The 178,061-nt window shown below is 71.6% G+C and carries 157 protein-coding genes, 1 tRNA gene and 1 riboswitch (1 of these 159 only partly in view); of the genes, 91 read left to right on the top strand and 67 right to left on the bottom strand.

Annotated features, from left to right (window positions below; all coding sequences use genetic code 11):
* The first annotated feature begins 104 nt into the window (after positions 1-104).
* Positions 105-911, top strand: coding sequence for an ABC transporter permease (locus tag ABEA46_RS18960; RefSeq protein ID WP_345546795.1), 807 nt, complete (start codon positions 105-107; stop codon positions 909-911).
* Positions 911-1,657: an ABC transporter ATP-binding protein gene (locus tag ABEA46_RS18955; protein WP_345546793.1), complete on the top strand. Its 747-nt coding sequence runs from the start codon at positions 911-913 to the stop codon at positions 1,655-1,657. The genes ABEA46_RS18960 and ABEA46_RS18955 overlap by 1 nt, the downstream gene beginning before the upstream one ends.
* 3 nt (positions 1,658-1,660) lie before the next feature.
* Here the strand turns inward: ABEA46_RS18955 and ABEA46_RS18950 are convergent, their stop codons facing one another.
* A complete protein-coding gene (locus ABEA46_RS18950; RefSeq protein WP_345546791.1) occupies positions 1,661-2,635 on the bottom strand; it encodes a glycosyltransferase family 2 protein in 975 nt (324 codons plus the stop codon).
* 301 nt (positions 2,636-2,936) lie between these two features.
* Between ABEA46_RS18950 and ABEA46_RS18945 the strand changes: the two genes are divergently transcribed.
* The 3 genes from ABEA46_RS18945 to ABEA46_RS18935 are packed head-to-tail and all read left to right on the top strand — an operon-like array spanning position 2,937 to position 5,601.
* Positions 2,937-3,503, top strand: a complete 567-nt coding sequence (locus tag ABEA46_RS18945; protein ID WP_345546790.1) for an acyltransferase — start codon at positions 2,937-2,939, stop codon at positions 3,501-3,503.
* Positions 3,500-4,597, top strand: a complete 1,098-nt coding sequence (locus ABEA46_RS18940) for a DegT/DnrJ/EryC1/StrS family aminotransferase (protein WP_345546788.1) — start codon at positions 3,500-3,502, stop codon at positions 4,595-4,597. The genes ABEA46_RS18945 and ABEA46_RS18940 overlap by 4 nt, the downstream gene beginning before the upstream one ends.
* A complete protein-coding gene (locus ABEA46_RS18935; protein WP_345546786.1) occupies positions 4,597-5,601 on the top strand; it encodes a Gfo/Idh/MocA family oxidoreductase in 1,005 nt (334 codons plus the stop codon). Before ABEA46_RS18940 ends, ABEA46_RS18935 begins: the two co-directional genes overlap by 1 nt.
* Here ABEA46_RS18935 and ABEA46_RS18930 read toward each other — a convergent pair.
* The 5 genes from ABEA46_RS18930 to ABEA46_RS18910 form a co-directional block, all read right to left on the bottom strand.
* Positions 5,579-6,574 carry a glycosyltransferase family 2 protein gene (locus ABEA46_RS18930; protein WP_345546784.1) on the bottom strand — a complete coding sequence of 332 codons (996 nt, stop codon included), beginning with the start codon at positions 6,572-6,574 and terminating at the stop codon, positions 5,579-5,581. The genes ABEA46_RS18935 and ABEA46_RS18930 overlap by 23 nt on opposite strands.
* Positions 6,574-6,996 carry a GtrA family protein gene (locus ABEA46_RS18925; protein ID WP_345546782.1) on the bottom strand — a complete coding sequence of 141 codons (423 nt, stop codon included), beginning with the start codon at positions 6,994-6,996 and terminating at the stop codon, positions 6,574-6,576. The genes ABEA46_RS18930 and ABEA46_RS18925 overlap by 1 nt, the downstream gene beginning before the upstream one ends.
* 46 nt (positions 6,997-7,042) lie before the next feature.
* Positions 7,043-8,038 (bottom strand): glycosyltransferase family 2 protein, encoded by a 996-nt coding sequence (locus tag ABEA46_RS18920; protein ID WP_345546780.1) that lies wholly within the window; start codon positions 8,036-8,038, stop codon positions 7,043-7,045.
* A 74-nt stretch (positions 8,039-8,112) separates the two neighbouring features.
* Positions 8,113-9,465: an O-antigen ligase family protein gene (locus ABEA46_RS18915; RefSeq protein WP_345546778.1), complete on the bottom strand. Its 1,353-nt coding sequence runs from the start codon at positions 9,463-9,465 to the stop codon at positions 8,113-8,115.
* Positions 9,462-10,922 carry an O-antigen ligase family protein gene (locus ABEA46_RS18910; RefSeq protein ID WP_345546776.1) on the bottom strand — a complete coding sequence of 487 codons (1,461 nt, stop codon included), beginning with the start codon at positions 10,920-10,922 and terminating at the stop codon, positions 9,462-9,464. The genes ABEA46_RS18915 and ABEA46_RS18910 overlap by 4 nt, the downstream gene beginning before the upstream one ends.
* Before the next feature lie 57 nt (positions 10,923-10,979).
* On the opposite strand from ABEA46_RS18910, the gene manA reads away from it, so the two are divergent.
* The 4 genes from manA to ABEA46_RS18890 all read left to right on the top strand — a co-directional run bounded on the left by manA (position 10,980) and on the right by ABEA46_RS18890 (position 17,035).
* Complete coding sequence (gene manA, locus ABEA46_RS18905; RefSeq protein WP_345546774.1) at positions 10,980-12,128, top strand: mannose-6-phosphate isomerase, class I; 1,149 nt, start codon at positions 10,980-10,982, stop codon at positions 12,126-12,128.
* A 183-nt stretch (positions 12,129-12,311) separates the two neighbouring features.
* Entirely contained in the window at positions 12,312-12,638 is a 327-nt protein-coding gene (locus ABEA46_RS18900; protein ID WP_191171690.1) for a WhiB family transcriptional regulator, read from the top strand.
* Between the two features lie 102 nt (positions 12,639-12,740).
* On the top strand, positions 12,741-15,632 hold the full coding sequence (locus ABEA46_RS18895) for a glycosyltransferase (protein ID WP_345546772.1): 2,892 nt from the start codon (positions 12,741-12,743) through the stop codon (positions 15,630-15,632).
* A complete protein-coding gene (locus ABEA46_RS18890) occupies positions 15,629-17,035 on the top strand; it encodes a DUF5719 family protein (RefSeq protein ID WP_345546770.1) in 1,407 nt (468 codons plus the stop codon). The genes ABEA46_RS18895 and ABEA46_RS18890 overlap by 4 nt, the downstream gene beginning before the upstream one ends.
* A 74-nt stretch (positions 17,036-17,109) precedes the next feature.
* On the opposite strand, the gene ABEA46_RS18885 is transcribed toward ABEA46_RS18890, so the two are convergent.
* A complete protein-coding gene (locus tag ABEA46_RS18885) occupies positions 17,110-17,550 on the bottom strand; it encodes a metallopeptidase family protein (RefSeq protein ID WP_345546767.1) in 441 nt (146 codons plus the stop codon).
* 152 nt (positions 17,551-17,702) lie between these two features.
* Here ABEA46_RS18885 and ABEA46_RS18880 point away from each other — a divergent pair, with 152 nt between their 5' ends.
* Together ABEA46_RS18880 and ahcY are read left to right on the top strand one after the other, a co-directional pair.
* On the top strand, positions 17,703-17,909 hold the full coding sequence (locus ABEA46_RS18880) for a DUF3499 family protein (RefSeq protein ID WP_345546765.1): 207 nt from the start codon (positions 17,703-17,705) through the stop codon (positions 17,907-17,909).
* 51 nt (positions 17,910-17,960) lie between these two features.
* Positions 17,961-19,448, top strand: coding sequence for an adenosylhomocysteinase (gene ahcY / locus ABEA46_RS18875; protein ID WP_345546763.1), 1,488 nt, complete (start codon positions 17,961-17,963; stop codon positions 19,446-19,448).
* A 12-nt stretch (positions 19,449-19,460) separates the two neighbouring features.
* On the opposite strand, the gene ABEA46_RS18870 is transcribed toward ahcY, so the two are convergent.
* Positions 19,461-20,306 carry an RDD family protein gene (locus ABEA46_RS18870; RefSeq protein ID WP_345546761.1) on the bottom strand — a complete coding sequence of 282 codons (846 nt, stop codon included), beginning with the start codon at positions 20,304-20,306 and terminating at the stop codon, positions 19,461-19,463.
* A 16-nt stretch (positions 20,307-20,322) separates the two neighbouring features.
* Here ABEA46_RS18870 and ABEA46_RS18865 point away from each other — a divergent pair, with 16 nt between their 5' ends.
* From ABEA46_RS18865 to katG, 3 genes are all read left to right on the top strand, one after another.
* Positions 20,323-21,318: a stage II sporulation protein M gene (locus ABEA46_RS18865; protein ID WP_345546759.1), complete on the top strand. Its 996-nt coding sequence runs from the start codon at positions 20,323-20,325 to the stop codon at positions 21,316-21,318.
* A 75-nt stretch (positions 21,319-21,393) separates the two neighbouring features.
* Complete coding sequence (locus ABEA46_RS18860; protein WP_345546758.1) at positions 21,394-21,891, top strand: Fur family transcriptional regulator; 498 nt, start codon at positions 21,394-21,396, stop codon at positions 21,889-21,891.
* Entirely contained in the window at positions 21,888-24,176 is a 2,289-nt protein-coding gene (gene katG / locus ABEA46_RS18855; RefSeq protein WP_345546757.1) for a catalase/peroxidase HPI, read from the top strand. Before ABEA46_RS18860 ends, katG begins: the two co-directional genes overlap by 4 nt.
* Before the next feature lie 90 nt (positions 24,177-24,266).
* Here the strand turns inward: katG and aqpZ are convergent, their stop codons facing one another.
* The 6 genes from aqpZ to ABEA46_RS18825 all read right to left on the bottom strand — a co-directional run bounded on the left by aqpZ (position 24,267) and on the right by ABEA46_RS18825 (position 30,755).
* Entirely contained in the window at positions 24,267-25,064 is a 798-nt protein-coding gene (gene aqpZ, locus ABEA46_RS18850) for an aquaporin Z (protein ID WP_345546756.1), read from the bottom strand.
* 127 nt (positions 25,065-25,191) lie between these two features.
* Positions 25,192-26,493: a DUF58 domain-containing protein gene (locus ABEA46_RS18845; protein ID WP_345546754.1), complete on the bottom strand. Its 1,302-nt coding sequence runs from the start codon at positions 26,491-26,493 to the stop codon at positions 25,192-25,194.
* A gap of 5 nt (positions 26,494-26,498) precedes the next feature.
* The gene (locus ABEA46_RS18840) at positions 26,499-27,575 is read right to left on the bottom strand and encodes an AAA family ATPase (protein WP_425563224.1); all 1,077 of its coding nucleotides are present in this window, start codon (positions 27,573-27,575) and stop codon (positions 26,499-26,501) included.
* The gene (locus tag ABEA46_RS18835; protein ID WP_345546752.1) at positions 27,572-28,771 is read right to left on the bottom strand and encodes a DUF4350 domain-containing protein; all 1,200 of its coding nucleotides are present in this window, start codon (positions 28,769-28,771) and stop codon (positions 27,572-27,574) included. The genes ABEA46_RS18840 and ABEA46_RS18835 overlap by 4 nt, the downstream gene beginning before the upstream one ends.
* Positions 28,768-29,445: a DUF4129 domain-containing protein gene (locus ABEA46_RS18830; RefSeq protein ID WP_345546750.1), complete on the bottom strand. Its 678-nt coding sequence runs from the start codon at positions 29,443-29,445 to the stop codon at positions 28,768-28,770. The genes ABEA46_RS18835 and ABEA46_RS18830 overlap by 4 nt, the downstream gene beginning before the upstream one ends.
* Positions 29,436-30,755 carry a DUF7847 domain-containing protein gene (locus ABEA46_RS18825; protein WP_345546749.1) on the bottom strand — a complete coding sequence of 440 codons (1,320 nt, stop codon included), beginning with the start codon at positions 30,753-30,755 and terminating at the stop codon, positions 29,436-29,438. Before ABEA46_RS18825 ends, ABEA46_RS18830 begins: the two co-directional genes overlap by 10 nt.
* Before the next feature lie 342 nt (positions 30,756-31,097).
* On the opposite strand from ABEA46_RS18825, the gene mtrA reads away from it, so the two are divergent.
* From mtrA to hpf, 5 genes are all read left to right on the top strand, one after another.
* Complete coding sequence (mtrA, locus tag ABEA46_RS18820; RefSeq protein ID WP_345546748.1) at positions 31,098-31,778, top strand: MtrAB system response regulator MtrA; 681 nt, start codon at positions 31,098-31,100, stop codon at positions 31,776-31,778.
* A gap of 7 nt (positions 31,779-31,785) precedes the next feature.
* Positions 31,786-33,501, top strand: coding sequence for an MtrAB system histidine kinase MtrB (gene mtrB, locus ABEA46_RS18815; protein WP_345546746.1), 1,716 nt, complete (start codon positions 31,786-31,788; stop codon positions 33,499-33,501).
* The gene (locus ABEA46_RS18810; RefSeq protein ID WP_345546744.1) at positions 33,498-35,201 is read left to right on the top strand and encodes an LpqB family beta-propeller domain-containing protein; all 1,704 of its coding nucleotides are present in this window, start codon (positions 33,498-33,500) and stop codon (positions 35,199-35,201) included. Before mtrB ends, ABEA46_RS18810 begins: the two co-directional genes overlap by 4 nt.
* A 91-nt stretch (positions 35,202-35,292) precedes the next feature.
* On the top strand, positions 35,293-36,000 hold the full coding sequence (locus tag ABEA46_RS18805; protein WP_345546742.1) for a ComF family protein: 708 nt from the start codon (positions 35,293-35,295) through the stop codon (positions 35,998-36,000).
* 89 nt (positions 36,001-36,089) lie between these two features.
* Positions 36,090-36,749, top strand: coding sequence for a ribosome hibernation-promoting factor, HPF/YfiA family (gene hpf / locus ABEA46_RS18800; RefSeq protein WP_345546740.1), 660 nt, complete (start codon positions 36,090-36,092; stop codon positions 36,747-36,749).
* Positions 36,750-36,859: 110 nt separating this feature from the next.
* On the opposite strand, the gene ABEA46_RS18795 is transcribed toward hpf, so the two are convergent.
* Together ABEA46_RS18795 and ABEA46_RS18790 are read right to left on the bottom strand one after the other, a co-directional pair.
* The gene (locus ABEA46_RS18795) at positions 36,860-37,534 is read right to left on the bottom strand and encodes a GntR family transcriptional regulator (RefSeq protein WP_345546738.1); all 675 of its coding nucleotides are present in this window, start codon (positions 37,532-37,534) and stop codon (positions 36,860-36,862) included.
* The gene (locus ABEA46_RS18790) at positions 37,531-39,030 is read right to left on the bottom strand and encodes a chlorohydrolase family protein (RefSeq protein ID WP_345546736.1); all 1,500 of its coding nucleotides are present in this window, start codon (positions 39,028-39,030) and stop codon (positions 37,531-37,533) included. Before ABEA46_RS18790 ends, ABEA46_RS18795 begins: the two co-directional genes overlap by 4 nt.
* A gap of 145 nt (positions 39,031-39,175) precedes the next feature.
* Between ABEA46_RS18790 and ABEA46_RS18785 the strand changes: the two genes are divergently transcribed.
* The gene (locus tag ABEA46_RS18785; RefSeq protein ID WP_345546734.1) at positions 39,176-40,387 is read left to right on the top strand and encodes an amidohydrolase family protein; all 1,212 of its coding nucleotides are present in this window, start codon (positions 39,176-39,178) and stop codon (positions 40,385-40,387) included.
* Between the two features lie 8 nt (positions 40,388-40,395).
* Positions 40,396-41,688 carry an MFS transporter gene (locus tag ABEA46_RS18780; RefSeq protein ID WP_345546732.1) on the top strand — a complete coding sequence of 431 codons (1,293 nt, stop codon included), beginning with the start codon at positions 40,396-40,398 and terminating at the stop codon, positions 41,686-41,688.
* 48 nt (positions 41,689-41,736) lie between these two features.
* Here the strand turns inward: ABEA46_RS18780 and ABEA46_RS18775 are convergent, their stop codons facing one another.
* Positions 41,737-42,309, bottom strand: a complete 573-nt coding sequence (locus tag ABEA46_RS18775; RefSeq protein ID WP_345546730.1) for a TetR/AcrR family transcriptional regulator — start codon at positions 42,307-42,309, stop codon at positions 41,737-41,739.
* Positions 42,310-42,370: 61 nt separating this feature from the next.
* Between ABEA46_RS18775 and ABEA46_RS18770 the strand changes: the two genes are divergently transcribed.
* Positions 42,371-42,844 carry a DUF1772 domain-containing protein gene (locus ABEA46_RS18770; protein WP_345546728.1) on the top strand — a complete coding sequence of 158 codons (474 nt, stop codon included), beginning with the start codon at positions 42,371-42,373 and terminating at the stop codon, positions 42,842-42,844.
* Positions 42,845-43,094: 250 nt separating this feature from the next.
* Here the strand turns inward: ABEA46_RS18770 and ABEA46_RS18765 are convergent, their stop codons facing one another.
* The 9 genes from ABEA46_RS18765 to ABEA46_RS18725 form a co-directional block, all read right to left on the bottom strand.
* Positions 43,095-44,453: a coiled-coil domain-containing protein gene (locus ABEA46_RS18765; protein WP_345546727.1), complete on the bottom strand. Its 1,359-nt coding sequence runs from the start codon at positions 44,451-44,453 to the stop codon at positions 43,095-43,097.
* Positions 44,454-44,720: 267 nt separating this feature from the next.
* Entirely contained in the window at positions 44,721-46,526 is a 1,806-nt protein-coding gene (locus ABEA46_RS18760) for a DEAD/DEAH box helicase (protein ID WP_345546818.1), read from the bottom strand.
* 148 nt (positions 46,527-46,674) lie between these two features.
* Entirely contained in the window at positions 46,675-49,491 is a 2,817-nt protein-coding gene (locus ABEA46_RS18755) for an ABC transporter permease (protein ID WP_345546726.1), read from the bottom strand.
* A 5-nt stretch (positions 49,492-49,496) separates the two neighbouring features.
* The gene (locus ABEA46_RS18750) at positions 49,497-50,216 is read right to left on the bottom strand and encodes an ABC transporter ATP-binding protein (protein WP_345546725.1); all 720 of its coding nucleotides are present in this window, start codon (positions 50,214-50,216) and stop codon (positions 49,497-49,499) included.
* Entirely contained in the window at positions 50,213-50,812 is a 600-nt protein-coding gene (locus ABEA46_RS18745; RefSeq protein WP_345546723.1) for a PadR family transcriptional regulator, read from the bottom strand. The genes ABEA46_RS18750 and ABEA46_RS18745 overlap by 4 nt, the downstream gene beginning before the upstream one ends.
* 54 nt (positions 50,813-50,866) lie before the next feature.
* Positions 50,867-52,078, bottom strand: a complete 1,212-nt coding sequence (locus ABEA46_RS18740; protein WP_345546722.1) for an ABC transporter permease — start codon at positions 52,076-52,078, stop codon at positions 50,867-50,869.
* Positions 52,075-52,929, bottom strand: a complete 855-nt coding sequence (locus tag ABEA46_RS18735) for an ABC transporter ATP-binding protein (RefSeq protein WP_345546721.1) — start codon at positions 52,927-52,929, stop codon at positions 52,075-52,077. Before ABEA46_RS18735 ends, ABEA46_RS18740 begins: the two co-directional genes overlap by 4 nt.
* The gene (locus ABEA46_RS18730) at positions 52,926-53,855 is read right to left on the bottom strand and encodes an efflux RND transporter periplasmic adaptor subunit (protein ID WP_345546720.1); all 930 of its coding nucleotides are present in this window, start codon (positions 53,853-53,855) and stop codon (positions 52,926-52,928) included. Before ABEA46_RS18730 ends, ABEA46_RS18735 begins: the two co-directional genes overlap by 4 nt.
* 114 nt (positions 53,856-53,969) lie before the next feature.
* Positions 53,970-56,411 (bottom strand): cellulase family glycosylhydrolase, encoded by a 2,442-nt coding sequence (locus ABEA46_RS18725; protein WP_345546718.1) that lies wholly within the window; start codon positions 56,409-56,411, stop codon positions 53,970-53,972.
* Positions 56,412-56,613: 202 nt separating this feature from the next.
* Here ABEA46_RS18725 and secA point away from each other — a divergent pair, with 202 nt between their 5' ends.
* On the top strand, positions 56,614-59,448 hold the full coding sequence (secA, locus tag ABEA46_RS18720; protein WP_345546716.1) for a preprotein translocase subunit SecA: 2,835 nt from the start codon (positions 56,614-56,616) through the stop codon (positions 59,446-59,448).
* A gap of 87 nt (positions 59,449-59,535) precedes the next feature.
* Positions 59,536-60,762 (top strand): pyridoxal phosphate-dependent aminotransferase, encoded by a 1,227-nt coding sequence (locus ABEA46_RS18715; protein WP_345546714.1) that lies wholly within the window; start codon positions 59,536-59,538, stop codon positions 60,760-60,762.
* A 118-nt stretch (positions 60,763-60,880) separates the two neighbouring features.
* Here the strand turns inward: ABEA46_RS18715 and ABEA46_RS18710 are convergent, their stop codons facing one another.
* Positions 60,881-61,327 (bottom strand): Rv3235 family protein, encoded by a 447-nt coding sequence (locus tag ABEA46_RS18710; protein ID WP_345546712.1) that lies wholly within the window; start codon positions 61,325-61,327, stop codon positions 60,881-60,883.
* Between the two features lie 132 nt (positions 61,328-61,459).
* On the opposite strand from ABEA46_RS18710, the gene ABEA46_RS18705 reads away from it, so the two are divergent.
* Positions 61,460-62,068, top strand: coding sequence for a hypothetical protein (locus ABEA46_RS18705; protein WP_345546711.1), 609 nt, complete (start codon positions 61,460-61,462; stop codon positions 62,066-62,068).
* A 34-nt stretch (positions 62,069-62,102) separates the two neighbouring features.
* Here ABEA46_RS18705 and ABEA46_RS18700 read toward each other — a convergent pair whose 3' ends face one another.
* Positions 62,103-62,384: a helix-turn-helix domain-containing protein gene (locus tag ABEA46_RS18700; protein ID WP_345546710.1), complete on the bottom strand. Its 282-nt coding sequence runs from the start codon at positions 62,382-62,384 to the stop codon at positions 62,103-62,105.
* A gap of 98 nt (positions 62,385-62,482) precedes the next feature.
* Between ABEA46_RS18700 and ABEA46_RS18695 the strand changes: the two genes are divergently transcribed.
* The 3 genes from ABEA46_RS18695 to ABEA46_RS18685 are packed head-to-tail and all read left to right on the top strand — an operon-like array spanning position 62,483 to position 65,934.
* Positions 62,483-63,115 carry an SAF domain-containing protein gene (locus ABEA46_RS18695; RefSeq protein WP_345546708.1) on the top strand — a complete coding sequence of 211 codons (633 nt, stop codon included), beginning with the start codon at positions 62,483-62,485 and terminating at the stop codon, positions 63,113-63,115.
* Entirely contained in the window at positions 63,112-64,425 is a 1,314-nt protein-coding gene (locus ABEA46_RS18690; protein WP_345546707.1) for a CpaE/TadZ family protein, read from the top strand. Before ABEA46_RS18695 ends, ABEA46_RS18690 begins: the two co-directional genes overlap by 4 nt.
* Positions 64,426-64,449: 24 nt before the next feature.
* Positions 64,450-65,934, top strand: a complete 1,485-nt coding sequence (locus ABEA46_RS18685; RefSeq protein WP_345546705.1) for a sensor histidine kinase — start codon at positions 64,450-64,452, stop codon at positions 65,932-65,934.
* A gap of 165 nt (positions 65,935-66,099) precedes the next feature.
* Here ABEA46_RS18685 and ABEA46_RS18680 read toward each other — a convergent pair whose 3' ends face one another.
* The gene (locus ABEA46_RS18680) at positions 66,100-66,348 is read right to left on the bottom strand and encodes a WhiB family transcriptional regulator (RefSeq protein WP_018171995.1); all 249 of its coding nucleotides are present in this window, start codon (positions 66,346-66,348) and stop codon (positions 66,100-66,102) included.
* Between the two features lie 256 nt (positions 66,349-66,604).
* Between ABEA46_RS18680 and ABEA46_RS18675 the strand changes: the two genes are divergently transcribed.
* Positions 66,605-66,982: a histidine kinase gene (locus ABEA46_RS18675; RefSeq protein ID WP_345546703.1), complete on the top strand. Its 378-nt coding sequence runs from the start codon at positions 66,605-66,607 to the stop codon at positions 66,980-66,982.
* A gap of 29 nt (positions 66,983-67,011) precedes the next feature.
* Here ABEA46_RS18675 and bcp read toward each other — a convergent pair whose 3' ends face one another.
* The 3 genes from bcp to aroA are packed head-to-tail and all read right to left on the bottom strand — an operon-like array spanning position 67,012 to position 70,003.
* Positions 67,012-67,476 carry a thioredoxin-dependent thiol peroxidase gene (gene bcp / locus ABEA46_RS18670; protein WP_345546816.1) on the bottom strand — a complete coding sequence of 155 codons (465 nt, stop codon included), beginning with the start codon at positions 67,474-67,476 and terminating at the stop codon, positions 67,012-67,014.
* Positions 67,477-67,513: 37 nt separating this feature from the next.
* Positions 67,514-68,575 (bottom strand): ribosome small subunit-dependent GTPase A, encoded by a 1,062-nt coding sequence (gene rsgA, locus ABEA46_RS18665; protein ID WP_345546701.1) that lies wholly within the window; start codon positions 68,573-68,575, stop codon positions 67,514-67,516.
* Between the two features lie 42 nt (positions 68,576-68,617).
* Positions 68,618-70,003 (bottom strand): 3-phosphoshikimate 1-carboxyvinyltransferase, encoded by a 1,386-nt coding sequence (gene aroA / locus ABEA46_RS18660; RefSeq protein WP_345546699.1) that lies wholly within the window; start codon positions 70,001-70,003, stop codon positions 68,618-68,620.
* Between the two features lie 168 nt (positions 70,004-70,171).
* Here aroA and ABEA46_RS18655 point away from each other — a divergent pair, with 168 nt between their 5' ends.
* Together ABEA46_RS18655 and ABEA46_RS18650 are read left to right on the top strand one after the other, a co-directional pair.
* The gene (locus ABEA46_RS18655; RefSeq protein ID WP_345546697.1) at positions 70,172-70,792 is read left to right on the top strand and encodes a sigma-70 family RNA polymerase sigma factor; all 621 of its coding nucleotides are present in this window, start codon (positions 70,172-70,174) and stop codon (positions 70,790-70,792) included.
* Positions 70,789-71,034, top strand: a complete 246-nt coding sequence (locus ABEA46_RS18650; protein WP_191172903.1) for an alpha-ketoglutarate decarboxylase — start codon at positions 70,789-70,791, stop codon at positions 71,032-71,034. The genes ABEA46_RS18655 and ABEA46_RS18650 overlap by 4 nt, the downstream gene beginning before the upstream one ends.
* Before the next feature lie 21 nt (positions 71,035-71,055).
* On the opposite strand, the gene ABEA46_RS18645 is transcribed toward ABEA46_RS18650, so the two are convergent.
* The 5 genes from ABEA46_RS18645 to ABEA46_RS18625 form a co-directional block, all read right to left on the bottom strand.
* Complete coding sequence (locus ABEA46_RS18645; RefSeq protein WP_345546695.1) at positions 71,056-73,629, bottom strand: ATP-binding protein; 2,574 nt, start codon at positions 73,627-73,629, stop codon at positions 71,056-71,058.
* An 80-nt stretch (positions 73,630-73,709) separates the two neighbouring features.
* The gene (locus ABEA46_RS18640) at positions 73,710-73,958 is read right to left on the bottom strand and encodes a hypothetical protein (protein ID WP_345546693.1); all 249 of its coding nucleotides are present in this window, start codon (positions 73,956-73,958) and stop codon (positions 73,710-73,712) included.
* On the bottom strand, positions 73,955-74,257 hold the full coding sequence (locus tag ABEA46_RS18635; protein ID WP_345546692.1) for a DUF4242 domain-containing protein: 303 nt from the start codon (positions 74,255-74,257) through the stop codon (positions 73,955-73,957). The genes ABEA46_RS18640 and ABEA46_RS18635 overlap by 4 nt, the downstream gene beginning before the upstream one ends.
* A 120-nt stretch (positions 74,258-74,377) precedes the next feature.
* Complete coding sequence (locus ABEA46_RS18630; protein WP_345546690.1) at positions 74,378-75,280, bottom strand: diacylglycerol kinase; 903 nt, start codon at positions 75,278-75,280, stop codon at positions 74,378-74,380.
* Positions 75,277-76,941, bottom strand: coding sequence for an FAD-binding oxidoreductase (locus tag ABEA46_RS18625; RefSeq protein WP_345546688.1), 1,665 nt, complete (start codon positions 76,939-76,941; stop codon positions 75,277-75,279). Before ABEA46_RS18625 ends, ABEA46_RS18630 begins: the two co-directional genes overlap by 4 nt.
* A gap of 114 nt (positions 76,942-77,055) precedes the next feature.
* Between ABEA46_RS18625 and ABEA46_RS18620 the strand changes: the two genes are divergently transcribed.
* Complete coding sequence (locus ABEA46_RS18620) at positions 77,056-78,612, top strand: glycerol-3-phosphate dehydrogenase/oxidase (RefSeq protein ID WP_345546686.1); 1,557 nt, start codon at positions 77,056-77,058, stop codon at positions 78,610-78,612.
* 76 nt (positions 78,613-78,688) lie between these two features.
* A complete protein-coding gene (locus ABEA46_RS18615; RefSeq protein ID WP_345546684.1) occupies positions 78,689-80,059 on the top strand; it encodes an APC family permease in 1,371 nt (456 codons plus the stop codon).
* Positions 80,060-80,144: 85 nt separating this feature from the next.
* On the opposite strand, the gene ABEA46_RS18610 is transcribed toward ABEA46_RS18615, so the two are convergent.
* Positions 80,145-83,894: a multifunctional oxoglutarate decarboxylase/oxoglutarate dehydrogenase thiamine pyrophosphate-binding subunit/dihydrolipoyllysine-residue succinyltransferase subunit gene (locus ABEA46_RS18610; RefSeq protein ID WP_345546682.1), complete on the bottom strand. Its 3,750-nt coding sequence runs from the start codon at positions 83,892-83,894 to the stop codon at positions 80,145-80,147.
* A 176-nt stretch (positions 83,895-84,070) separates the two neighbouring features.
* Between ABEA46_RS18610 and guaB1 the strand changes: the two genes are divergently transcribed.
* A complete protein-coding gene (guaB1, locus tag ABEA46_RS18605) occupies positions 84,071-85,543 on the top strand; it encodes a GMP reductase (RefSeq protein ID WP_345546680.1) in 1,473 nt (490 codons plus the stop codon).
* Positions 85,544-85,598: 55 nt separating this feature from the next.
* Here guaB1 and ABEA46_RS18600 read toward each other — a convergent pair whose 3' ends face one another.
* A complete protein-coding gene (locus ABEA46_RS18600; protein WP_345546678.1) occupies positions 85,599-86,474 on the bottom strand; it encodes an LLM class flavin-dependent oxidoreductase in 876 nt (291 codons plus the stop codon).
* A gap of 200 nt (positions 86,475-86,674) precedes the next feature.
* Here ABEA46_RS18600 and ABEA46_RS18595 point away from each other — a divergent pair, with 200 nt between their 5' ends.
* A complete protein-coding gene (locus ABEA46_RS18595; RefSeq protein ID WP_345546676.1) occupies positions 86,675-88,006 on the top strand; it encodes a hemolysin family protein in 1,332 nt (443 codons plus the stop codon).
* Complete coding sequence (locus tag ABEA46_RS18590) at positions 88,003-89,061, top strand: hemolysin family protein (RefSeq protein ID WP_345546674.1); 1,059 nt, start codon at positions 88,003-88,005, stop codon at positions 89,059-89,061. Before ABEA46_RS18595 ends, ABEA46_RS18590 begins: the two co-directional genes overlap by 4 nt.
* A 129-nt stretch (positions 89,062-89,190) precedes the next feature.
* Here ABEA46_RS18590 and ABEA46_RS18585 read toward each other — a convergent pair whose 3' ends face one another.
* Positions 89,191-90,258: an NADH:flavin oxidoreductase/NADH oxidase gene (locus ABEA46_RS18585; protein WP_345546672.1), complete on the bottom strand. Its 1,068-nt coding sequence runs from the start codon at positions 90,256-90,258 to the stop codon at positions 89,191-89,193.
* Positions 90,259-90,296: 38 nt separating this feature from the next.
* On the opposite strand from ABEA46_RS18585, the gene ABEA46_RS18580 reads away from it, so the two are divergent.
* The 5 genes from ABEA46_RS18580 (at position 90,297) to ABEA46_RS18560 (ending at position 94,977) form a co-directional block, all read left to right on the top strand.
* Complete coding sequence (locus tag ABEA46_RS18580) at positions 90,297-91,124, top strand: ADP-dependent NAD(P)H-hydrate dehydratase (protein WP_345546670.1); 828 nt, start codon at positions 90,297-90,299, stop codon at positions 91,122-91,124.
* A gap of 62 nt (positions 91,125-91,186) precedes the next feature.
* A complete protein-coding gene (locus ABEA46_RS18575) occupies positions 91,187-92,428 on the top strand; it encodes a hypothetical protein (protein ID WP_345546668.1) in 1,242 nt (413 codons plus the stop codon).
* A gap of 47 nt (positions 92,429-92,475) precedes the next feature.
* A complete protein-coding gene (locus tag ABEA46_RS18570; protein ID WP_345546666.1) occupies positions 92,476-92,793 on the top strand; it encodes a thiamine-binding protein in 318 nt (105 codons plus the stop codon).
* 133 nt (positions 92,794-92,926) lie between these two features.
* The gene (locus tag ABEA46_RS18565; protein ID WP_345546815.1) at positions 92,927-94,111 is read left to right on the top strand and encodes an MFS transporter; all 1,185 of its coding nucleotides are present in this window, start codon (positions 92,927-92,929) and stop codon (positions 94,109-94,111) included.
* 110 nt (positions 94,112-94,221) lie between these two features.
* Entirely contained in the window at positions 94,222-94,977 is a 756-nt protein-coding gene (locus ABEA46_RS18560) for an NUDIX domain-containing protein (protein WP_345546664.1), read from the top strand.
* A 1-nt stretch (position 94,978) separates the two neighbouring features.
* On the opposite strand, the gene metX is transcribed toward ABEA46_RS18560, so the two are convergent.
* Together metX and ABEA46_RS18550 are read right to left on the bottom strand one after the other, a co-directional pair.
* Positions 94,979-96,184, bottom strand: a complete 1,206-nt coding sequence (gene metX, locus ABEA46_RS18555) for a homoserine O-acetyltransferase MetX (protein ID WP_345546662.1) — start codon at positions 96,182-96,184, stop codon at positions 94,979-94,981.
* 173 nt (positions 96,185-96,357) lie between these two features.
* A complete protein-coding gene (locus ABEA46_RS18550; RefSeq protein WP_345546660.1) occupies positions 96,358-97,680 on the bottom strand; it encodes a bifunctional o-acetylhomoserine/o-acetylserine sulfhydrylase in 1,323 nt (440 codons plus the stop codon).
* A 178-nt stretch (positions 97,681-97,858) separates the two neighbouring features.
* On the opposite strand from ABEA46_RS18550, the gene ABEA46_RS18545 reads away from it, so the two are divergent.
* Positions 97,859-98,644, top strand: a complete 786-nt coding sequence (locus ABEA46_RS18545) for an SDR family oxidoreductase (protein WP_345546658.1) — start codon at positions 97,859-97,861, stop codon at positions 98,642-98,644.
* A gap of 73 nt (positions 98,645-98,717) precedes the next feature.
* On the opposite strand, the gene ABEA46_RS18540 is transcribed toward ABEA46_RS18545, so the two are convergent.
* Positions 98,718-100,226, bottom strand: a complete 1,509-nt coding sequence (locus ABEA46_RS18540) for an MFS transporter (RefSeq protein ID WP_345546656.1) — start codon at positions 100,224-100,226, stop codon at positions 98,718-98,720.
* A 109-nt stretch (positions 100,227-100,335) separates the two neighbouring features.
* On the opposite strand from ABEA46_RS18540, the gene ABEA46_RS18535 reads away from it, so the two are divergent.
* Both ABEA46_RS18535 and ABEA46_RS18530 read left to right on the top strand, forming a co-directional pair.
* Positions 100,336-101,028, top strand: coding sequence for a uracil-DNA glycosylase (locus ABEA46_RS18535; RefSeq protein ID WP_345546654.1), 693 nt, complete (start codon positions 100,336-100,338; stop codon positions 101,026-101,028).
* Between the two features lie 16 nt (positions 101,029-101,044).
* Entirely contained in the window at positions 101,045-101,683 is a 639-nt protein-coding gene (locus tag ABEA46_RS18530; RefSeq protein ID WP_345546652.1) for a GNAT family N-acetyltransferase, read from the top strand.
* A 14-nt stretch (positions 101,684-101,697) separates the two neighbouring features.
* Here the strand turns inward: ABEA46_RS18530 and ABEA46_RS18525 are convergent, their stop codons facing one another.
* The 8 genes from ABEA46_RS18525 to ABEA46_RS18490 all read right to left on the bottom strand — a co-directional run bounded on the left by ABEA46_RS18525 (position 101,698) and on the right by ABEA46_RS18490 (position 109,492).
* The gene (locus ABEA46_RS18525; RefSeq protein WP_345546650.1) at positions 101,698-102,129 is read right to left on the bottom strand and encodes a hypothetical protein; all 432 of its coding nucleotides are present in this window, start codon (positions 102,127-102,129) and stop codon (positions 101,698-101,700) included.
* Complete coding sequence (locus ABEA46_RS18520) at positions 102,107-103,183, bottom strand: M4 family metallopeptidase (RefSeq protein WP_425563221.1); 1,077 nt, start codon at positions 103,181-103,183, stop codon at positions 102,107-102,109. The genes ABEA46_RS18525 and ABEA46_RS18520 overlap by 23 nt, the downstream gene beginning before the upstream one ends.
* 51 nt (positions 103,184-103,234) lie before the next feature.
* Entirely contained in the window at positions 103,235-104,038 is an 804-nt protein-coding gene (locus ABEA46_RS18515; RefSeq protein WP_345546648.1) for an ABC transporter ATP-binding protein, read from the bottom strand.
* A complete protein-coding gene (locus tag ABEA46_RS18510; protein ID WP_345546646.1) occupies positions 104,035-104,823 on the bottom strand; it encodes an ATP-binding cassette domain-containing protein in 789 nt (262 codons plus the stop codon). The genes ABEA46_RS18515 and ABEA46_RS18510 overlap by 4 nt, the downstream gene beginning before the upstream one ends.
* Positions 104,820-105,746 (bottom strand): ABC transporter permease, encoded by a 927-nt coding sequence (locus ABEA46_RS18505; protein ID WP_425563220.1) that lies wholly within the window; start codon positions 105,744-105,746, stop codon positions 104,820-104,822. Before ABEA46_RS18505 ends, ABEA46_RS18510 begins: the two co-directional genes overlap by 4 nt.
* 140 nt (positions 105,747-105,886) lie before the next feature.
* Positions 105,887-106,837 carry an ABC transporter permease gene (locus tag ABEA46_RS18500; protein ID WP_345546644.1) on the bottom strand — a complete coding sequence of 317 codons (951 nt, stop codon included), beginning with the start codon at positions 106,835-106,837 and terminating at the stop codon, positions 105,887-105,889.
* Positions 106,834-108,381, bottom strand: coding sequence for an ABC transporter substrate-binding protein (locus ABEA46_RS18495; RefSeq protein WP_345546643.1), 1,548 nt, complete (start codon positions 108,379-108,381; stop codon positions 106,834-106,836). Before ABEA46_RS18495 ends, ABEA46_RS18500 begins: the two co-directional genes overlap by 4 nt.
* A gap of 151 nt (positions 108,382-108,532) precedes the next feature.
* A complete protein-coding gene (locus ABEA46_RS18490; protein ID WP_345546642.1) occupies positions 108,533-109,492 on the bottom strand; it encodes an alpha/beta fold hydrolase in 960 nt (319 codons plus the stop codon).
* Between the two features lie 67 nt (positions 109,493-109,559).
* Between ABEA46_RS18490 and ABEA46_RS18485 the strand changes: the two genes are divergently transcribed.
* The 4 genes from ABEA46_RS18485 (at position 109,560) to ABEA46_RS18470 (ending at position 112,026) form a co-directional block, all read left to right on the top strand.
* Positions 109,560-110,069, top strand: a complete 510-nt coding sequence (locus ABEA46_RS18485; RefSeq protein ID WP_345546640.1) for a carboxymuconolactone decarboxylase family protein — start codon at positions 109,560-109,562, stop codon at positions 110,067-110,069.
* Positions 110,066-110,818, top strand: a complete 753-nt coding sequence (locus tag ABEA46_RS18480; protein ID WP_425563218.1) for a tyrosine-protein phosphatase — start codon at positions 110,066-110,068, stop codon at positions 110,816-110,818. Before ABEA46_RS18485 ends, ABEA46_RS18480 begins: the two co-directional genes overlap by 4 nt.
* 78 nt (positions 110,819-110,896) lie before the next feature.
* Positions 110,897-111,373, top strand: a complete 477-nt coding sequence (locus tag ABEA46_RS18475) for an SIP domain-containing protein (RefSeq protein WP_345546638.1) — start codon at positions 110,897-110,899, stop codon at positions 111,371-111,373.
* A gap of 86 nt (positions 111,374-111,459) precedes the next feature.
* Positions 111,460-112,026 carry a hypothetical protein gene (locus ABEA46_RS18470; RefSeq protein ID WP_345546637.1) on the top strand — a complete coding sequence of 189 codons (567 nt, stop codon included), beginning with the start codon at positions 111,460-111,462 and terminating at the stop codon, positions 112,024-112,026.
* Position 112,027: 1 nt separating this feature from the next.
* Here the strand turns inward: ABEA46_RS18470 and ABEA46_RS18465 are convergent, their stop codons facing one another.
* The 4 genes from ABEA46_RS18465 to ABEA46_RS18450 all read right to left on the bottom strand — a co-directional run bounded on the left by ABEA46_RS18465 (position 112,028) and on the right by ABEA46_RS18450 (position 116,327).
* The gene (locus ABEA46_RS18465) at positions 112,028-112,486 is read right to left on the bottom strand and encodes a Fe-S oxidoreductase (protein WP_345546636.1); all 459 of its coding nucleotides are present in this window, start codon (positions 112,484-112,486) and stop codon (positions 112,028-112,030) included.
* A 13-nt stretch (positions 112,487-112,499) separates the two neighbouring features.
* On the bottom strand, positions 112,500-113,336 hold the full coding sequence (locus ABEA46_RS18460) for an arginase family protein (RefSeq protein ID WP_345546635.1): 837 nt from the start codon (positions 113,334-113,336) through the stop codon (positions 112,500-112,502).
* A 118-nt stretch (positions 113,337-113,454) separates the two neighbouring features.
* Complete coding sequence (locus ABEA46_RS18455; RefSeq protein WP_345546634.1) at positions 113,455-114,195, bottom strand: PspA/IM30 family protein; 741 nt, start codon at positions 114,193-114,195, stop codon at positions 113,455-113,457.
* Positions 114,196-114,287: 92 nt separating this feature from the next.
* Positions 114,288-116,327 carry a TPM domain-containing protein gene (locus ABEA46_RS18450; RefSeq protein ID WP_345546633.1) on the bottom strand — a complete coding sequence of 680 codons (2,040 nt, stop codon included), beginning with the start codon at positions 116,325-116,327 and terminating at the stop codon, positions 114,288-114,290.
* A 174-nt stretch (positions 116,328-116,501) separates the two neighbouring features.
* On the opposite strand from ABEA46_RS18450, the gene ABEA46_RS18445 reads away from it, so the two are divergent.
* The 9 genes from ABEA46_RS18445 to ABEA46_RS18405 all read left to right on the top strand — a co-directional run bounded on the left by ABEA46_RS18445 (position 116,502) and on the right by ABEA46_RS18405 (position 126,878).
* Positions 116,502-117,344, top strand: coding sequence for a DUF3097 family protein (locus ABEA46_RS18445; RefSeq protein ID WP_345546631.1), 843 nt, complete (start codon positions 116,502-116,504; stop codon positions 117,342-117,344).
* A 188-nt stretch (positions 117,345-117,532) separates the two neighbouring features.
* Positions 117,533-118,198 (top strand): tRNA (guanosine(46)-N7)-methyltransferase TrmB, encoded by a 666-nt coding sequence (trmB, locus tag ABEA46_RS18440; protein WP_345546808.1) that lies wholly within the window; start codon positions 117,533-117,535, stop codon positions 118,196-118,198.
* Positions 118,195-119,526, top strand: a complete 1,332-nt coding sequence (locus ABEA46_RS18435; protein ID WP_345546629.1) for an MFS transporter — start codon at positions 118,195-118,197, stop codon at positions 119,524-119,526. The genes trmB and ABEA46_RS18435 overlap by 4 nt, the downstream gene beginning before the upstream one ends.
* A gap of 22 nt (positions 119,527-119,548) precedes the next feature.
* Positions 119,549-120,454: a CPBP family glutamic-type intramembrane protease gene (locus tag ABEA46_RS18430; RefSeq protein ID WP_345546627.1), complete on the top strand. Its 906-nt coding sequence runs from the start codon at positions 119,549-119,551 to the stop codon at positions 120,452-120,454.
* 52 nt (positions 120,455-120,506) lie between these two features.
* Positions 120,507-120,572, top strand: a riboswitch (guanidine-III (ykkC-III) riboswitch).
* A 10-nt stretch (positions 120,573-120,582) separates the two neighbouring features.
* On the top strand, positions 120,583-120,903 hold the full coding sequence (locus ABEA46_RS18425; protein WP_345546625.1) for a DMT family transporter: 321 nt from the start codon (positions 120,583-120,585) through the stop codon (positions 120,901-120,903).
* 127 nt (positions 120,904-121,030) lie between these two features.
* A complete protein-coding gene (locus ABEA46_RS18420; protein WP_345546624.1) occupies positions 121,031-122,308 on the top strand; it encodes an ion channel protein in 1,278 nt (425 codons plus the stop codon).
* 201 nt (positions 122,309-122,509) lie between these two features.
* Entirely contained in the window at positions 122,510-123,214 is a 705-nt protein-coding gene (locus ABEA46_RS18415) for a mechanosensitive ion channel family protein (RefSeq protein WP_345546622.1), read from the top strand.
* A 99-nt stretch (positions 123,215-123,313) separates the two neighbouring features.
* Positions 123,314-124,969 (top strand): SulP family inorganic anion transporter, encoded by a 1,656-nt coding sequence (locus ABEA46_RS18410; RefSeq protein WP_345546620.1) that lies wholly within the window; start codon positions 123,314-123,316, stop codon positions 124,967-124,969.
* 37 nt (positions 124,970-125,006) lie between these two features.
* The gene (locus tag ABEA46_RS18405; RefSeq protein ID WP_345546618.1) at positions 125,007-126,878 is read left to right on the top strand and encodes an alkyl/aryl-sulfatase; all 1,872 of its coding nucleotides are present in this window, start codon (positions 125,007-125,009) and stop codon (positions 126,876-126,878) included.
* A gap of 61 nt (positions 126,879-126,939) precedes the next feature.
* Here ABEA46_RS18405 and ABEA46_RS18400 read toward each other — a convergent pair whose 3' ends face one another.
* From ABEA46_RS18400 to ABEA46_RS18385, 4 genes are all read right to left on the bottom strand, one after another.
* Positions 126,940-127,212, bottom strand: a complete 273-nt coding sequence (locus tag ABEA46_RS18400) for a hypothetical protein (protein ID WP_345546617.1) — start codon at positions 127,210-127,212, stop codon at positions 126,940-126,942.
* Between the two features lie 34 nt (positions 127,213-127,246).
* Complete coding sequence (locus ABEA46_RS18395) at positions 127,247-127,582, bottom strand: DUF7882 family protein (RefSeq protein WP_345546616.1); 336 nt, start codon at positions 127,580-127,582, stop codon at positions 127,247-127,249.
* 495 nt (positions 127,583-128,077) lie between these two features.
* Positions 128,078-128,153 (bottom strand) — tRNA-Arg (locus ABEA46_RS18390).
* Between the two features lie 44 nt (positions 128,154-128,197).
* Entirely contained in the window at positions 128,198-128,998 is an 801-nt protein-coding gene (locus tag ABEA46_RS18385; RefSeq protein WP_345546615.1) for an SGNH/GDSL hydrolase family protein, read from the bottom strand.
* A gap of 160 nt (positions 128,999-129,158) precedes the next feature.
* On the opposite strand from ABEA46_RS18385, the gene ABEA46_RS18380 reads away from it, so the two are divergent.
* From ABEA46_RS18380 to ABEA46_RS18330, 11 genes are all read left to right on the top strand, one after another.
* Positions 129,159-130,022 carry a transglutaminase-like domain-containing protein gene (locus ABEA46_RS18380; protein WP_345546613.1) on the top strand — a complete coding sequence of 288 codons (864 nt, stop codon included), beginning with the start codon at positions 129,159-129,161 and terminating at the stop codon, positions 130,020-130,022.
* Between the two features lie 38 nt (positions 130,023-130,060).
* Positions 130,061-131,728 (top strand): arginine--tRNA ligase, encoded by a 1,668-nt coding sequence (locus tag ABEA46_RS18375; protein ID WP_345546612.1) that lies wholly within the window; start codon positions 130,061-130,063, stop codon positions 131,726-131,728.
* A gap of 2 nt (positions 131,729-131,730) precedes the next feature.
* Positions 131,731-132,558: an LmeA family phospholipid-binding protein gene (locus ABEA46_RS18370; protein ID WP_345546610.1), complete on the top strand. Its 828-nt coding sequence runs from the start codon at positions 131,731-131,733 to the stop codon at positions 132,556-132,558.
* A gap of 183 nt (positions 132,559-132,741) precedes the next feature.
* Positions 132,742-134,193 (top strand): diaminopimelate decarboxylase, encoded by a 1,452-nt coding sequence (lysA, locus tag ABEA46_RS18365; RefSeq protein ID WP_345546608.1) that lies wholly within the window; start codon positions 132,742-132,744, stop codon positions 134,191-134,193.
* Positions 134,190-135,503 (top strand): homoserine dehydrogenase, encoded by a 1,314-nt coding sequence (locus ABEA46_RS18360; RefSeq protein WP_345546606.1) that lies wholly within the window; start codon positions 134,190-134,192, stop codon positions 135,501-135,503. The genes lysA and ABEA46_RS18360 overlap by 4 nt, the downstream gene beginning before the upstream one ends.
* Positions 135,504-135,539: 36 nt before the next feature.
* Positions 135,540-136,628 carry a threonine synthase gene (gene thrC / locus ABEA46_RS18355; protein WP_345546605.1) on the top strand — a complete coding sequence of 363 codons (1,089 nt, stop codon included), beginning with the start codon at positions 135,540-135,542 and terminating at the stop codon, positions 136,626-136,628.
* The gene (gene thrB / locus ABEA46_RS18350) at positions 136,625-137,584 is read left to right on the top strand and encodes a homoserine kinase (RefSeq protein WP_345546603.1); all 960 of its coding nucleotides are present in this window, start codon (positions 136,625-136,627) and stop codon (positions 137,582-137,584) included. Before thrC ends, thrB begins: the two co-directional genes overlap by 4 nt.
* Before the next feature lie 192 nt (positions 137,585-137,776).
* Entirely contained in the window at positions 137,777-139,891 is a 2,115-nt protein-coding gene (gene rho, locus ABEA46_RS18345) for a transcription termination factor Rho (RefSeq protein WP_345546601.1), read from the top strand.
* Positions 139,892-139,894: 3 nt separating this feature from the next.
* Positions 139,895-140,974, top strand: coding sequence for a peptide chain release factor 1 (gene prfA, locus ABEA46_RS18340; RefSeq protein ID WP_345546599.1), 1,080 nt, complete (start codon positions 139,895-139,897; stop codon positions 140,972-140,974).
* A gap of 75 nt (positions 140,975-141,049) precedes the next feature.
* Positions 141,050-141,448, top strand: coding sequence for a hypothetical protein (locus ABEA46_RS18335; protein WP_345546597.1), 399 nt, complete (start codon positions 141,050-141,052; stop codon positions 141,446-141,448).
* A gap of 61 nt (positions 141,449-141,509) precedes the next feature.
* Positions 141,510-144,332, top strand: a complete 2,823-nt coding sequence (locus ABEA46_RS18330) for an ATP-binding protein (RefSeq protein WP_345546595.1) — start codon at positions 141,510-141,512, stop codon at positions 144,330-144,332.
* A 3-nt stretch (positions 144,333-144,335) separates the two neighbouring features.
* Here ABEA46_RS18330 and epsC read toward each other — a convergent pair whose 3' ends face one another.
* The 3 genes from epsC to cysK (ABEA46_RS18315) form a co-directional block, all read right to left on the bottom strand.
* Positions 144,336-144,920, bottom strand: coding sequence for a serine O-acetyltransferase EpsC (gene epsC, locus ABEA46_RS18325; protein ID WP_345546593.1), 585 nt, complete (start codon positions 144,918-144,920; stop codon positions 144,336-144,338).
* Positions 144,917-145,870 (bottom strand): cysteine synthase A, encoded by a 954-nt coding sequence (gene cysK, locus ABEA46_RS18320; protein WP_345546591.1) that lies wholly within the window; start codon positions 145,868-145,870, stop codon positions 144,917-144,919. Before cysK (ABEA46_RS18320) ends, epsC begins: the two co-directional genes overlap by 4 nt.
* Before the next feature lie 107 nt (positions 145,871-145,977).
* On the bottom strand, positions 145,978-146,916 hold the full coding sequence (cysK, locus tag ABEA46_RS18315; protein WP_345546589.1) for a cysteine synthase A: 939 nt from the start codon (positions 146,914-146,916) through the stop codon (positions 145,978-145,980).
* 103 nt (positions 146,917-147,019) lie between these two features.
* Here cysK (ABEA46_RS18315) and prmC point away from each other — a divergent pair, with 103 nt between their 5' ends.
* From prmC to ABEA46_RS18250, 13 genes are all read left to right on the top strand, one after another.
* A complete protein-coding gene (gene prmC, locus ABEA46_RS18310) occupies positions 147,020-147,898 on the top strand; it encodes a peptide chain release factor N(5)-glutamine methyltransferase (RefSeq protein WP_345546588.1) in 879 nt (292 codons plus the stop codon).
* Positions 147,899-147,955: 57 nt separating this feature from the next.
* Positions 147,956-148,678: an L-threonylcarbamoyladenylate synthase gene (locus ABEA46_RS18305; RefSeq protein ID WP_345546587.1), complete on the top strand. Its 723-nt coding sequence runs from the start codon at positions 147,956-147,958 to the stop codon at positions 148,676-148,678.
* Entirely contained in the window at positions 148,675-149,895 is a 1,221-nt protein-coding gene (locus tag ABEA46_RS18300; RefSeq protein WP_345546586.1) for an MraY family glycosyltransferase, read from the top strand. Before ABEA46_RS18305 ends, ABEA46_RS18300 begins: the two co-directional genes overlap by 4 nt.
* On the top strand, positions 149,892-150,377 hold the full coding sequence (locus ABEA46_RS18295) for a Cg1360 family ATP-synthase-associated protein (protein WP_345546584.1): 486 nt from the start codon (positions 149,892-149,894) through the stop codon (positions 150,375-150,377). The genes ABEA46_RS18300 and ABEA46_RS18295 overlap by 4 nt, the downstream gene beginning before the upstream one ends.
* A gap of 243 nt (positions 150,378-150,620) precedes the next feature.
* The gene (gene atpB / locus ABEA46_RS18290; RefSeq protein WP_345546582.1) at positions 150,621-151,382 is read left to right on the top strand and encodes a F0F1 ATP synthase subunit A; all 762 of its coding nucleotides are present in this window, start codon (positions 150,621-150,623) and stop codon (positions 151,380-151,382) included.
* Between the two features lie 45 nt (positions 151,383-151,427).
* Positions 151,428-151,664 carry an ATP synthase F0 subunit C gene (gene atpE / locus ABEA46_RS18285; protein ID WP_141893086.1) on the top strand — a complete coding sequence of 79 codons (237 nt, stop codon included), beginning with the start codon at positions 151,428-151,430 and terminating at the stop codon, positions 151,662-151,664.
* Between the two features lie 28 nt (positions 151,665-151,692).
* Entirely contained in the window at positions 151,693-152,247 is a 555-nt protein-coding gene (locus ABEA46_RS18280; protein ID WP_345546581.1) for a F0F1 ATP synthase subunit B, read from the top strand.
* The gene (locus ABEA46_RS18275) at positions 152,247-153,038 is read left to right on the top strand and encodes a F0F1 ATP synthase subunit delta (RefSeq protein WP_345546579.1); all 792 of its coding nucleotides are present in this window, start codon (positions 152,247-152,249) and stop codon (positions 153,036-153,038) included. The genes ABEA46_RS18280 and ABEA46_RS18275 overlap by 1 nt, the downstream gene beginning before the upstream one ends.
* Before the next feature lie 61 nt (positions 153,039-153,099).
* A complete protein-coding gene (gene atpA, locus ABEA46_RS18270) occupies positions 153,100-154,737 on the top strand; it encodes a F0F1 ATP synthase subunit alpha (protein WP_345546577.1) in 1,638 nt (545 codons plus the stop codon).
* 20 nt (positions 154,738-154,757) lie between these two features.
* On the top strand, positions 154,758-155,654 hold the full coding sequence (locus ABEA46_RS18265) for a F0F1 ATP synthase subunit gamma (RefSeq protein WP_345546576.1): 897 nt from the start codon (positions 154,758-154,760) through the stop codon (positions 155,652-155,654).
* A 29-nt stretch (positions 155,655-155,683) separates the two neighbouring features.
* A complete protein-coding gene (gene atpD / locus ABEA46_RS18260; RefSeq protein WP_345546574.1) occupies positions 155,684-157,144 on the top strand; it encodes a F0F1 ATP synthase subunit beta in 1,461 nt (486 codons plus the stop codon).
* A 2-nt stretch (positions 157,145-157,146) separates the two neighbouring features.
* The gene (locus ABEA46_RS18255; RefSeq protein WP_018172097.1) at positions 157,147-157,407 is read left to right on the top strand and encodes a F0F1 ATP synthase subunit epsilon; all 261 of its coding nucleotides are present in this window, start codon (positions 157,147-157,149) and stop codon (positions 157,405-157,407) included.
* Between the two features lie 82 nt (positions 157,408-157,489).
* Positions 157,490-158,239, top strand: a complete 750-nt coding sequence (locus ABEA46_RS18250; RefSeq protein ID WP_345546571.1) for a YaaA family protein — start codon at positions 157,490-157,492, stop codon at positions 158,237-158,239.
* A 44-nt stretch (positions 158,240-158,283) separates the two neighbouring features.
* Here ABEA46_RS18250 and ABEA46_RS18245 read toward each other — a convergent pair whose 3' ends face one another.
* Entirely contained in the window at positions 158,284-158,760 is a 477-nt protein-coding gene (locus ABEA46_RS18245) for a DUF4282 domain-containing protein (RefSeq protein ID WP_345546570.1), read from the bottom strand.
* 183 nt (positions 158,761-158,943) lie between these two features.
* Between ABEA46_RS18245 and ABEA46_RS18240 the strand changes: the two genes are divergently transcribed.
* The 7 genes from ABEA46_RS18240 (at position 158,944) to ABEA46_RS18210 (ending at position 170,458) form a co-directional block, all read left to right on the top strand.
* A complete protein-coding gene (locus tag ABEA46_RS18240; RefSeq protein ID WP_345546569.1) occupies positions 158,944-159,879 on the top strand; it encodes a hypothetical protein in 936 nt (311 codons plus the stop codon).
* Between the two features lie 103 nt (positions 159,880-159,982).
* Positions 159,983-160,966, top strand: a complete 984-nt coding sequence (locus ABEA46_RS18235; protein WP_345546567.1) for an aldo/keto reductase — start codon at positions 159,983-159,985, stop codon at positions 160,964-160,966.
* Between the two features lie 170 nt (positions 160,967-161,136).
* Positions 161,137-162,870: an ABC transporter ATP-binding protein gene (locus ABEA46_RS18230; protein WP_345546565.1), complete on the top strand. Its 1,734-nt coding sequence runs from the start codon at positions 161,137-161,139 to the stop codon at positions 162,868-162,870.
* The gene (locus tag ABEA46_RS18225; protein ID WP_345546563.1) at positions 162,867-164,930 is read left to right on the top strand and encodes an ABC transporter ATP-binding protein; all 2,064 of its coding nucleotides are present in this window, start codon (positions 162,867-162,869) and stop codon (positions 164,928-164,930) included. Before ABEA46_RS18230 ends, ABEA46_RS18225 begins: the two co-directional genes overlap by 4 nt.
* Before the next feature lie 63 nt (positions 164,931-164,993).
* Positions 164,994-165,908, top strand: coding sequence for a PP2C family protein-serine/threonine phosphatase (locus ABEA46_RS18220; protein ID WP_345546561.1), 915 nt, complete (start codon positions 164,994-164,996; stop codon positions 165,906-165,908).
* 66 nt (positions 165,909-165,974) lie between these two features.
* Positions 165,975-168,860, top strand: coding sequence for an FtsK/SpoIIIE domain-containing protein (locus ABEA46_RS18215; RefSeq protein ID WP_345546559.1), 2,886 nt, complete (start codon positions 165,975-165,977; stop codon positions 168,858-168,860).
* A gap of 32 nt (positions 168,861-168,892) precedes the next feature.
* Entirely contained in the window at positions 168,893-170,458 is a 1,566-nt protein-coding gene (locus tag ABEA46_RS18210) for an APC family permease (RefSeq protein WP_345546557.1), read from the top strand.
* A gap of 142 nt (positions 170,459-170,600) precedes the next feature.
* Here the strand turns inward: ABEA46_RS18210 and ald are convergent, their stop codons facing one another.
* Together ald and ABEA46_RS18200 are read right to left on the bottom strand one after the other, a co-directional pair.
* Entirely contained in the window at positions 170,601-171,716 is a 1,116-nt protein-coding gene (gene ald, locus ABEA46_RS18205; protein WP_345546556.1) for an alanine dehydrogenase, read from the bottom strand.
* Positions 171,717-171,772: 56 nt separating this feature from the next.
* Positions 171,773-172,762: an asparaginase gene (locus ABEA46_RS18200; protein ID WP_345546555.1), complete on the bottom strand. Its 990-nt coding sequence runs from the start codon at positions 172,760-172,762 to the stop codon at positions 171,773-171,775.
* 52 nt (positions 172,763-172,814) lie between these two features.
* On the opposite strand from ABEA46_RS18200, the gene ABEA46_RS18195 reads away from it, so the two are divergent.
* The gene (locus ABEA46_RS18195; RefSeq protein ID WP_345546554.1) at positions 172,815-173,291 is read left to right on the top strand and encodes an OsmC family protein; all 477 of its coding nucleotides are present in this window, start codon (positions 172,815-172,817) and stop codon (positions 173,289-173,291) included.
* A gap of 13 nt (positions 173,292-173,304) precedes the next feature.
* Here the strand turns inward: ABEA46_RS18195 and ABEA46_RS18190 are convergent, their stop codons facing one another.
* The gene (locus ABEA46_RS18190) at positions 173,305-174,006 is read right to left on the bottom strand and encodes a lysophospholipid acyltransferase family protein (protein ID WP_345546806.1); all 702 of its coding nucleotides are present in this window, start codon (positions 174,004-174,006) and stop codon (positions 173,305-173,307) included.
* A 210-nt stretch (positions 174,007-174,216) separates the two neighbouring features.
* On the opposite strand from ABEA46_RS18190, the gene ABEA46_RS18185 reads away from it, so the two are divergent.
* Positions 174,217-175,182 (top strand): FKBP-type peptidyl-prolyl cis-trans isomerase, encoded by a 966-nt coding sequence (locus ABEA46_RS18185; RefSeq protein WP_345546552.1) that lies wholly within the window; start codon positions 174,217-174,219, stop codon positions 175,180-175,182.
* Between the two features lie 37 nt (positions 175,183-175,219).
* Entirely contained in the window at positions 175,220-176,305 is a 1,086-nt protein-coding gene (gene dxr, locus ABEA46_RS18180; protein ID WP_345546550.1) for a 1-deoxy-D-xylulose-5-phosphate reductoisomerase, read from the top strand.
* A gap of 134 nt (positions 176,306-176,439) precedes the next feature.
* Here the strand turns inward: dxr and ABEA46_RS18175 are convergent, their stop codons facing one another.
* Positions 176,440-178,061, bottom strand: partial view of a Mur ligase family protein gene (locus tag ABEA46_RS18175; protein WP_345546548.1) — the 3' portion only. 43 nt of this gene lie beyond the right edge of the window; only the last 1,622 of its 1,665 coding nucleotides appear in the window; the start codon falls outside the window, past its right edge — the gene reads right to left on this strand; it ends in the stop codon at positions 176,440-176,442.

Raw genomic sequence — 178,061 nt, 5'->3', positions numbered from 1 at the left:
CCGGCTGGGCACGTATCAGTACCTCGACATGCACATGGCCATCGGCTCCGCGCTGTCCATGTGGAACAACCAGCTCGCATGACGCCTCCGCCTAGGATCGAGAAGTGACCACAGCCGCCGTCGGCGCTCCCGGATCCGCCCGGCGCTATCTCCACTCCCTGTGGCTGCTTTCGGCCCGCGACCTCAAGGTCCGGTATGCGACCAGCGCGCTCGGCTACCTGTGGTCGGTGCTCGACCCGCTCGTCATGAGCGCGATCTACTGGTTCGTGTTCACGCAGATCTTCCAGCGCCAGGTCGGCTACCCGCCATACATCGTGTTCCTCATCACGGCGCTGCTGCCGTGGGTGTGGTTCAACACATCGGTCTCCGACTTCACGAAGGCCTTCCGCAAGGACGCGCGCCTGGTCCGCTCGACGGCGATCCCGCGGTCGATCTGGGTCAACCGCATCGTGCTCAGCAAGGGTGTCGAGTTCCTGTGCTCGTTCCCGGTCCTGGTGCTGTTCGTCGTGATCTCGCAGTTCACCGAGCAGCCCGCCCAGCTGAACTGGGGCCTGCTGCTGATCCCGGTGGCCATCCTGCTTCAGACCGTGCTGCTCGTGGGCCTCGGGCTGCTGGTGGCGCCGCTGTGCGTGATCTGGGGTGACTTGGAGCGCACCACCCGGCTGATCCTGCGTGCGCTGTTCTACGCGACGCCGATCATCTACGGCATCGAGGACCTTCCCGGCAACCTGGCGACGGTCGCGGCGTTCAATCCGCTCGCCGGCATCTTCGCGCTGTATCGCGTCGGCTTCTTCCCCGGCGAGTGGGATCCGTGGGTGGTGGGGGTGGGCGCCGTCATGTCGTTCCTCTTCCTCGGCGCCGGCATCCTCGTCTTCCGGCGCCTCGAGCGCCCCGTGCTGAAGGAGCTGTGATGGCGGCGGCAGACCCGGCGATCGAGGTCGAGGGACTCGGGGTGCGCTTCCGCCGGAACCGGCGGGGGCGGCGCAGCATCAAGGATCTGTTCGCGGACTCTTCGCGTCGATCCAAACCCGGTGAGTTCTGGGCGCTCCGCGACGTCAGCTTCGACGTCATGCCCGGAGAGTCCATCGGCGTGGTGGGCCGTAACGGGCAGGGCAAGTCCACGCTCCTCAAGCTCGTTGCCGGGGTCCTCCTGGCGGACGAGGGGCAGGTGTCGGTGAACGGCGGTGTCGCCCCCCTCATCGAGATCACGGGCGGCTTCGTCGGAGATCTCACGGTGCGCGAGAACGTGCGCCTGATCGCCGGGCTGCATGGCATGGCCAAGGCCGAGGTCGCCCGCCGCTTCGACGGGATCATCGAGTTCGCCGAGATCGCCGACGCCATCGAGACGCCCTACAAGCACCTCAGCAGCGGGATGAAGGTGCGCCTGGCGTTCTCGGTCGTGTCGCAGCTCGACGAACCGATCCTGCTCGTCGACGAAGTGCTCGCGGTGGGCGACAAGGCGTTCCGTGAGAAGTGCTACAACCGCATCGAGGAACTGCAGGCGGAGGGGCGCACGCTGTTCTTCGTGTCGCACAACGAGCGCGATCTCCGTCGCTTCTGCACGCGCGGCCTGTACCTCGACAAGCATCGCCTCGCGATGGACGCGCCGATCGACGAGGTGCTCGACCGCTACGACGCCGACTATCCGGTGGACTGAGCCCTACGCGCCGCGGCGCGGGTGGAACACCCTGCCCAGTGCCCGGCGCAGACTCGGGAACACCGAGTAGTGGTGCGCGTACTGGGCGATCAGCGCCTCGAGGTGCTTGGTCTGCTCCTCGATCCGCTGGGTCATGTGCGCCTCGATCTCGCGGGCGCGCATCCATGCCTCGTGGCGCGATTCCGCGTACAGCTCATCGGTGTACCGCGCGGTGTAGAGGAGCCCTCCGATGCCGTTGCGCTCGATGTAGTCGCGCAGCGCGCGGTCACGGAGCTCCCGGTCCGTCTGCCGGTGGAGGTCCAGGTCGCCGATGACGCTGTTGGCGAGGGCCCCGTCGTTCTGCGGGCGCTGTCGCCAGTACGCCAGGGTCTCGCCCTCGACGTAGCCGATCTCGCCGGCCACGGCCAGGCGCAGCATGAGGTCCCAGTCGCCCAGCACCGACAGCGAGCCGTCGAAGCCGCCGACCGCCTCGATCGCCGATCGCCGGAACAGGTAGCCGATCGGCGGGACATGGGCGGCGTGCACCAGGTCGAACAGCGAGATGCGGGCGAACGGCGGGCGGATGGGCGTCTGCGACAGGACTGTCACGCCGTCGTCGTCGACGCGCTCCTGGATGATGTCCGTCGTCACGGCCACCGCGACGTGCTCCGGGTGGGTGTCCAGCCACGCCACGGTCCTGGCGAGGAAGTCGGGCGCCCACGTGTCGTCGTCGTCGTGGATGGCGATGTACTCGCCCTGCGGGTCGGCGATGCCCAGCCCGATGATCGCGTCCCGCCCGATCGGGTGGTCGGTGTCGAGGATGAGGCACTCGTGCGGGAAGCGATCGGCTCGGGCGTCGACCACGGCGTCGAGCGCATCGCGGTCGCCGCGATGGTTGAGGATGATCATCTGCCAGTCCCGGTACGACTGCCCCAGGATGTCGTCCAGCGCGCGCGCGAGGAGCTGAGGGCGGTCATGGGTCCGTACGACGATGCGCACTCGTGGTGTTGAAGGGTGCGTGTCCAAGCTTCTTCCTCTCGGCGATGTCGTTGCACGGATGCAGCGTGTCAGATCCTGCGACGGCACCTGTCTCCATCCTCGTCGATGAAGCCCCGGTCTTGCGTACAGGCGAGCACGACGCCTGCCAGGTGACCCTGGCCCCATCCGGAAGGAACACTGCATCGAGTTGCAGGTTCCCCGTCGGATCCGATGGGATGCGTCGCTCCGATTACACTACATAACAGTGTTCTCATCGTCAGCCTCCGCCCCACCGCCGCCTCGAATCGCCGATACGGCGGATGTGGCATCAGACGCAGTGATCGGCGACGGCACCTCGGTGTGGCACCTCGCGCAGATCCGCGAGGGCGCACATCTGGGCCACGGATGCGTCGTCGGACGCGGCGCCTACATCGGCCCGGGTGTCGCCGTGGGCGACAACTGCAAGATCCAGAACTACGCCCTCGTCTACGAGCCGGCCTCGCTCGCGGACGGGGTGTTCATCGGACCGGCCGTGGTCCTGACCAACGACACGTACCCGCGTGCGGTGAATCCGGACGGCTCGCTCAAGAGCGCACACGACTGGGAGCCCGTCGGGGTGACGATCAAGCAGGGGGCGTCGATCGGCGCTCGTGCGACCTGCGTCGCGCCCGTCACCATCGGTGCGTGGGCGACTGTCGCCGCCGGCGCCGTGGTCGTCAAAGACGTGCCGGACCATGCGCTCGTCGTGGGCGTGCCGGCGCGTCGCGTCGGCTGGGTGGGGCATGCGGGCGTTCCGCTCGTCGAGGTCGGTGATGACCGCTGGCGGTGCCCCGCGACCGATCGCATGTACATCGAGGCCGACGGGCTACTTACAGAGGAGCAGCAGTGACCGAGTTCATCCCCGCGGCGAAACCGCTCATCGGTGACGAGGAGCGCGACGCCGTCGATCGGGTCCTCCGCAGCGGCATGGTCGCCCAGGGCCCGGAGGTCGCCGCTTTCGAGCAGGAGTTCTCGGCCCATTTCGTGGACGGCCGGCCCGTCGTCGCCGTCAACTCCGGCACGTCCGGGCTCCACCTCGGTCTGCTCGCGGCGGGGATCGGCGCCGGTGACGAGGTCATCGTGCCGTCGTTCACCTTCGCAGCGACGGCGAACTCGGTCGCTCTCACCGGTGCGACGCCGGTCTTCGCCGACATCGACCCCGTCACGTTCACGCTCGACCCGGCCGCGGTGGCCGCCGCGGTCACCGAGCGCACCAAGGGCATCATGCCGGTGCACCTCTATGGGCACCCCGCTCGGATGCACGAGCTCGCCGCGATCGCCGACGAGCGGGGACTGTCGCTCTTCGAAGACGCCGCACAGGCCCACGGCGCGGCCATCGACGGTCGCCCGGTCGGCACGTTCGGGACGTTCGGCATGTTCTCGCTCTACCCGACGAAGAACATGACGAGCGGTGAGGGCGGCATGATCTCGGCCGCGGACGAGGTCATCGCCCGCAACGCACGCCTCCTGCGCAACCAGGGCATGGAGCGTCAGTACGAGAACGAGGTCATCGGCTTCAACGCCCGCATGACCGACATCCACGCCGCCATCGGGCGCGTGCAGCTGACGAAGGTGGATGCCTGGACCGAGGCCCGCCGCCGCAACGCGGCATTCCTCGACGCGCACCTCTCGGGTGTCATCACGCCGTCGGTCGACGACGGTGCGCGTCACGTGTACCACCAGTACACGATCCGCGTCCGCGAGGACCGCGACGGCTTCGTGCGCGCCTTGAAGGACGAGTACGACATCGGCAGCGGCGTGTACTACCCCATTCCGAACCACCGCCTGCCGTCGCTGTCGCGGTTCGCGCCGGGCCTGGAGCTTCCGGTGACCGAGGTCGCCGCACGAGAGGTCGTGTCGCTGCCGGTCCACCCGTCGCTCTCGGACGGCGACCTCGAGCGCATCATCGCGGCCGTGAACGCTCTGGCCGGAGCGGGCGCCTGATGGCCGCGCTGCGCGCCGGCCTCCTCGGGCTGGGGATGATGGGGCGCCACCACGCGCGCATCCTGCGCGACGTCGAGGGCGTCGATCTGGTCGCGGTGGCCGATCCGGGCGGGGACCCGCATCGCGTGGCCACCAGCCTCGAGATCCTTCCCGACGTCGCCGCCCTGATCGACGCCGGGATCGATCTCGCCGTCGTCGCGATCCCGACCAGGTTCCATGCCGATGCGGCGTTCGCGCTCGCGGACGCGGGTGTGCACACGCTCGTCGAGAAGCCGATCGCCGATGACGCCGACACCGGACACCGCCTTGCGGCGGCGTTCGAGTCCCGTGGCCTGGTCGGTGCCGTCGGGCATGTGGAACGGTTCAACCCCGCGCTGCAGCAGCTGCGGTCGCGGCTGGCCGGCGGCGACGCCGGGGACGTCTACCAGATCGCCACCCGCCGTCAGAGCAGCTTCCCCGGCCGGATCGGCGACGTCGGGGTCGCGAAGGACCTCGCGACGCACGACATCGATCTCACGGCATGGGTCGCTCAGGCGACGTATGCCTCGGTGTCGGCTCAGACCGCGCACAAGAGCGGCCGTGACTTCGAAGACATGATCTCGATCACGGGTCGACTGCGCAACGGGATCATCGCCAACCACATCATCAACTGGCTGAGCCCGATGAAGGAGCGCGTCACCGTCGTGACCGGCGAACGCGGCACGTTCATCGCCGACACCGCCACCGGCGATCTGACGTTCTACTCGAACGGCACCGTCCCGCTGGAGTGGGAGTCGGTGTCGACGTTCCGGGGCGTCTCGGAAGGCGACGTGACGAGGTTCGCCTTCGCGAAGAAGGAGCCGCTGCGCGCTGAGCTGGAGGCCTTCCGCGACGCCGTACGGGGCGAGACCACCGAACTCTCGTCGATGGCTGCCGCCGCCCACACCCTCGAGGTGGTGGAGTCGGCCCTGCAGTCGGCGACCGCCGGCGGCGAGCTGGTCGCTACCGGTCGCGCGAGGGACTGACCTCGCGGGCGGAGGCTGCGTCGAAGGGCGAGTACGTCGGAGTCGACGGCGTGGCTTGGATGTCGAGCTGCAGCGCGCTGATGAGCATCTGCGAGCCGATCATCAGCGGGAGGGCGGCGAGCATCACCGTCGCGGCGGTCGCGATGACCGAGGCTGCGATCTGGAAGACCATCCAGATGCTCACGCCGATTCCGAAGAGGAACAGGAACAGGCCGAGGAAGAGCAGCAGGGCGATCGGCGAGAACGACCAGAGCACGTAGCGGTACCAGATGCGAGACCAGAAGCCGACGGTCAGCCGGTTGATGAGCTCGGGGATGACCTTGCGCAGCTTGATGCTCGACACCTCTTCGCCGTAGACGGCGGGGATCGGGACGTCGACCGCGGGCACCTGCAGGATGTTGAGGTGCGTCAGCAGGTCGTTCTCGAAGCTGTAGCGCTTGGCGATGCGGTCGAGGGGGAGTCGGCGGACGACCTCGGCGCGGACGGCGGTGTAGCCGTTCTGGGGGTCGAAGAGGTTCCAGTAGCCCGAGGTGAGCTTCGTCATGAACGACAGGACGATGTTCCCGAACACGCGGTGGCGGGGCATGCCGTCGAACGACTCGGGGGAGTAGAAGCGGTTCGCCTTGGCGAACCCGTACCCCTCGTCGGTCACCTTGTCCAGCAGGGGCGGAAGGTAATCGGGGTCCATCTGCGCGTCGCCGGCCATGATGACGTTGACGTCGCTGCCGAGATCGAGCGCGGCCCGGTGCCCGGTGATGATCGCACCGCCGACGCCCTGATTCACCTCGTGCCGGATGACGGTGACCCGGGGATCGCCGATCTTCGTCGCCGCGCCGCTCGTGTCGTCGGGACTGCAGTCATCGACGATCACGATGAAGTCGACGAAGTCCGGCATCGTCTCGATGACGCGCCCGATCATGCGTTCCTCGCGGAAAGCGGGGACGACCGCAGCGATGCGCGCTCCCTTGTACATCAGTCATTCACCTTCCGGGTGCCGAACACCCAGTATCGATATGCGAAGTAGTTCCAGACCGTCGTGGCCACGACGGCCGCGATCTTGCCCACGATCCACGGGAGGCCGATCGCGTCGCCGGCCCACACGATCGCCGTCGTGGCGACGGTGTTCACCGCCACGAGGATGGCGTACCGCAGCACGCTCGGCGCGATCCCGTCCGCCGCCCGGAACGCGACGGTGCGCTGCAGCGTGTAGGTGACCGCGAAGCTGAGCAGGAACGCGACGGGTGTGGCGATCGCCAGGGCGACGTGCAGCACGTCGTGCAGCAGCCACAGGACGCCGACGTCGAAGAGGAAGCTGAAGCCGCCGACCACGAGGTACCGCACGGCACTCGAGGACCACACGCGGGCGATCAGCGACGTATGGGGGGCCGAGGGCATGTCGTCGATTGTCCCATGGTCGTGCGCCGCACCACGCCGGCCGACGTCAGTCACGCGCGGCGCCGGTCGTCGCCGCCTCGAGCGGCGGCATCGGCTGCCACGACGCGTCCTTGGCGATCTTGCGACCGTCGCGGAGGCCCCGGAACAGGTTCGACGTCCCGCGCACGGTCCGCTCGACGAACACCAGGCGGATGAGCTCCTTGCCGAACGTGAGCGTGGTGCCCAGCGCGAACGGCACCGGCTTGTAGACGCCGAGCGAGCGGTAGTACTTCTTGATGTACGCCCGGTTGCGCATGATGTAGTAGCGGTACGCGTTGCTGGACGCGTTCATGTGGCGGATGCCCATGTCCCACTGCTTGATCTCGCGCGTGCGTCGCAGCACGAACTCGTCGACGACGACCGACGCCGTCTTGCGCGAGGCGAGCCAGCCGTACATCTGGTCGTCCCAGTAGATGAAGAACCGCGGGTCGGGCAGGCCGATCTGCTGCACGATGTCGCGATGGATGAACATGCCCTCGAAGCATCCGGAGTTCATCGCCTTATACCCTGACGCGTCGAACTCGGCCGGCGCGAACGGGATCGGGATGCCGAGCGGCTCGGCGACCCGGTACTGCCAGTAGAACGCGCTGCCGTCGTAGTCGTACCGGCGGCCCTGGATGCTCTTGAACCGGGGTGCCCACTTGCCCATCTTGGCGAGTCCGTCGGGGAGGACTTCGACGTCGTCGTCCATCAGCCAGATCCACTCGGAGCCGAGCTCGTAGGCGACCCGCATGCCCTCGCTGAAGCCGCCGGAGCCGCCGGTGTTGGTGTCCATGCGCCGGTAGACGACGTCGGCAGGGGCGACCACCTCGCGGAAGGACTCCACGACATCGCCGGTGTCATCCGTCGAGGCGTTGTCGATGATGACGACGCGACCCGGCTTGGGGTCCATCTCGCCGATGCTCGTCAGGAGCCGCGTGAGCAGGTTCGACCGGTTGTATGTGACGATGGCGATCGTCGCGGCCTGAGGGTCGAACGACGCGGCGGTCGGAACGTGGGTCACGAGCTGATCTCCGAAAAGAAGGGGCGAGGCGCCGAGACGTCGGGCCGCAGAGAAGCCTACCCTGCGGGACTCCGCTATCCCTGGGTGCGGGGGTCCTCGCGAGCGTGGGGAAGGCCCTGGGCGTCCGCAGCGGCGGGGCCGCCGGCATCCACTCCGCTGTCGAGGCGTTCGCGCCACGATCGCGACTGACCCGCCCGCACCGCGCACAGCACGAGCATGAGCCAGCCGAGCCCGGTGAGGGTGAAGCTCTCGAACATGGAGTCGACGAGCAGGGCCACGAGGACCAGCGGAGTCCAGGCGTAGACGACCGAGCGGCGTTCGCCGGCGACCAGCCACGAGCGGGCGAGCGCGAGGGCCCCGAGCGCGACGAACAGCACGAGCCCCACCCAGCCCAGCTGCAGCGCGACGTCGAAGAACGCGTTCAGGCCGGTCAGGTGCTGCTCGCCGAGCAGCGCGTTGATGGCGTTGAAGGGGAACTCGTGCTGGTCCCACGGGCCGAACCAGCCCCATCCCTGGACGGGGCGGAAGCGGACGATGTCGACCATCTTGTTCCACAGATCGACCCGCATCGAGAAGTCGGACCCTGCGCCGAGCAGGGCGATGATCGGATGCCGGGCCGCATAGCCGACGAACACGCCGATGACCACGAGCGCGCCGAGCGACAGCTGCAGCGCCGCGCGCCGCTCCGGGGGCGCGTGCCGGACGAGGGCCAGCGCACCGACGGCGAGGCCGACGGCGAGGGCGAGGACGACCACGGTGGGGGAGTCGGTGAGCACGGCGAGCCCGCCGCCGAGCACCACCGACGCGACGGACAGCCCGGGACGGACGGATTGCGTGCGGTACTCGATCAGGAACGTGATGAGTGCGATCACCGCGACGAAGCCGAGCAGGTTGCGGGTGCCGAAGATGCCCTGGATCGGCCCGAACTCGGAGATGTCGCCCTGCACGTCGAGGAACGTGAACGGGATGTCGAGCAGGATGCCCGACAGGATCTCGACGACGAGCGACACCGCCAGGAGCACCCGCAGCACGTCGCCGAGCGCCCGCACGGTCTGCAGCGTGTCGCGGACGTGCCCGATGACGACGGCGAGGAAGGCGATCCCCAGGAGGGACACCCAGCTCCAGAAGGACTTGCCCGAGTCGCTCGACCAGAAGATGCTCGCGAACGCCCAGCCGACGAACACGATCACGCTCGTCGGCACGAGCCGCAGCAGCGAGATCTCGCGGCGCCGCACGATCATCACGGCGATGCCGATGAGGCACAGTGATGCGACGATCGTGACGTACGTGACGTGCCCCGCGATGCGCTCGACGGCGAACGCCGAGAAGACTGCTCCGAAGACGGTGAGCGTGTACGCGCGGGCGAAGGATGCCGAGCCCAGCAGCGTGCTGAACCAGCCGGCCGCCTCGGGCGGCGTGTCGGTCACGCGCCGCGTCCTGCCTGCCGCGGCGAGGCAGGACCGCCGGACGCCGAGGACGCATCGCCGCCGGGGTCGGGCTCGACGCGGTCGCCGCGCTCGATCGCCGCGGTCTGCTCGGCGGGCCCGACGCCCACGTGGGGCGACTGCTTGATCTTGCCCGCGAACATCACCACGAACATCCAGCCCCACAGCAGCAGCGGACCGGATTCGGCGAGGCCCTGGACGAGGAGGATCGCGCCGACGAGGGTCGGCAGGAGCGTGACGGGGGAGTACGGGCGGTCGGCGCGCAGATCCCAGCGCGGCCGGTCGACGGCGAAGAACCACGACCGCCACACGAATGCGAAGTACACGAGGGCCAGCAGCACGACGCCGATGATGCCGAGCTGCATCGACACGTCGATCCACATGTTGTGGGCCTGCATCACGGCCTGGCCGTGGTCGGCCACGTGCACGTCGAAGGCCGGATCGCTCGTCATCCACGGGGTGGCGAAGCCCCAGCCCGTCCATGGCCGCTCGGCGGTGTGGGCGAGCACGGCTTCCCAGATGCGCTCGCGGCCGGTCAGGTCGGCGCTGCGCCCGAGCGCCGTGAGGACCGCGTCGCGCAGCAGCCACAGCGCGAGCGCGCCCCCGACGCCGATCACCGCATAGGCGATGTAGAACTTGGTGCGCGCCCCGGGCTTCTCTGCGCGTCGCATGAGCAGCACGGTGATCAGCACGACGACGACCGCGGCGGCGGCGAGGTACGCGGTGGCGGACGAGGCCCGCACGAACAGGTACGCCGAGAGCAGCATCCATCCCCACAGCAGCACGCGGCGGGGCGCGCCGGAGGCGAGGCGGATCGCGAACACCACGATGGCCAGCAGCGCGACCGGGCCGAGGAGGTTGGCGTTGCCCATGATGCCCTGCAGGCGGCCGCCGTCGAACAGGTTGTCGCGCGACCAGTACTCGATGGGATCGTCGGCGGAGCCGATGACGAACCCGGGGAGGATCGGCTTGCCGATGAAGATCGAGACCCACAGCTCGAAGAGGATCGACAGGGCGATGACCCACTTGAGGGCCGACGCGATCGCCCGCACCAGCTCGCGCCATGTCAGCACGCTGCCGATGAACAGCGCCTGGACCGTCGTGATGTACAGCAGCAGCAGCGTGATCGCCGTGGTCTGCGGCCACGCCGACCACAGCAGCGAGAGCGTCGCCCACGCCACGTACGCGACGACGAACCACGGGAGGCGGCGGTACTGCACCGGCGGGCGCAGCGTGATCCAGAGGATCACCGACAGCACGCCGCCGGCGATCGTCACGACGGCGGTCGCGAGCTCGCCGATCGCGTTGATCCACGCGGTGCCCGACAGCGCCATGAACAGCACGAGGATGCACCACCCGCGCAGCATGAGGTGGCCGGTCTTCTCACGGATCGGCGGGCTCGGCGGTGCCGCCGCCGGGTGCTTCGAGTAGACGGCCATCGCTCACAGGGTACCGTGGCGATCCTTGGAAACGCGGGTCGTCGCTAGGCTGACGGGATGCTCATCCCCCTGGCGAACGACCCGCGCGACTACGCATGGGGATCCACCACTCTGCTCGCGGCGCTGGAGGGGCGTGAGGCGCCCGGCCGACCCGAGGCCGAGGTGTGGTTCGGTGACCACCCCGGCGACCCGTCCGAGACGCCCGACGGACGCACCCTCGACGGCTGGATCGCGGCCGACGGGCCCGGCGCCGGCATCGAGGCGCCGCTGCCGTATCTGCTGAAGCTGCTGGCCGCGGCATCCGCCCTCTCGATCCAGGCCCACCCGTCCAAGTCGCAGGCCGAGGCGGGCTTCGCGCGCGAAGAGGCGGCCGGCATCCCGCGCGATGCGGCCGATCGCACGTACCGCGACGACAACCACAAGCCCGAGCTGATCGTCGCCCTGAGCGACGAGTTCCGCGCGGTCGCAGGGCTCCGCGAGCTCGACGCCACCCGCCGCCTGGTCGCGGGCCTGGGCACGGGTGCGGCGCCGCTCGCCCAGCGATTGGCCGAACCGGATGCCTCCCTCTCGGCCGTGATCGGCTGGCTGCTGTCGGATGGGGCCGACGCGGCACGCGACGTGATCGCCGCCGCCGTCGCGGGGGCATCGGACGAGTTCGCCGCTGAGCTCGACCTCGTCCGCACGCTGGATGCCGCGTTCCCCGGCGACCCCGGCATCGTGGTGGCCCTCCTCATGAATCTCGTGACCCTCCGCCGCGGCGAGGGGCTGTTCGTGCCCGCCGGCGTGCTGCACGCGTATCTGGAGGGTCTGGGCGTCGAGCTGATGGCGGCCAGCGACAACGTGCTGCGCGGCGGCCTGACCCCCAAGCACGTCGACGCGGCCGAGCTCGTCAGCGTGCTGGACCCCGAGCCCGGGCTGCCGCCGGTCATCCGCCCGCGCGACCTGGGCGACGGCGTCCGCGCCTACGACGTGCCGATCGCGGACTTCGCGCTGTTTGCCGTGACGCCGGGCGAGGCGGCCGCGACCGTCGCGCTGGACGGTCCCGCGATCGCGTTGGCCACCTCGGGCGCCCCGGAGGTGACGGGGGCGGCATCCCTCGCCCACGCCGTGCTCGCACCCGGGGGAGCCGTCCTCGTGACCCCCGACGAGGGGACGGTGCGTGTCGCCGGCAGCGGCGAGGTGTTCCTCGCGCAGCCGGGTCGCTGACCGGCTGCGCAGCGGCCGGCGGTCAGGACTGTTATCACAGTGCGACACGCCGTCGGCGCGTCGTGAAGGTTCAAGACTTCCTTGAGGCTTTAGTATCTGCGACTTGACCTCGGTGAACTACACGGGTGTAATTACACCTACACACGCACCAGCGTGGAGCAGGATCACGGGGGTGAGAACGACATGACGGTTTCGCAATTCCGTTCCGGCGTTCCCGACGACTGGTTCGTCGATCCGGTTCAACTGGGGGTTCCGGGGGTTCGCCGCAACATCGATGCGGAAGAGGACAACCCACTCGCCTGGCAGACCGACGCATTGTGTTCGCAGACCGACCCGGAGGCGTTCTTCCCTGAGAAGGGCGGCTCCACGCGAGATGCCAAGCGCATCTGCGGGTCGTGCGACGTACGGGGCGAATGCCTCGAATACGCGTTGCAGAACGACGAGCGCTTCGGCATCTGGGGCGGCCTGAGCGAGCGCGAGCGCCGCAAGCTCAAGCGCCGCGCGAGCTGAACGATGCCGGTCGGCCGGTCTCATCCGGTCGCACCGGCGCGTTCGGCGCCTCCGGCGCGTTCAACAGAGGTCGCGGACACGCACGCCTAGGCTGACCAGGACATGCCCGCTCGAGTTCACGCCCTCCTCGTCGTGCGTCCCGATGGTCGCACGCCGGCCGCGTTCCACCTGCGGCGCACGCTCGCGGCGCTGGACGAACAAGTCCGTCCGGTCGATGCGCTGACTGTGGTCCTGTGCGGCGGCGACGCCCATCTTCACGAGATCGTCGAGGCGTCTTCTGCGACGTCGGTCGTGACGGCGCCGGCATCGACCTCGTACGCGGCCGCGACCGCGCTGGCGGTCGAGCAGGCCTCGTCCGGCGAGACCGACGGCTCGAAGTCAGACGCCTGGTGGCTGCTCGCGCAGGACACCGCCCCCGAACCCGACGCGCTCGCACAGCTGGTCGGCGCGCTCGAGCTCTCGCCGTCGGTCGCGTTCGTCGCGCCGAAGCTGGTGCGGTGGGACGACAGGGTCGAGATCGTGTCGCTCGGCGTGTCGATGACGCGCTTCGGCCGTGCCGTCGGCCTGGCCGACGGCGAACTGGATCAAGGACAGCACGACGCCCATGAGGACGTGCTCGGCGCCGATGTGCGCGGCATCCTCATCCGCTCGTCGGCGTGGAGCGCGCTCGGAGGACTCGACGCCGGACTCGCCGGCGCCGACGAAGGCCTGGACTTGGGCGTGCGAGCCCGGCTCGCCGGCGCCCGGGTCTCGCTCGTCGCGGGCGCCCGCGTCGCGGTCGCGGGGGACGGCGTGGCCGGGCTGCCGCTGCCGCTCACCCCGCAGCGTCGCCGTCGTGCCGTCTACGCCGAGCGCGTCGGGCAGCTGCATCGCCGGCTCGTCTACGCACCGGCGCCCACGGTGGCGCTGCACTGGCTGACGGTGCTGCCGCTCGCGCTGTGGCGCACGATCGTGGATCTCGTGCGCAAGCAGCCCGGGCGCATCCCCTCGGAGTGGGCGGCGGCCGCCGTCGCGTTCGTCGGCATCGCACCCGTCTGGCGTGGGCGCCGCAGACTGACGCGCACGCGCGCCGAGGTGGGCGCCGATCGGGGGTCGTGGGCGCAGGTCGCGCCGCTGCGCACGACGCGCACCGAGCTGCGGGAGCGGCTCGACGACGATCCGGAGGTGGCGCTGGGAGGAGTGCGCCGCAGCGAGCTGCGCTTCTTCTCGGGCGGCGGCGCGTGGCTCGTGCTCGCCGCCATCGTCGTGTCGGTCGCGGCCTTCCCCGCGCTGCTCGCCTGGCCGGTCCTCGGCGGCGGTGCGCTGCAGCCGCTCGCCACGACCGTCGGCCAGCTGTGGAACGACGCCGCCTACGGGCAGCGCGTGCTCGGCCTCGACACGATCGGACCCGCCGATCCGTTCTCGGCCGTCGTGGCCATCCTCGGGTCGCTGTGGCCGTGGGCGCCGTCGCGGGCCCTCGTGCTGCTGTGGATCGCCGCCGTGCCGCTCGCGGCGCTCGGCGGCTGGTTCGCCGCGACGCGCGTCACCGAGCGGTCGAGCCTGAGGATGCTCGGCGGCGCTGTGTGGGCGCTCTCGCCGACCCTGCTCGTGGCCCTCACGCAGGGCCGCCCGACGGGCGTCATCGTGCACCTGCTCCTGCCATGGCTGTTCTTCGCCGGCTCGGTCGCGCACCGGTCCTGGGCGGGCGCCGGCGCCGCCTCGATCCTGCTGGCGAGCGTGCTCGCGACCGCGCCGTCGCTCGCGCCCGCACTCGTCGTGGTGTGGATCGGGATGATCGTGCTCGCGGTCGTGATCCGCGCGGGCCGCGGCGTGACCCGCCTCATCTGGCTCGTCGTGCCGTCCATCGTCTTCGCCGCCCCCCTGGCGTGGAACGCGATCTCGGATGCACGTGCGTGGGGACTCCTCGCCGATCCCGGTGTCCCGTGGGCCGGTCCGCAGGTCGCCGCCGACGCCGCGGGACGCGCGCTGCTGGCCGCCGGCATCCCCACGTCCGACCTTGCCGGCTGGACGACTCTGCTGCCCGACGGGCCGACCTGGTGGGTGCCCCTGCTGAGCGTCCCGCTCGCCCTGCTCGCGCTCATCGCACCGCTCACGCAGCGCTGGGCCGCCGGCACCGCGCTGCTCGTGGTGACCGCGCTCGGGCTCGGCACCGCCTTCGCCGCGGTGGGCGTCGCGGTCTCGTTCGCGCAGGCGACCGCGGTCGCGGTGTGGCCGGGCGCGGGTCTCAGCCTCGCCTGGCTCGGCGCCCTCGGCGGCGCGCTGGTGTCGCTCGATGCGGGCCTCGCCCCGCGCGTGGCGTTCGTGCGCACGATCGCCGCCGCCCTGGTCCTCGCGGGCGCCGTGACGCTCGCGATCCCCGCGCTGACCGCGTTCACGCGAGGGACCGCGACGATCGCGAACGGACCGGCGAGCACCCTGCCCGCATTCGTCGCGGCCGAGGGCCGTGAAGACCTCGACGTCGGGACGATCGTGCTGACGCCGCAGCCCGACGAGGGCGTCGCCGCCCAGATCGTGTGGGGTGGCAGCGAGACGATCGGCGGTCAGACGACCCTGCTGTCCACCCGCACGCAGACCTCGCCGCAGGACGAGGCGGCCGCCGCGCTGGCCGCCGACCTGGTCACCCCGTCGGCGGACGACATCGTCGCCGAGCTCGCCCGCCACGGTGTCAGCTTCATCCTGCTCGCGCCGTCGACGGCGCCGGAGTCCGACGCGGCCCGCACGACGCGACTGTCGGCGACCACGGCGCTCAGCCAGCGCGACACGCTCGTCATCGTCGGCGACACCGCGAAGGGCGAGCTGTGGCGGGTGGTCGACGACGCGGCGGACCGGCCCGCCGAGAGCGCGTCAGTGACGGCGACCGCCCGCTGGATCGGGTTCGCGCAGCTCGCGACGTTCGGCGTCGCCCTGCTGCTCGCGGTGCCCACCGCCGCCACCCGGCGGGCGGCCCGACGTACGCCCCGCATCGTGGGGCCGCACTGGCAGGAGGGCCGATGAGCGATCGCCGCGTGTTCCGCTGGGCGACGACGAGCGCCCGTCTGCTGATCGGCACAGCCGTGTCGGTGGGCGCCGTGATCGCGGTCGTCACGGCCGTGAGCGTGCCTTGGCCCACGATCACTCACGAGCCCGTCCGGATCACCGCCACCCCGGCGCCCGCGGCGTCGATCATCACGTGCGACGGCGGACTGCTCTCGATCGGGCGCAATTCCGAGGATGCCTCGTCCCTCGCGCTCGCGGCCCGCCAGACCGTCGTCACCGGAGTGCCCGAGGGGGCCCCGGCCCCCGAGGAGCAGGAGCTGCGCAACCAGAACGTCGGCACCGGCCCGGCGAGCTACACCTCGCCGCCGCAGGACGGCCAGGCGGTCGACCTGGCGGCCACGGGCTGGTCCACCGCGCGGTCCGACGACCTCGCCGGCTTCGCCGCGTCGGCGTGCCGTCCGCCGCTGCTGGAGTCGTGGCTCGTGGGCGGATCGGGCGCCACCGGCGCCGCCGACCTGGTGGTGCTGTCGAACCCCGGTACCGTCGCCGCGACAGTGCAGCTGACGGTGTACGGCGTGGGCGGCCCGCAGACGCCTCCGGGCGGCGCCGACCTCGTCGTCGCCCCGGGCACGCAGCAGGTGGTGCCCCTCGCCGGCATCGCGCTCGGCGAAGAGACCCCGGTCGTGCGGGTATCGGCGGTCGGCGCCCCTGTGCGCGCATCGCTGCAGGCCAGCATCACCCGTACGCTCACGCCCGGCGGCGTCGATCAGGTCGGCCCCGCGGCCGCGCCCGAGGCGCTGCAGGTCATCGCCGGGGTCGCCGTCACGCGCGCTCCGGCCCAGGACGGCTCCGCCGGCGCCACGATGCTCAGGATGCTGTCGCCCTCGGTCGCGACGACCGCCGAGGTCACCGTGACCGCCGCCGGGCGCACCGAGCCCGCACGTGCCACGCAGGAGGTCACGCTCGCGGCCGGTCAGCCGCTGGAGCTGGAGCTGGACGGCCTCGCCGCCGGCTCGTACACCGTGACCGTCGACGCGCAGACGCCGGTGCTGGCCGCCGTGTGGCAGACCACCGGCTTCGGCGAGGGCGACGACTTCGCCTGGTACTCGCCGTCGCCCGAGGTGGAGGCATCCACTCTGTTCGTCACGCCCGGCGGACCCGTGCCGACCCTCACGCTCGTCAACACCGGCACCAAGCCCGCAGCGGTGAGCGTGGCGGCGCGCGACGGCGACTTCCAGGTCGATCTCGAAGTGCCCGTCGGAGGGTCGACGACGGTACGGCTCTCGCCGCGCACCGTCTATGTGATCGATCCGACGGATCCGGTGCGGGCGGGGCTGTCGCTCACCGGCGACGGCGCGCTGGCCGGCATCCCGATCTGGCCCGCCGACGTCGACGCGCACGAGATCGTCGTCTACCCGTAGGGGAGGGTGCGACCGCGGTGGTCTCGACTCGCTTCGCTCGCTCCACCTCGACCCGCGACACTCGTCGCATCGCGTCAGAAGTACCGGAAGCGCTCCGGACCGAGGTCCCACGGGTCGCGGTCGAGATACTCCGCCGCGGCACGGAACACGGAGCCCTCGACGAGCATGCGGTGGTGCAGCTCGTCGTCGCGGTGCAGGTGGCTGAGCCGCTCGATCGGCAGCCGGTACAGGATGATGCGCCGCTCGTCGCGGAGCACCGTCCAGCGCGGGATGCCGTCCTCGTCGGTCGCGGCCGGCATATCGGCCACCTCGAACCGCACGTCGCGCAGCTCGGACCACGCCGAGCGCAGGAACTCCGCCGCCGTGCCGACCGAAAGGTCGAAGCGGTCGACCCGCGTGTCGAGCGGGGGGAGCGGCGGACGGACGACCGAGCTGCGGCCTTCACGACCGTGCCGGCCGTGTCGCGCGGGTCGCACCGCCGCGCGTTCGCTGGTCCGGGTCCGACGCCACGCCATGCCTCCATCCTAGGTCCGTGGCCGCGGTGCGTCCTCGCCGTGGCCACGGTGCGTCCTCGCCAACGAGCGGGGGAGTGGGAGAGAAGGGCGTGGGCGCTGGTCGACGGCGCGGCGACGGCGGCATGTCGCCGGTTCGCGGTACCGTCACGGTGATGCGTGCGAGAGTCTGCTCCAAGGTCGGCTGTGCCCGTGAGGCCGTGTCGACGCTGACGTACGACTACGCCGACCAGATGGCCGCGATCGGCCCGCTCGGCGCGGCGGGCGATCCGCATGCGCACGATCTCTGCGCGATGCACACCGAGCGCCTGTCGGTGCCTCGCGGCTGGGTGGTCGTGCGCCACGAGACGCTGCAGACCTGACGCCGCGGCGGCCGGACGACACCGCGATCCCGGCCGTGGAACAATGGGCGGATGCCGACACACACCGCCGTCGCCACGCCCGTCGAGGCCACCGCCTCCGCCTTCGAGTACGAGGTCGCCGACCTGTCGCTCGCCGACGCCGGCCGCCACCAGCTGCGGCTCGCCGAGAACGAGATGCCCGGCCTCATGGCCCTGCGCGACGAGTTCGGCGCCTCGCAGCCGCTCAAGGGCGCCCGCATCGCCGGCTCGCTGCACATGACCGTGCAGACGGCCGTGCTGATCGAGACCCTCGTCGCTCTCGGCGCGCAGGTGCGCTGGGCCAGCTGCAACATCTTCTCGACGCAGGACGAAGCGGCCGCCGCCGTCGTCGTCGGCCCGACGGGCACCGTCGACGCCCCCGCCGGCGTGCCGGTCTTCGCGTGGAAGGGCGAGACGCTGGAGGAGTACTGGCGCCTGGCGGACCGCATCTTCGACTGGGCAGCCGAAGGCTTCGACGGCCCGAACATGATCCTCGACGACGGTGGTGACGCGACTCTGCTCGTCCACAAGGGCGTGGAGTTCGAGAAGACCGGCGCGGTCCCCGACGCCGCTCCCGGCGACAACGCCGAGTACCGGATCATCCTCGACATCCTGCGCGCGAGCCTCGCCCGCGACCCGCAGCGCTTCACCCGCATGGCGGCGGGCCTCCTCGGGGTGACCGAGGAGACTACGACCGGCGTGCACCGCCTGTACGAGCTGGCCGCCGCCGGCGAGCTGCTCTTCCCGGCGATCAATGTCAACGACTCGGTCACCAAGTCCAAGTTCGACAACAAGTACGGCATCCGCCACTCGCTGCCCGACGGCATCAACCGCGCGACCGACGTCCTGATGGGCGGCAAGGTCGCGTTCGTGTGCGGCTACGGGGACGTGGGCAAGGGTGCCGCGGAGGCCCTGCGCGGCCAGGGCGCCCGCGTCATCGTCAGCGAGGTCGACCCGATCTGCGCGCTGCAGGCGGCGATGGACGGCTACCAGGTCGCCCGTCTCGCGGATGTCGCCGGCCAGGTCGACATCGTCATCACGGGCACCGGCAACAAGGACGTCGTGACCGTCGACGATCTCCTGAAGCTCAAGCACCTCGCGATCGTCGGCAACGTCGGCCACTTCGACAACGAGATCGACATGGCCGCCCTCGAGGCGCTCGAGGGCGTCGAGAAGATCGAGATCAAGCCGCAGGTGCACGAGTGGCGTCTGCCGACCGGGCGCAGCGTGCTCGTCCTCAGCGAAGGCCGCCTGCTGAACCTCGGGAACGCCACCGGCCACCCGTCGTTCGTCATGAGCGCGTCGTTCACCAACCAGGTGCTCGCCCAGATCGAGCTCTTCGCCAAGCGCGACGAGTACCCGACCGCCGTCTACGTGCTGCCCAAGCACCTCGACGAGAAGGTCGCCCGCCTGCATCTCGACGCGCTCGGCGTGCAGCTGACGACGCTGTCGGACGAGCAGGCCGCCTACATCGGCGTCCCGGTCGACGGCCCCTACAAGCTGGACCACTACCGATACTGAGCCGGCGGCGCGTCAGCGCTCCGGAAAGCCGCGGGGCGGCGCCGACAACGGTGCCGCCAGCGCGTCGACGCGCGCGGTCTCGAGGCGCAGCGCCCGCAGTTCGCGCTCGCGCCGCAGCGCGACGACGCCGATGAGGAACGTCTCGGGGTCGGCGGCGGGCACCGGCGACACGTCCTCGGCCGCTTCGCGGGCGAGGGATGCCGCGGCCCGGGCGCGTGCGCCGGGCTCCATGCTCGTCGCCGATCGGGCGAACTGCGCGAGGCGCCGGGCGAGCGGCTCGGGCAGTCGCGCAACGTCCGCGACGGCGGCCCATTCTGCGAGGGCCGGCGGGATGCCGAGCCCGGGATCGGGCAGCCGCGGCGTGCGCGTGCGCTCGGAGTAGGTGCCGGCGAGCAGGTCGCCCAGGCGCTGCGACCGCGGCGTGAACGCGCCGACGAGCGCCGCGACGGCGCCGAGGGTGAACCACAGCTCGAAGACGCCGGTCAGTGCGCGGATGAAGGCGTGGCGGAACCCCGCCGCGCCGCCGTCCGTACGGACGATCCGCGCCCCCACGGCGAGGCGGCCGAGGCTGCGACCGTGGCTGGCCGTCTCGACGACGGTCGGGATCACGACCATGACCACCACGAGCATGACGATCGTGAGGATCGGCACGACGTTGCCGTCCAGCGCGCCGGTGCTGACCAGCCAGCCCGCCCCGAGCGCGAACAGCGCCAGCACGACGACCCCGAGCAGCATGTCGATGATCACGCCGAGCGCGCGCAGGAAGAAGCCGACCGGCTGCACATCCAGCGCGACAGCCTCGCCGGTGAGGACCTCGTCCTGATGGATGTCGACGAGCGCGGGTCGGCCTTCGGGCATGGCTACAGTAAAGCGCATGGACCTCGACGCCCTCACGGCCGCCCGCCGCGAGGAGTGGGCGCGTCTGGACGAGCTGAGCCGCACGCGCCACCTGTCGGGCGCCGAGGTCGACGAGCTCGTGATCCGCTACCGTGCGGCATCCGCGGATCTCGCCGAGGCGAAGACGTCGGCGGGACGCAGCGTGCAGAGCGACCACATCTCGACCATGCTCGCCCGCGCACGGCTGCGCCTGACCGGCGCCCCCGAGAACGTGATGCGGCAGATCCCGCGGTTCTTCGTGCTGCAGCTGCCGGCGGCGCTGTATCGCGTGCGCTGGACGACTCTCGCGATCGCCGTCGGCTTCGTGATCGTCGTGGCGACGGTCGCGCTGTGGGTGTCGGGCGACCCGGCGCTCGTGGCGAGCCTCGGCAGCCGGGCGCAGCTGCAGGAGTACGCCGAGAACAGCTTCACCGACTACTACAGCGAGAACCCCGCCGCCGTGTTCGCCGGAACGGTGTGGACCAACAACGCGTGGATCGCCGCGCAGTGCGTGCTCTTCGGCATCACCGGCGTGTGGCCGCTCATGGTGCTGGTGCAGAACGCGGTGGGGGTCGGCATGGCCGCGGCCGTGATGACGGCCTTCGACCGCGGCGACGTGTTCGTGCTGTTCATCCTTCCGCACGGTCTGCTCGAGCTCACGAGCATCTTCGTCGCGGCGGCGGCGGGGCTGCAGATCTTCTGGGCCTGGGTCGCGCCCGGCCCGCGCACCCGCGGCGCCGCGCTCGCCGCGGCCGGGCGCTCGCTCGCGACCGTCGCGATCGGCCTCGTGATCGCGCTCGGCGTCTCAGGGCTGATCGAGGGGTTCGTCACACGGCAGGCCTGGCCGTGGCCGGCGAAGATCGGCATCGGCGCCGCCGCTCTCGCGCTGTTCCTCGTGTACATGCTGGTCGTCGGGCGCCGTGCCGCCAGGCTCGGCGAGACGGGCGATCTGACCGAGTTCGAGACGGGGACCCCCACGCTCGTCTCGGGCTGAGCGGACCGCCGCGCCCGCCGTCTGCCACCGCATATCACTGTTTTGAATGACTCAAAACAAGGCTAGGCTGAGGGCATGACCTCGCCCGCCACCGTCGCCGCGCACGCGGCGGCGCCGCATCCGGCCGACGCCGCGACGCGGTTGCGTGAGGCGGGGCTCCGCGTCACCGACCCTCGCCGCGCCGTCGTCGACGCGCTCGGCGAGCGGCCCCACGCGAGCGCCGACGAGCTGTTCGAGATCGTGGCGCGCAGCCTTCCCGGCACCAGTCTGCAGTCGGTGTACAACGCCCTCGGCGACTTCGTCGACGCCGGCCTGGCACGGCGCATCGAGCCCGCCGGCAGGCCCGGGCTGTTCGAACTGCGCGTCGACGACAACCACCACCACCTCATCTGCCGCTCCTGCGGCGCCGTGGCCGACGTCGACTGCGTCGTGGGGCACGCGCCCTGCCTCACGCCGTCCGACTCGCACGGCTTCGCCGTCGACACCGCCGAGGTCACCTTCTGGGGACTGTGCGGCGACTGCGCGGCATCCGGATCCACAAGCGAACCCGCTCAACAGGAAGGAAGAGCATGACCGACATCGATGGTGCCGTTCCCCCCATCGGGGAGCAGACCGACGAGATCGACCAGACGATCACCGTCACCGACACCGAAGAGGCGCGCGCCGAGGAGGCTGCGGGCTGCCCCGTCATCCACGCTCAGCCGCACCCGACGAACGGGTCGGCGAACTCCGTGTGGTGGCCGAACCAGCTCAACGTCAAGATCCTCGCGAAGAACTCCGAGCTGCGTGACCCGCTCGACGTGGGCTTCGACTACAAGGCCGCCTTCGAGGCGCTCGACCTGGCCGCGGTCAAGGCCGACATCGCCGAGACGCTCACGACGTCGCAGGACTGGTGGCCGGCCGACTTCGGGCACTATGGCCCGCTCATCGTCCGCATGGCGTGGCACAGCGCCGGCACGTACCGCGTGACCGACGGCCGCGGCGGCGGCGGCGCCGGCCAGCAGCGGTTCGCACCGCTGAACAGCTGGCCCGACAACGTCGGCCTCGACAAGGCCCGCCGCGTGCTGTGGCCGGTCAAGAAGAAGTACGGCCAGTCGCTCTCGTGGGCCGACCTCATGATCCTCGCCGGCAACGTCGCGCTCGAGACGATGGGCTTCGAGACGTTCGGCTTCGCCGGCGGACGCAAGGACGTGTGGGAGCCGGACGACGACGTGTACTGGGGCCCCGAGACCACGTGGCTCGGCGACCAGCGCTACACCGGCGACCGCGACCTCGAGCGTCCGCTCGCGGCCGTGCAGATGGGCCTCATCTACGTCAACCCGGAGGGTCCGAACGGCCACCCCGACCCGCTCGCCTCGGCGCGCGACGTCCGCGAGACGTTCGGCCGCATGGCGATGAACGACGAGGAGACCGTCGCGCTCATCGCCGGTGGTCACACCTTCGGCAAGACGCACGGCGCCGCGCCGGACTCGAACCTCGAAGACAACCCCGAGGCCGCCGGGCTCGAGATGCAGGGCCTCGGCTGGAAGAACAACTTCGGCTCGGGCAAGGGCGACGACCAGATCACCTCGGGTCTCGAGGTCACGTGGACGTACCACCCCACGCGCTGGGACAACGAGTTCTTCCACATCCTGTACGCCTACGAGTGGGAGCTCTTCCAGAGCCCCGCCGGCGCCAACCAGTGGCGTCCGAAGAACGGTGCCGGCGCCGACATGGTCCCGCTCGCGCACTCGGGCGGCCGTCGCGAGCCCCGCATGCTCACGAGCGACATCGCGCTGCGCGAGGACCCGGAGTATGGCAAGATCTCCAGCCGCTTCCGCGACGACCCCGAGGCCTTCGCCGACGCGTTCGCGCGTGCGTGGTTCAAGCTGACGCACCGTGACATGGGTCCGATCGAGCGCTACCTCGGCCCCGAGGTCCCCGCCGAGGAGCTCATCTGGCAGGACCGCGTGCCCGCGGTCGACCACGAGCTGATCGACGGCGCCGACGCGACCGCGCTCAAGGCGCAGATCCTCGACTCGGGTTTGACCGTGAGCGAGCTGGTGTCGACGACGTGGGCGGCGGCATCGTCGTTCCGCGGCAGCGACAAGCGCGGCGGAGCCAACGGCGCCCGTCTGCGTCTCGCGCCGCAGAAGGACTGGGAGGTCAACAACCCCGCTCAGGTCGCGAAGGTCATCGGCGTGCTCGAGGGCATCAAGGCCTCGTTCGACGAGGGCCGCACCGACGGCAAGAAGGTGTCGGTCGCCGACCTCATCGTGCTCGCGGGCAACGCGGGCGTCGAGAAGGCGGCGAAGGATGCCGGTGTCGAGGCCGTGGTGACGTTCCACCCGGGCCGCACCGACGCCACGCAGGAGCAGACCGACGTCGAGTCGTTCGCCTACCTGGAGCCTGCCGCCGACGGCTTCCGCAACTACCAGGGCCCGCTCGCCATGGCGAGCGGTCTGCCGGCGGAGCACCTCCTGCTCGACAAGGCCAACCTGCTGACGCTGACCGCTCCGCAGACGACCGTCCTCGTGGGCGGACTGCGGGTGCTGGGCGCCAACTGGGACGGCTCGCAGTACGGCGTGTTCACCGATCGCCCGGGCGTGCTCACGAACGACTTCTTCGTGAACCTGCTCGACCTCGGCACGACCTGGAAGTCGCTCGACCCGGGCGCGCACGCGTTCGCGGGCACGAAGGACGGCTCGGGCGAGAAGCTCGGCGTGGGCACCCGCGTCGACCTGCTGTTCGGCTCGAACTCCGAGCTGCGCGCGATCGCCGAGGTGTACGCCTCGGACGACGCCCACGAGAAGTTCGTGCGCGACTTCGTCGCCGCGTGGGGCAAGGTCACCGAGCTCGACCGCTTCGACCTGGTCTGACATGGATGCCGGCGGCCCTGGCCGCCGGCATCCACAACGAGGAACGGCCCGTCCCCGAGACCGGGGGCGGGCCGTTCCTCGTAGCCGGCGTTACTTGACGCGCGCCTCGGCGTGCGTGGCGGGCAGCGAGCCCTTGGGCTCGAACAGCGCGCGGTGCAGCAGCCCCGCGAGCAGACCGCCGACGATCGGGAACACGATGAACACCCACAGCTGCGAGAGCGGGGCGGGTCCGCCGTAGATCGCCGCCGCGATGGAGCGGGCGGGGTTGACCGACGCGTTGTCGATCGGGATCAGGACCAGGTGGATGAGCGTCAGCGTGAGGCCGATCGCGAGCGGTGCGAGCGCCGCGGTGCCGCGCGTGGCGTGCGTGACACCCAGGATCACGAGGACGAAGAACGCCGTCAGCACGATCTCGGCGACGATCGCCGCGCCGAGGCCGAAGCCGCCCGGCGAGCCGAAGTCGCCGTCGCCGTATCCGTTGGACGCGAAGCCGCCGTCCTGTGCGTTGGCGAGCCAGTTGTCGACGCCGAACAGGCCGATGAGCACGATCACTGTCGTCGCCAGCGCGCCGCCGACGATCTGCGCGATGATGTAGCCGATCGTGTCCTTCCAGGCGAAGCGGCCGGCGGCGGCGAGGCCGAGGGTGATCGCGGGGTTGAAATGGCCGCCCGAGATCGGGCCCCACGCGTAGGCGCCGACGACGACCGTGAGGCCGAACGCGAGTGCCACGCCGACGAAGCCGACTCCCAGGGGGTTGCCTTCCGACCCCGCAGGGAAGGTGGCCGCGAACAGCGCGGTGCCGACGCCGCCGAAGACGAGCAGAAACGTTCCCAGGGCCTCGGCGACCAGACGGGTCCCGGTGCTCGGCTGGGTGGTGGTATCCGACATGGCGGACTCCTTTCCTCGTTCGCGAGGCTAGCGTTCCGTTCAGGTGTTTCCCAGGGTATGCGGTCGGAGTGTCCGCGCATTACGCCGTGATCCGGCGCGGATTCCGTGCCCGATCAGGCCGTCCCGGTCACAGCCGGCCGGCGGCCTTGAGGGCGAGGTACCGGTCCGCGATGCGCGGCGGAAGCGCGTCGGGGGTGTCGGCGATCGCCTCACCGCCGGCGCGGCCGATCGCGGCGGCCACGACGGCCGCATCCGCCGCGGCCCGTTCGATCGCGGCGGCGCGGTAGACGTCCGCGGCGTCGGGGCGCTCGGGGAGCGGGTCGGCGTCGCCGGTGACCGTGCCGACGAGCACATGGGCGGCGCTCGCGAGCGCGGGGAGCGAGCCGAGGAACCCGCGTGCGGCCTCGGCGGCGTCCTGCGCGGTGAGCAGCACGACCAGGGACGGGCGCGAGGTGAGCGCGCGCACCTGCGCGAAGGCGGCGTCCCAGTCGGTGTCGATGAGCTGCGGCTCGACCGGGGCCATGGCGTCGACGAGGGCGGGGAGCAGTCCCGGCCCGTCGACGCGCGTGACTCTGGCGCGGATCACGCGGTCGAACATCAGCAGGTGGACGTGGTCGCCGGCGCGTGAGGCGAGGGCTGAGAGCAGCAGCGCGGCCTCCATCGCGGCATCCATCCGCACGCCGTCGCCCACGCGGGCGGCGGCGGTGCGCCCCGTGTCGATCACGATCACGACGTGCCGGTCACGCTCGGGGCGCCACGTGCGCAGCATCGTGGTGGTGGAACGCGCCGTGGCGCGCCAGTCGATCGAGCGCACGTCGTCGCCGCGCACGTACTCGCGCAGGCTGTCGAACTCGGTGCCCTGACCGCGCACCTGGACGCTCGTGCTGCCGTCGAGCTCGCGCAGCCGTGCCAGTCGCGAGGGAAGGTGGCGGCGGGCGGTGAACGGCGGCAGCACGCGGATCGCCCCGGGAGCGTCCAGGCGCGCCTGGCGTCCGGCGAGCCGAAGCGGCCCGTCCGAGCGCACCACCACGAAGGCCGAGCGCAGCTCGCCGCGACGGCGGGGGAGAAGCGGGATGCCGAGTGCCCGGGCCTCTCCGGCCGGGATGTCGATCCGCTCACGATCGGCCGGCGCACCGGCGGTCGGCTGCCACGCGTCACGCAGCCTGCCACGGATCGTCCGCGGACCGCCGTTGCGCACCACGAGCTCCGAGAGCACCGGCTGCCCGAGCAGCACGCGGTGCGGCATCCGGCGCTTCACCGTCAGGCGCCGTGGGTCGGGCGCCGCGGCCGCGTCGCCGAGCGCCATGACGACGCAGAGCACCGCCCACCCGGCCGCGACGAGCCAGGCGTCCGCGCCGGCGAGCGAGAGCAGCACGACGGGCACGGCGCCCAGGGCGACGAGGAGGGGGAGTCGACCGGTGACGTACATGCGGATCAGATGGGCACGCGGGTCTGCTGCAGCACCGAGCCGAGCACCGCGTCGACCGACACTCCTTCGAGCTCGGCGTCGGGCCGTAGCCGGATGCGGTGGCGCCACGTCGGCACGAGCATGGTCTGCACGTGGTCGGGCGTGATCGCGGGGTAGCCCCCCAGCCACGCCCACGCCTTCGCGGCGGCCAGCAGCGCCGTCGCGGCGCGCGGGCTGACGCCGAGCTGCACGGACGGGCTGCGGCGGGTCGCCTGGGCGAGGTCGACGACGTACCCGAGCACGTCGTCCGACACCGTGACCGACGCCGCGGCGCGCTGCGCGGCGCGGATCTCGTCGGCGATCGCCGCGCGCTGCAGACCGGCTGCGGCGAGATCGCGCGGATCGAAGCCGCTCGCGTGGCGGCGCAGCACCGCGAGCTCGGCGTCGCGCGCGGGCACCTCGACGATGAGCTTCAGGAGGAACCGGTCGAGCTGCGCCTCGGGGAGCGTGTACGTGCCCTCGTGCTCGATCGGGTTCTGCGTGGCCGCGACGAGGAACGGGTCGGGGAGCGGCCTCGTCACGCCGTCGGTCGACACCTGGCGCTCCTCCATCGCCTCCAGCAGCGCCGCCTGCGTCTTCGGCGGCGTGCGGTTGATCTCGTCGGCGAGCACGACGTTGGTGAAGACCGGGCCTTCACGGAACTCGAACTCGCCGGTGCGCGCGTCGTACACGAGCGATCCCGACACGTCGCCGGGCATGAGGTCGGGCGTGAACTGGATGCGCTTGGTGTCCAGCCCCAGCGCTGTCGAGAACGCGCGGACGAGCAGCGTCTTGGCGACGCCCGGCACACCCTCCAGCAGCACGTGGCCGCGCGCGAGCAGCGCGATGAGCAGGCCCGTCACCGTGCCGTCCTGCCCGACGACGGCCTTGCCGACTTCGACGCGAACGCGGTTCATGGCCTCGCGCAGAGCGGTGTCGTCGAGCGGCGCGGCCGGCGACGCGGCACCGTACGACAGTGCGCCGGGCTCGCCGAACGCGGTCGCGGCGGCGGCGCCTTCCGGCACCGCACCGTCGGGCGTCGGGGTCGCGGGGTGGTCCGTCATCGGGGGCTCCTCTCGGGGCGGACGGCCGCGTGCACGGCGTCCTCCATATCTCGCAGTCGGGTGCTCAGGGCGACGAGGTCGGCGTCGCTGCGGGGGATGTCGTCGAGCAGGATGCCGCGCACGGCCGTGCGGTCCGCGCCGAGGCGCCCGGCCGCGGCGTCGGAGATGTCGCCGGCGGCGGCGTTCGCACTGAGTCCGAGCAGCGCCGCGAGGCGCCGCAGCGTCCCGAGGCGCAGCCGGTCCGCGGCGTGCAGCGGATCGTGCGCCCGCGCGTACAGTCGGGCGCGGCCCTCGGTCGTCTCGGAGGCCCGCACGGTCACCGGCAGCCGCTCGGCGACGAGGGGGCCGAACCGGCGGCCGCGCCACACGCCGGCGGCGACGCCGGCGATCAGCAGCAGCACGATGACCGGGCTCACCCACGGCGGCGTGAGCTGGCCGAGGGTCGGGTCGGTGCCGGCGAGGTCGGTGTCTGCGGTGCTCGGCACGTACCAGACGACGAGTGGATGCCGCCCCATCAGGTTGGCGGCCAGCGCGGCGTTGCCGTCGTCGGCGAGGTGCTCGTTCGTGAAGAGCGCCCCGCCGTCCACCGCGGCGATGCGGTGGCCGCCGTCGTCCTGCACGAGCAGCCCGGATCCGCCGTCGACGCCGTAACAGCCGACGGCGTCGGGCCCCGGCGTGTAGAGCGCACCCGGGGAGATCGCACCGGAGCGCTCCGCCTCGGCCACCTCGCACCCCGGATCGACGGCGTCGCCCGGGGCGACCCCCGCCATCGCCGAACCCGGCAGCAGCAGCTCGAGGGTGCGCGAGCGCGGCTCGACCAGCACGACGTCGGTCGCGGCATCCACGAGCTCCGCGACGGCGTCGTCCGACAGGGCGGGGGAGTCGGGCAGCACGAGTGTCGCGGGAGCGCCCGCGAGGTCGGCCGCGGCGGCGGCGCGTGAGCGCTCGACCCTGACCTCGACGCCGTGGGAGCGCAGCACCTCGGCGAGGGCGCGGGTGCCCGTGGGCCCGGCGGACTCCGGGTCGAGGGCCTCGTGTGCGGCCCATTGGTTCGCGGCCGAGATCGCGCCGCCGACGCCGCCGACGACGAGCAGGGCCACCCCGATCGCGATCCACGCGCCGATGCGCCGCCGGCGCGACGGCGCCGGTACCGTGGGCGTGTCGTGGACGGAGGAGCCGGGGATCGTCGCTGTCACGCGGGCACCGCCTGGACGGGCCTCGCGGCGGCCACCTCGTCGTCGACCGACGCGACGAGCCGGTACACCTCGGCGGTGCCGGGGCGACGCAGGTAGCGCACATCGTCGAACGCGGCGGCGGCGGCTTCGAGGCGTGCGGCCAGCTGCGGGAACACACGAGCGGCAGCGCGGGCGAAGCCGTGCACCGTCGCTCCGGGCGGCGGGTCCACGACGCCGCGCTCGAAACAGCCGCGGGCGAGCGCGCGGAAGCGCAGCACGACCGCGGCATCCCAGTCGGAGACGCGGGCACGATCCTCCGCCGCGGCGCGGAGCGCTGCCGCCGAGCGATGCTCCGGCTCGCCGAACAGCAGCGGCGTGCGCGCGGCGGCGCGGCGCGTCACGCGCGGCATGCCCCACACCAGGAACGCCGCGACGATCACGATGACGACCACGACGGTCGCCACGATCGCCAGCACCGAGCCCCAGCCGCCCGACACCTGCGGGTCGAACAGCGAGGCGATGAAGTCGCCGATCGCGCGCGCGATCCGGTCGAACGGCGTCGGCTCGGCGATGTCATAGGCCGGCTTCGACAGCTCATCCTCGGCCCAGCGGCGCGCCTCGTCGCCGTCGGGCGTGAGCGGCGGCCCGTCGTCGGACGCCGCCAGGACGGCGCTCAGCGCGCGGGTCAGGACCACGGCGAACCGCGGTCGGCGTCGGGCTCGGTAGCACCCGGAGCCGCCCAGGTCGTCGGCGACGGCGGGGCGGGCTCGCCCTGAGGCGGCGCGGGCTGCGCGGAGGAGGCCGCCTCCGGCACCGCGTCCCCGCTCCGGGCGGGGTAGACGCCCTGAGCCGGGTACGCGCCCTGGGCGGGGTATGCGCCCTGAGCCGGGTACGGCGCATACGCCGGGTACCCCGGCGCGTACCCGGGGGCATAGCCCGGTGCGCCTGCCCAGCCGCGCGGTGCGATCTCGCGCCCGACGTGCTCGCGGTACGGGTCGGCGAGTGCGGTGACGCCGGCATCCCTTCGCTCGACGTACGCGAGCAGGTCGAGGTCGAGACCTTCGCGACGCATGCGGCAGTCGATGTAGATGAGCGCCGTGGCGGTGGACTGCACGACGACGGCGACGGACTGCAGCAGCAGCGTCACGACCTGCGTCAGCAGCGCGGTGACGATCAGGCCGATGATGGCGGTCGGCTCGTCGGCGCCGGTCGGGGCAATGATCGTGGTGAGACCGGCCGAGAGGAACCCGAACGGCAGGCTCACGACCTGTCCGATGGCGCCGAAGATGACGCTGATCACGAGGACGATGCCGAGGACCGGCCAGAACCGGCGACGGGTGAGCGTCCACGAGCGCGACAGCGCCTGCAGGATCGTCGCGTGCTCGACGATGATCGCCGACGGGACCAGCAGCAGCTTGATCATCAGCCACCACGTCAGCGGGATCGCCGCGATGATCAGCAGGATCGTGAGCACGATCGCGGCGGGCGGCGCGACGACGGCGATCCCCACGATGCCGAGGACGACGATCGCGATGAGCGCGCCCACGGCGAGGACCACGAGCAGCGAGTAGCCCACGAGGCGCCACGCGATGGGCCTGAGCTGGCGCCACAGGGCGCCGAGGGTCAGCTTCTCGGCGACCGCCGCGTGGGTGACCTCGAGCACGACGATGCCCTGCACGATGACGCTCAGCGCGCCGGCGGCGAGGCCGAGCACGAATCCGGTGACCGCGACGAGTCCGATCGAGCCGGCGAGCACGGTGTTGTACTCCTCGGTGCCCTCGACCAGCGTGTCCAGTCGCGAGAACGAGGCCCACATCACGCCGGCGACGGCGAGCAGCACGACGAGGTAGGCGATTGTCTGCACGACGAGGGCGAAGCCGAGCAGCACGCGCGGGTTCTGCCGCAGCGCCGAGAACGACCGCCCGAGGATCGTGCCGAACGTCAGCGGATGCAGCGGGATGATCCCGGGGCGAGAGGCCGGTGTCCAGGCCGGATACGCGGTCACGAGGTCCCCTTCCGTCGGCTGCCGCGCTGCCGGGCGCGGCGGTGCGGGTCGCTTGCGTCCCATCGTTCCACATCGCCCGCCCGCCCCGCCGCGCCCGTCACGCCGGTCCGGTCGATCCGGAATTCGGAGAGGCCTGGGCTTTTCGGATTCCCCGGCCGCCGGCATCCGGAAACCGTGTGAAAGTCCGGTTCTCGGATCGCGAGGCGATGCGGAACGGATGCCGCAACACCGGCCCGACGCGCGGTTCGGCCGCTCTCCAGGGTGCGTCGACTACTCTGTGGGGAGCGCATGGGGAAGGCGAAGGCTCTGCCCGTGCCTGGAGAGAAGGAACGAACGCGCGCGATGACTTCACGCATCCTGGTGGTCGACGACGACACCGCCCTGGCCGAGATGATCGGCATCGTGCTGCGCACCGAGGGATTCGAGACCGTCTTCTGCGCCGACGGCGCCCAGGCGGTCGAGGCCTGGCGCACCGAGCGGCCGGATCTGATCCTGCTCGACCTGATGCTCCCCGGCATGGACGGCATCGAGATCTGCACGCTCATCCGCGCCGAGTCCGGCATCCCGATCATCATGCTCACCGCGCGCACCGACACCGCCGACGTGGTCAAGGGCCTGGAGTCGGGCGCCGACGACTACATCGTGAAGCCCTTCAACCCGAAGGAGCTCGTCGCGCGCATCCGCACCCGCCTGCGTCCCGCGGCCCAGCCGGCGGGCGACACGCTGCGCATCGGCGACCTGACCGTCGACGTCGCCGCGCACGAGGTGCGACGGGGCGACGCGCCCATCGCGCTCACTCCGCTGGAGTTCGAGCTGCTCGTCGCGCTCGCCTCGAAGCCGCAGCAGGTGTTCTCGCGCGAGATGCTGCTGGAGCAGGTGTGGGGCTACCACTACAAGGCCGACACGCGCCTCGTGAACGTGCACGTGCAGCGCCTGCGCGCCAAGGTCGAGAAGGACCCCGACAATCCCAAGATCGTGACGACGGTGCGCGGCGTGGGGTACCGCGCCGGCGCCGTCGTCTGAGCGCACCATGACGGCCCCGATCACGGGGGTGAACGCGACCCGCACGCCCCTGACCGGTTGGCGGCTGTGGCGTGCGTGGCCGGGCAACATCGCGGCGCTGTGGCGGCGGTCGCTGCGGTTCCGGACGCTCCTGGTGACGATCGGCCTCACCGTGCTCGCGGTGGTCGTGGCGTGCGTGTGGATGGCGCTGCAGATCCAGAACGACCTGTACACGTCGCGGCAGGAGCAGGTGCTCGGCGACGCCGAGCAGGCGCGTTCCGCCGCGCAGCGCACCCTCGACGCGGCGGTGCAGTCCGAGGCCGTGCAGATGCAGAGCGTGATGACGCTCGCCTTCACCGCGCTGCGCGACCAGTCGTCGGCGCAGATGATCGCCGCGTACCGCATCGGCCCGCCCGTGGCCAACGCGCCGCAGGACTTCTCGACGGCCGAGGGCGTGATCGATCCGCTCCTGACGCCCGCGATGCGCGAGCAGGTGCGCAACAACCCGGAGCGGCAGATCTGGCAGCCGATCGCGCTGCCCGACGGCGACGGCGGCACGACCCCGGGCATCATGGTCGGCCAGCAGCTCGACATCCAGGGCGTCGCGTCGTACGAGCTGTACCTCGCCTACGATCTCGCGAACGCGCCGCAGACCCTCGGTTTCGTGCAGGGCACGCTGTGGATCGTCGGCATCGGGCTCGTGCTGCTCATCAGCGGCATCGCGTGGTTCGTGCTGCGCTCGGTCACCACGCCCATCAGCGAGGCGGCCGATACGAGTGCTCGTCTGGCCGCCGGCCAGCTCGACGTGCGCCTGGAAGTGCGCGGCGAGGACGAGCTGGCGACCCTCGGCCGCTCGTTCAACGCGATGGCCGACAGCATGGAGTCGCAGATCAAGGAGCTCGCCGACCTGTCGCTCGTGCAGCAGCGCTTCGTGTCGGACGTGTCGCACGAGCTGCGCACGCCGCTGACGACGATCCGCCTCGCCGCCGACATGATCAACGACCAGCGCGAGGAGTTCGACCCCGCGACCGCGCGGGCCGCCGAGCTGCTGAACGCGCAGGTGCAGCGGTTCGAGGTGCTGCTCACCGACCTGCTCGAGATCAGCCGCTACGACGCGGGGTCCGTGCAGCTCGAGCTCGAGCCCACGAGCCTCGCTCACCTCGCCGAGGACGTCATCGGCTCGATGCAGCAGCTCGCCGACCAGCACGGCTCGGACGTGCGGCTCGTCGCCCCCGGCGGATACTCCCCGGTCGACATGGACGCCCGCCGCGTGCGCCGCATCGTGCGCAACCTGCTCGGCAACGCGATCGAGCACGGCGAGGCGCGCCCGATCGTCGTCACCGTCGACAGCAACCAGCAGGCCGTCGCGATCGGCGTCCGCGATTACGGCATGGGCATGAAGGCCGGCGACGTCGAGCACGTGTTCGACAGGTTCTGGCGGGCCGACCCGTCGCGCAAGCGCACCATCGGGGGCACCGGCCTCGGGCTGTCGATCGCCCTCGGCGACGCGAAGCTGCACGGCGGCGAGCTCGCGGTATGGTCTGAGCTCGGCCGCGGCACGAACTTCGTGCTCACGCTGCCGCGCAAGGCCGAGGCGGCGCTGACCGGCCAGCTGCCGATCCCCGTCGACCCGGGTGACGACGTCGGCCCCGGGCTGGAGGAGCTCGGGCTGACCGAGCCCATCGAGCTTCCGCGTCCCGGGACCGGGGACGTGGATGCCGGCGGCCCAGGAGGAGCGTCATGACCCGGAGCCGCGGCATCCTGGCCGTCATCCTCGCGCTGTGCGCGGTGCTCGTCACCGGCTGCGCGGGCTTCCCCGACAGCGGGTACATCCGCTACGGCCTCGCGACCGGCGAAGACACCGGCGGGTCGCAGACGGTGACGTTCATCCCCAACCGGCCGCAGCCGGGCGCGACGCCGGAGCAGATCGTCGAGGGCTTCATCGACGCAGGATCGGGCCCGGGCGTCGACGGCGGCTGGGCTGTCGCACAGGAGTTCCTGGCACCCGAGCTGAAGGACGTGTGGAACCCGAGGGCCACCGTCAGGGTGGACGAGCGCTCGGAACGCGACTACGCCGAGTCGGACGCCGATGAGGGCACTGTCACGTTCTCGTACGAGTCCATCGCCGACGTCGACGACAACGGCTCGTACCATCGCGCGGAGCTGCCGGCGAACTCGCAGGAGTTCCGCCTGGCGAAGCAGGCCGACGGCGAATGGCGCATCACGGCGGCACCAGACGGCATCTGGCTCGACGAGGGCCAGTTCCCGCAGGTGTTCCACCGCTACTCGCTGATGTACTTCGACCCGACGTGGCAGTACCTCGTCCCCGACGTGCGGTGGTTCCCGGTGGTGAAGGCGCCGACCTGGATCTCGGTCGCTCTCGTCAACGACCCGAAGAGCGAGTGGCTCGCCGAATCCGTGAAGTCGGCGTTCCCCGACGGGGCCACCGCCGTCGCCTCGGTGCCGGTCGACGAGAGCGGGGTCGCGGTCGTCGACTTCGACGAGGACTCGCTGCTGAGCGCGAACTCGACAGCGCTCGACCGCATGGAGACCCAGCTGCGCGAGAGCCTGCGTGCCGCGGGCGTGTCGGACGTCGTGATGCGCGTGAACTCCACGCCGGTCGACGCGTCACCCGTCGCCGTGCGGTCGACCCGTGTGCCGGCGGCGCCCCTCGTGCTCACCGAGGACGGCTTCGGCTTCCTGTCGGGCGACGAGATCAACCAGATCGCCGGACTCTCGCCGGCCATCGTCGCCGCGGCACCGACCTCGGTGCAGGTCGGTGCCGAGCACGATGTCGCCGCTGTCACGCTCCCGGGCGGCGAGGTCGCGCGCATCACCTCGGGCTCCGATGCCACGGTGCTCGACAACCGGGCGGGGCTCGTGGATCCGACGGTCGACGACTTCGGCTACGTCTGGAGCGTGCCGAAGGACCAGCCCGCGGCACTGCACGCGTATTCGCCGCAGAGCACCGACGCCATCGACGTGGCCGACGCCTGGCCCGACGCCACCGCGGTGAGCGCGATCGCTCTGTCGCGCGACGGCACCCGCATGGCCGCGACCGTCACCTCGGGCGGACGCACCGTGCTGTGGGTGGCCGGCGTCGTGCGCGACGCCGACGGCGTCGTGCCGGTCAAGCTCGGACCGTCGATCCCGCTGGCGATCGTGGGCGGTCCGGCCGAAGGTGTCACCTGGATCGACGACGCCACCGTCGGTGTGCTGGCAGCGGGCGACGACGCGGCGATCGTCGTCGAGCAGCCGGTGGGCGGTCCGACCGTCACATCGTCGGCGACGAGCGGAATGACCTCGATCGCCGGCGGCACCGGCATCTCGAGCCTCCGGCTGCGCGCCGACGACGGCACCCTGTTCGTCAAGCGCGGCACGGCCTGGCAGCCGACAGCCACCGGCGTGCTCGTGCTCGCGACGCAGCAGGGCCAACCGCAGTAGGCTTCCTCCCCAGGCCGCCGGCGGGCGGCATCCGTCCACAGATCGCGCGTGGACGAGGGGATGCCGCCGCCCGCCGCCGCAGGCTGGGCACATGCCATCCGCCCTCCTGCTCACCGTTCGATCGGCCTGTGCGGACGCGCTGGCGCTGCTGCTGCCGGTGTCGTGCGCGGGCTGCGACGAACCGGACGTGGTGCTGTGCGAGCGGTGCGCGCTGCTGCTCGCTCCGACGCCGCGGCGGCAGGTGATCGATGCGCCGGGCGGCAGCATCCCGGTGTGGAGCGGGCTGGCGTTCGACGGTGTCGCGGCGCGCGTGGTGCGCGCGGTCAAAGAAGAGGGGCGCACCGGGCTCGTGCGCGCCGTGGCGCCCGCCCTGCGTGCCGCGCTGGAGTGCGCCGAGACGGGACTGCCGGGGGCGGTGGCCCTCGTGCCGATGCCGACGTCGCGTGCCGCGTACCGGCGTCGCGGCTTCCGGCTGCCCGAGCTTCTGCTGCGCCGTGCCGGGCGCCGAGCGACCCGGCCACTGCGTCACGCCCGCCGCACCGGGGACCAGCGCGGGCTCGGACGCGACGCCCGCCGCCGCAACGTCGAGGGCAGCCTCGTCGCCCGCGGCGACCTCTCGGGGATGCGGGTGCTGCTGGTCGACGACGTCGTGACGACGGGTGCGAGCCTCGCCGAGGCGGCCCGCGCGCTGCGGTCCGCGGGTGCAGAAGTGCTCGGCGCGGCGACGGTCGGCGCCACGCCGCGGCGGTTCGCACGTCTCGGTGAACGTGGACCGGACACGTTCCAAACTCACAGGTGACAGACCCGGAACGCGCGGCTACGGTGGGGGGCACAAGGCGACTGAAGGTCCGCCCTTGACCGGGAGGACCGGAACAAGGAGGTCAGGGGATGGAAACCAGCATCGTCGGCGTGGGAGTGGGTATTTCGGATCGCTTCCGCTCGGTCGTCGAAGAGAAGGCCACCCGCATCGCGACCCTCGCTCCGCGCGCGCAGCGCGTGGACATCAAGGTCACCCACCGTGCCTATCGCAACGGGCGCCCGGGTGACGAGACGGTGGAGCTCACCGTCGACGGCAGGGGACCGGTCGTCCGGGCCGAGGCCACGGACGGCGACAAGTTCACCGCGCTGGACCTCGCCGTCGACAAGCTGTGCGAGCAGCTGCGGCGCGCGAAGGACAAGCGCGTGGATGCCCGCAACCACCCGCGCGGCGCCAAGTTCGAGAAGGGCAGCGGCGCGATCGAGGGCATCGATCTGCAGCCCGCGTCTGCCGACGTCCTGCGTGCCGTCGCGACCGGCGAGATCCCCATCATCACCGGCAACGAGGAGGAGGAGGGCTACTCGCCCGTCGTCATCCGCACCAAGGAGTTCCAGCCCGAGTGGATGGCGGTCGAAGAGGCCGTCGACCGCATGGAGCTGGTCGGCCACGACTTCTTCCTGTTCATCGACGTCCGCACCGACCACCCGAGCGTGGTCTACCGGCGCAAGGGGTGGGACTACGGTGTCATCTCGCTGACGACCCAGGCGCAGCCCGAAGAGCTCGCTTCCTGATCGGCATCCGTCGGGCGCGGCCGCAATGGCCGCGCCCGACGCGTGTGTCCGGGGCGGTCCCACCGCTGCCGACAAGAGGTGTTCTGGGCAGGGCGGAAGGATGCCGGGGCTCAGGATGCCGGCAGCGGCCCGACCGCCTCGAGCGCGGGAATCCGGCCGCGTTCGATGTGGGCGTAGGCGATGGCGGCGGCGAGGTCGCCGTTGCCCGACAGGATCGCGTCGTGGAGGGCCCGGTGCTCGCGCAGCTGGTCGGGTTCGCCGGCGCTGCTGGTGCGGCGGAAGATCCACTCCATGCGTCCGAGCATCGGCTGGAGGCTGCGTGCGAGGAGCGAGTTGCCCGAGAGCTCCACCACTTCGGCGTGGAACGTCAGGTTGAGGGCGATGCCGTCGCGGTCATCGCCCTCGGCGAAGCTCGTCTCGGATGCCGCCAGCAGCCCGGTCAGGCGGTCGCACGGAGCGCCTCCGGCGACGCGCAGCGCCGCCTGCCGTGCCGCGAACGGCTCGATGCACAGCCGCGCGTCGAACAGCTCCGCGATGTCGTGAGGGCCGACCGGCGAGACGACGGCGCCGCGGCGGGGCGACGCCTGGACGAACCCCTCGGATTCGAGCCGGTGCAGCGCCTGGCGCACCGGGACGCGTGAGACCCCGTAGCGCTCCGACAGGTCGCGCTCCTTGAGCCAGGTGCCCGGTCGCAGCTGGTCGGCGACTATGTCACGCAGCAGCGCCCCGTAGACGCCGTCGGCCAGCGCCTCGGCGCCCTCGTCGGTCGTGGGGATCGTGGTCATTCGTCCTCCGTGAGCGTGGCGTCCGCGATCGGGTATACGGGCGGGAACAGCTCGCCTGCGGTGCCACGGTAGCGGTCGCGCTCGCCGTAGGCCTCTCGCATCGTGTCGAACAGCGCCTGCATGTCGCGGCGCACCTCGGCGAGGTCGATGCCGGGGATCTCTCCGTCCCGCATCACGACGCGTCCGCCCACCATCGTGAGGCACGCGTCCCGCGCCGTGCCCGCGAGCACCAGGGTCCGCAGCGGATCGTCGACGGCGCCCATGCGCACATCGTCCAGGCGGAACGCCGTGAGATCCGCGGTCGCGCCGACCGCGATGCGGCCGAGATCGGGGCGATGCAGGGCCGCCGCGCCGCCGAGAGTGGCGGCATCCACGTACGCGGCGACGTCGCCGGCGGCGGTGTCGCCGTGCTGCAACTTGGCAGCTGAGACGCCGGTGTCGATGCCGCGGACGAGGTCGGGCGGGAAGGAGTCGGTGCCCAGCGCGAACACGATGCCGGCGTCGCGGTATCGCGAGAGGGTGACCAGCTCGGAGCCGTAGCGGGCGTTCGTGAGCGGGCAGTGCACGATCGCGACGCCGGCCGCGGCGAGGCGGGCGAGGTCGCCGCGGTCCTCGCCGTGCACGCGCGGGTTCACGTCGATCACGGTGCCGTGAGGCACGATGACGCGGTCGTGCAGCAGTCCGTGCGCCGCGAGGTGCTCCAGCGGCGTGCGGCCGTACGTCGCCTGGATGTAGCTGCGCTCGAACTCTCCCTGCAACGCGTGGATGCGCACGAGCGCGCCGCGCTCGTCGGCCGCCGCCGCGGTGGCAGCCATGAGCGCGGGGGTGAGCGTCTCGATGCGGCAGGGGAGGAACACGCCCGTCAGCAGCGGGTCGTCGAGGTCGCGGATGCCGTCGACGAAGCGGATCGCATCGTCCAGGCCGTCGCGTCCGGCCTGCTCGTCGAAGCGGACATCCCGGCGGCCGTCGGCGGTCACCACGCCGACGCCGGAGCGATAGGACGGACCGAGGAACCCGCGCAGGCCGAGCCGGCGGGAGAAGTCCGCCATGGCGAAGAAGTCGTCCGCCGACTCCGCCCACTCCGAGTGCACCTCGGAGGCGATCGGCATGTAGCTGGTGATGCCGTGGAGGGCCAGCTGCACGAGAGCGACCTCGCGCACCCGCCGCCGCTCGGCCTCGGTGAAGACATGCCGGCGCCGGTCGAAGTAGTCCTCGGACCACGTGAGCCGTTTCGCCTGTGCGGCATCTGACCACGAGTCCAGCAGGAGGTGGTCGACGTCGGTCAGCGCATCGAGGTCGATGAGGCCCGGCATGAGCACGGCCGGGCCCAGCTCGATGCGCTCGTCCACGCGGTCTGCCGTCGCCGGGGGAGAGGATGCCCGTGGCCCGACCCACACGATGCGGTCCTGGTCGACGAGCACGGCGCCGTCGCGCAGCTCGGTGTGGCCCGTGCCGTCGAAGGCGATGACGTGGTCGGCGGTGAGGAGGGTGCGCATGGGTGAGGACTCCACTGGTATCCCAACAGGACATAGAAGGGCTGATGGACTCGACTCTAGCGACCTCCATGACAGTTTGGTATACCATGAGAGGATCCAGCCGCGATGGGATGCGGCATCCATTCGTCATCGAAAGGCACCAGACGTGATCATCCGGAACGTGCGACCGTGGGGCGCAGAGGCCTCTGACATCGTGATCGAGGGCGACCGCATCGTCGCCATCCGTCCGCACGACGCCGCTGCCGCTGCCGGTGCGACCGACATCGACGGCCGTGGGCGCCTCGCGATCCCGTCGTTCAGCGATGTGCACGTGCACCTCGACTCGTCGCGCATCGGTCTGCCGTTCCGTGCGCACACCGGTGCGCCGGGGGTGTGGGGCATGATGCTCAACGACCGGAACAACTGGCGCAACACCGACGTGCCGCACGCCGAGATCGTCGCCGGCACGCTGGAGCAGATGATCGCGAAGGGCACCACCCGCGTGCGCACCTACGCGCAGGTCGACGTCGACTGCAAGCTCGAGAAGTTCGACTCGGTCATGGCCGCCAAAGAGAGGTTCCGGGGCCACGCCGATGTGCAGGTCATGACCTTCCCGCAGGCCGGCATCCTGCGCGAGGAGGGCACCGTCGAGTACCTCGAGGAGTCGCTCAAGCAGGGCGCCGATGTGATGGGCGGCATCGACCCCAGCCAGCTCGACCGCGACCCCGTCAGGCACCTCGACATCGTGTTCGGCCTGGCCGAGAAGTACCAGGTCGAGGTCGACATCCACCTGCACGAGCCCGGCGCGCTCGGCGTGTTCAGCACCGAGCTGGTCCTGGAGCGCACGCGTGCCCTGGGCATGCAGGGCAAGGTGACGATGTCGCACGCCTACGACCTGGGATCGGTGTCGGATGCCGTCAGCCGCCGCCTCATCGACGAGTTCGCCGAGCTCGACATCGCGATGGCCACCATCGCGCCGTCGACCTCGAACCACCTGAAGCTCGTCGACCTCGTCGATGCGGGCGTCCGCGTCGGCCTCGGCGAAGACGGTCAGCGCGACTACTGGAGCCCCTACGGCAACTGCGACATGCTCGACCGCACGTGGCAGCTCGCGTTCGTCAACGGCTTCCGCCGCGACGATCACATCGAGCTCGCGCTCGCCGTGGCGACCATGGGCGGCGCGTCGATCATGAGCCACGGGTCCCCGCGGGTCGCGGGTGTCGGCGACCGTCCCGGCGTCGCCGTGGGCGACCGCGCCGACCTCGTGCTCGTCGAAGGCGAGACCCCCACGAGCGCCGTCATGGACCGCAGCGCCGACCGCACGGTGCTGCACGACGGTCGCGTCGTCGCCGACGGCCTGCGCGTCGTCGGACTCTGATGATGCGGGTGCCGGCGGTCCACGACGCGACCGAGGCCGCGGCCGGCTCGGCAGCGTCGGTGGGTGTGGTGTATGCCGCACCCTCGCGTGCCGCCCGCGCCCTCGGCCTCGCGGCCGTGGTGCTGGTCGGGGTGAACCTGCGCCCGGCCATCACCTCGGTCGCGGCCCTCCTCGACGAGGTGTCGACGCAGTTCGCGCTCGACCCCCTGGCCGCCTCGGTGCTGGTGACCCTTCCGGTGATCGCGCTGGGCGCCACGGCGCCGCTCGGTCCGTGGCTCGCCCGCCGCTGGGGAGTGTCGTGGGCGCTCGCCGCGACGATGGCCGCCCTCGCGGCGGCGCTCTCGCTGCGGGTGATCGGCGCGGCCTCGCTCCTGGTGGGCACCGTCGTCGCGGGCGCGGCGATCATGGCCGCCAGCACCCTCGTGCCGCAGTATCTCAAATCGCTCGGGGCGAGCGGACTGTGGGTCGGCATCAGCACGATGTCGTTCGGCGCCGGTGCGGCAGCCGGCGCGGGGCTCACCGCACCCCTGTACGCCTGGTTCGGCGATGATGCGCGCCTCGCACTCGGCGCGTGGGCGGCGCTCGCTGCGGCGGCGGCCCTCGCCATGGCCGCGGCCGCACGGGGCTCGGGAGGCCGGGGTGCGGGTGGCTCGGGTCCGGGTGGACCGGGTGCGGCGGCCGGCGGTTCCTCCGAACGCCCGCGTCTGGCGGTCCCACGTGGTGCGGGGCGCACGATCGCGCTCGTCACGACAGTCTTCGCCCTGCAGGCGCTGCTGTACTTCGCGGTGACGGCGTGGCTGCCGCGGCTCGTGATCGACCGTGGCGAGTCCACCGCGACCGCGGGGTCGCTGCTCGCGTGGTTCAGCATCGTCGGGCTGCTGCCGACCCTCGTCACCCCGATCCTGGCCCGCCGTCCGCGCGTGCTGGCCTGGTTCGGCCCCGCGATCGGCATCGTGGTCGCGGCGGGCTACGCGTGGCTGCTCGTCGCCGACCCCTCGCAGTACGTCGACGTCGTCGGCCTGCTCGGCGTGTTCCAGAGCGCCGCGTTCGCGCTCGGCATCAGTCTCATCGTCAGTCTGTCGGCCAACCCCGCCTCGGCGGGTGTCGTGTCGGCGGTCGCCCAGGGCGTCGGCTTCGCCGTGGCCGGTGTCGGCTCGCTCCTCATCGGCCTGCTGCACGACGTGTCGGGCGGCTGGACCGTGAGCTTCACCGTGATGGCCGGCATCGCGCTGGCGCTGAGCGTCGCGGTGTGGGCCGTCGCCCGTCGTCCGCCCGTCGACCTGGTGGCCAGCGAGCGGTGATCGCGCGCTGACGCGGCCGGGGGTCGGGTCCTGCGTGACGACGGCTCGTCAGCTGCGCAGGAACAGCTTCGCGATCGCGTCCTCGCGCACATCGTCCAGGGCTGGATCGAGCCGGTCGTGCGCGGCGAACTGGCTCGCGCCGTGCAGCAGGCTCCACAGCAGCTCGGCGCGGACGGCCCGGTCCCGTTCGTCCTCGCCGCCCACGGCTCGTTCGAGCATCGCGAATCCCTCCCGCAGGGTCGCCGGGGTGTCGCTCGAGGCGAACGCCACACTGGTGTGCGCGGTCGACATCGCCTCGTACGCGGCGGGGTGCGCGCGCGCGAAGCGCAGGTAGGCCGAGATCACCCGGGTGAGCGCAGGCCCGGGATCGTCGTCGGGCCCGGGTGAGCGCATGACGTCGGCGAGGTCGGCGTACCCCTGCACCACGACCCGCGCGACGATCTCGTCGCGGCCGCCGGGGAAGTGGCGGTACAGGATCGGCTGGCTCACTCCGATCGCGTCCGACAGCCGGCGCACGGTGACGGCGGGCCAGCCGTCCGCCTCGGCGATCTCGCGAGCTGTCGTGACGATGCGGAGCTCGCGATCGCGGAATCGCTCTGCCTCTTGCGCTGTCCGTACCATGTCGCTATGTTAGCACCGCTAACTGTTAGCAGTGATAACACCAACGTATCGGGAGACGGACATGGACATCATCATCGGCCTCAGCGCCACCATCGCGATTCTGGCCCTCGCGGTCATCTTCGGCACCGACGTGGTCGCGGCCGTGGTGTTCCGGCCCGTCTACGCCGAGATCGACGACCGCAGCCTCGTGCAGGTCACCGGCCGCGGCCACTACTACGGCGATCGGCGGCTCCCGGTCGTCGGCATCCTGGGCACGGTGCTCACGGCCGTCGTCGCCGTGCTCTCACTGCTGTGGGGGACGCCCTTCACCGCGGCGGCCTCAGGACTGGCCCTGCTGCTGCTCCTGGTGTGGCTGACGCTCTTCGCCCGCATCTCGGCGCCCATCAACAAGCAGCTCACGAAGGCCGCGCTCGCCGACGAGGTGCCCGCGGATGCCCGCGCGCTGCAGGCCCGCTGGGAGTCGATCATCCCGCTGCGCGCCGTGCTCCTCGGTCTGTCGATCCTGCTCCTGTGCGGCACGATCCTCCTCGGCTGACGGTCGCGGACCCGGATGCCTCGGCGCAGCGCATGCGCCGGGCCGAGGCATCCCTTCTTCGCGTTCTCAGCTCCGCACCCGCCCCCGATCGCCCCGCCGTGGCCGCTCCGATCGGAGCATCGCATGCTTTCCGGAGCATTCGACCCAGATGCTCCGGAAACTGCGACAGTCTCCGATTCTCGGAGCGTGCCCGAGGCGCCGCGCGGATCCGGCGTCACCGCGAGGGACGAATGGATGCGGCGGCCGCGGGTCAGTCGAAGAAGCCGTCGAGCAGGCTGCCGATCACCAGGCCACCGAGGATGCCGCCCATGACGTCGGAGCCGCCGTTGCCGCGGCCGCCGTAGCCGCCGCGCTGGCCGTAGCCGGGGCCGCCCCACTGGTCGGGCTGAGGGCGTGCGTTGTCGATGTCGCGCTGGGCGAGCTGCAGCGCCTCGCTCGCGAGGAACGCCGCGCGGCGCGCCATCGCGAACGCCTCTTCGCGGTGGTCGTCGTCGATCGAGGTGACGGCGGATGCCGACGTGCCGAGGTAGCGGTCGAGATCGGCGCGGACGCGCTCGGCCTCGGCGAGGCGCGTGCGGGCGTCGGCGCCGATCCAGCCGCGGTGCCCCGCGATGACGTCGCGGGTGACGGCGAGCTGCCGGTCGGCGTCGTCGATCGCGTGCCGCACGTGCTCGAGCGGGGGGATCGGCCGCGCAGCGCGTTCGCGGGCGGCCGCGATCGCGGCGTCGAGCCCCGCGTTGGCCTCGCGCAGTCGGGTCAGCTGCTCGAACGGGTCGGTGTTGACGCCGCCGGCGGGCAGTGCCGCCAGCGCGGCCTGCAGCTCGTCGATCGCCGCGCTCACGGCGGGCGACGCGGGTTCCTTGAGGGCGACGATGAGGTCGTCGCGCGAATCCTCGACGATGGCCGCGAGCGTCGACTCGGCGCGCAGCGCCTCGACCTCGAACGTCTCGACCGCGTCGATCAGCTTCTCGGCGCGGCGCACCGACTCGATCGAGGCCTCCAGCGCCATGCTCGCCTGCTCGCGCTGGCCGGCCTCGCGCCGGCGCTCGGCGACGCCGGCGCTGTGCTCGGCGAAGCCCAGCAGCTGCTCGGCCTCGGCCGGGTTCGCGGAGATCTGGGCGAGCGCGCCCGTCGCGTAGCGGGCCGACAGGCGGTCGACGGTCGCTCGGGCATCGGGAAGGGCGAGACGCAGGCGTGCGGCATCCGCCCGGATCTTCGCGATGATCTCGGGAGCGCGACGCGCCCGCTCGATCGGCGCCGCGAGCGCCTCGGTGCGGTCGTCGAGGAGGTCCTCGGCCCACTCGCACAGCTGGACGATGCGCGCGTTGCGGGTGCGCAGCTCCTCAGGCGTGTCAGGGATGTCATCGTGGTTCAGCTGGTGCAGCTGGAAGGCCTCCTGCAGGTGCGTGCGCACCGAGTCCAGCGCCTCGCGGAGGTCCTTCGTGGCGCCGGGGCCGAGTTCGGCGTCGGCGAAGGCGAGCTCGTCGGTTGTCAGACGGATCCGCTCGTCGGCGGCCACCAGCGCCTGCTGCGCACGGCGCGCGAGATCCGCGTCCTGTGCGGTCAGCTCTTCCTGCTCGCGCTTGCGTCTGCCCCAGAATCCGGCCATGTATCGATCCTATGGGCGCGGCTGTGAGCGGGCTGAGGCGGACGCCCGCCGCGGGGGAATGTTCGCCCAGAGCGTCCGGATCCTCGGGATGCGGGGGAGGGACGCCGCCGCTCGCTGCTGCCCGCACGCGCAGATCGCGGGCGCGAAGCCCCGGCGTCCGGCGTGAGCCCCCATCCGGTTTGGGGCGCAAAAACTCCCTTGGGGCGCACGATGTGCACCCCAAGGGAGTCCATGCGCCCCAACCCCAACGGGTGAAGGGCGAACGCGTCAGTCGGCGTCGCGCTTGTGACGCGGCTTGCGGTCGCCCGAGTCGCGGTACGAGCCGCGGCTGCCGCGGTCGCCGTAGCCGCCCCGGTCGCCCGAGCCGCGGTCGTCGCGGCGGCCGCGGGACGTGGCGTCCGTGCGGCGCTGCGGGCGACCGGAGTCCGGCCGCAGCTCGATGAGCTGGCCCGAGATGCGGGTGTCGGCAAGGCGGTCGAGCGTGCCGTGCGGCAGGTCGGCCGGCAGCTCGACGAGCGAGAAGTCGGGCATGATCTTGATCGCGCCGAAGTCGTCGCGACGCAGGCCGCCCTCGTTGGCGAGGGCGCCGACGATCTGGCGGGGCTCGACGCGCTGGCGCTTGCCGACGTTGATGCGGTAGGTCGCGAAGCCCTCGCGCGGCGTGCGGCGCTCGGGGCGGTCTCCGCGGTCGCCGTAGCCACCGCGGTCCGAACGGTCGCCCCGGTCGGGGCGGTCGGTGCGCTCGCGGCGCGGAGCGGGCTCCGGGTCGGGCTCGAGGAGCAGTGGGGTGTCGCCCTGCGCGACGACGGCGAGGGCCGCGGCGACGTCGGCCTCGGGCACGTCGTGGTTGCGCACGTAGTGGGCGACGATGTCGCGGAAGGCGTCGATGCGCGCCGTCTCGTCGAGGGCCGCCGTGATGCGGTCGTCGAAGCGTGACAACCGGGTCACGTTGACCTCGTCGACGCTGGGCAGCGACATCTCGGTCAGTTCCTGGCGGGTGGCGCGTTCGATCATCTTCACGAGCCCGCGCTCGCGAGGCGTCACGAAGCTGATGGCGTCGCCGGAGCGGCCGGCACGGCCGGTGCGGCCGATGCGGTGCACGTAGGACTCGGCGTCGGTCGGGATGTCGTAGTTGACGACGTGCGAGACGCGCTCGACGTCGAGTCCGCGCGCGGCGACGTCGGTCGCCACCAGGATGTCGAGCTTGCCCGACTTCAGCTGGTTCACCGTCTTCTCGCGCTGCGGCTGGGCGATGTCGCCGTTGATGGCGGCGGCGGAGTAGCCGCGGGCGCGGAGCTTCTCGGCGATCTCCTCGGTGACGCTGCGGGTGCGGCCGAACACGATCATGCCGTCGAAGTTCTCGACCTCGAGGATGCGCGTGAGGGCGTCCATCTTCTGCTGCCACGCGCTGATGAGGTAGCGCTGCGAGATGTTGGACGAAGTCTGCGTCTTCGCCTTGACCGTGATCTCTTCGGGATCGTTGAGGTACTGCTTCGACATGCGGCGGATCGTCGCGGGCATGGTCGCCGAGAACAGTGCGACCTGCTTGCTGTCGGGGGTGTCGGCGAGGATCGTCTCGACGTCCTCGGCGAAGCCCATCTTCAGCATCTCGTCGGCCTCGTCGAGCACGAGGTACTGCAGCTCCGACAGGTCGAGCGTGCCCTTCTCGAGGTGGTCGATGATGCGACCGGGGGTGCCGACGACGATGTGCACGCCGCGACGCAGCGCCGACAGCTGCACGCCGTAGCCCTGCCCGCCGTAGACGGGAAGGATGTGCACGTCCTTCAGGTGGGCCGCGTACTTCTCGAACGCCTCGCACACCTGCAGCGCGAGCTCGCGCGTGGGGGCGAGCACGAGCGCCTGCGGGGTCTTCTGCGACAGGTCGAGCCGGTCGATGATGGGCAGCGCGAACGCGGCGGTCTTGCCGGTTCCGGTCTGCGCCATGCCGACGACATCGCGTCCGGCGAGGAGGGTCGGGATGGTCGCCGCCTGGATCGCCGAAGGCGTCTCGTAGCCGATGTCCTTCAGCGCCTTGAGGACTGGCGCGCTGAGCCCGAGGTCTGAGAAGGTCATCGCTGCGGGCTCGGTCTGAGCCTCGTCTTCGATCTGGTCGGCGTTCGTGTGCACAGTTAAGCGTAGCGGGGACCGCCTGGGAGACGACAGGATGCCGCGTGCCCGGCCGCGCGCCGACCCCGGGCGGCGGCATCCGTTCCGCTCCGGATCACGTGATCACGGTGCGACGGGTGAGATCGGGATGCCGCGGCGGCACCAGCCACGCGGCCAGTACGATCGCGGCGGGCAGGCCCAGCGCCAGGACGCCCAGCCACAGCCACGGCATGTCGGCGACGTCGTAGTAGGTCGCGTTCGCGGTGGCGAAGCCCCACATCGACACGTACCCGGCAGCGGTGCCGACCAGGGTGCCGATGCCGGCGATGACCATCGCCTGCCACGCGTTCACGTTGCGGCGCAGCCGCTGCCCGCCGCCGATCGCGGCGAGCGTCGCATCGTCGGGGCGGCGTTCGACGCGCGCGAGGCCCAGCGCGACGGCGCTCGCGCCGGCGACCAGCGCGATGGCGACCCCGACGATCAGCCACAGCCAGGGGGCGACCTCACCCGGACCGGGTTCGACGAAGGCGCCGACGCCCGCGCTCGGACCCACTCGCAGATCCTGCGACTCGGCCGTGATGCGGTCGATCGCGTCCTGCACCAGCGGGGCGTCGTACGTGGCAATGAGCTGCGTCGGGGTCACGGGCATGCCGAGCGCGGCCGCCGTGGCGGGCGAGACCAGCACCGCGAACGACTGCAGATGGCCGACATCGACGATCACCGCGTCCAGTCGATGGCGGGCGACGGGCTTCGCGTCCGTGGCGTCGTTGGCGGCCATCAGCTCGTCGTACGACTGCGGCTCCCACTCGGTGACGATCACCTCGCCGTCATCGTCGACGAAGTCGGGCTCGGCGACGAGAGCGGCGCCCTCGGTCATCGCCTGCAGCGCCGCGTCGCCCGGGTCCGTGCCCAGCAGGGTCGCCACCTCGTCCGGATCGACGACGTACGGCACGCCCGAGGCCTGGTCGTACGGCTGCAGGCAGGCGTCGCCGACGCACTGGCTGTAGCGCTGTCGCGCGACGCCGTACGCGTGGACGTCGGGCGTCAGCGGCGCACCGTCGGCGTCGACGGCCGGCCACGCCGGCGACGACACCGTGACGGTCGCAGCGGGATCGGTGTCGGCCACGAGATCCTCCGCCGCGGCGAGCAGCGCTTCGGAGGAGTCGTCGCCCTGCTGCCACATCGTCACCACGAGCGCGCCCACCGGGGCGGAGTAGTAGTGCCCGCGCGCGCTCGCTCCCGCGCTGAGCGCCGTCGCCGACACCGCCACCGACGCGGCGAACACGCACGCGCCGATCACCGCGAATGCGGGGACCACGCGCGAGGGCGTGGCGGCGGCATCCCGGCTCGCGAGGCGTGGGGCCAGGCCCAACCGGGCGAGCGGTCGCGACAGCTGCACCAGCACCCAGTGCGAGGGGATGAGCAAGCCGATCTGGAACACGAAGGGCCCGAGCACCACTGCCCACACCGCGGCATAGAACCACGCGCTGTAGTCGCCGGCCGACGTGGCGGCGATCTCGGCCGCCATGACGAGTGCGCCCAGGATCGTCGCGGCGAGGCCGGTGCCCATCACGAGGAGCCCGAACAGCGGTCGGCGCGGTCGCAGGTCGGCCGGACGCCGCGCGCCGCGCAAGGCGCCGAGCACATCCCCCTTCGTGGCACGATGCGCGGGCATGATCGCCGCCAGCGTTCCGACGACGACCGCGAACGCCACGATCGCGGCGAGCAGTGCCCAGGGCACCCGGTAGCCGAAGTTGCCCCAGAACGAGCCGGCGGCGCCACGGTCGGTCAGAACGAGGAACAGAGCGGCGGCCGCGCCGCCGATCAGCGTGCCGGCGGCGGCGCCGCCGAGCCCCAGCACCGTGCCCTGCAGCAGCACGATCCGGAACACATCGCCGCGCGTGGCGCCGACGCTCGCGGTCATCGCCAGGGCGCGCTGCTGTCGGCGTGCCGCCACCGAGAACGCCGCGCCCGAGAGCAGCACGACGATGTAGCCGCTGAACGCGGCGATGAGCGCGCCCAGCGTGATCACGCCCGCGATGTCGAGCTGCCCGTTCGCGTAGGTCGACAGACGGGCACCCGGCGGCGGGTCCACGGCGAGGTCGTGGGCGAAGGAGACGTATCCGCCGCGGTTGAGCTCCGCCAGACCGGCCAGGTCGGGCTGCCAGTCCGGGGCGTACCAGCGCGTGTAGCCGTCGCCGACGAGCGCGACCGCGGCTTCGGGCACGTACAGGACGGCGAGCGTCGGCTCGTTGCGCACCTCGCGAAGCGTGCCGGTGACGGTGAGCGTGCGGTCGTGGTCGACGAACCGCACCCGGTCGCCGATGCTCGCCCCGATGCGCTCCAGCGCACCGGGACTCGCCATCATCTGGTCGGCGCCGGTCGGGACGGCGCCGTCCAGCACGAGGTACTTTCCCGCGAACGACGGCGCCCACACGTCGCCCGAGACGGCCGTGAGCCAGCCGACGCCGCCCGCGGTCTCGACGCCCGACTGCCCCTCGACGACCGTGAGCAGCTCGGTACCGGGTGGCAGCAGACCGGACGGATCGCCCGGCACCGGTCCGCCGTCATGCGTCGGGTTCCCGTCGGCAGAGCGCTCGACGTCGTTGTCCCACGGCTGATCGACGGCCTGCACCCGGGTCGGGTCGGCGTTGTCGAGGGCCTCGAACCACGCCGCGTTGCGCCCGAGTTCGAGGATCGCGCTCTGCTGCGCCGTCGGCACGTGGCTCTGCCACACGATCGCCGCGGCCGTGAGGCCCGCGACCGGCAGTGCGACGAGCGCCACCACCAGCGCGCTCGCGCCCTTCGCGCGCCACACCTGCCGCCGGGCGAGGCGCAATGCCACACGCCAGCGGGCCCACGCGGACGGGCGGCGCCGGGGCGCGGCATCCATCGACTCCGTCGCGGGGGCCGCGACGGGGGCGTCGAGCACTCCGGTCATCGCACGGCGGACAGCAGGGTCTCGGCGCCGTCGCGGCGGGTCTGGTCGACCATGCGCCCGTCGCGGAGGAACACGATGCGGTCGGCGAACGCCGCGTGGCGCGCCTCATGGGTGACGAGGATGCCGGCGGCACCGGCATCCACCCGCGCCCGCAGCATCTTCAGCACGAGCTCTCCGGTGACCGAGTCGAGCGCTCCGGTCGGCTCGTCGGCGAGGATCAGGCGGCGCCCGCCGACGACGGCGCGTGCGATCGCGACGCGCTGCTGCTGGCCGCCGGAGAGGTCGTCGGGGTAGGAGTGCGCCTTCGCCTCGAGGCCGACCGAGGCCAGCGCCTCGCGCCCGGCACGCTGCGCGACCCGTGAGCGGTACCCGTCGAGCTCCAGCGGCAGCGTCACGTTCTCGAGCGCCGTCAGCGTGGGGATGAGGTTGAAGTCCTGGAACACGAAGCCGAGCGACCGCCGCCGCAGCCGCGCCAGCTGCTTCGGGGACTGCTCGCTGAGGTACGCGCCCTCGACGACGACCTCGCCGGTGGTCGGGATGGCCAGGCCGCCCGCGATCGACAGCAGCGTGGACTTGCCCGACCCGGAGGGTCCCATCACGGCGACGAGCTCGCCGCGGCGCACCTCGAGGTCGACGCCCGACAGCGCCGAGACAGCTGTCGCGCCGACACCGTACTGCTGCGTCACCCAGATGAGGCGCAGCACGGTGTCGGTCATGCGCTCGCCTCGACCCGCGCGGGCCGGCCGCGCTTGGGCTTCTCGGTCGACAGTGCGAGCGCCATGGCGTGATCGGGATGCAGCGCCAGGCGCTGCTCGGAGTGGTCGAGCCAGCGCACCTCCGCCTCGGCGGCGAAGATCATCGAGTCCACCACGAGCGACCACGCGAGCTCCTCGGGACCGTCGGGGTTGTCGCCCGCATACTTCGCACGATTCAGCTCCTGAAGCTGCGCCAGCGACGACCGCCGCTGCGCCTGGATGATGTCCGACACCTCCACCCCCGGAAGGGTCGCCGCGACGGCCAGCTTGATGGCCAGCTCGTCGCGCGTACCGTGGCTGCGCTCGACCGGGGATCGCAGCCACGAGCGGACCTCGTCGCGGCCGGCGTCGGTGATCTGCCAGTACACATGGCCGTGGTCGTCGACGTCGCCCTTCTCGACGAGGCCGTCGCGCTCCAGGCGGTCCAGGGTGTTGTAGATCTGGCCGACGTTGAGCGGCCAGGTGGAACCGGTGCGGCGGTCGAACTCGGCGCGCAGCTGGTACCCGTAGCACGGACCCTGGTCGAGGATGGCCAGCAGGCTCTGACGGACGGACATGGGATCTCCTTCGGGGTGGAGGGTGACCGCGCTCGGGCTGGGGCGCGGGGCGTGTCAGAAGCGGAGCGCGTCTATGACGTTGGACCTCACCGCCATCAGTGCCGGGATGAAACCGGCGAGGGCGCCGATCGCGACCGCGGCGACGAGCCCCGTGACGGCGGCGCGCATGGGGAACGGCGGGATGTCCTGCATGCCCTGGAACATCGTCAGCACGAACGGCGCCTTCAGGATCGCTACGGCGATGGCGATGCCGATCACTCCTGCCACAGCCGTCGCCACGACGCTCTCGAGCAGGACGGAGGTGAAGACGCGGCTGCCGGTGGCGCCGAAGCTGCGTCGCACGCCGATCTCGCGGATGCGCTGACGCATCGCGACGAGCTGGATGTTGACGAGACCCAGGCCTCCGAGCAGCAGCACGAGACCGGCGATCGCGCCCGTGATCATCTCGAACATCGCGGCCGAGCTCTTCGACTCGGGACGCGAGGCCCAGTCGGTGCGGGACACGTTGATCTCGGTGCCCTTGTCGACGCCGGCCCGCAGGTCCATCGCGAGCACCGGACCGACGTCGGCGACGCCGTCCTCGGGCACCCAGACCTCCCACGTCATCATCGCGTCGGCCGGGAGCTGGTCGACCCGCGCGGAGTAGGCGTCGAACAGCATCGTCGCGAGCTTCTCGGTGTCGCCGTCGTTCGTGCGCGGGGTCACTCCGATCACCGGGTACGAACCGGCGACGTCGCCCAGCAGCGGGAGCGAGAACCCGGCCGCGAGATCGGGACGGCCGTAGAGGTCCCACAGCGCCTCGGTGATCACGACGGGCGGCGCGAGCAGCTCGGCGTCGGATTCCTGGAACCACCGGCCCTCGAGCAGGGGCGTGCGGTGGATGATCGGGTACGCGGGGTCCACGAGGCGCACATTGAGCGTCTGCACCTGCTCGGGAGTCTGCACCTGCACCATGACCGGGTTGACGATGCGGGTCAGATACGAGAACGAGTACCGCTCCGACACGCTCTGCACGTGCGCGTCGAATCCGGCCCAGTCCATGGGCGCGCCGTCCGTGCGCATCGCGTTGATCGACACTGTCGCCGGGCGCCCGCCGCTCTGGTCGGACTGCTCGGCCATCTGCTGCTGCTGGTACTCGCTCAGCGCGACCACGGCCGTGAGCGCCCCCACCGACACCGCGATGCCGATGAGGCTCAGCAGCACGCGCAGCTTGTGGTGGCGCAGTTCCGACCAGGCCTCGCCGAGGGCGCCGATGAAGCCGGTCACGAGGCCACCTCGACCGTCTCGGGTCGGGTCTCGTCTTCGGGTGCGACGACTTCTTCGGACGATGCCGGGGGAGCGGATGCCGCCGGCGCGACGCTCTCGGCCAGTTCGGGAGCCAGCTCAACCCGGTCGTACGCGGCCGCGGCCGCGGCCCCCGCGTCGGGCGCGGTCAGATCGAAGGGCGTCAGCACGCCCGCCTCGAGCCGGTAGTGGCGCCGCGCGCGGGCGGCCACGTGCAGGTCGTGCGTGATCGTGACGAGAGCGGCCTCGGCCTCGGACGCGATCTCATCGAGCAGCTCCATGACGCTCCCGCCCGTCTCGACGTCGAGGGCGCCCGTGGGCTCATCGGCGAGGATCAGCGCGGGGCGGCGCACGAGAGCCCGGGCGATCGCGACGCGCTGCTGCTCGCCGCCCGACAGCTGCTCGGGCGTCGAGTCGATGCGATGGCCGAGGCCGACGCGCTCGAGCATCGCGGTGGCGGTGCGGTTGCGGTTCCAGAACGCGCGCCCGGACGCATAGCCCAGCGGCATGGCCACGTTCTCCAGTGCTGTGCGGCCGGCCAGCAGATTGAACTGCTGGAACACGAAGCCGACGTTGCGCCCGCGCAGCTTGTCGAGCTTGCCGCGGCGCATCTTGCGCACGGGCTCGCCGCGGAACCACACCGCGCCCTCGGACGGCCGGTCGAGCATGCCCATGAGATTGAGCAGCGTCGACTTGCCCGAGCCGCTGCGTCCGACGATGGCGACGTGGTCGCCGGCGGCGATGGCGAGCTCGATGTCGCGCAGGATGTCCAGGCGCGAGTCGTCGGGCAGGATCACGTGCTTCGCGACCCCTTCGAGACGGACCAGGCTCACCAGTTCCATCCCGCCGGCTCGCAGTACTGCCCGCCCATGCCGTCGTCGTAGCACTGCGGCTCGTTGCCTGCGGCGATGCCGGGCACGTACTGGCGCACCTGCTCGCCCTCGTCCACACCCGCGGTGACCTCGACGATGCTGCCGTCGCTCACGCCGAGGGTCACATCGCGCTCTTCGAGCTCGCCGGTGCCGGCATCCACCCACACGACGCCCGTGCCCGCCCCGCCCTTGACGGCGGTGGTCGGCACCACGAGCACGTCGCTGACGGTGCCGAGGTCGATGTCGAGCTGCGCCTGCAGGCCTGCGAACACGGTCTGGTCGGCGGGGACGGCGCACGTGACAGTCGTGGTGCCGTCCTCGGCGACGGCGACCTTGAGCCCGGTGCACGTGAACGGCGCAGGCCCCCCCTGGATCGTCACGGCCGCCTCGGTCGGGGCGCCCTGCAGACGGTACAGCTGCACGGGGTCGACCGTCGCCTGCACGTGGTAGCGCGCGGGAGTCAGGGTGACGAGCTCCCCGCCGATCGACGAGGGCTGGCCGACCACGACCGCGAGCTCGGTGACGTCGCCGGCTTCCGGCGCGAGGACGTCGATGTTCTTCACCGGGTCGCTCTGCTTCACGGTGAAGAGCTTCTGGCCGGCGACGACCGACTGCCCCTCGCTGACGTCGACCGAGGTGACCAGCCCATCGACCGCCGAGCGGACCGGATAGGCGGCATCCCGGGCGATCGTCCCGGTGAGGCTCAGTGCGTTGACGATCTCGCCGCGCTCGACGGCGACGACCGGGTCGGCGATCTGCGCGTTCGGCTCCAGAGCCGCGGCGGGTGCCTGATCCGGGAAGAACGCGATCTTCACCAGGGCGAGCGAGGCCGCCCCCAGAATGAGCACCATGAGGATCGGGAAGATCCATCGACGCCAGACCACCATGTGTCGTACCTCTCCGTCGGGGTATATACCGAGTATGTAGTCGCCGAGTATATACATACTCGGAAAACTCCCGAGGGATGCCGCCGCCTCGCGTGTCGCAGAGCGGAGGCCGACTCAGTCCGTGGTGAAGGAGTAGTCGCCCTCGGCGCACGCGGTCACGTGCCAGCCGCCGTCGACCTTGCGCAGCTCGACATCGGTGAGCCCCTCCATCCGCGGCTCCGGTTCGGCCTCGCCGGGGATCCACACGTCGAGCCCGCACGTCGCAGCGTCGACAGTGCCGGTCATCGCGAGGGCGGACCCGTCGGCCTGAAGACTCGTGAGGCGCCCGGGCGAGGCCTGCGGGTACGCCCGGCTCAGGACCGCGAGCAGCGGCTCGTTGCGCGGGCCGTCCTGGCCGGTCGCGCAGTCCTCGGGCACGAGCCCCAGGCCGACGTCGCCGATGCCGTTCTGCGGGTCGCCGCACGACTGCTTCCAGACCCAGTAGGCGCTGCCGAGCCGATGGGCGTCCTCGGCGTCGGCGTAGCGGCCGATGTGCTCGGCGATGGATGCCTCGTCGCCCCAGTAACCGTACTCGCCCGACCACAGCGGCACGCCGTAGGCCTCGGCCACGCGGGCGGCGAGGTCGAGCTGGCGTGCCGTGCCGACGATCGTGGGCAGGCCCAGCGAGTGGTCCATCGTGATCGACTCGGCGTACAGATGCGGCGAGAACACGATGTTCGCGTCGTCGGTGAATCCGAGCGACGGCCCGCTGTCGATTCCGAGCCCCGACCACAGGATGCTCGGCTCGATGAACACGATCTGCGGGGCGCCGGCGTCACGGATCGCCTGGATCGCGCGGTCGTAGTAGCGGCCGAGCAGCAGCGAGGTCGTCACCGGCGCGGTCTCGCCGAAGCCGGGCTCGTTCATCAGGTCGAAGCCCGCGACCGCGGGCTCGTCGGCGTAGCGCCCGGCGAGCTCGCCCCACGTGCGCACGAGCGCGGTCTGGATGCCGTCGGTGTCGAACCAGAAGTGCTGGAACGCACGGTCGCCGGCGGGGGAGATGTCGCGGCCGGTGAACGCGCACCGCGGCGCGTCGTCGGTGATCGTCGCCCACCCCGGGGCGCCGTCGTACCCCCACATCGGGTCCGTTCCCGGCCGGCACACGGTGCCCTCGGCGGTCGCGGCGTTGGACCAGCCGTCCTGGTGCAGGTCGATCACCGTGCGGATGCCGTGGTCCTTCGCCCATTCGACAGCCTGATCGATCCGCCTGAGATAGCCGGTGTCGAGCTCGCCCCGCGTCGGTTCGAGCGTCGACCACGAGATGCCCAGGCGCACGACGTCGAACCCGTACTCCGCCATGCCGGCGAAGTCGTCCTCGGTCAGCGGCCGCGTCGCGGGAACCTCGGCGCGCGGCTGGTAGAAGTCCACGAGCTGGTTGACGTTCACCCCGCGCAGCAGCACGTCGTGCCCCTCGCCGTCGGTGATGCGGTCGCCGTCCGCCCGCAGGAACCCTTCGGGGATGGACGCCTCCGCCGCCGCCGCCGCGCGGTCCTCGGCCACCCCGCCGCCGGTCAGGACGACCGGCGTGACGATCAGCGCCGCCACCACGACCGAGGCCAGGGCGACCGCCGCGATCGGCCAGGAACGCCGGGGTGCGGCCGGGCCCACGCGCCCGGAGGCTCCGGGCGGCGCGTCAGCGGCGTCTGGAGAAGACGCGGGGACCGCCTCTGCGTCCGTCGTCACCGGACGCGGGCGGCGCAGCCGATCGACGACGACGGCGAGCACGGCGGGCATCCAGCCCACGCACGCGGCGAACGACAGGCCGTCGGCCACGTGCACATACGCGGCCATGAGCGGCCAGAGGTCGCCGGCGAGGCCCTCGTCGACGACGAAGCCGACGGCCGCCTGCACGAGTCCGAACAGGGCGCCGCCGGCGAGCACGCCCAGCCAGACCCCGAGCACGCCGGGCACGCGCCGGCGCATCCACCGCAGGCACAGCCATGCGGCGCCGATCAGGAGCGCCACGGCGACGGCCACCGAGAGCAGTCCGCGTTCCGGGCGGGGCGCCGGCACGAGCGGCGCGTACGCGGCACCGGTCCACCACGAGCCTGCGGCCACCGGGGCCAGCGCGCCGAACGCGATCGCCGCCGGCCACACGCCGCCCCGCGCGTACGTCGGCCTGGTCGAGCGGCCGCCCAGCCAGCGGGTCGCCGCCGCCACGATCGCCGCGGCCGGCAGGGCCTTCGCCGTCACATAGCCCGCCGCCCAGGCGGCGGTGGCGGCATCCCACACCATCACGAAGGGCGACGCGGCCTGGGCGAGCAGCACCGCGAGCACGACGCCGGCGAACATCGTCCAGAACCGCTCGCCCGCGCGCACCGCCGCCCACCACACCACGCCGAGCAGCACCGGCACGAACACGGCGTACGGCGCGAGCGGCCACACCAGGCCCGCCTGCAGGGCGCCGCCGGGCCAGCCGACGAGGGCGAGCAGCCCCGTCGGATCGGCGATCGCCTGGACGACGACGAGAAGGGATGCCGCGAGCACGGCGACGATCGGACGGCGGAGCCGGCGCATGAACACTCCATCGTGTCGGGGATCCGGGGGTGAGTCCCGAGGGAAGAGCATCGTCTCACCTGACGGGCGGTCGGACTGCACACCCAGCGCACACCAAGGTCACGGGTGGATAACATAGGCAGGTATGCCTGGGCCCTGGGGGCCTGGGTGGCACCGGCGCCAGCGCGCCGCACCCGACTTCCCCTGAAGATGGAGACACTCCGTGGCCAACCCCCTCGAGAAACTGCTTCGTGCCGGTGAGGGCCGTGTCCTCCGCCGGCTCCAGCAGGTCGTCAAGGCCGTCGGCGCCCTCGAAGAGGACTACGCCCACCTCACCGACGAGGAACTGCGAGGCGAGACCGCGGAGCTCCGCGCTCGCTACCAGGCCGGCGAGACACTCGACCAGCTGATGCCCGAGGCGTTCGCCGCGGTGCGCGAGGCGGCCAAGCGCACCCTCGGCCAGCGGGCCTACGACGTGCAGATCATGGGCGGCGCGGCCCTCCACCTCGGCAACATCGCCGAGATGAAGACCGGTGAGGGCAAGACGCTCACCGGAGCGTTCCCGGTCTACCTCAACGCGATCGCCGGCGAGGGCGTGCACGTCGTCACGGTCAACGACTTCCTCGCGTCGTACCAGTCCGAGCTGATGGGACGCATCTATCGCGCACTGGGCATGACCACCGGCACCATCGTCGCCGGCCAGACGCCCGAGGTGCGTCGCGAGCAGTACAACGCCGACATCACGTACGGCACCAACAACGAGTTCGGCTTCGACTACCTGCGCGACAACATGGCGTGGCGCAAGGAGGACCTCGTGCAGCGCGGTCACTTCTACGCGATCGTCGACGAGGTCGACTCGATCCTCATCGACGAGGCCCGTACGCCGCTCATCATCTCGGGTCCGTCGTCGGGCGAGGCGAACCGCTGGTTCGTCGAGTTCGCGAAGATCGCCAAGACCCTCGAATCGGGCGTCGACTACGAGGTCGACGAGAAGAAGCGCACCATCGGCGTGCTCGAGCCCGGCATCGAGAAGGTCGAGGACTACCTCGGCATCGACAACCTGTACGAGTCGGCCAACACGCCCCTCATCTCGTTCCTCAACAACTCGATCAAGGCGCTCGCGCTGTTCAAGCGCGACACCGACTACGTCGTCATGAACGACGAGGTCATGATCGTCGACGAGCACACCGGCCGCATCCTGGTCGGCCGCCGCTACAACGAGGGCATCCACCAGGCCATCGAGGCCAAAGAGGCGGTGCCGGTCAAGGCCGAGAACCAGACGCTGGCCACCGTCACGCTGCAGAACTACTTCCGCCTGTACGACAAGCTCGCCGGCATGACCGGTACCGCCGAGACCGAGGCGGCCGAGTTCATGTCGACCTACCAGCTCGGCGTCGTGCCGATCCCGACGAACAAGCCGATGATCCGCAAGGACCAGTCCGACCTCGTCTACAAGAACGAGACCGCGAAGTTCGCGCAGGTCGTCGAAGACATCGCCCACCGCCACGAGTCCGGCCAGCCGGTGCTCGTCGGCACGGTGAGTGTCGAGAAGAGCGAATACCTGTCGCGCCTGCTCGCCAAGAAGGGCATCAAGCACGAGGTCCTCAACGCGAAGAACCACGCGCGCGAGGCTGAGATCGTCGCTCGCGCCGGACGCCTGGGCGCCGTCACGGTCGCCACGAACATGGCCGGTCGAGGCACTGACATCATGCTCGGCGGCAACGCCGAGTTCCTCGCCGTGCAGGAGTTGAAGACGAAGGGGCTCGACCCGGTCGAGACGCCCGACGAGTACGAGGCCGAGTGGGATGCGGTCTACCAGGCCATGCGCGACCGTGTCGCGGGCGAGGCGACGAAGGTCGTCGAGGCCGGCGGTCTGTACGTGCTCGGCACCGAGCGCCACGAGTCGCGTCGCATCGACAACCAGCTGCGCGGTCGCTCGGGCCGTCAGGGCGACCCCGGCGAGAGCCGCTTCTACCTGTCGCTCACCGACGACCTGATGCGCCTGTTCCAGTCGGGCGCCGCCGAGGCGATCATCGCCCGCACGAACTTCCCCGACGACGTCGCGATCGAATCCGGCATGGTGACGCGCGCGATCAAGTCCGCGCAGAGCCAGGTCGAGGCCCGCAACGCCGAGATCCGCAAGAACGTCCTCAAGTACGACGACGTCCTCAACCGTCAGCGCGAGGCGATCTACTCCGACCGCCGCCACATCCTGCAGGGCGACGACATCGCCGACCGGGTCCAGCACTTCATCGAGGACGCGATCGGCGCCGTCATCGACGACCACACCGGTTCCGGTCACAACGAGAGCTGGGACTTCGACTCGCTGTGGACCGAGCTGAAGACCCTGTACCCGGTGGGGGTCACGATCGACGAGGTCGTGGCCGAGGCATCCGGCCGCAAGGGCGGCATCACCGCCGACGGCCTCAAGCGCGAGATCCTCTCGGACGCGCGCATCGCGTACGAGAAGCGCCAGACCACGCTCGGCGAGGCCGCGACCCGCGAGCTGGAGCGCCGCGTGGTGCTGCAGGTGCTCGATCGCCGCTGGCGCGACCACCTGTACGAGATGGACTACCTGAAGGACGGCATCGGCCTGCGCGCGATGGCCCAGCGCGACCCTCTCATCGAGTACCAGCGCGAGGGGTACCAGATGTTCCAGGCGATGATGGGGCAGATCAAGGAGGAGTCGGTCGGCTACCTCTACAACCTCGAGGTCGAGGTGCGCCGTCAGGGCGAGGGCGACGCCGAGCAGGTCACGCAGGTCGAGGCGAAGGGCCTGTCGTCCGCGCCGTCGGTCGACGCGCAGCGCCTGCAGTACACCGCGTCCAACGACGCCGGCGAGGTCGAGGTGCGCAACGAGCGCGGCCAGGTGCAGCAGGCGGCGACGCGGCTGCGTCAGGCGGCCGCCGCAGCCGCCGCGACGCCCGCGCAGCCGCAGGCCGAGCCCGCCGCCGAGGCGCCCCGCGGCGCCTTCGGACAGAAGACCGACGCGGCCGCACCCGAGCAGGCGCCACTCAACCGCGCCCAGCGCCGCGCCGCCGAGCAGCGCAAGAAGTAGGACCTTCGACAGACGTGGCCCGCGACCGGACGGTCGCGGGCCACGTCTGGTTCATTGGCACTGCGCGGCCGCGGATATCCTGATGCGATGAATCGCCTCCGCCCCCTCGACCAGTCGAGCAAGCTCCAGAACGTTCTCTACGAGATCCGCGGAGCAGCCCTGGCCGAGGCCGACCGGCTGGAGAACGACGGGCACACGATCCTCAAGCTCAACACCGGCAATCCGGCAGTGTTCGGGTTCGAGGCGCCCTTCCAGATCGTCCGCGACATGATCGAGGCCGTCCCGCACGCGCACGGCTACAGCGACAGCAAGGGCATCATGTCCGCGCGGCGCGCCGTGGTGTCGCGCTACGAAGAGGTGCCCGGCTTCCCGCAGTTCGACCCCGATGACGTGTACCTCGGCAACGGGGTGTCCGAGCTCATCACGATGACGATGCAGGCGCTCCTCGACGAGGGCGACGAGGTGCTGATCCCGGCGCCCGACTACCCCCTCTGGACCGCCATGACCAGCCTCGCCGGCGGCACCCCGGTGCACTACCGCTGCGACCCCGACGACGGCTGGCAGCCGAGCCTCGACGACATACGTGCCAAGGTCACGCCGCGTACGAAGGCGATCGTCGTGATCAACCCCAACAACCCGACGGGCGCTGTCTACTCCCGCGAGGTGCTGCAGGGGATCGTCGAGATCGCCCGCGAGAACTCGCTGCTGCTGCTCTCGGACGAGATCTACGACCGCATCCTGTACGACGATGCGCAGCACATCCCGCTGGCCACGCTCGCGCCCGACCTGCTGTGCCTGACTTTCAACGGACTCTCGAAGACCTACCGCGTCGCGGGCTACCGTTCGGGCTGGCTCGTGATCACCGGCCCCAAGTCCCACGCCGCGGGGTTCCTCGAGGGCATCCAGCTCCTCGCGTCGACGCGACTGTGCCCCAACGTCCCCGCCCAGCACGCCGTGCAGGCCGCGCTGTCGGGCGTGCAGTCGATCGACGCGCTCATCGCCCCCGAGGGCCGACTCCTCGAGCAGCGGGATGCCGCCTGGGAGGCTCTCGAGCGCATCCCGGGCGTCAGCTGCCTGAAGCCGCAGGGCGCGCTCTACGCGTTCCCCCGTCTCGACCCGGAGGTGTACGAGATCCACGACGACGGCAAGCTCGTGTATGACTTCCTCGTCGCCGAGCATGTCCTCCTGGTTCAGGGGACCGGCTTCAACTGGCCGACCCCCGATCACCTGCGCATCGTCACGCTCCCCGAGGCGCGCGTGCTCACCGAGGCGATCGAGCGCCTGGGCAACTTCCTGTCGTCGTACAAGCAGTAGTCGGGTGGATGCCGCCGCCACGGGCCGCGGCATCCACTTCGCCCTGCGTCGGGCGCGCAAGCGCTGACGGCCGGGCCGGTCACATCGTCGGGACCGGCCCGCCCGCCGCGGATCGGGGTCAGAGGAGCGCGAGCGACGTGGCGCGCCAGCGCCCGTCGCGGCCCTCGAGCCGCACCGCGAGTGCGCGGGTGCGGGCAGGGCCGCGGACCACGACGACGGCTTCGACGATGCCGTCGGCCGGCGACGACTCGTGCACCGAGACGACGGTGTGGACGGGCCGTCGTGCGGCCATGCCGCGTGCGTTGCGGGCCCGGGTCGCGAGGTTCGTGCGGACCACGAGCTTGCGGTACGCGTCCTCGGTCAGCCAGCGCGCGAGCTGCTCGACCTCGCGTACTCCCGCGAAGACCTCGAGCACGCCGAGTGCCAGATTGTGCAGGAAGTGCGTGGGCGAGGGGAGCTCGGTGGAGGGCGTGCGCTGCGGCGCGAAGAACTCGGAGAGCTGCGCGCTGCGCGACGTATGGGCGTGGGGGAGTGCGCGGGCGGTGCCCGCGGGCGTCGTTGCCATGGGTGCCTATCTCGACAGTGGGGGATGTCTGGGGGCTAGTACAACACACGGGCAACTCTCAGGAAAACCCGATCGTCAAAAGCTGTGGATAACTCGAGGCTGGTCAGAGGCGATTTGCCCTACGCTCGCCACGTGCGCTGGGACCGCTTCTTCGACGATCTCGAGGATCAGCTCGCCTCCGAATGGGAGGCCGAACGCGCCGCGCTCGACACCGAGGCCGAACGCCTGCGGCTCTCCCGCGTCCTCCTCTCCGAACGCCTGACGCTGCTCGCCGGGCGCGACGGCGCCGCTCTGGCGACGGCATCCTTCGATCTCGTAGACGGCACAACCCTGCGGGCGACGGTGACCGGGGTCGGCGCGGACTGGGTCGCCCTCGCCCCCGCTGACGGGCCGGCGGGCGCGGTCGTCGCGCCGTTCGCCGGGATCGTGGCGGTCGGGATGCCGCACGCCGATCTGCTGCGCACCGCACGGCCCGCCCCGTCCCGGTCGCCGCTGGCCGAGCGCCTCACCTTCGGGTTCGTACTGCGTGACCTGGTGCGCCGCCGGGCGGGCGTTTCGGTGCAGCTGACGACCGGCCGGGTCCTCACCGGCACGATCGACCGAGCCGGCGCGGACCACCTCGACCTCGCGCTGCACGACCCCGGGGCGCCGCGCCGTGCGGACGCGGTGAGCGGCTACCGTCTGGTGCCGTTCGCGTCGATCGCGTGGCTGCGTGCCGACGAGGCGCCGACGCTGCCGTGAGCCGGCGCGTCACGACGGCCCTGCCGCCTCGGACTCAGTCGCCGTTGCGGATGATCCCGCTGCCCCACAGCTCGGGGAAGCTCGCGGTCTGCGACTGGTGCCACAGCGCCATGCGGCGGGCCTCTTCTGCCTGATCGTCCAGGTAGTCGGTGACGCTCGCGGCATCGACGCGCCAGCGTGCCGGCGAGCCGACGCGCACGCCGCGCAGGCGGCCTTCGAGCACGAGCGCCATGACCTCGTCGACCGAGACGCCGAGCACCTCGCCCACCTGGGCGGGGGCGAGAAGGCGCACGTCGGACGTCGGGTCATCTGACATGCCCCCATTATGGCGCGGCGGTCCCTGCCCCGGCCGGGTGCGCAGCACCCTGTGGATAACGCACGACACGATTTCGGCGAGTCGGCGACGATGGTGCCATGACCGTCGCCAGCGACCCCGTCCGCAGCCCGCGTCGCGCCTTCTGGGGCGACGCGCGGTTCTTCCTCGGCGTGCTCCTGGTGGTCGCCTCCGTCGCGGGTGTGTGGCTGGTCGTGGCTGCGGCGCGGCAGACGGTGCCCGTCTATGCGGCGGCGCACACCATCGTGCCCGGCGAACCGATCGCGGCCGGCGACGTGACAGTAGTGGAGGTGGCGCTCGGCTCGATCGCCGACACCTACGTCGGCGAGGGCGACCTCGGCGACGCGATCGTCGCGACGCGCACGATCGAGGCGGGCGAGCTGGTGCCTGCGGCCGCCGTGGGCGACGCCGACGCCGCACGCACGACGAGCGTCGTGGTGCGCAGCGCGGTCGACGTGCCGGCGTCCGTCGCCGCCGGATCCGTCGTCGAGGTGTGGGCGGCGCCGCTGCTGGAGCGCGGTGGCTATGACAAGCCGAGGGTCCTGGTGGCGGATGCGACGGTGGTCTCGGTCACGCGCGATGACTCGATGATCGGCGGCGGCGCTGCCGCGCTCGAACTCGTGATCCCCCGCGACGACGTATCGGCCACCCTCGCCGCGATGGCCGACGAGTCCGCCCTCTCGATCGTGCCGACGACCGGAGCGGGATCGTGAGGGCCGTGGTCGCCGTCGACGAGTCGGGCGCGCTCGTGGAGGGGCTGAGACGCGAGGGCATCGAGGTGATCGCGACAACGACGGCGTCCGCACCGGCGTACGCCGCGTCCGACGGGATGCCGGCGGCCGAGGCCGAGGCGCTGCTGCGGGCCCTCGCCGATGCCGACGTGCTCGTGCTGGAGGTCGCGCGCGACACGCTCTCACCGACCGTGGTGGCGCTGTGCGACCGTGCGGGGACCCGCGTCGTCCCGCTCGTGGCGGACGCGGCGGGGGAGCGGCTGGCGGCCGCATGCGGACTGGAGGCGCCGCTGCCGCGCAGCACCGAGCCGTGGCGCGTCGCCGAAGCGCTCGTCGCCGGGCCCGCCGCGGCGCCGGAGCCGGCTCCGCACGTCGACGCGCATCCGCATCCGCGGGTGATCGCGGTGTGGGGTCCGGCCGGCGCGCCGGGGCGATCGACGGTGGCGACCGAGCTCGCCGTGGAGCTCGCACGCGGCGGACGCCACGCCGCGCTCGTGGACGCCGACTCGCACGCGCCGTCGATCGCGCTGGCGCTCGGCCTGGCCGACGAGGGCCCCGGCTTCGCGGCGGCCTGCCGGCAGGCCGAGCTCGGCGGACTGGATGCGCGCGAGCTCACCCGCATCGCCGTGCCGTTGGGTCGCACCGGCGTCGATGTGCTGACAGGCATCAACCGGCCGTCGCGGTGGCCCGAGCTGAGCGAGCGACGCGTGGCGGGTGCGCTGTCGGCCTGCCGGGAGTGGGCGGACTACACGGTTGTCGACGTGGCCTCGTCGCTGGAGCGCGACGAAGAGATCATGAGCGATCTGGACGGGCCCCGTCGGAACGCCGCGACGATCGCGGCACTGCGGGCGGCCGACCTGGTGGTCGCGGTCGCCGCGGCGGACCCGCTCGGGATCGCCCGCTTCCTGCGCGCGCACGCCGAGCTGCGGGCGACGGTGGGGGCCACCCGCATCGCCGTCGTCGCGAACCGGCTGCGGCCCGGGGCGCTGGGCATCGACGCCCGCGGGCAGGTGCGCCGGACGCTCGACCGCTTCGGCGGCATCGAGGACCTGTGGTTCCTGCCCCTGGACCCGCGCTCGGCGGACGCCGCGCTGCTGTCGTCACAGACCGTCGCCGAGGTCGCGCCGAAGTCGCCGCTCACCCTCGCGGTGCGTCGGCTGGCCGGCGAGGCGGTCGTCCCGGCGCCGGAACCGGGTGCGGCCCCCGCACAGCCGGAGCGCGCGCGGCGTCGCCCGCGACGGCGTGGGCGCGACGCGCGGGAGTCTTCGCGCGTCGGCGCACCGGCCGCGTGAGGCGCGAGCCCTAGGCTTGTAGGCGTGTCGACCCTCAGCGATCTCGTCTACGCCCAGGGCCGCTCCAGCGAAGAGGATGTGGAGTGGCTCCACCGACTCGCGGGTGACGGTCAGCTCCTCGCCGATCTGGCCTCGGCCGACATCGTGCTGTGGGTGCCCACGTCCGACGACTCGTTCGTCGCGGTCGCCCACACGCGGCCGAGCGGTGCGGCGACGCTCTTCTACCGCGACATCGTGGGCGATCGCGTGCGGCCGCAGTGGCGCACGCAGGTGCGCGAAGCCTTCCAGACCGGGATGATCGTCGACTCCGCGTCGCCCGACTGGTTCGAAGAGACGCCCACCCGCGTGAGGGCCGTCCCGGTCGCGCGCAAGCACGGCGGCGTCGTCCAGACGATCGGCGTCGTGACGCGTCACACCAACCTCGGCGAGGCTCGCACACCGTCGCGGCAGCAGATCACGTTCAACGAGTGCGCCGACGACCTGTTCGGCATGATCGCGTCGGGCGACTTCCCCGACCTCACGGCGCCCACCTCGCCCCGTCGCGGAGCGCCGCGTGCGTCGGACGGCCTGGTGCGCCTGGACGTCGACGGCATCACGACGTTCGCGAGCCCCAACGCGCTGTCGGCGTTCAATCGCCTCGGCTTCGACGACGAGCTGGAGGGGGAGTCGCTGGTCGAGGTCGTGACCCAGATCCTCCCCGCCAAGCGCCAGTTCGACGAGTCTCTGCCGGTGGTCGTGACGGGCCGGGCACCATGGCGTGCCGACCTCGAGTCGCGCGGCGTGACGGTGTCGCTGCGCACGATCCCGCTGCGCGACCATGGCACGCGGATCGGCGCGATCCTGCTGTGCCGCGATGTGACCGAGATCCGCCACCAGGAGCAGGAGCTCATCACCAAGGACGCGACGATCCGCGAGATCCACCACCGCGTCAAGAACAACCTGCAGACGGTGGCCTCGCTCCTGCGCATCCAGGCTCGCCGGTCGCACTCCGACGAGGCACGCGACGCGCTGACCCAGGCGATGCGCCGCGTCTCGGCGATCGCTGTCGTGCACGACACCCTGTCGGAAGGCCTCGCGCAGAACGTGGACTTCGACGAGGTGTTCGCGCGTGTGCTGAAGCTCGTCGCCGAGGTCGCCGCGGCGCCCAACACGCGTGCGCGCACGCACTCCACCGGGCGCTTCGGCACCCTGCCGAGCGAGTACGCCACTCCGCTCGCGCTCGCGCTCACCGAACTCGTCACGAACGCCGTCGAGCACGGCCTCGCCGGCCAGGAGGGCGACGTCGAGATCATCGCCGACCGCACCGACGACCGGCTCGAGGTGCGCGTGCGCGACACCGGGTCGGGTCTGCCGGAGGGGCAGGTCGGCCGGGGCCTCGGCACGCAGATCGTGCGCACCCTGATCCAGGGCGAGCTGGGCGGCACGATCGACTGGCACACCATCATGGGCAGCGGCACCGAGGTGACGATCGACATCCCGCTGCGCTACATCGACCGCAGCAAGGGCTGAGTTGTCTGCGAGATCAGGAGATCTGGCCAAGACAGGGCGACTCCGATCGAATCCCTGTGCCGGCGAGATCGCCTGATCTCGACAGCCGGGTCATCGGAGACGACAAAGAGGAGCGGATGCCGCAAGCTGCGGCATCCGCTCTCTCAGAGCTTCAGAAGCCCGGGCTCAGGAGGCGCGGCGGGCGCGGGCGGCGCGCCTCTTGAGCGCGCGGCGCTCGTCCTCGGAGAGACCGCCCCACACGCCCGAGTCCTGTCCGGTCTCGAGGGCGTACTGCAGGCAGATCTCGGTGACGGTGCAGCGTGCGCACACCGACTTGGCCTTCTCGATCTGATCGACGGCCGGTCCGGTGTTCCCCACGGGGAAGAACAGTTCGGGGTCGACGGTCAGGCAGGCGGCCTTGTCGCGCCAGTCCATGGGGGTGCTCCTTGTAACGAGGGGGTGGGGAAGAGTGCCGGTTCGGGTCCGATACCCTGGTGGGTGTGCGAGAGAACTCGCCCCACGTCGCTGTGGGAGCACACGGCTTCACCAATCGTCCCATAGCGGTTTACCTGAATCAAGGGTCCATCGGCGGGTTTGTGTAGGACTTGCTGGGTGTTCCCCCAGTCGCCTGGAGGGTTCGCACAAATCGATCGCCGAAGTGTGAGGGAGTCGACGGAGAATGCGGACAAACGTGTCCGGAAGGGTCGCGGCGGTGCTGGTCGGCCTCGAGGGAGTGGGCATCCTCGCATTGGTCGTCTGGCAGATCGTCGAGATCCTGCGCGGTGACACCGACTCGATCGCCAGCGCTCTCGCGCTCGTCGTGCTGAGCGTCGTGGGCGCCGTGGCGGTCATCGCCTTCGCGGTCGCGACCTGGCGCGGCCAGTCCTGGGGGCGCTCCGGCGGGATCGTCACTCAGCTGCTGATCCTCGCGGTCGCGCTCGGCGCGATCACCGGCGCGTTCGCCGCCCCGGGCATCGCCCTGGCTCTCGCGATCCCCGCCGCCGTGGTGCTCGTCCTGCTGATCCTCGCCGTGCGCGACGCCGGCCGCGCCGCCCGCCGCGAGGACTGATCCCGCGGGGCCGCTGCAGCGGTGAGGCGTCAGACGCCGAGCAGCGTGCGCACCCGCGCCACGTGACCGGTCGCGCGCACGTTGTACAGGGCGTGCGTGACGCGACCCTTGGCGTCGATGACGATCGTCGAGCGGATCACGCCCTGGAACGTCTTGCCGTAGTTCATCTTCTCGCCCCACGCGGCGTACTTCTCCAGCACCTTGTGGCCGGGGTCGCTCAGCAGCTCGTACGTGAGGCCGTCGCGCTCGCGGAAGCGTCGCAGCTTCTCGGGCTCGTCGGGCGAGATGCCGAGCACCGTGTAGCCGGCGGCCTGCAGCGGCGCGAGGCTGTCGCGGAAGTCGCACGCCTCCTTGGTGCACCCGGGCGTCATCGCGGCCGGGTAGAAGAACAGGATGACCGGTCCGCCGCGCAGCTCCTTCAGTGCCACCGGGCGCTCGTCCTGGTCGGGGAGCGTGAAGGCGGGAGCGAGGGAACCGGGTTCGAGGCGCTGTATTGTCACCCCTCCAGCCTAGGCGGCGGGGTGGGGCGGCTCACCCGCCAGGCTCCTGCGCCTTCTTCGCGAACGTCTCGAGCAGGCGCTGCAGCGAGTCCAGGCGCGCGGCGCCGCCGGGCCCCAGCCTGCCCGCGTCGACAGCCTCGACGATCGCGCAGTCCGGGGCGTCCGGCAGATGAGTGCAGCCGCGCGGACATTCCTCGGCGATCTCGGCAAGATCCGTGAACGCGCGCAGGATGTTCGCAGGATCGACGTGACCGAGCCCGAACGAGCGCACGCCCGGGGTGTCGATGACCCAGCCGTTGCCGCCGTCGCCCCGGTAGCGCAGCGACACCGTCGAGCTCGACGTGTGGCGGCCGCGGCCGGTCACCTCGTTGACGTGCCCGGTCGCCCGCTTGGCATCGGGTACCAGGGCGTTGACGAGGGTGGACTTGCCGACGCCGGAATGCCCGACGAACACTGTCGAGTGCCCGATGAGAGCCGCCCCGATGCGCTCGAGCGGCATCTCTTCGCGCCCGCTCGTGAACACCTCGAGGTCGAGGCCGTCGAAGTGCGCGAGGAACTCGGCGGGGTCGGCGAGGTCGGTCTTGGTCACGACGAGAAGCGGACGGATGCCGGCGTCCAGCGCCGCCACCAGGTACCGGTCGACGAGCCGCGGCCGGGGCTCGGGGTCGGCGGCGGCGACGACGACGAGCATCTGGTCGGCGTTGGCGACGATCACACGCTCGACCTGATCGGTGTCGTCGGCGCTGCGGCGCAGCAGCGAGGTGCGCTCCTCGATGCCGACGATCCGTGCCAGCGTGCCCTCGTCGCCCGACGCGTCGCCCACGATGCGGGCCCGGTCGCCGGTGACGATCGGCGTCTTGCGCAGTTCGCGGGCGCGGGCGGCGAGCACGGTGCGCTCGCCGGGGAGGTCTTCATCGACGAGCACCGTGTAGCGCCCACGATCGACCCCGAGCACCCGCACGATCCGGGCGTCGCTGTGGGCGGGGCGGCGCTTGGTGCGCGGGCGGTTGGCCTTGGGGTTCGGTCGGACCCGCACGTCGGCTTCGTCGAACTCGGGTTCGTCGTCGTCGTCGAGATCGTCCAGCCAGCTCATGCGGTGGTCCCGGATCGCTTCACAGTGCTGTCGGATGCCGCGTCATGAGGCGCGCATCGTCTCCTCGGGAAGACCGCCGCCCTCGGCGCCGTCCGCGCCGTCGCCGTCGAGCATGCGCTGCCAGATCTGCGGGAACTCGGGCATCGTCTTGGCGGTCGTGCCGATGTCGTCGATCTCGACGCCGGGCACCGCCAGTCCGATGAGCGCGCCCGTGGTCGCCATGCGGTGGTCGTGGTGGGCGTGCCAGGTGCCGCCGTGCAGCGGCTGGGGGACGATGCGGATGCCGTCGGCGAGTTCGTGCGCCTCGCCGCCGAGGCCGCGCAGCTCGGCGACCAGGGCCGCGATGCGGTCGGTCTCGTGCCCGCGGATGTGGCCGATGCCGTGCAGCGTCGAGGGCGACTCGGCGAACGCCGCGAGGGCGAAGATGGTCGGGGCCAGCTCGCCGGCCGCGGAGAGGTCGAGATCGACGCCCTGGATGCCGGCGCCCGCGGTGACGGTGAGCGCGCCGCCGCGGCGCACGACGCGGGCGCCCATGAGCGCCAGGATGTCGGTGAGCATCGCACCCGGCTGCGTGGAGTGGGCGGGCCACCCGGTGACCGACACCGAGCCGCCGGCGACCATCGCCGCCGCGAGGAACGGCGCGGCATTGGACAGATCGGGCTCGATCGCGACGTCCTTGCCGCGGACGGCTCCCGCCGGAACGATCCACTCGCCGATCGCGGGCCGCTCGACGTGCACGCCGCGGTGCGCGAGGGATTCCACTGTCATGTCGATGTGGGGGATGCTGGGCAGCCGCTCGCCGGCGTGCACGAGGTGCAGCCCCACATCGAACCGGGGAGCTGCGAGCAGCAGGCCCGAGACGAACTGGCTCGACGCGCTCGCGTCGATCGTGACCTCGCCACCGCGCACGTGGCCGTGGCCGCGCACGATGAAGGGGAGCGCCCAGCGGCCGCCGTCGTCGATGTCGACGCCGACGTCGCGCAGCGCGGTGATCATGGCGCCCATGGGGCGGTGCAGCGCGCTCTCGTGCGCCGTCAGCGTCACGTCGCCGTGCGCGAAGCCGCTCAGCGCGGCGACGAAGCGCATCACGGTGCCCGCCTGGCCGCAGTCGACGACGGTCTCGCCGCCGAGGGGCCACACGGGTGTCACTTCGAGGTCATCGCCGTACAGGCCGGAGCCCGGGACGCGTTCGATGCCGATCCCGAGCGCGCGGAGCGCGTCGATCATGCGGGCCGAGTCGTCGGAGTGCAGCGGCGCGATCAGGCGGCTGGGACCGTCGGCGAGGGCCGCGAGGATGAGCTCGCGGTTCGTCAGCGACTTGGAGCCCGGAACGGTCACCGTCGCGTGCAGCGCGCCCTCCGCGAGCGGGGCGTGCCAATGGCCGCGCACGATCGGCGCGGAAGTGGGGGAATACCCGTCGGCTGTCATCGGGTTCTACCCTACTGAACCGGTGCGACAGCCCCGGGAGAAACCCACGAGCGGAGCCGGATGTTCGCCACACTTGATCGCGTCGGGACCGATGCGCCGTCGCTGGACCTCGGTTCGCGGCATCCCGCCCCAGCCGGTCTGGAGGGTGCCGCCGTAGACTGGCGCGTGATGAGCGACTCGATCGACCAGGTCCCCGCCGCCGAGGCGGCGCAGGATCCGCGTGCGCAGTTCGAAGAGCAGGCACTGCCCTTCATGGACCAGCTGTACGCCGCCGCCATGCGCATGACGCGCAACCCCGCCGATGCGGCCGATCTCGTGCAGGAGACCTTCGTCAAGGCGTTCGCGTCGTGGCGGACCTTCACGCAGGGCACGAACCTCAAGGCGTGGCTCTACCGCATCCTGACGAACACGTACATCAACACGTACCGCAAGAAGCAGCGCGAGCCGTATCAGGGCACGATCGACGACCTCGAGGACTGGCAGCTGGGCGGCGCCGAGTCGACCACGGCGACCAGCACCCGCTCGGCCGAGGCCGAGGCGATCGACCACATGCCGGCATCCGTCGTGAAGGACGCGCTGCAGTCGATCCCCGAGGACTTCCGCCTGGCTGTGTACCTCGCCGACGTCGAGGGATTCGCCTACCAGGAGATCGCCGACATCATGAAGACCCCCATCGGCACGGTCATGAGCCGTCTGCACCGTGGCAGGCGAATGCTCCGTGAGCTGCTGGCCGATTACGCAAAGGAGCGCGGCATCCAGACGGCCGCCGCCACAAGGAGCACGAAATGACCGACTGCGGCTGTGAGAAGGCGCGGCGCGACCTGGAGGAGTACCTGCGTCATGAGGTCTGCAAGACCTCGCAGACCGACATCGCCGAGCACCTGGAGCACTGCGAGGGGTGCCAGGACGAGGCGCTCGTCGCCCGCACGCTGACCGAGGTGCTGGCGCGGGCGTGCAAAGAGAGCGCGCCCGAAGAGCTGCGCGATCAGGTGCTGGCCAAGCTGCGCGCGGCACAGACCGTCACCGGCTGACCGGCTGCCCGGCGCCGGCCGTCAGTCGAGCCCGAGGCTCGCGGCGGCGCGCACGATGTCACGTCGGCTGGCCAGGCCGAGCTTGCTCAGCACCGCCGACACGTGGTGGTCAGCGGTCTTGGGCGAGATGTACAGCTGCTGCGCGAGCTCGGCGTTCGTGAGACCGCGCGCGACGAGCCGCGCCACGTCGAGCTGACGGTTGGTCAGTCCCGACGGGTTGGCGAGCGTCACGGTGCGCGGCCGGGCGGGAAGCGAGCGGATGCCGCGCTCGGTGAGCATCCGGCGGGCCCGGGCCGCGCTCGCCGCCACATCGAGGGCGTCCAGGCTCGACAGCCCCGCGGCGGCGGTGGCGGCATCCGTCGAATGGACCGCGGCCATCGCGGCGTCGAAAGGTGCCCCGAGATCGCGCCACGCGTGCGAGGCCTCGTCGTGCCGGCCGGCGAGCTCGAGCCGGTGGGGCTCGGGCAGCGCGGTGGGGTCGACGGCCGGGTCGTCCGGGTGCCCGCGGCGTGCGAGCCACACGGCGAGATCGCCGACCGCCCACTGGGTGCCCGGCAGCGCGGTGGCGGCGGTGAGGGCCGCGCCCGCTTCGGCGAGCCGGGGATCGGGGACACCGGTCAGCCACTCCCGTTCGGCGCGGACGCTCAGCACCGCAAGTGTCACGAGGGCCTCGTCCAGTTCCGCCGCGAGTTCGGCCGTCGCGTCGACGTGCGCGTCCGCGTCCTGCGGCTCGCCGCGGCGGAGCTGCAGCAGCGCCGAGACGAGGTGGGGCCACACGGCGGCCAACGGCGCTCCGGACCCGTCGAGCACGGACTGGGCGTCCTCGGCCGAGGCCGCCCAGCGCCCGCGCATCAGGTGCAGGCGCGAGCGCATGCCGGTCTGCCATTGGCGGCACACCGGGATGTCGCGGTCGATCGTGAGCGGGATCGCCTCGGCGAGCACGGCCTCGGCATCGGCGAGCCGGCGGTGCTCGATGTCGATCGCCGACAGGTTGGAGTAGGCGGTCGTGCCGATCTCGTCGAAGGACCGCTCCAGCGCCTGGGACGCGTGCTGCCGCAGTCGTGCGCGCGCCGTCGTGTCGCCGTCGACGAGGGATGCCGCAGCCTCGGTGATCGAAAGCCGGAGGGCGGCGGCATCCGTCGATGACGTGTCGCGCTCGGCGCGGACGATGCGCCGCGCGGTCACGAGGTCGTGGCGGCGGTACGCGAGGTACGCGCGGGTCGCCTGCGCGGACGCGCGCACGGCAGCGCCGCCTCCGGCCTGCACGGCGGCGTCGGCTTGGCGCTCGGCCTCGCGCCGGCGCGCCGAGTAGTACTCGACAACGGCGCGACGGTCGTGGGCGGCGCTGATCCCGTCGTGGTCGCCGAGCCGCTCGCGGATCCGCAGTGCAGCCTCGATGGACGAGAGGGATGCCGGCAGCCGGCTGACCATGTACTGCTCGGTGCTCAGCAGCTCGAGCAGACCCGCGCGCTCAGCGGTGTCGCCGTCCATGCCGTCCAGAGCCAGGGCGAGGTAGGCCACGGCCTCGGTGTGCGACCCGGTGCGCGTGGCATCCTCGGCGGCGCGGATCGCGTACCGCCGGGTGCGCTCGCGGTCGCCGGCGGCCGCGGCGTGGTGCGTGAGCACGGCATCGTCCGCCCCGCCGACCCGCTCCCACGCGTCGAGCACCCGCCGGTGCAGCAGCGCCTCCACGCCGGGCTCGGCGCTCGCGACGACGGCGAGCCGGGCGAGCTCGTGGCGGAAGCCGATCCCGTGCGGCGTGCGCACCAGCAGGCCGGTGGCCTCGAGGCGGCGGAGCGTCGGCACGTCGATGCCGCCGTCGTGCGGGCCCGCGAGCGGCAGCAGCCGGTCGTCGAACGCGTCGGGGGCGGTCGCGATGAGCTGCAGCGCCTCGAGCTCGGCTCCGGTGAGGCCGGCAGTGCTGGCGATCACGGCGTCGCGCACGGTCGGCGGCAGCTCGTCGCCGGGGCTGCGGGCGATCTCGGCCACGAAGAACGGATTGCCCCCGGTCAGGCCCCACACGTGCTCGGCGTCGGCGGTGCGTCCGCCGAGCAGCTCGCGCACCGCGTCCACCGACAGCGGCGGCAGCACGACCCGCCGGGAGGACTCCATCCGTGCGATGTCGCCCAGCAGCCCCAGCAGTGCGTGCCCGAGCGGCACGTCGCGGTGCGCGAGCACGAGCACGACGGGGAGCGCCTCGATGCGGCGCGCCAGGAACCGCAGCACCTCGACCGAGGCCCCGTCGATCCACTGTGCGTCGTCGATCACGAGCACCGTCGGCGCGTCCGACACATCCGCGGCGAAACGCGCCTCGGCGCCCAGCAGCGTGTCGGCGCCGATCGGGTCGCCCAGCGCCGCCTGCACGTCGCGCACCGGGCCGAGCGGCCGCGGCGTCGACAGCGGGTCGCACGCGACCCGCAGCACCCGCACACCCGCCGGCACGGCGGCCAGTGCGACGGCGATCACGCTCGTCTTGCCGGCGCCGGCATCGCCGGAGATCGCGACCACCGACCCCGACGCCCCCTCCGGCGCCGTGCCGCGCGTGATCGCCTGTGCCAGCGCGTCGAGCTGCGGCGCGCGCTCGAACAGCCCCATGGCGCCATCGTAGGCTTCGGCGCCGCCGCGTGGGCGGGCGCCCGACAGTCGGCCAGGGGGCTGTTCGAGCGGGGGAGCGGTCACCGGGGTGCGGGGCCGCCGAGCGCGACGTCCGCGTAGGCGCCGGCGCGCATCGCCTGCAGGGCATCGGCGACCAGGCGCAGCCGGGTCATCTCGGCGTGATCGATCCTGCGGTTCCGGGATGCCGTCACGGCGGCGCCGGCAGTCGCCACGAGCCGGAGCATCCCGCGTCGCACTCCGAGCGCGAGGGTGCGCAGAGCAGCGCCCTGCTCGGCCATCGCGGCCGGGGTGGCGAAGACGGCGCTCATGCCGCGGCCTCGGCGGGCGGCATCCCCTCGTCCGCCGTCTGCGGGCCGAACTCGGCGACCACCTCTGACACGAGGTCTGCGGGGAACCCGCCGCGGCGGGCGTGCTCGCGCACCGTCTCGGGTTCGTCGGTGCGGTGGATGCAGTAGAGCTTGTCGCCGGCCACGTACGTCGTCACCCACTCGTAGGGCAGTCCGAGGGACTCGACGGCGAGGTTGGACGTGCGGGCGATCTCGACGAGGTCCTCGTGGCTCATGCGCGAGGCGCCTGGGACGTTCCGCTCGATGATGAAGGTGTTCATGGGTCTTCCGATCTGTGAGGCACCCGGGCTGTCCGGGATGACTCCATCGTCGGGATCCCGCGCTGCACCCGCATCGGGAGCGGTTCCCCATGTTGTGCCGACGACCTCCCCTCCCGCGCGTCAGGCGGGGGTGAAGATCGTGAGCGCGCCGGGCAGGACGTCGACGGTCAGCGGCAGGGCGCCGATCGGGTCGCCGTCGGCGTAGGCGGTGACCCCGGGCGACGACAGCCGCACCGAGCGCACCCGCCGCATCGACACCTCGGGCACGACGGCGTGGGTGCCCCTGTACACCTTGGGCAGCAGCCCGAGCAGCCGCAGCCGACCGGCCGGGCGCACGAGCACGAGATCGAGCAGTCCGTCGGCAGGGTCCGCATCGGGGGCGATCGGGATGCCGCCGCCATAGGTGCGCCCGTTGCCCACGGTGGCCATCACCAGCTCGCCGTCGACCCGCTCCCGCGTGCCGTCGGCGAGCTCGTATTCGACCGCGTAGGGGATGCCGGCGAGCCGGAGGAACTCGACCAGGATCGCGATGTTGTAGCGCGAACCGCCGCGCGGCCAGCGCATCGCGTTGGCCCGGTCGTTGACCTTCGAATCGAAGCCGCTGGCGAGCACCGAGCCGAAGCACCGGGTCGAGCCGTCGTCGCGGGTGACCCTGGCGAGGTCGATGCGGCGCGTGACCCCGGCGGCGATGGCATCGGCGGCCGCGGCCACGTCGAGCTCGCGCAGGCCGAGGGTCGCGGCGAAGTCGTTGCCGGTGCCGGCGGGGACGATGCCGAGGGGGATGCCGGTGCCCGCGAGCTCCTGCAGCGCGAGGTTCACCGTCCCGTCGCCGCCGGCCACGGCGACCGCGTCGACGCCGACCTCGAGGGCCGCGCGCAGCAGCTCGGAGGATTCCGCCGCGCTGCCGCCGCTCAGGATCGACGTCTGCACGCCGTGGGCGCGCAGACGCTCGGCCGCGTTCGTCGCCGCTCCGGTGTGGGCGCCGGCGCGGGCCGCGGGGTTGACGAGCAGCGCGACCCTCATGCGAGGGAACCGGGTGCGGCGGGGGCCTCGGGCGCGGGCGCGGGCGCGACCAGCGCGCCGGGGTTCATGATGCCGTTCGGGTCGAGGGTGGCCTTGACGGCGCGCAGCAGCGCGACGCCCAGCGGTCCGATCTCGGTCTCGAGGTAGGCGCGATGGTCGCGCCCGACCGCATGGTGGTGCGTGATGGTGCCGTGGGCTTCGCCGATCGCCCGGGAGGCGGCATCCTTCGCTCCCGCCCATTGCGCCCGCGGGTCCTCGGTCAGCGCGGCCACCACGGTGAAGTACAGCGAGGCGCCGGCGGGGTAGACGTGCGAGATGTGGCACATGACGATGGGCTTGGTGCCGGCCGCCGCGAGGCTCGCGCCGAGCGCCGCGGTCACGGCGGTCTTGAGCGCCGGCAGGTTCGCCCACGTCGTCGCGGTCTCCAGCGTCTCGGCCAGCACGCCGATGTCCATCAGCGTGTCGCGCAGACCCGGGGATGCGAACCGGCCGCGCTCCCACGAGCGCGCCGGGTCCTCGCCGCGGGACTTGGCGCCGTGCGCCGCGAACACGGCATCGAGGGCGTCACGGGCCTGCTCGGCCTCGGCGGTCGTCGCGCCCTCGAACGTCGCGACGGCCAGGCAGCCGCGCAGGCGTGTCAGGTGGCCGCCCATCGCGGCGTTCACCCGCGTCTCGGTCTCGTCGCTCAGCCGCAGCACGGTGGGGCGCAGGCCCCGCTGCGTCGCCTCGCGGAACGCCGCCGCCCCCGACGCGAAGTCGGGGAAGGTCCAGGCGCGGTAGGAGGTCGCCGCGGGGACCGGCCGGATCCGCACCGTCACCTCGGTCAGCACCCCGAAGGCGCCCTCCGAGCCGAGGAACAGCTCGCGCAGGTCGGGGCCGGCGGCGCTCGCCGGGGCGCGTCCGAGGTCGAGGTCGCCCCGCGGCGTCGCGACGCGCAGCGCGTGGACGAGGTCGTCGAACCGGCCGTAGCCGCGCGAGGCCTGGCCGCTGGACCGGGTGGCCGCGAAGCCGCCGAGCGAGGCGTAGAGGTAGCTCTGCGGGAAGTGCCCGAGCGTGTAGCCGCGGGCGCCGAGCAGCTCCTCGGCCTGCGGCCCCGTCGTTCCCGCACCGAACGTCGCGAGCTGCGACACCTCGTCGAGCGCGCACAGCGATGCCGTGCGCGAGAGGTCGAGGGCGATCACCGCGCGCTGCGCGCCGCGGACCGGGTCGACGCCGCCGACGACCGACGTCCCGCCGCCGAACGGCACGACGGCGATCCGTCGCCCGTCGCACGCGCGCAGCACGGCGGCGACCCCGGCGTGGTCGACGGGTGCGACCACCGCGTCGGGCGCGTCCTGCGGATCATCCAGGCGCCGGCGCAGCAGGTCGAGCGTGCTCTTGCCGCCTAGGTGCAGGGCGCGCACGTCGTCGTCGCGGGTCGCATGATCCGTGCCGACGATCGCCGCGAGGGCAGCCAGGTCGTCGTCGCCGAGGACAGACGGCGTCAGCGTCGGGCGTGCGCGGCGGGGGACCGGATGCGCCTTGCCCGGCACCACCGTCGCCACGATCGCCTTCGCCGCGGCGGGCAGTCGTGCCGGCTCCGGATCCCAGGCGTCCCAGGGCCCGCGCTCGCGCGGAGCGGGCGACGCGGGCAGCGGCTCAGAGGCAGACGTCGTCGGCATCCGGCAAGTATCGCACCGGCGTTCTCGTTCGCTCGTCACCTGTGCGCACGATCGCGGGGGCGGTGCGCGCACAGGTGACGAACGAACCGGGAGGGAGTCCGGCATCATGGGGACGTGCCAACCCGCATCATCGGACGGACGCCCCGGTCGTCGGCGCTGTCGGCCGCGCGCCGCGCGCGGGAACTGCAGGACCTCGGCGACGACGCCGAGGTCGACGTGCTCGTCATCGGCGGGGGGATCACCGGGGTCGGGATCGCGTTGGATGCCGCGGCCCGCGGCCTCAGGACTGTCCTCGTCGAACGCCACGACCTCGCCCACGGCACCAGCCGGTTCAGTTCGAAGCTCGTGCACGGCGGCCTGCGCTATCTGGCGTCGAGGCAGATCGGGATCGCCCGCGAGAGCGCCGTCGAACGGCACATCCTGCTCACCCGCACTGCTCCGCACCTGACGCGCGCGCTCGCGCAGGTCGTGCCGCTGTACGACCCGGGCGCGCTCGGCCGCGGCGCGTACATCGGCTTCGGCTACGAGCTCGGCGACGGTCTGCGCCGCGCCGTCCGCACCCCGGGCCGGGTGCTGCCGGCGCCCGGGCTGATCGGTCCCGAGACCGCTCGCGGCCTCGCGCCTGCCATCCGGCACGAGCACCTGCGCGGCGGGGTGCGGGGCTGGGACGGTCAGCTCGTCGACGATGCCCGGCTGGTCGTCGCGGTGGCGCGCACGGCGGCCGGGTACGGGGCATCCATCCTCACCCGCGTCGAGGCGGTGTCGATCGACGCGCGCGGCGCACGGCTGCACGACCTCGTCTCGGGCGAGACGCTTGGCGTGCAGGCCCGCGCCGTCGTGAACGCGACGGGGGTCTGGGCCGGCGAGCTCGACCCCGACGTGCGACTGCGACCGAGCCGCGGCACGCACCTGGTCGTGCCGACGGAGCGTCTCGGCGGCTCGGACGTCTCGCTCACGGTGCCGATCCCCGGCTCGTCCAGCCGGTTCGTGTTCACGCTCCCCGCCCTCCACGGGCGCACGTACATCGGCCTGACCGACGTGCCGGTCGACGGGCCGATGCCCGATGTCGCGCACGCGAGCGACGACGAGGTCGACCAGCTGCTCGACGTGGTCAACACGGTGCTGGAGGTACCCCTCGCGCGCGACGACGTGCTCGCGACGTACGCGGGTCTGCGCCCGCTGCTGGCCGCCGCCGCGGACGACGACGAGACCAGCGACCTGTCGCGCCGACACGCCATCCTCGAGTCCGGGTCCGGCGTGCTGAGCGTCGTCGGCGGCAAGCTCACCACCTACCGGCGCATGGCCGAGGATGCGGTGGACGCCGTCATCCGCCGCGATCCGTCGTTCCCGTCGCATCCGTCGACGACGCGCTCGCTGCCGCTGGTGGGCGCATGGCCGCGTGCCCGGCTCGGTGAGATCGCGGCGGCTCCACGGCTGCTGCGCCGGTACGGGGCCGAGGCGCCGTACGTCGCCCGGCTCGCCGGGGGGCCGGGCGGCGCATGCGGCGTCACCGCGCAGGAGCTGGAGTGGGGGGTGCGCGTCGAGGGCGCCCTCAGCCTCGACGACCTGCTCGATCGCCGCACGCGGCTCGGACTGGTGCCCGCCGACGCCGCCGACTCGGTGGATGCGGCCACCGCCGCCTTCGCCCGTGCCGGCGTCGACCCGCTCTGACCGGTTGGCAGGAATGCGCCCCGGAACGTCCGGCGGGCGGCACGCGGGCGTCGCACGTCCCGGCCACACTGGAAGCGTGACCTCGACCCACGCGCGCGGCGGCCTCGGCATCGTGCAGGGCACTGCCCTGTACATCGCATCGGTGCTCGGCACCGGACTGCTGGTCCTGCCCGGGCTCGCCGCCGATGTCGCCGGGCCCGCGTCGATCCTGTCGGTGCTCGCCGTCATCGTGCTGGCCGTGCCGCTGGCCGGCACCTTCGCGGCGCTCGCCGCCCGGTACCCCGACCCCGGCGGCGTCGCGAGCTATGTGCGCCGCGCCCTCGGCCCGACGGCCGCGCGCGCCACCGGCTACTGGTTCTACTTCGGGGTCGCGGCCGGAATCCCGGTCCTCGCGATCCTCGGCAGCGAGTACCTGACCGCGATCCTGCACATCGATCGCGCCGCCGTCACGGTGCTCGTGTTCGCGATCCTGATCCCGCCCTTCGCCGTCAACATGCTGGGCGTGCGAGTGGCCGGGTGGGTGCAGTTCGTGCTCACCGGGCTGCTCGTGGCCATCGTGGTGTTCGTGGTGGCAGCCGCGTTCCCGCATGTCGCGGCATCCCGGTTCGAACCGTTCCTGCCGCACGGCTGGGGCGGCGTCGGCACCGCGGTGAGCCTGTTCGTGTGGGCCTTCGCGGGGTGGGAGGTCGGCACCCACATCTCGGGGGAGTTCCGCGACCCGCGGCGCAGCATCCCGCTCGCCACCGCCATCGCGCTGGTCGTCACGGGGCTCGCGTACCTGCTGCTGCAGATCGTCACCGTCGGCGTGCTCGGGGCGGATGCCGGAGCCGGCGCCGTGCCGCTGCTGAGCCTTGCCGAGGCGGTGGCCCCCGGGTTCGGCCCCACCGCGGTCGGCGCGGTCGCCGCCATCGTCGTGCTGGGCGTCATGAACTCGTACCTGGCCGCGTTCGGCAAGCTCGGAGCGTCGCTCGCCGCCAACGGAGACCTGCCCCGCGTGCTCGCCCCCGGAGCCGAGGCCGGTGGAGTGCCACGGCGCGCGCTGCTCGTGACCCTGGGGATCGCCCTCGTCTACTCCACCATCGCGCTGCTCACCGGCGGCGACCTGCAGACGTTCATCCTGATCCACACCAGCAACATGGTGTCGATCTACGCCGCCGGCATGATCGCCGCGACGCTCATCCTGCCGCGCTTCACGGCGGGGTGGTTCATGGCGGTCGTCGCCGCAGTGCTCTCGATCGGACTGCTGCTCCTGGCCGGGGCGAACCTGCTGCCGGCCGCACTGCTCGCGCTCGCCGCGGTGGCCGTCACGGTGTGGCGACGCCTGCGGCGCACGCCCCGGGTGGCCGCGTCCGCCTCGGTGACGACGGCGGCTTCGCCGGACGCGGATGAGGATGCCGCCCCCGCGCGTCAGACCATCCGACAGACCCCGGGCCGCTCGTCGGGGTGAAGACGACGGGCGGCCCCGGCGCATGCGGACCGGCCCCGGACCCCCGTTCGAGACGGGTGTCCGGGGCCGGTTCGGCTGCCGGGGCTCAGGAGGTGCTGACCGCCTCCTGGATGATCGCGGCCTGCTCGGCGGCGTGGACCTTGGGCGAGCCTGTCGCGGTCGAGGCCGCGGCGGCACGCGAGATGCGACGGATCGTGCGACCGTTCAGGTGCTTCACGACCTCGAGCGCGATGAACGGCCAGGCGCCCTGGTTCTCGGGCTCGTCCTGCACCCACACCAGCTCAGCGTGCGGGTACTGGTCGACCACCGCGTTGAGCTCGTCGATCGGAGCCGGGTAGTACTGCTCCAGGCGCACCAGTGCCACGGCGGGGTTGGGGTTCTTGTCGAGCTCGGCGCGCAGATCCCAGTGGATCTTGCCGGCGTGCAGCAGCACGCGCGTGACGGCCGACTTGTCGATGCCGCGGTTGTCGTCCAGCACCGGCTCGAACTTGCCGGTGAGGAAGTCCTCGACCGGGCTGGTCGCGCCGCGCAGGCGCAGCATCGCCTTCGGCGTGAACACGACGAGCGGGCGGCGCGGGCGCGCGTAGGCCTGGCGACGCAGCAGATGGAAGTACGACGCGGGCGTCGACGGGCGTGCGACCGTCATGTTGTCTTGCGCGCACATCTGCAGGTAGCGCTCGATGCGGGCCGACGAGTGGTCGGGCCCCTGACCCTCGTAGCCGTGGGGGAGCAGCAGCACGACGCTCGACTGCTGGCCCCACTTCTGGTCGGCCGAAGAGATGAACTCGTCGATCACCGACTGCGCACCGTTGGCGAAATCGCCGAACTGGGCCTCCCACAGCACGAGGGAGTCGGCGCGCTCGACCGAGTAGCCGTACTCGAACGCCATCGCCGCGTACTCGCTGAGGAGTGAGTCGTAGACGTAGAAGCGGCCCTGGTCCTCACCGAGGTTGGTGAGCGGGATCCACTCCTGGCCGTTCGCGCGGTCGTGCAGCACGGCGTGGCGCTGCACGAACGTGCCGCGACGCGAGTCCTGACCGGCCAGGCGCACGTTGGTCTTCTCGAGCAGGAGCGAGCCGAACGCCAGCAGTTCGCCGAAGCCCCAGTCGATCGAGCCGTTGCGGCTCATGTCGAGGCGCTTCTCCAGCAGCTGCTGCAGCTTGTTGTGGACCGTGAAGCCCTCGGGCTTGTTCACGAACGTGTCGCCGATGAGGTTGATCGCCTCACGCGAGACGCCCGTGGTCTCGGGCTCGCCGGTCACCGGCTGGGCGGCGGCCGCCTCCGGCACGACGACCGGCGACGAGCCGGTCTCGGCTGCGTGGGTCTCGGCGAACGCGATCTCGAGGCGGTTCTGGAAGTCCTGCTTGGCCTTCTCGTACTCCTCCTCGGTGATGTCGCCGCGACCGACCAGCGCCTCGGTGTACAGGCGCCGGACCGAGCGCTTCGCCTCGATGAGGTTCGTCATGAGGGGCTGCGTCATCGACGGGTCGTCGCCCTCGTTGTGACCACGCCGGCGGTAGCAGACGAGGTCGACCACGACGTCGCGGTGGAACCGCTCGCGGTATGCGAAGGCCAGCTGCGCCACGCGGGTGACGGCCTCGGGGTCGTCGCCGTTCACGTGGAAGATCGGCGCCTGGATGGTCTTGGCGACATCCGTGGCGTACACCGAGGTGCGCGCGTCGGTCGGCGTCGTCGTGAAGCCGACCTGGTTGTTGACCACGACGTGCACGGTGCCGCCGGTGCGGTACCCGCGCAGCTGCGACATCTGCAGCGTCTCGAACACGACGCCCTGGCCCGCGAAGGCCGCGTCGCCGTGGACGAGGATGGGCAGCCACGTGAACGTGCCGATCGGCTTGCGGTCCTGCTTGGCGCGGACGATGCCCTCGAGCACGCCGTCGACGGTCTCGAGGTGCGACGGGTTCGCAGCCAGGTAGACCGGCAGCTCGGACTGGTTGTCGGCGACGAAGGTGCCCTCGGTGCCGAGGTGGTACTTGACGTCGCCCGAGCCGCTCTTGGAGCCGATCGCGACCGAGCCCTCGAACTCGCGGAAGATCTGGCTGTACGTCTTGCCGGCGATGTTCGTCAGCACGTTGAGCCGGCCGCGGTGGGCCATGCCGATCGCGGCGCCGTCGAGGCCCGCCTGCGCGGCGCCCTGCAGGATCTCGTCGAGCAGCGGGATGAGCGACTCGCCGCCTTCGAGGCTGAAGCGCTTCTGGCCGACGTACTTCGTCTGCAGGAACGTCTCGAACGCCTCGGCCTGGTTCAGCTTGTCGAGGATCCGCAACTGCTCGTCGTGGCCGGGCTTCTGGTACTTGACCTCGACGTTCTCCTGGAACCAGGCGCGCTGGCCGGGGTCCTGGATGTGCATGTACTCGATGCCGATCGTTCGGCAGTAAGAGTCGCGCAGCACGCCGAGGATGTCGCGCAGCTTCATCTGGCGCTTTCCGCCGAACCCGCCCGTGATGAACTCGCGGTCGAGGTCCCAGAACGTGAGGCCGTGGCTCTCGATCTCGAGGTCGGGGTGCGTGCGCTGCACGTACTCGAGCGGGTCGATGTCGGCCATCAGGTGGCCGCGCACGCGGAACGAGTTGATCAGCTCCTGCACGCGCGCCTGCTTGTCGACGCGCTCTGCGAGGTCGACGTTGATGTCGGCGGCCCAGTGGATGGGCGCGTACGGGATGCGCAGGGCGCGGAAGATGTCTTCGTAGAAGCCGCGCTGCCCGATGAGCAGCTCGTGCACCTTCTTGAGGAACTCGCCCGAGCCGGCACCCTGGATGACGCGGTGGTCGTAGGTGCTGGTGAGCGTGATCGTCTTGCCGATCGCGAGCTCGTTGAGCGTCTTGTCGCTCGCGCCCTGGAACTCGGCCGGGTACTCGAGCGCGCCGGCGCCGACGATGCAGCCCTGGCCCTTCATGAGACGCGGGACGGAGTGGACGGTGCCGATGCCACCGGGGTTGGTGAGCGAGAGCGTCGTGCCCTGGAAGTCGGCCGCCGTCAGCTTGTTGCCACGGGCGCGCGTCACCAGGTCTTCGTACGTGGTGAGGTACTCGTTGAACGTCAGCTGCTCGGCGCGCTTGATGCTCGGGACGAGCAGGGCGCGCGTGCCGTCGGGCTTGGGGAGGTCGATCGCGATGCCGAGGTTGACGTGCGCGGGCGCGACCACCGACGGCTTGCCGTCGATCTCGGCGTAGAAGACGTTCTGGCTCGGGAACTCCTTGAGCGCCTGGATGAGCGCCCACCCGATGAGGTGCGTGAAGCTCACCTTGCCGCCGCGGCTGCGGGCCATGTGGTTGTTGATGACGATGCGGTTGTCGATCATCAGCTTCGCCGGCACGGTGCGCACGCTCGTCGCGGTGGGGACCGTGAGCGACTCGTCCATGTTCGCGGCGAGGGTCTTGGGCATGCCCCGGAGCGTCGTGACGACGTCGGCCTCGGGCGCGGGCGCGTCGGACGCCGACGACGGCTGCGCCTTGGGCGCCTGCGCCGGGATCGGCTGCGGCGCCGCGGGCCGCGCGGTCGTGCGGGCCACGGGCTGGGCGCCGATCACGGGGATCGGCGCCGTCACCGGGCGGGGCTCGGATGCCGCAGGCTGCGTCGTGGCCGGGTGTGCGGCCTCCGACACGGGCGCCGCGGGCGGCGTCGGTGCCGGCGCCGCGGCGGTCGCCGCCTGTGCTGTGCCGTCGGCGGGGTGGTAGGCCTCAAGAACGGGCCACCACGCCTTGTCGACGGAGTTCCGGTCGATCTTGAACTGCTCGTACAGCTCCTCGACGAGCCACTCGTTGGCTCCGAACTCTCCCTCGTTCGAAACCCCGACGCCCGTCACCTGGCTCGACACGCTGAATCGCCTGCTTTCATCGGTGAAGTTGTGGGTCGCGTGCAGGGTGCTGACACCTGGACACGCATCGGTTAAGCCTAGCCCAGTCAGCGGGCCCGGTCCCGGCCCACGGCGGTTCGAACCTGAAAGATCCCGCATGATTGGCCACACAGCAACTGTCACTACCCTTGGCGGTCATGGAGTTCTACGGCGAAACCCCCGATGTCGACCTGACGTACTCGGATGTCTTCCTCGTCCCGCGCCGCTCGGCGATCACGAGCCGCCTCGACGTCGACCTCGCGCCGGGTGACGGCACGACGGCCACGCTGCCGCTGGTCTCGGCCAACATGAACTCCGTCACCGGCGCGCGGCTGGCGGCCACGCTCGCCCGCCGCGGCGGGCTCGGGGTGCTGCCGCAGGACATGCCGCTGCAGGAGCTGGATGCCGCGATCCGCTGGGTCAAGGCGCAGCCGGTGGCGTGGGACACGCCGCTCGTGCTGCCGCCCGATGCGACAGTCGCCGACGCGGCGCGGCTGCTGCCGGCCACCGAGGGCCACGGCATCGTCGTGGCCGACGCCCACGCCGCAGCGGGGACCGCCGGTCGCGTCGACGCGGACGACATCCTCGGGATCGTGCCGGCCACGCGCCTGGGCACCGCGCTGCCCGACGCGCGCCTGGGCGACCTCGCACGCGGGCGTGCGGCATCCGTCGACGCCGACGACATCGAGAGCGCACGCCACGCTTTCGACGTGATCGTCGCCGCCGACGCAGAGACGGTGTGCGTGCTCGAGCACGGGCACCTCGTCGGCACGCTCTCGCGCCGCAGCGCGCTGCGATCGACGCTCTACCGCCCCGCGGTCGACGCGTCGGGCCGGCTCATCGTGGCGGCCGCCGTCGGAATCAACGGCGACGTGGCCGCGAAGGCGAAGGCGCTCGCCGCCGCCGGTGTGGACGTCCTCGTGGTCGACACCGCCCACGGGCACCAGGAGGGGATGCTGCGCGCCCTGCGCGCGGTCGCGGACCTCGACCTCGGCATCCCGATCGCGGCGGGCAACATCGTCAGCGCCGAGGGCGTGCACGACCTCGTGACCGCCGGCGCCACGATCCTCAAGGTCGGCGTCGGACCGGGCGCCATGTGCACGACGCGCATGATGACCGCGGTCGGCCGTCCGCAGTTCTCGGCGGTGCTGGAGACCGCCGAGGCGGCCAGGGTCATGGGCGCGCACGTGTGGGCCGACGGCGGCGTGCGCTACCCGCGCGACGTCGCGCTCGCGCTCGCCGCCGGAGCCGCGTCGGTCATGATCGGCTCGTGGTTCGCCGGCACCATCGAAGCACCCGGCGAGCTGCAGGTGGACGACGCGGGCCGCGCCTACAAGGAGTCGTGGGGCATGGCCTCGACCAAGGCCGTCCACGAGCGCTTCGGACGGCTCGACCCGTACGAGCTCGCCCGCAAAGAGCTGTTCGCCGAGGGCATCTCGTCGTCGAGGATCTACCTCGATCCGCTCCGCCCCGGCCTCGAAGACCTGCTCGACATGATCACGTCGGGCGTGCGGTCCTCGTTCACGTACGCGGGCGCCGCGACGGTCGCCGAGTTCCACGACCGGGCCCGTGTCGGACTCCAGTCCGCCGCAGGCTACGAGGAGGGAAAGGCGCTCCCCGTCAGCTGGTGAGCATCGGATGCCGGGCCGCCGGCATCCGCTCTCCTCCGGTCCGGCGCGCGACGGATCAGCGCAGGCGCGACAGTGCGTGCTCGTGCACGGCGGGGTCGGAATCCATGCCGGCGGGGGAGTCGGGCGCGTACACGACGAGTTCGTCGAACCCCAGGGCCTCCGCGCGCTCGGCCGCCACGAGGTAGCCGTCGACGCTCGTCGTGGGCCGAACCCGGCCGAAGCCCAGCAGCAGCGACCGGCGCACGAGGGACGGGTCGCGGCCGGCGTCGGCGCAGGCACGCGCGAAGCCGTCGGCCTGCCGGCCGAGCAGCTCCCAGTACGCGTCGGGGTCCAGCGCGGTCGAGCCGGGACCGCCGTAGGTGTTCCAGGTGTCGGCGTAAGACGCGGCCAGCGCGAGGGCACGCGGGCCGTGCGCGGCCAGCAGCAGCTCGGGGCGCGGAACGCCGTCCGGGGCCGGGGTGGTCTCCAGTCCGTGGAACGACAGGGTCGTGCCGTCCCAGTCCGTCGCGCCCTCGAGCACGGCGGTGTAGCCGCGCACGACATCGGCGAACCGCGCCGACATCTCGCGCGGCTCGGGGCGTCGCCCGTGGTCGGCGAGGGCGCAGGTCGGCGCGCCCGCGCCGAGGCCGAGCACCAGCCGGCCGCCGGTGACGTCCTGCACGGTCATCGCGACGCGGGCGAGCGTCACCGGCGTGCGGAACACCGACGACGCGACCAGCGTGCCGAGCCCGATGCGCGCGGTCGCGCCGGCCGCCGCGGTCAGCGTCGTGAACGCCTCGCTCAGCCACATCCCCGGCGCCGTCGCGTGCGTGAGGTGGTCGTACGTGTAGGCGACGTCGTAGCCGACCTCGTCGGCCCAGCGGTACCAGCGCTCCTGCGCGCGCCACGGTCCGACCGGTGGGATGACGACGCTGATCCTGTCGAGTGCCATGCCGACATCGTGTCACCGCGGTCGGCCGCGGGGGAGTGGATGCCCCGGCCGCGGCATCCATTTCGCTCCAGCTTCTGCGCGATCACCTGCCGTAGACTGTTCCGCACGATGGACGACCCCCCTAGTTGTAGACCCTCGCCCCACCGACCCGACTCCCGCATGACAAGGCCAGACGCCTGTCAGCAGCAGGGGAGTGCGTGATGGATTACGTCATGCTGGGCGTGGGGCTCCTGCTCACCGTCGGCACCGGATTGTTCGTCGCGAGCGAGTTCGCGCTCGTGAACCTGGACCGTGCCGACCTCGAAGCCCGTCAAGCCGCCGGCGAGACCCGGCTGTCGCTGACGATCAGCGCACTGCGCATCACCTCGACGCACCTGTCGAGCGCGCAGCTGGGCATCACGCTGACGACCCTGCTCACCGGTTACACGATGGAACCGGCGATCTCCAACCTGCTCGCGCCCGTCTTCGACGCGTGGGGCGTGCCCGCCGGTGTCTCGCGGCCGCTCGCCGCGATCATCGGCGTCGCGATCGCCACGGTCTTCTCGATGATCCTCGGCGAGCTCGTGCCGAAGAACTTCGCGCTGGCCGTGCCGCGGCAGACCGCCAAGCTCGTGATGCCGTTCCAGGTGGCGTTCACGACGGTGTTCCGTCCCGCGATCGTGGTTCTCAACGGCAGCGCGAACGGCGTGCTGCGGGCCATGGGCGTCGAGCCCAAGGAGGAGCTGTCGGGCGCGCGTACGGCCGAGGAGCTCTCGAGCCTCGTGCGGCGCTCCGCGAGCGCCGGCGTGCTCGAAGAGGACACCGCGTCGCTCCTGGACCGCAGCCTGACCTTCGCCCGGCTCACCGCGGCCGACGTCATGACGCCGCGGCCCAGCATCCATGCGCTCGCCGCCGACGATTCGGCCGAGGACGTCATCCAGCTCGCCCGTCGCACCGGGCACAGCCGGTTCCCCGTCTACGACGAGTCCATGGACGACATCACCGGCATCGTGCACCTCAAGGCCGCCGTGGGCGTGCCGCGCGAACGCCGTGCGGATGTGCCGGCGGCCGCCCTGGCGACCGAGCCGCTGCGCTTCCCCGAGGCGGTGCACCTCGACGCGCTGGTCGCCGAGCTGCGCGCCCGCGGGTACCAGATGGCGATCGTCGTCGACGAGTACGGGGGGACCGCCGGCGTCGTCACGCTCGAAGACCTGGTCGAAGAGATCGTGGGCGAGGTTCTCGACGAGCACGACCGGCGCCGCGCCGGGATCGTGCGCGTCGCCGACACCGTGCTGTTCCCCGGCGAGCTGCGGCCCGACGAGGTGCGCGACCGCGCCGGCATCCGCATCCCCGAGGGCGACGTGTACGACACCGTCGGCGGCTTCATCATGAGCGTGCTCGAGCGCATCCCCGTGGTCGGCGACAGCGTCGAGATCGAGGACGGCACGCTCGACGTGCAGCGCATGGACTCGCGCCGTGTGGATCGCGTGCGCTTCACGCCGAGGCCGATGCCCCACGACGCGGGCGACGCCGAGGGAGGTGAGCGTCGATGAACGACTGGGCCGGAATCGCATGGCTGGTCGTGCTGCTCGTCGCGAACGCCTTCTTCGTCGGTGCCGAGTTCGCCGTCATCTCGGCACGCCGCTCGCAGATCGAGCCTCTCGCCGAGAAGGGCTCGCGCTCGGCCAAGACCGCGCTGTACGCCATGGAGCACGCGACGCTCATGCTCGCGACGAGCCAGCTCGGCATCACGATCTGCTCGCTGCTGATCCTGAACGTCTCGGAGCCGGCGATCCACCACCTGCTGGCGGGGCCGCTGGGCCTGACCGGCTGGTCGGAGGCACTGGTCGACGGCGTCGCGTTCGCCGTGACCCTCGTCCTGGTGTCGTACCTGCACGTCGTGTTCGGCGAGATGGTGCCGAAGAACCTCGCGTTCTCGGTGCCCGACCGCGCAGTGCTCATGCTCGCGACGCCGCTGGTGTGGATCTCGAAGGTGTTCCACCCGGTGATCGTCACGCTCAACTGGATCGCGAACCACGCGGTGCGCCTGTTCCGCGTCGAGCCGAAGGACGAGGCTGCCTCGACCTTCACGCTCGAAGAGGTCGCGACGATCGTCAACCAGTCCCGCATCGAGGGTGTCCTGGAGGATGCCGCGGGCACGGTGGCGGCCGCGGTCGAGTTCACCGACAAGAAGGCCGCGGATGTCGCGGTGCCGCTGTCGGACCTCGTCACGCTGCCCGAGACGACGACGCCCGACGAGATCGAGCGCGCCGTCGCCAAGCACGGGTTCTCGCGGTATGTGATCGTCGACGAGGTGGGCGAGCCCCTGGGCTACGTGCACCTGAAGGACATCCTGCGCGCCGCGGAGGGACCGGATGCCGCGACCGACGTCGCGCGCCCGATCCCGACCAAGCGGATCCACCACATGGTGCCGGTGCTCGAATCGACCGACCTCGAGGACGCGCTCGCCGTGATGCGCCGCGCCGGTCGCCACCTGGCCCAGGTGCGCGACGACGACGGCCGCACCACCGCGGTGCTGTTCCTGGAGGACATCATCGAGGAGCTCATCGGCGAGGTGCAGGACGCGACGCGTCGTCGCGGCTACTGACTTCGTCCCGGTCGTTGAGCGAGCGAAGCGAGACGGAACGCCCCGGATGCCGGAGCAACGACGGTTGCCCGACGACGGACGCGTTTCGTCTCGCTCGCCGGCGCTCGCTCGCTCAACGAGCGGGACGGGTCACACCGGCCGTGCGCGCAGGTACTGCGCGGGCCAGTAGTCGATCCGGGCGCCGAGCTCGACCGACGCGCGCAGGCCGTAGTGCGGGTCGCGGAGCCATTCGCGCCCGGCCATGACGGCGTCGGCGTGCCCCTCGGCGAGCACCCGCTCGGCCTGCGCGGCGTCGTCGATCATGCCGACGGCGTTGACGGGCACGCCCGCCTCTCGGCGCACCCGTTCGGCGAGGTGGACCTGGTAGCCCGGTCCGGTCGTGATCCGCTGGTGGGCGACGAGCCCGCCGCTGGAGATGTCGAAGAAGTCGGCGCCGCGCGCGGCGGCCCATTGCGCGACGACGACGGTCTCGTCGGCGTCCCAGCCGTCGTCGGCCCAGTCGGTGGCCGAGAACCGTACGATCACGGGGACGCCGGGGGCGGCATCCACCACCGCGTCCAGGACCCGCAGCAGCAGCCGTGCCCGGTTCTCGAGTGGGCCGCCGTACTCGTCGTCGCGGTGGTTCGACAGCGGCGAGAGGAACTGGTGCAGCAGATACCCGTGCGCGGCGTGCAGCTCCAGCACCTGGAACCCGGCCTCGACAGCCCGCCGCGCCGCGGCGGCGAACGCGTCGACGACCCGGTCGATCCCGGCGAGGTCGAGCGCCACGGGGTCGGCGAAGCCCTCGAAGGCGATCGCGGACGGGGCGACGGTGCCCCACCCGCCGGCTTCGGCGGGAACCGTGCCGCGGCGGCCCGAGAAGGGCGACCACGTCGACGCCTTGCGGCCGGCGTGGGCGAGCTGGACGCCGGCGACCGCGCCGCGGCTGCGGATCGCCGCGACGATGGGAGCCCACGCGTCGCGCTGCTCGTCGTTCCACAGGCCGACGTCCTCGGGTGAGATGCGCCCCTCGGGTACGACCGCCGTCGCCTCGGCCACGACGAGCCCCGCCCCGCCCGACGCGAACTGCGCGAGGTGGGTGTGGTGCCATTCCTGCGGCACGCCGTCCACGGCGCTGTACTGGCACATGGGCGAGACCCACAGCCGGTTGCGCACCGTGACGTCGCGCAGGGTCAGGGGTGCGAACAGCCGGGTCATCGGGTTCCTTCGGGTCGGGACGGCGGTACTGTGACGGCATGGTCACGGCATGGACGCGGGAGGATGCCGCACACGCCCTTCGCAGGCCAACGGCCGCCGACGACAAGTATTCCCGAGGCGTGCTGGGCATGCGGACGGGGTCGAACCCGTATCCCGGCGCCGCAGTGCTCGGGGTCGAGGCCGCGTGGCGCACCGGGCTGGGCATGGTCCGCTACCTCGGTCCGTCGCGGGCGGCCGACCTCGTGCTTGCCCGTCGCCCCGAGACCGTGACCGCCGACGGGCGGGTGCAGGCGTGGGTGATCGGATCCGGAACGGATGCCGCCACCCGCACCCCCTCCGACACCGCCGCGCTGCGCGCCCTGCTGAGCGACACCGATCCGGTCGTCGCCGACGCCGGCGCGCTCGACCTCGCCGTCGAGGACGAGGCGACGGCACCGCGCATCCTGACCCCGCACGACCGCGAGCATGCGCGCCTGCGCGCCGCGCTCGGGCTCGCTGTCGCAGGTGCCGACCGGGCCGCCGCTGCCCGTGAGACCGCCGCGGCGACCGGCGCCGTCGTGCTCCTCAAGGGCGCGGTGACGGTCGTGGCCGCGCCGGACGGCTGGACGGTGACCGTCGATGCCGGCACACCGTGGCTGGCGACCGCCGGCACCGGCGACGTGCTCGCGGGCGTCATCGGCGCGCTCGTGGCAGGCGCCGCGGCGGGGGCCGCCCCCGCAGCCGCGACGCTCGCCGCGCTCGCCGCCTCGGGAGCGTGGCTGCACGGCCGTGCCGGCGTGATCGCCGCCGCCGGCGACCGCCCTGTCACGGCACTCGACGTGGCAGAGGCTCTGCCGCTCGCCGTCGCGGAGGCGCTGGCGGACTGAGCCCGGTGCACCCGGATCGCGCGCGCACGGGAGTGCCGCGCGCCCTTCCCTAGGATGGTGGGGTGTCTCGGCGGGCGTGGGTGTGGATCGCGTTCGCGCTCGTGCATGCAGTGGTGATCTGGCTGGGATTCACCCGCGACCATGCGGCGTCCTGGGATGTCGACCAGCTCTACCGGTGGTGGGCCTGGCGCACGTGGTCGGGGCAGGCGATCCCGGGCATCACCGAGGGGTGGGTGTACCCGATCCTCGCGCACCTGCCGATCCTGCTGGTCGGCGCGGTGGGATCCGTCCTCGACTACACGCTCGCGTGGGGAGTGCTGGTGACCGCGATGGATGCCGTCGCCTTCGCCGTCCTCGTCGGCCGGGGCCGTTCACGCGGCAGGCTGACCGCGGCGTGGTTCTGGCTCGCGGCGATCTTCGCGCTGGGCGGTGTGGGCATGTTCCGGCTCGACGGTGTGACAGTGCCGCTCGCGATCCTCGGGTCCCTCTGGCTCGTCGGCAGGCCGTGGCTCGCCTCGGTGCTGTTGGCCGTCGCGACGTGGATCAAGGTGTGGCCCGCCGCGCTCCTGGCCGCCGCCGTCATCGCGGTGCGCCGGCGTCTCGTGGTCGTGGCCGGCGCGGCGATCGTCTCGGTGGTCGCGGTGGCCATCGTGGTCACGCTGGGCGGCAGCGAGCACCTGTTCGGCTTCATCGGCGACCAGACGACGCGGGGCCTGCAGATCGAGGCGCCGATCAGCACGGTCTACATGCTGATGGCGGCGGCCGGCGTGCCGGGCGCTGCGGTGCAGTACGACGAGGACCTCATCACGTTCCAGGTCACCGGACCGGGCGTCGAAGGGGTCGTCGCCGCCATGACGCCGGTGCTCGTGATCGGGATGCTGGCGATCGCGGCCGTCGGTGCGATCAAGGCCTGGCGGGGCGCGGGCTTCGCGTCGCTGTTCCCCGCGCTCGCCGGTGCGCTCGTCCTCGGCTTCATCGTGCTCAACAAGGTCGGGTCGCCGCAGTACATGACGTGGATCATCGTGCCGCTGGCAGCGGGGCTCGTGCTCGTCCGCCGGGCCTGGCTGCGCCCCGCCGTGCTGGCGGTGCTGATCCTCGCTCTGACGCAGCTCATCTTCCCGTTCTTCTACGACGCCATCCTGACTCTGGTCCCCGCCGCCGTCGGGCTCCTGGTGCTGCGCAACGTCCTGCTGGTGGCGCTGCTCGTCTGGACGCTCGTCCGCCTCGTGCGCGTGCCGGCGCGGACCCGCCGCACGGTGACCGGCCCTGCGGCTCCGGCCGCGCCGGAGGGCGTGACAGAGTAGAAGCCCGGGCGGCGGCATCCCTCGCCTCCCTCGGATCGGAGGTCCTCATGCTCGTCGCCTTCTCGGTGGCTCCCAGTGGCACGGGTCGTGCCGACGGCTCGGTGCACGACGCGGTCGCCGCGGCCGTGAAGGTCGTCCGCGACAGCGGTCTGCCGCACCGCACGACGTCGATGTTCACCGAGATCGAGGGGGAGTGGGACGAGGTCTTCGACGTCGTCAAGCGCGCCACCGACGCCGTCGCGCCGTACGGGTCGCGGGTCTCGCTGGTGCTGAAGGCCGACATCCGCCCCGGCTACTCGGGCGAGCTCGACGCCAAGATCGAGCGACTCGAAGCGGCGATCGACCGCCAGGCCGACGAGGCCTGAGACGCGCCGACGCGCCCCGCGCCGGCGGCGCGGGACTCATGACCCGTCATGTTGCCGAATCGATTCGACAGGATGCCGCGACCGCCGTTAGCATGACGCGGTGACCTCCTCGACTCTGACGAGGGGTGCGGCGATGTGGGCGCTCCTCTCCCTCGCCGTCGGCAGCTTCGGCATCGGCATGACCGAGTTCGTCGTCATGGGCCTGCTGCCGAACATCGCCCAGGACCTTCTGCCGACAGTGTGGGCGACGAGCCCTGAAGACGCGATCGCGCAGTCCGGCTGGCTCATCTCGCTGTACGCGCTGGGCGTCGTGGTCGGCGCGCCGACGATCGCGGGCGCCGTGGCGAAGTACCCGCGCCACCGGGTCATGATCGGCCTCGCGCTGGCGCTCACGGTGTTCAACGCGCTGACCTTCCTGGCGCCGACGTTCGAGTGGGTGGCGGCATCCCGGTTCCTCGCGGGACTCCCGCACGGCGCGTACTTCGGCATCGGCGCACTCGTGGCGGCCGAGGTGCTGGGGCCCGGCATGCGGGCGAAAGGCGTCGCGTTCGTGCTGACGGGCCTCACGGTGGCCAACGTCGTCGGCGTGCCGCTGGGAACGTTCCTCGGTCAGCAGGTCGGCTGGCGGGCCGCGTTCATGGTGGTGGCGGCCATCTTCCTCACCGCGACGGTGCTGATCGCCTTCTTCGTGCCCGAGCACCCCGGCGACCCGAGTCGCACGATGCGGGCCGAGCTCAAGGTCTTCCGCATCGGGCAGGTCTGGCTCGCGCTCGGGGTCGGGGCCATCGGCTTCGGCGGGTTCTTCGCGGTCTACAGCTACGTCGCGCCGATCGTCACCGAGGTCGCGGGGTCGCCGGAGTGGGTCGTCCCGATCGTGCTGGTGCTGATGGGCGTCGGCATGACGATCGGCAACCTCGTGGGCGGTCACCTCGCAGACGTGGACCTGAAGCGCACGCTCGTCGGCGGCCTGATCGCGCTCGCCGTGGTGCTCGCGCTCCTCGCCGTGACCGCGCAGTGGATCTGGGCGCTCGCGTTCTTCGTGTTCGCGACCGGATTCGTGGCCTCGGTGCTCAGCCCGACGATCCAGACCCGGCTCATGGACGTCGCGCAGGACAACCAGTCCATCGCCGCCGCCCTCAACCACTCCGCGCTCAACATCGGCAACAGCCTCGGCGCGTTCCTCGGCGGGCTCGTGATCGCCGCGGGCTGGGGCTTCGTCGCTCCCGCCTGGGTCGGCGTCGTGCTGGCCGCAGCCGGGCTCGCGCTCGCGGTCGCCGGCCTGGTGGTGGAACGACGCCGCCTGCCGGTCGGCGCGTAGCCGCGGCATCCACCCGTCTCAGCCGAGGAGCGCCGGGAGGCCGGCGGCGCGAGCGCGGCAGGGAAGACCGATCGGCGGATCTGTCCCGATGGCGTGGATAGAGTGAGCGGATGCCGCACCCGACGCCCGCCGACCGCTCGCTGCGTGCGGTCGCCGACTCCCTGACCGACGCGCGTCCGCGGCGTCCCGAAGACGTGACCGACCCGTCGATCCCGGTGGCCGCGACCGTCGTGCTGCTGCGCGACGCCGACGACGGGCCCGAGGTGCTCATGATCGAGCGGCCCGACCGCGGCTCGTTCGCCGGTGCGTGGGTGTTCCCCGGCGGCAAGCTCGAAGACGCCGACCGCATCGGGGCCGACGAGTCCGAGGAGGCCGTCGCGCGCCGCGCCGGCGCGCGCGAGACCGTCGAAGAGACCGGGCTCGTGATCGATCCCGCCTCGCTCGAGACGCTGTCGCTGTGGGATCCGCCGCCGGGCCTCGCGCTGCGCATCCGCACGTGGTTCTTCGTGGCGCCGGCGCCGGGCGGCGAACTCGAGCTGCAGGCGGACGAGGCCGTCGCGGCCGCGTGGGCGCGTCCGGCCCAGCTGCTCGAACGCCACGGCCGTGGCGAGCTGACGCTCTACCCGCCGACGTGGGTCACACTGTCGGGGCTCGCCGTCCACTCCGACACCGCCTCCGTCATCGGAGCCGCGCGGCTGGCCGGCGTGCAGCGCTTCGAGAGCGTCGCGCGGCGCGGTGCCGAAGGGCCGCTGCTGCTGTGGCACGGCGACGCCGAGTACGACGAGGATGCCGGCGGTGCGGCATCCACCTCCCGGCATCGGCTGGAGATGGGCGCCCTGCCCTGGCGCTACACGCGCACGGACTGAGTCAGGACTCGAGCAGGCGGCGCAGGTGCAGGGCGACCGCCGCGGTCTCGATGAGGAACCCGTCGTGGCCGAAGTCGCTCGCGAGCACCACGGCGCGGTCGCCGTCGAGGGTGTTCGGGATGTCGCGTGCGATGCGGTGCTGTCCGTCGATGGGGAACAGCCTGTCGCTGTCGATGCCCAGCACCAGCGCGGTCGCGGTGACGAGGGCGAGCGCATCCTCGATGCCGCCGCGGTCGCGGCCGACGTCGTGCGAGTTCATCGCCTCGACGAGCGTGATGTACGAGTTGGCGTCGAACCGTCGCGTGAACTTGTTGCCGTGAAAGTCGAGGTACGACTCGACGGCGAAGCGCCCGCCGTGGCCGAGCGGGCTGACGCCGGACTGCCAGGAGCGCTGGAACCGCTGGTTCAGCTCGGTGGGGGAGCGGTAGTTCAGCAGCGCCATGCGCCGGGCCAAGGCGAGACCGCGGGTGGGGCCGTCGCCGTCGCCCGCGTCGTAGTACTCGCCGCCCTGGAACCGCGGGTCGATCCGGATCGCCTCGAGCTGCACCGAGTTGAGGGCGATCTGGTCGGCGGTGTTGACCGGAGGCGACGACAGGATGCCGACCCTGGCCACGCGGCCGGGCAGCCCCACGGCCCACTCCAGCGCGTGCATGCCGCCCATCGAGCCGCCGATGACGGCCGCCCACACGTCGATGCCGAGCGCGTCGGCCAGGCGCACCTGCGCGGCGACCTGGTCGCGGATCGTCAGGTACGGGAAGCGCGAGGCCCACTCGTACCCGTCGGGACCGATGGATGCCGGACCGGTCGAGCCCTGGCATCCGCCGAGCATGTTCGGCGCGATGACGAACCACCGATCTGTGTCGATGGCGGCACCGGGGCCGACGATCTCGTCCCACCACCCGCTCGTGGGGTGGCCGGGACCGGCCGCGCCGCGCACGTGGCTGTCGCCGGTGAGCGCGTGCAGCACCAGCACGGCGTTGTCGCGGGCGGCGTTCAGCTCGCCCCACGTCTCGTACGCCAGGCGGTACGCCGGCAGCTCGCGGCCCTGCTCGGTGCGGAACGAGCCGAACGCCGCGAACCGGCGGTCGCCGAGCGGGTCGCCGTCGCGCCATGCGCCGGTCGCCGGCGGACGCCCGAGAAGCTGGCGTGCGTCGGCCTCCGTCACCGGTGCGCTCGGCACAGTGTCTTCGGAGGTCTGCCAGTCCATTCGTCCATTCTCTCGTGACCCGGCGGCCGTCCAGGTCGACTGTTACGGGTGTGGCGCGAAACCTCCCCCACGGCCCCGACTCCGCCGACGCCTCGGACGAGGACGCCGAATGAGGGATGCCTCGGCCCGACGCGGAACGTCGGGCCGAGGCATCCGGTCCCTGAGGAGGGGTCTTAGGCGCGAGCCGCCTCCGACACGCGGCGTGCCGCGGCGAGGGCCTGCTCGAGGTCGGCCTTGAGGTCGTCGATGTTCTCGAGACCCACCGACAGACGCACGAGGCCGGGCGTGACGCCCGTCGTGAGCTGCTGCTCGGGCGTGAGCTGCGAGTGCGTGGTCGAGGCCGGGTGGATGACGAGCGAGCGCACGTCGCCGATGTTGGCGAGGTGGCTGAACAGGCTCAGCGAGTTGACGAACTCACGGCCCGCCTCGACACCGCCCTTGAGCTCGAACGACAGCACCGCGCCGACGCCCTTCGGTGCGTACTGGTTGGCCGCGGCGTACCAGGGCGACGTGGGCAGACCCGAGTAGTTGACCGACGCGACGTCGGCGTGGTTCTCGAGCCACTCCGCGATCTCCTGCGCGTTCTGCACGTGGCGCTCGACGCGCAGCGACAGGGTCTCGATGCCCTGGATCAGCAGCCAGGCGCTGTTCGGGGCGATCGCGGAGCCGAGGTCGCGCAGCAACTGCACGCGGGCCTTGATGATGTAGGCGAGTCCGTCGCCGACCGCCGCCGTGTACGACGCGCCGTGGTACGACGGGTCCGGAACCGTGAGGCCCGGGAACTTGTCGACGTTCTTCGACCACTCGAACGAGCCGCCGTCGACGATCACGCCGCCGATCGTGGTGCCGTGGCCGCCGAGGAACTTGGTGGCCGAGTGGACGACGATGTCGGCGCCGTGCTCGAACGGGCGGATGAGGTACGGCGTCGCGATCGTGTTGTCGACGATGAGCGGCACGCCGTTCTCGTGGGCGATGTCGGCGACGGCGCGGATGTCGAGCACGTTGATCTTCGGGTTGCCGATGGTCTCGGCGAAGAACAGCTTCGTGTTCGGGCGGACCGCGCGCCGCCACTCCTCGGCATCGTCCTGGTTCTCGACGAACGTGACCTCGATGCCGAGCTTGGCGAGCGTGTACTTGAAGAGGTTGTACGTGCCGCCGTAGATCGAGCTCGACGAGACGAAGTGGTCGCCGGCCTCGGCGATGTTGAGGACCGCGAACGTCGCCGCGGCCTGGCCGCTCGCCAGCAGCAGGGCGCCCGTGCCGCCCTCGAGCGCGGCGAGGCGCTCCTCGACGACAGCCTGCGTCGGGTTCTGGATGCGCGTGTAGATGTTGCCGAACTCGGCCAGCGCGAACAGGTTCGCGGCGTGGTCGGCGTTGTCGAACACGTACGACGTCGTCTGGTAGATCGGCGTGGCGCGAGCCTTGGTGACCGGGTCGGGCTGCGCGCCCGAGTGGATCTGCTTGGTCTCGAAACGCCAGTTCTCGGAAGCGGCCATGGCTGTCTCCTGCGGGGGTAGGTGCCGGGTCGGATTCCCGGTGACGGATGCCGGGTGCACATCCTCCCGACGCGTTCGAGAGTACGGATCCGGCCCGCTTGTCAACAACGCGGGGGAAATGTGACGTCACACTCTCCGCCCAACGAACAAGGGGAGGGAGGTGAGTAGCGTGGAGGACATGACGACCAGACGTGCAGTGGTGACCGGGGCGAGCTCGGGGATCGGAGAGGCGGCGGCGCGCGCGTTGCGCGCGAGCGGCTGGGACGTGGTGGCGGTGGCGCGGCGCGCCGACCGGCTCGCGGCCCTGGAGGCCGAGACCGGAGCTGTCGCGTTCGCCGCCGACCTGACCACGGACGCCGACGTCGCGGCGCTCTCCGAGTTCCTCGCCGGCTCCGGCCCCGTCCACGCACTCGTGCACGTGGCAGGCGGCGCGCGCGGCACCGACCGCGTCGAGGACGGCCGCGTCGAGGATTGGCGCTGGATGTTCGAGGCCAACGTGCTCTCGGCGCAGCGCCTCGTCGCCGCGCTCCTGCCGCAGCTGCGCCGCGCGGCGGCCGCCGACGGCCATGCCGACACCCTGTTCGTCACCTCGACCGCCGCGCAGGCGGCGTACGCCGGCGGCTCGGGCTACAACGCCGCCAAGGCGGGGGAGTCGATGCTCGCGCACGCGCTGCGCCTGGAGCTCAACGGCGAGCCGATCCGCGTGATCGAGGTCGCACCGGGGATGGTCTACACGCCCGAGTTCGCCCTCAACCGCCTCGGTGGCGACAGCGAGGCCGCGAGCCGCGTGTACGAAGGCGTCGAGGACCCGCTGACCGGTGAGGACGTCGCCGATGTCATCGCGTACGCCCTCAATGCGCCCGGGCATGTGAACCTCGACCTCATCACGATGCGTCCTGTCGCGCAGTCCGCGCACTTCCTGCTCGCGCGCGGCGCGCTGCGCCCCCGCGGCCTGGACGACTGACGCCCGTCGACCCCGACAGACCGAGAGTGGATGCCGCGCGGCATCCACTCTCCGTCCGTTCGACGTGGATCGCTCAGGCGATCGGGGCCACGGCGTCGTCGGGCTCGTCGGCCGGGATCTCGTCGGCGAAGGCGACCTTCGGCACGAAGAACAGCACGACAGCGGCGACGAAGCCGCCCGCGGCGCAGATCGCCCACACCGTCATGTAGCCGCCGAGCGAGGCGGCCGTCTGGCTGGCCACGGCGCCCGCCCCGGCGGCGAGCACGACGCCGAACACGGCGGAGGCGAACGTGCCGCCGATCGTCTTGGTGGTGTTGGTGAGGGCCGAGGCGATCCCGGTCTGGCCGTGCGGAGCGGCGGCCGCGGCGGCCGCCGGGAGCGCACCGACGAGCGCGCCGGAGCCGATGCCGGCGATCGAGAGGTTGAGCAGCACCTGCCAGAGCTCGGTGTGGAACGGCAGGAACAGGGTGTACCCGATGCCGACGAGCGCCGAGGCGACGATGAGGATGAGGCGCGGGTTGGCCCGGCGAGAGGTCACGGCGAACAGCACGGCGCCGATGATGAGCGACACGAGGTAGACGCCGATGACGTTGGAGCGGCCGGTCGCGTCCAGGCCGAGGCCGTAGCCCAGCGACGAGTCGGTGCCGGCGTATGTCGACAGCGGGCCCTGCGCGCCCAGCAGGCTGATGCCGACGAGGAAGGCGGTGGTCTGCACCGGCCACATCTCGGGGCGGCGCAGCACGCGGATGTCGATCGCGGGGTCGGGCTGGCGCAGCTCGTACTTCACGAACCAGACGAAGACCGCGACGCCGCCGGCGAGCAGGGCCGCGACCCAGGCCCATCCGCCCACGCCGAGGCCGAGCTCGCCGATCATGCGCATGTACACGAGCGCCCCGGTGACCAGGAGCAGCCCCCACGCGAGGATCACGAAGCCCCACGTGTCGAGGCGACGGCCGGGGAGCGGTTCGGACTCGGGCACGCCCAGCCAGATCACGAGCGCGATGAGCGTCACCGCGATCGCGGGCACCAGGAGAGTCAGTGTGAGGTCGCCGCCGGTCGCGGCGAAGATTCGGCCGGCAGCGAGGGCGCCGATGATCGCGCCGGCCTCCAGGCCGACGACGAGCAGGCCCGCCGCGCGTCGGGTGAGCGAGGTGCCGCGGTTCTGCCTGCGTCCGCGCTCGAAGATGAGCGCGATCTCCAGCGGCAGCCACACCACGTAGAAGCCCTGCAGCGCCCATGCGATGAGGAAGCTCCAGAAGTCGCCGGCGAACGCCAGCCACCAGCTGGCCGCCGCGGTCAGCACGGCCGCGATCAGCAGGATCTTCTTGTGCCCGTACATGTCGCCGAGCTTCGCCATGACCGGTACGACGAGCGCCGAGAGCAGCAGCTGCGCGGCCTCGAACCAGTTCACGTCGGAGTCGTGGATGCCCAGCGCCGTGACGATGTCGCTGAACAGCGGCACGTAGAAGCCCTGCAGGATGCCGCTCGTCAGCTCGACGAGGACGAACCACCCGATGAGGCCGGCGGTGATGCCGAGGGCGGAGCCGCGAAGTCGATCGGCGGCGGAGGAGGCGCGAGACACGACGGTGAGGATATAACACCGCGCGTCCTAGTCTGGAGGGCGTGTGGATGACGACCCCCGGCCCCTCCTCGACGACACCCGTCCGTCGGCGTGACGAGGCGGTGCGCGCATGGCGATGACGCTGCCGCAGCTGGCAGAGGCGGGCCTCATGGATCCGGGCTGGTCGGACGCCCTCGAGCCCGTCGGACCCGACATCGCGGCGCTCGGCGAACGGCTGCGCGGAGAGGTCGCGGCCGGGCGCCACTACCTGCCCGCGGGCGACCGCGTGCTGCGCGCATTCCAGCGGCCGCTGGCCGACGTCAAGGTGCTGATCGTCGGTCAGGACCCGTATCCGACCCCGGGACACCCGATCGGGCTCTCGTTCGCCGTCGACGCGCACGTACGGCCGATCCCTCGCAGCCTCGGCAACATCTACCAGGAGCTCGAGTCCGACCTCGGCATCCCCCGCGCCGCGCACGGCGACCTGTCCGCGTGGAGCGATCAGGGCGTCATGCTGCTGAACCGCGTGCTGACCGTCGCCCCCGGGGCGCCGGCATCCCATCGCGGCTGGGGGTGGGAGAAGGTCACCGAGCATGCGATCCGCACACTCGTCGCGCGCGACCGCCCGCTGGTCGCGATCCTGTGGGGGAGGGATGCCGCGAACCTGCGCCCGATGCTCGGCTCGACGCCGATCATCGAGTCGCCGCATCCGTCGCCGCTGTCGGCCAGCCGCGGATTCTTCGGCTCGAAGCCGTTCTCGCGCGCGAACGAACTGCTCGCGGAGCAGGGCGCCTCACCGGTGTCGTGGGAGTTGCCGGCCTGACCGGCCGGAGGACCGCATGCTCGAAGAGGAATACGAGAAGGACAAGCGGGTGCTGCCGCAGCACCTGCGCCGTCAGCCCGAGCCCGAGCGCCCGTTCGCGTACACGATCCGGCCGGTCGAGGACCGCGATCTGCCCGACATCCGCGAGATCTACAACCACTATGTGACCAACTCCGTCGTGACCTTCGACGAAGAGACCTGGTCGCTGAGGCAGTGGCGCACCAAGCGGGATCACCTGGCGAAGCACGGGCTGCCGTTCCTCGTCGCCGAGTCGTCGGGCGGTCAGGTGCTCGGGTATGCGCTGGTGCAGCCGATGTCGAGCAAGTCCGCCTACCGGTACTCCGTCGAGAACTCCATCTACCTCGGCCACGCCGCCACAGGAAAGGGGCTCGGCCGGGCGCTGCTGGAGGCGCTCATCGCCGCGAGCGAAGCGGCCGGCATCCGCCAGATGGTCGCGGTGATCAGCGACAAGGGCGCGGAGGGGTCCGTGGCCCTGCACGAGAGGCTCGGCTTCGTCGAGGTCGGCCGCATGGGCCGCGTCGGCTTCAAGTTCGGCCGCTGGCTGGGGGTCATCTACCTGCAGAAGGCGCTGACCCCGGTCAAGAAGTCGGGCGGCAAGAAGGACGGTGCGAAGAAGGGCCTGTTCGGTCGCTGAGCCGGCGCGGCCGGTCAGCGACCGCCGAGCCCGCTCCCGCGGGACCCGCTGTCGTCGCCCCCGCGGTTCCAGTCGCGCACGGCATCCACGAGATCGCGCCACGCGCCGACCAGTTCGTCGTCCACGAGTTCGGCCTCCCGTGCGTCAGCGCCGGTCCAGGTCGCACGGATCCACCACGTGAACCCGTCGGGGACCGGAATGCGGGAGTCCTCGTGCGCCGGAGGAGCCGCAGGCGCGGCATCCGTCCCGTCCTCGGGTACCGGCGCCACAGCGCCGGCGTCGTCCCACGGGCAGCGGTCGATGAGCGAGATCCACTCGGATGCCTCGGCCTCGGCGGGCTGCGCCGACCAGCGCCGCGTGATGCCGGCGATGCCGCCCGAGCGCGCGACGTCGACCTCGACCGCGGGCTGCGGCGCCGCGGGTTCAGGATCGGGGCTGTGCGTCATCCGGGATCACGCCGACGCCCGCCCACCCGGCGCGGACGGCGTCGACCTCCTCCGACTCCTCACCGTACTCCGCGGTCGCCGCTGTCAGGGTGGCGCGGGCGAACGTGGCGAAGTCGGCCGTCTGCGGCAGCGTGCCCGCGGTGAGCGTGCGATACCAGATGAGTCCGGCGCGCTCCCACGCGTGCCCGCCGAGCTTCGTCGCGACGAGGTAGAACGCGTGATTCGGGATGCCGGAGTTGATGTGCACGCCGCCGTTGTCGTCGCGCGTCTTCACGTACCCGCTCATGTGGGCCGGCTGCGGGTCCTTGCCGAGCACGTCGTCGTCGTACGCCGTGCCGGGCGCGGCCATCGAGCGCAGCGCGCTGCCCTGGACGGCGTCGGTGAAGATGCCCTCGCCGATGAGCCATGTGGCCTGCGCGGCCGTGTGGCCCGCCTGGTGCTGCTCGGCGAGGGCGCCGAAGACGTCGGCGATCGACTCGTTGAGCGCGCCCGGCTGGTCGCGGTACACGAGGCCGCCGGAGTCCTCGACGACGCCGTGGGCGAGCTCGTGGGCGATGACGCTGAGCGAGCCGGTGAACCCCGAGAACACGTCGTCGTCGCCGTCGCCGAACACCATGCGCTCGCCGTTCCAGAACGCGTTGTCGTAGTCGCGCCCGTAGTGGACGGTCGCCAGCAGCGCGCTGCCCGACCCGTCGATGCTGTCGCGGGCGTACGCGTCCCACCAGAAGTCGAACGTCGCGCCGAGCCCGTCGAACGCCTCGTCGACCGCGGTGTCGCCGGTGGGCTTGTCGTCCTCGCCGCGCACGCGCACGCCGGGCACGACCTCGCGGTGCTGCGCGTCCGAGATCTCGCGGTCGGGCGCCGGGGCCGTCTCGGCGGTGAGCACGCCCGGCTCGTCGATCGACAGCCGCAGTCGCGTCCGGACGCCCGGCGTGTAGTCCCGGGGCGCTGCGAGCGTGCGCTGCGCCGCGTCGGCCGCGCGCGCCCAGCTGCCCTCCTGCACGGCGGCGATGCGGGCGAGCAGGTAGGGCGGCACGATTCCGGGGCTCATCATGCTCTGAACCTAGCCCCGGCCGCCGACGTCGGCGCCGCCCCGCGCCGGTCGTCAGGACTCGCCCGCGCCGCCCGCGTCGATGACGGGGATGGATGCCAGCAGCCGCCGCGTGTACGACACCTGGGGCTGCAGCAGCACCTTCTCGGTCGGCCCCTCCTCGACGATGCGGCCGTCCTTCATCACGACCACCTCGTCGCACAGGTTCTGCACGACGCCGATGTCGTGCGACACCATGAGCAGCGTGAGCCCGTCGCGGGCCCGCAGCTCGCCGAGCAGCTCGAGCACCTGCGCGCGCACCGTCACATCGAGCGCCGACAGCGGCTCGTCGCCCACGAGCACGCGCGGGCGGTGCACGATCGCGCGCGCGAGCGCGATGCGCTGCCGCTGACCGCCCGAGAACTCGTGCGGGTACCGGCCTGTCATGTCGGCCTCGAGCCCGACGTCGACGAGCACTTCGCGCACGCGCGCACGACGATCCCCGTCGATCCCGAGCGCCCACAGCGGCTCGCCCACGATGCGGCCGACGCTCATGCGCGGGTCGAGCGACGCGTACGGATCCTGGAACACGATGCCGGTCTCACGGCGCAGCCAGTGCAGCGACCGCGCCGAGGCCCGCGCGTCGACGGGCCGGCCGTCGAACTCGACGGTGCCCGAGGAAGGAGCGTCGAGTCCCAGCAGCAGCCGCACGAGCGTCGACTTGCCAGAGCCCGATTCGCCGATGATCCCGACCGACGAGCCCTCGCGCACGTCGATGTCGGCGTCTTCGAGGCCGGTCGTGAAGGCGGTCTTCTCGAACAGGTGCGTCTTGGGCACGGGGTAGCGGCGCGACAGCCCGCGTGCCTGGATCAGCGTCATGAGACACCTCCCGGGCGCCACAGCGTCGCCGTCGCGTCGCGCAGCAGACCGCGGGTGACGGGGGATGCCGGTGCCGTGAGCAGCTGCGACACCGGCGCCTCTTCGACCACGCGCCCGTCTTCGAGCACGACGCCGTGGGTTGCGATCTGCGACAGCACCGCGAGGTCGTGCGTGATGAAGACGAGCGACATGCCGTCGTCGCGCACGAGTCCGCGCAGCAGGTCGAGGATCTCGGCCTGGATCGTCACGTCCAGGGCCGTGGTCGGCTCGTCGGCGATCAGCAGGCGTGGGCGGCAGGCGAGCGCCATTGCGATGGCGACCCGCTGGCGCTGACCGCCCGAGAGCTGGTGCGGGTACCGGCCGACGATGCGCTCGGGGTCGGGGAGGGCCACACGGCGCGCCTCGGCGACCGCCCGGGCGGCGGCATCCCGTCGCGACAGGCCCTCGTGGATCCGCACCGACTCGGCGATCTGCCGGCCGACGGTGCGGATCGGATTGAGCGCGGTGCGCGGCTCCTGGAACACGATGCCGACCTCGTCGCCGCGCAGCTCGGCGAGCTCGCGGTCGCGCAGGCCCAGGATCTCTCGGCCGTTCCAGCGCACGCTGCCCTGCGCCACGGCGCCGTCGGGGAGGAGCCCCAGGATCGCCAGAGCGGTGAGGGACTTGCCCGACCCCGACTCGCCGATGAGGCCGACCCGGGCGCCGTCGGGCACGGCGAACGACACGCCGTCCACGACCCGGCGGCCGTCGATGTCGATCGTGAGGCCCTGCACTTCGAGGCTCATGCGACGACCTCCGGCACGTGCAGCCGCGCACCGCGCGTGGCGAACGGACTGCGCGACAGCGTCGGGTCGGTAGCCTCGCGCAGTGCGTCGCCGAGCAGGTTGAGCCCGAGCACGGTGAACGTGATCGCGAGCCCCGGCCACACCACCGACAGCGGGTGCACCTGGATGTACTGCTGCAGCTGCGCGAGCAGGAGACCCCACGAGGGCTCGGTCACGGGGGCGCCGAATCCGAGGTACGACAGGCCTGCCTCGGCGAGCACCGCGACGGCCATGCCCCACGACAGCTGCACGATGAACACCGGCGCGACGTTGGGCAGCAGGTGGCGCCACAGGTTCTGCGCGGGTGACAGTCCGGCGGCCCGGCCGGCGAGCACGAAGTCGCTGTGCAGCACGCGGCGCAGCTCGGGCCGCGTCACGCGCGCGATGTTGACGCCGAACCCGATGCCGACGGCCCAGATGACCACCCACAGCGACCCGCCCCACACCGCCGAGATCATCATGGCGATCAGCAGCACCGGGAACGCGATCAGGATGTCGACGACGACCGCGACGGACTCGCGCACCCACCGCACCGTCAGGGCGCCGAGTGCGGCCAGCGCGATGCCGATCACGGTGGCGATGAGGCCCGCGCCGACAGCGACGAACACCGTCGTACGCGCCCCCGCCATGAGCAGCGAGAGGATGTCGCGCCCGGTGGCATCGGTGCCGAGCAGGTGCGGCCATCCCGGCGGTGCCCACCGGTTCGCGATGTCGACCTGCTGCGGGTCGAACGGCGTCCAGAACCGCGCGATCAGGGCGGTCAGCGCCACGACGACGACCACGATGAGCCCGAACCGCCCCGTCGACAACCCCCACAGCCGTGCCAGCCAGGCCCAGCGGGAACGGCGCGGGGGAGTCGTGGATGCCGGGGCCCCGGCATCCACCGATCCATCGTGTCCCGGTCCTTTGCCCACGTGTCCCGAAATCGATCGCTCCGCGGCGCTCGGGGCGGTGGAATGCGGGACATGGTCCACGGGCGGTGACCCTGCCGGCCGGTCGTCCGGTGTCAGAGGGGCCGGGGTGCTCATGCCGCCTCCCGCTGCCGGGGGTCGATGATGCGGTGCACGAGGTCGACCACGAAGCCGACGATCAGCACGAAGCCGGTGAGGGCCAGCAGCTCGCCCTGCACCTTGGGGAGGTCGCGCGCGGCGACGTCGGCGACGAGCATGCGCCCGATTCCGGGGAGCGAGAAGAGCTGCTCGATGACCACGGCGCCGACGATGATCCCGGCGACCTGCAGGCCGAGGACCGTGATCACCGACAGGCCGACGACGGGCAGGCCGTGGCGGATCAGCGCCGCGTCGCGGGTGAGGCCCTTGGCTGCGGCGGTGCGCACGAAGTCCTGGCCCACCGCCTGCAGCGTCGCGCTGCGCACGAATCGCAGCAGCATGGCGCCCTCGACGATCCCGATCGTGAGGGCCGGCAGGATGAGGGACTGCAACGCCGCAGCCGGATCGCTCCACCCGGCCCGGGGGAAGCCCTGCGCGGGGAGCCAGCCCAGCCACACCGCGAACACCACGACGAGCATCATGCCCGCCCACACCACCGGCACGGCCGCGAGCGTCTGCGAGCCCACGCTCAGCGCGGTGCCGTCGGCGTGGCCCCGCCGCATCGCCGACAGCACGCCGAGCGGCACGCTGATGACGACGGCGACCAGGAGCGACAGGATGCCCAGCGGCACCGTCACCTGCGCCTTCTGCGCCAGCTCGTCGATGACAGGGGTGCCCGTCAGCAGTGATGTGCCGAGGTCGCCGCGCAGCACGCCGCCGAGCCACTCCAGGTACTGGACCGGCAGTGGGCGGTCCAGGCCCAGGCTCTCGCGGATCGCGGCGATCTGGTCAGGACTGCTGTTGACTCCGCCGATCAGCTGGGCGACGTCGCCAGGCAGCACCCGCAGGGTGAGGAAGATGAGCACGCTGGCCACGAGCAGCCCGAGCAGAAGCAGGGCGAAGCGGGTCAGCGTGTATCGGATCACCCGTTGCTCTTGGCGATGTCGGCGACGTCGAGGCGCTCGTTCACGTTGATCGAGGGCATACCGGTGATGTTAGTGCCGACCGCGACGACAGACGCGCCGTTGTACAGCCAGTCGGCGCCGGCATCCTCGGAGACGATGCGCGCGGCCTGCGACAGCAGGTCGGCGGCCTTGGCCTCGTCGGTCGCGGCCAGCGACTGCGCGTACAGCGACTGCACCTCGGGGTTGTCGTACGTGAAGTAGTAGTCCGGGTCGGCCCAGTTCTCGAAGTCCCGCGCCTCGGTGTGCAGCACGAAGCTCAGCTCGTAGTCGTGGTTGGTGTACACGTCGGTGAGCCACGTCGAGAAGTCCACCGAGTTGACCTCGAGTGTGATGCCGACGGCGTTGAGGTCCGACACCAGGATCTGCGGGATCGTCGTGGAGTAGAAGTTGGGGATCGTGAGCGTCAGCTCGAGGTCCTCTTCGCCGGCCTCCTTGAGGAGCTTCTTGGCCGCGTCGGGATCGTAGGGCGCGACCTCGGACAGGTCGCGGTAGCCCGGGTCGAGCGAGGGGATCGGGCCGTAGAGCGTCTCGCCGGAGGCCATCGCCTCGATGAAGGCGTCGTGGTCGATCGCCTGGCGGATCGCCTGCCGCACGCGCTTGTCGGCCAGCGGGCCCGTGGTCTGGTTGAACGCCAGCGTGCCCTTGTCGGTGGACTTGCCGAGCACGAGCGAGAAGTCGCCGCCCTTCTCGACCTGCTCCTTGAGGTTGGCGTCGAAGCCGGTCACCACGTCGACCTCGCTCGCCAGCGCGGCGTTGAGGGCGGCCTGGTTGTCGGGGATGTAATCGAAGACGACCTCGGCGACCTTGGCCTTGTCGCCCCAGTACGCGTCGTTGCGGGCGAACGTGATGCTGTCGCCCTGCGACCAGTTCTTCAGCACGAACGGGCCCGTGCCGTTCGCCTTCGTCTTGTAGTCGACGGTGTCGCCCTCTTTGAGGATGGTCCCGGCGCGGCCGGTGAGGTTCCACAGCAGGCTGGAATCCGGCTGCGAGAGCGTCAGCGTGACGTTCTGACCGTCCGCCACGATGGTCGACACGTGCGCCAGGGCGCCGCCGATCACCTCGCCCGTCGTCGGGTCGGTCACATCGGCGTCGACCCAGCCCGGCGTGTTCTTGTGCGCGGTCAGCGACGACACGACGTCCTGCGGCGTCAGCGGCTGGCCGTCGTGGAAGGTGACGCCCTCGCGCACCGTGAACGTGTAGGTGAGGCCGTCCGGCGAGACTGTCCAGTCGCTCGCGAGCGACGCGACGATGTCCTGCTCGGGCGTGCGGGCGACCAGGCCCTGGTAGACGTTATCGATCAGGATCTGGTCCAGCGCCGAACCCGCGGTCTGGCGGATGTCGAGGTTGCCCGGCTCGAGCACGAGGCGGATCGCCACCGACGCGTCGGGGTCGGGCTTTCCGGTCGCGGTGGGGGTCGAGCCGCCTCCGCCCGCCGTGCAGGCGGACAGGGCGAGGGCGCCGGCAGCGAGCAGTGCTGCTGCGGCGAGGGCGGTACGGCGGAGCATGGGGGTCCTTTCGGGCGGGGTCCCGAGTGGGGTGCGGGCGTCGGCCGTGAAGTGGGCTCGGCCGTCGCGGGTTACAGCCTAGGGATATCGCGGTGCCCCGCGACAACCCACTACCCGGAACGCAACAGAACTGTGAAGGCTTCCCGCCGCGTCATTCTGCGGCGGCGAGGGCGCGCAGGCGCGTGCCCAGTTCGAGCGGGACGTCCTCTTGCACGTTGTGCCCGGACTCGACCTGGATGAGGGATGCCGCCGGCACCCGCCGCGCGAAGTCCGCGGCATCCGCATCGGTCAGATAGCCCCGTGAGCCCCGGATCAGCGTCGTCGGAGCGGTGACCGCCGCCAGATCCTGCCAGCCGGACTCGCCGAGCACCGCGGCGACGGCGTCCTGCTGCTGCGCCGCCGCGGCAGCCGCCGCAGGATCGGTCGACAGGGCGTTCGCGAGGTGGGCGAAGTGGTGCTTCCACTCGACGCGCCCGTCGGGGCGGACGCGCGAGTTGAAGAACACGCCGCGCGCCGCCTTGCGGCGGGTGCCGCCGCCGAGCCCGAACGAGATCGCCCGGTCGACGAGCTCGTCGCGCGAGGCCCAGTCCACGGGGCCGGCGAAGAACTCCCGGATCTGGCTGGCGCCGCCGTCGGGGTCCAGGCCCGGCGTGATGTCGATCACCACGAGCTCGCGGACGAGATCGGGACGGGATGCCGCCACCGCCGCGGCGGTAAGGCCGCCCAGCGACTGCCCGACGAGCACCTGGGGCGTGTCCGTCCACGCGTCGATGCCCGCCGCGACGTCCGGCGCGAGCACGCGCGCCACGTACGCGAAGTCCTCGCGCCACGAGGAGTCGCCGTGCCCGGGGAGGTCGACCGCGAGGGCGGGGAGCCCGAGCGCGAGGATCGTGGTGTCCCAGGTGTGGGCGTTGAGGCCCGCGCCGTGCAGGAAGGTCACGACCGGCGCCGCGTCCGGCGAACCGGCCGGCGTGTACCGCAGCGCGCTCAGTGCGCGGCCGTCGTCGAGGGTGAGCGTCAGGCGCTCGCCGCGGGGGACGGCGGCGAGGTCGAGCCCGGCCTCTTCGGCCTGCTCCGGGAGGAAAGAGAACTCGTCGATGGGGTCGCTCACCCGCTCATCATGCCTCACCGCCCGTGCACCAGGGCGCGCGGCCGGTGGCCGTGGGTAGTCTGGCGTCATGACGGCAGAACACCGCGTGCACCTCTCGCGGGCGGCGCGACCCGCCTACCAGGCCCTCTCGGCCTTCTCGAAGACGGTGGGCGACATCGCGGCCGAGAACGGCATCGACGACCGCCTCAAAGAGCTCGTGCAGATCCACGCGTCGCAGCTCAACGGCTGCGCGTACTGCGTGCGCGTGCACGTCGAGCGCGCGGTCGCCGCCGGCATCACGGCCGACATCATCGCCCAGCTCGCGGTGTGGCGCGAGTCCGGGGTCTTCACCGATCGCGAGCGGGCCGCGCTCGAGCTCGCCGAGGCGTACGTGTTCATCCACGACGACGGCGTGCCCGACGACGTGTACGACCGCGTCGGAAGCGTGCTGAGCGAGAAGGAGTACGTCGCGCTCAGCTGGATCCTCGTGTCGATCAACGCGTTCAACCGCATCGCGATCGCGGGCCGCTACGGCGTCCCGCCCCGCGACGACCTCGCCGGCGAAGACAAGGACGCCGCGCGGGGCAAGGCCTGGTGACGATCCCGACCTCCGATCCGTCCGGCCCCGCGCCCGACCCGGTCGTCCCCGGCGCCGTCAACCTGCGCGATGTCGGAGGCCTGCGCGCGGGTTCCGCCGTCACACGGCACGGCGTGCTCTTCCGCTCGGGCAACCTGGCGCGCCTGGATCCCACGGGCACGCGGGCGCTCGCCGAGCTGCACCTGCGCCGCATCATCGACCTCCGAGCCGACGACGAGGTGGTGCGGGAGCCGAGCCGCCTGGACGGCGTGGACGTCGTGACGCAGCGGGTGCCGCTGTTCCTCGGGTCGGTCGAGTCGTTCTTCCGCGACGACCTGAGCCTCGACGAGATGTACCGGCACCTCGTCGACGACTCGTCGGGGGGAGTGGTCGACGTCGTGCGGGGCATCCTCGCCGATCAGCCGGTGCTCGTGCACTGCACCGTCGGCAAGGACCGCACCGGCGTCACCGTGGCGCTGACCCTGGCGGCGGCGGGAGTCGACGCCGAGGCCGTCGTGGCCGACTACGCGCGCACCGAGGGGCTGCTGCCCGAGTACCGCAACCGGCGCGTCGTCGAGATGCTGCGGGCGATGCACCCCGAGGCGCAGCACCTCGAAGAGCTCGCGACGCGGTCGCCCGCTCCGGTGATGCGTGCGCTGCTGGACGACGTGACACGACGCTATGGCTCGGCCGCCGAGTACCTCAGCGCACACGGTCTGGCCGGCGACGAGCTCGCCGAGCTGCGCCGCGTGCTGCTGCGGACGACCTGAGGCTGCGGCATCCCTTCGTGTCCCGACATTTCGCGGTGAGGTAAGGCAACCCTTGGTGTGGCGTATCCTGAAGGAGTCATGCCCCACATCTCCCCGTCGCAGCCCGCCGTGCACAACGCCTCCGCGTGCCGTTCGTCGCGCCACACGCGCGTGCAGCACCTGATCACGGCCGACGAGTCGTCGCTGGCCGAGCTCGAGGCCGTGCTCGCGACGCTGCCGATCTGCTCGACAGGTCGCGTGTTCATCGAGATCCCGGATGCCTCGTGGCAGGCCGACATCGTCGCCCCGAGCCGCATGATCGTGACGTGGCTGGACCGCTCGCAGCGTTCCGGCGCGCCGGGCACGGGCCGTGGCTGCGCGTCCGGAGAGGCGCTCTCGCGCGCCGTGACAGCGTGGGCCGACGAGATGCTGTGCGCCGAGGACGACCAGACCCGCATCCACCTGCTGGGCGGCTACCTCGGCACGGCCGACATCGTCGACCACCTCGTGGGCCTCGGCATCGACACCGGTGCGATCCATGCCCCCGAGCAGTACGGCCTGACGCCCGCCCGCTGACCCCCCCGGGTCCCATCGGCCCCGGGTTCCCTTCGGCCTTCGACGAACGAACCGCGGGGGTGGTGCGCCTCGGTACAGTCATGCCCATGACGCAGACCGCCGCCGTGCCCACCGCCTCGTCCGTCGACCCGCGCGATCTGCGCCTGCCGGTCTGGGTGGTCGTGTGGCTCACGATCTCGGCGATCATCCAGACGTACGACGCCTGCTACGTGCTGCTCGGGCCGCTCTCGCACGCCGGTGGCCCGCTCGCCGGCTTCTGGCCGGGCCACGTGTTCTACGGCACGTTCGACCACCGCTACGGCCAGTTCGACGCGTTCGGCAGCGCGCAGAGCTGGGCGAACCTCATCGAGGTGGTCTTCATCGTGTGGGCACTTCTGCACGCCAAGAAGTGGTCGGGCGTCGTCGTCGCCCTGATCGTGACGGTCGCGACGTTCTGGAAGACGGTGATCTACTTCCTCGTCGAGGCGTCCAGCGGCCTGGAGATGACACGACAGTCCCTCGAGCGGGGCGACCTCGTCGGGTTCCTCATGGTCGCGGTGCTGCCGAACCTGTTCTGGATCGTCTTCCCGCTCGCTGTCGTGATCACGCTCGGGCGTCAGGTGTACCGCGTCGGCCGTTCCGCCGCAGCCCGACTCGCCGGGCCCGCTGCCTGAGTCAGACCGCTCCGCGCGGCACGTAGTTGCCGTCTTCGAGGCCGGCCTCGATCTCGAACCGGTTGCGCAGCGGGTCGCGGCCCGCGAGCAGGTACAGCATCGGCATGAGGAAGCCGTACCGCTGCCACTGGCGCTTGTGCACGGCCTCGTGCCGCAGCAGCGCCGGGGTCAGCGTGCCGTCGCCGGTGAGGAAGCATCCGCCCACGCATGAGCCGCCGCGCGGGAACGCCCACGCCGGCATGCCGCGGAACACCCACAGTCCTTCGTGCTGCTCGACCCGGCCGACGCTCCACAGCGACCCCCATACCCAGCCGACGGTGCAGCCGTACCAGTAGCCGACACGGCTGATCTGCGAGTCGAGCAGGAACGACGGGATGAGCCGGTCGATCCGCCGGCCCCGGATGACCGCGCGCTCGGCGGCGGCGCGCCAGCCGGCGGGAGGCCGCGGGATCGGGCTCACGCGAGCACGCCGTTCATGCCAGCGACCCGATCACGCGCAGGATGGCGCCGAGGTCGTCGGTCGCGGCGTCCAGCGAGGCGGGGGAGTACCCGGCGAGGGACGCCCCGACCAGCGGCACCCGCGCGCGCAGCGCCGCGACGGACGCGGTGAGCTCGGCCACGGTGACCCCGAACGGCTCAGGATGGGCGTTGCCGGCGACCTCGGCGGGGTCGAGCGCGTCGATGTCGACGTGGACGTACACGGCGTCGGCGCCGGTCGCGAGCACCGCGTCGGCGAGCGCCTCGGCGTCGCGCAGCGCCTCGACGGTGAGGGCGGAGATGCCGCGCTCGGTCACGACTTCGAGCTCGGGATCGTCGAACGAGCGCGCGCCGCCCACGACCACGCGTTCGGAGGCGACGGTGCCCTCCGGCAGCGACAGTCCGGGTGCGCCGTCGCCGATGACGGCGCGCAGGACCATGCCGGCGAACGCACCGGACGGCGACGAGTCGGGGGAGTTGAGGTCGGGGTGCGCGTCGATCCACACGACGGCGAGCCCGGGCGCGCGACGGGCGGCGTGCGCGATGGGCGCGAGGGCGATGCCGCAGTCGCCGCCGATCGTCAGCACCGCCTCGTCGGGCGCGGCGGCGTGGTGCGCGTCCAGTGCCTCGGCCACGAGCCCGTTCACCCGCTGCAGGGCGCTGAGTCGATGGATGCCGCTGCCCAGCGCCTCTCCGGCCTCCATCGGCACGTCCAGCACCGTGGTGGCCGCTCGCGGCAGGTCGCCGGCGATCGCCTGGGCGCCGTCGATCAGCTGCATCGCCCGCGACGAGGGGCTGCCCTGCCACTGCGGGACCACGAGGTATCGCGTCATCCCCTCATCTTCCCGCAGTCCGGGGCCGCCGGCATCCGATTCCCGCCACGCCCACGGCGAACGCCGGGCAGACGAACGGCGCCGGACCCTCTGGGCCCGGCGCCGCGTCGTTGCGGGACTACTGCTCGATCGAGGCCTGGGCGGGAGCGCCGCCGGTCTTGAGCGCGGCCAGGCGCGCCTCGACCTCGGTCAGCTCGCCGACGTCCTCGAGGGCGTTGAACTGGGCGTCCAGCGTCGAGGCGGCCAGCTCCTGCTTTCCGGCGGCGAGGGCCTCCTGGCGGCGGACCTTGTCTTCGAAGCGGCCGAGCTCGCTCGTCGGGTCGAGGACGTCGATCGACTTGACCGCGTCGTGCACCTTGTTCTGCGCCTCGGCGGTCTTGGCACGCGCGAGCAGTTCGGCACGCTTGGCCTTGAGCTGCTCGAGCTTCTGCTTCATGCCATTGAGGCCGTCCTTGAGCTTGTCGACGACCTCGTTCTGCGTCGCGATGGTCGGCGCGATCGCCTTCGCCTCGTTCTCTTCGCTGATCTGGCGCTGCAGCGCGATCTTGGCGAGGTTGTCGAACTTGTCGGCGTCGGTGGTGTTGCCGGCCTTGCGCAGCTCGTCGGCCTTGCGGCTGGCAGCGAGCGCCTTGTTGCCCCACTCGGCGGCCGCCTGCACGTCCTCCTGGTGGTCGCGCTCGAGCAGGCGCAGGTTGCCGATCGTCTCGGCGATGGCCGACTCGGCGTCGGCGATCGAGTTGGTGTAGTCGCGGACCAGCTGGTCGAGCATCTTCTGCGGGTCCTCGGCGGAGTCGAGGAGCGCGTTGATGTTCGCCTTCATGAGGGTCGAGATGCGACCGAAGATGGACTGCTTCGCCATCGGTTTTCCTTTCATCGGACTTCAGGTCAGGTCGGGTTCGGTGAGGATCGTGGATGCCGCGGCCCCGGCCGCGGGCAGGTCGGGCGTGCGGGTCAGAAGCGCCCACCTCCTCGGCGTGCGCGGGTGCCGCCGCCGCCGAAGCTGCCGGGGCGCATGCCGCCGCCCCCGCCGCGCGAGCCGCCTCCGCCGCCGAACATGCCGCCCATGCCGCCGCCGGACGAGCGTCCGCCGCCGCCGCTGAGCAGCGAGTTGATGACGATGCCGCCCAGCACGGCGCCGAGCATGCCGTTGCCGCCGCCGGACTGGCCGCCGCCGCCCATGCCGCCCATGCCGTCGAACGAGCCGACGTCGTTCTGCGCGAGCTGGATGGCCTGCGCGGCCAGCTGGTCGGCGCGCTGGGCCTGCTGCATGGCCTGCTGCGGGTCCGACGCCTGCAGCGCCTGCGCACGGGCCAGCGACGCCCCAGCCTCGGCGAGCCGCGTGCGTGCGTCGGCGCCGACGGCGCCGCGGCGCGCGGTGATGTAGTCCTCGGCGGCCGACACCTGGGCCTGCGCCTGCATCATGACCTGGCCGACCATCTGGCGCGCGCGCTCGGCCTGGGCCGCGGCATCCCGGACACCCTTCATGAGCGCGTCGATCTGCTCGTTCGCGGCCTCCAGTGTCTGCAGCGCGACCAGCGGCCGCTTGGCGGTGCCGGCGAGCTGCGTGCGAGCGGTCTCGAGCTGCTGCTTCGTGGCGGCCACCACGCCGGCCACGCGGCCGTCGGCGTCCGGCAGCGCCGCGGCCGCGGCGATGTCGCCCTCGAGCTCGGTGACCAGGGCGGCCGCGTTGCGCTCGCCGGCCGCGAGGTCGTCGGCGAGCTTGTCGATCGCGTTCTCGAGGAGCGTGGCCTGGGCGACAGCCTCTTCGGCGGCTCGGATGCCGACCGCGGCCTCGCCGCCGTCGCCCGCGCCGATGGCGGACTGCGCGGCGGTGAGCTGCTCGTCGGCGAACGCGAGCCGCTGCTGCGCCTGCGCCGGGTTGTCGGCGACAGTGGCCAGCGCCTCAGGCGCGTACGAGTCCTGCAGCTCGCGCAGGCGGGCCGTGGCCTGGTCGAGGGATGCCGCGGCCGTCGTCCGCTCGTCCTGCACGCGTCGCAGCGCCTCGGGGGCGTTCTGCTCCAGTTTGCGCAGCTCGTCGAACGCGGCGGCCTTCTCGTCGAGCAGTGTGTTGGCGGCCTCGCACAGTGCGATGATCCGCTCGTTCCAGGCGCGCGTGTCTTCGGGGGCGTCGGGCACCTCGTCGTCGAGCTTCTGCTTGAGGCCGAACGCCTCGTCGAGGCCCTGCTGGGCGCTGGCAAGTGCGGCCTCGAACTCGGTGGTGGCGGCATCCCCGAACTGCGCCTTGGCGAAGCCGAGCTCCTGCGTGCTGGTCTTGAGGGCGTCGTCGGTCTGCACCAGCAGCGACGAGGCGCGCCGTTGCAGCTCCTCGATGCTCACCTGAGGTGCGCCGGCGGGGCCGCCCGCGCCGCCCGTCACGGCGCCCTTCTTGCGACGCCGCAGGAACATCACCAGCAGCACGATCGCGACACCCACGACGACGATGACGAGCAGCCACGTGAACCACGACGACCCGCCGCCGGTGGCATCGCCCGAACCCGCACCCGCGCCCGAGCCGCCGTTCTTGGCGTCGGTGAGGCCGTCGGCGGCGGCATCCACCGCTCCGACCCAGTCGTCGTCGCGCAGTGCGGGCTGGATCTGGGTGTCTTCGATGGTGCCGAGCTGCTCCTCGGTGATCGGACCTGCAGAGTCGCCCGAGAGGTAGAACTGGCGGCCGTCGGTCGCGACGGCGAGCAGGTACTGCGTCCTGCCGAGGCCGTTGTCGTCGGCGGTCTGGTTTGCCCAGTCGGCCGCGTCCGACGGATCCGTGAACTGGTCGACGAAGACGACCCACAGGCCGAGGCCGGTCTCGCCGGTGAACTGCTCGAGACGGTTCTCTGCCGCTGTCTCTTCCGAGGGCGAGAGCACGCCGGCATCGTCGAGCACGTATGCGCTGCCGAGAGTGACCGGGGCCGTGGCCGCCGCTGCTCCGCCGACCGCCGTGACCGCGATGACCGCAGCAGACACGAGCGCTGCCGTCCATCGCAGACGCATCGAAACCCCCTTCGGGACGCCGTCCCTTTTGGGCGAGTCTATTCAGCCGCGCCGACGTGACGGTAGCGCGGTGCCCCTGCTCACGTGTGTGTTCGCCGAGAACGTACGCCCGACCGGGTCGCTCCCGGACCGGCGGGGCATGACCGGGTAGCGTTTCGGCTTCGGAGGACGACGATGGACGATCGCTATGGCGCCGATGTGCTGGCAACCGGATGGAAGGGCCACGGGGTGCGCGAGCTGCCCCGGGTGGCGGCATCCCGAGATCTCGTCGTCGAGGTGGCGGACGACGGATTCTGCGGCGCGGTGGTCGACGTCACCGGCGGCATGGTGGAGCTGGAGGACCGGCGCGGCCGTCGCCGCTTGTTCCCCCTCGGCGCCGGGTTCCTCATCGACGGGCGCGTCGTCGTGCTCGGACCGCCCGCCGCTGCGCCGGTCGTCAAGGGACCGCAGCGCACCGCCTCGGGATCGTACGCCGCGCCCGATGCGCGTGCCCGCACCGCGCGGGCGAGCCGCATCCTCGTCGAGGGCCGGCACGACGCCGAGCTGGTCGAGAAGGTGTGGGGCGACGACCTGCGCGCCGAAGGCGTCGTCGTGGAGTACCTGCAGGGCATCGACCTGCTGGATGCTGCGCTCGAGGAGGAGCCGCCGTCGGCGACCCGCCGCTACGGCGTGCTGGTGGACCATCTCGTGCCCGGCTCCAAAGAGACCCGCATCGCCGACGCCATCGCGCGCGGCCGCCACGGCGCGCACGTGCTCATCGTCGGGCACCCGTGGATCGACGTGTGGCAGTGCGTGACGCCGCGGGCGATGGGCATCGAGCGGTGGCCGGACGTGCCACGGGGGATCGAGTTCAAGGTGGGCGTGTGCCGCGCGCTGGGCTGGCCGGCGCGCGATCAGGCCGACCTCGCGCGGGCGTGGCAGCGCATCCTCTCGCGCGTGACGACGTATCGCGACCTCGAGCCGGCGTTCCTTGGCCGCGTCGAGGAGCTGATCGACTTCGTCACCGCTCCGGCGTGAGGAGGGTGGATGCCGGCGGTCGGGGTGCGCGGCGGGCCGACGCGTCTCGTCTTCGCTCGTTCGTCGCTCCGCGGGGCGACCGGCAACGGGCTCGGTAGCCTGGAGGGGTGACCGAAGCCGCCACGCCCTCTTCTGAACCCCGCACCTTCCGCGACAAGCCGGTGTCGTTCGTCCGCCGCAGCGGCCGCATGTCGGAGGCGCAGGAGCGCGCCTGGACCGAGCTCGCGCCCCGGTACGTGATCGATTCGCCGCGCGACCGTGCGTCGACCAGCATCCGTCCCGGCTCGGCGGTCGACCCCGCCGCGGTGTGGGGGCGCGAGGCGCCGCTCGTCGTCGAGATCGGGTCGGGCCAGGGCCACGCGATCGTGCATGCGGCGACGTCGCGGCCCGAGACGGACTTCCTGGCGATCGAGGTGTTCCGGGCGGGCCTGGCCCGCACGATGCTCGACGCCGATCGCGCCGGCGCCCGCAATCTGCGTCTGGTCGAGGCGAACGCGCCCGAGGTGCTGCAGCACCTGCTGCCGGCGGCATCCATCGATGAGCTGTGGGTGTTCTTCCCTGACCCCTGGCACAAGACCAAGCACAACAAGCGCCGGCTGCTGACGCCCGGGTTCGCGGCGCTCGCGGCCGCCGCGCTCAAGGACGACGGCGTGCTGCGGCTCGCCACCGACTGGGAGGACTACGCGCTGCAGATGCGCGAGGTCATGTCGGAAGCTCCCGACTTCGCGGCGACGTTCGAGGGGGAGTGGGCGCCGCGTTTCGATGGGCGCGTGCTCACGGCGTTCGAGCGCAAGGGCGCCGCGAAGGGACGCGACATCCGCGACCTCTCGTACCGTCGCGCCGCGAGGACATGAGCGGCGCGCCCGGACCGGTGACGGGGCCGGTGCCGCAGCCCGAGGCTGGATCCGCACCGCACCGCCGCGATCCGTGGCGCTTCGTCCGGCCGCTGTCGCACCGCGACTTCCGCATGCTGTTCGGCGCGGTCGTGCTCTCGATCTTCGGCGCCGGCATGTGGGCCGTCGTCATGGTCTACACCGTCATCGGCGCGGGCGGCGGGCCGGTGGAGCTCTCGATCGTGGCTGCCGCGAACGCCGTGGGCCTGCTCGCATGCGCCATCCCCGGCGGCATCGCGGCCGACCGCATCCCGCGCCGGCTCATCCTGCGCGTTGTCGAGCTGCTCAACCTGCTGGCGATCACCTCCGTCGCCGTCGCGGGCGTGTTCGGCGCGGTGACCATCCCGCACCTCGCGATCGTGGCGTTCGTGCTCGGCGCGGGCGCGGGGTTCTTCTTCCCCGCGTACAGTGCGATCCTGCCTCGCATCCTGCCTCCCGCGCAGCTGCTGGCCGCCAACGGCCTGGAGGGCGCGATCCGGCCGGCGCTGCAGCAGGCGGCAGGTCCCGCCGCGGCGGGCGTCATCGTCGCGGCCGTGCTCGCGCCGGCCCACGCGGCATGGGGCGTCGTGGCGGCGCATGCGCTCGCCCTCGTGCTGCTGCTGTTCGTGCGCCCCGAGCCCGCGGCGAGCGCCGACGAGGCCCGCGAGGCGCCCTCGGGCGTGCGCGGCGTGCTGCACGACCTGCGCGAGGCCGTGGGATTCACGGTGCGCACACCATGGCTGCTGTGGACGCTGCTGTTCGCGACCGGCTGGGTGCTCGTGTTCCTCGGGCCCGAAGAGGTGCTGCTGCCGTTCGTGACGCGCGAGCGCATCGGCGAGGACCCGCGCCTGTTCGGCTTCCTGCTCGCCATCTACGGCATCGGCGGCGTGCTCGGGTCGATCGTGGTGTCCTCGCTCAAGCTGCCGCGCCGCTACCTCACGGTGATGATGGGCGTGTGGGGCGTCAGCACGCTTCCGTTCGCGATCGTCGGCATCACGCACGAGTACTGGCTGATGGCGCTGTGCCTGTTCCTCGTCGGATTCGGGTTCAGCTACGGCAACGTCATCTGGGGCACGCTCCTGCAGCGCCGGGTGCCGCGTCACATGCTCGGGCGCATCTCGAGCCTGGACTTCTTCGTCTCGCTGGCCCTCATGCCGCTGTCGATGGCGCTGGCCGGTCCGCTGGCGGCCGTCGTGCCGGTCGAGGCGATCTTCATCGCCGCGGGGGTGATCCCGCTGATCCTCGGCGCGATCGCGTATGCCGTCGCGCGCATGCCGGCTGACGAGCTCGCCCACCCCCTCGACCACTGACCCGCCGCAGGAGCCGCCGCGCATGCCCGCACACCCCGACGCCACCCCGAGCCCGACGCTCGCGACGTGGTCGTGGCGGCTGGCGCCCGCCTTCGTCGTCTGCCTGGCCGCGCCCGCATTCTTCGTGGCGCGCCTGCCCTGGCTCGGCTGGTCGCTGCTCGCGATCGGACTGGTGATCGCGTGGCTGACGGAGCGGAGGGATGCCGCCGCCCGGCCGGAGCCGGCGACCACGACCGCCGGAGGCGCCGAGGCCGCCGGCATCCGGTCTCCGTCCCTCACCCGTGATCTCTCGCTCATCGCCGTCGGCCTGCTGGTCGTCAGTGCGATCTCGCTGAAGGCCGAGCTCGACGACCTCGCCATGGTGCGCTTCGCGCTGGCCCTCGGCGGCGCCGTGGCGATCCCGTATGCGCTGTCGCGGTGGGTGTACCGAGACCGGGCGATCCGGTTCCCGTGGCGCGGCGGCGGGCGGTGGACGACGTTCCAGTGGGTGTGGCTGGCCGCCGTCCTGGTGCTCGGCTGGCTGATCCTGCCGTTCTACTTCATCACCTCGGGCGTGTACCTCAACTGGCCCGTCGTCGACACCCCTGAGCTGATCGCGCGACTGTTCGTCGGCGTCGGCGCCGTGGGCATCTGGGACGAGCTGTTCTTCATCTGCACGTGCTTCGCGCTGCTGCGGCGGCACTTCCCGTTCTGGCAGGCCAACGTGCTGCAGGCCGTCGTGTTCGTGTCGTTCCTGTGGGAGCTCGGCTACCAGGCGTGGGGGCCGCTGCTGACGATCCCGTTCGCGCTGCTGCAGGGGTTCATCTTCATGAAGACGCGCTCGCTCACGTACGTCGTGGCCGTGCACCTGCTGTTCGACGCTGTGGTCTTCCTGGTGCTCGTCCACGCGCACAACCCCGGACTGCTCGACGGACTGTTCCTCGTCTGAGCCGGCCCCCGCACCTGCCCAGGCCCTGCCCAGACCCGTCGGCTAGGCTGTTGCGCGGATCCCCGACAGGATCCCCGGACGACGGATCAGTACCCGGTGAGCGACAAGACTGGCCAGGAGGCACAGTCATGTCGTGGGTCATCCTCATCCTCTCGGGCGTGCTCGAAGCCGTCTGGGCGACCGCGCTCGGCAAGTCCGAAGGCTTCACGAAGCTCTGGCCGAGCGTCGTCTTCGGCGTCGCGCTGGTGGCCAGCATGGGCGGGCTCGCGTGGGCCATGCGCGACATCTCCACCGGCACCGCGTACGCGGTGTGGGTCGGGATCGGCGCGTCGCTCACCGTCGCCTACGCGATGATCACCGGCGACGAGGCGTTCTCGTTCGTCAAGATGCTCCTCATCCTCGGCCTCGTCGGCTGTGTCGTGGGGCTCAAGCTCGTCGGCCACGAGTGAGGCCGGCCGGTCGCGCCGGCGCGCGGCATCCCTCCCTCTCCCGGTGAGCGGGCCCGCCAGCGCGCCGTGAGGCGGCGGGCGCGCGGCGGTGCGCGATGATGGGGATCGCCGTGAGAGAGGAACCGGGATGCCCGAGACCAGCGCCGCGCCGTCGCCCAGCGTGAAGAGCCTGCTCATCATGTCGGTGCCGGCGCTGCTGATCGGCGCCGCGTCGGCCATCGTGCTGTGGCTGCTCGACACCGCAGCCGGCTGGCTGCAGGGCGTGCTGTGGACGACGATGCCCGGGTGGTTCGGAGCGACCGAGGCGACGCCGTGGTGGATCTTCACGGTGCTGACGCTCACCGGTGCGATGGTCGGCCTCATCGTGTGGCTCGTGCCCGGGCACGGCGGGCCGGACTCGGCAACGACCGAGCTCGCAGAGTCCCCGCCGCCGTTGAGCACGCTGCCGAGCATCCTGCTCGCCGTCGTCATCGGCCTGGCGGGCGGGGTGAGCCTCGGCCCAGAGAACCCCATCATCGCCGTGAACGGCGCGATCGCCGTCGCCGCGATGGCCCGGTTCTCGCGGGCCGTGCCGCCGACGGCGGTGATGATGCTCGCGACGTCGGCGACGATCGGCGCACTGTTCGGAACCCCGGTGGCCGCCGCGCTCCTGTTCACCGGGGCCGTTGCGGCCGTCAAGGGCGGGGGAGCGCTGTGGGACAAGCTGTACCTGCCCGTGGCGGCCGCCGGCGCAGGGGCGGTGACGATGCACCTGCTGGGGGGCAGTTCGATCGCCTTCCACATGACGCCCATCGGTCAGGCCGACGGGCTGATGCTGCTGCAGGGGCTGCTCGTGGCCGCCGTCTCGGCCGCAGCCGGGATCTTCGCAGCCTGGGCGCTGCCGCTCGCGCACCGGCTGTTCCACGGCCTGCGCAACCCGCTGCTCATCGGCCTCGCGGGCGGTGTCGTGCTGGGCTTGCTGGGGGTGCTCGGTGGCCCGATGACCCTGTTCAAGGGGCTGGAGCAGACCGGCGAGCTGATCAACAACCCCGACGACTACACGGCCGGACAGCTCGCCCTCTGGGCGGGTGTCAAGGTGCTGGCGCTGGTGGTCGCCGCCGCAGCGGGTTTCCGCGGCGGCCGGATCTTCCCCGCGGTCTTCGTGGGAGTGGCGATCGGGCTGCTCGCGCACGCGCTGCTGCCCGGCATCCCCGTCTCGCTGGCCGTCGCGTGCGGCGCCCTGGGCATCGTGCTCGTCGCGACCCGGGACGGCTGGATGGCGATGTTCGTCGGCGCGGCGCTGGTCGGAGACCCGATCGTGCTTCCGATGCTGTGCATCATCGTGCTGCCGGTGTGGCTGATCGTCACCAAAGCACCGGAGCTCGTCGTCAAGAAGCCGGCGGCCGCCCCGACCGCGACGACGTGATCCGTGTCGGCCACGAGTGAGACCGGCGAGGCGCGGCAGGGCGCCGGCATCCGCTCGTAGTCTGGCGCCGTGGATTTCAGCCAGTTCCTGAGCACGTCGACGATCACGTGGTGGGAGCTGCTGCTCGCGATCGTCGCGGTGGTCGCGGGCTGAATCGCGTCCCGCTTCGCGAAGAAGGGCGTCACCGCGCTCATGGCGCGGGTGCCCAACGCGACCCCGGCGATGACGCGCTTCGCCGCCCGGTTCGCGCAGTACTCGCTGCTGCTGCTCGGCATCGGCGTGGGGCTCGCGTTCCTCGGCGCGAACATCCAACCCCTTCTGGCGGTCGTGATCGTCCTCGCGATCGTCGGCGTCCTCGTGCTGCGGGGCGTCGCCGACAACTTCGCCGCGAGTGTGCTGATCGCCACGCGCCGGCCGATCGTGATCGGCGAGCAGATCACCGTGGAGGGCCCCGACGGCGAGCTGCTGTCGGGCACCGTCAGCGAGCTGAACTCGCGCAGCGTCGTGCTGCTCACCGCCGACGGCCGCACCCTGCACGTCCCGAACGCCAAGCTGCTGGGCGACACGCTCGTCAACGACTCACGCCACGGCGCGCTGCGCAGCGAGGTGCAGGTGCGCGTCGAGCGCGCGGGCGCGAGCATCGACGACGTCGTGAAGACGCTGGTGGATGCCGCCACCGCCGTCGACGGCGTCCACGAGATCCCCGTGGTCGCCGTCGTGGTGACCGGCGTCTCGCCCGAGCGCATCGTCGCGAGCGTGCAGTTCTGGCACCAGCCCGCCGACGGCGTGACGGTGACCTCGGACGTCGTGCGTGCGCTCGCCGCCGCGCTCGCCGAGCGGCATGGCGCCGCCGTGGTGTCCAGCGATGTGCCCGCGGCGCCGCTGACCCCGGCCGACCCGGTCTGACACACCCGTCGCCGAACGCGCGCACGCGGCCGGCCGTGCCAGGGTGGAGGGGATTCGCCGGTGCCTGGCGGATCCGACGCCGTCATCACAGGAGCCGGAATGCAGCGACCGCTCGCAGGTCTGACCTCGAAGAACCTCGTCCGGGAACTCACCGCGGGAGTCACCCTCCTCGCGATCGCGATTCCGCTCAACATCGGCTACGCGCAGATCGCGGGGCTGCCGCCCACGGCGGGCCTCTACGCGCTCATCGTGCCGACGCTCGTCTACGCCCTGGTGGTGTCGTCGCGCCAGCTGGTGGTGTCTCCGGATGCCGCGGCCGCCGCTCTCGTCGGCTCTTCGCTCGGCGGCCTCGCGACGGCCGGCAGCGCCGACTACTCCACGCTGGCGCTCGCGCAGGCGATCATCTGCGGCGTGATGTTCCTGCTGATGTCGGTGTTCAAGCTCGGCTTCCTCGCGAACTTCCTCTCCAAGCCGATCCTGATCGGCTTCGTGGGCGGACTGGCGCTCGACATCCTCGTCAGCCAGATCGCGAAGATGCTGGGCGTCAAGATCAACTCAGGAGGCGAGTTCGTCGAGAAGGTCGGCGACCTGGTGAGCGGGATCGGAACGCTCAACGGATGGTCGCTGCTGATCTCGGCCGTCTCTGTCACGATCCTCATCGTCGGCGCGCGCCTGCTCAAAGCGGTGCCGTGGGCGCTCATCGTGCTCATCATCTCCACGGTCGTCGTCGTGCTCACCGCGCTCGACCAGCAAGGCGTCGACGTCCTCGGCGACGTGCCTGCGGGGCCTCCGGCGTTGACGTGGCCGATCATCGACTGGTCGATGTGGCTCGCGCTGATCCCTTCGGCGATGGCGCTCACCCTCGTGACCACTGCCGAGGGGCTGCTCGTCTCGCGCTCGTACGGCGAGAAGCACCGGTATCCGTTCCACGCCAACCGCGACCTGTTCGCGTTCGGTCTCGGCAACATCGCCGCGGGCGTGCAGGGGAGCTTCGCGATGGGCTCGTCGACGTCGCGCACGGCCGCCATGGACTCGGCCGGATCCCGCACGCAGCTGCCGTCGATCGTGCTGGCGGTCGGCACGCTCCTGCTGCTGCTGTTCGGCACCGCGCTGCTCGCCGACATCCCGTCGCCGGCGATCGGTGCGGTCGTGGGCGTGGCCGTCCTGCCGCTGCTGGGCATCAAGGAGTTCCGCGAGCTGTGGAAGCAGGACCGCTTCGAGTTCACGGTCGGCGCGGCATGCTTCCTCGTGACGCTCTTCGTCGGTGCGATCCCCGGCATCCTCGTCGCCTTCGTCCTGGCCCTCATCAACCTGGCCAAGCGGGCCGCCAACCCGGCGATCGACGTGCTGGAATCCGATGGCGACCCGAAGCAGTCGCTTCTCGAAGAGGCGACGACGGGCCAGAGTACGGCTCCGGGCGTCGTCGTGGTGCGTCTGGCGGCACCGCTGTTCTTCGCGAACGGCGCGGTGTTCACCGCGGCCGTCAAGAAGGCCGTGACCGAGGCATCCGATCCGGTCCACCACGTCGTGATCGACCTCGAGGCGGTCACCGACGTCGACGTGACCGGCGCGGAGGCGTTCGCATCGCTGGAGGACTGGCTCAGCGGCGAAGGCGTGTCGCTGGCGTTCAGCCGCGCGCGCCCACGCACCATGGCGCGCCTGCAGAAGCTGGGGCTCGTCACCGACCAGACGTTCTACGACACCAACCGAGCCGCGGTGACCGCACTCGCCGAGCCGGTGAAGCCCCAGGACTGAGACGCGGTCGCACGACCGCCACGAAAGGAACGAAGACATGCAACAGCGTGAGCCCGAGACGTCGATCCGCGAGGCGCAGGCGAAGCTCCTCGCCTCCCTGCCCTTCGACGACGTCGACGACTTCGCCGCCGCCGACCGCGGCTTCATCGGCACGCTCGACGACCCGCAGATCCGCAATGCGGCCGGAGACGTGGTGTGGGATGCCGCCGCCTACGACTTCATCCAGGGCGACGCCCCCGACACGGTGAACCCCAGCCTCTGGCGCCAGTCGAAGCTCGTCGCCAAGCACGGGCTGTACGAGGTCGTCGACGGGCTGTACCAGGTGCGCGGGCTCGACCTTTCGGTCATGTCGTTCATCGAGGGCGACACCGGGGTGATCGTGGTCGACCCGCTGATCTCGAAGGAGACCGGCGCCGCCGCCCTCGAGCTGTACCGGCGCCACCGTGGCGACCGTCCGGTCACCGCCGTCATCTTCACCCACAGTCACATCGACCACTTCGGCGGCGTGCTGGGCTTCGTGAGCGCGGAAGACGTGGCCTCCGGCCGCGTGGAGATCCTGGCGCCCGAGGGCTTCCTGGAGCACTCGGTGGCCGAGAACGTGTATGCGGGCGTCGCGATGGGTCGCCGAGCCGGGTACATGTACGGCGCCGCTCTGGCCCGCGGTCCGCGCGGCGCGGTGGGCGCGGGGCTGGGTCAGACCACCTCGACGGGCGAGGCGACGATCCTGCCGCCGTCGCGGGAGATCACCACGACCGGCGAGAAGCACACGATCGACGGCGTCGAGTTCGAGTTCCAGATGGCGCCGGGCACCGAGGCCCCGTCGGAGATGCACTTCTACATTCCGCGATACCGCGCGCTGTGTATGGCCGAGAACGCCACGCACACGCTGCACAACCTGCTCACGCTGCGCGGCGCGGTCGTGCGCGACCCGCACGTGTGGTCGCACTACCTCACCGAGGCGCTGGAGCGCTTCGGCGGCGAGGCCGAGGTCGTGTTCACCTCGCACCACTGGCCGACGTGGGGCAATGGTGCGATCAAGAAGTTCCTCGGTATCCAGCGCGACCTGTACGGATACCTGCACGACCAGACGCTCCGCCTGCTGAACCAGGGGTTCAACGGCGCCGAGATCGCCGAGATGATCCAGATGCCGCCCGCCTTGGAGGCGTCGTGGAGCACGCATGGCTACTACGGTTCGGTGAGCCACAACGTCAAGGCGATCTACCAGCGCTACATGGGATGGTTCGACGGCAACCCGGCCCGACTGTGGCCGCACCCGCCGAAGCAGCTCGCCGACCGCTACGTCGCCGCGATGGGCGGCGTCGACCGCGTCGTCGAACTCGCGCAGGAGGCGTTCGAGGCCGGCGACTACCGCTGGGCGGCGACGCTCCTGGACCACGCGGTGTTCGCCGACGAGCACCACGCCGCGGCGCGCACGCTGTACGCCGACACGCTGGAGCAGCTCGCGTACGGCGCCGAGAACGGCACGTGGCGCAACTTCTTCCTGTCGGGCGCGACCGAGCTGCGCGAGGGAAACTTCGGCACGCCGACGCAGACGAACGCGCCGCTGATCCTCGCCCAGCTGACACCCGAGCAGCTGTTCGACGCGGTCGCGATCCGCGTGAACGGGCCGAAGGCGTGGGATCTGTCCCTCGCGATCGACGTCACGCTGACCGATCTCGGGCGCAGCTTCCACCTGACGATGGGCAACGGCGTGCTCGTCTATGTCGAGCGCGAGCCCGACGAGGCCACCCCGCTCGGGCTGACGCTCACCAAGCCGCGCCTCATCCGCCTGGCGGGCGGCGACATCGACTCCGAGGGCATCGAGGTGCGCGGCGACAGCGCGGTGCTCACCCAGCTGCTCGGCGTGCTCGACCAGGGCGACCCGGACTTCAACATCGTCACGCCCTGACCGGAGTCCTCCGAACGCCGGCACCGCCTCGCGGTGCCGGCGTTCGTCGTATCGGGGCCTCTCAGCCGAGCAGCGGCGGGCCGCCTTCCGACCAGACGGCGTCGGGGGCCAGCTCCGAGACATCGGTGACGTCGTCGGGGATGGGCACGATCGCCAGTGGCACGCCATCGGTCAGCATGAGGTAAGCGGTGCGCATCATGCCTTCGCCGTCGTTGACCTCGAGCCAGTACCGACCGCCGGCGAGGCCGGCCTCGATCTCCTGTCGCAGTTCGTCGAAGCGGCGGCCGCCGACGCTGTAATGCTCGCCGCCGTAGTAGATGTCGATTCTCTTCATCTCTGCTCCCGGTTGTGTCCTTCGTTCGCGCCGATCACGGGATGTCGTGATCGGGCTCGCCGTTCGCGGCCGGCGCGGCGGGCTCGGGCACCAGATACAGTCCCGACTGCGAGTTCGCAGTGAACGCGAGCGCGTCGAGCCAGGCAGGGTTCAACTGGGGCTTGCGTCCGCCGTAGAACTTGTAGACGAGACCGCAGGCCGGGTGCAGCCAGACGGTGGTGCGCCCGTCGCCGATGCTGATGTCATCCCGCCAGGTGAAATGGAACGGCTCGCCCCTGCGGAGCTTGTTGCCGATCACGAGCTGCAGATGTGCGAGCGTCCGGTCGTCGAAGTCGACTTTGATCGTGCCTTCGTAGATCAGTTTGCCCATGGCGATTCCTCCCACGCGGAGCCGCCGACGTTGCGAGCAGCGGGGGCTGACGACGGGGGACCGTCGGTCGACTCCGCCTGAGATCCTCCGTCGGCGGAGGGTGGATGGCGACCCCCTTGACGCAACCCGGTCGACGCGATCTCGCGAGCGATACCCCGTCGGCGCAGGTCACGTCTCTCGAGTGCACATCGCAGACCCCCACCCAGGCGGGCGTCGGAGGTCACTCGTGGGGTGGTCGACGGAGCTGTTTCACATCGGTGCGGTGCTTCTTGGCCGTCAGGGTGGGCGGCCGGCATGAGTCCATCATCCCTCCGCTGACGGGGCTCTGAGGCGAAGGCGGCCCGCCGCCCGCAGTCAACCGGCCTTCGTGGGTCGCGAAGACCTGGATGCCGTTGCGACCGCTTTGGATCAGGCGAATCGCGCCACGGACGTTGCCGGTGTTGTCACGAGAAAGGGGCCGCGAGGACTGAATGTCCCGCGACCCCTGCTCCCGACTGGTGCCCCCGACAGGAATCGAACCTGCGACCTTTGGTACCGGAAACCAACGCTCTATCCCCTGAGCTACGGAGGCGTGCCGATCGAGATTACCATCCCGGCGCGCGCGTCCCCGCCAGCTCAGGGTGCGTCGGCCGCGACCGCGGGCTGCTGCTCCAGGCGCTCGAGGTCCTCGGCGAGGCGCTGGGCGAGGTAGGCGTGGCCCGAGGTCGACGGATGGTTCCGCCCGACGGGGCCCGTGTCGATGATGTCGAGGTAGTCGGCGTCCGTGATCCAGCCCTCGCCGATCGGCGACACGTACCACCAGCCGCGCGCGGCGGCGAGCTCCGCCAGATCGGCGTCGATCGCCCGCGTCGCCTTCTGCACCGGCAGCACCTGCGGTGCGGGTCCCAGGATCACGATCTCGGCGTCGGGGTAGCGGGTCTGCAGCGCGTCCCATGCCGACGTGACGGCATCCCGGTATCCGGTCGGGTACAGCTTGCGGTCGTTGATCGATCCCTCGACGACGATCACGTCGGGATCGAGGGCCGGGTCGAGCGCCGCGATGCGCTCGCCGTACGCGGGACCGTCGATGCCCGGCTTGAGGTATCCGCTGCCCCGCACGCCGTCGACGACGGTCTCGACGCCCAGCTCATCGGCGAGCCGGTAGGCGAAGCCGAGGGTCGGCTCGCTCGCCGCCGACCCGTACACCCACGAGTCGCCGAACACGAGCACGCGCGCTCCGTCGGCGATCACCAGCGGAGCGGGAGGGATGGATGCCGCCGCCGCCGTGCCGTCGTCCGCCGCGGTTGCAGGAGCGGTCGGTTCGGCCATGCCCCAGGGGCGCACGAGGGCCACCGCGCACACCGCGACGACGGCCAGGGCGGCGCCGGCGAGGGGCAGCCACATCCGTCGTGCTCGGGGGCGGTCGGGCGCGTGCATGCACAGAGGGTACGTCAGGAATCGGCGAACGCGCGCATCGGGCCGTGAACGGCAGAAACACCTGGTCGGCAGGGGCGCTTCGGAGCACTCGCAGGACACTCCCGGCGGTCCTGCGGGAACCCCGCACGAAGGCGCCTCGACGGCATGCGAGGATACTTCGGTGCAACGCGTCGTGACCGCTCAGATGGACCTCGAACTGGGGGCTTCCGTCGACCTCATCCTGCAGCTGGCGACCGCCCAGGGCGTGCCGGTCTCGAACGAGTCGCTGACGTTCACGCAGGGCGATCGCGTGTACACGCCGACCGAGATCGTCGACCAGCAGGGGAGCCGCCTGCACCGCCTCACGGGCGAGCCCGGGCGCCTCGAGATCCGCTACGAGGCGACGGTCGACGGCCAGGCCTCGACGGGCCGCACGAGCGACCTCGAGGCCATCACGTATCTGCGCCCGAGCCGTTACGCGCAGTCCGACGAGGTGTTCCAGCAGGCGCGCCGCCAATTCAAGGGGCTGTCGGGGCACGACCTCATCGCCGCGGTGTCGGAGTTCGTCTCGACCAGCACGACCTACACGCCGGGTCTCAGCCACGGCACCGACAGCGCCGTCACGACCCTCATGACGGGGCAGGGCGTGTGCCGCGACTACGCCCACGTCGTCATCGCCCTGCTGCGCGCGATGGACATGCCGGCGCGCTACGCCGCCTGCTACGCGCCCGGCCTGCGCCCGATGGACTTCCATGCTGTCGCCGAGGCCTACCTCGACGGTGCCTGGTACGTCATCGATGCCACCCGTCTCGCGAACCGCAGCGGGCTCGTCCGCATCGCGACCGGACGGGATGCCGCCGACTGCGCTTTCCTCAGCTACTACGGCGGCTACGTCGGTCTCAAGCGCCTGCGCGTGGACGCGTGGGTCGTCCCGGACGCCGTGGCGGACGGTCTGGAGACGCTGCCCGGGCTGACGGAGGAGGCGCTGCCGCCGGCATCCGATCCGTCGCTCGACGACTTCGGCGCCCTCGTCCAGATCGCCTGAGCGGACGCACAAGGACGGCGCAATAGACTTGTCGGTCTATGAATCCTGAAGCCCTCTCCGCCGCCCTGCTCGCCGTCGTCGCCCCGCTCGCCGAGGCGCGACGACCCGGTGCGGCCGACGGGCTCACCGCCGCAGACTTCCTGCTGGACCGGCCGAAGAACCGCGACCACGGCGACTGGGCGTCCAACGCGGCTCTCAAGCTCGCGAAAGCCGTCGGGGCGAACCCGCGCGAGTTCGCGGCCGAGATCGCCGAGGGCCTCGTGCAGGTCGAGGGCATCGCGGACGTCGAGGTCGCCGGACCCGGCTTCATCAACATCCGGCTGGATGCCGCAGCCGCGGGAGCGCTGGCGAAGACGATCGTCGAGGCGGGCGCCGCGTTCGGCACGAACGAGTCGCAGCGCGGCAACACCATCAACCTCGAGTTCGTGAGCGCCAACCCGACGGGGCCGATGCACATCGGCCACACCCGCTGGGCCGCGCTCGGCGACTCGATGGCACGCCTGCTGCTGGCCAGCGGCGCCACCCTCGTGCGGGAGTTCTACGTCAACGACGCCGGTGCGCAGATGGAGCGCTTCGGCCGTTCCGTGCTGGCTGCCGCGAAGGGCGAGCCGACCCCCGAGGACGGCTACCCGGGCTCGTACATCGACGAGCTCGCGCAGCGCGTGCTCGCCGCTCAGCCCGACCTGCTGTCGCTGCCGGCCGACGAGCAGCTCCTGATCGCGCGGGACCGGGCCTACGAGCTGCAGCTCGGCGACCTGCAGGCGTCGCTGGAGAAGTTCAACGTGCACTTCGACGTGTTCTTCAGCGAGCGGACGCTGCACGCAAAGGGTGCCAACGGCGAGCCGAGCCTCGTCGACGAGGCCGTCGACCGCCTGCGCGAGCAGGGCCACGTCTTCGACGCGGACGACGCCGTATGGGTGCGCACCACGGACTTCGGCGACGACAAGGACCGCGTGATCCGCCGCTCCAACGGCGAGTACACCTACTTCGCCGCGGACGCCGCGTACTACCTCAACAAGGGCGACCGCGGCTTCGCGCACAAGATCTACCTGCTCGGCGCCGACCACCACGGCTACGTGCACCGTCTCAAGGCGCTCGCGGGCGCGGCCGGCGACGATCCCGAGAAAGACATCGAGGTGCTCATCGGGCAGCTCGTGTCGGTCAACGGCGCGCGGCTGTCCAAGCGCGCCGGCAACATCATCGAGCTCGACGACCTGCGCGACTGGCTCGGCACCGACGCCCTGCGCTATTCGCTGGCGCGGTACCCCGCCGACTCTCCGCTGACGCTGGACCCCGAGATCCTGCGCAAGCGCACGAACGACAACCCGGTCTTCTACGTGCAGTACGCGCACGCGCGCACCCACAACGTCGCGCGCAACGCGGGCGCGTCGGGCGTGGACCGCTCCGAGTTCGCCCCGGAGCTGCTCACCCACGAGACCGAGTCGGCGCTGCTGGGCGCGCTGCAGGAGTTCCCGCGGATCGTGGCGTTCGCCGCCGAGGTGCGCGAGCCGCACCGCGTCGCGCGCTACCTCGAGGAGCTCGCCGGCCTCTATCACCGCTGGTACGACAACTGCCGCGTGATCCCGCTGGGCGACGAGCCCGTCGAGTCCGTGCACCGCACCCGCCTGTGGCTCAACGACGCCACCGGCCAGGTGCTGCGCAACGGCCTCGACCTGCTGGGCGTGACCGCTCCGGAGCGGATGTAGCAGTGAGCAGCGCCGACACGCAGCCGACGCTGCCCCTCCCGAACGACATGGTGCCCGCCGCGCCCGAGCCGCCACGGCGTCGCGTCTGGCCGTGGATCGTCGGCTTCGCCATCGTCGCGGTGCTCGCCGTCGGCGCGTGGTTCGCCGCGGAGGCGATCGCGCGCCAGGTGATCAGCGGCGTCGTCCAGGACGAGGTCCGCACGCAGCTGTCGCTGCCGGCCGACCATCCGATCGACGTCGAGGTCGCGGGGTCCGTGCTGCCGCAGCTCATCGGCGGCACGATCGGGCAGCTGACTGTCGCCTCCGACGACGTGCCCCTCGGCGACACCGGCGTGTCCGGCGATGTCACGGTCGTCGCGACCGACATCCCGGTGCGCGGCGACGCCGGCCTCGGGGGAGCGACAGCGACGGTGTCGCTGGACGAGGCGGAGCTGAGGACGCTGCTGTCGTCCGTCGACGGCTTCCCCGCCGACACCGTGAGCCTCGCCGCGCCGGACGTCACGATGTCGACCGAGCTGTCGTTCTTCGGCGCGAAGGTCTCGATCGGGGTCGCCCTGACGCCGTCGGCCTCGAACGGCGACATCGTCCTGACGCCGGCATCCCTCACCCTCGGCTCGACGGTCATCACCGCCGACGCCCTCCAGGAGCAGTTCGGGGGCCTCGCCGACGCCGTGACGCGCGACTGGGACATCTGCATCGCCGACCAGCTGCCCGCGGGCGCGACGCTCACCGGCGTCGAGGTCGACGGCAGCCGCCTCGTCGCCGACTTCGACGTCGACGGCGCCATCGTCACCGACCCCGCGCTGCAGCAGAACGGCACGTGCGCCTGAAGCGCGCGCCGCGTCGCGTCACACGACGCGGGGGCGGGATGCCGCGTGCCCTAGACTTCTAGCACTGCCCGTGGCCGGTATCACCACACGCTCGTGAACGTCCGGCCGCCGCACCGCAGACACCCCTCGCACGACCGAAGCGACGGGTCTGCAAGCGTCGAAGCTCCCACCGATTGGTCCACAGTGTCCGCCGACCCGCACACCCGTACCCTCGCTCCGGCATGGCTGGAACGCCCCGCCGAGGCGAACGGGCTGGCCCCGGCCGTCTGGCCCGAGACCGCTGAGCGCGATGCCGACGGCGTTCTCGAGCTCGGCGGCATCCCGGTCACCGCGCTGCGCGAGCGGTTCGGCACCCCGCTGTACGTGGTGGACGAGGACGAGGTGCGCCGCACCGCCCGCCGCACCCTCGAGGCCTTCCGTACGGCGACGGCGCTCCACGGCGCGCAGGCGCGCGTCTACTACGCCGGCAAGGCGTTCCTCAGCACAGAGGTCGTGCGCTGGGTCACCGAAGAGGGACTCGCCGTCGACGTGTGCAGCGGGGGAGAGCTGGCCGTCGCGCTCGCAGCCGGCGCCGACCCCGCGCGCCTCGGCTTTCACGGCAACAACAAGTCGGTGGCCGAGCTCGAGCGGGCCGTCGAGGTCGGCATCGGCTCGATCGTCATCGACAGCCTGATCGAGATCGAGCGCCTCGCGGCGATCGTCGAGCGCCGTGGGACGACGCAGGCCGTGCTGCTGCGGGTCAACAGCGGCGTGCACGCAGAGACCCACGACTTCCTCGCCACCGCGCACGAGGACCAGAAATTCGGCTTCACGCTGCAGGACGCCCCGGCCGCCGTGGCGCGGATCCGCGAGCTGCCCGGCCTCGAGTTCGTCGGACTGCACTGCCACATCGGCTCGCAGATCTTCGGCACGGCCGGCTTCGAGGAGTCGGCGGCTCGTCTCGTCGAGCTCCACGCCGAGCTGCGCGCAGGCGGCGAGCTGCCGGTCCTGAACCTCGGCGGCGGCTTCGGCATCGCCTACACGTCGGTCGACGACCCCACGCCCATCGAGGCCCTCGCGCTCGGCATCGTCGACGCCGTGGCCCGGCAGTGCGAGGTGCGCGGCATTCCGATGCCGAACCTCGCGTTCGAACCCGGACGGGCGATCGTCGGCCGTGCGGGCGTCACGCTGTACGAGATCGGCACGATCAAGCCCGTGGAGTTGGAGAGCGGCGACACCCGCCTGTACGTCAGCGTCGACGGCGGCATGAGCGACAACGCGCGTCCGGCCCTGTACGGCGCCGAGTTCTCGGCGCGCATCGCCTCGCGCACGAGCGACGCCGCCCCGGCGCTCACGCGTGTGGTCGGCAAGCACTGCGAGTCCGGCGACATCGTCGTCGACGCCGAGTACCTGCCGGGCGACGTCGCCCCCGGCGACCTGCTGGCGGTGCCCGCGACCGGGGCTTACTGCTTCTCGCTCTCGAGCAATTACAACTACGTCCCCCGTCCGCCCGTCGTGGCGCTGCGCGGGGGAGGGGCGCGTGTCATCGTGCGCGGCGAGACGATCGACGATCTGCTCGCCCGCGACGCGGGCCTGGATGCCGCTGCCGTCCTCGCGGGCGGCTCCGGCGACTCACCGACGGAAGGGAACGCATGACCGACTATCGCCGCCTCCGCGTCGCGCTGCTGGGAGCCGGAGCTGTGGGCTCCCAGGTCGCGTCGCTGCTGCGTCAGCACGCCGACGAACTCGCCGACCGCGCGGGCGCACGGCTGGAGCTGGCCGGCATCGCGGTGCGCGACGTCGACGCCAAGCGCGACGTCGACCTGCCGCGCGAGCTGTTCACGACCGACGCCGAGTCGCTCATCGTGGGCTCCGACATCGTCATCGAGCTCATGGGCGGCATCGAGCCGGCGCGCGCGTACCTGCTGCACGCGATCAATTCCGGCGCCGACATCGTCACCGCCAACAAGGCGCTGCTCGCGACGCACGGCCCCGAGATCTTCGACGCCGCCGACCAGGTGGGCGCCGAGGTCTATTACGAGGCGGCAGCAGCCGGCGCGATCCCCATCATCCGTCCGCTGCGCGACTCGCTCGCCGGTGACCGCGTGCAGCGCATCATGGGCATCGTCAACGGCACGACCAACTACATCCTCGACCGCATGGACACCGAGGGCGCCGAGTTCGCCGACGTGCTCGCCGACGCGCAGCGCCTCGGCTACGCCGAAGCCGACCCGACGGCCGACGTCGAGGGCTATGACGCCGCGCAGAAGGCCGCGATCCTCGCAAGCCTCGCGTTCCACACCACGGTCCCGCTCGACGCGGTCCACCGTGAGGGCATCACCTCGATCGACAAGTCGGTGATGGATGCCGCACGCCACGCCGGCTACGTCATCAAGCTGCTGGCGGTGTGCGAGCGGCTGGTCGAGGCATCCGGCGAGTCCATCTCGGTGCGTGTCTACCCGGCCCTCGTGGACCGCAAGCACCCGCTCGCGAGCGTGCACGGCGCCAACAACGCGGTGTTCGTCCAGGCCGAGGCTGCGGGCAACCTGATGTTCTACGGCGCCGGCGCCGGCGGCGTGCAGACCGCGTCCGCCGTGCTCGGCGATGTCGTGTCGGCCGCGCGCCGCCACATCGCCGGTGGTGTGGGCGTGGGGGAGTCGACGCTCGCGAACCTGCCGATCGTGCCGATCGGCCGTGTCACGACGCGCTACCAGATCACGCTCGAGGTCGACGACCAGCCGGGCGTGCTCGCGACGGTCGCGGGCACCCTGAGCGAGGGACGCGTCTCGATCGCGACAGTCGAGCAGACCGTCGTCTCGGACGGCAACGGCGAGCCGGGCGTGGCCCGTCTCGTGATCGGCACGCACAAGGCTGTCGAACAGGATCTCAGCGACACCGTGGCGCGGCTCGCCGCGAGCGGCGTCGTGGAACGCGTCGTCTCGGTGCTCCGGGTCGAAGGCGATTGAACTTTTCAGGCAAGTGAGGGTGTGAAGGAGACCGACATGGCTCATGTTTGGCGCGGAGTCCTCCGCGAGTACGCAGATCGACTGGGTGTCACCGACACCTCGACCGTGGTCACGCTCGGCGAGGGCGGCACGCCGCTGCTGCCGGCACCGGCGCTGTCACGCCGCACCGGCACCGACGTGTGGGTGAAGTTCGAGGGCATGAACCCGACCGGGTCGTTCAAGGACCGCGGCATGACCGTCGCGGTGTCGCGCGCGATCGACCACGGCGCGAAGGCAGTCATCTGCGCATCCACCGGCAACACGTCGGCCTCGGCGGCCGCCTACGCCGCGCACGCCGGCATCACCGCTGCCGTGCTGGTGCCCGAGGGCAAGATCGCGATGGGCAAGCTCAGCCAGGCCGTCGCCCACAACGGGCGCCTCATCCAGATCCGCGGCAACTTCGACGACTGCCTCGAGATCGCGCGCGAGCTCGCCGACAACTACCCGGTCCACCTGGTCAACTCGGTCAACCCCGACCGCATCGACGGCCAGAAGACCGCCGCCTACGAGATCGTCGAGCAGCTGGGCGACGCCCCGGACTTCCACTTCATCCCGGTCGGCAACGCGGGCAACTACACCGCCTACACGCGCGGCTACACCGAAGAGGCCCAGGCGGGCGTCTCGACGCGCGTGCCCCGCATGTTCGGCTTCCAGGCCGAGGGCTCGGCGCCGCTGGTGCGCGGCGAGGTCGTCAAGGACCCCGACACCGTCGCCAGCGCGATCCGCATCGGCAACCCGGCGTCGTGGGACCTCGCGATCGACGCCCGTGCGGCGACGGACGGCTACTTCGGCGCCATCGACGACGAGCGCATCCTTGCGGCGCAGAAGCTCCTCGCCGGCGAGGTCGGCATCTTCGTCGAGCCCGCCTCGGCGATCAGCGTGGCCGGTCTGCTCGACCGCGTCGAGGCCGGCATCGTGCCGAAGGGCTCGCGCGTCGTGCTGACGGTCACCGGCCACGGCCTCAAGGACCCGCACTGGGCGCTGCGCAACGCCGACGGCTCGCAGGTCGAGCCCACGGTGGTCGACGCGACCACGTCCGAGGTGGCATCCGTCCTCGAGCTCGCCCCCGCGGCGGCCTCCGCGTGAACGCACCCGTCGTCCCGGCTCCGGGGCGCCGTGTCCTGGTCCGGGTTCCCGCGACGAGCGCGAACCTCGGGCCGGGCTTCGACACGCTCGGTCTCGCGCTGAGCGTGTACGACGAGCTCGACGTCACCGCGCTCCCCGAGGGGGAGCTCGAGATCGAGGTCGAGGGGGCGGGTGCGGCCGACGTGCCGCGCGACGCGTCGCACCTCGTCGTGCGGTCGATCGCGTACGCGTACGAATCCGTGGGACGACGGATGCCGGGCCTGAGGCTCGTCGCGAAGAACGTGATCCCGCACGGCCGCGGCCTCGGCTCCTCCGGCGCCGCCGTCGTGTCGGGGCTGCTCGCCGCGAAGGGGCTCCTCGAGGGCGACGTCGAGTTCGGGCCCGATGCGCTGCTGCGCCTCGCAACCGAGCTCGAGGGGCATCCCGACAACGTCGCCCCGGCGCTGTTCGGCGGGCTCACGATCGCGTGGGTCGACGAGGACGGGCCTCAGCACAAGAAGCTGCTGGTGCACCGCGGCGTGTCGCCGCTGGTCTTCGTGCCCGAGTTCACGATGTCGACAGCTCTCGCGCGGAGCCTGCAGCCCACGCAGGTGCCGCGAGAGGATGCCGTGTTCAACGTCTCGCGGTCGGCGCTGCTGATCGCGGCGCTCACCCAGAGCCCCGAGCTGCTGCAGGCGGCGACCGAGGACAAGCTGCACCAGAACTATCGGGCGAGCGCGATGCCCGAGACCGACAAGCTGGTGCGGGCGCTGCGGGCCGAGGGGTTCGCCGCAGTGGTCTCGGGAGCGGGGCCGAGCGTGCTCGTGCTCGCCGACGGGCCAGGCCGTCGCCTGGAGGCGGCGGCGCTCGCGGCATCGTCGACGAACGTGGCGGTCGACACCCCGTGGGAGTCGCTCATGCTCGCCGTCGACTTCAAGGGTGGTACAGTGAGGGAGTACGCGGAGGGTTCCACGTAACCCGTGAATCTGGCCTCCGTCGCAATTCTGCGAAACCACCGCACGGCATTCTTACCTGCCGACGCCCGCTGAGAACCCTCGCGGTCCCTCACCCCGTCGGCCGGGACTGAGTCCTGCCGAATGGCTGGGCGGCTGCCCCCGCAGCTGTCGTGCGATCGTGCATATCCGTTCGTTTTTCACAAGGGAGAACTCGTGGAGTCCATCTCCGAGATCCACGCCGACGTTCCGGCCGACGAGCGCGCCGAGGCGCCCGAAGGCGTCGAGAGCGTCGACACCGCCGGCGACCTGGTCGCCCAGGCGGAAGCAGCAGACGTCGTCGCCGAGGCGGCCGTCGTCGAGGCCGAGGTCGCCGAGGTCGTGGCCGAAGAGGCCGTGGCCGAGGCTGAGGCCGAGCCCACCGCGGAGGCCGAAGAAGCCGCCGCCGACGCGGTCGTCGAAGCTGTCGTGGCCGAGGCCGTGGCCGAAGAGGCCGTCGTCGAGGCCGTGGCCGCCGAGGTCGTGGCCGAAGAAGCCGCCGCCGAGGTCGTCGAGGCCCCGGCCGAGCCTGCGCCGCCGGTCAAGGCACCGCGCAAGCGCGCGCCTCGCCGCGCCAAGAGCACCGCCGCTGAGGCCGCTCCGGCTGAGGAGGCGCCGGCCGCTGAGGCCGCTCCGGCCGAGGAGGCGCCCGCCACTGCGCCCGTCGAAGAGGCCGCCGCACAGGCTGAGGAGTCGGCGCCCGTCGCCGACGACGCCGCCCCTGCCGCCGAGGTCGCGGACGCGGCATCCGCCGACGCTTCCGCCGCCGAGGGTGACGCGCCCGCCGAGGCCGACGCCACCGAGGCGCCCGCCGCCGACGCACCGGCCGAAGGCGAGGGCGAGACGCCGTCGCGCAGCCGGAGCCGCAGCCGCAGCCGCAGCCGCAACCGCGGACAGAACGCGCAGAACGGGAACGCGCAGAACGGCCAGGCGCAGAACGGCCAGGCGCAGTCCGCGCCCGCCGAGGCGCCGGCTGCCGAGCCCGCCAAGGCCGAGCCCGTGGACGAGCAGCAGGGTCAGGCCGGCGGCCGTGGCCGTCAGCGCAACAAGCGCCGGGGCACGCAGCCGGTCGGCGACGAGTTCGAGACCGAGATCGGCGAGGACGACGTCCTGATCCCGATCGCCGGCATCCTCGACGTGCTCGACAACTACGCGTTCGTGCGCACCTCGGGCTACCTGCCCGGCACGAGCGACGTCTACGTCTCGCTCGGCCAGGTCAAGAAGTACAACCTGCGCAAGGGCGACGCCGTCGTCGGCTCGATCAAGCAGCCGCGCGAGGGCGAGCAGTCGAGCCGTCAGAAGTACAACGCGCTCGTCAAGGTCGACGCGATCAACGGCCTGTCGGTCGAGGACGCGGCGACCCGGGTCGAGTTCGGCAAGCTCACGCCGCTGTACCCGCAGGAGCGCCTGCGCCTCGAGACCGCGCCCGAGAAGCTGACGCAGCGCATCATCGACCTCGTCGCCCCGATCGGCAAGGGCCAGCGCGGCCTCATCGTCGCGCCCCCGAAGGCGGGCAAGACGATCGTGCTGCAGCAGATCGCGAACGCGATCGCGATCAACAACCCCGAGGTGCACCTCATGGTCGTGCTCGTCGACGAGCGCCCCGAAGAGGTCACCGACATGCAGCGCACCGTGAAGGGCGAGGTCATCGCCTCGACCTTCGACCGCCCCGCCGAGGACCACACCACGGTCGCCGAGCTCGCCATCGAGCGCGCCAAGCGCCTGGTGGAGCTCGGTCGCGACGTCGTCGTGCTGCTCGACTCGATCACGCGCCTCGGCCGCGCCTACAACATCTCGGCGCCGACGTCGGGTCGCGTGCTCACCGGTGGTGTCGACGCGTCGGCCCTGTACCCGCCCAAGCGCTTCTTCGGCGCGGCGCGCAACATCGAGAACGGCGGATCGCTCACGATCCTCGCCACGGCGCTCGTCGAGACCGGCTCCAAGATGGACGACGTCATCTTCGAGGAGTTCAAGGGCACCGGAAACAGCGAGCTGCGCCTGAACCGCCAGCTCGCCGACAAGCGCATCTTCCCGGCGGTCGACGTCAACGCGTCGTCCACGCGTCGCGAAGAGATGCTGCTGTCGCCCGACGAGGTCAAGATCACCTGGAAGCTGCGCCGCGCCCTCGCCGGCCTCGAGCCCCAGCAGGCCCTCGAGGTCGTGCTCGGCAAGCTCAAAGAGACGCAGTCCAACGTCGAGTTCCTCGTGCAGATGCAGAAGTCGATCCCGGCGCCGGCGCGCGACAGCCACGGCGGCGGTCACAGCCACGCGCACGACAACAGCATCCGCTGACCCGTGTTCGAGTCCGTACGCGGCCTGATCGACGAGCACCGCGCGGTCCAGGAGGAGCTCTCGGACCCCGCGGTGCACGCCGACGCGGCGCGCGCGAAGCGGGTGAACCGGCGCTACGCCGAGCTCTCGCGCATCGTGAAGGCGCACGAGGACTGGCTGGCGGCATCCGATGATCTCGATGCCGCGCGCGAACTCGCGCGCGAGGACGACGCTTTCGCCGCCGAGATCCCGGCCCTCGAAGCCGGGCTCTCGGCGGCGCAGGAGAAGCTGCGCCGTCTGCTGATCCCGCGCGACCCCGACGACGCCCGCGACGTGATCATGGAGATCAAGCAGGGCGAGGGCGGTGCCGAATCGGCGTTGTTCGCGGCGGATCTGCTTCGCATGTACCTGCAGTACTCGGCGTCGAAGGGCTGGAAGACCGAGCTGCTCGAACGCAACGAGTCCGACCTCGGCGGCTACAAGGACGTCCAGGTCGCGATCAAGGGTTCGTCGTCCGATCCCGCGCAGGGCGTGTGGGCGCATCTCAAGTACGAGGGCGGCGTGCACCGCGTGCAGCGGGTGCCGGCGACCGAGTCGCAGGGCCGCATCCACACCTCGACCACTGGCGTGCTGGTGTTCCCCGAGGTCGACGAGCCGGAAGAGATCCACATCGACCCGAACGACCTGAAGATCGACGTCTTCCGCTCGTCGGGCCCCGGAGGACAGTCGGTGAACACGACGGACTCCGCGGTGCGCATCACGCACCTTCCGACCGGGATCGTGGTGTCGATGCAGAACGAGAAGTCGCAGCTGCAGAACCGCGAGGCCGGGATGCGCGTGCTGCGTGCCCGCCTGCTCGCCAAGCAGCAGGAGGAGCTGGAGGCGGCGGCATCCGACGCCCGCCGTTCGCAGATCCGCGGCATGGACCGCTCCGAGCGCATCCGCACGTACAACTTCCCCGAGAACCGCATCGCCGACCACCGCACCGGCTACAAGGCGTACAACCTCGACCAGGTGATGGACGGCGCTCTGGAGCCGATCATCGAGTCGGCGATCCAGGCCGACGAAGAGGCGCGGCTGGCTGCTCTCGGCACCGACTCCTGACGCCCCCGCGACACGGTCTGACACACGGCGGCGGCCGTCATCGGTGAGGGGATGCCGGACCACTAGGCTTCGAGCGTGCTCACGTTCCTCATCCGCGCCCTGATCTTCCTCGTGTCGGCGGCGCTCGGGCTCATCGCAGCCGACCTGATCCTGCCGGGGTTCTACCTGCACTGGAACGACTGGTGGGGCATCCTGCTGGCCGTCGTGATCTTCGCCGTGCTGCAGAGCATCCTCGCGCCCTGGCTGCTGAAGATCACGCGACGCCACGCGAACGCCCTGATCGGCGGTGTCGGCCTGCTCTCGACGTTCGTGGCGCTGCTGATCGCGGTGCTGATCCCGGCTGCGGGCATCGGCATCGACGGTGCGGTCGCCTGGATCATCGGCACGCTGATCGTCTGGCTCGTGACGGCGCTGGCCACGTGGCTGCTGCCCCCGCTGTTCATCAAGGACCAGGCCCAGAAGCGTCGCGGCTGACGCGACGGAATAGGGATTTCTCCCGATCCGGCCGGGCGTCTCAGGCGCCAGGCTGGATGGAATGATGGACGGTATGCAGGTCGGCAGCGTTCCACTGGTCGGTCGTCAGGCAGACCTCGACGCCCTGCGTGCCGAGGTCGGCAGCGTCGGCGACGTCGGTCGAACGGTCGTCGTATCGGGAGACGCCGGCATGGGCAAGACCCGCCTGCTGCGCGACTTCGCCGATGAGCTGGGCGGGGCAGAAGGGCGCGACGGTGTCATGGTGCTGCGTGGCGCCTGCATCGACACAGGGTCGGGCCCGGCGCCGCTGACGGCGGTCACCGATCTGGTGCGCGCTCTGGTCGACGCGCTCGGCGTCGATGCGGTGCGCGCGGCTGCCGGCCCTGGTGCGGACGCGCTCGGCGTGCTCGTGCCGTCTCTCGCCGAAGCCCCGGCCGACACCGCGCGCCTCGCCGACGTCGTGGTGGAGTTGTTCTCGCAGCTGGCTCGCACGCGCCGCCTCGTTGTCATCGTGGAAGACCTGCACTGGGCAGACGGCACGACGTGCGAGATCGTGGCGCGGATCGTGCGGCGCACCGCCGCGCTGCCCCTGTTCGTCGTGCTCACGTACCGCACCGACGACATGGGGCGGCGGCATCCGCTTCGCCCGATCCTCGCCGAGCTCGACCGGTCACGGCTGCTCACGCACCGCCCGCTCGCCCGGCTCAGCCCCGTCGAGGTCGGCGCCCTCGCCAACGCGGTGTCGGGCGAGACCCTGGCCGCGGGCGTGCTGCACGACATCGCGGCGCGCAGCGACGGCATCCCGTTCTACGTCGAAGAGCTCGCGAGCTTCTCGGGCGAGCGGCTGCCGGTGTCGCTGCGCGACGTGCTGCTGCTGCGTTACGAGCGGATGGATGCCGCAGCCCGCCGGTTCACCCGCATCCTGGCCACGGGTGGGGTCGAGGTGCCCCATCCTGTGCTGCGCGCGGTGTTCGACGACGACGAGGACGCCCTCGAGACCTCGGTGCGCTCAGCCGTGGACGCGCAGATCGTGGTGATCCGCGACGACGCGTATGCGTTCCGGCATGCGCTCATGCAGGAGGCGGTGTACGACGAGCTGCTGCCGACGGAGCGCACGCGCCTGCACACCGCGTACGCGGCGGCCCTGGAGGCCCTGCCGCCGACGCCGCGCGTGCTCGCTGACATCGCGCACCACTGGCGCGCGGCGCACGTGCCCGACCGCGCCCTGGCCGCGGCGGTCGCCGCGCAGGCCGCGGCAAGCGGCGCATCGGCGTGGTCGACGGCCGCCGAGACGGGGGAGCGCGCGCTCGAGCTGTGGAACGCGGTGCCCGACCCCGAGCGGGTGAGCGGGATGCCGCGGGCCGAGGTGCTGCGCCGCACCGCGGCCGCGCTCGTGTCGGCGAACCGCCTGGAGCGGGCTGTCGAGTTCGCCCGTGACGCCGTCGACACGTGGCCGGCGGACGACCCGGTCGGGCAGGCGGCGATGCTGGGCGAGCTGGCCACCACCGAGTTCCAGTCCGGCGCCTCGGACGGCACGTCGAGCATCGCGCGTGCGCTGGAGCTGCTCGGCGACGACCCGCGCCACGATGTGCAGCGGGCCGGTCTGCTGGTGACGTCGGCGCGCGTGCAGATGATGAGCGGCGATCAGCGCGTGGGGCGCGAGATCGCGCTCGTCGCCCAGGCGACGGCGGAGCCCGCCGCCACGGCCGGCGATCCGGTCGCGGCCGAGCTCGTCGCGCACGCCATGCTCATCGCCGCCACCTGCGGCACGAGCGGCGGCGACCCCGGGGCCGTCGAGGACTTCGAGAAGGCGCGTCCGCACGCCGAGGGGTTCGTGCGCGCGATGATGCGCTACTTCATCAACTACTCCAACTCGCTCATGCTGGTCGGCCGCTACGACGACGCCGTGGCCGTGGCGCGCGAGGGCATGGAGTACGCGCGGGCCCACCGCTCCGATCGCGGGGCACAGGTCATGGTCGAAGCGAACGCGATCGAGGCGCTCATGTACAGCGGGCGCCTGGAGACGGCGGCCGACCTCGGAGCGGGGCTGCTGCCCCTCATCGAGGCGAGTCTGTACTCCGCGTTCCTGCGTGAGCGCCTGCTGTGCCTGGCGCTGTGGCGCGGCCGTGTCGACGAGGCCGAAGCGGCGCTCAGCGCCGCGCGCGAAGAGCTCGACGCGTTCGGGGCGTACGAATTCCAGACGCGCCTGGGCATGGCATACGACCTGGGGATGCTCGCGCTGGCCCGCGGCGATGCGCACCAGGCCCTCCGGCATGCCTCGGCGGCGCTGACGACGGCAGGCTCAGCGGCCCTTGCCCTGCCGCTCGCGGCGGTCGCGGCGCGTGCGACAGCCCTCCTGCGCGAACGCGGCGAGGACGCCGACATCGAGCCGTACCGCGAGATCGTGCGCGGCTGGCGCGGCTGGGAGATCACGCCGCTGTGGGCCGCCGTGTTCGCCGCCGAACTCGGCGAGGGGCCCTGGAGCGCTGCGACGACGGGCACCGGGCCCGCGTACCTCCGCGCCTATGCGCGGGTGCGCCACGGCGAGGACGTGCTCGCGGCCGGAGACCGTGTCGCGGCGCGAGACGCGCTGACCGATGCGATCGCGTACGCGGACGAGCTCGGCGCGGCGGGCCTCGTGCAGCGAGCCCGTGAGGTGATGACGGATGCCGGCCTCACCGGCACTGCGTCCGCGTCGGTGCTGACCGCCCGCGAGGAGCAGGTGCTCGAGCTCGTGGCGGCCGGTCTTAGCAACAGCGAGATCGCCGCGCGGCTCTACATCAGCGCCAAGACGGTGTCGGTGCACGTCTCGGCGGTGCTGCGCAAGCTGGACGTGCCCTCGCGCACGGCCGCTGCAGCCGTGTACCGCCGCGGGGCGGCGTGAGCGTCAGATGAAGTACTCAGGGGTCGTCAGCAGTGCGCGCGTGTCGTCGCCGATGCGGCGGGCGCGGGGCTTGGCCGGCACCCCCACCAGCACGCTGTCGGCGGGGGCGTCCTTCGTGACCACCGCGTTGGCGCCGATCACAGAGCCCTCGCCGATCGTGATCGGGCCGAGCACCTTCGCGCCGGCGCCGATGGCCACGCCGTCCTCGATCGTGGGGTGACGCTTGCCGCCCTCGCGCTGACGGCCGCCCAGGGTGACGCCGTGGTAGAGCATGACGTCGTCGCCCACCTCGGCGGTCTCGCCGATCACGACGCCCATGCCGTGGTCGATGAAGAAGCGGCGGCCGATCGTCGCCCCCGGGTGGATCTCGATGCCGGTCAGCCAGCGGGTGACCTGCGATCCGGCGCGTGCGACGAAGCGGAAGTCGCGGACCCACAGCGCGTGCCACACCCGGTGGGCCCAGATGGCGTGGAGCCCGGGGTAGAGGACGGCGATCTCGACGCCGGAGCGGGCGGCCGGGTCGCGGAGCTTGGCAGCGGCGACGTCCTCGCGGACGCGCGCGAAGAATCCGAGGCGCACCTCGCTCACTTGCCGCCCTCCTCGGGGTCGCGCAGATGCGCGTACAGCGCGGTCGACAGGTAGCGCTCGCCCGAGTCGGGCACGATCACCACGAAGCGCTTGCCGGCCGATTCGGGCCGCGCGGCGATCTGCAGCGCGGCCGAGACGGCGGCACCGGCCGACATCCCGGCGAGGATGCCCTCGCGGGTCGCGAGGTCGCGCGCGACCTGGATCGCGTCGTCGAACTCGGCGTCGAACACCTCGTCGACGACGGAGAGGTCCAGCACGTCGGGCACGAAGTTGGGACCGATGCCCTGGATGCGGTGCCCGCCGGCGCGCCCCTCGGTGAGCACGGGGGAGTCCTTCGGCTCGACGAGCACGACCTTGACGTCGGGGTTGCGCTCCTTGAGCACCTGGCCGACGCCGGTGACGGTGCCGCCGGTGCCCGAGCCGGCGACGAACACGTCGACATGCCCGTCGGTGTCGCGCCAGATCTCCTCGGCGGTCGTCCTGCGGTGGATCGCCGCGTTCGCCTCGTGCTCGAACTGCCGCGCGAGCACGGCGCCCGGTCGCTCGGCGGCGATGCGCTGCGCGGTCTCGACGGCCTCGGTCATGCCCTTGTACGGATCGGTGAGCACCAGTTCGGCGCCGTACGCCTTCAGCAGCGCGCGCCGCTCCTTCGACATCGATGCGGGCATCGTGAGCACCACGTTGTAGCCGCGCGCGGCGCCGATCAGGGCGAGCGCGATGCCGGTGTTGCCGCTCGTGGACTCCACGATCGTGCCGCCCGGCTGCAGCTCTCCCGACTGCTCGGCCGCCTCGATGAGGGCGTAGCCGAGGCGGTCCTTCACCGATGAGCCGGGGTTGTAGAACTCGAGCTTGACGAGGATCTCGGCGTCGAGGCCCTCGGTGAGCGCGTTGAGCCGCACCAGCGGGGTGTCGCCGAACGCGGTCGTGATGTCGGGATGGATGCCGGGCACGGGTGCTCCCAGTTCTCGGGGTGAGCGCAGCTCATATGGACAGACGACGACGGCGCGACGGCGTCCGACCGGAGTCGGTCACGCCGTCGCGCCGTCGTCGTGACGGGTCAATCTTCGCGCAGATCCTCGAAGAGCGCGGTCGACAGGTAGCGCTCGCCCGTGTCGGGCGTGACGACGACGATCTTCTTGCCGGCGTTCTCGGGACGCTTCGCGACCTGGATGGCGGCCCACACGGCAGCACCGCTGGAGATGCCGACGAGGATGCCCTCGCCTGCAGCCAGCGCGCGCGACGTCGAGATCGCGTCGTCGAACTCGACAGTGACGACCTCGTCGTACACGGTGGTGTCGAGAATCGGCGGCACGAAGTTCGGGCCGATGCCCTGGATCTTGGCGGGACCGGGCGTGCCGGTCGACAGCAGCGGCGAGGCCGACGGCTCGACGGCGACGACGCGCACGTCGGGCTTGCGCTCCTTCAGCACCTGACCCACGCCCGTGATGGTGCCGCCCGTGCCGATGCCGGCGACGAAGATGTCGACGTCGCCGTCGGTGTCGCGCCAGATCTCCTCGGCGGTGGTCTTGCGGTGGATGAGGCGGTTGGCCTCGTTCTCGAACTGCTTGGCGAGGATCGCGCCCGGCGTCTCGGCGGCGATGCGCTCGGCCTCGGCGACGGCGCCCTTCATGCCGCCGGCGGGATCGGTGAGCACGAGCTCGGCGCCGAAGGCCTTGAGCAGCAGACGGCGCTCGACCGACATCGACGACGGCATCGCAAGGATGACCTTGTAGCCGCGCGCGGCGCCGACCAGGGCGAGCGCGATGCCGGTGTTGCCGCTCGTCGCCTCGACGATCGTGCCGCCGGGCTGCAGCGCGCCCGACGCCTCGGCGGCGTCGACGATGGCGATGCCCAGGCGGTCCTTGACGCTCGAACCCGGGTTGTAGAACTCGAGCTTGGCGTAGACCTCGGCTCCGGCGCCGTCCGTCACACGGTTGAGGCGGACGAGCGGGGTGTTGCCGAAAGCAGCGGTGATATCGGAGTGGATGCCGGGCATGTCGGGCCTTTCGCAGGGTTCACGGCAGATCGGACCCAGCCTAGAACCCGGGCTCGGCCGTGAGTCCTTGTGTGACACGCACGCGAAATAGAGTGGATCGGCCATGACTTCCTCGACACCCGCCACGCCGCTCGCCGAGGCGCTCCGCCGCGCCGCCGACCGCCTCGCCGCCGCCGGCGTCCCCGACCCGGCCGTCGACGCCGAGCTGCTGCTCGGATTCGTGATCGGCACGGGCCGCGGGGGAGTGCAGGCGGCGGCGATCCGGGGCGACGTGCTCGCTCCCGCCGACGCCGAGCGGCTCGACGAGCTCGTGGCGCGCCGCGCGACGCGCGAGCCGCTGCAGCACCTGACCGGCACCGCGCCCTTCCGTCACCTCGAGCTGCGGGTGGGACCGGGCGTGTTCGTGCCGAGGCCTGAGACCGAGGTCGTCGCGCAGCTGGCGATCGACGCGCTGCGGGCGGCGGCATCCCCTTCTCCGATCGCGGTGGACCTCGGCACGGGCTCCGGCGCGATCGCCCTCGCGATGGCCACCGAAGTCCCGCACGCCCAGGTGTATGCGGCCGAGAACTCGGTCGACGCCTTCGTCTGGACCACGCAGAACTTCGCCGAGACCGGCGCCGGCAACGCGCATCTCGCCTTCATCGATCTGGCGCACGCGTTCCCCGAGCTCGACGGCACGGTGTCGGTGGTCGCGTCGAACCCTCCTTATGTTCCGGATGCCGCCATCCCGCGAGATCCCGAGGTCCGGTTCTTCGACCCGCCGGCGGCGCTGTACGGGGGAGAGGACGGCCTCGACGTCGTGCGCGTGCTGAGCGGTGTGGGTCTGCGCCTCGCGCACCCCGGCGGCGTGATCGTGATCGAGCACGGGGAGTGGCAGGGCGAGGCGATCCGGGGCATCCTCGAGGCCGACGGATGGCGGGCCGCCGCGACGCACCCCGATCTCACGATGCGCGACCGCGCGACCACGGCGCTCCGTCCGTGAGCTCCTGGACGGGCGCGCGGGGGTTCCTGACCGCGCGCGGCTAAACTATCCGGCGATATGTCCCCCATCTTCGACTGCCGTGATGAGGCGCAGCTGCTCTCGGGCATGCGCCAGGCGCGCCAGGCCATCGGCCGCGGCGAGCTCGTCGTGATCCCCACCGACACCGTCTACGGCGTGGCCGCCGACGCCTTCGACCACCAGGCGGTGGCGCGGCTCCTGGCTGCCAAGGGCCGAGGCCGCCAATCCCCGCCGCCGGTGCTCGTCGCCGGCGTCGCGACGCTGCGCGCCCTCGTGGCCGAGGTGCCCGAGCCGATCGAGCGCCTCGTCGAGGAGTTCTGGCCCGGCGGCCTGACCATCGTGCTGCCCGCGCAGCCGTCCCTGTCGTGGGACCTCGGTGAGACGCGCGGCACGGTCGCGGTGCGCATGCCCGCGCACCGGATCGCCCTGGAGCTGCTCGAAGAGACCGGCCCCCTCGCCGTCTCCAGTGCCAACCTGACCGGCATGGCCGCCGGCATCACGCCCGAGGACGCCCGCGACATGCTGAAGGACTCCGTCGCCGTATACCTCGGCGACGGACCGTCCAAGGACGGCATCCCCTCGACGATCATCGACGCGACCAGGCTCGTCGGCGCGGCGGCGGCAGACGACCCCGAGGCGGACGCCGGGCCGCGCGTCACCGTGCTGCGGGAGGGAGCGGTCAGCCGCGCCCAGCTGCGCGGCGTGCTGGGCGACCTGCTCGAGGCCGACCCCGACGCGCAGCCGGAGCCCGACGGCTCGTGAAACAGTACGTCTTCACGATCATCCTGACGGCGGCCGTCACCTTCATCCTGTCGTGGGCCGTGTGGCGGCTCAGCCTCAAGTACAAGCTGTACCCGGGCATCCGCGAGCGCGACGTCCACAAGACCCCGACCCCGCGCCTCGGCGGCATCGCCATGTTCCTGGGCGTCGTGGCGGCCTTCGCGGTGTCGTCGCAGCATCCCTTCTTCGCCATCGTGTGGGCGCAGCCCCAGCAGATCTACGCGCTGCTGGGCGCGACCGCGCTGATCGTGATCGTGGGCGTGGCCGACGACCTGTGGGACCTGGACTGGATGATCAAGCTCGGCGCCCAGTTCCTCGCCGCCGGCGTGATCGCGTGGTTCGGCCAGCTGCAGATCTACTCGCTGCCGATCGGCGGGCTCGCCATCGGATCGAGTTGGGTGAGCTTCACGCTCACGGTGTTCTCGATCGTCGTGGTGATGAACGCGGTGAACTTCATCGACGGCCTCGACGGACTGGTCGCGGGCGTCTGCCTCATCGCCAACGGCGTGTTCTTCGCGTACTCGTACATGGTGGTGCGCGACACCGGCGCCAGCACGTTCTTCAACCTGGCGTCCTTCATAGCGGCGGTGCTGGTCGGTGCGTGCATCGGCTTCCTGCCGCTGAACTGGAGTCCCGCGAAGCTGTTCATGGGGGATGCCGGAGCCCTCATGCTGGGGCTCCTCATGGCCTGCTCCGCCATCGCCCTGACCGGCAACTTCACGCCCGCGATGGTCGGCGACAACGACGAGTTCGGCCGTTCGCAGCTGCTGGGTGCCTTCATCCCGATCCTGCTGCCGGTGGTGGTGGTGCTGCTGCCGCTGCTGGACTTCGGACTGGCCGTCGTGCGGCGCATGAGCAAGGGCAAGTCGCCGTTCTCGCCCGACCGCAAGCACCTGCACCACCGCATGCTCGACATGGGGCACTCCGACCGCGACGCCGTGCTGATCTTCTACGCGTGGACGGCGCTGGTGAGCCTGTCGGTGCTGCTGATGTACATCGGCACCACCCTGGAGTGGCCCGGCGACTACCTGTTCGGCGTGCTGTACGGCGTGGTGGGCATCGCCGCCTGCCTCGTCGTGACCTTCACGCCCTCGCGCCGGCGGCCGGCGGTCGCGGCATCCGATCCCGGACCCGAGCCCGGCGCGGCACCCGACCACACGATCCCGCCCTATCCCGCGACCGAGGAGGCCGCCCGATGAGCCCCAGCCCCGTCTCCAGCACCCCGATCCTGCGCACCGTCCTGGTGTGGTCGGGATCCGTCACCGCTGCCCTCGCCGTCGTCGGCGCGATCGTCGGCTATCTCGTGGCCGGCGTCGACGGCCTGTGGAGCGCACTGGCCGGCGTGCTGATCGCCGCGCTGTTCCTCGGGATCACGGCCGCCAGCATCCTCATCGCCAACCGCTGGTTCGGCGACGCGCTGTACGTCCCGATCTTCTTCGGGATCGTCCTGGGCGGCTGGCTCCTCAAGTTCGTCGTGTTCCTCATCGCGCTGTTCGTCCTGCGCGACCAGCCGTGGATCGTCGGGCCGGTGTTCTTCGTCGCCCTCGTCGTGAGCGTGCTCGCGTCGCTCGCGATCGACGTCATCGTGATGATCCGCATGCGCGTCCCGGTCGTCGACACGGAGCTTCCGAGCGATCCGGACGCGGGCGACCGCACCGATGATTCCGGCGCGGGTGCTTGACGTCCGATCGATGCAGGCGTAAAAGGGGCCGAACGGATTCAGCGAGCTCTCAAGTTTGATAGGCTGAACACGCGCCCGCCCGCGTGCCTCTCACCTGCCTGAATCGGATGGCGAGTGGTGGCGGCGGAGTGACGCTCACCGACCATCGTCGCAACGGTTCTTACCGGTGCCCCGAAGCTGGAGCCAGCGCTGTCTATTCATGCTGCGACCCTGATCGCCCCCTTTGCCACGGATGAACCGCCCGTGTTCCACGGTCCGTCGATCGACGAGTTCTTCCCTCCGGTCCTCTTCGATGCGTTCGGTGTCATCCCTGTCACGCGCATCCATCTGATCCAGTTCATCGCGGTGATCGCGATCGTGCTGGTCTTCTGGATCGGCACGCGCCGGATGAAGGTCGTCCCCGGCCGCTTCCAGAGCCTCGTCGAGATGGGTCTGGACTTCGTCCGGGTGAACGTCGCCGAAGACCTCCTGGGCAAGAAGGACGGCGCCCGCTTCCTGCCGATCCTCACGACGATGTTCTTCATGATCCTGTTCATGAACCTGACGGGCATCATCCCGTTCCTGAACCTCGCCGGCACCGCGATCATCGCGGTCCCGCTGCTGCTCGCCCTGATCAGCTACGTGACGTTCATCTACGCGGGCGTCAAGAAGAGCCCCAAGAACTTCTTCAAGAACTCGCTGTTCCCCTCCGGCGTGCCGCCGTTCCTCTACATCATCGTGACGCCGCTCGAGTTCATCTCGACGTTCATCATCCGGCCGGTCACGCTGACCCTGCGACTGCTGATGAACATGATGGTCGGGCACCTGATGCTCGTCCTGTTCTTCTCGGCGACGCAGTTCTTCCTCTTCACGATGGGCGGCTGGTGGTCGGCGCTGGCCGCCGGCAGCCTGGCCTTCGGCCTCGCCTTCACCGTGTTCGAGATCCTGGTGGCCGTCCTCCAGGCCTACGTCTTCACCATCCTCACCGCGGTCTACATCCAGCTCGCGGTGGCTGAAGAGCACTGAGCGGGCGGGCTCTCGCCCTCCCACCCAACCGAAAGGAAACACCCCGTGGACGCAACTACGGTTCTCGCTGAAGTTCAGGGTTCGATCGCGACCGTCGGTTACGGTCTCGCCGCCATCGGCCCCGCCATCGGCGTCGGCATCGTCGTCGGCAAGACGATCGAGGGCGTCGCCCGGCAGCCCGAGCTGGCCGGTCGCCTGCAGGTCCTGATGTGGATCGGTATCGCCTTCACCGAGGCGCTCGCCTTCATCGGCATCGCGACCGCCTTCATCTTCGGCTACTGATCCGCCCAACCAGTCCTAAGGAGACAGGATGCTGAACGCTCTTGTCACGTACGCTGCCGAGGAGGCAGAGGCTCCCAACCCTCTGATCCCCGCGTGGTACGACATCATCTGGTCGGCCGTCTGCTTCATCATCATCCTCTTCGTGTTCTGGAAGGTCGCCCTTCCCCGCATGAAGAAGATGCTCGACGAGCGCTCCGCGGCGATCGAGGGCAACATCGCCAAGGCCGATGAGGCCCAGCGCAAGGCCGAGGCCGCGCTCGAGGAGTACACCTCGCAGCTCGCCGAGGCGCGCAAGGAGGCCGGTGAGATCCGCGATGCCGCCCGTGAGGACGGCAAGAAGATCGTCGCCGAGGCGAAGGACACCGCTTCGGCGGAGGCCGCCCGCCTGACCTCGACCGCTCACGCGCAGATCGAGGCCGAGCGCCAGACCGCGCTCGTGTCGCTGCGCAGCGAGGTGGGCACGCTCGCCCTCGACCTGGCCGGCGGCGTCATCGGCGAGACCCTCGCGGACGACGCGAAGGCTCAGGCCGTCGTCGACCGCTTCCTCGCAGAGCTCGAAGAGTCCGAAGGGGCCAAGGCGTAATGGGCAGCGCGACCACTCAGGCCCTCGCGGCGACGACCGCGGCGCTCGACGCCGCGACCGGCGTCGACCTCGACGTCGCCCGCGAGCTCTTCGCCGCGGCACGCGCCGTGGGCGACTCGTCGCAGCTGAGCGGCGCGCTGGCCGACTCCGCCGCGCCGGCGGATGCTCGCCGCCAGGTCGTGGCAGCCGTCTTCGGCGGTGCCGTGAAGCCCACGACGGCGTCGCTGCTGACGACCGCCGTCGCGCAGCGCTGGTCGACCGCCGACGACCTCATCGACGGCATCGAAGAGCTCGCGGTGCGCGCGGCGGCCGTGGCCGACGCGGACGCCGACGTCGAGGCCGAGCTGTTCGCGTTCTCGCGGACGGTGGCAGACAACCCCGAGCTCGAGCTCGCGCTCGGGAGCCGTCTCGGCGACTCCGCCGCGAAGGGCACGCTCGTCGAGTCGCTGCTGAAGGGCCGCGCGAGCGCAGGGGCGACGCTGATCGCGGCGTCCCTCGTCCGCCAGCCCCGTGAGCGTCGCGTACGGCAGCTGCTGTCGCGCGCGACCAAGCTGGTCGCCGACCAGCGCGGCCGTGCGGTCGCGACGGTCGTCGCGGCGGCGCCGCTGAGCGCTGCGCAGCGCGACCGGCTCACCGCGGCGCTGACGAAGCGCTACGGCACGCGGGTCTCGCTCAACACGATCGTCGACCCGACGGTCGTCGGCGGACTGCGCGTCCAGATCGCGGACGACGTGATCGACGCAAGCGTCTCGTCGCGTCTGGCCGACCTCCGTCAGCGGCTCGCCGGCTGACACAGACTTCCCGCCACCGGCGGAGACTTCGGGGCCGAGGCCCCATGAACGAAGGAAAACAATGGCAGATCTCTCTATCAGCCCCGACGTCATCCGTGACGCGCTGAAGGACTTCGTCGCCGCCTACGAGCCCTCGGGGGCTGCGGCCACCGAGGTCGGCACCGTCATCGACGCCGCAGACGGCATCGCGCACATCGAGGGCCTGCCGGGTGTCATGGCGAACGAGCTCGTGACGTTCGCGGACGGCACCCAGGGCCTCGCCCTCAACCTCGACGAGCACGAGATCGGCACGGTCGTGCTCGGCGACTTCGCCGGCATCGAGGCCGGCCAGCAGGTCACCCGCACGGGTGAGGTGCTCTCGGTCGCCGTCGGCGACGGCTACCTCGGCCGTGTCGTCGACCCGCTCGGCAACCCGATCGACGGCCTCGGCGAGATCGCCACCGTCGGCCGCCGCGCTCTCGAACTGCAGGCGCCCGGCGTCATGCAGCGCAAGTCGGTGCACGAGCCCCTGCAGACGGGCATCAAGGCCATCGACGCGATGATCCCGGTCGGCCGCGGCCAGCGCCAGCTCATCATCGGCGACCGCCAGACCGGCAAGACGGCCATCGCGATCGACACGATCATCAACCAGCGCTCCAACTGGGAGTCGGGCGACGTCAACAAGCAGGTCCGCTGCATCTACGTCGCGATCGGCCAGAAGGGCTCCACGATCGCGGCCGTCAAGGGCGCGCTCGAGGACGCCGGCGCGATGGAGTACACCACCATCGTGGCCGCTCCCGCCTCGGACCCCGCCGGCTTCAAGTACCTCGCGCCGTACACCGGCTCGGCCATCGGCCAGCACTGGATGTACGAGGGCAAGCACGTCCTCATCATCTTCGACGACCTGTCGAAGCAGGCCGAGGCCTACCGCGCCGTGTCGCTGCTGCTGCGCCGCCCGCCGGGCCGCGAAGCGTACCCCGGCGACGTCTTCTACCTGCACTCGCGTCTGCTCGAGCGTTGCGCGAAGCTCTCGGACGAGCTGGGCGCCGGTTCGATGACGGGTCTGCCCATCATCGAGACCAAGGCCAACGACGTCTCGGCGTACATCCCGACCAACGTGATCTCGATCACCGACGGCCAGATCTTCCTGCAGTCCGACCTGTTCAACGCCAACCAGCGTCCCGCGGTCGACGTGGGCATCTCGGTCTCGCGCGTCGGCGGTGACGCCCAGGTCAAGTCGATCAAGAAGGTCTCCGGCACGCTCAAGCTCGAGCTCGCCCAGTACCGCTCGCTCGAGGCGTTCGCGATGTTCGCCTCGGACCTGGACGCGGCATCGCGTCGTCAGCTCGCCCGTGGCGCGCGCCTGACCGAGCTGCTCAAGCAGCCGCAGTACTCGCCGTACCCGGTCGAGGAGCAGGTCGTCTCGGTCTGGGCCGGCACCAACGGCAAGCTCGACACGATCGAGGTCGAGGACGTGCTGTCGTTCGAGCGCGAGCTGCTGGACTACCTGCGTCGCAACACGACGATCCTCGACACGCTGCGTGAGACGAACGTCCTGGACGACGACACTGTCGCCGAGCTCAGCGCGAAGACCGACGAGTTCATCCTCGAGTTCCGCGCCGGCAAGGGCCAGGCGATCGGCAAGCCGGGCCACGAAGAGGTCGCGGCGGCCGAGGCCGAAGACGTGAACCAGGAGAAGATCGTCAAGGGCCGCCGCTAAGGCGGGCCTGGGCTACCACCATGGGCGCACAACTCCGGGTCTACAAGCAGAAGATCAGCTCTGCTCAGACGACCAAGAAGATCACGAAGGCGATGGAACTCATCGCGGCTTCGCGCATCCAGAAGGCGATGGCGCGTGTGCGCGCGTCGTCGCCCTTCGCGCGGGCCGTGACGAGGGCCGTCTCCGCCGTGGCGACGCACTCCAACGTCGACCACCCGCTGACCGTCGAACGTGAGACGATCCGCCGCTCCGCCGTCGTGATCTTCTCGTCGGACCGAGGCCTGGCGGGCGCGTTCAACTCCCAGATCCTCCGTGAGGGCCTCGAGCTCGCGCAGCTGCTGCGCGAGCAGGGCAAGGAGCCGGTGTTCTACCTGGTCGGCCGCAAGGCCGTCGGGTACTTCCAGTTCCGCCGCATGGAGAGCGCAGGGGAGTGGACGGGTGACACCGACACGCCTCATTTCTCGACCGCGGAAGAGATCGCGGCGGCACTGCTGGACGCGTACGACCGCGGTGGTGACACCGGTGGCGTCGACGAGATCCACCTCGTCTACAACCGCTTCGTCAGCATGATGACGCAGTCTCCCGAGACGGTGCGCATGCTCCCGCTCGAGGTCGTCGAGGCCGAAGAGGACTCTTCGGCGCAGGTCTACCCGCTCTACGAGTTCGAGCCGGATGCCGCGACGGTCCTCGACGCGCTCCTGCCGGTGTACATCCAGAGCCGCGTCTTCAACGCGCTGCTGCAGTCGTCGGCGGCGAAGCACGCCGCGACGCAGAAGGCGATGAAGTCCGCCAGCGACAACGCCGACAAGCTCATCACCGACTACACGCGCCTGCGCAACAACGCGCGCCAGGCCGAGATCACGCAGCAGATCGCCGAGATCGTCGGCGGCGCCGACGCGCTGGCGTCGGGCAAGTGACGTAAAGACCACACGAAAGAGAAGAAGCCATGAGCCTCACCGCTGAAGAGACAGGCGCCAAGACCGGGACGTCGGTTGTTGGCCGCGTCGCCCGCGTCACCGGCCCCGTCGTCGACATCGAGTTCCCGCACGACTCGATCCCCGACATCTACAACGCGCTCAAGACGACGATCACGATCGACGGCGAGTCAGCCGAGATCACGCTCGAGGTCGCTCAGCACCTCGGCGACGACCTCGTCCGCGCGATCTCGCTCAAGCCCACCGACGGCATGGTCCGCGGCCAGGAGGTGCGCGACACCGGCGGCCCCATCACGGTCCCCGTCGGCGACGTCACCAAGGGCAAGGTGTTCAACGTCACGGGTGACGTCCTGAACGCCGCTCCAGGCGAGACCGTCGAGGTCACCGAGCGCTGGGGCATCCACCGCCAGGCGCCGTCGTTCGACCAGCTCGAGTCCAAGACCGAGATGTTCGAGACCGGCATCAAGTCGATCGACCTCCTGACCCCCTACGTGCAGGGTGGAAAGATCGGCCTCTTCGGTGGTGCGGGCGTCGGCAAGACGGTCCTGATCCAGGAGATGATCCAGCGCGTCGCGCAGGACCACGGTGGTGTGTCGGTGTTCGCCGGTGTCGGCGAGCGTACCCGTGAGGGCAACGACCTCATCGGCGAGATGGAGGAGGCGGGCGTCTTCGACAAGACCGCGCTCGTCTTCGGCCAGATGGACGAGCCGCCCGGGACGCGTCTGCGCGTCGCCCTGTCGGCGCTGACGATGGCGGAGTACTTCCGCGACGTCCAGAAGCAGGACGTGCTGCTGTTCATCGACAACATCTTCCGCTTCACGCAGGCGGGCTCCGAGGTGTCGACGCTGCTCGGCCGCATGCCCTCCGCGGTGGGCTACCAGCCGAACCTGGCCGACGAGATGGGCATCCTGCAGGAGCGCATCACCTCGACGCGCGGCCACTCGATCACGTCGCTGCAGGCGATCTACGTCCCCGCCGACGACTACACCGACCCGGCGCCGGCGACCACGTTCGCGCACCTCGACGCGACCACCGAGCTCTCGCGTGAGATCGCGTCGAAGGGTCTGTACCCGGCCATCGACCCGCTCACCTCGACGAGCCGCATCCTGGACCCGCGCTACATCGGCGAGGACCACTACCGCGTCGCCACCGCCGTGAAGCAGATCCTCCAGAAGAACAAGGAGCTCCAGGAGATCATCGCGATCCTCGGTGTCGACGAGCTCTCGGAAGAGGACAAGATCGTCGTCGCCCGCGCGCGCCGCATCCAGCAGTTCCTCTCGCAGAACACCTACATGGCGAAGAAGTTCACCGGTGTCGAGGGTTCGACGGTTCCGATCAAGGAGACCATCGAGTCGTTCGACGCGATCGTCAAGGGCGAGTTCGACCACGTCGCCGAGCAGGCGTTCTTCAACGTCGGCGGCATCTCCGACGTCGAAGAGCAGTGGGCGCGCATCCAGAAGGAGAACGGCTGATCATGCCGCTCAACGTCAGCCTCGTCTCCGCCGACGCGGAGGTCTGGTCGGGTGAGGCCTCGCTCGTGGTCGCCAAGACCGTCGAGGGCGAGATCGGCTTCATGACCGGTCACGAGCCGGTGCTCGCGATCCTGGCCGAAGGTCAGGTGCGCATCACCGAGACCTCGGGCACGAAGATCATCGCGAACGCGCAGGACGGCTTCCTCTCGATGGAGGGTGACGAGCTCACCATCGTGGCCGGCAACGCCGCACTGATCTCCTGAGGCCCGTTCCTCTCTGAAACGCCCCGAGCCGCTCGTCGGCTCGGGGCGTTTCGCCTGCCCGCCCCCGACCAGAAGGCCCCTCATGCTGATCCTGCTGCCGCCGTCCGAGACCAAGCGCGCCGGGGGAGTAGCGCGCCCGCTCGACGTCACACGGCTGGCGCTGCCGACGCTGGCACCGCAGCGCGAGGCCGTCGTCGACGCGCTCGTGGCCCTTTCGGCGGACGAAGAGGCCGCAGCCCGTGCGCTCAAGCTCGGTCCGAAGCAGCATGGCGAGATCGCCGTGAACGCGGCGCTGCGCGACGCGCCGACCATGCCTGCCGTGGACCGCTACACCGGCGTGCTGTACGACGCGCTGGGCGCGGCATCCCTCACTCCCGCAGCCCGACGCTGGGTGGGCGCCCACGTCCTCGTCCACTCGGCGCCGTTCGGCCCGGTGGGCGCGCTCGACCCGATCCCGGCGTACCGGCTGGGTGCGGGGACGTCGCTTCCGGGCGTGCCCGCACTGCGACGGCTGTGGTCCGACGCGGTGTCGTCGGCGCTCGGGGAGCTCGAACCGCGGTTCGTGCTCGACCTGCGCTCCGAGGCCTACGCGGCGCTCGGACCTGTGCCGGACGGCATCCCGAGCCGATACGTGCGCGTCGTCGACGAAGGGTCAGACGGAGCCGTGCGCGCGCTCAACCACTTCAACAAGCACGCCAAGGGCGCGCTCGTTCGCCGGCTCGCTGACGAGCGTCCGCGGATCTCGTCGGCGGCCGGCTTCGTGCGATGGGCGGATGCCGCCGGCCTGCGTGTGCGCGAGGCCGCCGCCGGCGAGCTCGAGCTGTTCGCCTGACACTTCGACAGGCTCAGGGACCGGTCGCTGAGCCTGCCGAAGGGTCAGTGCTTGGTGTGCTGCGCCGTGCGCTCGGTGTTCTCGGCGATCGCGATGAGGGCGACCACACCCTCGATGATGAACCTGAGCAGGATCACCGCGAGGAAGGTCAGCACCGGCACGACGATGATCGTCGCGAGGAGGGCGCTGATGCCGGCCCCGGGGTTGAACCACATCATCGAGATGCCGCTCAGGATGCCGCCCACGAAGTAGACCACGAACCCGATGCCGATCGCGATGAGGCCCACGAGGTAGAACACGCTCGCCAGGCGTCGCGTGATGAACGTGCGGAACGACAGGTCGAACAGCGCGGCGAAGAACCCCTTGCCGACGTCGGTCACCTCGCCGACGACGGGCGGAACACCGGTGTCGTCCGGGTCCGCAGCGGAGGGGGTGGATGCCGGGGTCTGCGCCGCCGCGGCGGCCGCCGTCTGGTCGGGCAGCGGGGGCGGAGTAGGGGCTGACGGTGTCGGGTCGGTCATGGGTGGCCCTTCGGTCGGGGAATTGTGCTCAGGCTATCCACCGCCGCCGACGGGGGCCATCCCCCCATTACGACGCGAATGCTGACAGGAAGCTGTGAGCGTCGCTAGCATGTGTCGAGCGGAGCAGCGGCTCCGCGGGCGCGCGCCCCCGAAGCCCGATCCGACTCTCTTGGAGGTCGCACCATGGATTACGACAACGGCGCGGTCGGCCTGGCCATCGCCTGGCTGATCTTCCTGCCTTTCCTTCTCGTCATCGTCCTCGCCGGCTATGTGATCGGCTCCTGGTTCCTGATGAAGGTGTTCGACAAGGCAGGGGTGCAGGGCCGGTGGCGCGCCTGGGTGCCGGTGTACAACTCCATGGTCGCCGCCAAGCTCGGTGACGTGTCGCCGTGGGTGATGCTCGGGGCCATGGTGCTGGCCGGTGCACTCGGCCAGATCCCGTTCGTCGGCTGGATCCTGCGCCTCGTCGGCCTCGCCGCCTGGGTCATCGCCGGCTGGCGCATCGGGCTCAAGCTCGGCAAGGACTGGCCGCTGCTTCTTCTCTGGCTGATCCCCGGCCTCGGCACCCTCATCTGGGTCGGCATCCTCGCGTTCGACCAGTCGCGCTGGAACCCGGCGATCCGTCCGGCCCCGTGGCGCAACTCGTTCCTCGCCGACAACACGGTGTGGCAGGGCATCCCGGTCCAGCCCGGTGCGCCGGTGGCGCCGGGAGCGACGACCGCACCCGGCGCGCCCGCCGGCTACGAGCCGCCCGCAGGCTACCCGGCTCCGCCGGCCGGCTACACGGCCCCGCCGGCACCGCCGGCCGCGTACACCGCCCCGCCGGCGCCTCCCGCTGCGCCCCCGGCACCTGCTGCGCCGGCGGCTCCGTCGCCCGCGGCGGCCGAGCCGCCCGTGACTCCGCCGGCGCCTCCCGCGGCGCCGGCAGCCCCGCCGGCGGCCGAGCCGCCGGCTCCTTCGCCTCCGGCTGCTGCACCGCCGGCTGCTTCGCCTCCCGCTGCTGCACCGCCGGCCGCCGAGCCGCCCGCTGCTGCACCGCCGGCCGCCGAGCCGCCCGTCGCCCCGCCGACGACCGAGCCGCCGGCCGCGCCGGACGCCCCCGAGGCGCCCAAGGAGTGATGCCACAGCAGCCCCCTCGCCCCGGCGAGGGGGCTGCTGCGTGTCCGAGCGCGGTCCCGGCCTTCTGGCGGGGAGTGCCCGGCAGCGCGGCTAACGTGGAGCCATGACCCCCACGGTTCCGCTGCGCCGCGTCGGCGCGTCCGGCCTGCTCGTATCCGCCGTCGGCCTCGGCTGCAACAACTTCGGTCGCGAGGGCACTCGCACCGAGACGCTGGAGGGCACGCGCGATGTGCTCGACGCGGCGATCGACGCCGGCGTGACGTTCCTCGACACCGCCGACATGTACGGCGGCGACCCCGGCCTCTCCGAGACGCTGATGGGCGAGGCGCTGCAAGGACGCCGCGACCAGGTGATCCTGGCGACGAAGTTCGGGCACCCGGGCCGCGACATGGGGTACCCGGCCTCGGGGGCGAAGGGCTCGCGGTCGTACATCCGGCGTGCGGTCGAGGCATCCCTCACCCGCCTTCGCACGGACTGGATCGATCTGTACCAGCTGCACGTGCCCGACAACGACACTCCGATGGAAGAGACGCTCGACACGCTCGGCGACCTCGTGCGCGAGGGCAAGGTGCGCTACATCGGCCACTCGAACTTCTCGGGATGGCAGATCGCCGAGGCGCACTTCACGGCGCTCATGCGCCGTGGCGTGCCCTACGTCTCGGCCCAGAACCAGTACAGCCTGCTGTCGCGGGGCTCGGAGCGCAACGTGCTGCGCGCCGTCGAGCGGTACGGTCTCGGCTTCTTCCCGTACTTCCCGCTGCACAACGGACTGCTGACCGGCAAGTTCACGCGCGACGACGCGCCGGCCGACTCGCGCATCATGCGCCAGCGCGCGAACCTCTACTACGAGGCGCCCTGGGATGCGCTGGAGGCCTATCAGGCGTTCTGCGACGAGCGCGGGGTCACGATGCTGCAGGCGACCTTCGGCTGGCTGCTGTCGCATCCGGCGCTGTCGAGCGTGATCGCGGGAGCGACCACCCCCGAGCAGGTGCGCGCGAACGCCGAGGCGGCCACCGCGTGGACGCCGACCCCCGCGGATCTGCAGATCCTGGACGGTCTCTTCCCGCCGCCCGAGGCCGCCGCCTGACCCGCCCGCCGTCGGCCGCGTGGCGGCCGGCGGCGGCTCCACGGTCATCCGCGCGCCAGTTCGCGGACGGCGTACGCGCCGGGTTGTCGGCGACGCGGACGCAGGCGTAGCGTCGCTTCTCGTGCGCGGTCCGCGATGCGGGGGACTCCGCGCGCCGGAAAGGACCCGCCGTGCTCGGGAAGCTCCTGTGGCGATATCTGCGCCCTGCCTGGCCGCTCATCGTGGCCGTCGTGGTGTTCCAGCTGGCCCAGTCGATCGCGTCGCTGTGGCTGCCGACGCTGAACGCCGACATCATCGACGAGGGCGTCGTCAAGGGCGACATCCCGTACATCTGGCAGACCGGCGGCGTCATGCTGCTCGTGAGCCTCGCGCAGGTGATCTGCTCGATCATCGCGGTGTACTTCGGCTCGCGCCTCGCGATGGGCATGGGCCGTGACCTGCGCGGCGACCTGTTCCACCGCGTCGTCGCCTTCTCGCAGCGCGAGGTCGGACAGTTCGGCGCTCCCTCGCTGATCACGCGCAACACGAACGACGTGCAGCAGGTGCAGATGCTCGTCCAGGTGTCGGCGACCCTCATGGTCTCGGCGCCGATCCTCGCGATCGGCGGCGTGATCATGGCGATCCGGCAGGACGTCGGGCTGTCGTGGCTGATGGCCGTGTCGATCCCGGTGCTGCTGATCATCGTCGGTCTGATCGTGACCCGCATGGTGCCGGCGTTCACGCAGATGCAGACGCGCATCGACCGGGTCAACCAGATCATGCGCGAGCAGCTGTCGGGCATCCGCGTGGTGCGCGCCTTCGTGCGCGAGCGTCAGGAGCGTGCGCGGTTCGCGAAGGCCAGCGACGACGTCAAAGACACCGCGCTGCGCGCGGGCAACCTGATGGCGCTGATGTTCCCCGCGGTCATGCTGGTGATGAACCTGTCCAGCGTCGCCGTCATCTGGTTCGGCGCGTTCCAGGTGCAGGACAACGGGGTGCAGATCGGCACGCTGTTCGCGTTCCTCAACTACCTCATGCAGATCCTCATGGGCGTCATGATGGCCACGTTCATGTTCGTCATGATCCCGCGCGCCGCAGTGTGCGCGAACCGCGTGGGCGAGGTGCTCGACACCGAGCCGTCGGTGTCGGCCCCGGCTGTGGCCACCTCCGCTCCCGCTCCCACGGGCCGCGTCGAGTTCGACCACGTCGACTTCGCGTACCCCGGCGCCGAAGAGGCTGTGCTGCACGAGCTCACCTTCGCGATCGAGCCCGGCACGACGACGGCCGTCATCGGCTCGACGGGCTCGGGCAAGACCACGCTCGTGAGCCTCGTGCCCCGCCTGTTCGACGTGACCGCAGGCGCGGTGCGGGTCGACGGCGTCGACGTGCGGGAGTACGACCCCGACGAGCTGTGGACGCGCGTCGGCCTCGTTCCGCAGCGTGCGTTCCTGTTCTCGGGCACCGTCGCGTCCAACCTCCGCTACGGCGACCACGATGCGACCGACGAGCAGCTGTGGGAGGCGCTGGAGCTCGCGCAGGGCGCCGACTTCGTGCGCGCCATGCCGGACGGCCTCGAATCGCAGATCGCCCAGGGCGGCACGAACGTGTCGGGCGGTCAGCGGCAGCGCCTTGCGATCGCGCGGGCGCTGGTCAAGCGCCCCGAGGTGTACATCTTCGACGACTCGTTCTCGGCGTTGGACCTTCGGACGGATGCCGCCCTCCGACGCGCGCTCGACACCCATCTGCCCGACGCGACACGGCTCGTCGTGGCGCAGCGGGTATCGACCATCCAGCACGCCGATCAGATCGTCGTGCTCGACCACGGCCGGATCGTCGGCATCGGCGCACACGACGAGCTCGTCGAGACGTGCGAGACGTATCGCGAGATCGTAGAGTCCCAGCTCGCGGCGGAGGCGGCAGCATGAGCGGCGCACAGAGCACCCAGGCGCGGCGACCGGCCGGCCCCGGCGGCGGCCGCGGTCCCTTCGGCGGCGGCGGGGGCGCGCCCGGCGGCAAGGCGCAGAACTTCGGACCGAGCGCGAAGCGCCTGCTCGGCACGCTGCGTTCGGACACGCCCCGGCTGATCCTCGTGCTCGTGCTCGGCATCCTGTCGGTCACGCTCTCGGTCATCGGTCCGAAGCTGCTCGGCGAGGGGACGAACGTCGTGTTCGCCGGCTTCATCTCGCTGCAGGTGCCCGCGGGCGTCACACAGCAGCAGGTCGTCGACCAGCTCGTCGCGTCGGGCAACCAGGACCAGGCGAACATGATCGCCGCGATGGACTTCGTCCCGGGCGCCGGAATCGACTTCGAGCAGCTGGCGTGGATCCTCTCGGCCGTGCTGGCCGTCTACCTGTTCTCGAGCATCTTCGGCTGGGTGCAGGCGCGGGTGCTCAACGGCATCGTGCAGCGGGCCATGCACCGCCTGCGACTGCAGGTCGAAGACAAGATCCACCGGCTGCCGCTGTCGTACTTCGACCGCGTGCAGCGCGGCGAGCTGCTCAGCCGCGTGACCAACGATGTCGACAACATCGGCCAGACGATGCAGCAGACGCTCTCGCAGCTGGTCGTGTCGCTGCTGACCGTCATCGGCGTGCTGGTCATGATGTTCCTGATCTCGCCGCTGCTGGCGGTGATCGCGCTCGTCACGATCCCCCTCACGCTGCTCATCACGGTGCTCGTCGCGCGCCGGTCGCAGAAGCTGTTCGTGCAGCAGTGGGCGCACACCGGGGTGCTGAACGCCCGTGTCGAAGAGACCTTCTCGGGCCACTCGATCGTGAAGGTGTTCGGGCACCAGGAAGAGGTCGAGACCGACTTCCGCCGCGAGAACGACCAGCTGTACCGTGCGAGCTTCGGGGCCCAGTTCCTGTCGGGCGTGATCATGCCCGCGATGATGTTCATCGGCAACCTGGTCTATGTCGCGATCGCCGTCGTCGGCGGCCTGCAGGTCGCGGCGGGTCTCATGAGCATCGGCGACGTGCAGGCGTTCATCCAGTACTCACGGCAGTTCACGCAGCCGCTCAGCCAGCTGGGCTCGATGGCGAATCTGCTGCAGTCGGGCGTCGCGAGCGCGGAGCGCGTGTTCGAGCTGCTGGACGAGGACGAACAGACGGCGGACGACGCGGAGCCGAAAACGGCGCCCGACACGGCGAGCCGTCTGGAATTCGAGGACGTGTCGTTCCGCTATGTCGAGGACAAGCCGCTCATCGACGGGCTCACGCTCGCCGCGCGGCCGGGCAGCACCGTCGCGATCGTCGGTCCGACCGGGGCCGGCAAGACGACGCTGGTGAACCTGATCATGCGGTTCTACGACGTGGACGCGGGCCGGATCACGCTGGACGGGGTCGACACGCTGCACATGACGCGCGACGACCTGCGCGCCCGCACCGGGATGGTGCTGCAGGACACGTGGCTGTTCGCGGGCACCATCCGCGAGAACATCCTCTACGGCCGGCCCGATGCGAGCGAGGAGGAGCTCGTCGCCGCGGCCACCGCCGCGTACGTGGACCGCTTCGTGCACGCGCTGCCCGACGGCTACGACACGATGCTCGACGACGAGGCCACCAACCTCAGCGTCGGCGAGCGGCAGCTCGTCACGATCGCGCGCGCGTTCCTCGCCGATCCGCGGATCCTCATCCTCGACGAGGCGACGTCATCGGTCGACACCCGTACCGAGCTGCTCATCCAGCGCGCGATGTCGAGGCTGCGCGAGGACCGGACGGCGTTCGTCATCGCGCACCGCCTGTCGACGATCCGCGATGCCGACCTCATCCTGGTGATGGAGAACGGGTCGATCGTCGAGCAGGGGTCGCACGACGAGCTGCTCGCGGCGAAGGGCGCGTACCGGCGTCTGTACAACGCCCAGTTCGAGGGTGCGATCGACGAGGACGAGCCGGTGGCGGTGCCCGCGGTGCCCCTCGGCCCGCCGCCGACCACGGCGCAGATCGTCGTCGACGCACTCGCCGAGTCCGAAGAGGCGGGGGAGTGACCCACTAGTATGTGAAGACGCGGGGCCGCCCGGTCTCGATGCCGTCGATCGGGAGGACAGGGCGTGCCCGAGGTATCCACCCAATCGCGCACCGTCCCGGTCCCCGGTGGCGTGCTCGAGCTCTCGTGGGCCGCTGCGACCGACACCGGTCGCCGGCGCGAGGTGAACCAGGACGCGTTCTTCGCGGACTATCCGCTCTTCGTCGTCGCGGACGGCATGGGCGGGCATGTCGGGGGAGAGATCGCCAGCGCCAGCACGATCGAGCGACTCACTGCGGTCGCCGACGCCGGAGTGGTCAACCCGAAGACGATCGAGAAGGCGCTCGCCCGCGCCGTGAAAGACATCGCCTCGCACCCCGAGGCGACCGACGACGGCACCGGAACGACGGTGACCGGTGTGTTCCTCGACACCTCGGGCGACGCCGCGCACTGGGTCACGCTCAACATCGGCGACTCGCGCGTCTACCTCGTGCGCGATGGCGCGATCGTGCAGATCACGACCGACCACTCGGTCGTCCAAGAGCTCGTCGCCGCCGGGCGTCTCAGCCCCGAAGAGGCCGAGAACCACCCGTACGGCAACGTCATCACGCGCGCCGTCGGTCCGAGCGACGGGGTCAAGCCCGACTATGTGCGCCTCGACGTCGCCGACGGCGACCGCTTCGTCATCTGCTCCGACGGGCTGACCAAAGAGCTCACCGACTACGGCATCCGCCACTTCCTCGATGAGAACGCCGACCCCGCCGCCGCAGTGACCGCCATGATGGACGCCGCGCTCGAAAACGGCGGTCGCGACAACATCACGATCGTCGTGCTCGACGTCGTCGACCCGTCGGCACGGCGTGACGACGAGCCGGCTGTCGTCACCGACGACACGGCGACGGTCGACACCGTCGACACGGCGACGGTCGAAGAGGTGGATGCCGCCGCCCCCGCCGCTCCGCCGGCCGACGACGACGACTCCTCCACAGACAAGTCCTGACGCGGGTTCTCCCCGGATCCCGCCTCCGCGCGCCCGGGCGGCAGGTCCACACGGTGGACTGCAGGGGTGCGTCCCACTCCGCGTCCCCACCCCGCCGCGAGCGTCCTCGACGCGAGCGCTGATCCCGTCACGAGCGTCCTCGACGACGAAGCGCTGACACTGCCGTCCGCGTGGACGCCCCCGCCCCGCCCGCCGCTGCCCGTCGTGGCCGCGGTCGTGCCTGTCGTCGGGGCCGTCGCGCTGTGGCTCGTGACCGGGTCCGTGTTCTCGCTGTGGTTCGCGCTGCTCGGTCCGCTGATCGCCGCGGCGACGCTCCTTGACGCGCGTCGTGCGGCACGGCGCGACGGACGCCGTGCCGCCGCGGCGGCGGTCCGGGCGCGTGACGGCGTCCGCGCCGCCCTGGACGCCCGTCACGACGCCGAACGGGCGCAGCTGTGGCTGCGGCATCCCGACGTCGCCCGCTTCGACGCGCGCGAGGACGACATCTGGCGCGGCGGCGTCGTCGGCGCAGTGGTGGTGGGTGAGGGCGAGCGCGCGAGCGCCGTGCGCGTCACGGGTGGCGACGGGGATCCGGATGCCGCCGCCCTGCGCCGCCGGGCGGCCCGGATCGCGGCGGCTCCGGTCACGGTGCCCGCCACGGGTGGGATCGTGGTCGTGGGCCCCGACGGCGTCGCGGCCGCCGTGCAGCGCGCTCTGGTGCTGCAGCTGTGCCTGGCGCACGCGCCGGGCGAGCTCGGCGTGCTGGATCCCGTCGATCCCGAGTTCGACTGGGCGCAGGCGCTGCCGCACCGCCTCGATGCGCGGTCCGGGGTGCGCCTGGCGGTCGTCGCGCCGGGCGGTCGGGTGCCGGCCGAGGCCGACGCCGCCATCGCCCGCTGCCGGCCGGGCGACCCGCTGCCACCGCGGTGCGCCGCCGTCCTCTCGGTGTCGTCGCCCGGTCTCGCACGACTCGAGCACGCGGGCGAGAGCCTGCCGCTGCAGGTCGAGGCGCTCTCGCTCGCCCAGGCCGCGATGATCACCGCGGTCCTCGCGGCGCGCGCCGAGCACACCCTCGGGATCGCCCGCGACGCGGGGGAGCCGATCACGCTGGCCGCCCTGCGTGACGCGACGCCCCATCGCGCCGCCGGAGGGCTGCCCGCGGTGATCGGCCTGACCGGACGCGAGCCGTTCGCGGTCGACCTCGTGCACGACGGACCCCACGCGGTCGTGGCGGGTGTCACCGGCTCAGGCAAGAGCGAGCTGCTCATCACGTGGATCCTCGCGCTGTGCGCGACGCGCACGGCCGACGAGGTCACCTTCCTGCTCGCGGACTTCAAGGGCGGCACCGCGTTCGACGCACTGGAGGGCATTCCGCATGTGACGGGCGTGATCACCGATCTGGACGGGGCCGGAGCGCGTCGCGCGATCGAGAGCCTGCGCGCCGAGCTGCGTCGCCGCGAGTCGACGATCGCGGCCGCGGGGGCGCGCGACATCCTCGATCCGCGCGTCGCGCTCCCGCGCCTCGTGGTGGTCGTCGACGAGTTCGCAGCACTGCTGGCGGACCACCCCGAGCTGCACGCGGTGTTCGCCGATCTCGCCGCACGCGGCAGGGCGCTCGGCATCCACCTGGTGCTGGGCACTCAGCGCGCGGCCGGGGTCATCCGCGAGAACCTGCTGGCTAACTGCCCGCTGCGGCTGAGCCTGCGGGTCACCGATCCTGCCGACAGTCGGGCGATCCTCGGTGTGGACGAGGCCGCGCACCTCCCGGGCGGAGTCGCGGGGCGCGGCAGTGCGCTGGTCCGCCGCGCCTCCGATGCCCGCCCGGTCGCGGTGCGGATCGCGCTGTCGGGTCCTGACGACGTCGCGGTGGCGGCTCTTCACGGCGGCGAGGGCGCGCCGCAGCGGACCTGGCTGCCCGAGCTGCCCCGGCAGGTCGCGCTCGACGAGCTCGAGCGGCGCGGCCCCGTCGCACCGGGGGCGCTGCTGCTCGGCGTCGCCGACGAGCCCGAGCGACAGCAGCAGCCGACTCTCGCGCTCGCCGCTGCGGACCGCGCGCTGCTGGTGGTGGGCGGCCCGGGTTCAGGCGTGTCGAACGCCCTCGCACTGCTGGCGTCCCAGGCGACGCGGTCGGTGCGCATCCCGGCGGACGCCGAGGGTCTGTGGGATGCGGTGGCAGCCCTGGCCGAGCAGCCTCCGAGCGCCGGCACGATGGTGGTCGCCGACGACCTGGACGCGATCGCCGGGCGACTGCCGGCTGAGCACGCCCAGGCGCTGTGGGAGCGGCTCGACAGCGCGGTGCGCCGCGCCGCCGGCAGCGGCGCGATCGTCGTGGCCGGCGCGCACCGAATGACAGGCCCGGTGTCGCGGCTCGCCGAGCTGTTCCCGAAGCGACTGGTGCTGCCGTACCCGACCCGCATCGACCACGCCGCGGCCGGCGGGGAGCCGTCGTCGTTCGAGCCGGGCGCGCCGGCCGGTCGAGGGCGCCTCGACGGGCGCACGGTGCAGGTCGCGCTGGCACCGGCGGACGCCCATGACGCCGCGCACCCGGCCGGCCGACCTCTCGCCGTGGCGCCCTGGGAACCCGTCGGGCGGCTGACCGGGCTCGTCGCGCGCCGCTCTCCGGCCTCCCGCGCGGCGCTGGCCGCGTGGGAGGCGCGCGGGGTCGGCGTCTGCGGGCTCGACGCCTACGCGGCCGATCCCGCGGCGGTCGATGCCGGGCGCATCGTGCTCGCCGGCGAGCCCGAGGACTGGCAGCGCCACTGGCGGCTGCTCGCCGACGTGCGCGGCGATCATGATCTCGTCGTCGACACGTCGTGCGCGGCCGAGCTGCGCGTGCTCGTCGGCTTCCGGGGCGTGGCGCCGTACTGCGAGCCGGGTCGCGGCCGCGCATGGCTCGTGGCCGCCGGCGCGGACCCCGTCCGCATCGTCCTGCCCGAGCCCGATTCCGGCCGAACCGTCGGGGCCCCTCGTTGACCGGGCCCGCTTCGTGCACTTAACGTCGCTCTGTGGCCACTTCACCCATCGATCTCGATCGACCGGACGGCAAGGGGCTCGCGGCCGGCACGCTGGGACTATGGGGTTCCACCGTCATCGGTCTCGCCTCCACCGCACCGGTCTACTCCCTCGTCGCGACCCTCGGCTGGGTTGTCCTCGCCGTCGGCGCCCAGGCGCCGATCGCGTTCATCATCGCGTTCATCCCGATGCTGTTCATCGCGTTCGCCTATCGCGAGCTCAACAACGACGTGCCGGACTGCGGCACCACCTTCACGTGGGGCACCAAGGCCTTCGGTCCCATCACGGGCTGGCTGGGCGGCTGGGGCGTCGCGGTGGCCGGCATGGTCGTCCTCGCCAACCTCGCCCAGATCGGCGGCATCTACTTCTGGGCGCTGATCGACGGGATCATCGGCAGTCCCGAAGACTCCCTGCTGTCCGACAACGTCCCGCTGGTGACCGCGACCGGCGTGGTGTTCATCCTCGCCATGACCTGGATCAGCTGGCGCGGCGTCGAGATCGGCGAGCGCATCCAGAACGTGCTGCTCGGCATCCAGTACCTCGCCCTCGCGATCTTCGTCATCGCCGCCGTCTGGCAGTACTTCACCGGCACCGCGCCGAACCCGACGCCGATCGAGTGGTCGTGGTTCAACCCGGCCGCGTTCACCGACTGGCACGGCTTCACCGAGGCCGTCCTGCTCGCGCTGTTCATCTACTGGGGCTGGGACACGTGCCTGGCCCTCAACGAAGAGACGAAGGACCCCAAGCGCATCCCCGGCCGTGCGGCGCTCCTCACCTGCGTCATCCTCCTGGTCACGTACGTGGGCGTCACCGTCGCGGCCATGATGTACGCCGGCCTGGGCGAGACCGGGACAGGGCTCGGCAACGAGGCGAACGCCGACGACTTCTTCCTCTCCATCAAGGACGGCCTGCTCGGCCCGTTCGGCTGGGTCCTGGTGGTCGCCGTGCTGATCTCGGCGGTGTCGTCGACGCAGACCACGATCCTCCCGACGGCCCGCGGCACGCTCGCCATGGCGGCCTACCGCGCGCTGCCGCGCAGGTTCATGAACGTCCACCCGAAGTACAAGACGCCGTCGTTCTCGACGATCGTCATGGGCATCGTCGCGAGCGTGTACTACATCGGCATGACGCTCATCAGCGACAACATCCTGCAGGACTCGATCCTCTCGCTCGGCCTCGCGATCGCGTTCTACTACGGCATCACCGGGTACGCGAGCGTCTGGTACTTCCGCAAGGACCTGTTCACGTCGGCGCGGAACTTCTTCTACAAGGGCTTCTTCCCGCTGCTGGGCGCACTCATGCTGACGTACGCGTTCGTCCAGTCCGCGATCGACATGTGGGACGTCGACTACGGCTACACGGTGCTCTTCGGCATCGGCGGCACGTTCGTGCTCGGCATCGGCTCGCTGCTGCTGGGCGTCGTCCTGATGCTGGTGTGGTGGATGTTCCCCGGCGCCAAGCCGTTCTTCCGCGGCGAGAGCCTCAACCGCGAGACTCCCGTGCTCGTGCCCGAGGACCCTGCCGAATATACGCGCTCGGTCGACGGCGGACTCGTCTGAGTCGACGTCGTCGAAGACGGCGAATGGACGCCGCACCCCGGGCGCTCGTGGAGCACCGGGGTGCGGCTGGGCCCACGCGCCCCGAGGCTCCGCGCGACGCGCCAGCGCCGCGTGGAGAGGGCGTGGGGACCATCGATCCGCGTCAGGCGAGCACGGACTCCAGCGGGACGAGCTCGAGTCCGTGCGCGGTGGCGACTCCGGGATTGACGACACGCCCGCTCTGCGTGTTGAGGCCCGCCGCGAGGGTGGTGTCGGCGCGCAGCGCATCGCGCCAGCCGCGACGGGCGATCTGCCGGATGTAAGGGAGAGTCGTGTTCGTGAGCGCCGACGTCGAGGTGTTGGGGACCGCGCCGGGCATGTTGGCGACGCAGTAGAAAACCGTGTCGTGCACACGGAAAGTGGGGTCGTCGTGGGTCGTCGGGTGCGTGTCCTCGAAGCAGCCGCCCTGGTCCACGGCGATGTCGACCAGCACCGAACCCGGCCGCATGCGCGAGACCATGTCGTTCGTGACCAGCTTGGGCGCCTTGGCGCCGGGGATCAGCACGGAGCCGATCACGAGGTCGGACGCGACGACGGCACGATCGAGGTCGAGCGGGTTGGACGCCGCCGTCTTGACGCGCCCCTGGAAGTGGTCGTCGAGGAACCGCAGCCGCTGGATGTTGGTGTCGAAGATCGTCACGTCGGCGCCCATGCCGGCCGAGATGTAGGCCGAGTTGGCCCCGGCCACGCCGCCGCCGATGACGGTCACCGTCGCCGGTCGCGTGCCGGGCACGCCCGACATCAGCAGTCCCAGACCGCCTGCCGAGCGCATCAGCGTCGATGCGCCGACCATCGGCGCGAGGCGTCCGGCGACTTCGCTCATGGGAGCCAGCAGCGGCAGCCCGCCGCCGGGCAGCTGCACCGTCTCGTAGGCGATCGCGGTCACGCCGTCGGCGACCAGGCGCTCGGTGAGCGGACGGTCGGCCGCGAGATGCAGGTAGGTGAAGATGACCAGGTCGTCGCGGAAGTAGCCGTACTCCGACGCGATCGGCTCCTTGACCTTCAGCAGCAGCTCGGCGCGCGCCCACACCTCAGCCGCGTCGTCGAGGAGGACAGCGCCGGCCGCCTCGTACTCGGCATCCGGCATGGACGATCCGTCGCCGGCGCCGCGCTGCACGAACACCTCATGACCCGAGGCCACCAGATCGTGCACGCCCGCGGGAGTGAGGGCGACCCGATACTCGTTGTTCTTGACCTCGGTGGGGACACTGATCCTCATCGCGCGATCCTTTCCGCTCCGCCGTTGGAGCGCTCGGGCTCCTCGTGGGAGCGCCTCTAGAAGGCGGGGCGGATGGCCCCGACATCCTGTCCGCCGCCGGTGACGGTCAACGGAAGTCTCGACATCGCCTGGGCGACATCGGAGGAATCCAGTGCGCCGTGCCGCTCCAGCAGGCGCAGGGCGACGGCGGTGGCCGCGCGGCCGCTGCCGTCGAGCATCTTGAGCGCGACCGTCGTGCCGTCCGGTGCGACCATCACCATGACGCCCTCGGCGCCGCCCTTCGCGAACACGCCGAGGGTCTCGATGGCGATCGTGTCGGCGCGGCCGGGCCCGTCGATCGTCCACGGGTTCGCCCGCACGGCCTCCACGAGCGCCCCGGCACTGCGGTGCAGGGCAAACGGCGACGTGGTCGACGAGTTGCCGATGCGGTGGACCGCGCGGGCGAGCCCGAACAGGGTCATGGCGTACACCGGCGCGCCGCAGCCGTCGACGGCGGTCGCGGCGATCTTCTCGCCGATGAGCCGCTCGATGGTCTCGCGGATGAGGAGCTGGACGGGGTGGTCGGGGGCGAGATAGCCCTCGGGCGACCAGCCGTTGACGACGCTCGTGAGCAGCATGGTGGCGTGCTTGCCCGAGCAGTTCATGCGGATGCGCTGCGGCTGACCGAGTTCGCGCACGAGCTCGTCGCGCGTCGCGGTGTCGCTCGGCCATGCGGCGGGGCAGCCCAGGGCCTCTTCACCGAGCTCGGCGGCTGCGAGGATCTGTCGCACGACCGCGACGTGGCGGTCGGTCCCGGAGTGGCTCGCGGTCGACAGTCCGAGCAGCTCGCCCTCCAGCGGAGCGCCGGCCGAGAGGCAGGCGAGAGCCTGCAGCGGCTTGAGGCTCGAGCGGGGGAGGATCAGCGCCGTCGGGTCGCCGAGCTTCTCGCTGACGGTGCCGTCGGGGGCCAGGACGATCGCGATCCCGGCGTGCCGCGACTCGACGAATCCACTGCGCTCGACGACGGCGAGTTCCACGGCGTCGGCTGCGGCGAAGGTCTGCGGCACCCCGACAGCCTACCGCCGTCGGGTGCCGCATCCGTCATGTCAGACTGTCCGCATGCTGGGTGAGCACCGATACACCGTCCGGAGCACGTGGACCGGCGATCGCGGCACCGGGACCTCGGGCTACCGCGACTACGACCGTGCCGTCACGATCGAGATCGACGGCAAGCCGGCGCTCGCGGCATCCGCTGACAAGCCCTTCCGCGGCGACCCGTCCCGCTGGAACCCCGAGGACCTGCTGCTGGCATCGCTCAGCGAGTGCCATCTGCTGTCGTACCTGCACGCGTGCGTGCAGGCGGGCGTGGTCGTCGTGGGCTACGAGGACGAGGCGTCCGGCCTCATGGTCGAGGACGGCCGCGGCGGCGGGGCGTTCCGCGAGGTCGTGCTGCGGCCGCGCGTGACGGTCGCGGATGCCGCGATGGTGGATGCCGCCACCGCCGCGCACCGGCAGGCGAACGAGTGGTGCTTCATCGCCAACTCGGTGAACTTCCCGGTGCGGCACGAGCCGACGATCGTGGTCGCCGGCCTCTGAGCCCTTCCGAGGATCAGCGGCGCTCGTGGGGGAGCGCCTGCTTGATGCGGTCGATCGTGTTCTGCGCCGGCACCTCGTTGTAGGCGCCTGCGAGCTCCTGGCCCGACAATCCGTGGATGGCGGTCATGATCTCGTCGGTGGCGAGGCGACGGGCCTTGCCCGAGGTCGCCGGGCCGTGGTGGGCGAGGTCCAGCGGCTCGCCGAACCTGACCGTCACCCGAGGACTGCGCGCCGGCATCTTCGCACCGACCGGCATCGCCTTGTCGGTGCCGACCAGGCCGACCGGGACCACCGGGGCGCCCGTCTGCAGCGCGAGGAACGCGACGCCGGTGCGGCCCTTGTAGAGACGGCCGTCGAGGGAGCGGGTGCCCTCGGGGTACAGCGCAACGGCGCTGCCCTCGTCGAGCAGTTCGCGCTGCTGGTCGAGGGCGTCCAGCGCCGCCTGGCCGGCGCCGCGCTGCACGGGGATGGCGCCGATCGCGGTGAAGAACCAGCGGGACGCCGGCTTCTCGAAGTAGCTCGCCTTCGCGAGGAAGTGCACGGGCCGGGGAGCGGCGACCGGGATCACGATCGAGTCGATGAACGACAGGTGGTTGCTCGCGAAGATGACCGGCCCGGACTTCGGGACGTTCGCCTTGCCCTCGATCCGCGGGCGGTAGACGGTGCGCGCGAGGGGCGCCAGGATCATGCGGCCGAAGAAGTAGGTGAGGCCCATTCGCCGGCCCGGATCCTCGGGCGGCGCCGTCGGCTCGACGTCGGGATCGACCTCGTCTGCGGTGTGGTCTGCGCCGGGAACGAGGTCGGAAGTCACCCGTAGAGGGTACTCCCCATTGCATTCCGGTATCGGCATAGCGCTTTCTCAGCACGAGCGGAGCAAAGATGCGAAAGGATGGGGGTTCCCCTTTCATCGACTAGAGGTTGTTCCGTGCGCATTCGTCCGCTCGCCGCCCTTTCCGCCGCCGCGCTGTCGGCCGTCCTGCTCGCGGGGTGCTCCGCATCGGATGCGCCCGACGGCGACGCGACGCCCACGCCGACCGCGACCTCTTCGGCATGCGGCCTCGACCCGAAGTCGGGCGCGGACTCCGAGGCGGTCACCGTCTCCGGAACGGCGCCGGCGCTCACCGCGCAGTCTCCGACCGACCTGGCGTTCACCGAGCTGCAGCGCACGACGGTCACCGAGGGCGACGGCGAAGATCTGGCCGAGGGCCAGCTCGTGACCGGCCAGTACGTCATCGTCGACCCGACCACGGGCGAGGTCGCGCTCGACTCGGCCACCACGTCGGCCGACGACTCGGGCCTCGTGCCGATCATCGTCTCGGGCAGCAGCATCTTCGGCTCGGCCGTGCTGTGCACGGCGCTCGGCTCGACGACCACGCTGACCATCCCGGGCACGATGCTCGGCGACAGCGCCCCCGACTACGTGGTCGCCGCCCAGTCGGTCGACCAGCTGCCGACCAAGGCCACCGGTGCTGACCAGGAGCCGGTCGCCGGCATGCCCGAGGTCACGCTCGCCGACGACGGCGAGCCCGCGATCACCGTCGCCGACGACTTCGTGGCACCCGACACGACGCAGCTGGCGAACCTCAAGACCGGCGACGGCCCGACGGTCAACTCGGGCGACACCGTGTTCGTGCAGTACACCGGCGTCCTGCCGGACGGCACCGTCTTCGACTCCAGCTGGCAGCGCGGCGCGCCGACCCAGTTCCAGACCACGGGCGTGGTGCAGGGCTTCCAGAAGGCGCTCGAGGGTCAGACGGTCGGCTCACAGGTGCTCGCGGTGATCCCGGCCGCAGAGGGATACGGCGACCAGGCGCAGGGCTCGATCCCCGCGAACTCGCCGCTGATCTTCGTGGTCGACATCCTCGGCGTCCAGCGCACGCCCCAGCAGTAGTCGGCGGCCGCATCCGGCTCGCCGATAGGCTGGCCGGATGCGGCGCGTCCTCATCCTCGGCTCCACCGGCTCCATCGGAACGCAGGCGCTCGACGTCGTGCGGGCCAACCCGCGACGATTCGAGGTCGTCGGACTCGCGGCCGGTTCGGACCGCGCCGGACTCGAAGCCCAGGCGGCCGAGTTCGGCGTCGAGAACATCGCTCTCGGGGCCGCCGAGGCCGAGCAGCTGGTCCGCGACATCGAGGCCGACGTCGTGCTCAACGGCATCACCGGCTCGGTGGGCCTCGGCCCCACGCTCGCCGCGCTCGAGACGGGCCGCACCCTGGCGCTGGCCAACAAGGAATCCCTCATCGTCGGCGGAGACCTCGTCACCGCCCTCGCGCGTCCGGGCCAGATCGTGCCCGTCGACTCCGAGCACTCGGCACTCGCGCAGGCGCTGCGATCGGGGGAGCGCTCCGAGGTCCGGCGGCTGGTGCTGACGGCATCCGGGGGTCCGTTCCGCGGTCGCAGCCGTGCCTCCCTCGAAGGCGTGACCCCCGCCGAGGCGCTCGCGCACCCCACGTGGGACATGGGCCGCGTCGTCACGACGAACTCGGCGACCCTCGTCAACAAGGGCCTCGAAGTCATCGAGGCGCACCTGCTGTTCGGTGTGCCGTACGCCGAGATCGACGTCGTGGTGCACCCGCAGTCGATCGTCCACTCGATGGTGGAGTTCGTCGACGGCTCGACGATCGCGCAGGCCTCGCCGCCCGACATGCGGCTGCCGATCTCACTCGGCCTGGACTGGCCGAACCGCGTCGCCGGTGTCGGCGTGCCGCTGGACTGGACCAGGGCGACGTCCTGGACGTTCGAGCCGCTCGACGACGCCGCGTTCCCCGCGGTGCGCCTGGCCAAGCACGTCGGTCGTGCCGGCGGCACCTACCCGGCAGTGTTCAACGCCGCCAACGAGCAGGCTGTCGACGCGTTCCACGAGGGGCGGCTGAGCTTCCTCGGCATCGTCGACACCGTCGCGCGCGTCGTCGACGCCCACGAGGCGCCCGACGCACTCACCCGCGAGTCGCTCGCCGAGGCCGAGGTCTGGGCGCGCCGCACCGCCGACAAGGCGATCGCCGCGGCATCCTGACCCTTCCCCGTCGCGCGCGGGCCGATCCCGACGCCCCGTACTGAACGTGCTCACGTGCGCTGTTTGCACGCCAGAGGGCCCAGAACGCGTACGTTCAGCGCCAGTGGAATGATTCAGCGCGGGCTGCGGGGCGGTCAGGCCTCGGGGTACACCGGGCGCAGCGGATCGGATGCCGGCGTCTCGTGCTCGGGGTACGGCACAGGCCAGTGCGGCTCAGGGACGGGCCAGCCGGCATCGCGCAGGGCGCGGCGGGCGAGCTCGCGGGCCGAGTACGGCGTGCGGACGCCGCGGATGTCGCGGTAGTCCTGGTGCCCGGGTCCGATCCACAGGATCGCGTCACCGTCGCCGACGAGCGCGACGGCCTCGATGATCGCGCGCTCAGGCGGCGAGAACTCCAGGATCTCGGCATCCGGCCGCGCATGGCGGGCGCCCTCGATCAGCGTCGCGCGGATGGCGTCGGGGTCTTCGAAACGGGGGTGGTGGTCGGTGATGACGAGGATGTCGCTGCCTTCGACGGCGGTGCGCCCCATGTCGTGGCGCTTGGTCGCGTCGCGATCGCCGTCCGCACCCATGACCATGACGACCTTGCCCGGGGTCACGCGCCGTACAGCGGCGAGAGTCTTCTCGAACGCGTCGGGCGAGTGACCGAAGTCGACGTAGACGGCGGGACCCGTCTCTCCTGAGACGAGCTGCGTGCGCCCCGGCAGGTACGCCTCGATGCGGCCGCCGTCGAGCGTGTCGACGAGGCGCTGCCACGCGTAGCCGCCCTCGAGGATCATGACGATGGCGAGTCCGGCGTTGGCGGCCATGTGTCGGCCGATGACGGGCACGAGCGTGGTGAGCGTCCGGCCGTCGCGCGCGGTGAGGCGGAACTCGGTGCCCACCTGGCGCTCGTCGATGATCTCGACGACCCAGTCGGCGGCGGCCGCGGCATCCCGATCCGTGGCGAGGTCGGGCGTGCCCACCGTGACCGTCGGCACCTCGCTGCGGGCGACGACCTCGGCACCGGCCGCGGAGTCCACGCACACGACGGCGCGACGCGCGCGCTCGGCCCGGAACAGCGGGAGCTTGGCCTCGAAGTACTCGCGCATGTCGGCGTAGTCGTCGAGGTGATCGTGCGTCAGGTTCGTGAAGCCGGCGACGTCGAACACGATGCCGTCGACGCGGCGGCGGCTGAGCGCCTGCGCGCTGACCTCGACGGCGACGGCCTCGACGCCGCGCTCGCGCATGAGGGCGAGGAGCGCGTGCATCTCGTACGCCTCGGGGGTCGTCAGCCGCGACACGATGACCTGGCCGGCGATGTGCCGCTCGGCCGTCGAGGACAAGCCGGTCGTCACGCCCAGCTGCCCCAGGATGCCCTCGAGCAGGTGCGACACGCTGGTCTTGCCGTTGGTGCCGGTGGTGCCGAAGAGCGTGGGCAGGTCGTCGTCGCGGCCGGTGCTGTACACCCAGGCCGACAGCTCGCCGAGGAGCGCGCGCGGGTTCTCGACCAGCAGCACGGGCAGTCCTGCGGTCGCCGCGGTGGCGGCGCCGGCGGCATCCGTCACGATCGCGACGGCGCCCTTCTCGGCGGCCGCCTGGGCGAACTCGGCGCCGTGGCGGTTCACCCCCTGCACGGCGACGAACACGTCACCGGGACGCAGGTCGGCGGTCGCGAGGGTGAGGCCGGTCAGCGTCGCGCCCTCGACGTCGCCGCGCACGGCGACGGCGAAGCGCGCCGCGAGATCGGCGACGGTGTGGGTCGGCGGCGCGTCGG

Source organism: Microbacterium jejuense (assembly GCF_039544225.1).
In the GTDB taxonomy this organism is placed as follows: Bacteria; Actinomycetota; Actinomycetes; order Actinomycetales; family Microbacteriaceae; genus Microbacterium; species Microbacterium jejuense.
Note: the sequence above shows the minus strand (reverse complement) of the source record. Positions and strands in the feature narration are given on the sequence as shown.

Excerpts from the sequence above, each read along its gene's own strand:
- trmB (WP_345546808.1), top strand. The coding sequence starts at position 117,533 with ATGTCGGAGGCGCAGGAGCGCGCCTGGACCGAGCTCGCGCCCCGGTAC.
- ABEA46_RS18485 (WP_345546640.1), top strand. The coding sequence starts at position 109,560 with ATGACGGCAGAACACCGCGTGCACCTCTCGCGGGCGGCGCGACCCGCC.
- prmC (WP_345546588.1), top strand. The coding sequence starts at position 147,020 with ATGACTTCCTCGACACCCGCCACGCCGCTCGCCGAGGCGCTCCGCCGC.
- manA (WP_345546774.1), top strand. The coding sequence starts at position 10,980 with ATGCTCATCCCCCTGGCGAACGACCCGCGCGACTACGCATGGGGATCC.
- ABEA46_RS18930 (WP_345546784.1), bottom strand. The coding sequence starts at position 6,574 with ATGTACAAGGGAGCGCGCATCGCTGCGGTCGTCCCCGCTTTCCGCGAG.
- ahcY (WP_345546763.1), top strand. The coding sequence starts at position 17,961 with ATGCCGACACACACCGCCGTCGCCACGCCCGTCGAGGCCACCGCCTCC.
- aroA (WP_345546699.1), bottom strand. The coding sequence starts at position 70,003 with ATGACAGCCGACGGGTATTCCCCCACTTCCGCGCCGATCGTGCGCGGC.
- ABEA46_RS18330 (WP_345546595.1), top strand. The coding sequence starts at position 141,510 with ATGATGGACGGTATGCAGGTCGGCAGCGTTCCACTGGTCGGTCGTCAG.
- ABEA46_RS18545 (WP_345546658.1), top strand. The coding sequence starts at position 97,859 with ATGACGACCAGACGTGCAGTGGTGACCGGGGCGAGCTCGGGGATCGGA.
- ABEA46_RS18935 (WP_345546786.1), top strand. The coding sequence starts at position 4,597 with ATGGCCGCGCTGCGCGCCGGCCTCCTCGGGCTGGGGATGATGGGGCGC.
- ABEA46_RS18455 (WP_345546634.1), bottom strand. The coding sequence starts at position 114,195 with ATGGCGAAGCAGTCCATCTTCGGTCGCATCTCGACCCTCATGAAGGCG.
- mtrA (WP_345546748.1), top strand. The coding sequence starts at position 31,098 with ATGACTTCACGCATCCTGGTGGTCGACGACGACACCGCCCTGGCCGAG.
- ABEA46_RS18645 (WP_345546695.1), bottom strand. The coding sequence starts at position 73,629 with ATGGGGCTGTTCGAGCGCGCGCCGCAGCTCGACGCGCTGGCACAGGCG.
- ABEA46_RS18880 (WP_345546765.1), top strand. The coding sequence starts at position 17,703 with ATGCGTGCGAGAGTCTGCTCCAAGGTCGGCTGTGCCCGTGAGGCCGTG.
- atpA (WP_345546577.1), top strand. The coding sequence starts at position 153,100 with ATGGCAGATCTCTCTATCAGCCCCGACGTCATCCGTGACGCGCTGAAG.
- ABEA46_RS18700 (WP_345546710.1), bottom strand. The coding sequence starts at position 62,384 with ATGTCAGATGACCCGACGTCCGACGTGCGCCTTCTCGCCCCCGCCCAG.
- dxr (WP_345546550.1), top strand. The coding sequence starts at position 175,220 with ATGCGGCGCGTCCTCATCCTCGGCTCCACCGGCTCCATCGGAACGCAG.
- ABEA46_RS18305 (WP_345546587.1), top strand. The coding sequence starts at position 147,956 with ATGTCCCCCATCTTCGACTGCCGTGATGAGGCGCAGCTGCTCTCGGGC.
- ABEA46_RS18535 (WP_345546654.1), top strand. The coding sequence starts at position 100,336 with ATGGCGATGACGCTGCCGCAGCTGGCAGAGGCGGGCCTCATGGATCCG.
- ABEA46_RS18805 (WP_345546742.1), top strand. The coding sequence starts at position 35,293 with ATGCCATCCGCCCTCCTGCTCACCGTTCGATCGGCCTGTGCGGACGCG.
- ABEA46_RS18375 (WP_345546612.1), top strand. The coding sequence starts at position 130,061 with ATGAATCCTGAAGCCCTCTCCGCCGCCCTGCTCGCCGTCGTCGCCCCG.
- mtrB (WP_345546746.1), top strand. The coding sequence starts at position 31,786 with ATGACGGCCCCGATCACGGGGGTGAACGCGACCCGCACGCCCCTGACC.
- atpD (WP_345546574.1), top strand. The coding sequence starts at position 155,684 with ATGAGCCTCACCGCTGAAGAGACAGGCGCCAAGACCGGGACGTCGGTT.
- ABEA46_RS18925 (WP_345546782.1), bottom strand. The coding sequence starts at position 6,996 with ATGCCCTCGGCCCCCCATACGTCGCTGATCGCCCGCGTGTGGTCCTCG.
- ABEA46_RS18245 (WP_345546570.1), bottom strand. The coding sequence starts at position 158,760 with ATGACCGACCCGACACCGTCAGCCCCTACTCCGCCCCCGCTGCCCGAC.
- ald (WP_345546556.1), bottom strand. The coding sequence starts at position 171,716 with ATGAGGATCAGTGTCCCCACCGAGGTCAAGAACAACGAGTATCGGGTC.
- ABEA46_RS18630 (WP_345546690.1), bottom strand. The coding sequence starts at position 75,280 with ATGAGGGTCGCGCTGCTCGTCAACCCCGCGGCCCGCGCCGGCGCCCAC.
- hpf (WP_345546740.1), top strand. The coding sequence starts at position 36,090 with ATGGAAACCAGCATCGTCGGCGTGGGAGTGGGTATTTCGGATCGCTTC.
- katG (WP_345546757.1), top strand. The coding sequence starts at position 21,888 with ATGACCGACATCGATGGTGCCGTTCCCCCCATCGGGGAGCAGACCGAC.
- ABEA46_RS18460 (WP_345546635.1), bottom strand. The coding sequence starts at position 113,336 with ATGACGCGATACCTCGTGGTCCCGCAGTGGCAGGGCAGCCCCTCGTCG.
- ABEA46_RS18195 (WP_345546554.1), top strand. The coding sequence starts at position 172,815 with ATGCTGGGTGAGCACCGATACACCGTCCGGAGCACGTGGACCGGCGAT.
- ABEA46_RS18885 (WP_345546767.1), bottom strand. The coding sequence starts at position 17,550 with ATGGCGTGGCGTCGGACCCGGACCAGCGAACGCGCGGCGGTGCGACCC.
- ABEA46_RS18445 (WP_345546631.1), top strand. The coding sequence starts at position 116,502 with ATGGACGATCGCTATGGCGCCGATGTGCTGGCAACCGGATGGAAGGGC.
- ABEA46_RS18565 (WP_345546815.1), top strand. The coding sequence starts at position 92,927 with ATGTGGGCGCTCCTCTCCCTCGCCGTCGGCAGCTTCGGCATCGGCATG.
- ABEA46_RS18475 (WP_345546638.1), top strand. The coding sequence starts at position 110,897 with ATGCCCCACATCTCCCCGTCGCAGCCCGCCGTGCACAACGCCTCCGCG.
- ABEA46_RS18515 (WP_345546648.1), bottom strand. The coding sequence starts at position 104,038 with ATGACGCTGATCCAGGCACGCGGGCTGTCGCGCCGCTACCCCGTGCCC.
- ABEA46_RS18450 (WP_345546633.1), bottom strand. The coding sequence starts at position 116,327 with ATGCGTCTGCGATGGACGGCAGCGCTCGTGTCTGCTGCGGTCATCGCG.
- ABEA46_RS18275 (WP_345546579.1), top strand. The coding sequence starts at position 152,247 with ATGGGCAGCGCGACCACTCAGGCCCTCGCGGCGACGACCGCGGCGCTC.
- ABEA46_RS18680 (WP_018171995.1), bottom strand. The coding sequence starts at position 66,348 with ATGGACTGGCGCGACAAGGCCGCCTGCCTGACCGTCGACCCCGAACTG.
- rsgA (WP_345546701.1), bottom strand. The coding sequence starts at position 68,575 with ATGAGCTGGCTGGACGATCTCGACGACGACGACGAACCCGAGTTCGAC.
- ABEA46_RS18295 (WP_345546584.1), top strand. The coding sequence starts at position 149,892 with ATGAGCCCCAGCCCCGTCTCCAGCACCCCGATCCTGCGCACCGTCCTG.
- ABEA46_RS18425 (WP_345546625.1), top strand. The coding sequence starts at position 120,583 with ATGTCGTGGGTCATCCTCATCCTCTCGGGCGTGCTCGAAGCCGTCTGG.
- ABEA46_RS18400 (WP_345546617.1), bottom strand. The coding sequence starts at position 127,212 with ATGAAGAGAATCGACATCTACTACGGCGGCGAGCATTACAGCGTCGGC.
- ABEA46_RS18840 (WP_425563224.1), bottom strand. The coding sequence starts at position 27,575 with ATGACGGACCACCCCGCGACCCCGACGCCCGACGGTGCGGTGCCGGAA.
- ABEA46_RS18775 (WP_345546730.1), bottom strand. The coding sequence starts at position 42,309 with ATGGTACGGACAGCGCAAGAGGCAGAGCGATTCCGCGATCGCGAGCTC.
- ABEA46_RS18410 (WP_345546620.1), top strand. The coding sequence starts at position 123,314 with ATGCAGCGACCGCTCGCAGGTCTGACCTCGAAGAACCTCGTCCGGGAA.
- ABEA46_RS18395 (WP_345546616.1), bottom strand. The coding sequence starts at position 127,582 with ATGGGCAAACTGATCTACGAAGGCACGATCAAAGTCGACTTCGACGAC.
- ABEA46_RS18360 (WP_345546606.1), top strand. The coding sequence starts at position 134,190 with ATGACCGACTATCGCCGCCTCCGCGTCGCGCTGCTGGGAGCCGGAGCT.
- ABEA46_RS18250 (WP_345546571.1), top strand. The coding sequence starts at position 157,490 with ATGCTGATCCTGCTGCCGCCGTCCGAGACCAAGCGCGCCGGGGGAGTA.
- ABEA46_RS18470 (WP_345546637.1), top strand. The coding sequence starts at position 111,460 with ATGACGCAGACCGCCGCCGTGCCCACCGCCTCGTCCGTCGACCCGCGC.
- ABEA46_RS18795 (WP_345546738.1), bottom strand. The coding sequence starts at position 37,534 with ATGACCACGATCCCCACGACCGACGAGGGCGCCGAGGCGCTGGCCGAC.
- ABEA46_RS18570 (WP_345546666.1), top strand. The coding sequence starts at position 92,476 with ATGCTCGTCGCCTTCTCGGTGGCTCCCAGTGGCACGGGTCGTGCCGAC.
- cysK (WP_345546589.1), bottom strand. The coding sequence starts at position 146,916 with ATGCCCGGCATCCACTCCGATATCACCGCTGCTTTCGGCAACACCCCG.
- aqpZ (WP_345546756.1), bottom strand. The coding sequence starts at position 25,064 with ATGTCGGATACCACCACCCAGCCGAGCACCGGGACCCGTCTGGTCGCC.
- ABEA46_RS18655 (WP_345546697.1), top strand. The coding sequence starts at position 70,172 with ATGAGCGACTCGATCGACCAGGTCCCCGCCGCCGAGGCGGCGCAGGAT.
- thrC (WP_345546605.1), top strand. The coding sequence starts at position 135,540 with ATGGCTCATGTTTGGCGCGGAGTCCTCCGCGAGTACGCAGATCGACTG.
- ABEA46_RS18590 (WP_345546674.1), top strand. The coding sequence starts at position 88,003 with ATGAACGACTGGGCCGGAATCGCATGGCTGGTCGTGCTGCTCGTCGCG.
- ABEA46_RS18550 (WP_345546660.1), bottom strand. The coding sequence starts at position 97,680 with ATGGCCGCTTCCGAGAACTGGCGTTTCGAGACCAAGCAGATCCACTCG.
- ABEA46_RS18280 (WP_345546581.1), top strand. The coding sequence starts at position 151,693 with ATGCTGAACGCTCTTGTCACGTACGCTGCCGAGGAGGCAGAGGCTCCC.
- ABEA46_RS18860 (WP_345546758.1), top strand. The coding sequence starts at position 21,394 with ATGACCTCGCCCGCCACCGTCGCCGCGCACGCGGCGGCGCCGCATCCG.
- ABEA46_RS18435 (WP_345546629.1), top strand. The coding sequence starts at position 118,195 with ATGAGCGGCGCGCCCGGACCGGTGACGGGGCCGGTGCCGCAGCCCGAG.
- ABEA46_RS18635 (WP_345546692.1), bottom strand. The coding sequence starts at position 74,257 with ATGAACACCTTCATCATCGAGCGGAACGTCCCAGGCGCCTCGCGCATG.
- ABEA46_RS18845 (WP_345546754.1), bottom strand. The coding sequence starts at position 26,493 with ATGTACGTCACCGGTCGACTCCCCCTCCTCGTCGCCCTGGGCGCCGTG.
- ABEA46_RS18520 (WP_425563221.1), bottom strand. The coding sequence starts at position 103,183 with ATGATGAGCCCCGGAATCGTGCCGCCCTACCTGCTCGCCCGCATCGCC.
- ABEA46_RS18650 (WP_191172903.1), top strand. The coding sequence starts at position 70,789 with ATGACCGACTGCGGCTGTGAGAAGGCGCGGCGCGACCTGGAGGAGTAC.
- ABEA46_RS18495 (WP_345546643.1), bottom strand. The coding sequence starts at position 108,381 with ATGCTCCGCCGTACCGCCCTCGCCGCAGCAGCACTGCTCGCTGCCGGC.
- ABEA46_RS18760 (WP_345546818.1), bottom strand. The coding sequence starts at position 46,526 with ATGACCTTCTCAGACCTCGGGCTCAGCGCGCCAGTCCTCAAGGCGCTG.
- ABEA46_RS18730 (WP_345546720.1), bottom strand. The coding sequence starts at position 53,855 with ATGGTGGTCTGGCGTCGATGGATCTTCCCGATCCTCATGGTGCTCATT.
- ABEA46_RS18710 (WP_345546712.1), bottom strand. The coding sequence starts at position 61,327 with ATGGCAACGACGCCCGCGGGCACCGCCCGCGCACTCCCCCACGCCCAT.
- ABEA46_RS18385 (WP_345546615.1), bottom strand. The coding sequence starts at position 128,998 with ATGCACGCGCCCGACCGCCCCCGAGCACGACGGATGTGGCTGCCCCTC.
- ABEA46_RS18765 (WP_345546727.1), bottom strand. The coding sequence starts at position 44,453 with ATGGCCGGATTCTGGGGCAGACGCAAGCGCGAGCAGGAAGAGCTGACC.
- ABEA46_RS18790 (WP_345546736.1), bottom strand. The coding sequence starts at position 39,030 with ATGCGCACCCTCCTCACCGCCGACCACGTCATCGCCTTCGACGGCACG.
- ABEA46_RS18265 (WP_345546576.1), top strand. The coding sequence starts at position 154,758 with ATGGGCGCACAACTCCGGGTCTACAAGCAGAAGATCAGCTCTGCTCAG.
- ABEA46_RS18420 (WP_345546624.1), top strand. The coding sequence starts at position 121,031 with ATGCCCGAGACCAGCGCCGCGCCGTCGCCCAGCGTGAAGAGCCTGCTC.
- ABEA46_RS18695 (WP_345546708.1), top strand. The coding sequence starts at position 62,483 with ATGACCGTCGCCAGCGACCCCGTCCGCAGCCCGCGTCGCGCCTTCTGG.
- ABEA46_RS18870 (WP_345546761.1), bottom strand. The coding sequence starts at position 20,306 with ATGCCCGAAGGCCGACCCGCGCTCGTCGACATCCATCAGGACGAGGTC.
- ABEA46_RS18525 (WP_345546650.1), bottom strand. The coding sequence starts at position 102,129 with ATGACGCACAGCCCCGATCCTGAACCCGCGGCGCCGCAGCCCGCGGTC.
- ABEA46_RS18225 (WP_345546563.1), top strand. The coding sequence starts at position 162,867 with ATGAGCGGCGCACAGAGCACCCAGGCGCGGCGACCGGCCGGCCCCGGC.
- ABEA46_RS18770 (WP_345546728.1), top strand. The coding sequence starts at position 42,371 with ATGGACATCATCATCGGCCTCAGCGCCACCATCGCGATTCTGGCCCTC.
- ABEA46_RS18235 (WP_345546567.1), top strand. The coding sequence starts at position 159,983 with ATGACCCCCACGGTTCCGCTGCGCCGCGTCGGCGCGTCCGGCCTGCTC.
- ABEA46_RS18900 (WP_191171690.1), top strand. The coding sequence starts at position 12,312 with ATGACGGTTTCGCAATTCCGTTCCGGCGTTCCCGACGACTGGTTCGTC.
- ABEA46_RS18745 (WP_345546723.1), bottom strand. The coding sequence starts at position 50,812 with ATGTCCGTCCGTCAGAGCCTGCTGGCCATCCTCGACCAGGGTCCGTGC.
- guaB1 (WP_345546680.1), top strand. The coding sequence starts at position 84,071 with ATGGAGTTCTACGGCGAAACCCCCGATGTCGACCTGACGTACTCGGAT.
- ABEA46_RS18580 (WP_345546670.1), top strand. The coding sequence starts at position 90,297 with ATGGTCACGGCATGGACGCGGGAGGATGCCGCACACGCCCTTCGCAGG.
- ABEA46_RS18750 (WP_345546725.1), bottom strand. The coding sequence starts at position 50,216 with ATGACCGACACCGTGCTGCGCCTCATCTGGGTGACGCAGCAGTACGGT.
- ABEA46_RS18625 (WP_345546688.1), bottom strand. The coding sequence starts at position 76,941 with ATGCCGACGACGTCTGCCTCTGAGCCGCTGCCCGCGTCGCCCGCTCCG.
- ABEA46_RS18640 (WP_345546693.1), bottom strand. The coding sequence starts at position 73,958 with ATGAGCGCCGTCTTCGCCACCCCGGCCGCGATGGCCGAGCAGGGCGCT.
- ABEA46_RS18890 (WP_345546770.1), top strand. The coding sequence starts at position 15,629 with ATGAGCGATCGCCGCGTGTTCCGCTGGGCGACGACGAGCGCCCGTCTG.
- ABEA46_RS18725 (WP_345546718.1), bottom strand. The coding sequence starts at position 56,411 with ATGCGCCGGCTCCGCCGTCCGATCGTCGCCGTGCTCGCGGCATCCCTT.
- ABEA46_RS18600 (WP_345546678.1), bottom strand. The coding sequence starts at position 86,474 with ATGGCACTCGACAGGATCAGCGTCGTCATCCCACCGGTCGGACCGTGG.
- ABEA46_RS18560 (WP_345546664.1), top strand. The coding sequence starts at position 94,222 with ATGCCGCACCCGACGCCCGCCGACCGCTCGCTGCGTGCGGTCGCCGAC.
- ABEA46_RS18405 (WP_345546618.1), top strand. The coding sequence starts at position 125,007 with ATGCAACAGCGTGAGCCCGAGACGTCGATCCGCGAGGCGCAGGCGAAG.
- ABEA46_RS18190 (WP_345546806.1), bottom strand. The coding sequence starts at position 174,006 with ATGGGCCTCACCTACTTCTTCGGCCGCATGATCCTGGCGCCCCTCGCG.
- ABEA46_RS18955 (WP_345546793.1), top strand. The coding sequence starts at position 911 with ATGGCGGCGGCAGACCCGGCGATCGAGGTCGAGGGACTCGGGGTGCGC.
- ABEA46_RS18865 (WP_345546759.1), top strand. The coding sequence starts at position 20,323 with ATGGACCTCGACGCCCTCACGGCCGCCCGCCGCGAGGAGTGGGCGCGT.
- ABEA46_RS18595 (WP_345546676.1), top strand. The coding sequence starts at position 86,675 with ATGGATTACGTCATGCTGGGCGTGGGGCTCCTGCTCACCGTCGGCACC.
- metX (WP_345546662.1), bottom strand. The coding sequence starts at position 96,184 with ATGGACTGGCAGACCTCCGAAGACACTGTGCCGAGCGCACCGGTGACG.
- ABEA46_RS18430 (WP_345546627.1), top strand. The coding sequence starts at position 119,549 with ATGCCCGCACACCCCGACGCCACCCCGAGCCCGACGCTCGCGACGTGG.
- ABEA46_RS18585 (WP_345546672.1), bottom strand. The coding sequence starts at position 90,258 with ATGACCCGGCTGTTCGCACCCCTGACCCTGCGCGACGTCACGGTGCGC.
- ABEA46_RS18895 (WP_345546772.1), top strand. The coding sequence starts at position 12,741 with ATGCCCGCTCGAGTTCACGCCCTCCTCGTCGTGCGTCCCGATGGTCGC.
- ABEA46_RS18810 (WP_345546744.1), top strand. The coding sequence starts at position 33,498 with ATGACCCGGAGCCGCGGCATCCTGGCCGTCATCCTCGCGCTGTGCGCG.
- ABEA46_RS18240 (WP_345546569.1), top strand. The coding sequence starts at position 158,944 with ATGGATTACGACAACGGCGCGGTCGGCCTGGCCATCGCCTGGCTGATC.
- ABEA46_RS18255 (WP_018172097.1), top strand. The coding sequence starts at position 157,147 with ATGCCGCTCAACGTCAGCCTCGTCTCCGCCGACGCGGAGGTCTGGTCG.
- ABEA46_RS18910 (WP_345546776.1), bottom strand. The coding sequence starts at position 10,922 with ATGGCCGTCTACTCGAAGCACCCGGCGGCGGCACCGCCGAGCCCGCCG.
- ABEA46_RS18715 (WP_345546714.1), top strand. The coding sequence starts at position 59,536 with ATGAATCGCCTCCGCCCCCTCGACCAGTCGAGCAAGCTCCAGAACGTT.
- ABEA46_RS18510 (WP_345546646.1), bottom strand. The coding sequence starts at position 104,823 with ATGAGCCTCGAAGTGCAGGGCCTCACGATCGACATCGACGGCCGCCGG.
- ABEA46_RS18530 (WP_345546652.1), top strand. The coding sequence starts at position 101,045 with ATGCTCGAAGAGGAATACGAGAAGGACAAGCGGGTGCTGCCGCAGCAC.